We start from the raw sequence: 223,047 nt of genomic DNA on the forward strand, positions 1-223,047 counted from the left end.
GGGCCTTCGCGGCGGCCTCCAGCAACGCCGGCCAGTCGGCGACGGTGGCCCCGCCCCGGGACAGCCCGGTGTCGATCTTCAGGTGCAGCCGGGCCGGGCGGTCCGCCCGCCGGCTTGCCTCGATCATCTCGTCGAGCTGGCTCAGGCTGGCGCAGCCCAGGTCGACCCCGACGGTGATCCCGTCGTGCAGCGGCAGGCCCGGATCGAGCAGCCAGGCCAGCACCGGCGCGGTGATCCCCTCCTGACGCAGCCGGAGCGCCTCGTCCAGGGTGCAGACGCCGAGCTGGTCCGCCCCGGCGTCGAGCGCCGCGCGGGCCGCCGGCGCCATGCCGTGCCCGTACCCGTCGGCCTTGACCACCGCCATCAGCTCGGCGCTGGTGCCGGCTTTGAGCCGGGCCACGTTCTCCCGGATCGCGTCGAGATCGACGCGCACCTCCGACTGCCACATGCCCCCAGCCTACTTCCGCCGGTGATCATCGTGGTCGGGAGCCGCGCGGCCAGCGCCGCCGCCCGGCCAGCGCCGGCACCCGGATCAGGCCAGGCGGGCGAGGACCGGGCGCAGCGCGGCGGCCACGTCGGGCGCGGTCACCGGGCCGCCGCGGGCCGCCTCCCGGCCGGCCAGCCCGTGCAGGTACGCCGCGGCGGCGGCCGCCCGTTCGGGGGCCAGACCGGCCGCGAGCAGCGAGCCGAGCAACCCGGCCAGCACGTCGCCGGTGCCGCCGGTGGCAAGCGCCGGGGTGCCGGTCGGGTTCACGTACGCCCGGCCGTCGGGCGTGCCGACGATCGTCCGGTCCCCCTTGAGCAGCACCACCGCGTTCATCCAGGCGGCCAGCCGCAGCGCCGCGGCGACCCGGTCCGCTCCGGGCATCTCGCCACAGAGCCGGGCGTACTCCCGGTCGTGCGGGGTCACCACGATCGGGGCGTCCCGCCCGCGCAGCCGATCGGCCAGCTTGCCGTCGACCAGCAGCGTCAGCGCGTCGGCGTCCAGCACCACCGGCACCGACGTGGCCAGCACCGCGCGCAACTCGGCGGCGGACGCGTCACCGGTGCCGAGCCCGGAGCCGCAGACCCAGGCCTGCACCCGGCCGGCGTCGGCGACCCGGTCGGTGGCGATCACGGACGGGTGCTGGTGCACCACCTCGGCCCGGGCGCCGCCGGCGTAGCGGACCAGGCCGGCGGGACCGGCCAGCGCGCCGCCGACCGAGAGCACCGCCGCACCCGGATAGGTGGCGGAACCGGTCGCCACCCCGACCACCCCGCGGGAGTACTTCTCCGACGCGGCACCCAGCGCCGGCCACCAGGCGGCCACGTCGGACCACTCGGTCACCCCCAGCGCCGGGGACCCGCGCAGCCACGGGGTGAGCCCGATGTCGACCAGGTCGACCTGCCCGGCCAGCGCGGCGGCCGGGCCGACCACCAGAGCCGGCTTGAGCGCGCCGAACGCCACCGTCACGTCGGCGTGGACCGCGCGCGGCCGGCCGGCGTCGGTAAGCGGGACGTGGCCGGTGTCGACCGCGACGCCGCTCGGCACGTCCACCGCGACCACGGTGGCCCGCGTGCCGTCCCGACCCCGGTGCTCGATCAGGCTCGCGGCGAGCTGGTCGGCGGTCTCCCGCAGCCCACCGGCGCCACCGATGCCCACGATGCCGTCGAGCACCAGGTCGACCCCGGCGGGTGGCCGGTCGACCACCTGCCCACCGGCGGCACGCAGCGCGGCCAGGCCGTCGCCATGGGCGCGCTCCGGGGTGAGCAGCAGGGCGGCGACCGCCGCGCCCCGGCGGGCCAGGCGCGCCCCCGCGAAGAGCGCGTCGCCGCCGTTGTCACCGGAACCGACGAGCAGCAGCACCCGGGCGCCGTAGACGCCGCCCCGGTCGGCCAGCAGCAGCGCGCAACGGCGGGCCAGCCCGGCCGCCGCCCGCTGCATCAGCGCGCCGGACGGAAGGGTCGCCATCAGCCCCGCCTCCGCCGCGCGAACATCCGCGACCCGCCACACCGGTCTCATGCCGTCCCGCCCCGTTCGTTCCCGTCGGCTGCGATCACGGCCTCACCCTACCGGCGGCGCGCGGGCCGGACGGGGCGCCGGGACAGCCCTGTGGACAACCGGGGACGTTGTCCACAGGGCCGACGCGGACGGCTCCCACCGGCCTAACGTCCCCGCTGTCCGGGCCCGGCCGATGGGCTCGGCGGGGGTGGGAGGTCGTCGTGGTCGAGGAGCCGTTCAGCGTCGATCCGGAGCTGCTGCGCGCGGTGGCCCGGGAGCTGACCGACGACGCGCACCGGCTGGCGTACGGGCCGGGCGGGGTGCCGGGGCCGGTGCCGCCGCCACCGGACGGCTGGCGGGCCGACGCGGCGCTCGACGAGCTGGACGCCGCGCTGCGCCGCTGGTCCGGCGCGCTCGCGGCCCGGGTGGCCACCACCGCCGAGGCGCTGCGCGGCGGCGCGGACGGCTACGAGGCGGTGGACGACCGGGCCGCCCGCCGCCTCACCCGGAGCGCGGCCGGCCTCCCCGTCCGCCCGGTTCCGGCCGGCGCCGCTCCGGACGGCGCCCGGTGACCGGCGGCGAGACGCGTCGCCGCCTACGCCCGGCGGGCGCCATCCGGGGCCCGGGACCGGCGGGCGCCGCCCGGGGCCCGCGCCCGGCCGGCACCCGTCCGCACCCGGCGGGAGCCACCCACGCCCGAGGAACTCCCGCACCTCGGCGGGCAGCCACCGCACGAGATCGCCGGTCCGACCCGGGTCCGGTCGGCTACGCGCAGCTCTGGCGCGCCGAGCCGGGCGCCTGGCTCGCCACCGGGGCGGCCTGGCGAGGGCTCGCCGGGCCGGTGCGGCACCGGGCCGCCGGGCTGGCCGCCCGAGCCGACACGCTCCGGCCCGGCTGGTCCGGCGCGGCCTCGACGGCCGCGCAACGGCGTCTCGGTGAGCTGCGCACCTCGTTGACCGAGGTGCTGCCCGCGCTGGTCGAGGTCGACCAGACACTCGCCGAGTTCGCCAGCCGGGTGGGCGCGGCGAAGGCCCGCCTCGACGCCGAGGTGGTCCGCGCCGAGAGCGGCGGCCTGCGGGTGGACCGCTCCGGCACGGTCCGGCCGGATCCCGCCCGGCCCGTCACCCGGACCGGCCCCGCCGTGGTGCGGGCGCAGGCCGGAATCCGGGACGCGCTCGCGCTGGCCGGCGCGGCGGACCGGGAGGCGGCCGACCGGCTGGCGGAGGTCGCCACCGCGGCGGTGACCGGCTGGGTCAGCGTGCCGCCCGCCTGGCGACCGGGGCCCGGCGCCGGTCCGGCCGAGGTGAGCCGCTGGTGGGCCGGCCTGAGCCCGGCCGAGCGGCGGTGGCTGGTCGGGCACGAGCCGGGCCGGGTCGGCCACCTCGACGGCGTGCCGGTGACCGCCCGCGACCAGGCCAACCGGCTGCTGCTGGCCGACCGGCGGGAGGAGTTGCTCGCGCGCCGCCTCGCGCTGCGGCGACCGCTGCCGGCCGGCCCGGCGGAGGTGGCCCGGCGGGCCCGGCTGGCCGGGGTCGAGGCGGCGCTGCGCGGCCTGGACGGGCTGGCCGAGCGGCTGGCCACGTCGGGGGCGCCGCGGGCGTACCTGCTGGGGCTCGACCCCGCCGGGGACGGTCGGGCGGTGGTGGCGCTCGGCAACCCGGACCGGGCCGGCGCGGTGCTGACGTACGTCCCCGGGATGACCGCCGACCTCGCGGACGCCCCGGCCGAGTTGGGCCGGGCCGCCCGGGTGCTCGAGAGGTGCGCGGCGATCGGGCCGGGCGAGGAGGCCGCGGCGGTCCTCTGGCTGGACTACGACGCGCCGGACTTCCTCCCCGAGGCGTCCGGCACCCGGCCGGCGGAGGCCGCCGGCCCGGCGCTGCACCGGTTCCAGGAAGGGCTGCGGGCCACCCACGACGGGCCGCCGGCCCGGCAGACCGTGCTCGGGCACAGCTACGGCTCGCTTGTCGTCGGCACCGCCGCCCGCGACCACGGGCTGGGCGCCGACGCGCTGGTCTTCGTCGGCTCACCCGGCGTCGGCGTCGACCACGCGGCCGAGCTGCGGATGCCGGCCGGCCAGGTCTGGGCGTCGACCGCGCCCGACGACGTGATCCGGCTGGCCCACCCGCCGGACGAGCTGGCCCGTCGCGCCGTGCTGGCCGGTACGCCGCTCGGCCCGGTGCTGGCCGCACACGACCGGCACCGCGAGCGGCTCTGGTTCGGCGCCGATCCGAGCGCGCCGGGCTTCGGCGGCCGGCGCTTCCCAAGCGGGCGGCACGGCCACACCGGCTACTGGGACGCCGACAATCCGGCCCTGGACGGGATGGCCCGGATCGTGCTGGGCCAATGAGCGGACGCCGTGGCGCGGGCGGGCCGGTCGGAACGGCCAACGGCAGGCGGCGGGCGGCAGGCGACGGGTGCGGGTTCGGGGCGGGAAGACGCCACGGCCCCTCCGGTGTGGGGCGGAGGGGCCGTGGCGGAGGCGGGTCGGCTACTCGACCGTGACCGACTTGGCCAGGTTCCGCGGCTGGTCGACGTCGTGCCCGCGGGCGGCGGCGATCTCCGCGGCGAGCACCTGGAGCGGCACGGTGGTCACCAGCGGCGCCAGCAGCGTCGGCGTACGCGGCACGTAGATCAGGTGGTCGGCGTAGCGGACCACCGCCTGGTCGCCCTCCTCCGCGATCACGATGGTGCGGGCGCCCCGGGCGCGCACCTCCTGGATGTTGGAGACGACCTTGTCGTGCAGCATGCCCCGGCCGACCGGCGACGGCACGATGCAGATCACCGGAGTGCCCTTGTCGATCAGCGCGATCGGGCCGTGCTTCAGCTCACCGGCGGCGAAGCCCTCGGCGTGCATGTACGCCAGCTCCTTGAGCTTCAGCGCGCCCTCCAGCGCCACCGGGTAACCCACGTGCCGGCCGATGAACAGCACGGTCGGCTCGGACTTCAACTCACGGGCCAGCTCGCGCACCGGCTCGATCCGGTCGAGCAGCTCACGCAGCTTGCCCGGCATCTCCTGGAGCTGGGCCACCACCGCGCCCACCTCGTCGGCGAACTTGATGCCCCGCACCTGCGCCAGGTGCAGGCCGATCAGGTAGCAGGCCACGACCTGGGTGAGGAACGCCTTCGTGGAGGCGACCGCGATCTCCGGGCCGCCGTGGGTGTAGAGCACCGCGTCCGACTCGCGCGGGATGGTCGAGCCGTTGGTGTTGCAGACGGCCAGCACCCGGGCCTTCTGCTCCTTGGCGTGACGCAGCGCCATCAGCGTGTCCATGGTCTCGCCGGACTGCGAGATCACCACGATCAGCGTGGACCGGTCCAGCACCGGGTCGCGGTACCGGAACTCACTGGCCAGCTCGACCTCGCAGGGGATCCGGGTCCAGTGCTCGATGGCGTACTTGGCGACCAGACCGGCGTGGTACGCGGTGCCGCAGGCGACGATGAAGATCTTGTCGACGTCGCGCAGGTCCTGCTCGCTGAGGCGGACCTCGTCGAGGGCGATCTCGCCGCTCTCGGTGAGCCGGCCGAGCAGCGTGTCGGCGATGGCCTGCGGCTGCTCCTCGATCTCCTTGAGCATGAACCAGTCGTAGCCACCCTTCTCGGCGGCCGACGAGTCCCAGTCGATGTGGAAGTCCTTGCCGGCCGCGGGCTGGCCGGCGAAGTCGGTGATCTCGATGCTCTCCGGCGTGATCAGGACGATCTGGTCCTGGCCCAGCTCGACCGCGTCCCGGGTGTGCTCGATGAACGCGGCCACGTCGCTGGCCAGGTAGTTCTCGCCGTCGCCGCGACCCACCACCAGGGGCGAGTTACGCCGGGCGCCGACCACCGCGCCGGGGATGGCGGCATCCACGGCGAGCAGCGTGAACGCGCCCTCGAGGCGCTCGCAGACCACCCGCATGGCGGCGGCGAGCAACTGCGGGGTGTCGGTCTCACCGGCCGCGCGCAGGTCGGCCAACGCGCGGGCGATCAGGTGCGCCGCGCACTCGGTGTCGGTGTCGCTGGCAAACTCGACGCCCTCGTCCTCCAGCTCGGTGCGCAGCTTCGCGAAGTTCTCGATGATGCCGTTGTGGATCACCGCGACCCGCCCGTCCGGGGAGACGTGCGGGTGCGCGTTGCGGTCGGTCGGCCCGCCGTGCGTGGCCCACCGGGTGTGGCCGATGCCGGTGGTGCCGTCGCCGATGCCGATCGGGCTGGCGGCGCAGTCCTCGGGGTTGTCGGCGGCCCGCTCGGAGAGCACCTTCTCCAGGTTGGCCAGCTTGCCGGCCTTCTTCTCGGTCAGCAGCTCGTCGTCGCAGACCACCGCGACGCCGGCCGAGTCGTAGCCGCGGTATTCCAGCCGCCGCAGTCCGTCGAGCACGATGCCGAGCGCCGGGCGCGCACCGGCGTAACCCACGATTCCACACATGGTCCGCAGCCTAGCCGAGTTTCGCTCATCGCGCGTGCGCGGAAGGCGGCTCAACGATCACTGAGCTTGAGCGAACCGGTCAGCGGAGGCCGCCAACCGGACAAACCGCCACGGTACGTGAGTGATCCACTCCCCGACGTACCACGATCTCGGGTGCCGGCCGGGGCGGGCCGCGTGGATGGCCGCCGCGCCCTACATTGAGGGGCCCGGGCGGCAGCCCCGGTCCACCCTCCGCGGTCGTCCGCGCCGTACCCCTGTGAGCTGAGCCGATGTCCGAGACGACCCCCAGTCCCGAGCCGACCCCCGCTCCGGTCGACCCGACCGCGACGCCGGGTGCCGCAGAGCCCGCCTCCTGGACGCCACCGGACGCGCTCGCCGCGCCGCAGCCCTGGGCCCCGCTCTCGCCGTGGTCGCCGCCGGCGTGGGACCCGAACCCGTGGGCACCGCCCGCCTCCGCCGCGCCGCCCCACCCCGGCAGCGGGCACGGCTCACCGCCCGACGGCCCGGCCGCCGCACCACCGGGCGGTCCGCACCACCCGGGCGACCCGAACGGTCCACACCATCCACACCACCCGGGTGAGCCGGGGGCGCCGGACCAGCCGTCGACCGCGTACCCGCCGGGGCCCTACCCACCGGCCGCCTACCCGCCCGGGTCGTACCCGGCGGCGGGCTACCCGCCGGCCGCGTACCCGCCCGGGCCCTACCCGCCGCCGTACGCGTACCCCGGTGGGGCGCCGCGCCGGTCGAACGCGGGCTGGGCGATCGGGCTGGTGATCACCCTGGTCGTCGCGCTGGTGCTGGCCGTCTGCGGCTGCGTCGGCCTGGGCGTGCTCGGCGGTCTCACCGACGGGAGGAGCAACGCCGGCGAGCCCTACGAGCGGCCGTTCATCGACGGGCCGGGCGAGCCCGACGGGTTCACCGACGAACCGACCCCGACGCCGGCCGTCCCGGTCACCACGCCCTCCGGCGGGCCCGGCCGGTTCACCGTCGTCTACGAGGTGACCGGGGCCGACCAGGTGTACGTGCAGTTCTACGACGCGGACGCCAACTTCCTCCAGCTCGACGACGTGGACGCGCCCTGGCGGCTGCGGTTCACCGCGAACGACCGCGAGCGGGTGCAGGTGATCGCGACCCCGGCCGAGTCCGGCGAGGTGAGCTGCCGGATCAGCATCAACGGCAAGGTCGTCTCGCGGAACTCGGGAGAATACGGCGCGACCTGCTTCGGGTGGTGAGGGTCCGGCGGCGGGCCGTAGGCTGGCCGCCGTGACGACGACCGATCCGCTGGTGGCCCGGATGCGGCCGTTCGGCACCACCATCTTCGCCGAGATGTCCGCGCTGGCCGTGCGCACCGGCGCGGTCAACCTGGGGCAGGGCTTCCCCGACACGGACGGCCCGCCGGAGATGCTCGCCGCCGCCGCGGAGGCGCTGCGCACCGGCCACAACCAGTATCCGCCGGGGCCGGGGATCCCCGCGTTGCGCGCGGCCGTCGCGGCGCACCAACGCCGGTTCTGGAACCTGGAGTACGACCCGGACGGCGAGGTCGTGGTGGCGGCCGGCGCGACCGAGGCGGTCGCGGCGAGCATCCTCGCGCTCTGCGAGGCCGGTGACGAGGTGGTCTGCTTCGAGCCGTACTACGACTCGTACGCCGCCTCGATCGCGCTGGCCGGGGCGGTCCGCCGCCCGGTGACGCTGCGACCCGGCGCCGACGGCCGGTACGCCTTCGACCCGGCCGAGCTGCGTGCCGCGTTCGGGCCGCGGACCCGGTTGGTGCTGCTGAACTCGCCGCACAACCCGACCGGGAAGGTCTTCACCGCCGACGAGCTGGCCCTGGTCGCCGAGCTGTGCCGGGAGCACGGCACGTACGCGGTCACCGACGAGGTCTACGAGCATCTCGTCTTCACCGACGCCGCCGCGGCGCACCTGCCGCTGGCCACGCTGCCCGGCATGCGGGAGCGGACGCTGCGGGTCTCCTCGGCCGGCAAGACGTTCTCCTGCACCGGCTGGAAGGTGGGCTGGGTGAGCGGCCCGGCGTCACTGGTCGCCGCCGTGCTGCGGGTGAAGCAGTTCCTCACGTTCGTCAACGCCGGCCCGTTGCAGCCGGCCGTGGCGGTGGCGCTCGGCCTGCCGGACGCGTACTTCACCGGCTTCCGGGACGACCTGCAACGCCGCCGGGACCAACTGGTCGCCGGGCTGGCCGACGCCGGGTTCGGCGTGCTCGCGCCGGAGGGGACGTACTTCGTCACCGCCGACGTCACTCCGCTCGGCGGCCGGGACGGGGTGGAGTTCTGCCGGGCCCTGCCGGAGCGGTGCGGCGTGGTGGCGGTGCCGACGCAGGTGTTCTACGACGACACGGCGGCCGGTCGCCGGCTGGTCCGGTTCGCGTTCTGCAAGCGGCCGGAGGTGCTGGCCGAGGCGGTGACCCGACTGCGTCGGCTCCGGGAGCACTGATGGGCGACGGGTACGCCGAGCGGCTGCGCCGGCTCGCGGCCCAGCGCGGCTGCGGCACGATGCTCTCCGGCGTACGCCCGGAGTCGGTGCGGGAGCAGGTGGCCGCGCTCGCCGCGACGGCCGGTGACGACCTGCCCGACGTCTACGGCGAGGGCGGCCCGGTCGCGGAGCTGGAGCAGCGGGTCGCGGAGCTGCTCGGCGTGGCGGCGGTGGCGTTCTTCCCCACCGGCACGATGGCCCAGCAGGTGGCCATGCGCCACGGCGCGGAGCTGACCGGCCGGGCCGCTGTCGGCCTGCACCCGCTCAGCCATCCGCTGCTGCACGAGCGCGACGCGTACGCGCTGCTCGCCGGCGTGCGGGCGGTGCACACCACGGCCGCGCCGCGCAACCCGACGGCCGAGGAGGTGGCGGCGCTCGACGAGCCGATCGGCACGCTCTTCCTGGAGTTGCCGCTGCGCGACGCCGGGTTCGTGCTGCCCACCTGGGACGAGCTGGTCGCGGTCGTGGCGGCGGCCCGGGCGCGGGGCGCGCGGGTGCACGTCGACGGCGCCCGGATCTGGGAGTCGACGGTCCACCTGGGCCACTCGGCGGCCGAGATCGCGGCGCTCGCCGACAGCACGTACGTCTCGTTCTACAAGTCCCTCGGCGGTCACTCCGGCGCGGCGCTGGCCGGTGACGCGGAGCTGGTCGGGTACGCGCGCGCCTGGCGGCACCGGTACGGCGGCACGCTGTTCCAGCAGTGGCCGGCGGCGCTCGCCGCGCTCATCGGCCTCCAGCGGGAGCTGCCCCGGCTGGGCGGGTACGTGCGGCACGCGACGGTGGTGGCGGAGGCGCTGGCCGCCCTGCCGGGCGCCCGGGTGCATCCGGCGCCGCCGCACACCCACCAGTTCCGGTTCTGGCTGCCGTATCCGGCGGCGGCACTGGACGCGGCCAACCTGGCGCTGGCCGAGCAGGAGCGGGCGTGGTTCGTCGGTGGCTGGCGGGACAGTGCGGTGCCCGGGATGGCGCTGGCCGAGGTGACGATCGCCGGGCCGGCGCTGGAGCTGGACGCCGACGGCGTACGCGAGCTGGCCGCCCGTTTCCTGCGCCGCCTGCCCACCTGCTGACCCCGCCGCCCCCGGCCCGGAGCTAGCCGGCCGCCCGCGCCGGGCCGGCGCCCTCGCCGGACGGGCCGGACCAGGCGGCCGGGGGCGCGGCGGCGAGGCCGGTGAGCGTGGCGCCGCCGTCGGCGAGCAGCGCCGCCTCGGCGTCGTCGACGAAGGCCAGGTCCGCCTCGACGTGCCGGCCGGCGGCCGAGAGCAGCAGCCGGACCACCGGGTCGTCGGCCTGCCGGCGTAACCCGTCGAGGTTGCGCAGCTCCCGCATGAGGTGGCCGCGCTGGTTGGCCAGCACGGTCCGGACGGTGTCGGCCCGGCCGGACCGGGCGGCGGCGGTCACCTTGAGGAAGAAGTCGTCCCGGAAGCCGCCGCTGCGCGGGCTGGGGGCGGTCAGCCAGCGGTCGAGCTCGGCGCGGCCGTCGGCGGTGATCTCGTAGACCACCCGGTCGGGCTTGACCGGTTGGGGCTGCCGCTCGGCCACCACCAGGCCGTCGCGGGAGAGCCGGTCGAGGATCTGGTAGAGGTGCCCGATGTTGAGCGGGCCCCACTGCGGCCCGACCGCCGCCTCGAACGCGCTCTTCAGTTCGTAGCCGTAGCTGGGGCCGCGGGCGAGCAGGGCCAGGACCGCGTGCTGGATCGCCACCGTCTTCTCCGATCCGGTTCCGGGCGGGTGCCCCGGGCGGGGCCTTGCATTGTCACAATGTATCGCGCAGAGTGTGCTCAGCACACGGGGAGGCGCGATGGTCGGGTTCATCTGGGGTCAACTGCGCGGTCGGGCCGGCCGCTCGGTGGCGCTGCTGGTCGGCGTGCTGGTGGCCACCACCGGGTTCGTGGTGCTGACCGGCGCCACCACCACCTCCCGGCTGGCCGTGACCGGCACCGTGGAGCGCGACACCCGGGCCGCCTACGACATCCTGGTCCGTCCGCAGGGGACGCGCACGCCGTTGGAGGCGGAGCGCGGCCTGGTCCGGCCCAACTATCTCTCCGGCAGCTACGGCGGCATCACCCCCGCGCAGTACGACCGGGTCCGGGCCGTCGAGGGGGTGGACGTCGCCGCCCCGATCGCCATGCTCGGCTACTCCACCACGTCGATCGAGATGCCGCTCGACGTCACCGCGGCCGTCGACCCCGCGCTGGACCGGCAGCTCATCCGCATCGACCGCGAGTTCCTCGCCGAGCGCGGCCTGAGCCGCGCGCCGGCCCAGCCCACCTACGTGTACGTCACCACGCATCCGCTGCGCTACCCGGTCATCGGCGACGAGTACTACCCGGACGCGGTGCGCTACACCGACGGGCGGACGTACGACACCAACGACTGCGGGCTGCTGCCCCGGGAGGTGCTGCCGGGTGGGCGTACCGCGCCCCTCTGCGACCTGCGCGTCGAGCAGTCGAACGGGCTGCGGGACGTCAGCGAACGGCAACTGTGGAAGGTGGAGACGTTCCGGATGCTGCCCGGTGGGCGCTTCGAGCGGCCGGCGACCGAGGGCGTCACCAACCTCGACGCTCCCGCCGTTCCGGTTCCCCGCGTGACCGTGACGGTGCGCCTGACCGTGCCGTTCCTGCTCGCCGCCGTCGACCCCGACGCCGAGCAGAAACTGGTCGGCCTCGACGACGCGGTGGTCACCGGCCGGCCGCTCACCGCCACCGACACCACGGTGGTGACCCGCGGGCGCGGCCTGTCCAGCCGGACGCTGCCGGTGCTCGCCACCAGCCGCCCGTTCCTCGACGGCGCGATCCGGGCCAGCTACACCCGCGTGCCGCTGGACCGCACCATCGCCGGCGTGCCGCCCCGGGAGCTGGCCGAACGGCTGCGCGGCGTACCGGCCACCCCGGCCGGCGGCACGCAACGGGACGCGCTGAGCGCCTACCGGGCCCAACTCGCCGCCGGGCTCGGTCCGCGTACCTGCTGCCACGGCCAGTTGCAGGTCGTCGTGCAGCCGGGGCAGGCCGGCTACGACCGGCTGCCCGACGGCGCGCTGCGGGTCCGCCCGGCGCCCGCCGACCCGGCCGTGTACGGCGACTCGCAGGATCTGGTCACGCTGCCCCGACCGTGGCTCAGCGAGGACACCGGCTACCGGCCGCTGACCCAGCTCCGGTTGGGTCGTGGCGACCGGGACGCCCGGCAGTGGCAGGCCGTGGGGCTCTTCGACCCGGAGAGACTGACCGGCTTCAGCGACCTGGGCAGGGTGCCGCTGGAGACGTACGAGCCGCCGCGCGCCGACGGGGCCGACGACCGCAGCCGCGCGGCGTTGGGCGGGCAGCCCCTGGAGCCGAGCGGCAACCCGGCCGGCTACCTGTCCGCGCCGCCGCTGCTGCTCACCAGCCTGTCCAGCGTGCCCGGGCTGCTCTCGGCCGGCAGCAGCCCGCAGCGCACCGCGCCGATCAGCGCAATCCGGGTCCGGGTGGCCTACGTGGACGGTTGGAGCGAGCGGTCCGCCGAGCGGGTCCGGCTGATAGCCGAGAAGATCGCCACCACCACCGGCCTCGACGTGGACATCACGCTCGGCTCCTCCCCCGCCCCGCAGACCGTCGAACTGCCGGCCGGCGCGTTCGGCCGCCCCGACCTGCGGCTGACCGAGAACTGGTCGGCCCTCGGCGTCGCCTCGGTCATCACCCGCGCGGTCGACCGCAAGAGCGCCCTGCTGTTCGCGCTGGTGCTGGTGGTCTGCGCGCTCTTCCTCGGCAACGCGGTCACCGCCGCCGTCCGGGACCGCCGGTCCGAGCTGGCGGTCCTGGCCTGCCTCGGCTGGCCGGCGCGTCGCATCGGCGCGCTCGTGCTCGGCGAGGTCGCCGCGCTCGGCCTGGTCGCCGGGCTGCTCGCGGTCGGCCTGGCCGTCCCGCTCGGCCACGCCCTCGACATCGACGTCGACTGGCGGCGGGCGCTGCTCGCCGTACCGGTGGCCCTGCTGCTGGCGCTGGTCGCGGGCCTGGCACCCGCGCTGCGGGCCGCGCGCGCCCACCCGGCCGCCGCGCTGCGCCCACCGGTGGCCGGCACGTTCCGGGCCCGCCGGTCCCGCACCGTCGCCGGGATGGCACTGGTCAACCTGGCCCGCGTCCCCGGGCGCACGCTGCTCGGCGCCGCCGCGCTCGCCATCGGCGTGGCCGCGCTCACAGTGGTGGGCGCCGTCGGCTACGCGTTCCGCGGCGCGGTCGTCGGCAGCCTGCTCGGCGACACCGTGTCGTTGAGCGTGCGCGGCGCGGACACCCTCGCCGCGGTGGCCACCGTGCTGCTCGGCGCCGCCGCCGTCGCCGACGTGCTCTACCTGGACGTCCGGGACCGGGCCACCGAGTTGGCCACGCTGCGGGCCACCGGCTGGACCGACGGCGCGCTGGCCCGTCTGATCGGCTACCAGGCGCTGTTCCTCGGTGGGCTGGGCGCGACCGCCGGCGCCGGGCTCGGCCTGGCTGGCGCGGCCTGGTTGGTCGGTGACGTGCCGGCCGCCCTGGTGACCGTCGCGGCCCTGGTCGCCCTGGCCGGGGTGCTGCTCACCTGTCTCGCGGCGCTCGTCCCGGCCGGACTGCTGCGCCGCCTGCCCACCGCGCGACTACTGGCCGAGGAGTGACAATGGAACCGAGCACCGGAAGCACCGTGCGGGCGGAGGGGCTGGTCCGCGCGTTCGGCGCCGGCACCGAGCGACTCACCGCCGTCGACGACGTCTCCCTGGAGATCGCGGGCGGTTCGGTGGTGGCGCTGACCGGGCCGAGCGGCTCCGGCAAGTCCACCCTGCTGCACCTGATCGGCGCCATCGAGCGGGCCGACCGGGGCCGGCTGACGGTGGACGACGTCGAGGTCACCGCGCTGCGCCGGGCCGCGCTGGCCCGCTACCGGCAGCGGGTCGGCTTCGTCTTCCAGCGCTACCACCTGCTGCCGGCGCTGACCGTGCTGGACAACGTGATCGCCCCGGTGCTGCCGCTGCGGGCCGGTCGCGCCGACCACCCGGGCCGGGCCCGGGAGCTGCTGGCGGCCGTCGGGCTGGCCGGTCGGGAGCGGGCGCTGCCGGCCCAGCTCTCCGGCGGTCAGCAGCAGCGGGTCGCCATCGCCCGGGCGCTGATGGGCCGGCCCCGGCTGCTGCTGGCCGACGAGCCCACCGGCAACCTGGACTCCACCACCGGCGCGCAGATCCTCGACCTGCTGCTCGGCCTGCGGGAACAGCACACCATGACGATCCTGCTGGCCACGCACGAGCGGGCCGTCGCCGCCCGGTGCGACCGGTTGATCCGGCTCGGCGACGGCCGGATCGTCGAGGACGTCGACCTCACCGACGGCGAGGACCCGGCCGACACGTTCGACCGGGCCACCCGGCTGCGGCTCTGACCGGCCGCCGGCCCGTCACGCGACCCGGGCTGCGGCGCCGACCCCGCGGTACCCGGGCCGGCCCGGTCAGGCGACTACGCGGCCGGCCCGGTCAGGCGACCGGGCTGGCGGTGCGGACGTGCTCGGCGATGCGCTCGGCGACCGCGCGCGCGGTGTCCTCGGTGGCCGCCTCGACCATCACCCGCACCAGCGGCTCGGTGCCGGACGGGCGCAGCAGCACCCGGCCGGTCTCGCCCAGCTCGGCCTCGGCCCGTTCGACCTCGGCGCGGACGGCCGGCGCGGCGGCACCCACGGTCCGGTCGCCCACCGGCACGTTGATCAGCACCTGGGGCAGCTTGGTGACCACGGCGGCCAGCTCGGCCAGGGAGGTGCCGGTGGCCGCCATCCGGGCCATCAGGTGCAGGCCGGTGAGCACGCCGTCGCCGGTGGTGGCGAACGCGGGCAGCACGATGTGGCCGCTCTGCTCACCGCCCAGCGCCAGACCGGAGGCGCGCAGCTCCTCCAGCACGTACCGGTCACCGACCTTGGTCTCGACCAGCCGGATGCCGTGCGCGGACATGGCCAGCCGCAGGCCGAGGTTGCTCATCACGGTGGCGACCAGGGTGTCCTGGGTCAGCTCGCCGGCGTCCCGCATGGCCAGCGCGAGGATCGCCATCACCTGGTCGCCGTCGACCTCCGCGCCGTCGGCGCTGACCGCGACACAGCGGTCGGCGTCGCCGTCGTGGGCGAGGCCGAGGTGCGCGCCGTGCTCGACCACTGCGGCGCGCACCGCATCGAGGTGGTTGGAGCCGCACCCGTCGTTGATGTTGAGGCCGTCCGGCTCGGCGTGGATGGCGATGACCTCGGCGCCGGCCTCCTGGTAGGCCACCGGGGCCACCTCGGCCGCCGCGCCGTTGGCGCAGTCCACCACGACCTTGATCCCGTCGAGCCGGTGCGGCACGGTGCCGACCAGGTGCTGGACGTAGTGGTCGGCCCCGTCGAGCAGGTCGTTCACCCGGCCGACCCCGGCGCCGACCGGCCGGTCCCAGGCGGTGGTGGCGTTCGCCTCGACGGCCGCCTCGATCCGCATCTCGATCTCGTCGGGCAGCTTGTGCCCGCCGGCGGCGAAGAGTTTGATGCCGTTGTCCGGCATCGGGTTGTGCGAGGCGGAGAGCATCACGCCCAGGTCGGCCTTGATCTCGGCGGTGAGGAACGCCACCGCCGGGGTGGGCAGCACACCCACCCGCACCACGTTGGCGCCGGCGCTGGTCAGGCCGGCGACCACCGCCGCCTCCAGCATCTCGCCGCTGGCCCGGGTGTCCCGGCCCACCACCGCGAGCGGCGGATGACTCCGGTCGGTCTCGGCCAGTGTGTGGGCCGCGGCCACCGCGACCGCCAGCGCCAACTCCGGGGTGAGATCCGCGTTCGCCCGCCCGCGTACGCCGTCCGTGCCGAACAACCGGCCCATACCCGCCAACCTCCGTGGAACTGCCGTTGAGGAGAGAAACACGGAACGGCCGGGCCGCCCCCGCAGAAGGGAGGCGGACCCGGCCGTCCGTCAGAAGTACAAGACGCTGGTGGTGATCAGCGCTTCGAGTACTGGGGAGCCTTACGGGCCTTCTTGAGGCCGTACTTCTTGCTCTCCTTGACCCGGGCGTCACGAGTCAGGAAGCCGGCCTTCTTCAGGGCCGGACGGTCATCGGGCTCGTTGACGATCAGCGCCCGGGCGATGGCGAGCCGCAGCGCGCCGGCCTGGCCGGTGGTGCCGCCGCCCCGCAGGTTGGCGATCACGTCGAACATCTCGGGCTTCTCGGCGGTGACCAGCGGGTCCTTGATGAGCTGCTGGTGCACCTTGCTCGGGAAGTAGGCCTCGAGGTCGCGGCCGTTGCAGGTGATCTTGCCGCTGCCCGGAATGATCCGGACCCGGACGATGGCTTCCTTGCGACGGCCCACGGTCTGGATCGGGCGGTCACCGCGGGGCGCGCGCGCGACGGGCGCCGGCGCCTCGGTGGCCTCGGGGGCGACCTCGGTCTCGGTGATGTCGGTCATGCTGCTTCCTTCGCCCGCGCTCACTGCGCGATCTGCTTGATCTCGAACGGCGCCGGCTGCTGCGCGCCGTGCGGGTGCTCGGCACCGGCGTAGACCTTCAGCTTCTTGAGAATCTGACGGCCCAGCTTGTTGTGCGGGAGCATGCCCTTCACGGCCAGCTCGATGGCCCGCTCGGGCCGCTTGGTGAGCAGCTCGTCGTAGCCGACCCGCTTCAGACCACCCGGGTAACCGGAGTGGCGGTAAGCGACCTTGGTCTGGCGCTTGTTGCCGGTCAGCGCGACCTTGCCCGCGTTCACGATGACGACGAAGTCGCCCGTGTCGACGTGCGGCGCGAAAGTCGGCTTGTGCTTGCCACGCAGCAGCGTGGCGGCGTGGGTCGCCAGGCGGCCCAGCACGACATCAGAGGCGTCGATGACGTGCCACTGACGCTCGATCTCACCCGGCTTCGGGCTGTACGTACGCACAGGTCTACCTTGTCTCGTCGTCGGTCTGGGGTCGCGCGCCGAGGTAACCGGGGCTTCCCAGTCGAACCAGCGCGCACGAACGACCAAGCGTACCTGATGCGGCACGCCTAAGAATGTCGTACAACAGCAGGCAACGATACCCGGCTGCCCGGTGGCAGGTCAAAACGGGGTCGCCCCGCCCTCGGCCTGCGCCTGCGCGTGGCGCCTGTCACACGCCGGCCAGCGTACCCGGCCCCGGTCGCAGGTACACCGCCCAGGTCACCAGGAAGCACAACGCGTACCAGCCGACGAACGCCAGGTAGGCGGCGTCGGCGGTGCCGGAGGTCAGGAACGACTGCCGGAACGCCACGTTCACCAGCACCCCGCCGGACGCGCCCACCGCGCCGGCGATGCCGATCAGCGCGCCGGCCAGACGCCGCGCCCGCCGCTGCGCCGCCTCCCGGTCCCCGGTCAGCTCGGCCTCGGTGACGGCCCGGGCCCGGAAGATCGCCGGGATCATCTTGTACGTCGAGCCGTTGCCGATGCCGGAGAACACGAACAGCGCCAGGAAGCCGGCCAGGTAGAGCGGGAAGGACCGGTCCCGGGCGGCGTACAGCACCAGCCCGGCGCCGCCGGCCATCGCGACGAAGTTCCAGAACGTGACGCGCGCCCCACCGAGCCGGTCGGCGAGCTGGCCGCCGAGCGGCCGGACCAGCGAGCCGACCAGCGGCCCGAGGAAGGTCAGCCAGGCGGCGTCGACCGGGGTCGGGAACCGGTCGGCGAACTGGAGCTGAAGCACCTGGCCGAAGGCGAAGCCGAAGCCGATGAACGAGCCGAACGTGCCGACGTAGAGCAGCGACATCACCCAGGTGTGCGGGTCGCGGGCCGCCGCGCGCAGCGCGCCCGGCTCGTTGCGCGCCCCCGGGACGTTGTCCAACCACCGCGCCGCGGCCAGCGCGGCGAGCACGATCAGCGGCAGGTAGACGGCCGGCACGAGCCAGGGGTACGCGGCCCCCGCAGTGGCCAGCACCGCCAGCCCGACGAGCTGCACCGCCGGTACGCCGAGGTTGCCGCCGCCGGCGTTGAGCCCGAGCGCCCGCCCCTTGAGCCGGTCCGGGAAGAACAGGTTGATGTTCGCCATCGAGGAGGCGAAGTTGCCGCCGCCCACGCCGGACAGGCAGGCCAGCACCATCAGCGTGGCGTACGACACGCCGGGCCGGATCAGCACCGCCATCGGCACCGCCGGCACCAGCAGCAGCAACACGCTGACGATGGTCCAGTTCCGGCCGCCGAACCGGGCCACCGCCAGCGTGTACGGCAGCCGCAGCACCGCGCCCAACGCGGCCGGCACGGCGGTGAGCAGGAACTTCCCGGCCGGGTCGATGCCGTAGCCGGGGCCGAGGAAGAGCACGGTCACCGACCAGAGGCTCCACACCGAGAAGCCGACGTGCTCGGCGAAGATCGACACCCACAGGTTGCGTCGGGCTGTCCGGGCGCCGCCCGCGGCCCAGAACGCCGGATCCTCCGGACGCCAGTCGGTGATCGGTCCCGGGCGGCCGGTGGCGGCCGGCGCCGGGGGCGCGGTCGGGGTCGGGGCTGAAGCGAGCGTGCTCACGGCGACTCCTCCTCGTCGGTGACGAGGAGGACGCTAGGGACGGGCGGTTTCCCCGGGGTGCCCTGCGCGCGTCGGGCCGGAAACGGAGACCGCACGTCCGCCGGACCACGGCGGTGAGATCGTCACAGCTCCTGGAGGATCCGCAGCGCCCGGCCGACCCGCTGCATGGTCTCGGCGTCCGCCACGTCCACGCACTCGGTGAACCACTTCTTCATCGGCGCGGAGAGCCGGTCGGGCATCACCACGAAGCCGCCCGTGCGCACCGCGAGCGGCGAGTCGCGCAGCAGCGACTCCTCGACCACCTCGGCGACGATCACGATCGGCACGTCGGTGGCGTTGTAGACGTCGGAGCTGATGACCAGGCCGTACCGTTCCCGGGCGCCGGAGATGCGCCAGACCTCGCCCCTACGCAGCACGCGGACGCCCGCCGCCGAACAGGGCGTCGTCGACCATCGCGGCCTCCTGGGCGTCGGCCAGGGCGGCGGACTCCAGGTCCAGGCCGGCCCGGGTGACCGCGGCGGCGTGCGCGGTGAAGACCTCGCGCAGCGCCTTCTCCCGGGCGGCCCGGTCCATCCAGGCGGAGAGGGAGAGCCCTTCCCGCTTGGCGAACCGGCGCGCCTCCTCGATGGTCTCGTCGGAGAACGACAGTGTCACCTTGGCGGTCATGCCAGGCAGCCTACCCACCGGTATGACCGCCAGTCATCCCCACTCGCGCGGACCGGGGAACCGGACACCGGGGTCACCGCGGGCGGTGGCCGCCGAAGACCGCGAAGCGCCACTCCTTGAAGAAGCAGTCCACGTCCGCCAGGCCGGCCTCGCCGAGCCAGCGACACTGGTCGGCCACGGTGGCCGGCCGGTCGTAGCGCATCCGTTCCCGGGAGGCGGCGATCTCGTCGGCGCCGGAGCCCAACTCGGTGATCCGCGCCGTCCACACCTCGTCGTAGCGCCGGTCCAGCGCCGGGGTGGGGCCGGCCACCTGCTCCGCGTTGACGAACACGCCGCCGGGCGCGAGCGCGTCCGCCGCCCGGCGGTAGAGCGCCCGCTTGCCGTCGTCGTCGAGGTGGTGGATGGCCAGCGCGGAGACCACCGCGTCGTAGCGGCCGGCGGGCAGCGGGTCGGCCAGGTCGGCGTGGACCGTGCGGTGCGGCACCCCGCGGGCGGTCAGGTGGCCGGTGGCGACCGCGAGCATGGCGGGCGCGCCGTCGACAAGCGTCAGCCGGACGCCGGGGACCGCCGCGGACAGCAGCAGGGAGAGCAGGCCGGTGCCCGCGCCGAGATCCAGCACCTCGGGGGTACGCCCGGCGGCCAGCGCGGCCCGCAGCGGCGGCGCGGCCACCTCGATCGCGGTGCCGTAGAACGCGTCGAAGCAGGGCACCAGCCGGCGTCGGGCCTCGTCGTAGCGGCCGGCCACGGCGTCGAAAGCCTCCGTCACACGCACATCTGCCTCCCATTTAGTGGGATATTTTTCTCACATTCTAGACCAGTCGATCCGTTCCGTCAGCCCCGTGCGGTGTGAGGCGCTCTTGACAGGACCGAAACAGAAGGGACCCGGGCCGGAAACTGCCCGGCGGCACGCTTTTCCGACATGACAGACGGTGCACGCGTGGCGACGCGATCGGGGGTGCTCCCCCGGGAGGCGGCCACGCACTGCCCGTACTGCGCGTTGCAGTGCGGCATGGTGCTGCGCGGTGCCGGCGACGGCGTCGAGGTCGGCGCCCGGGACTTCCCCACCAACCGGGGCGGGCTGTGCCAGAAGGGCTGGACCGCCGCCGAACTGCTCGACCACCCGGAGCGGCTCACCACGCCGCTGCTGCGCGACCGGCCCGGCGGCGAGCTGCGCCCGGCGGGCTGGGACGAGGCGCTCGACCGGGTCGCCGCCGGCCTGCACGCGGTCCGCGACCGGTACGGCCCGGACGCGGTCGCGGTCTTCGGCGGCGGCGGGCTGACCAACGAGAAGGCGTACGCGCTGGGCCGGTTCGCCCGGGTGACGCTGCGCACCCGGCACATCGACTACAACGGACGCTGGTGCATGTCGTCGGCCGCCGCGGCCGGCAACCGCGCCTTCGGCGTCGACCGGGGCCTGCCGTTCCCGCTCGCCGACCTGGCCCGGGCGGACACGCTGCTGCTCGTCGGCGCGAACCCGGCCGAGACCATGCCGCCGCTGATGCGGCACGTCGCCGACCAGCGGGCGCGCGGCGGCCGGCTGATCGTGATCGACCCCCGGGCCACCGCCACCGCCCGCCAGGCCGACCTGCACCTGCAACCGCTGCCCGGCACCGACCTGGCGGTGGCCAACGCGCTGCTGCACATCGCGCTCACCGAGGGCCTCGTCGACCGGGCGTACGTCGCGGCGCGTACCACCGGGTTCGACGAGGTCCGACGCACCGTCGCCGGCTGCTGGCCGGCGGAGGTGGAGCGCCTCTCCGGCGTGCCGGTGGCCGACCTGGAGGCCGCCGCCCGCGCGCTGGCCGGCGCGGACCGCGCGATCATCCTCACCGCCCGGGGGGCCGAGCAGCACGCCAAGGGCGTCGACACGGTCACCGCCTTCATCAACCTGGCGCTCGCGCTCGGCCTGCCCGGCCGACCCGGCTCCGGCTACGGCTGCCTGACCGGGCAGGGCAACGGGCAGGGCGGACGCGAGCACGGGCAGAAGGCCGACCAGCTCCCCGGCTACCGGCGGATCGACGACCCGGCGGCCCGGGAGCACGTGGCCGGCGTGTGGGGCGTCGACCCGGCGACGCTGCCCGGCCCCGGGGTGCCCGCCTACCAACTGCTCGACTCGCTCGGCACCCCGTCCGGGCCGAGGGCGCTGCTGGTGTTCGGCTCCAACCCGGTCGTCTCCGCGCCCCGCGCGGCCCGGATCGAGTCCCGGCTGCGCGACCTCGACCTGCTCGTGGTCGCCGACCTGCTCCGCTCGGAGACGGCCGAGCTGGCCGATGTCGTGCTGCCGGTGACCCAGTGGGCCGAGGAGGACGGCACGATGACCAACCTGGAGGGACGGGTGCTGCGCCGGCGCGCGTTCCGCCCGCCACCCGCCGGCGTCCGCACCGACCTGGAGATCCTCGCCGCGCTGGCCGCCCGCCTGACCGACGGCGCACCGCTGCCGACCGACCCGCGGACGGTGTTCGAGGAGCTGCGCCGCGCCTCGGCCGGCGGCCCGGCCGACTACGCCGGGATCACCTGGGACCGGATCGACGCCGACGAGGGCGTGTTCTGGCCCTGCCCGGACGTGGACGGACCGGACCGGCCCCGCCTCTTCGCCGACCGGTTCCCCACCCCGGACGGCCGGGCCCGGTTCCACCCGGTGACCCACCGCCCGGCCGCCGAGCCGGTCTGCGCCGAATATCCGCTGCACTTCACCACCGGCCGGGTGCTGGCGCAGTACCAGTCCGGCACGCAGACCCGACGGGTCGCCGCGCTGCGCCGGGCCGCGCCGGGCGGCTTCGTCGAGCTGCACCCCGACCTGGCCGCCCGACTCGGCGTGACCGACGGGACGCCGGTGCGGGTGGTCTCCCGCCGGGGCGAGCTGCGCGCGCCGGCCCGGCTCAGCCCGGCGATCCGGCCGGACACCGTCTTCGCCCCGTTCCACTGGCCCGGCGCGGCCCGCGCCAACTCGGTCACCAACGACGCGCTCGACCCGGTCTCCGGGATGCCCGAGTTCAAGATCTGCGCGGTCCGGGTGGAGCGGGCATGACCGGGCGCATCGTCGTGGTCGGGTACGGCATGGCCGGGGCCCGGCTCGCCGCCGAGCTGCACGCGCGGGGCGGGGACCGCCGGATCACCGTGCTCGGGGCGGAGCCGCACCGGGCGTACAACCGGATCATGCTCTCCACACTGCTCACCGGGAAGATCGGCGAGCCGGACGTGGAGCTGGTCGAGGCGCTCGGTCCGCGGGTGGACGTACGGACCGGCTCGCCGGTCTCCGCCGTCGACCGGACGGCCCGCGAGGTCCGCACCGCCGACGGCGGCCGGTACGGCTACGACCATCTGGTGCTGGCCACCGGCAGCCGGGCCGTGGTGCCACCGCTGCCCGGGCTCGACCCGTTGCCCGGCCGGGTGGTCCCGTTCCGCACGCTCGCCGACTGCCGACGGATCCTCGCCGTCGCCCGGGACGCGCGTCGCGCCCTGGTGCTCGGCGGCGGGCTGCTCGGGCTGGAGGCGGCCCGGGGCCTCGCCGCCCGGGGCCTCGACGTGACGGTGGTCCACCCGCACGGGCACCTGATGGAACGGCAGCTCGACCCGGTCGCCGGGGCGGTCCTCGCGGGCACCCTGACCGGGCTCGGCGTCCGGGCCCGGCTCGGCGTGCCGGCGACCCGGGTGACCGCCGACGCCGACGGCGTCCGGCTCCACCTGGCCGACGGGGAGCCGCTCGCGGCCGACCTGCTGGTGCTCTGCTGCGGCGTACGCCCGGACACCGCGCTGGCCCGGGCGGCCGGGCTCGCCGTCGACCGGGGCGTGGTGGTGGACGACCGGATGCGGACCAGCGACCCGCGCATCTCGGCGGTGGGCGACTGCGCCCAGCACGACGGGACGCTGACCGGGCTGGTGGCGCCCGCCTGGACGCAGGCGCGGGTGGTGGCCGACGTGCTGACCGGGGACGACGAGGCGGCCCGCTACCGGCCCCGACCGACGGTGACCCGGCTGAAGGCGGCCGGGATCGACCTGGCCGCGATGGGCGACCTGGCCGGGACCGGCGACCCGGACGGGACCGGCCCGGTCGAGGAGCTGACGTTCGCCGACCCGGCCCGCGGCACGTACGCCCGGTTGCGGATCCGCGACGAGCGGCTGACCGGCGCGATCCTGCTCGGCGACAACCCGGCGGTCGGCACCGTGGTGCAGCTCTTCGACCGGGGCGCACCGGTGCCGGCGGACCGGCGCGCGCTGCTGCTCGGCCGCGCGGTCGGCGCACCGGCCGAGCCGGCCGCGTCCCCGGCGCTGATGCCGGACGCGGCCGTCGTGTGCCGGTGCAACGACGTGACCAGGGGCGCGCTGGTGGCGGGCTGGCGGGCCGGCGCCCGGAGCGTCGCGGCGCTGTCCGCGGCGACCAGGGCCGCCACCGGTTGTGGCGGCTGCCGGGACGCGGTGACCGGCATCGCCGCCTGGCTCGCCGAGGCGGACCCGCCGACAACCGACGAGGTACGCGAGACGGATGCGGATCGGGAGGCGGTGCAGGTGTCATGAGCGAGCGAAGCGAGCGGATCAGCAGGCTGGTGGTGGTCGGCAACGGGATGGTCGGGCAGCGCTTCGTGGAGGCGCTGCGGGCCCGCGACCGGGACGGGCGGTGGCGGATCACCGTGTTGGCCGAGGAGCGGCGCCCGGCGTACGACCGGGTGCGGCTCTCGGCGGTCTTCGACGGCGTCGACGCGGACGAGTTGAGCCTGCACACCCCCGACGACGGCGTGGAGCTGCGGCTGGGCGAGCCGGCCACCGGCGTGGACCGGGCGCGACGGGTGGTGACCACGGCGACCGGAGAGCACCCGTACGACGCGTTGGTGCTGGCCACCGGCTCGTACGCGTTCGTCCCGCCGGTCGACGGCACCGACCTGCCGGGCGTCTTCGTCTACCGGACACTCGACGACCTGGCCGCGATCCGGGCACACGCCGGGGGCCGGCGGACCGGCGCGGTGATCGGCGGCGGCCTGCTCGGCCTGGAGGCGGCCAACGCGCTGCGCCTGCTGGGGCTCGCCACCAGCGTGGTCGAGTTCGCGCCCCGGCTGATGCCGGTGCAGGTGGACGACGCCGGCGGGGCGATGCTGCGGCGCTACGTGGAGGAGCTGGACGTCACCCCGTACCTCGGGGTGGCCACCACGGCGCTGCGCCCCGGCCCGGACGGCACGGTGGCCGCGCTGGACCTCGCGGACGGCCGCACGGTCGACGCGGAGCTGGTGGTGGTCGCGGCCGGGATCCGGCCCCGGGACGAGCTGGCCCGCGCCGCCGGGCTGCCGCTGGGCCCGCGCGGCGGGGTGCTTGTGGACGCGGCGTGCCGGACCGCCGACGAGCGGATCTGGGCGGTCGGCGAGTGCGCGGCGGTGGAGGGCGTCTGCCACGGTCTGGTCGCGCCCGGGTACGCGACCGCCGAGGTGGTCGCCGACCGGCTGCTCGGTGGCGCGGCCACGTTCCCCGGGGCGGACACCGCGACCAAGCTGAAGCTGCTCGGCGTGGACGTGGCCTCGTTCGGCGACGCGCACGGCGTCACCGCCGGCTGCCTCGACGTGACGTACACCGACCCGGCCACCCGCTCGTACGCGAAGCTGGTCCTCTCCGACGACGCGCGGACGCTGCTCGGCGGCGTGCTGGTCGGCGACGCGAGCGCCTACCCGACGTTGCGGGCGAGCGTCGGCGGCCCGCTGCCCGGTCCCCCGCTGGCGCTGCTGGCCCCGGCCGGCGGCCCGGGGGCCGGGGCCGGCGCGCTGCCCGCCGCCGCGCAGGTCTGCTCCTGCAACGCGGTGACCCGGGCCGACCTGGACGCGGCGATCGCCGGCGGGGCGACCGACGTGCCGGCGCTGAAGGCGTGCACCCGGGCCGGCACGAGCTGCGGCTCCTGCGTGCCGATGCTGAAGCAGTTGCTGGACGCCGCCGGGGTGCGGCAGTCCACCGCGCTCTGCGAGCACTTCGACCTGAGCCGACAGGAGCTGTTCGACCTGGTCCGGGTGCGGGGCATCGGCACGTTCTCCCGGTTGGTCGCCGAGCACGGGCGCGGACGCGGCTGCGACATCTGCAAGCCGGTGGTGGCCTCGATCCTCGCCTCGCTGGGCACCGGGCACGTGCTCGACGGCGAGGCGGCGTCCCTCCAGGACACCAACGACCACTTCCTGGCCAACCTGCAACGCGACGGCAGCTACTCGGTGGTGCCCCGGATCCCCGGCGGGGAGATCACCCCGGAGAAGCTGATCGCGATCGGCGAGGTGGCGCGGGACTTCCACCTCTACACCAAGATCACCGGCGGGCAGCGGATCGACCTGTTCGGCGCGCGGGTCGACCAGCTCCCGCAGATCTGGCGTCGGCTGGTCGACGCCGGCTTCGAGTCCGGGCACGCGTACGGCAAGGCGCTGCGCACGGTGAAGTCCTGCGTCGGGGACACCTGGTGCCGGTACGGCGTGCAGGACTCGGTCGGGCTGGCCATCGCGTTGGAGCTGCGCTACCGGGGCCTGCGCGCGCCGCACAAGCTGAAGTCGGCGGTCTCCGGCTGCGCCCGGGAGTGCGCCGAGGCGCGCGGCAAGGACTTCGGCGTCATCGCCACCGAGACCGGGTGGAACCTGTACGTCGGCGGCAACGGCGGCTTCCGGCCCCGGCACGCCGACCTGTTCGCCACCGACCTGAGCACCGAGGAGCTGGTCACACTCATCGACCGGTTCCTCATGTACTACGTGCGCACCGCGGATCGCCTGCAGCGGACGGCCGCCTGGATCGAGGCCATGGACGGCGGCCTCGACCACCTCCGGTCGGTGCTGGTGGACGACGCGCTGGGGCTCTGCGCCGACCTCGACGCGGCGATGGCCCGGCACGTCGACGGGTACTCCGACGAGTGGCGGGACGTGCTGGAGGACCCGGAACGGCTGCGCCGCTTCACCTCGTTCGTCAACGCGCCGGACGTGCCGGACCCGTCCATCACCTTCGCGGTGGAGCGGGGGCAGCCGGTGCCGGCGCGCGGTGCGCCACCGGGCGGGGAGGGCCGGCGGCAGCCCGTCGTGCTGGGCCTGCCGGAGGTACGCCGATGAGCCCGACCGTGACGCTGGGCTGGACGCCGGTCTGCCCGCTGGACCGGCTCGACCTCGACCGGGGCGTGGCGGCGCTCGTGGACGGCGTGCAGGTCGCGCTCTTCCGCACCGTCGGCGGGCTGTTCGCGGTGGACAACCTGGACCCGGTCGGCGGCGCGTACGTGATGTCGCGGGGCCTGGTGGGCAGCCGGGGCGGGGTGCCGACGCTCGCCTCCCCCCTGCACAAGCAGGTGTACGACCTCACCACCGGGCACTGCCTGGACCTGCCCGGGGTGACGCTGCGGCGGCACCCGGTGCGCTGCCGGGACGGCCTGGTCGAGGTGCGGCTGCGGCAGGAGGAGTGAATGCGGGACGAACTGGCGGGCTTCACCATCGGGGTCACCGCGGACCGGCGGCGCGACGAGCTGGCCGCGTTGTTCCAGCGGCGTGGCGCCCGGGTGGTGCTCGCCCCGGCGCTGCGGATCGTGCCGCTTGCCGACGACACCGACCTGCGCGAGGCGACCCGGGCCTGCCTGGCACACCCGCCGGACGTGCTGATGGCCAACACCGGCATCGGGATGCGGGGCTGGCTGGAGGCGGCCGAGGGCTGGGGGCTGGCCGAGCCGCTGCGGGACACGCTCACCCGGGCGTACGTGGTGTCCCGCGGGCCGAAGGCGACCGGGGCGATCCGCGCGGCCGGGCTGCGTGAGCACTGGTCGCCCGCCTCGGAGTCCTGCGACGAGGTGGTCGAGCACCTGGTCCGGCGCGGCGTGGCCGGCCAGGTGGTGGCGCTGCAACTGCACGGCGACCGGCAGCCGGAGTGCACCGAGGCGCTGGTCGCGGCCGGGGCCACGGTGATCGAGGTGCCGGTCTACCGGTGGGCGCCACCGGCCGACCCGGCGCCGCTGCACCGGCTCATCGACCTGGTCGCCGGCCGGCTGGTCGACGCCGTCACGTTCACCTCCGCCCCGGCGGCCGAGGCGCTGCTGCGGGCCGCCGGGGACCGGACCGAGACGGTGCTGGCGGCGTTGCGCGGCGACGTGCTGGCCGGGTGCGTGGGCACGGTCACCGCCGAACCGCTGGTGCGGCGCGGGGTGCCGGTCAGCGCGCCGAGCCGGGCCCGGCTCGGCGCGCTGGTCCGGACCATCGTCGAGGAGTTGCCCCGCCGCACGGTCTCGGTGAAGGCGGCGGGGCACGTGCTCACGTTGCGCGGTCACGCCGCGGTGGTGGACGGGGAGCTGCGCCAGTTGGCGCCGGCCCCGATGGCCGTGCTGCGGGCGCTGGCCGCGTCGCCCGGGAAGGTGCTCTCCCGCACCGCGCTGCTGCGCACGCTGCCCCGGGGCGCTGACGAACACGCCGTCGAGATGGCGGTGGCCCGGCTGCGGGTGGGGCTGCGGGCGCCCCGGGTGGTGCAGACCGTCGTGAAGCGCGGCTACCGCCTCCGGGTGGACTGAGCCGGCTCAGCTCCGGCGGGCGTCGCGTGCCCCGCCCGCGCCGCCGACCTCCAGGTCGACCAGGGCGAGCAGGAACGCCGAGGCGTGCCCGGCCTCGTCGTGGGCGATCTCGGCGAACAGGTCGGCCGCCTCGTCCTCGCCGACCGAGGCCGCCTGCCGGGAGAAGGACGGGTACATGGTGGTCGCCTCGTAGAGCTCGCCGTCGATCGCCGTGCGGAGGTTCACCGCGTCGCCGTGGACCAGGCCGGCGAGCGTGGCCGCCTCGCTGAAGTGCTCGCCGAGTTCCTGACCGGCGGTGTTCTCCCAGAGCTGGGCCAGGCGAAGCCGACCGCCGTCGCGGGCGTGCCGGGCGTAGAGCGTGTACTTCGCGTACGCGAACGCCTCGCCGCGCGTCGTCGCCTCCAGGTTGTCCTGCGTCGCGCCGGAGCAGACCGGCTCACCGGCGGTGATCGGCACCGGCGGGACCGGCTCGCCGGTGGGGACCCCCACCCCGGAGCCCGGGTGCGTGGTCGCGTACTGGGCCAGCCGGAACCGGGCGGCGTGCCGCGCCTCGTCGGCCGCCAACTCCTGGAACAACCGCGCGGCCTGCGGGCAGCGGTCCCGGCGGGCCTGCCGGGCGTAGCCCGGGTAGACCACGGTGGCCTCGTGCCACTCGCCGGCGATCGAGTCGCGCAGGTTCGCCTCGTCGGAGCCGACGAAGTCGATCAGCGCCGCTTCCTCCGTGAAGTGCTCGTTCAGCTCGGTGGCGGCGGTGGCCGTGAACAGCTTGGCGATGCCGTCGTGGTCGTTGCGTGCCGCCTCCGCCCCGTACGCCAGGTAACTGGCGTGGGCGAACGCCTCGCCCCGCATGGCCCGCAGCGTGTTGGCCCGGGTCGTGTCGTCCGTCACCGCCGCCTGGGCGGGCGCCCCCACCAGGCCGACGCCGAGCACGACGCCGGCGGCCAGCGCCGTGACGCCTCTGACTGTGCGCATCGAATCCCCTCTCCTCCGAACCCGCCGTGAAAACTTCTTCACACAGCGTGACGATGCTCGGGGGGATCCTAAGTTTTCCCAGTTCAGCGGCGAAGTACCCGAAGTGCGACGCGCCGGGTCAGCCCACCGAGGCCGGATAGCCGTGCTCGGCCTGGAGCCGGAGCATGGCGTGCTCGACCACTGTCACCAGCACCTGCTTGACCGAGTCCCGGTGCCGCGCGTCGCACATCACCAGTGGGACGTCCGGCGAGATGGCGAGCGCCTCCCGGACCTCCTCCAGTTCGTAGTGCGGCGCGTCGTCGAACCGGTTCAGCGCCACCACGTACGGCAGCTTGCGGTTCTCGAAGTAGTCCAGCGGCGCGAACGCGTCGGTGATCCGGCGCGTGTCCACCAGCACCGCCGCGCCCACCGCGCCCCGGATGATCTCGTCCCACATGAACCAGAAGCGGGTCTGACCCGGCGTCCCGAACAGATAGAGGATCAGGTCCTCGGCCATGGTGATGCGGCCGAAGTCCATGGCGACCGTGGTGGTCTCCTTGCCCGGCACCTTCGACGAGTCGTCGATGCCCACGCCGGCCGCTGTCATCAACGCCTCGGTGGTCAGCGGCTGGATCTCGGAGATCGCCCCGACCAGGGTGGTCTTACCCACCCCGAAGCCACCCGCGATCACGATCTTCGCGGAGATGATCTCCCGGCCGCGGCTCGCCCCGTCGGGGTCATAGTTCGCGAAGTCCACTTAGCACCCTTCCAAGCAGGTTCATCCGCGCCGCGAAGCCCGTCGCGGGAGCGGCACTGTGTAGCGTCAGCAGGCCCTCGGCCACCATGTCGGCGACCAGCACCCGGGTGACGCCCAGCGGCATCCGGGTGTAAGCGGCGATTTCCGCCAGCGACTGTGCCCGGCCTTCACAGACCGAGGAGATGCGGTATTTGTCGTGCCCGGCGAACCGCGCCTCGGCGGACTGGGTGGCCGTGCTCGACAGGACCGCCTCGAGCGCGATGTTCTGCAACGGCTCGGTGCGGCCGCGGGTGACCGCGTACGGTCGCACCAACGCGCCACGCGGATCACGTCGCGGTTCCATCTCGCGATCACCTCCCCTCGTACGGAGCCGGACCGGCTCCGGATCACCAGGTCAACAGAGCGTCAGGAACGGACGGCGTCCCGCGGCAGCGGCACCAGCGCCTGACCGACCCGCTCCACCAGCAACGCCATCTCGTAGCCGACCTGCCCGACGTCACAGCTACGGGCCGCGAGCACGGCCATCGACGAGCCGTCGCTGATGGACATCAGGAAGAGATAGCCACTGTCCATCTCGATCACGGTCTGCAACACGCCGCCGGCGCTGAACATCCGCGCCGCGCCCTCGGTGAGGCTGACCACGCCGGAGGTGATCGCGGCGAGCTGGTCGGCCCGGTCCTGGGGCAGATCCCGGGAGGAGGCGAGGAGCAACCCGTCCGCGGACACCGCCACCACGTGCGCGATACCCGCCACACTGTCGGCGAAGTTGGTGAGCAACCAACCCATGTCCTGCATGGCCGCCGGCCTGTTCATCGGTTCGTCTCCTTGGTCGAGGTGCTGTTCAGATCGGTGCCGGCCGTGCGGCCCCGCTGGACGCCACGGTGGTAGGCGGAGAGCAGACCCCGTACCTCGTCCGGCGTGCGTCGGCTGCGGTCCCGGCCGCTCTTCGGTTCGATCCCGCCCGGCACGAGCTGCGCCTGCGGCACCCGCTTGGGCAGGCCGGACCGGGTCGTGCCGCCGGTCGTGGGCTCCGCGGCCTGGCTGGCCCGGGACCAACCGTCGTCGGCCGCCGTCCGCCACGCCTCCGGGTCGATCGGCGGAGCCGGCGCGGGCTCCGGCGCGGGCGCGGGCGGCACCGCCGCGGCGGGCGGTGTGGACGGGGCGGGCGGTGTGGACGGGGCCGCCGGCGGGCTGTACGCGGGCGGTGTGCTCAGCCCCGAAGCCTGGGCCCCCGGGGTTCGGGTGGGCAGCGGCGGCCGGGCCGACGCGGCGGGCTGCGCCGGGGCGGCCTGCGCCGGGGCGGCCTGCGCCGCGGCGGGTGGCGGCTCGTCGAACCGGGGGCGGGTGAAGATGGTGGTCTCGTCCTCTCCGTGCGAGCGGAACCAGACCGCCTCCATCTCCCGGAATATCGGCGCCTCGGCCGGCCGGTCCGGTCGGGCCACCACCGGCGCGGCCGGGGTGGCCTCCACCGGCGGCGCGGCGGCGAACGCCTGGAAGGCCGACGGCGCGGGGTTGGTCGTCGTCGCCGTCTCACCGTTCGGCGTCCGCTTGGGCAGCGGTTCGAGAGCCGGGTACGCGACCGTCGGGCCTCCCGCCGACCAGCCCGTCTCCGGGGCCGGCGCGGCGGCGACCGGGGCGGCGGCGGGCACCGGAGGCAGCGTGCCGGGCAGGCCGCCGAACTGCACGGCCGGCGCGGTGTCCCGCGCGTCGGCGGGCGCCTGCCACCGCGCGGGTGGCGGGGTGACCGTGCTGCGCCACTGGTCGGCCAGGGTGGCGGTGCCGCCCCGACCGGCACCGGCCAGCGCGTCGGCGGCACCGACCTGGCTGAGCGGCGACTGCTCGACGGCGAGCGGCTGGCGCGGCCGGGTCAGCGGGGCCTGGCCCCGGTTGGCCGGCAGCACCACCGTCGAGTTCGGCAGCGTGACCTGGGCGACCGTGCCACCCTCGACGTTGCGGCGCAGCTCGACCCGGATCCCGTGGCGGGAGGCGAGCCGGCTGACCACGGCCAGACCCATCAGCCGGAACGCGGCCACGTCGACGGTCGGCGGCGCGGCCAACCGCCGGTTGAGCGAGTCGAGCTGGTCGTCGGTGAGGCCGAGGCCCCGGTCCTCCACCTGGATCAGCACGTAGTCACGGATCCGCCGGCCGTCGGCCACCACCACGGTGTTCGGCGGCGAGAACCGGGTGGCGTTGTCGAGCAGCTCCGCGACCAGACGGACCACGTCGTTGACGGCTTGCGCGGCCACCGAGATGTCGATGTCCACGGTGCCGAACTCGATCCGGTTGTAGAGCTCCACCTCGGACTGGGCGGCGCGCAGCACGTCGACCAGGAGCGCGTCGTCGCGGCGCGGCACGGCCGAGTCGGCGCCGGCCAGGACCAGCAGGTTCTCGTCGTTGCGGCGCATCCGGGTGGCCAGGTGGTCCAGCTCGAAGAGCTGGGCGAGCCGCTTCGGGTCCTCCTCGCCGCGCTCGATCGCGTCCAGCTCGCCGATCATCCGGTCGACCAGGCTCTGCGAGCGGCGGGCCAGGTTGAGGAACATCGCCGAGACACTGGTCCGCAGCGCGGCCTGCTCGGCCGCCACCCGGACCGCCTCCCGGTGGACCACGTTGAAGGCCACCGCCACCTGGCCGACCTCGTCGCGGTTGGTCAGCTTGATCGGGTCCCGCACCTGCTGGACGATCTCGTCCACGCCACCGTCACCGATGGCGTTGACGTTCTGGAGCCGGCTCACCGCGTCCGGCAGGTCGTGGTTGGCCACGGAGAGCGCGCCCTCACGGAGCCGACGCAGCGAGTCGTTGAGCGAGCGGGCGAGCACCACGGCGAGCGTCACGGCGACGGCCAGCGTCAGCAGCACGAGCAGGCTCTCCACGAACGCCTGCCGGATCACGTCGGTGCGGACCGCGTCGGCGTCGGCGAGCAGCTCGTCGAGGAGCTGGATCTCCGCCCACCGCATCAGGTCGTCGACCGCGCCGATGGCGGCGGACGCCTCGTCGCGGGTGACCAGCGCGGGCTTGCCGATGGACCGGGACAGGTCGGCCGCGACCCGGTCGGCGAGCTGGACGGCGTCACCGGAGACGGTGCGGTCCACCAGGCCCCGCTGCTCCGGAGCGGCGGCCCGGGAGAACGAGAGCAGGGCCTCCTGCTGGCCGGTCAGCGTGGCCACGAACGAGGAGAACTGCTCCTCGTCGATCCGGTTGCCGACCGCGAGCGCGGTGAACACGACCGCCTGTTCCTCCGCCACCTCGGCCTTGGCGTGGGCGAACGCGGCCACCGCGCGGCGGGCGTCGGCGAGGCTCTCCGCGCCGGGCTGCTGGGCCAGCGTGTCGCCGTACGCGACGAGGTCGTCGAGGACGATGCCGTAGCGCAGGCTCGCCTCGGCCACCGGCATCTGGAGGCGGTCGAGCACCTCCTGGCGGGTGCCGTTCAGCGTCTCCAGGTGGTCGTCGATCACCTTCAGCCGGTCCCGGACCGCGGCCGGCACGTCGCCGAGCGTGCCGCGCTCCTCCCGGTAGGCCGCGATGCGCTCGTCGGTGCGACGGACCCGCAGGTTGTAGTCGTCCGGCTTCTGGTTCGTGTCGGCCAGGAAGGCGGCTGCCGCCATCCGTTCCTTGTGCAGGTCCTGGGTGAGCGCCGAGACGTCGACCGAGACCGCGGTCAGCGCCCGGACCTGGTCCGCCTCGTACGCGCCCTGGCCCACCGAAATAAGTCGGATAGTTGCCAGTGCGATGACAGCCGCCACCGGAACGACCAGGATGAGGGCGAGCTTGGAGCGGATCCGCGCGTCACGCAGCCGAGGTAGACGCCGCCGCCGATTCCGCTGTTCGGCGCTGGGGCTCCCGGGCAGGGTCGTAGGTCCGGTGCTCACGACATCGCCTCCGTCGTTTCTTCCACGCGTGACCCGCTGACCCGTGCCTGGTGCAGCGGCCAGCGCCACGCGCGGCACGGCCGAGATTTCATCAGACGAGATCCTTTTTGGGAAGCCGCGGTGAGGTAGGAAACGGTCGGTGTGGACTCAACCCGTGATCCGGTCACCTAATACCTTCTTTTCTCCAACCCCCTGAACAGGGGATGTCACTCCAGAGTGGCCAAGCGCATCTGAGCAGTAATTGTCAGTTAACGTTTCGTTTCCCCAGCATGTGGGATGACCGTCCCGAAACGGCATCCGGCATCCCCGCTTGACCACAGGGCCCGGCATTGGCAAGGTTTTGCAAGCTTCGCGCACACCGTACGGCACCCCAATCCCGTTCCTCCACTGAGGACGGACAAGCGGCGGTGATCGGGCGACGGCCCGCGCCGCACCCTGGAGGACTGAGTTGAGCCCCATCCGCTCCGCGAGCATCACGGTGCTCGCATCGGCCGTGCTGGCCACCACGCTCACCGGCTGCGGGATCGGCGGGGAACCGCAGGACACCAGCCCCATCGTGATCGCCGCCGACCTCGAACTCTCCGGCGCTTCCGCGCCGATCGGCAAGGTGTACCAGCGGGCGCTGGAACTGAAGGTGGACCAGATGAACGCCTCCGGCGTGCTGGGCGGCCGGAAGATCGAACTGAGGGTCAAGGACAACCGCTCGGACGCGGCCGAATCCTTGCGCAACATCAATGATTTCAGCGGCGACGCACAGGTGAGCGCCGTCATCATGGGCGGCTGCAACGAATGCGCCGTCGGCGCGGCGCGCACGATCAGCGACAAGCGCATTCCGACCATCGCGCTCGCTTCCGCCGGCGCGGTCACGGACCCGGTCGACCAGCGCCGGTACGTCTTCAAGCTGGCCCCGAACGCGGTGGACAGCGCGGCGGCCCTCACCACCGAGCTGACCCGGCGCAACATCCGGAAGGTGGCGGTGCTGCACAGCGCCGACGGGTACGGCCAGGAAGGCGTCGCCGCGCTGCGCCGCGAGTTCGGCAAGACGTCGGTGAAGCTGGTCGCCGCCGAGGCGGTGCGGACCACCGACACCGACGTGAGCGCGCAGATCGACGACCTGGTCGACAAGAAGCCGCAGGCCCTGATCCTCTGGACGCCCCCGGAGCAGGCGACGCTGGCCGCCACCACCGCCCGGCAGCGCAACTACCGCGGGTCGCTCTTCTTCGACGCCTCGGCCGCCGGCGAGCTGTTCCTCGGCCCGTCGGCCCGCTCCACCGAGCTGGCCACGCTGATCTTCACCCAGACGATGGTGATCGACGACGTCATCGCCACCACCCCGGCCAAGGCCGCCCGACGGCAGTGGTTCCAGGACTACACCGCCCGGTTCGGCGGCTACAACGGCTTCTCCTCGTTCGCCGCCGACGCGGTCCAGCTCATCGCGGACGCCGAGCAGCGGGCCGGCGGCGAGCGGGGGAAGGTGGACCGGGACGCGCTGCGCGACGTGCTGGAGACCTCGCAGCTCGACGGCCTGTCCGGCCCGATCCGGATGACGCCGGACAATCACTCCGGGTTGATGCCGCAGGCGCTGACGACGCTGGTGGCGCGTGGGGGTCGGTGGCGGCTCGCCGGCTAGGGGTCACCGTGGGGTGTGGCCCCACCGCAACCGGCTCCGGGCGGTCAGGCTTGATCCCTGCGCCGGTTGCGGTGGGGCCACACCTGTCGTGGTCGGGCGCCGACCTTGGGTGAGGTCGATCTGTCGGAGTCCTCGGTCGACGTCGGGTTCTCGGTCGACGGTCAGCGGGCGGAGGTGGTGGCGCGCACCCACGGGAGGGCGAACCGCTCGATCGCGCTCAGGGCCGCGTAGAGCACGATGCTCATCAGCGCCACCAGCATGATGGCCGCCCACGCGGTCGCCGTGTCGCCCACGCCGTTGTACTGGAGGATCTGGTAGCCGAGGCCGGGACGGTCCGAGTAGAACTCCCCGATCACGGCACCGATCGCGGCCAGCGGCATGGCCACCTTGAGGCCGACGAAGATCTGCGGCAGTGCGGCCGGCAGGCGCACCTTGCGGAACGACTGCCACCAGGAGGCGTTCAGCGACCGGCCCAGCTCCGCCAGGTCGGCCGGGGTGGTGGTCAACCCGGTGGCGGTGGAGAGCACGATCGGGAAGAAGCAGAGCAGGAACACCATGGTCAGGATGGGTTTCTGACCGAAGCCCACGGCCACCACGAGCAGCGGGCCGAAAGCGATCTTCGGGACCGCGTTCACCGCCACCAGCAGCGGCGCGAACATCCGCTCCACCCGGCGGGACGCGGCCAGGGCCATCCCGATCAGCACGCCGACGACCGACGAGAGCAGGAAACCCGAGAGCGTCATCCAGGTGGTGATCCCCAGGGCGGGCAGCAGCACATCGGTGGTGGCGGCGAGCGAACGGGCCACCGCCTGCGGCGGCGGCAGCGCGACCGGGTGCACCAGGTGCAGCACGGACGTGACCAGCCACCAAGCGGCCACCGCGATGACCAGCCCGAGCACCGGCAGGCCGACCGCCGCCGGGGGTACGCCCCGACCGCGCCGGGCGCGCGCCGGCTCCACCGGCGCTCCCGGCCGGGCCTCGGTCAACTGCGTCAACGTGTCCTCCTTGTCCGGCCGGTCGGCACGACCGGCGCGCGAAGGGGGTGCGCCCACCGGATGTCCCGGCGGGCGCACCCCCGTTGGTCCGAGCGACAGGTCAGGCCTTCGGCGCGAGGTCGAAGTTGATGATCTGGTCGGGGGTGAGGTTCTGCTTCAGCGCGCCCGCGCCCTGGAGCAGCGCGATGCTCTTGGCCACCCGGCCACTGTCCAGCGTGCCGATCGCGGTGCCGGAGTTGCTCGACCGGACGTACGCGGCCATCAGCCGAAGCTCGGCGGCGGACGCGGCCGGGACGGCGGCCGGCACGTTCTTCTTCAGGATCTCGCCCGCCTCGTCCGGGTGCTCCAACGCGTACTCCAGGCCCTTGAGCAGCGCGGCGGTGAACTTCTTCACCATCTCCGGCTTCTCCTTGGCGATCTTCGAGGAGGTGATCAGCGCGTTGCCGTAGAGGTCCTGCATCACGTTGCTGTACGGCAGCACGACCGGCTTCTTCTTGGTCACCACCTCGACGGTGGGCTGGCCGACGACGAACTGGCCGATGCCGTCCACCGAGCCGGAGCCGAGCATGCCGATCAGGCCCTGCGCCTCACCGTTGACCCAGGTCACCTTGCTGTTGTCGATGCCGGCCAGCCGCGCGTACGTGGGGAAGAGGTTGCGCACGACGGAGGTCGGGGTGTCGGCGAGCTTCTTGCCCTCCAGGTCCTTCGGCGTGGCGATGTTCTTGCCCTCGACCGTGACGATGGCGGCCATGGTGCGCTGCTGGATCGCGGCCACCGCCACGAAGTCCTTCGCCTGGCCGTTGCCGAGCTGGAGGATGCCACCGGTCAGGTCGATCGGGCCGAAGTCGGCCTGACCGCCGGTGATGGTCTGGATGACCGAGCCGGTGCCCTGGCCCGGCTTGATGTCGACGTCGAAGCCGGCCTCCTTGAAGAAGCCCTTGTCCTTCGCCACCCAGGCGTAGGAGTCACGGCCGAAGTTGCCGAACGAGGTGAGGTAGGTCACCTTCTCCAGCGTCCCGCCGGTACCGCCGCTGCTCTCGGACTTGTCCGAGTCGCTGCTGCAGCCGCCGACGAGGGCGAGGGCGGTCGCCAGCGCCGCCGCGGCGACTGTGCGGGTCAACCTTCTCATCAGTGCACCATGTCCTTTCCGACCTGGGCATCTTCGCCGGTCGGGTCGTGGGTCCGACGGGGTCGGCAGGGGGGATGGGCCGACTGGACCGTCGCGAGGGGACTCTTCGCGCGCAACAGAGTACGAGAAGCCAGATGACGCGCAGCAACCGTCCGGGTTGCGGAACGGAAACGAACGTGCATAACGGGGGTGAGTTGACGTCCACCCCGGACCGAACGACCGGACGAGCCCCGCTACGCTAGCCCGATTCGCATTCGGACGACGTGGGAAGGGAGCCGGCGGATGATCCGACTGTCCGGGGTGTCCCGCACCTTCGACGGCCGCTCAGGGCGGGTGGAGGCGTTGCGCGGCATCGACCTCGACGTCGCCGAGGGTGAGTTCGTCGCCGTCCTCGGCCGGTCCGGCTGCGGAAAGTCCACTCTGCTGCGGATGATCGCCGGCCTGCTGCCGGCCACCGCCGGGGAGATCACCGTCGCCGGCACGCCGATCACGAAGCCGCGCCAGGACGTCGCCATGCTGTTCCAACGGCCGGCGCTGCTGCCGTGGCGCACGGTGCTCGACAACGTGCTGCTGCCGGTGGAGATCTTCGGCTGGAGCCGGGCGAAGCACCGCGACCGGGCCCGGGCGCTGCTGGAGATGGCCGGGCTGGGCGGCTTCGAGAAGCGCCTCCCGCACGAGCTGTCCGGCGGCATGCAGCAGCGGGTCTCACTCTGCCGGTCGCTGATCGGCTCACCCCGCGTGATGCTGATGGACGAGCCGTTCTCCGCGCTCGACGCGCTCACCCGGGAGGAACTCTCCGGCGAGCTGCAACGGGTCCACATGGACACGAGAGCGACGATCGTCTTCGTCACCCACTCGATCGACGAGGCGGTGCTGCTGGCCGACCGCGTGGTCGTGCTCAGCCCGCGTCCCGGCCGGATCCGCGAGGTGGTCGAGGTGGCCGTGCCCCGGCCCCGCACCCTGGGCCGGCACGCGCACCTGGCCGACGTCGCCCGGATCAGCGCCGAGCTGCACGAGCTGCTGATGGAACGGGACACACCCGGCGTACCCGCGCCGGCCGGTCCGGTGGGACCGCCGGCCACGCCGGTCGAGACGCCGCCGCGGGCCGCGGCGGCGGGAGGACGGTGAGCATGCGGGTCACGGTCTTCACCGAGCCCCACCGCGGCGCGGACTACGACGACCAGCTCCGGTTCGCCCGGCTGGTCGAGGAGACCGGCTTCGAGGGCTTCTTCCGGGCCGACCACTACCGGTCGATGGGGGACGAGCCGGCGCTGCCCGGCCCCACCGACGCCTGGCTGACGCTCGCCGCGCTGGCCCGGGAGACGTCCCGGATCCGGCTCGGCACGCTCGTCACCTCCGCCACCTTCCGGCTCCCCGGGCCGCTGGCCGTGATGGTCGCCCAGGTCGACCGGATGAGCGGCGGCCGGGTCGAGCTGGGCATCGGCGCCGGCTGGTACGAGCGCGAACACACCGCGTACGGCATCCCGTTCCCGCCGGTCAACGAGCGGTTCGATCGGCTGGCCGAGCAGTTGGAGATCGTCACCGGCCTGTGGCGCACCCCGTCCGACGAGACGTACAGCTTCACCGGCGAGCACTACCGGCTGGTCGACGCGCCCGCGCTGCCCAAGCCGGTGCAGCAGCCCGGTCCGCCGGTGATCGTCGGCGGCAAGGGCCCCAAGCGCACCCCCGAGCTGGCCGCCCGGTACGCCGACGAGTTCAACATGCCGTTCAAGAGCGTCGCCGAGACGGCCGCCGCCTACGAGCGGGTCCGGGAGGCGTGCGACCGCACCGGGCGCGACGCGTCCGGGCGTGCGCCGCTGACGCTCTCCGCCGGGATCGTGGTGGCGATCGGGCGCACCGACGCCGAGGCGCAGCGCCGGGCCGCGCCACTGCACGTCGCCAGCGCGCTCCCGCCGGAGGACCCGGTGGTCGGCTCCCCCGCCCAGCTCGTCGACCGGCTCGGCGAGTTCGCCGCGGTCGGGACCACCCGGGTGCACCTGCGGCTGATCGACTTCGACGACCTCGACCACGTGGAGCTGATCGCCGCCGAGGTGCTCCCCCAACTGGACGGAGCCCGATGACCCACGCGCACGCCGACCTCGAACTCGGCCCGGTAGGCCAGGAGATCGTCTACGAGAACGACCGGGTCCGGGTCTGGCACATCCGGCTGGAGCCGGGCGAGCGCCAGCCGCTGCACCGCCACGACCACCCGTACCTGGTGGTGGCGATCGAGGGTGCGAAGAACGTGGTGCAGACGATCGACGGCACCACGATCGACGCCGACGAGCCCACCGGCGGGGTGGTCTACCGCGACCCCGGGGCGGTGCACATGCTGACCAACGTCGGCGACACCACCTACCTCGCCCGGCTGGTCGAGCTGAAGTAGCCACGCCGGCGGCGGTTCGCCGCGCCGCGCGGTGGCAAGGTGGCGAACCACCCCACCGGGCCGTAACGTGCCCGACATGGCCTTTCGGACGTGGGGCAGGCTGCTGCTCACAGCGCTCGGGGTGAGTGTGCTGGCCGCTGCCGGCCAGCTCGGCGTCGCGTACGGCTTCGGCGTCGTCCGCCTCGACGGCGCGTTCGTCGACGTCTCGGTCAACCGCTGGCCCGCCCAGCTCGTCTGGGTCGCCTGGTTCGCCGCCGTCGCGACCGTCGCCGGGGCCGTCGTCACCGAGCGCCTCGCCCGCCGCGACGACCTCCCCGGTGGCACCACCGAGCTGCTCTCGATCGCCGGCGTCAGCGCGCTCGGCGCGATCGTGGTCGCCCCGCTCTGCATGCAACCGGCCCGCGCCGCCGAGCTGGGCGGCTCCGTCGACCCGGTCTGGGCGGCCGGCATCTGCGCCGTCCTGGGTGCGGTGGTGGGCGCCGGCGCGGCGATCGCCGTGCTGCTCAAGCCGCCGTTCGGCTGGGGCGTCGCGATCACCACCGGAATCGTCTGGCTGCTGGCGCTGCTCTCCGTCGCACCCACGATCGTCGCCAACCGGCCGCTGGCCACCGTACGCCTCGGGGTGCTCGAACCGTCCTGGCTGGGCGCCCCGGCGGCGCAACGCCTGGCCATGCTGCTGCTGCCCACGCTGGCCCTGCTCGCGGGCGGCGCGATCGGTGTGCTGGCCCGCCGGGCCGGGCATCCGCCACTGGTGGGCGGCGCGGCCGGCGCGGCCGGGCCGGTGCTGGTGGCGTTCGCCTACCTGACCGCCGGTCCCGGCACGGCGGCCGACCGCTACCAGCTCGCGCCCTACTACGGCGCGCTGATCGCGGTCGCGGCCGGGGCGCTCGGCGCGACCGCCACCTCGGTGCTGCCCCGGCCGGGCAACTCCGACGCCGTCGACCCGACCGACATCCTCGCGCCGCTGCCGGCCAGCGCGCCCGTTCCGACGACGCCGGCCGGCACCGCGCCGGTGCCGGCCACGACCGGCGCGCCGGCTCCCGCGCACTGGGACTGGCCGGAGGCCGGCGGGTCCGTCACGCCGCCGCCGTCGGCGCCCCGACACGCCGGTCCGGCGTCGTCCGTCGACGACGAGCGACCGGCCCGGTCGGTCACGCCGGCCGGTGGCCGGCACGACGAGGATCCGGCCCGCACGTCCCCGATGCCCGGCCTGCTGCCACCGGGCCGGCGCACCTCGGCCATCGACGTCCTCGCCGCCGGCCGCCCCGAGCCGCAGCCGTCGACCGGGCCGCTCCCGGCCGGCTCCGACACCTCCGGAACAGGGACCGCCGGAACGGGCACCACCGGAACAGGCACCACCGGACCGGGCACCAGCGAGTCGGACACCGATGGGGCCGGGGCCGACGAGTCAGGGACCGACGGGCGGGGGGCCGACGAGCCGGGGACCGACGGGCGGAGGGCCATGCGGCCGGTTTCCGCACCGGAGGCGACCGGCACCGGTCCGACGTCCGTCGCGGTCACGCCGACGACCACCGCCCCGGCGCGGACGAGGGCCACGATCCCGACCACGGGGGCGCCCACCGGCTCGACGAAGCAGAAGGCCGACGGCACCGCGGAGCAGACGTCCGACACCGCGGCGGAGCAGAGGTCCGACGGCACCGCGACGCGGAAGTCCGACAGCACGGCGGAGCAGACGGCGGACGTCACGGCGGGACGGGCGGAGGCCGCGCCACGCGCCACCCGGGCACGCCGGAGCCGCGCCGCCACCCGGCCCACACCGCTCGCGGACGATGCGACAGGCGACCCGGCCGAAGCCCCCCGGACCGGGCGCTCGGGCCGCACCCGACCGACGCGTCCCACCGGTGAGGACACCGGCCCGTCCGCAGCCGCGCCACCCGCAGCCACGCCGTCCCCGGCCACGCCGGTCACGGCGGCCGGTGCCACCGACGCCGCCGACGTGGCCGGCCCTGGCCGGGCCGCCGACGCGGTGAGAGCCACCCGACCGGCCGGGGCTGCCGATGCGATCGGAGCCGCCGACAGAGTCGGAGCCGTCGACGCGGTCACCACGGCGACGGGCCCGGTCCCGGACGGCACCGACGCGGGTGGCACCGACATGCCGGGCGGAACGCGAACCGGGGAGCCGACGGCCCCGCCGCAGCCGGCCCGGCGGCCACGCAGCTTCTTCTTCGACCCCGAGCCGGCCGAGCAACCCGCGCCCGCGTCCCCCCGGCCACGGTTCCCGATCTTCGAGGACGCCACCGAACGAGCGGGAGACGTGCGCCCGGCCTGGCCGATCACCCCGCCGGCCGGCCGGCCGGCCCGTCCGCCCGCCGCCACCACGCCGCCGGCCACCGGCCGGGACGGCGACGGCGCGACCGACCGGGCCGAACCGGCGCCCCGTCTCCGCCATCAGGGCCTGCCCGAGCCGGGTCGGAGCACCGGGTGGGACGCGCTCGCCACCAACGCCCGCCCGGCCGGCCGGACCGCTGCGGAGGAGGCCGTGCCGGCGCGGGCCGACGGCGCGAGGACCGTCACGACCGTGCCGGAGCAGGCCATCGGCTCGGGTTCCGGCTCGGGCTCGGGCTCGGGAGCCGGAGCCGGGAACGACGACCGGGAGGCGTCCCGGGGACGGCACGCCGGGGCGGACGACGCCGAGGCGGCCGGCGGGAAGTCGAAGACCCGGCGCGGACTGTTCCGGCGTAACCGGGACAAGGGCGGCCCGGAGCCGGCCGACGAGACCGCCGAGCCGGGCACCACGACCGACGACGAGTACGTCGACTGGGTCGCCGGACTCGCCTCGGACGACAACGCCGACGACGCCCGCTCCCTGCGGACCGGCCGGCACCACCGCGACTGAGCCGACCCGGGGGCCGGGCCGGACCGCGCCCGGCCCCCGGTCACGCTCAGGCCAGCGGCAGGTATACCTGCGAGCCGGCGGCGACGAACTCCTCGGACTTGCCGCGCATGCCCCGCGCCGCGTAGTCCTTCAGCTCCTGGGTGATCTTCATGGAGCAGAACTTCGGTCCGCACATCGAGCAGAAGTGCGCGGTCTTGGCCGGCTCGGCCGGCAGCGTCGCGTCGTGGTACGCCCGGGCCGTCTCCGGATCGAGCGCCAGGTTGAACTGGTCCTCCCAGCGGAACTCGAACCGCGCCTTCGAGAGCGCGTCGTCCCACGCCTGCGCACCGGCGTGCCCCTTGGCCAGGTCGGCCGCGTGCGCCGCGATCTTGTACGCGATCACGCCGGCCTTCACGTCGTCCCGGTCCGGCAGCCCGAGGTGCTCCTTCGGCGTCACGTAGCAGAGCATCGCGGTGCCGAACATGCCGATCATGGCGGCGCCGATCGCGGACGTGATGTGGTCGTACGCGGGCGCGATGTCGGTGGTCAGCGGGCCCAGCGTGTAGAACGGCGCCTCGTGGCACCATTCCTGCTGGAGGTCCACATTCTCCTTGATCTTGTGCATGGGCACGTGCCCCGGGCCCTCGATCATCACCTGGACGTCGTGCTCCCAGGCCACCGTGGTCAGTTCGCCGAGCGTACGCAGCTCGGCGAACTGCGCCTCGTCGTTGGCGTCCGCGATGGACCCGGGACGCAGCCCGTCACCGAGCGAGAACGTCACGTCGTACTTCGCCAGCAGCGCGCACAGCTCCGGGAAGTTCGTGTAGAGGAAGTTCTCCTCGTGGTGCGCCAGGCACCAGGCCGCCATGATCGAACCGCCCCGGGAGACGATGCCGGTGACCCGGTCCACGGCCAGCGGCACGTACGGCAGCAGCACGCCGGCGTGCACGGTCATGTAGTCGACGCCCTGCTCCGCCTGCTCGATCACGTTCTCCCGGAACACCTCCCAGCTCAGCTTCACCGGGTCCCCGCCGACCTTCTCCAACGCCTGGTAGATCGGCACGGTGCCGATCGGCACCGGCGCGTTACGCACGATCGCCTCGCGGGTCTGGTGGATCCGCCTGCCGGTGGAGAGGTCCATCACGGTGTCCGCGCCCCACCGGGTCGCCCAGGTGAGCTTCTCCACCTCCTCGGCCACCGACGAGGTGACCGCCGAGGTGCCGATGTTGGCGTTCACCTTCACCAGGAACGCCTTACCGATGATCGCCGGCTCGCACTCCGGGTGGTTGACGTTGAGCGGCAGCACGGCCCGGCCGGCGGCGATCTCGTCCCGGACGAACTCCGGCGTGACGCCCTCCCGGATCGCCACGAACTCCATCTCCGGCGTGACGGTCCCGGCCCGGGCGTACGCGAGCTGGGTCGGCCGCGTTCCCGCCAGCGGGCTGCCGGCGCCCCGCACCGGCGCGACGTCGCCCCGCTCGGCGATCCACGGCCCGCGCAGCGCGGGCAGCCCCACCTCCGGGTCCGATCCCGGGCCCGAGGTGTCGTAGAGCCGCACCGGCGGGTTGTCCCCGGTCAGCGTCACCTCCGCGAACGGCACCCGGATGTCCGGCCGCGACCCTTCCACGTACACCTTGCGACGTGCCTGCATGACAGCCTCCCTGTCGCTCAAGCGGACCAGCCGAAGTGGTCCAGCGGGCCGCGTCCCGCGCCCAGCTCCCAACCCCGCGCGCCGGTCAGCGCGCGGGTCACGTACTCCTTGGCGGCGGCCACCGCGACCGGCGCCGCGTCGCCGGCCGCCAGTCGGACCGCGACGGCGGCGGCGAACGAACAGCCGGTGCCGTGGTTGTGCCGGGTGTCCACCCGGGGCGCGCGCAGCAGCCGCGTGGTGCCGCCGCCGGCCAGCACGTCCACCGACTCGCCCGCCGCGTCGACGTCGCCGCCGGTCACCACCACGAACGTCGGCCCCCGCGCGGCCAGCGCCTCGGCCGCGGCGACCATCTCCTCGACCGTGCCGACCGGGCGTCCGGTGAGGGCCGCGGCCTCCGCGCAGTTCGGCGTCGCCACCTCGGCGTACGGCAGCAGCCGCTCGACCGCCTCCGTCACGCCGAGCCGGTGCCCGCTGGTGGCGACCAGCACCGGGTCGACGACGAGGCGGGGCAGTCGCCCGTCCCGGGCCGCCCCGGCCACCGCCTCGGCGACCGCCGGCGTGCCGAGCATGCCGGTCTTCACGGCCCGGACGTCGAAGTCGCCGAGCACGCTGTCGAGCTGGTCGCGGACGGTCTGCGGGGGCAACGGCAGGACGGCGTCCACGCCGCGCGTGTTCTGCGCGGTGACGGCCGTGAGCACGCTCGTCCCGTACGCGCCGAGCGCGGCGAACGTCTTCAGGTCCGCCTGGATGCCGGCGCCGCCGCCGGAGTCGGAGCCGGCGATGGTGAGTAGTACCTGCGGCGTCACTGCGTTCCTTCTCTGGTTGCGGTGGGGGCTGCGGCCGACCGTGCCCACTCCGGGCGGTCAGGCTTGATCCCTGCGTGGTCACGGTCGGCCGCAGCCCTCTCGTGGGGATCTCCGCCGTCGGGTGGGGGGTGCGCGACAACCGGGGTGAACGCCTCCTGGAAGGCGCTGCCCAGCGCGGTGGCGGTTTCGGCGGGATCGGAGGCGCGCATGATCGCGCCGAGCGCGGCGACGCCGATGGCACCCGCGTCAACACAGGCCGTGACCTGGGCCGGGGTCTCGATGCCGCCGAGCGCGAGCACCGGCACCGGGCTGACCGCGACCAGCGCGCGCAGCCCTTCCGGGCCCAGCGGTGGGCCGTAGCCGGGTTTGGTGCGGGTGGGGAGGACCGGGGACAGCGTCGCGTAGTCCTCGGTGGTCAGTCGCGTCAGTTCGGCGGCGTCGTGGCAGGAGCGACCGACCAGCCCGAGGCGCGGCGGCGGGTACGGGCCGGCGGCCGGCAGGTGCACGGCGTCGCCGTCGAGCGGGTCCGGTCCGGCCACGATCAGCGTGCCGCCGACGTCGGCCAGGACCGCGCGCAGCTCGACGGCGAGCGCCAGGCGCTCGGCGCGCGGCAGGTCCTTCTCCCGCAGCACCACCCACCGCACTCCCCCGTCGACGGCTGCCGCCACCACCTCGACGAGCGGCGCCCGCGCGACCCGCCGATCGGTCAGCAGCACCACTCCGGCCGGGCAGTCGCGGATGCTGGTACGCGTCCGCCCGCCGGGAACGGTGGCGACGCGGGTGCCGGTCACAGGTCGGGCCGGCCGTCGTCGGGGGTGGACGGGAGCGCGTGGGAGCGGCGGGGGATGCGGCCGGCGCCGTACGCGAGGCGCCCGGCCTCGACCGCGTGGCGCATGGCGGTGGCCATGGCCACCGGGTCGGCGGCGCGGGTGACGGCGCTGGCCAGCAGCACCCCGTCGCAACCCAGCTCCATGGCGAGCGCGGCGTCGGAGGCGGTGCCGATACCGGCGTCGAGGATCACCGGCACGTCGACGGCCTGCCGGATCAGCCGGATGTGGTGCGGGTTGCCGATGCCCAGACCGGAGCCGATCGGCGACCCGGCCGGCATCACCGCGGCGCAGCCGACGTCGGCCAGCCGCCGGGCCAGCACCGGATCGTCCGACGTGTACGGCAGCACGGTGAACCCGTCGGCGACCAGCTCCTCGGCGGCGCGCAGCAGCTCCACCCCGTCGGGCAGGAGCGTGCGCTCGTCGCCGATCACCTCCAGTTTCACCCAGTCGGTGTCGAACGCCTCCCGGGCCAGGTGCGCCGTCTTCACCGCCTCCACCGCGGTCCGGCAGCCGGCCGTGTTCGGCAGCAGCCGTACCCCGCACCGCTCCAGCAGGTCGAGCAGCCCGCCCGCGCCACCCGGCGTGGTGTCGACCCGGCGCAGCGCCAGCGTCACCACCTCCGTGCCGGACGCCCGGACCGCCGCCTCCAGCACGTCCAGGCTGGCCACGCCGCCGGTGCCGAGCACCAGCCGGGAGCCGAGCGGCACGCCGCCGATCTCCAGGGACATCCCGGTCACCCGCCCTGCGCGGCGCTGAGCACCTCGACGCGGTCGCCGTCGCGCAGCACGCTCGCCGGCCAACCACCGCGCGGCACCACCTCGCCGTTGACCGCGACCGCGAGGCCGCGCTGCTGACCGGTGACCGCGCGGACCACCTCGGCGAGCGTGACGCCGTCGGGCAGCGTCCGCCCGGTGCCGTTGACGATCAGTTCCACAGGCGCTCCTTCGAAAACCGTGCCGGGCTGAAGGGGGCGAGCGCCGGATCCGGCTCGCCGTTGACGATCAGTTCGGTGACCAGGTCGGCGGTGACCGGGGTGAGCACGATGCCGTGCCGGTGGTGCCCGGTGGCGGCGAGCACGCCGGGTCGGCCGGGCAGCACCCCGATCACCGGCGCGTTGTCCGGCGTGCCCGGGCGCAGCCCGGCGGCGGCCTCCACCAGCGCGTACTCGGTCAGCTCGGGGACCAGCTCGGCGGCGGCGTGGAGCAGCCGAAGCACACCGCCGGCGGTCACCTCGACGTCCGCGCGTTCCTCCACGGTGGCACCGACCACCACCTCGCCGTCGGCCCGGGGCACCAGGTAGACCGGCTCGCCGTCGGCGTACCCCCGGATCACGTGCCGGAAGCCCGGCGGACCGCCGGCGGGCGCGCGGAGCCGCAGCACCTGGCCCTTCACCGGCCGGACCGGCAGCCCGGTCAGCGCCGCCGCGCCGCAGCCGGCCGCGACCACGGTGACCCGCGCGTCCACCTCGGACAGCGTGCCGACCCGCGCCGGCCGGAACGTCACGCCGGCCCGCTCCGCCGCGACCCGCAGCGCGGCGACCAGGCGACGCGGGTCGACCTGGTGGTCGCCGGGCGCGACCGCGCCGCCGCGCACCCGGGTGGCCAGCGCCGGCTCGCGGTCGCGCAGCGCCGACGGGCGCAGCGGCGTGATCGGCAACCCCAAACCCTGCTGGTACGACCACAGCCGCCCCGCCTCGGCCAGGTCGTCGGCGGTGAGCCCGACCACCAGCGTGCCCTCGGTGCGGTGGCCCAGGTCGACGCCGCTCGCCTCGGCCAGCTCGGCGGCGAACGCCGGCCACCGGGCCGCGGACTCGACAAGCAGCCCGGTCAGCTCCCGCTCGCCGAAGTACGCCTCGGCGACCGGGGCGAGCATGCCGGCGGCCACCCGCGACGCGCCCGACCCGGGCCGGTCGTCGTACACGCTCACCCGCAGCCCGCGCTGCGCGCACCGCCACGCGATCGCCAGCCCCACCGGCCCCGCCCCCACCACCCCCACCTCGGAAAGGACGGGCCCCCTGTTAACGCATTCGGTAGAGGAGGGGCCCCCGCTTAACACGTCAGCGCACCGAGCAGCTCGGCGGTGGCGTGCGCGGGGTCGGCCGCCTCGGACAGCGCGCCGACCACCGCCACCCCGTACGCCCCGGCCGCCCGCAACGCCGGCACCGCCGCGGCGGTCACCCCGCCGATGGCGATCACCGGCACGGTCACCGCCGCGGAGACCGCGCGTACCCCGTCCGGGCCGATCGGCGCGGGCAGCCCCGGCTTGGTGGTGGTGGCGTGGCAGGGGCCCACACCCAGGTAGCTCGCTCCGGCGGCGACCGCGGCCCGGGCGGCGCCCGGCTCCCGGGCGGTCGCGCCGAGCACCGCGTCGACGCCGAGCACCCGGCGGGCGGCGGCCACCGGCAGGTCGTCCGCCCCGACGTGGCCACCGGCCGCGCCCACCGCGAGCGCCACGTGCAACCGGTCGTTGACCAGGCAACACGTGCCGTACGGCCGGCACGCCTCGACCACCCGGCGGGCCAGCTCGTACGCCTCCCGGTCGGTGGCGTCGTCCGTCACGCGGACCTGTACGACGAGTTCGGCGCGGCCCACCGGCAGCGCGGCACGCAGCACGCCGAGCGGATTCCGCCCCGGTCGGGTGTCGGTGATGAGATGCAGTCGTCCCAGGGACGGCACGGCAACGCTCCTCCCTGCGCCGGCATTACCCGGATCAGGTTCAACGGTCGGGGGCTGTCAGCCCCCCTCTCAGCCCGGTCCACACCGGGCTCCCGTGGGTCACTTGCGGCTACCGTACGACGCCTCCCCGCCGTACGGAAGACCGGGTGAGTTTTTTCCCAGGACCGCGCCACCCGACGGACCGGGACGGCGGGTGACCGTCGAGTGACGACACGCTGCCAGGATGTCGACCCACGCCCGCGTCCCGCGTTGCCTGGCGGTCCTGCCGTTCCGGGGTAGTCGAGCCGTCAACGAAGGGCTGCGCACCCGGCCGATGCTGCGCGGGCCGACGTGGAGACAGCCATGACGTTCCCCTCACCGAGTGCCCACCCAACGGGTGGGCGGGACGTCAGAGGAGGGCGTCGAGGGCGTCCAGGTCCTCGTCGGTGGGCTGCCAGGTGCCCGCGTCGGCGTTGGCGCGTACCTGGTCCGGAGTGGTCGCGCCGGCGATCACCGAGGTCACCGCCGGCCGGGCGGCCAGCCCGCCGATGGCCACCTGGAGCATGCTGATCCCACGCTCGGCGGCGTACGCCTCGATGGCCTCGATGGTGTCCCAGCGCGCCGCCGCCAGCCGCTCGGCGTACCGGCCGCCGCCGGCCAGCCGGCTGCCCGTCGGGGGCGCCTCGCCCCGCTTGTACTTGCCGGTGAGCAGCCCGTTGGCGAGCGGGAAGAACGGCAGCATGCCGAGGCCGAACCGCTCGCAGGCCGGGATCACCTCGTCCTCCACCCCCCGCTCCAGCAGCGAGTAGTGGTTCTGCGCGGAGATGAACCGGGTACGCCCCGCCGACGACGCGGTCCAGTCGGCGTCGGCGATCTGCCAGCCGGCGAAGTTGGAGTTGCCGAGGTAACGCACCTTGCCGGCGGTCACCAGGTCGTCCAGCGCGGCGAGCGTCTCGTCGATCGGCGTGCCCGGGTCGGGCTCGTGCATCTGGTAGAGGTCGATGTGGTCGGTGCCGAGCCGGCGCAGCGACGCCTCGACCGCGCGGGCGATGTAGCGACGGGCGCCCCGGGCACCGTGGTCCGGCCCGTTCGCGCCGTGCATGTCCATGCCGAACTTGGTGGCGACCACCACGTCGTCGCGGCGCCCCTTGAGCGCCTGACCGAGCAGTTCCTCGGAGCCGCCCTGCGGTTCGCCGTAGATGTCGGCGGTGTCGAAGAAGGTGATCCCGGCGTCGAGCGCGGCGTCGACCACCGCCCGGGTGCCGTCGCTGTCGAGTTTGCGGCCGAAGTTGTTGCAGCCGATGCCGACCACGGACACCACGAGTCCGGAGTCGCCCAGCCGACGGTAGGTCATCTCACTCACGAGTCCCACCCTATGCCCGCCGCCGCCCGAGCACGGGACGAGCCCGACCGGCTGCCACCGGGCCGGGCCCGCCGGCCCGGGCGTCTCAGCCCAGCGCGTCGGCGACGAGCGCCCGGGCGGCACCGACCGTCGCCGCCAGCTCGACCGGGGTACGCCCCAGCGCGCCGAGCAGCGCCTGCGCCCGGGCGGTGAGGTCCGGTGGCGTGCCCGGCAGCCGCCCGGCCGAGGCGAGCATGCCCTTCTCGTTGACCAGCCATCGCCCGGCCCGGCCGTGCAGCGCCTGCGCGAGCACGCCGACCACCCGGAACAGGCACCCCGCCACGTACCCGGCGTCGCCGCCGGCCGCGCCCTTGGCCGCGCCGTCGAGCAGCAGGCCGGTCTCCCAGCCGCCGGCCACGAGTGCCGCGCCGAGCGCGGGCGGGTAGTGGACGGTCTCGGCCCGCAGCGCGGTCAGCTCGCCGGTCGGGTCGCCCAGCACCCGGCCGAGCGCGACCTCCCCGGCGTACGCGGGCGAGTAGAACCCGAGCGGGTGCCCGGCCTGCACCTCGACCGTGTAGCGGCCGGCACGGCAGTCCGCCCAGACCCGGTGCACCCGGTCCAGGTCCCGGTAGATCCAGTCCACCGCCACCCCGCCGACGCGCAGCCAGCCGCCGCCGTCGACCCAGGGGCCCCAGCCGCCGGGTGCGGTGAGGTCCACCGGGCTGTCGGCGACCGAGTCGGCGACCGCGCGCAGCCCGGCCACGTCCGGCGTACCCCGGTAGTAGAGGCCGACGTCCCAGTCGGAGTCGGGCCGGTGTTCGCCGCGGGCCCGGCTGCCGCCGAGCGCCACCGCGACCACGCCGTCGACCGCGCAGAGCCGGTCGACCAGCTCCTGGTCGATCATCCGACGTCCCAGACCGGCTCCGGCGTCTCCACCACGTCCCCGTCGCCGCGGAACAGCACGAACCGGTCGAAGGTCCGGGTGAACCACCTGTCGTGCGTCACCGCGACCACCGTGCCGTCGAACGCGGTCAGCCCAGCCTCCAGCGCCTCGGCGGAGGCCAGGTCGAGGTTGTCGGTCGGCTCGTCGAGCAGCAGCAGCGTGGCCCCGGACAGCTCCAGCAGCAGCACCAGGAAGCGGGCCTGCTGGCCGCCGGAGAGCGTGCCGAAGCGCTGGTCGCCCTGGCCCGCCAGCTCGTAGCGGGACAGCGCCGCCATGGCCGCGTGCCGGTCCATGCCGGCCCGGTGCTCGTCGCCGCGCCACAGCACCTCGACAAGCGTCTTCGCCATCAGCTCCGGGCGGTCGTGGGTCTGTGAGAAGTGCCCCGGCCGGACCCGGGCGCCGAGCCGCACCACACCGCCGTGCGCGACCGGCGCGAGCGCGGCAGCGCCGTCGACAGGCGTGTTGCCCGGCTCGGGGTCGGTGCCGCCGCGCGCCAGCAGACGCAGGAAGTGCGACTTGCCGGTCCCGTTCGCGCCGAGCACCGCGACCCGGTCGCCGTACCAGAGTTCCAGGTCGAACGGGTAGGTCAGGCCGTCCAACTCAAGCTGCTCGGCGATCACCGCGCGCTTGCCGGTCCGCCCGCCGGTCAGCCGCATCCGGATGTCCTGGTCCTTCGGGGGTACGGGCGGCGGCCCGGCCTCCTCGAACTTGCGCAGCCGGGTCTGCGCGGCCTGGTAGCGGGAGGCCAGCCCGTCGTTGTACGCGGCCTTCTGCTTGTACATCAGCATCAGTTCGCGCAGCTTCTGGTGTTCCTCGTCCCAGCGCCGGCGCAGCTCGTCGAGGCGGGCGTGCCGGGCCACCCGCGCGTCGTGCCAGCTCGCGAAGCCGCCCGGGTGCACCCAGGCGCTGCCGCCCTCCACGGCGACCACCCGGTCGGCGGTCTGTGCCAGCAGCTCCCGGTCGTGCGAGACGTAGAGCACCGACTTGGCGGACTCCCGCAGCCGCGCCTCCAGCCACCGCTTGCCTGGTACGTCGAGGAAGTTGTCCGGCTCGTCGAGCAGCAGCACCTCGTCCGGGCCGCGCAGCAGCAGCTCCAGCGCGAAGCGTTTCTGCTGGCCACCGGAGAGCGTCCGGACCGGTCGGTCCCGGGCGGCGTCCCACGGCAGGTCCAGCACGATGGTGGTGACGGTGTCGAAGAGCACCTCGGCGTCGTACCCGCCGGCTTCGCCCCAGGCGGCCAGCGCGTCGGCGTACGCGAGCTGGGCCTTGCCGGCGGCGGAGCTGAACTTGCCCCGGACCTCGGCCGTCCGCATGGCCGCCTCGGTCTCGACCAGCCGGTGCCCGGCGTCGCGCAGCGCCGGCGGCGCGAGTGACAGGGCCAGGTCGGCGAGCGTCGACTCGTCACCGATCATGCCGACGAACTGCCGCATCACGCCCAACCCGCCGGCGCGGGCGATCGCGCCGGTGGGCACCGGCAGGTCACCGGCGACCATCCGGAGCAACGTCGTCTTGCCGGCGCCGTTGGGGCCGACGAGCGCCACCTTGGCGCCCTCGCCGACCCGGAACGACACGTCGCGGAACAGCTCCCGCCCGTCCGGGAGGATGTGCCCGACCCCTGCCACGTCCACGTATCCCACGCGGGCATCCTGCCCGAGCCGGCGGCCCGGCCGACACCGGATTACCGGGTGACGCGGAGCACCCGGTAGCCCTTCTGGCTGGCGTGCCGCTGCACCTGCCACCCCTGCTCGACAAGCCAGCGGTGCAGCGAGTCGCCGCCGAGGTGCCGGGCGACGACCAGCCAGGCCACGCCGTCCGGGGTGAGCCGGGGCAGCCAGCGCAGCAGCAGGTCGTGCAGTTCGGCCTTGCCGACGTGGATCGGCGGGTTCGACCAGATCTGCGCGAACGTGACGTCCGGCGGCAGGTCGTCCGGGGCGACGGCGTGGACCCGGTCGGCCGCGTCGACGCGGGCGGCGTTGGCGGTGGTGAGCGCGCGGGCCCGTTCGTTGACGTCCACCGCCCAGACCGTGGCGGCCGGCGCGAGCGTGGCCAGGACGCAGGTGATCGGGCCGAATCCGCAGCCGATGTCGAGCAGCGGGCCGGCGGCGTCGGCGGCCGGCAGGTCGGCCTTGCGCAGCAGCACGGCGGTGCCAGGATCGAGCCGGTCGGCGGAGAAGACCCCGCCGGCCGAGGTGAGCGTGTAGTCGCGCCCGGCGACGGAGAACTCGACCTCGCGCGGGCGGGCCGGGGTCGTGGGCTCAGCGGTGAAGTAGTGGTCGCCGGTCACGCGGGCATTCTCGCACCGGCGGGTGGCGGGCCGGTCGACGGTACGGCGGGCAGGGGGCGACGCCACCCTGTCGGAATTTCCCGATATTCCCCCTGAAAGGGATAATCGGCCCTACTCTATCCCACATGGTGTACCGGTACGAGTCCGATGAGGACGCCTTCCTCGAATATCCGGAGCCCGGGCCGGCCCCGGTCGGGCCCGTGGTCGCGACGCCGCCACCGGCGGGCCCGTCGCCGTCCCGCTTCCCCACGCCGTCGCTGCCACCGGCCCGGGCCACCCGCCCGACCCTCGATGACGCCCGGGCGCCCGCCCCCGCGCCACCCGCGCCGGTGCCCACACCGCCCCGGGAGCCCACGCCGGTGCCCCAGCCCGCACCACCGGTGCCGCAGCCGGTGCCCGCCGCGACCGCAGGCCCGACCGTGCCGGTCCCGGTCAGCCCGACGTTCCGCACCACGAGCCTGCCCGACCAGTCACGGAACCGGCGGGCCGGCCGCCACGGCGGTGGCCGGTTCTGGCAGGCGCTGGTCGGCGGCGCCGCCGTGCTGCTCCTGCTCTCCCTCACCGGCCTGGCCGTCGCGGCGCTGCTCGACGAGCGGGCCGACACGCCGCCGACGAGCGAGCAGACCCCACCTCCGGCGGCGACCGAGTCGAGCGCGCCCGGCCGGTCCGACCTGGACTCGCGGGACACCGACCAGGCGGCGCTCACCGCCAAGGAACTGTTCCCGGGCAAGCAACTCGTGGTCACCGACGGCAAGCCGGCGTACCGGGTGCTCAAGACGCAGGCCAGCACCGACTGCGCGGTCTCGGCCACCGGCGAGATCGCCGACCTGCTGGTCCGGCTCGGGTGCAACCAGGTCGTCCGGGGCACGCTCCGCTCCCCCGACGGCGACCACCTGCTCACCGCCGGGCTGTTCAACCTGACCGACCTGGCCAGCGCCCAGCGGGTACGGGACCGGATCCGGCCGTTGCTGGACGACCGCCAGGGACGGTTCCGGGGCCTGCCGGCGGGTGAGGGCACCGAGGCGGTGGAGAAGGCCGCCGCCCGGGTCGGCTGGCAGGTACGCGGCCACTATCTCGCCTTCTGCCTGGTCACCCGCGCGGACGGGGAACGGATCCCGACCGACGACGCGGTCGCCCGCGAGATCATGTTCGACCTGATCGAGCTGCACCTGAACCGGAACGTGCTGGACCACCGGGCCGCGGGCGGCACGGCCGGCCAGCCCACCGACGGTCCGACCGAGGACAGCGCCGGCCAGCGCGGCACCGGCGACTGAAGCGGCGCTCCCCCGGCCCGCCATCCATCTCCGGTGGCGGCCGGTCGGCGTATCCGGGCCGCTTGGCCGCGCCCGCGTCGTCCTCCGCCCGGCTCAGCCCTCGGCGACCGGGACCCGCAACCGGCGGGTGAGGCCGGCGCGGCGGGCGTACTCCGCCGGGTCGGCCGGGTAGCCGACCTCGACCAGCGCGAGGCCGTGCGCGGGCGCCACGGTGACCTCGCTGGACCGTTCCCGGCGGGTCAGCAGCCCGGCCGGCCACTCGACCGGCCGCCGGCCGTCACCGGCGACCAGCATGGCGCCGACCAGACTGCGCACCATGTTCTGGCAGAACGCGTCGGCCTGCACGGTGGCGACCAGGATCCCGTCCGGGTCGCGCCGCCAGTCCAGCCGGGTCACCTCGCGCAGCGTGGTGGCGTTCTCCTTCCGCCGGCAGTACGCGGCGAAGTCGTGCTCGCCCACCAGACCGGCCGCGGCCTCGTTCAACGCGGCCAGGTCCAGCGGCTTCGACCAGGCCAGCGTGTCCCGCCGGCGCAGCGGCTCGGCGCCCCACGGCGCGTCTGTGACCCGGTACTCGTAGCGCCGGAAGGTGGCCGAGAACCGGGCGTCGAAGTCGGCCGGCACCTCGGTCATCGCGCGTACCCGGGCGTCCGGCGGGAGCAGCCGGGCCAGCCGGCGCAGCAGCCGCCCCTCGTGCGCCCGCCACACCTCGGTCGGCAGGTCCAGGTGGCAGACCTGCCCGGTGGCGTGCACCCCGGCGTCGGTCCGCCCGGCCACGGTGAGCCCGGTGACCGTGCCGGCGCCGAGCACCAGGTCCAGCGTCGCCATGAGCACGCCGGCCACCGTGCGCCGGGTGGGCTGCGGGGCCCATCCGGAGAAGTCGGTGCCGTCGTACGAGACGTCCAGCCGCAGCCGGGTCCGCTCGTCCACCTCGTACCTCCCGTTGACGGCGACGGGCCCGGCACCCCCGTGGGGATGCCGGGCCCGGTCGAGCCTGAACTCAGGCCTTGTCGTTCTCGGTGGCCTCGTCGCTGTCCTCGCGGGCGGCGGCGGTGTCACCGGAGGCGGAGACCGGAGCCTCGGCGTCCTGGTCGCCGGTGCTGGCCTTGGGGGCCTCCTCGGCCGGGGCCAGGGCCTCGACCTTGTCCTGCTGGGCGGCCTTGCGGGCGGCGGTCTTCTTGTTCGCCTTCGGCTCGGCGACCTGAAGCTCCTCGACCAGCTCGATGATCGCCATCGGAGCGGCGTCACCCTTGCGCGGACCGGTCTTCACGATCCGGGTGTAGCCACCGTTGCGGTTGGCGTACCGGGGCGCGATCTGGTCGAACAGGGAGTAGACCACGTCCTTGTCCTTGACGACGCCCGCCACCCGCCGACGCGAGGCGAGGTCGCCGCGCTTGGCCTTGGTGATGAGCTGCTCGGCCAACGGGCGGAGCCGCCGGGCCTTCGTCTCGGTGGTCTGGATCTTGCCGTGCTGGAACAGCGCGGTGGCCAGGTTGGCCAGCATCAGCCGCTCGTGCGCGGGGCTGCCGCCGAGGCGGGGGCCCTTGGTGGGCGTGGGCATGCTTGGTGCTCCTCAGGTGTGGCGGCAGCGCGGACTAGAGCTGCTCGGTCTCGCGGTAGTCGTCGGTGTCGTAGTCGGCCTCGCCGAAGGCGTCCACGACGTGCGCCGGGTCGAAGTTCGGAGCCGAGTCCTTCAGCCCCAGGCCCATCCCGGCGAGCTTCATCTTGACCTCGTCGATCGACTTCTGACCGAAGTTACGGATGTCGAGAAGGTCGGCCTCGGTACGCCCGATCAGCTCACCAACGGAGTTGATGCCCTCGCGCTTGAGGCAGTTGTAGGAACGGACGGTGAGGTCCAGCTCCTCGATCGGCAGAGCCAGGTCCGCCGCCAGCTGGGCGTCCTGCGGGGACGGCCCGATGTCGATGCCCTCGGCGGTCTCGTCCAGCTCGCGGGCGAGCCCGAACAGCTCCACCAGCGTCGAGCCGGCCGAGGCCAGCGCGGTACGCGGGCCCATCGACGGCTTGGTCTCGACGTCGATGATCAGCCGGTCGAAGTCGGTCCGCTGCTCGACCCGGGTCGCCTCGACGCGGTACGTCACCTTCAGCACCGGCGAGTAGATCGAGTCGACCGGGATCCGGCCGATCTCGGCGCCCGCCTGCTTGTTCTGCGCGGCGGTGACGTAGCCCCGGCCCCGCTCGACGGTCAGCTCCATGTCGAGCCGGCCCTTGCCGTTGAGGGTGGCGAGCTTCAGGTCCGGGTTGTGCACGGAGACACCGGCCGGGGGCTGGATGTCACCGGCGGTCACGTCGCCCGGGCCCTGCTTGCGCAGGTACATGCTGACCGGCTCGTCGTGCTCGGAGCTGACGCACAGCTCCTTGATGTTCATGACGAGCTCGACCACGTCCTCCTTGACACCGGGGATGGTGGTGAACTCGTGCAGGACACCGTCGATCTTGATCGAGGTGACCGCCGCGCCCGGGATGGACGACAGCAGCGTACGCCGGAGCGAGTTGCCGAGCGTGTAGCCGAAACCGGGCTCCAGCGGCTCGATGGTGAACTTGGACCGGGTCTCGTTGATCGACTCTTCGGAGAGAGACGGTCGCTGGCTGATGAGCATCTTTTCTCTTCTCTTCCGGGGCGCCCGCTATTTGACGCCCACGACACAACTGTTCCGGTGGCCCGCCCCGCAGGACGGGCCACCGCAACGAGCCCTTACTTGGAGTAGAGCTCGACGATCAGCTGCTCCTGGACCTGGGTGTCGATCACCTGACGGGCCGGGAGCGAGTGCACGAGGACCTTCATCTGGCTGGGGATGGCCTCGAGCCACGCCGGAACGGTCTTGGAGCCGGCCTCGGCCTGCGCGACGATGAACGGGGTGAGCTCCTTGCTCTTGCCCCGGACCTCGATGATGTCGTGCTCCTTGACGCGGAACGACGGGATGTCGACCTTCTTGCCGTTCACCGTGAAGTGACCGTGCTTGACCAGCTGACGGGCCATGTCCCGGGACTTGGCGTAGCCGGCCCGGTAGACCACGTTGTCCAGCCGCGACTCGAGGATCTGGAGCAGAACCTCACCGGTCTTGGCCTTCTTGCCCACGGCCTCTTCGTAGTAGCCGCGGAACTGCTTCTCCAGCACGCCGTAGACACGACGGGCCTTCTGCTTCTCACGGAGCTGGAGCAGGTACTCCGTCTCCTTCGTGCGGCCGCGGCCGTGCTGCCCGGGCGGGAACGGCCGGGACTCGAACGGGCACTTCGGACCATCGCACTTGCTGCCCTTGAGGAACAGCTTCATCTTCTCCCGCCGGCAACGGCGGCAGTCAGCACCGGTGTAACGAGCCATCTCTCTCTAACCTCTCAGACCCGGCGACGCTTCGGCGGACGGCACCCGTTGTGCGGCTGCGGCGTGACGTCGGAAATCTGCCCGACCTCGAGACCGGCGGCCTGCAGCGAACGGATGGCGGTCTCCCGGCCGGAGCCGGGGCCCTTGACGAACACGTCGACCTTGCGCATGCCGTGCTCCATGGCCCGACGCGCGGCGGCCTCGGCGGCCAGCTGCGCGGCGAACGGGGTCGACTTGCGGGAGCCCTTGAAGCCCACCTGGCCGGAGGAGGCCCAGGAGATGACCGCACCGGTCGGGTCCGTGATGGACACGATGGTGTTGTTGAAGGTGCTCTTGATGTGCGCCTGCCCGTGGGCGACGTTCTTGCGTTCCTTGCGCCGGACCTTCTTGACGGCGGCTCCGGCACGAGCCTTCGGTGGCATAAGTCTGTGCGCTCCTAGTTACTTCTTGCCGGGCTTCTTCTTGCCGGCCACGGTCCGCTTCGGGCCCTTCCGGGTCCGCGCGTTGGTCTTGGTGCGCTGACCACGCACGGGCAGACCGCGGCGGTGCCGGATGCCGGCGTAGCAGCCGATCTCGACCTTGCGGCGGATGTCAGCGGCGACCTCGCGGCGCAGGTCGCCTTCAACCTTGTAGTTGCCCTCGATGTGGTTCCGGAGCTCGACGAGCTCCTCGTCCGTGAGGTCCCGAACGCGCTTGTCCGGCGAGATGCCGGTCGCGGCGAGCGTCTCCAGGGCGCGGGTACGGCCGACCCCGAAGATGTAGGTGAGCGCGATCTCCATCCGCTTCTCGCGGGGGAGATCCACGCCGACTAGACGTGCCATGTGCGGGCGTACTCCTCATGATTTGTGGCGGAGGTGTGGACCCGTCCCATCCCGCTGCCCGAGCGGGCCCCGGCCTCCGACCGGGGGTCAACCACGAGGGGTACGCGCGAGGCGCACCGTCCGCGGCTGGGACGAGCTGGTGATGTGTGGGGCGTCAGCCCTGGCGCTGCTTGTGACGCGGGTCGCTGCAGATGACCATGACCCGGCCGTGCCGACGGATCACCCGGCACTTGTTGCAGATCCTCTTGACGCTCGGCTTGACCTTCACGGTTGCCTTACTTCCCATCTGGCCCGGAGCGCGACGGATCGCGACCCGGACGTCGAAGACGGACACGGGGACGTCCCGGCCGTCGTCAGGCTTACTTGTAGCGGTAGACGATGCGCCCGCGGGTCAGGTCGTACGGCGACAGTTCGACGACGACCCGGTCCTCCGGCAGGATGCGGATGTAGTGCTGCCGCATCTTGCCGCTGATGTGAGCCAGCACCTTGTGGCCGTTCGCGAGCTCCACCCGGAACATGGCGTTCGGCAGGGGCTCGATGACCCGACCCTCGATCTCGATGGCTCCGTCTTTTTTCGGCATGTACTCCGCTGTCCTGACGTCGGTTGCTCCGGACGGCCCACAACGTCTTACACGGGTGAACTGACCAAGATCAGTGAACCCGCGCCAGCCGCGGCTCCGACTCCCACCGAAGCGCAGGGTGGGCATGGCGGAGTGGACGCTGTGCGCCGATCTGAAAGTGTACGCCCGCCCGCGCGCCGTCGCCAAACCGGCCGGCCGGCAGATCCCTCGAACGGCGGATTTCCGGCCCGGTTGTGACCAGCGGCACAGCTACCTGCGGCGGTCGCGCCGCTTCCGGCCGTGATCCGCGCCGATCAGCCCGACCGACTGCATCAGCACCAGGCCGCCCCACGGCCCCAGCACCCAGAGCGGCCAGACGCCTGCGGCATGCCCGGACGCCACGGCGCCGATCAGCCAGATCGGCACCAGGATCGCGGCCACCCGAAGCCAGGGCAGCCAGAGCCCGAGCAGCCGGGACCGGGTCTCCGGCACCTCGGGGCCACCGGCCACCGGGGCGGCCGGGTCGAACGCCGGGACCGGCGAGGGTGCGGGCGGCGGCGGGGTCGGCGCCAGCGCGGACCGCTCGGCGGGCGCCGGGCCGGGCAGGTCGGCCACCACCTCGTCCAGCTCGCCGTAGGTCCGGGCGCCGTACGCGCGGGCCAGCCGCTCGTCGTACTCGTGCAGGCCGAGCCGCCCCTCCTCCAGCGCCACCCGGAGCCGCTCCGCGACGGCCTCCCGGTCGCGGTCGGCCGCCCGCATCTCCCGCCGCCCCTCCATGTCGGCAAGGATGCCACCCGACCGCCACCCCACTCAGCCCCGAGCCCTGTTTCTCGGAAAGAGTTGCCATCCGGGCCCGAATACCCCCTCTTTCCGTGAAACAGGGGGACTGGAGAGGGGGCGGGTGGGTCAGCGGGCGGGCGAGTTCGCGGGCTGGCGGGAGGTCACCAGGTCGCCGAGGCGGGCCCGGCCGCCATCCTCGGCGGTGAGCACCCACACCCCGTCCGCCAACAGCGCCATCGAGTGCTCCACGTGCACCGCCATCGAGCGGTCCCGCGTCACCACCGTCCAGCCGTCGGCCAACTCGACGGTACGCGGGGAGCCCGCCGTGATCATCGGCTCGATGGCGAGCGCCAGACCGGGCACCAGCCGCGGGCCCTTGCCGGGGCGACCGTGGTTGAGCACGTGCGGGTCCTGGTGCATCTCCGTGCCGATGCCGTGGCCGCCGTAGCCGTCGACGATGCCGTACCGGCCGCCCTTGCGGACCGCGGTCTCCACCGCGTGCGAGATGTCGGTCAGCCGGCCCCTGCCGGAGGCCGCGCCCCGGGCCGCGGCGGCGATCCCGGCCCACATGGCGTCCTCGGCCACCTCCGCCATCCGTAGCAGCGCCGGGTCGACCTCCCCCACCGCCACCGTGATCGCCGCGTCGCCGTGCCAGCCGTCGAGCACCGCCCCGCAGTCGATCGAGATCAGGTCGCCCTCGCGCAGCACCTGCTCGGGCGACGGGATGGCGTGCACCACCTGCTCGTTGACCGAGGAACAGATCGAGGCCGGGAAGCCGTGGTAGCCCTTGAACGACGGGACCGCGCCGGCCTCCCGGATGGTCGCCTCGGCGATCGCGTCGAGGTCGGCGGTCGACACACCGGGCGCGACCGCCTCCCGCATCCGGGCCAGGGCGCGGGCGACCACCAGACCGGCGGCCCGCATCAGCTCGATCTGCTCGGGGGTCTTCAGCTGGATGTCCAGCTGGGGACGGCGCATGACGGCGTTCACCTTTCGTTACACGGAACAGCGGGGCACGTCGCGCGTACCCCGCTGTTCACAGTCTATCCGCCGGGCGGCGGTGGGAGGTCAGCCGCCGTACGACCGCAGGGCGTCGATGGCGCGGACCGTGACGTCCTCCACCGGCCCGGTCGCGTCGATGCCCACCAGCTTGCCCTGGGCGCCGTAGTAGTCGACAAGCGGCGCGGTCTTCTCGGAGTATTCCCGCAGCCGCGCGGCGATCGTCTCCGGCTTGTCGTCGTCGCGCTGGAACAGCTCCGCGCCGCACCTGTCGCAGATGCCGTCCCGGGTGGTCGCGTCGAACTCGACGTGCCAGATCTTGCCGCAGCCACGGCAGGTGCGCCGGCCGGAGAGCCGCCGGATCACCTCGTCGTCGTCGACCACCAGCTCCAGCACCAGGTCCAGCATGGAGCCCAGGTCGGCGAGGAGCTTGTCCAGCTCGGCCGCCTGCGGCGTGGTGCGCGGGAAGCCGTCGAGCAGGAAGCCCTCGCCGGCGTCCGGCTCGGCGAGCCGGTCCCGGACCATGTTGATGGTGACGTCGTCCGGGACCAGCTTGCCGGCGTCCATGTACCGCTTCGCCTCGACGCCCAGCGGAGTGCCCTGGGTGACGTTGGCCCGGAAGATGTCACCGGTCGAGATCTTCGGCACCGAGAGGTGCGCGGCGATGAACTCCGCCTGTGTGCCCTTGCCCGCGCCCGGCGGGCCAACCAGAACGAGTCGCATCTACCGCAGGAACCCTTCGTAGTTCCGCTGCATGAGTTGGCTCTCGATCTGCTTCACGGTCTCCAGACCGACGCCGACCATGATGAGCACAGCGGTGCCGCCGAACGGGAAGTTCTGGAACTGCTGGTTGTCCAGCCAGATGAAGAAGAAGTTCGGCAGGATCGCGATGATGCCGAGGTAGAGCGCGCCCGGCAGGGTGATCCGGCTGAGGATGAAGTCGAGGTACTCGGCGGTCGGCTTGCCGGGGCGGATGCCCGGCACGAAGCCGCCGTACTTCTTCATGTTGTCCGCGACCTCGGTCGGGTTGAACGTGATCGACACGTAGAAGTACGTGAAGAAGATGATCAGCAGGAAGTAGATCGCGATGTGCTCCGGCGCGCTCGCCTTCACGATGTGGTTCTGGATCCAGGCCTGGACCTTGCCCGGGTCGTTCTGGTCGAAGAACTGGAGCGCGAGCGTCGGCAGGTAGAGCAGCGACGAGGCGAAGATGACCGGGATGACGCCGGCCTGGTTCACCTTGAGCGGGATGTACGTGGAGGTGCCGCCGTACATCCGCCGGCCGATCATGCGCTTCGCGTACTGCACCGGGATCCGGCGCTGCGCCTGCTCGATGAACGTGACCGCGGTGATGACCAGCAGCACCAGGGCGATGACGAGGAGGAACATCCCCCAGCCCTTGGTGGTCTTGATCTTCCAGCCCTCGCTGGGGAGCCGGGCCGCGATCGAGGTGAAGATCAGCACCGACATGCCGTTGCCGACGCCCCGGTCGGTGATCAGCTCGCCGAGCCACATCACCACGCCGGTGCCGGCGGTCATCGTCATCACCAGGACGGTGAGCGTCAGCCAGTCCGGGATGCCGGTGCCCTTGGGCACGATCGGGAACTGGTCGCACTGGTTGTTGAACAGCTGCCCGGAGCGGGCCAGCGCCACGAACGCGGAGGACTGGAGGATGCCCAGCCCCAGCGTCAGGTAGCGGGTGTACTGGGTGATCTTCGCCTGGCCGGCCTGGCCCTCCTTGCGGAGCTGCTCCAGGCGCGGGATCACCACCGTCAGCAGCTGCAGGATGATCGACGCGGTGATGTAGGGCATGATGCCCAGCGCGAAGACCGAGAGCTGGAGCAGCGCGCCGCCGGAGAACAGATCCAGCAGGTTGAGCACGCCGGTGCTCCCCTGGATGGTGTCGAGGCACTTCTGCACGTTGCCGTACGAGACGCCCGGGCTGGGCAGCGTGGCGCCCAGCCGGTAGACCGCGATGATGCCTACTGTGAACAGCAGCTTCTTGCGCAGGTCAGGCGTACGGAACGCACTGAGAAAGGCGGACAGCAACTTCTTCCTCCTGCGCGACGCGGGCCGCCGGTGACGATCCCTGGCGGGGCGGGGTGGGTGCCGGGCGGAGTGCCCGGTATCCATGGCTGGCAACGGACTCTAACAGTCCGATCCCGGTCCGGGCAGATGTGCCCGGCTACATAAACCGAATCCGATGTTACCCGGCGCACACGCGACCGGTAGACCATGACGCCCGCCCAGTCGCGAACAACTGAGCGGGCGCCACGAAAATGCCCTTAGAGCTCGGTGACCGAGCCGCCGGCCGCGGTGATCTTCTCCTTGGCCGACGCGCTGAACGCGTGCGCCGACACCTGGAGGGACACACCGCCGAGGTCGCCGGTGCCGAGCACCTTGACCGGGTGGCCCTTACGGACCGCGCCGGTCTCGACCAGCTCAACCGGGCCGACCTGGCCGCCGTTCGGGAAGAGCTCCGCCAGCCGGTCCAGGTTGACCACCTGGAACACGACCTTGAACTTGTTCTTGAAGCCCTTCATCTTCGGCAGGCGCATGTGGATGGGCATCTGCCCACCCTCGAACGCCGGCGAGATGTTCTTCCGGGCCTTCGAACCCTTGGTACCGCGTCCAGCGGTCTTGCCCTTCGAACCCTCACCGCGACCCACCCGGGTCTTGTCGGTCTTGGCTCCCGGGGCGGGACGCAGGTGGTGCACCTTGATCGTCATTACTCGACCTCCTCGACCTTCACGAGGTGGTTGACCGTGAAGATCATGCCGCGGATCTCCGGCCGGTCCTCCTTGACCACCACGTCGTTGATCCGCTTGAGCCCGAGCGAACGCAGCGAGTCACGCTGGTTCTGCTTGCGCCCGATCCCGGACCGGACCTGGGTGACCTTCAGACGTGCCATCAGGACGCCACCCCCGCACGCGACGCCAGCATGGCGGCCGGCGCGACGTCCTCCACCGGGAGGCCACGACGCGCCGCGACCTGCTCGGGGGACTCAAGCCCCTTCAGGGCCGCCACGGTGGCGTGCACGATGTTGATCGGGTTGGACGAGCCGAGGCTCTTGGAGAGCACGTCGTGGATGCCCGCGCACTCCAGCACGGCACGCACCGGACCACCGGCGATGACACCCGTACCGGCGGAGGCCGGCTTGAGCAGCACCACACCGGCGGCGTCCTCGCCCGTGATCGGGTGCGGGATCGACTGGCCGATCCGCGGCACCTTGAAGAAGTGCTTCTTGGCCTCCTCGACGCCCTTGGCGATCGCCGCGGGCACCTCCTTGGCCTTTCCGTAGCCCACGCCGACGGTGCCGTCGCCGTCGCCCACGATCACCAGGGCGGTGAAGCTGAAGCGACGACCACCCTTCACGACCTTGGCGACGCGGTTGATCGCGACGACCCGCTCGAGGTGCGGGGTCTTCTCGACGGGCGCGTTTCCGCGGCCGCCCTCACGGCGGTTGTCGCGGCGACCACCCTCGTTGCCACCGGACCCGCCGCCACGGCGCTGTTGACCTGGCATCAGCAGCCTTCCTTCTCTCTCGTGACGGGGTTTCTAGAACTCGAGCCCGGCTTCGCGGGCGGCCTTGGCAAGCGCGGCGACCCGCCCCGCGTACCGGTTGCCACCGCGGTCGAAGACGACCTTCGAGACGCCGGCGGCCTTGGCCCGCTCGGCGAGCAGCTCGCCGACCTTGCCGGCCAGGGCGCTCTTGTCGCCCTCGGCGCCGCGCAGCGAGGCGTCCATGGTCGACGCCGACGCCAGGGTGTGACCCTTGGCGTCGTCGACGACCTGGGCGACCATGTGCCGCAGGGAACGGGTGACGACGAGGCGAGGACGCTCGGCGGTGCCGCTGACGTTCTTGCGGACCCGGAAGTGCCGACGCGCACGCCCGACGGCGCGCTTGGCGGCAACGCCGCGGCGGCGCTTGAGCAGCGTGGCGCTCACTTCTTACCTGCCTTTCCAGCCTTACGGCGGATGACCTCGCCCTGGTACTTCACACCCTTGCCCTTGTAGGGCTCCGGCGGGCGGATCTTCCGGATGTTGGCGGCGACCTCGCCGACCTGCTGCTTGTCGATGCCGGCCACGTGGAACAGCGTCGGCCGCTCGACCGTGAAGGTGATGCCGTCCGGCGCCGGCACGACGACCGGGTGCGAGAACCCGAGCGCGAACTCCAGGTCCTTGCCCTTGGCGGTCACCCGGTAACCGGTGCCGGCGATCTCCAGGCTCTTGCGGTAGCCCTCGGTCACCCCGACGATCATGTTGGCCACCAGCGTACGGCTCAGGCCGTGCAGCTCCTTGGCCTTGCGCTCGTCGTTGGGCCGGTTGACGTGCAGCTCGCCGCTCTCGTCCCGCTCCGCCGTGATCGGCTCGGCCAGCACGTGGCTCAGCTCGCCCTTGGGGCCCTTGACCTTGACGGTCTGGCCGTCGATCGTGATGTCGACGCCGGATGGCACCGGGATCGACTTACGTCCAATACGCGACATTTCTACCTGTCTCCCGTTACCAGACGAAGGCGAGGACTTCCCCGCCAACGCTCCGCTTGCGGGCCTGCCGGTCGGTGAGCAGCCCCTGGGACGTCGAAATGATCGCCACACCAAGCCCGCCGAGCACCCGCGGGAGCCCCTCCGACTTGGCGTACACCCGGAGACCGGGCTTGGACACGCGCTTGATGCCGGCCAGGCTCCGCTCGCGGTTCTGGCCGTACTTCAGCTCGACGACCAGTCGCTTGCCGACGGCACCCTCCTCGGGGTCCTCGACCGACCAGGTGGCGATGTAACCCTCGGCCTTGAGGACCTCGGCGATGTTCGCCTTGATCTTCGAGTAGGGCATCGTCACCTGGTCGTGGTACGCCTGGTTGGCGTTACGCAGACGCGTGAGCATGTCTGCGATCGGGTCGGTCATCGTCATGAAAACTCGTCAACCTTTCTCGCCGGGGTTCCCCGGGCCGGGCCCGGGGCCTACGGCGAAGAGACAGTTCAGCTGACGCGCCGGAGCGCGCCGGGCTATTACCAGGAAGCCTTGGACACGCCGGGCAGCTCACCGCGGTGGGCCATCTCCCGGATGCACACCCGGCAGAGACCGAACTTGCGGTAGACCGCCTTCGGACGCCCGCACCGCTGGCAGCGGGTGTACGCGCGAACCGAGAACTTCGGCTTCGCGGCCGCCTTGAGGATCAGCGCCTTCTTGGCCATCTCAGTTCTCCTTGAACGGGAAGCCCAGGAGCTTGAGCAGCGCCCGGCCCTCGTCGTCGGTCGTGGCGGTCGTGACCACCGTGATGTCCATGCCCCGCTGGCGATCGATCTTGTCCTGGTCGATCTCGTGGAACACCGACTGCTCGGTCAGACCGAACGTGTAGTTGCCGTGCCCGTCGAGCTTGCGCCCGTCCAGACCGCGGAAGTCACGGATACGCGGCAGCGCGATGGAGAGCAGCCGGTCCAGGAACTCCCACATCCGGTCGCCCCGGAGGGTGACCTTCGCGCCGATCGGCATGCCCTCGCGGAGCTTGAACTGCGCGATGGACTTGGTGGCCCGCCGGACCAGCGGCTTCTGGCCGGTGATGGTGGCCAGGTCGCGGACGGCGCCGTCGATCAGCTTGGCGTCGCGAGCAGCCTCGCCGACACCCATGTTGACGACGATCTTGACCATCCGCGGCACCTGCATCGGGTTGCCGTAGCTGTACTGCTTCTGCAGCTCCGCCACGATCTCGTTGCGGTACCGCTCCTTGAGGCGCGGCTGGGTCTTGGTTTCGGTAGCCGTGGTCATCACAGGTCCTTACCGGTGCTACGCGCGATGCGGACCTTCTGGCCGTTGTCGTCGATCCGGTAGCCGACGCGGGTCGGCTTGCCGTCGGAGTCCACGACCATCACGTTCGAGACGTGGATCGGGGCTTCCTGGGTGACGATGCCGCCGGTCTTGGCGCCACGCTGGGTGGTGCTGATGCGAGTGTGCTTCTTGACCCGGTTCACGCCCTCGACCAGGACCTTGTCCTGCCGCGGGTAGGCCGCGATGACCTTGCCCTTGGCACCCTTGTCCTTGCCGGCGATGACGACGACCGTGTCGCCCTTCTTGACCTTCACGGTCACAACACCTCCGGCGCGAGAGAGATGATCTTCATGAACCGCTTGTCCCGCAGCTCACGACCCACCGGGCCGAAGATACGGGTACCGCGCGGGTCCCCACCGTCCTTGATGATGACGGCGGCGTTCTCGTCGAAGCGGATGTACGACCCGTCCGGCCGCCGCCTCTCCTTGGCGGTCCGAACGACGACGGCCTTGACGACGTCGCCCTTCTTCACACCGGCACCGGGGATCGCGTCCTTGACCGTGGCCACGATGACGTCGCCGATGCTCGCGTAGCGCCGACCGGAGCCACCGAGAACCCGGATGCACAGGATCTCCCGGGCACCCGTGTTGTCGGCGACGCGCAGTCGCGACTCCTGCTGAATCACGTCTATCTCCTATGTCTGCCGGTTCTCCGGCCGCCGGGGGCGGCCGGAGCCTGGCGGAACCTGCGCCCGACCGATCCCGGCCGAGCTCGAGCCTTCGCTACTTGGCCTTCTCGAGGATCTCCACGAGCCGCCACCGCTTGGTGGCGGAGAGCGGCCGGGTCTCCATGATCAGGACCCGGTCGCCGATACCGGCCGAGTTCTGCTCGTCGTGCACCTTCAGCTTGCGGGTACGGCGCATGATCTTGCCGTACAGCGCGTGCTTGACCCGGTCCTCGACCTCGACCACGACGGTCTTGTCCATCTTGTCGCTGACCACGAGGCCCTCGCGCACCTTACGGCGGGACCGCGCGGCGGCGGTGGTAGTGGTGTTCTCACTCATGATGCAGTCACCTCAGTCGGCGCGGCCGAGAGACCCAGCTCACGCTCACGCATGATCGTGTAGATCCGGGCGATCTCCCGACGGATGACCTGCAGCCGCCGGTTGTTGTCGAGCTGCCCGGTCGCGCCCTGCACGCGGAGGTTGAACAGCTCCGCCTTAGCCTCGCGCAGCTTCGTGACCAGCTCCTCGTCGGAGAGCTCACGCAGCTCGGAGGGCTTGACGCCGGCTGCCATCAGGATTCACCCACTTCGCGCGTAACAATGCGGCACTTCATCGGGAGCTTGTGGATCGCGCGACGCATCGCCTCTCGCGCGATCTGCTCGTTGGGGAAGGACATCTCGAAGAGAACCCGCCCCGGCTTGACGTTGGCGACCCACCACTCGGGAGAACCCTTACCGGAACCCATCCGGGTCTCGGCCGGCTTCTTGGTGAGGGCCTGGTCCGGGAAGATCGTGATCCAGACCTTGCCGCCACGCTTGATGTGGCGGGTCATCGCGATACGTGCCGACTCGATCTGACGGTTGGTCACGTACGCCGGCTCGAGAGCCTGGATCCCGAACTCGCCGAACACCACCCGGTTACCACCCTTGGACGCGCCACTGCGGTCCGGGTGGTGCGGCTTGCGGAAGCCCTTCGGGGGCTTGCGCGGCATCAGCATCTGTCAGCCCTCCTGCTGCTGTTCTGCCGGCTGGTTCGGAGCCGAGGCGGCGGCGGCGACAGCGCTGCTGTCGACCGGCTCGCCGGCCGGCGTCTCCGCCTGCTGCGCGATGGTGGTCGCGGCAGCGCGCCCGGCCTCGGTACCGCCGGCGGTCGTACCCGACGAGCCCGACCGGCCACGACGCGGCCGGTCCGGCCGGTCGCCACGGTCACGGCGCGGGCCGCGCGACGGGGCGGCCTCGGCCGGGGCCTCGCGGCCCGGCACGGCGTCGCCCTTGTAGATCCAGACCTTCACGCCGATCCGGCCGAAGGTGGTACGGGCCTCGAAGAAGCCGTACTCGATGTTGGCCCGCAGCGTGTGCAGCGGAACACGACCCTCGCGGTAGAACTCGGTCCGGCTCATCTCGGCGCCGCCGAGACGGCCCGAGACCTGGACCCGGATGCCCTTGCAGGCCGGGTTCTTCATCGCGGACTGCATCGCCTTGCGCATGGCCCGACGGAAGCTGACCCGGCTGGACAGCTGCTCGGCGACGCCCTGGGCGACCAGTTGCGCGTCCGACTCGGGGTTCTTCACCTCGATGATGTTCAGCTGGACCTGCTTGCCGGTGAGCTTCTCCAGCTCGCCGCGGATCCGGTCGGCCTCCGCACCCTTACGGCCGATGACGATGCCCGGCCGGGCGGTGTGGATGTCCACGCGGACCCGGTCGCGGGTGCGCTCGATGTCGACCTTGGAGATGCCGGCACGCTCGAGGCCCTTGGACATCATCCGGCGGATCTTGACATCCTCGCCGATGTAGTCCTTGTAGAGCTTGTCCGCGAACCAGCGGGACTTCCAGTCGGTCGAGATGCCGAGCCGGAACCCAGTGGGGTGAACCTTCTGACCCATTACTCGGCACCCTCCGTCGTGCTCTGCGCCTGCGCCGGCTCGGCCTGCTTGGCCGGAGCGGCCTTCTTCGCCGACTTCTTCGGCGCGGCCGGCGCCACGGCCTCGACCGCCACCGTGATGTGGCACGTCCGCTTGCGGATCCGGTACGCCCGGCCCTGCGCCCGCGGCCGGAACCGCTTCATCGTCGGGCCCTCGTCGACGAACGCCTCGCTGACGAGCAGCGCGTCGGGGTCCAGCCGCTCGTTGTTCTCCGCGTTGGCGATCGCGCTCGCGAGCACCTTGTACACCTGCTCGCTCGCAGCCTGCGGCGCGAACTGCAGCACCGTGAGCGCCTCCTTCGCGGGCAGGCCGCGGACGAGGTTGACCACCCGGCGCGCCTTCATCGGCGAGATGCGCACGTGCCGCGCAACCGCCCGCGCGCCCGGAAGCACCGGAGCGTCGCCCTTTCCTGGCATCGCTGTAACCCCTTGTTCCTCTATCCGTATGCCCGCGGCGTCAGCGCCGGCGGCTCTTCCGGTCGTCCTTCTCGTGACCCTTGAACGTGCGGGTCAGCGCGAACTCGCCGAGCTTGTGCCCGACCATGGCCTCGGTCACGAAGACCGGGACGTGCTTGCGTCCGTCGTGCACGGCGATCGTGTGTCCCAGCATCTCCGGGATGATCGTCGAGCGCCGCGACCAGGTCTTGATCACGTTCTTCGAGCCCTTGTCGTTCTGCGTCTCCACCTTCTTGAGCAGGTGGTCGTCGACGAACGGGCCCTTCTTCAGGCTGCGAGGCATGTCTTATCTCCCTCAGCCGCGCTTACGCGTGGCGTAGCGGCGGCGGACGATCAGCCGGTCGCTCGGCTGGCCCTTACGACGGGTGCGGCCCTCGGGCTTACCCTGCGGGTTGACCGGGTGGCGACCACCGGAGGTCTTACCCTCACCACCACCGTGCGGGTGGTCGACCGGGTTCATGGCGACACCACGGACGGTCGGGCGCTTGCCCTTCCACCGCATCCGGCCGGCCTTGCCCCAGTTGATGTTCGACTGGTCGGCGTTGCCGATCTCGCCAATGCTGGCGCGGCAGCGCACGTCGACCCGCCGGATCTCACCGGACGGCATACGCAGGGTCGCGTACGCGCCCTCGCGGCCGAGCAGCTGGATGCCGACGCCGGCCGAGCGGGCCAGCTTGGCGCCGCCGCCCGGACGCAGCTCCACGTTGTGGATGGTGGTACCGACCGGGATGTTGCGCAGCGGCAGGTTGTTGCCCGGCTTGATGTCGGCGCCCGGGCCGGACTCGACGCGGTCGCCCTGCTTCAGGTCCTTCGGCGCGAGGATGTAGCGCTTCTCGCCGTCGGCGTAGTGCAGCAGCGCGATGCGCGCGGTGCGGTTCGGGTCGTACTCGATGTGGGCGACCTTCGCCGGCACGCCGTCCTTGTCGACCCGCTTGAAGTCGATCAGACGGTACTGGCGCTTGTGGCCGCCACCGTGGTGCCGCGTGGTGATCCGGCCGTGGGCGTTACGCCCGCCCTTCTTCGGCAGCGGAGCCAGCAGCGACTTCTCCGGCGTGGACCGGGTGATCTCGGCGAAGTCGGCGACGCTGGAGCCTCGCCGGCCCGGCGTCGTCGGCTTGTACTTACGGATAGCCATTGTCTACACCCCTCAGCTGACCGGGCCGCCGAAGGCCTCGATACGGTCACCGTCAGCCAGCTTCACGATCGCCCGCTTGGTGTCCTTGCGCTTGCCGAAACCGGTCTTGGTCCGCTTGCGCTTGCCCTGGCGGTTGAGCGTGTTGACCGTCAGGACGCGGACGTTGAAGATCTGCTGGATAGCGATCTTGATCTCGGTCTTGTTCGCGTCCGGGTGCACCAGGAAGGTGTACCAGTTCCGGTTCAGCTCGCTGTAGCTCTTCTCCGAGACGACCGGCGCGACGATGACGTCACGCGGATCGGCGATCGTGCTCACTTGCCATCCTCCTCGGTGGTCTCGGCGGGCACGCCCAGGAACTCGTCCAGGGCCTCCTTGGTGAAGACCACGTCGTCGGCCACCAGCACGTCGTACGTGTTGAGCTGGCCGGCCTCGATCAGGTGCACCCGGCTGTCCCGCGTGTTGCGCAGGTTCCGCAGCGACACCCAGTTCAGCTCGTCGGTGCTGCTCAGCACGACCAGGACCCGGCGGGCGGCGGTCAGCTTGGTCAGCGTGGCCAGGGCCGCCTTGGTCGACGGCTTCTCGCCCGAGACGAACGCCTCGACGACGTGCACCTGGCCGGCGCGGGCCCGGTCGGAGAGGGCACCACGCAGGGCGGCGGCCTTCATCTTCTTCGGGGTGCGCTGGCTGTAGTCGCGCGGCGTCGGGCCGTGGACCACGCCACCGCCGGCGAACTGCGGCGCGCGGGTCGAACCCTGACGGGCCCGGCCGGTGCCCTTCTGCTTGTAAGGCTTCCGGCCACCGCCGGAGACCTCACCGCGGGTCTTGGTCTTGTGCGTGCCCTGTCGGGCCGCGGCGAGCTGAGCCACCACGACCTGGTGCATCAGCGCGACGTTCGCCTGGACGTCGAAGATGTCGGCCGGCAGCTCGACGGAGCCGCTCTTGCCGCCTTCGACGTTGAGGACGTCAACGGTGGTCACTTGGCCACACCGCCCTTCTTCACCTTCGCCTTGGCCGCGGTGCGGACCAGGACGAGCGCGCCCTTCGGGCCCGGGATGGCGCCACGGACGAGCAGGAGGTTGTTCTCGGTGTCGACCGCCTGGACGGTCAGGTTCTGGACGGTGTAGCGCACGCCACCCATCCGGCCCGCCATCCGGGTGCCCTTGAAGACGCGACCCGGGGTGGCGCAGGCGCCGATCGAGCCGGGCGAGCGGTGCTTGCGCTCGACACCGTGGCTGGCGCGCAGACCGTGGAAGCCGTGCCGCTTCATCGGGCCGGCGTAGCCCTTGCCCTTGGTCTTGCCGGTCACGTCGATCACGGCGCCGACCGGGAACGCGTCGACCGTGACCTCCTGGCCCGGCGCGTAGTCCGCGGCGTCGGCGGTGCGCAGCTCGACGATGTGCCGACGCGGCGCGACGTCCGCCTTGGCGTAGTGCCCGGCGACCGGCTTCTTGACCTTGCGCGGGTCGATGGCCCCGTAGGCGAGCTGAACGGCGGCGTAGCCGTCCTTGTCGGCGCTACGAACCTGGCTCACGACGCACGGGCCGGCCTCGACCACGGTCACGGGGACGACCTTGTTGTTGTCCCAGACCTGGGTCATGCCGAGCTTGGCGCCCAGGATCCCCTTGACTTGCCTGTCCATTTGATCGATCCCTACAGCTTGATCTCGATGTCGACGCCAGCCGGCAGGTCGAGGCGCATGAGCGAGTCGACCGTCTTCGGGGTCGGGTCGATGATGTCGATCAGACGCTTGTGCGTGCGCATCTCGAAGTGCTCGCGCGAGTCCTTGTACTTGTGCGGCGAGCGGATGACGCAGAAACGGTTGATCTCCGTGGGCAGCGGCACCGGGCCAGCGACCTGCGCCCCGGTACGCGTCACCGTCTCGACGATCTTCCGAGCCGAGGAGTCGACGACCTCGTGGTCATAGGCCTTGAGCCGGATGCGGATCTTCTGTCCCGCCATGGTGGCTTCTGTTCCTTCTCTCGATGCCGCTGTGTCGCGGGCACCTGTACCGGCTGGTACAGGCCCACTTCCGCCGACCCCCGCGGTCGGGCGTGTCGCGCCCGTGGACCAGGCTCCGCCCCGAGGCTCCGGAGCGATTCTCTGACCGCGCGGTGGGTCATGGCGCCGATCGCGGTGACCGCGACCTAGACGCCGCGCGAGGGTGGTTGACCGCCGATGGCGATCAACCACCCCACGCGAAACGATCTGTCTCCCGGAGGTCCAGCCTCAACCGGACGCAGGTGACCGACCGTCGTTACGCAACCTGACTAGTATGCCGCACGACCGGCGACGACGCTAATCGGGGTTACCCAGCTCACTTGACGATCTTGGTGACGCGACCCGCGCCGACCGTACGACCACCCTCGCGGATCGCGAACTTCAGGTTGTCCTCCATGGCGATGGGCTGGATCAGCTTCACCGACATGGTGGTGTTGTCGCCCGGCATGACCATCTCGGTGCCCTCGGGCAGCGTGACGACGCCGGTGACGTCCGTGGTCCGGAAGTAGAACTGCGGGCGGTAGTTCTGGAAGAACGGGGTGTGGCGGCCACCCTCCTCCTTGGAGAGGATGTAGACCGTCGCCTCGAACTCCGTGTGCGGGGTGTTGCTGCCCGGCTTGATGACGACCATGCCGCGCTCGACGTCCTCGCGCTTGGTGCCACGCAGCAGCAGGCCGACGTTCTCGCCTGCGCGGGCGTCGTCCAGGGTCTTCCGGAACATCTCGATCGCGGTGACCTTGGTCTTGAAGCCCTTCTCGCGGATGCCGACAACCTCGACGTCCTCGTTCGGGAGCAGCACGCCACGCTCGACACGACCGGTGACGACGGTGCCACGACCGGTGATCGTGAACACGTCCTCGACGGGCATGAGGAACGGCTTCTCGGTCTCGCGCTCCGGCTGCGGGATCGCGGTGTCGACCGCGCTCATCAGCTCGAGCAGCTTCTCGGTCCAGACCGGGTCGCCCTCGAGCGCCTTCAGCGCGGAGACCTGGACGACCGGCAGGTCGTCACCCGGGTACTCCTGCGCCGACAGCAGCTCGCGGACCTCGAGCTCGACGAGCTCCAGGAGCTCCTCGTCGTCGACCATGTCGCTCTTGTTGAGCGCCACGACGATGTACGGCACACCGACCTGACGGGCCAGCAGCACGTGCTCGCGGGTCTGCGGCATCGGGCCGTCGGTCGCCGCCACCACCAGGATCGCGCCGTCCATCTGCGCGGCACCGGTGATCATGTTCTTGATGTAGTCGGCGTGACCGGGGCAGTCGACGTGCGCGTAGTGACGCGCCTCGGTCTGGTACTCGACGTGTGCGATCGAGATCGTGATGCCGCGGGCCTTCTCCTCCGGCGCCTTGTCGATCTCGTCGAACGGCGTGTACGGGTTCAGGTCCGGGTACTGGTCGTGCAGGACCTTCGTGATGGCCGCCGTCAGCGTCGTCTTACCGTGGTCGATGTGACCAATGGTGCCGATGTTGACGTGCGGCTTAGTCCGCTCGAACTTCGCCTTCGCCACTGGTGTCCTCCTGGTGGACTTTCTTGGTTCGTTCGCCCCGGTGCGCCGGTCGGCGCGTAGGACTCTGTCGACAGCCTTTCCGGCCTGACGGCCGGATAGCCTTTGTGGGTTCTGCGGCGATGAAGCCTACAGGCCCGGATTCACACAACCCGACCGAGGTGGCCGCGGGTGGGAGAACCCTCCCGCGACCAACCCCGGATCACCGGGTCAGCTCGGGGTGAGCGTCACTCACCCGTCGCCTTGGCGATGATCTCCTTCGCCACGCTCTGCGGCACTTCGGCGTAGGAGTCGAACTGCATGCTGTAGCTAGCCCGGCCCTGGGTCTTCGACCGCAGGTCGCCGACGTAGCCGAACATCTCCGACAGCGGCACCAGTGCCCGGACGACGCGAGCGCCGCTGCGCTCCTCCATCGCCTGGATGATGCCCCGCCGGGAGTTGAGGTCGCCGATGACGTCACCCATGTTCTCCTCCGGAGTGGTGACTTCAACGGCCATCATCGGCTCGAGCAGTGCGGGGTCGGCCTTGCGGGCCGCCTCCTTCATCACCATCGAACCGGCGATCTTGAACGCCATCTCGGACGAGTCGACCTCGTGGTACTGGCCGTCCAGCAGCGTCAGCTTGACACCCACCAGCGGGAACCCGGCGAGAATGCCGTACTGCATGGCGTCCTGGGCGCCGGCGTCCACCGACGGGATGAACTCCCGGGGGATGCGGCCACCGGTGACGCCGTTCGCGAACTCGTAGGTCGGCGAGTCGCTGCCCATGGGCAGCGGCTCGACGCTCACGATCACGCGGGCGTACTGGCCGGAGCCACCGGTCTGCTTCTTGTGGGTGTACTCGACCTTGTCCACCTTGCGGCGGATGGTCTCGCGGTACGCCACCTGCGGCTTGCCGATGTTGGCCTCGACGTTGAACTCGCGGCGCATCCGGTCGACCAGGATGTCCAGGTGCAGCTCGCCCATGCCGGAGATGACCGTCTGACCGGTCTGGTCGTCCAGCTTGACGCGGAAGGTCGGGTCCTCCTCGGCCAGCCGCTGGATGGCGGTGCTGAGCTTCTCCTGGTCGGCCTTGGTCTTCGGCTCGATGGCCACCTCGATGACCGGCTCCGGGAAGGTCATCGACTCCAGGATGACCGGGTTGGCCGAGTCGCACAGGGTGTCACCGGTGGTGGTCTGCTTCAGACCCTGCACCGCGATGATGTCGCCGGCCTGGGCCGAGCCACGCTCTTCCCGCTTGTTGGCGTGCATCTGGTAGATCTTGCCGATGCGCTCCTTGCGGTCCTTCGTGGAGTTGACCACCTGGGTGCCGGTCTCGATCACGCCCGAGTAGACCCGGACGTAGGTGAGCTTGCCGAGGTGCTTGTCGGTCTGGATCTTGAACGCCAGACCGGAGAACGGCTCCGACTTCGACGGCTTGCGCAGCATCGGCGTCTCGCCGTCGGTGGCCGTACCCTCGATCGCAGGAACGTCCAGCGGCGACGGCAGGAAGTCGATGACGGCGTCGAGCATGGGCTGCACGCCCTTGTTCTTGAACGCCGAGCCGCAGAGCACGGGGTTGGCCTTGCCGGCGATGGTGGCCCGGCGGATGGCGGCCTTGGCCTCCTCGGCCGAGATCTCCTCGCCCTCCAGGTACTTCTCCATCACCGAGTCGTCGACGTCGGCGAGGGTCTCCATCAGCTTCTCGCGCCACTCGGCCGCGGAGTCGGCCAGCTCGGCCGGGATCTCCTCGATCGCGTAGTCCTCACCCTTCTGGGTCTCCCCGCGCCAGGTGAGGGCGCGCATGCCGATCAGGTCGACGACGCCGATGTGGTCGCCCTCGAGGCCGATCGGGATCTGGAGCACCAGCGGGGTGGCGTTGAGCCGGTCGATCATCATCTGCACGCAGCGGAAGAAGTCGGCACCGGTCCGGTCGAGCTTGTTGACGAAGCACATGCGGGGGACGTTGTACTTGTCCGCCTGCCGCCAGACGTTCTCCGTCTGCGGCTCCACACCGGCCACGCCGTCGTACACCGCGACCGCACCGTCCAGAACCCGCAGCGACCGCTCCACCTCGACCGTGAAGTCGACGTGGCCGGGCGTGTCGATGATCTGGATCGTGTGGCCCTTCCACTCGCACTTCGTGGCGGCGGAAGTGATGGTGATACCGCGCTCCTGCTCCTGCTCCATCCAGTCCATGACGGCGGCGCCCTCGTGGACCTCACCGATCTTGTACGTGATGCCGGTGTAGAACAGGATTCGCTCGGTGGTAGTGGTCTTACCGGCATCGATGTGCGCCATGATGCCGATGTTGCGTACGTTGGCGAGCGCGTCTGCGGCGGCCACTTCAATCCCTACTTATCGTCGTCTCGACACAACTGGTGGTTGGTTCCGGCGCCCGTCCGGGCGCCGGAACCACAGGTGTTACCAGCGGTAGTGCGCGAAGGCCTTGTTGGACTCGGCCATCTTGTGCGTGTCCTCACGCCGCTTGACGGCGGCACCGAGGCCGTTGCTCGCGTCGAGCAGCTCGTTCATCAGCCGCTCGATCATGGTCTTCTCACGCCGGGCCCGGGAGTAGGTCACCAGCCAGCGCAGACCGAGCGTGGTCGCGCGGGCCGGCCGGACCTCGACCGGAACCTGGTAGGTGGCGCCACCGACACGGCGGCTGCGCACCTCGAGGGTCGGCTTCACGTTGTCCATCGCCCGCTTGAGCGTGACGACGGGGTCGGTGCCGGACTTCTCGCGGCAGCCCTCCAGGGCGGCGTACACGATGCGCTCGGCGAGCTGACGCTTGCCACGCAGCAGGATCTTGTTCACCAGCTGGGTGACCAGCGGCGAGTTGTACACCGGGTCAGCGACCAGCGGATTCCGCGGAGCGGGTCCCTTACGCGGCATGTCAGCTCTTCTCCTTCTTCGCGCCGTAACGGCTACGAGCCTGCTTGCGGTTGCGGACACCCTGGGTGTCCAGCGAGCCGCGCACGATCTTGTACCGCACGCCGGGGAGGTCCTTCACACGGCCGCCACGCACGAGCACGATCGAGTGCTCCTGCAGGTTGTGGCCGACGCCCGGGATGTAGGCGGTCACCTCGATCTGGCTGCTGAGCTTGACACGAGCGACCTTGCGCAGCGCCGAGTTCGGCTTCTTCGGGGTGGTGGTGTACACGCGGGTGCACACACCGCGCCGCTGGGGAGACCCCTTGAGCGCAGGGGTCTTGGTCTTGGTCGTCTTGGCCTGTCGGCCCTTTCGGACCAGCTGCTGAATGGTGGGCACCGGGTTTCTCCGCTCCCTTCGGCCGCTGCGAGGCGACCGCGCCGTCTGCTCTAGCCGGCCTGATGGACGGCTCTCCTACATTCCAGCCGGGGTCACCTGAGGCGGCCCCAGCACCCGCGGTCGGGCGTGTCGCCCGAGTCACGGTCCCGGTGCCGGCCGCTGACGCGTCGTACCGGAATTTGGTCTTTGGTGGTGCGACCACACGATCACCGACTGAGCGGCTCCAGCGCACGCACGCATTGCCCGGGCGAGCCCGGGCGCAAGGGGAAAGAGTACCTACCACAGCCGCGCCGGTCAAAACGGATCGACTCGGGAGGACTGCATCGCAGCCCCGAACGGTCGGTTCCGGATCACCGGTGCGCCCCCGACAGGCACCTACGACCACAAGTGTACCGGCTCGTCCGCCGCACGGCCCGGCAGCCCCGGCACCGGATGAGCGCCGAAGACCCGGACATACATTCCTCAACCGGTCAGCGACGCGCGGGCGGTCACGTGATCTGCACCACCAGGGCGATCCCGAGCCCGACCACGCTCAGCAGGAGCCCCACCGCGCCGCAGCTCAGCCCCGCCACGGCCAGGCCACCACCGGTGAACCGGACCGCCGGCGGCGGCGCCGGTCGCCGGATCTGCCGGCGGGCGAGCAGCCAGGCCACGATCGCCCCGACCCCGGCCAGCGCGCCGAGCACCGTGAACGCGCCGGCCGCCCACGCGCCGCCGTAGTCCGGCCCGGCGATGCCGAAGCAGAGAACCAGTAGCGACACCAGGATCGAGGCGACCCCGGTGATCAGCGAGCCGATCGCCAGCCCGGAGGTGACCGGCGGCACGTCCAGGTGCACCACCCCGAACGGGGTGCCCGGCACCGCGTCGACCCGCTTCGGCGGCCGGGGCGCCTCGCGCGGGGGCGGCGGAAGCCCCGGACCCCAGCCGCCGCCGGGCGCGCTCCCCGGCGGCCCCCACCCGCCGCCGGTCCCGGGCCCGCTTGCCGGGTACGCCCCGAGCGTCGGCCCCGGCCCGCCGTGTCCCGGCTGCCCCGGGTGGTACGCCGCCTCCCCGTAGCCGGATTGCCCGGGGTGGTAAGCCTGCGCGCCAGAGCCGGGCTGGCCGGGATGCGACGTCGGGGCACCGTAGCCGAGCTCTCCCGGGTGGAATGCCGGCTGTCCCGGGTGGTGCGCCGGGGCCGGTCCGGCCGGCGGGTAAGGCCCGGCCGGCGGCCACGGACCCGGCGGTGCCGAAGCCTGCTCGACGGCGGAACCAGGTGGGGCCGGCTCGGACGACCGCACCGGACCGGCGTCGGAACCCGGCCGCTCCCCCGGCGGCGCCCACGGGCTGGCCGGTGACGCGGCCGGGTGATCCGGGATCGGGTCGCCTCCCGGCGCGGCGGGTTCCGTCACGGGGTCCTCCTGGTTGCCTGGCCCACCCGCCACCCGGCGGACACCGGCCAGGCTACCGCCGCGCGTCACGGCCGGGAGGACGGGCGCGGGACCGCTCCCCCACCCGGTCAGTCGAAGTTCGGGTCGTAGTCGTGCCCGAAACCGGCGTCGGCGTGCCGGACCACGCCGATCACCACCGCCGCCACCACCGCGACGGCGGTCAGCACCAGGCCGATCCGGGCCAGCCGCTCGCCCCGACGCAACCAGTCGGCGCCGGTCAGGTAACCCCCCGAGGCGTACGCCTCCCGGCGGGCCTGCCGGGCCAGGGTCAGCGCGAGCGTGGCCGGCACCACTCCGCCGACGAAGAGGCCGGTCAGCGCGCCGATCAGGCCGAGGGCGAAGACCGCGCGGGCCTTGGTCGAGCGGACCGGCTCAGGATCGTGCGGATGGCGATGCGCCTGCGGCACGGCGGGCACCTGCCCGGGCACGGTCGTCATGTCCCCCATTCTGCCCCGATCCGACCGGCGGTTCGGCGACGCGGCCGGCCCGGAGCAGGAGCAGCGCCGCGACCACCACCACGACAGCCTCGCTGAGCAGCACCGCCCGGTAGTCGACCACGCCGATCAGGTACGCACCGAGCGCGATCGACGCGGTCTGCGGGACGGTCGTGGTCACCTCGAAACCGGCGTACACCCGGCCCTGCAAGTGGTCGGGCGCGGTGCGCTGGAGCAGCGTCAGCAGGGCGATCACCATGACGGTCAGGCCGGCCCCCGCGCAGGCCCGGCCGACGAGCACCACGGGCAACGCCGACACGGCGGCGAGCGCGGCGCCGGCGGCCCAGGCGAGGAATGCGGCTGCGGCGGCGCGTACCTCACCCATCCGGCGCACCGCCGCCACGGCGCCCAGCCCGCCGAGGACCGCACCCGCCCCCTGGGCGGCCTGGAGCACCCCGAGGAACTCCGGCGCGCGGTGCAGACCACGGTCCACCACGGCATAGCCGGTGGACTCGGCGAAGCCGAGGACCAGGGCGAGAACCGACGTAGCGAGCACCACCCGGCGCAGGAGCGGGTGACCACCGAGGTGCCGGAAGCCGGCGCCGACCTCCCGGGACCAGTGCCGGAGCACGCCTCCCGAGCGCGCCGGGGATTTCGGGACCGGGTCGGGTGCCCGTAGGGCGAGCAGCAGCGCGGCCGCACCGACGAAGGTGAGCATGTCGAGGGCGGCCACGGCCGCGCCGCCGAGCAACGCGTACAGCCCGGCGCCGGCGAGTGGCGCGAGCAGCCGCAGGCTCTCCCGTACCGTGCGCAGCATCGCGTTCGCGCTGGCCAGCAGGTCTCCGGGAAGCAGCGTGACGAGCATGGCGGACTGGGCCGGTTCGATCACCAGGTGCAAGCACCCGTACAGGAGCATCACGGCGTAGATCAGCGGCACGTCGGTGACGTCCCGGACGAGCAGCAGAGGCAGCAGGATCACCACGCCGGCCAGGTTCGCCGCCACCAGCAGCCGGCGGCGCGGCAGTCGGTCGGCGAGCATCCCGGCCAACGGCGCCAGCAGCGCCGGGATCGTGAAGAAGAGGAAGGTGAGGCCGGCCGCGCCGTCGCTGCCCGTCAACTCCTTGACCCAGATGCCGCAGGCCAACCACATCGCGCTGTCACCGACCAGGGACAACGTCTGGCCAACCAGGAAGCGCCGGGCGTGTGGCTCAGCCAGCAGGCGTCGGGCGGACATCCGACTCCTCCGGGCTCTGTACGGGATAGCCGAAGAGGAGCAGCTCGACCGGGAGGCAGCCGGACGGCCGGGCAGCCGGGTCATCGCGCCGGGCACCGGTTCGCGCCCGGACGCCGTCGATCAGCGCCCGGAACCCGGCGGCGAGTTCGGCGAGTTCGGCCGGGGTGAGGTGGAAGAGGTACTGGCTTCCGAACGCCGCCCTGTACCACTCGCCGGGATAGGTGGGCGCGTCGTCGACGAATCGGCGCAACCGCTGCGTGTAGCGGTCGAGCAGGACCCGGTCCAGCGTCTGCGACGCGCGGGTCCACTCCGCGTCACCCGGGCGGGCCGGCGCCGCCCAGCCCCGGCGGGTCACCCGCCACGGGCGGGAACGGCCCCGACCGCCGCCGGCCTCCTCCACGAACCCGTACCGGGCCAGTTGCCGGAGGTGGAACGAGCAGGTCGTGGGGGTCTCCCCGATCAGCTCGCCGGCCTGGGTGGCGGTCAGCGGGCCGTCGCCGAGCGCCTCCAGCAGGGCCAGCCGCACGGGGTGGCTCAGTGCGCGCAGCTCGCGGGCGTCGGTGAGGGTGCGGGGTTCGTCGATCTCCATACTGTCGAGAGTAATCTCTCGAAAGACTTCCCTCGATAGCTTTCTCTTCAGATGACGCACCAGAGACACGACGAGGCCCCCGGCGGGTGCCGGGGGCCTCGTCGTCCGTGCGGGTTAGCGGTACGACCCGAAGTCGAAGTCGTCCAGCGGCACCGCCTGGCCGCTGGCCGGCCCGAAGCCGTAGTCGGTCTCCGGGTAGCCGGTCATCGAGTAGACCTTGGCCTTCGCCTCCTCGGTCGGCTCGACCCGGACGTTGCGGTACTTGCTGATGCCGGTACCGGCCGGGATGAGCTTACCGATGATCACGTTCTCCTTGAGGCCGATCAGCGAGTCGCTGCGGGCGTGGATCGCCGCGTCCGTCAGCACCCGGGTGGTCTCCTGGAAGGAGGCCGCCGACAGCCAGGAATCCGTGGCCAGCGAGGCCTTGGTGATACCCATCAGCACCGGTCGACCGGCGGCGGGCTCGCCACCCTCGCCGACGAGCCGGCGGTTCTCCGACTCGAACAGCGCCCGGTCGACAAGCACGCCCGGCAGGAACTCGGTCGAGCCGGAGTCGATGACCGTCACCCGCTTGAGCATCTGGCGGATGATGATCTCGATGTGCTTGTCGTGGATGAGCACACCCTGCGAGCGGTAGACCTCCTGCACCTCCTGGGTCAAGTGGACCTGGACCGCGCGCGGGCCGAGGATGCGCAGCAGCTCGTGCGGGTCGATGGTGCCCTCGGTGAGCTTCTCGCCGACCTCGACGTGGTCGCCGTCGTGCGCCCGGAGCCGGACCCGCTTCGAGATCTTGTCGTAGACGATCTCGTCGCTGCCGTCGTCCGGGATGACCACGATCTTGCGGGACCGCTCGCCGTCCTCGATCCGGATGCGGCCGGGGGTGTCGGCGATGGGCGCCTTACCCTTCGGCACCCGGGCCTCGAAGATCTCCTGGACACGGGGCAGACCCTGGGTGATGTCCTCACCCGCGACACCACCGGTGTGGAAGGTACGCATCGTCAGCTGCGTACCCGGCTCACCGATCGACTGGGCGGCGATGATGCCGACCGCCTCGCCGACGTCCACGGTCTTGCCGGTCGGCAGCGAGCGGCCGTAGCACGCACCGCAGACGCCCAGCTTCGACTCGCAGGTGAGCACGCTGCGCACCCGCACCGTCTCCGTCCCGGCGGCGACGATCGCGTCGACGCCGATGGAGTTGATGTCCTGGCCGCGGTGGGCCACCACGGTGCCGTCCGGCCCCTTGATGTCGTCGGCCAGCGTCCGGGCGTGCACGCTGGTCTCGGCGTGCTCGTGCACGACCAGCTTGCCGTCGACCCGCTCGCCGATCTGCATCGGGATGGCCCGGTCGGTGCCGCAGTCCTCCTCGCGGATGATGACGTCCTGCGAGACGTCCACCAGACGCCGGGTCAGGTAACCCGAGTCGGCGGTACGCAGGGCGGTGTCCGCGAGGCCCTTACGGGCACCGTGCGTGGAGATGAAGTACTCCAGCACGGACAGACCCTCCCGGTACGAGGCCTTGATCGGCCGCGGGATGATCTCACCCTTCGGGTTGGCCACCAGACCACGGATCGCCGCGATCTGCCGGAGCTGGAGCAGGTTACCGCGGGCACCCGAGTTGATCATCTTCCACAGCGGGTTCTCCTGCGGCAGCGCGGTGTCCATCTCCTTGGCGACCTCGTTGGTCGCCTTGGTCCAGATCTCGATCAGCTCGCCGCGGCGCTCCTCGGCGGTCATCAGACCACGCTGGTACTGCTTGTCGATCCGGTCGGCTTCCTTCTCGTACCGCTCCAGGATCTCCCGCTTGCGCGGCGGAGCGATGACGTCCTCCATGCCGATGGTGACGCCGGACCAGGTGGCCCAGTGGAAACCGGCCTCCTTGAGCCCGTCCAGGGTGGCCGCCAGGGCCACCTTCGGGAAGCGCTCGGCGAGGTCGTTGACGATCGCGGAGAGCTGGCCCTTGCGGATCTCGTAGTTCACGAAGCGGTAGCCCGGGGGCAGCGTCTCGTTGAACAGGACCCGGCCCAGCGTGGTCTCCACCGTCACCGGCTCGCCCTCGACCCAGCCCTCGGGCGCGGTCCACGGCTCGGCGCCGGCGCCGTTGTCGACGCCGACCACGTCGTGCAGTCGGATCTTGACCGGGGTCTGCAGGTGCAGCTCGCCGTTGTCGTACGCCATCCGCGCCTCGGCGTCCGAGCTGAACGCCCGGCCCTCGCCCGTGCCACCCGGGGTGAGGTGGGTGAGGTGGTAGAGGCCGATCACCATGTCCTGGGTGGGCATGGTGACGGGCTTGCCGTCGGCCGGCTTGAGGATGTTGTTCGACGACAGCATCAGGATCCGCGCCTCGGCCTGGGCCTCGGCGGACAGCGGCACGTGGACCGCCATCTGGTCACCGTCGAAGTCGGCGTTGAACGCGGTGCAGACCAGCGGGTGGATCTGGATGGCCTTGCCCTCGACCAGCTGCGGCTCGAAGGCCTGGATACCCAGGCGGTGCAGGGTCGGCGCGCGGTTCAGCAGCACCGGGTGCTCGCCGATGACCTCTTCCAGCACGTCCCACACGACCGGCCGCTGCCGCTCGACCATCCGCTTGGCGGACTTGATGTTCTGCGCGTGGTTGAGGTCGACCAGCCGCTTCATCACGAACGGCTTGAACAGCTCCAGCGCCATCTGCTTGGGCAGGCCGCACTGGTGCAGCTTCAGCTTCGGGCCGACCACGATGACCGAACGGCCGGAGTAGTCGACGCGCTTGCCCAGCAGGTTCTGGCGGAACCGGCCCTGCTTGCCCTTGAGCATGTCGGAGAGCGACTTCAGCGGCCGGTTACCCGGGCCGGTCACCGGACGACCACGACGGCCGTTGTCGAACAGCGCGTCGACGGCCTCCTGGAGCATCCGCTTCTCGTTGTTGACGATGATCTCGGGCGCGCCGAGGTCGATCAGTCGCTTGAGGCGGTTGTTCCGGTTGATCACCCGGCGGTAGAGGTCGTTCAGGTCGGAGGTCGCGAAGCGGCCACCGTCGAGCTGCACCATCGGGCGCAGGTCCGGCGGGATGACCGGGACGCAGTCCAGCACCATGCCGAGCGGGGAGTTCCGGGTGTTCTGGAACGCCGCGACGACCTTCAGCCGCTTGAGCGCCCGGATCTTCCGCTGGCCCTTGCCGGAGCGGATGGTCTCGCGCAGGTTCTCCGCCTCGGCGGTGAGGTCCATGTTCTGGACCAGCGCCTTGATGGCCTCGGCGCCCATGCTGCCGGTGAAGTACTCACCGAAGCGGTCGCGCAGCTCGCGGTAGAGCAGCTCGTCGGTGACGAGCTGCTTCGGCTCCAGCTTGCGGAAGGTGTCGAGGACCTCGTCGAGGCGGTCGATCTCGCGCTGGGCCCGGTCGCGGATCTGGCGCATCTCGCGCTCTCCGCCCTCCTTGACCTTGCGCCGGACGTCCGCCTTCGCGCCCTCGGCCTCCAGCTCGGCCAGGTCGGCCTCCAGCTTGGCGGCCCGCTTCTCGATCTCCGAGTCGCGGCTGTTCTCCGACTGCCGCTTCTCGGCCAGGATCTCGTTCTCGATGGTCGAGAGGTCACGGTGACGCGACTCGGCGTCCACGCTCGTCACGACGTACGAGGCGAAGTAGATGATCTTTTCGAGGTCCTTCGGGGCGAGGTCCAGCAGGTAGCCCAGCCGGCTCGGCACGCCCTTGAAGTACCAGATGTGGGTCACCGGAGCGGCCAGCTCGATGTGACCCATCCGCTCCCGGCGAACCTTGGAGCGGGTCACCTCGACGCCGCAGCGCTCGCAGATGATGCCCTTGAAGCGGACCCGCTTGTACTTACCGCAGTAGCACTCCCAGTCCCGCTGCGGGCCGAAGATCTTCTCGCAGAAGAGCCCGTCCTTCTCCGGCTTGAGGGTGCGGTAGTTGATGGTCTCGGGCTTCTTGACCTCGCCGTGGGACCACTGACGGATGTCGTCGGCGGTGGCGAGACCGATGCGCAGCTCGTCGAAGAAGTTGACGTCGAGCACTGTGTCCCCTATGTCGTCGTCTGTACTGCTAGCTAACGGGCGGGATCGGGGGCCGGCGAGCCGGCCCCCGAATCACCGCCTCAGACCTCTTCGACCGAGCTCGGCTCGCGCCGGGACAGGTCGATGCCCAGCTCCTCCGCGGCCCGGAACACCTCGTCGTCGGTCTCGCGCATCTCCAGGGCCACGCCGTCGCTGGAGAGCACCTCGACGTTGAGGCACAGCGACTGCAGCTCCTTGAGCAGCACCTTGAACGACTCCGGGATGCCCGGCTCGGGAATGTTCTCGCCCTTGACGATCGCCTCGTAGACCTTGACCCGGCCGAGGACGTCGTCGGACTTGATGGTCAGCAGCTCCTGCAGGGCGTAGGCGGCGCCGTACGCCTGCATGGCCCAGCACTCCATCTCACCGAAGCGCTGGCCACCGAACTGCGCCTTACCACCCAGCGGCTGCTGCGTGATCATCGAGTACGGGCCGGTCGACCGGGCGTGGATCTTGTCGTCGACCAGGTGGTTGAGCTTCAGGATGTAGACGTAACCGACCGCGATCGGGTCGGGCAGCGGCTCGCCGGAACGACCGTCGAACAGCTGCGCCTTGCCGGTGCGCCCGATGAGCTGCTTGCCGTCCCGGTTGGGCAGGGTCGACGACAGCAGGCCGGAGATCTCCTCCTCGCGGGCACCGTCGAAGACCGGGGTGGCCACGTTGGTGTCCGGCTCGGACTCGTGCGCGTTGATCGACTTGAGCTGGCGCTTCCACTCCGCGTCGTCGCCGTCCACGCTCCAGCCGGTCTTGGCCACCCACCCGAGGTGGGTCTCCAGGACCTGGCCGATGTTCATCCGGGACGGCACACCGAGCGGGTTCAGCACGATGTCGACCGGGGTGCCGTCCTCCAGGAACGGCATGTCCTCGACCGGCAGGATCTTGGAGATGACGCCCTTGTTGCCGTGGCGGCCCGCGAGCTTGTCACCGTCCTGGATCTTGCGCTTCTGGGCCACGTAGACCCGCACCAGCTCGTTCACGCCCGGGGGCAGCTCGTCGCCGTCCTCGCGGGAGAAGGTACGCACACCGATGACCGTGCCGGTCTCGCCGTGCGGCACCTTCAGCGAGGTGTCCCGGACCTCGCGCGCCTTCTCACCGAAGATCGCGCGGAGCAGCCGCTCCTCCGGGGTCAGCTCGGTCTCGCCCTTCGGCGTGACCTTGCCGACCAGGATGTCGCCGGGGACGACCTCGGCGCCGATCCGGATGATGCCGCGCTCGTCGAGGTCGGCGAGCATCTCCTCGCTGACATTCGGGATGTCGCGGGTGATCTCCTCCGGGCCGAGCTTGGTGTCCCGGGCGTCGACCTCGTGCTCCTCGATGTGGATCGAGGTGAGCACGTCCTGCTGCACGAGGCGCTGCGACAGGATGATCGCGTCCTCGTAGTTGTGGCCCTCCCAGCACATGAACGCCACGAGCAGGTTGCGCCCGAGCGCCATCTCGCCCTCGTCGGTGCACGGACCGTCGGCGACGACCTGACCGGCCTCGACGCGGTCGCCCTCGAAGACGACCGGCTTCTGGTTGACGCAGGAGCCGGCGTTGGAGCGGCGGAACTTGTGCAGCAGGTACGTCCGGCGGTGGCCGTCGTCCTGGTGCACGGTGATGTAGTCCGCGCACAGGTCCTCGACCACACCGCCGACCTCGGCGACGACCACGTCGCCGGCGTCCACGGCCGCGCGGTACTCCATGCCGGTGCCGACCAGCGGGGCCTCGGCCTTGACCAGCGGCACCGCCTGACGCTGCATGTTCGCGCCCATGAGCGCGCGGTTGGCGTCGTCGTGCTCCAGGAACGGGATCATCGCGGTGGCGACCGAGGTCATCTGCCGCGGCGAGACGTCCATGTAGTCGACGGCGCTGGGGACCACGTCCTCGGTCTCGCCGCCCTTACGGCGGCACAGCACCCGGTCCTCGGCGAACGTGCCGTCCGACTTCAGCGGGGCGTTGGCCTGCGCCTTGACGAACCGGTCCTCCTCGTCCGCGGTCAGGTAGTCGATCTGGTCGGTGACCCGACCGTCGATGACCTTCCGGTACGGCGTCTCGATGAAGCCGAACGGGTTGACCCGGGCGAACGTGGAGAGCGCGCCGATCAGGCCGATGTTCGGGCCTTCCGGCGTCTCGATCGGGCACATCCGGCCGTAGTGGGACGGGTGCACGTCCCGGACCTCGAAGCCGGCCCGCTCCCGGGACAGACCACCCGGGCCGAGCGCGCTCAGCCGGCGCCGGTGGGTCAGACCCGCCAGCGGGTTGGTCTGGTCCATGAACTGGGACAGCTGCGACGTGCCGAAGAACTCCTTGATCGCCGCCACCACCGGGCGGATGTTGATCAGGGTCTGCGGCGTGATCGCCTCGACGTCCTGGGTGGTCATCCGCTCGCGGACGACCCGCTCCATCCGGGAGAGACCCACCCGGACCTGGTTCTGGATCAGCTCGCCCACGGTACGCAGGCGACGGTTGCCGAAGTGGTCGATGTCGTCGGCCTCGTAGCCGTCCTCACCGGCGTGCAGCCGGCAGAGGTACTCCACGGTGGCGACGATGTCGTCCTCGGTCAGCGTGCCGGTGTTCATCGGCACGTCGACTTCGAGCTTCTTGTTGAACTTGTAGCGCCCGACCTTGGCGACGTCGTACCGCTTCGGGTTGAAGAAGAGGTTGTCGAGCAGGGTCTGGGCGTTCTCACGGGTCGGCGGCTCGCCAGGGCGGAGCTTCCGGTAGATGTCGAGCAGCGCCTCGTCCTGGCCGGCGATGTGGTCCTTCTCGAGCGTGGTCATCATCAGCTCGGACCAGCCGAACTTCTCGCGGATGCGCTCCGCGGACCACCCGATGGCCTTGAGCAGGACGGTGACGGCCTGCCGACGCTTGCGGTCGATGCGGACGCCGACCGTGTCGCGCTTGTCGATGTCGAACTCCAGCCAGGCACCCCGGCTCGGGATGACCTTGACGCTGGAGAGGTCGCGGTCGGAGGTCTTGTCCGGCTGCTTGTCGAAGTAGACGCCCGGCGAGCGGACGAGCTGGCTGACCACGACGCGCTCGGTGCCGTTGATGATGAAGGTGCCCTTCGGCGTCATCATCGGGAAGTCACCCATGAACACCGTCTGGCTCTTGATCTCGCCGGTGGTGTTGTTGGTGAACTCCGCGGTCACGAACAGTGGCGCGCAGTAGGTCAGATCCTTCTCCTTGCACTCCTCGATCGAGGCCTTGACCTCGTCGAAGCGCGGAGCGGAGAAGGAGAGCGACATGGTGCCGGAGAAGTCCTCAATGGGACTGATCTCGTCGAGGATCTCCGCGAGACCCGAGCGTGCGTGCGGGTCGTCCGCCGACCGGCCCTGCCAAGCCTCGTTGCCGACGAGCCAGTCGAAGGACTCGTTCTGAATGGCAAGGAGGTTGGGGACCTCGAGGTGTTCGGTGATCCGGCCGAATGAAACTCGGCGGGGTGCGAAAGCGCTCGACGTACGACTGGTCTTCGCAGGGCGGGAAGCTGCCAAGATGCGTCCTTCCGAGGACCGGTGCTGCAGAACGGCTGGTACGCGTGCACTCCAATGACCCCACCAGAAATATCCACAATCGGACATTTCCGAGCAGGGGTCAAGTCGGAAGGCAGCGCAAACTAGCAGTGTAGCCGAGAGGCTAACCGCTGTCCAGCCCACCCCGCAGGTCGTCGCGGAACAAGCCCTGGGACCTCGAAGAATCGGGTCCACCGGGCCGCTCGGAACGCGACGCTCCTGCCGGTCCGCTCGGGAGCCGCGGCGTTGGTGCTGCCGTTGCCCTTACCCGAGTGGCGGCCGTTGCAAGCGCGGAAGGTCTTGCTGATGCCAGCGTGCCTGCCGGCCGGTGCCGCGTCAAGGGCCGGTTACCGCTCAGAGTGTCTTTCCCACCGACGGGCTACCGGCTCCACATCGCTGAGAGGCCGGTACGAGGAACCTGTACGCCCTGCTCACGGCGCTTCCAGCGGGTGACATCACGACAGCGGGCGGTGACCCGGTCTCCCGGATCACCGCCCGCTGCGACACGGTGTGCCCCGGCTCACGTGAGCCGGACGCGCGTCAGGTCAGAACAAGGTCACTTGAGGGTGACCTTGGCGCCCTCGCCCTCGAGCTTGGCCTTGGCCTTCTCGGCGGTCTCCTTGTTGGCCTTCTCCAGGACGGCCTTCGGAGCGGCCTCGACCAGGTCCTTGGCCTCCTTGAGGCCCAGGCCGGTCAGCTCACGCACGACCTTGATGACCTGGATCTTCTTGCCACCGTCGGCGTCGAGGATGACGTCGAACTCGTCCTTCTCCTCCTCGGCCGGGGCGGCGGCAGCGCCACCGGCACCGCCGGCAGCGGCAACCGCGACCGGAGCGGCGGCGGTGACCTCGAAGGTCTCCTCGAACTGCTTCACGAACTCGGAGAGCTCGATCAGCGTCATCTCCTTGAACGCGTCGAGCAGCTCGTCGGTGCTGAGCTTCGCCATATCTGGCGTCCTTTCTGAAAGTGGAAACTAAGAATGTGGTGCGCCGTGCGGCCTCAGGCCGCCTCGGCGCCCTCCTGCTCGCGCTTCTTGTCCGCCAGGGCGGCCGCCGCGCGGGCGGCCTTGGAGAGCGGCGCCTGGAACAGGGCCGCGGCCTTGCTCAGGTTGCCCTTCATGGCACCGGCCAGCTTGGCCAGCAGCACCTCGCGGGACTCCAGGTCGGCGAGCTTCGTGACCTCGGCCGCGGAAATGGCCCTGCCCTCGAAGACACCGCCCTTGATGACGAGCTTCGGGTTGGCCTTCGCGAAGTCGCGAAGCCCCTTCGCCGCCTCGACGACGTCGCCCGAAACGAAAGTCAGCGCGGTAGGACCGGTGAACAGCTCGTCGAGGCCGGAGATGCCCGCATCGGTCGCGGCACGCTTGGCCAGCGTGTTCTTCGCGACCGTGTAGCTGGTCTCCTTGCCGAGCGCGCGCCGCAGCTGGGTGAGCTGCGAGACCGTGAGCCCGCGGTACTCGGTGAGCACGGTGGCTCCCGAGGTGCGGAAGTTCTCGGTCAGCTCGGCGACGGCCGTGGCCTTGTCGGCCCGGATCGGCTTGTCCGCCATGTCCCTCCTCTCTCGTTACTCGGAGCTGGCACGCCGGCGACGGGACGTCGCGACGGCGGCGGAGGCACCACGACAACGAAAAAGCCCCGGCGCGGGGCGCACGGGGCGAGGGCCGGGATCATGGAACACAGTCGGCGGACCGTGCCTGACACCGAGTTTCGCTTGCCGCCCTGCGCGGGTCGCCCGTCGTCGCGGGACCTTCGACCGTGCCGGGGCACGGTGACCAGCGGTCTTTGGGTGGAACTACCGGTTCAGGTTACGCGACGTGCGGCAGAGCGCCAAATCGCCCCGGAGTGCTCCGGGTCACCCGGCGGTCAGGCCCGGGTGCGCCGCCCCCAGGCGTAGCCGGCCAGCGTCAGCGCCACCCACAGCGCCGCCCAGCCGGTGAGCAGCAGCCCCGCGCCGGGCGTCACCGGCGCGGCGACCGCCCGCGCGGTCGCCATCACCGGCGGGACCAGCCACGGCACCACCGAGTCGGACAACCCGCACACCACCACCCCGACCACGCCGACCGCCAGCACCGCCGCACCGTAGCCGGCGGTGCGGGTGATCGGCCGGCTGGCCAGCGCGCCGAGCGCCACCGCCGCCGGCAGCGCGAGCAGGTGCGCCCAGACGCCGAGTGCCACCCCGACGAGCGCCGGCCGGCCCGCCGGCCCGCCGGCCAGCGACACCGCGCCGAGCGGCCACGGCATCGCCAGCGCGACAAGCACCACGGCGAGCCCGGCCACGAGCGCCGCGAGCAGCCCGGCCGCCCGTTCCCGGGCCGGCCCGACCACGACCCGGGCCAACCGGCGCTGCACGTCGGGTTCGACGTCCAGCAGGATCTTGGTCTGCCAGGCCAGCACCGGGAAGATCACCACCGCGGAGACGCCGTAGACCTCCGCCGGTCGGCCCGCGCCACCGCCGCCGTAGAGGATGCCCAGGGCGAGCAGGCCGGCCAGCACCGGCGCGAGCGCCCGTCCGGTACGCACGAAGCCGGCCAGCCGCAGCCGGACCAGCGCGATCACCGGCCCACCTCCGACGCCACGCCGGCGCGGCCGGCACCGGCCTCCGGCGTCCCGGACCTGGCCCCGGGCTCGACGCCCGGCGGGCCGGGGACCTCTGGCGACCCGCCATCCACCTCGGCCACCGACGCGCCGGGAAGGGCCGGTGACCCGCCATCGATCTCGGCCACCGACGCGTCGGACCGGCCCGGTGCCGGCGACTCGCCGGGAGCCTCGACGCCCGGCGCGCCGGCGGGAGCCGGTGCCGGTGACCCGGCGGCGGGCGGGACGGCGGGTTCGCGTACCCGAAGGATCTGGTGGCCGTCGGCGCGCAGGCGGGCGACGGCGGCGGCGAGCCCCGCGGCCGGCACCGCCAGCTCGACCACCGCGACGGCCGAGCCCTCGGACGACGCCTCCTCGGCCAGCGTGCCGTCGGTGACCGACCAGCGGCGGGAGCCGGGCAGCCGGACCGTCTCGCCCCGGTGGTCGCTGACCAGGACCGCACCGCCGCCGGCCAGCACCTCGCCGATCATCTCGGGGACCAGCTCGCGGGCGGCGGCGTCGAGCCCCTCCCACGGTTCGTCGAGCACCAGCAGGCCGGGCGGGCGCAGCAGCGCCTGGGCCAGGCCGACCTTCTGCGCGGTGCCCTTGGAGAGCTGCGGCAGGCGCACGTCGGAGAAGCGGGTCAGACCCAGCCGCTCCACCCAGTGGCGCACCGCCCGGTCGGCGGCGGGACCGGGCAGGCCGGCGACGCGGCCCATGGCGGCCAGGTAGTCCCCGACGGTGAACGGCTGGTCGGCGGGGAAGCGCTCCGGCACCCAGCCGACGGTCGCCGGCCGGTCGACGACCCGACCCCGGCTCGGTCGCAGCACCCCGGCGGCGAGCTGGAGCAGCGTGGACTTGCCCGCGCCGTTGCGGCCGAGCACGACCGCGACCTCGCCCGGACCGATCGTCGCGTCGACCTGTCGCAGCACCCAGGGGCCGTGCCGGTGGTACCGGAGCCAGACGCCGTCGAGCCGCATGCGCCGAGCCTGCCACAACGGACAGACGGACGGGGCCCCGCCACGTGGTGGTGGCGGGGCCCCGTCCGGGAGCTGCGTGCTCAGGCCTCGGCCGAGCCCTCCTGAAGGTTCTTGATCAGCTTCGGGTCGACCGGGACGCCCGGGCCCATGGTGGTGGTCAGCGTGACCTTCTTGAGGTACGTGCCCTTGGCCGCGGACGGCTTGGCCCGGAGAACCTCGTCCAGCACCGCGGCGTAGTTGTCGATCAGCTGGTTCTCCGAGAAGGAGGCCTTGCCGATGATCAGGTGCAGGTTCGAGTGCTTGTCCACCCGGAAGGTGATCTTGCCGCCCTTGATGTCCGCGACCGCCTTGGTGACGTCCATGGTCACGGTGCCGGTCTTCGGGTTCGGCATGAGACCGCGCGGGCCCAGGATCCGCGCGATCCGGCCGATCTTGGCCATCTGGTCCGGCGTGGCGATCGCCGCGTCGAAGTCCAGCCAACCGCCCTGGATGCGGGCGACCAGCTCGTCGGTGCCCACCTCGTCAGCACCCGCGGCGGCGGCCTCCTCGGCCTTCGCGCCGGCGGCGAAGACGATCACGCGGGCGGTCTTACCGGTGCCGTGCGGCAGGTTGACCGTGCCGCGGACCATCTGGTCCGCCTTGCGGGGGTCGACGCCGAGGCGCATCGCGACCTCGACCGTGGCGTCGAACTTGACGTTGGTGTTCTCCTTGGCCAGCTTCACGGCCTCGGCGGGGGCGTACAGCTTCGACCGGTCGATGACCTCGGCGGCCTTGCGGTAGCTCTTGCTGCGCTGCATTTCTGGTGACTCCTGTGGTCTCTGGCGGGCGCGCGGGACTCGCGGCCCTCCCACGAACGGATCGGGTGGAGCGGGTACGACGAGGTCAGTCGCCGACGGTCAGGCCCATCGACCGGGCGGTGCCGGCGATGATCTTCTCGGCCTGCTCGATGTCGTTGGCGTTGAGGTCCGCCATCTTCTTCTCGGCGATCTCGCGCAGCTGGGCGCGGGTGACCGAGCCGACCTTCTCCTTGTGCGGGACGCCCGAGCCCTTCTGCACGCCGGCAGCCTTGATCAGCAGCCGGGCGGCGGGCGGGGTCTTCAGCACGAAGGTGAAGGTGCGGTCCTCGTAGACGCTGATCTCGGCGGGGACGACGTCGCCACGCTGGGACTCGGTCTGCGCGTTGTAGGACTTGCAGAACTCCATGATGTTCACGCCGTGCTGGCCGAGCGCGGGGCCGACCGGCGGCGCCGGGGTGGCCTGGCCCGCCGGCAGCTGAAGCGTGAACGTCTTGACGAGCTTCTTCTTCGGAGGCATGTCTCTTCCTGGGGCTTGAAACTGGGATTCTCCACCGCCCGCGGGCGCGCACGGTCAGCGCGGTGCGGACGGCCGACGTTCAAGGGTAGCGCAACCCGCTACCGGCTTTGCCGCCGAGGTCGGCGACCGGTGGAACGGCACACCGGCGGCCGGCCCGGGAAGGCCGACCGCCGGTGCGGACATCCGTCAGATCTTGGCGACCTGGTTGAAGTTCAGCTCGACCGGCGTCTCCCGGCCGAAGATCGACACCAGCACCTTGAGCTTCTGCTGGTCGGCGTTGATCTCGCTGATCGTCGCCGGCAGCGACGCGAACGCGCCGTCGGTGACGGTGACCGAGTCGCCGACCTCGAAGTCGAGGACCTTGATCTCGGGCTTGGCCTTCTTCTGCTCGGTCTCGACCGCCGGGGCGAGCCACTTGAGCACCTCGTCGAGGCTCAGCGGCGCCGGCCGGTCGGCCCGGTCGGTGGCGCCGACGAAGCCGGTGACCCCCGGGGTGTTCCGGACGCAGGAGTAGGACTCCGCGGTCAGCTCCATCCGGACCAGGATGTAGCCCGGGAAGACCTTCGCTTGGACCTGAGACCGCTTGCCGTTCTTGACCTCGACCTCTTCCCGGGTCGGCACCTCGACCTGGTAGATGTAGTCCTCCATGTCGAGGGACGTGATCCGGGTCTCGAGGTTGGTCTTGACCTTGTTCTCGTAGCCGGCGTACGAGTGCACCACGTACCAGTCACCGGGCGCGTAGCGCAGCTTCTGGCGCAGCTCGGCGACCGGGTCGAAGTCCTCGTCCGGGGCCGGCTCGGTGGTCGGGAACTCCGGCTCGCTGGCGGCCTCGACCGACTCGTTGTTGGCCGCCGTCGCCACCGCGGACTGCTCGTCCGGGGTCTCGGCGGTCTCGTCGTACTCAGGCACGCTCGCTCACTTCCGTCAGTATTACTGTGCGCAGGTCAGCTGGGGTTGCCGAAGACCCACAGCACCGCCTTGGCGAAGCCGTAGTCCAGACCGGCCACGATCGCCAGCATCACCGCCACGAAGGTGACCACCACGGCCGTGTAGGTCAGCAGCTCCTTGCGGGTCGGCCAGATGACCTTACGCAGCTCGGCCACGACCTCGCGGAAGAACCGCGCGATGCGGGCGAACAGCCCGATCCGCTCGGTGTCCTTGCGGGTCTTCCGGCCCTCGGCCGGCTCGGCCTGGGCGCGTTTGCGGGTGGCAGTGCCGCCCCGGGAGACCGGCTCGTCCGCGTCGGCGGCGTCGTCGGCCACGTCGTCGTCGGCCACGCCGTCGACAGTCGCGTCGTCGTTCAGACGCTCGTCGCCGTCGTCCTCGCCGCGCCGCTTCTTCTCGGCCACTTCGCCCTCCGTGCGGGTATGGGGTCGCACGCCGGGCGGCGTGCGCGGCGTGTTGGTCACGCCGGCCGGACCAACCGTCCCGCGACGGGCCGCGGCCGGCGGACCGGACGGGAGGGCCCCGAACGCCTCGGGACCACCCCACCGGTGCCACCACCACGGGCCGGACGCCGCCGCGAACGGCGGCACGACCCACGGGAACGGTCAGGCCTGAGGCGCAGGGGTGACAGGACTTGAACCTGCAGCCTGCGGTTTTGGAGACCGCTGCTCTGCCAATTGAGCTACACCCCTGTGCGGCAACTCACCTCCACCCGGACATGTTGTGCCGAGCGGGGGTCACTTGCCCCACGGCGGACCAGTGTACGGGTAGTCGTGCGACTTTCCCAACCGGTCCGCCCCTCGCGCGTCGGGTGGCCCCTCAGCGAGGAGTACGGATCAGTGCCCGGGCCTGCGACAGCACCTTCTCGCCCCGGCAGGTGGCGGTGACGTCGAGCCTGGTCAGGCCCGCCTCGGTGACTTCCTTGACCACGGCGGCGACCTCGATCTCGGTGCCCTCGTCGGTGTCCGGCACGACCACCGGCCGGGTGAAGCGGACGCCGAAATCGACCACCGCGTCCGGCGCGCCGGCCCAGCGGGCGACCGCGCGACCGACCAGGGCCATGGTGAACATGCCGTGGGCGATGACCCCGGGCAGGCCCACCCCGGTGGCGGTCCGGTCGCTCCAGTGGATCGGGTTGAAGTCCCCCGAGGCGCCGGCGTAGCGGACCAGGTCCGCCCGGGTCACCCGGAACGTCTGGACGGGCAGTTCCATGCTCACGCCTCCTCCCGACGTACGACGATCTTGGACCAGACCGCGACCACCGACTCACCGGCCACGGTGCCCACGTCGGTGCGGGTGGTCAGGAAACCGTGCCCGCCCCGGCTGCTGACGTCCTCGATGACGCTGACGCACACCAGCTCGTCACCGGCCACCACCGGCCGGGTGTACGCGAAGCGCTGGTCGCCGTGGACCACCCGGCTGTAGTCGACGCCCAGCGCCGGGTCATCGACGATCTGCTGGTTGGCCGCCATGGTGATGATCACCGGGAAGGTCGGCGGCGCGACCACGTCGGGGTGGCCGAGCGTCCGGGCCGCCTCCGGGTCGTGGTGCGCCGGGTCGGTCGCGCCGATGGCGGTGGCGAACTCGCGGATCTTTTCTCGGCCCACCAGGTAGGGGGCGGTCGGCGGATAGGTCCGGCCGACGAAGGACGGGTCCAGGGACATGCCGCGAACCTACACGGAACACACGAACGCCGATCCGCGCGGTCGAGCGACCTTCTCAGGCCGTCGACCGGTGCGAATCGGCGTACGGGATGCTGCTGCGGGCCGGCGGTGCCGGCCGGGCGTCAGCGGGTCTCGCGGTGGACGGTGTGCTTGCCGTCCCGGGGGCAGAACTTCTTCAGCTCGATGCGGTCCGGGTCGTTACGGCGGTTCTTGCGCGTGATGTAGTTGCGCTCCTTGCACTCCACACACGCCAAAGTGATCTTCGGCCGGACATCGGTCGCCTTCGCCACGGCGGAGTGCCTTCCTCGCTCAGGACATCAACTACGGCGTGTCAGCCTACGCGCTGACCACGCGGACATGCAAAGTGGGCGCCCTGTGGCGCCCATCCCACCGACCACCGGGCGGACCCGGGGGACGAGAGTAGCGGTGGCCGGACTTGAACCGGCGACACAGCGATTATGAGCCGCTTGCTCTACCATCTGAGCTACACCGCCGTGGCGGGTCCAGCCGGACCCTTTGAGCCCCCTTACGGAATCGAACCGTAGACCTTCTCCTTACCATGGAGACGCTCTGCCGACTGAGCTAAGGGGGCCTGCTCGATCACCCTTCGGGTGTCGCGCAGAGGAAACAGTACACGACCGCGTCGCGGAGGTGAAATCGGATCCCCCCGACAGGTGCCACCCCTGCTCAGGGCACCACACGCAGCCGCGGCAGCTCCCCCGCGACGACCGTCTCGGGGTCGACCTGGGCGCCGAACCACGCCTCCAGTCGCTCGTACGGCAGCGGCCGGCTGAACAGGAAGCCCTGGCCGATCTCGCAGCCGATGTCCTGGAGCAGTTCCAGGGTCAGCTCGCTCTCCACCCCCTCGGCCACCACCGTCAGGCCGAACTGCTGGGAGAGCGTCACCACCGCGTTGACGATGGCCAGATCACCTGGATCGGTCGCCATGCCCTGCACGAACGACCGGTCCACCTTCACCTCGTGCACCGGCAGCCGGCGTAGTTGGGCCAGCGACGAGTTGCCGGTGCCGAAGTCGTCCACCGAGAGCCGGACCCCGATGTCGCGCAGACAGCGCAGGATCGGCACCGGCCGTTCGGTGCCGTCCAGCACGCCCGCCTCGGTGATCTCCAGCGTGAGCCGCTGCGGCGGCACGCCGTACTCCGTCAGCAGTTCCCGCACCAGCCCCGGGAAGCGCGGGTCGTTCACCGTCCGGGCGGCCAGGTTGACCGAGACGCAGAGCGGCTGCTCGCCGTGGCTCCAGTCGCGGCTGCGCCGCAGGCTCTCCCGCAGCACGAACTCGGTGAGCCGGCCGAGCTGGCCGGTGTGCTCGGCCACCGCCACGAAGTCGTCCGGCGAGACCGTGCCGTGCGCCGGGTGCTCCCAACGCGCCAGGCACTCCACGCCTACCAGGCGGCGGTCCCGCAGCGTGACCTTGGGCTGGAAGTAGACCTCCAGGGCGCCGTCCTCCAGCGCCCGCTTCAGGTCGCCGGCGAGACCGAGCCGGCGCAGCGACCGCGACTCCAGCGCCGGGCTGTAGAGCTGCACGCTGCCCGGCACCGACTTCGCCGCGTTGGCCGCCAGGTCGACGCGCTGGAGCAACGCCACCGCGTCCCCACCGTGGTCGGGGTGGACGGCCACGCCGACGGCGGTGTCCACGTCCAGGGTGAGCGCGTCGAAGACCATCTCGTCCCGGATCTGCTCCCGGAGCTGGGCCGCCAGGTCCAGCGCGGCCTCGACCCCCTCCAGCCGGAGCGTCACCAGGAACTCGTCCCCGCCGGCGCGACCCACCAGCGCCGAGGAGGGCGCGCAGGCCCGCAGCCGCTCGGCCACCTCGACCAGCACCTTGTCGCCGGCCGCGTGGCCCAACGACTCGTTGACCTGGCGCAGCCGGTCCACGTCGAAGAGCAGCAGCGCCACCACCTCGCCGGGGGCGCGGATCTTGACCGCCTCCCCCACCGCCGCGATGAGTCGCCGTCGGTTCGGCAGCTTGGTCAACGTGTCGTGCTCGGCGTCGTGCCGCAGCCGGTCGACCAGGCGGGAGTTCTCCAACGCGACCGCGGCGTGCGCGGCGACGGTCTCCAGCAGCGGCACGTCGGTGCGGCTGAACGAGTTGCTGGCGCCCAGCCGGTTGGCCACCTCAAGGGTGCCGACGACCGCCTGCCCGGAGCGCAGCGGCACCACGATGACGTCCTTGACCCGCTGCTCGGTGAGCGCGGTCCGCAGTTTCCCGTCGGCGCCCGCGCCGCGGGTGAGCACCAGCGTCTGCCCGTCCCGGCGGACCTGCTCGCGCAGGGCGGCGGGCGTGGGCGCCACGTCCAGCAGCCCCGGGTCGGCGATCCGGGAGGTCAGCAGCACCTCCGGGTGGCGGCGCTGCGCGGGCAGCCAGAGCGTCGCGTACTCCGCCTGGAGCATCGCCCGGACGCGACCCAGCAGGGCGTCGGCGAGCGTGCCGTCCTGCCCGCTGCCGCTGACCGCGCGGCTCAGCTCGTACATGTCGGAGAGCGTCCGGTGCTGCCGGAAGAACTGCGCGTACGCGCGGTAGACGAGCGCCAGCGCGGAGATCAGCGCGGACAGCAGGATCAACGACCACCAGTTGGAGGTGATCAGGATCAGGACGATCAGACCGGCGACGATGTTGATGCCGGCGGAGAACAGCGCGGAGGGCGACTTGCGGAACGCGTCGCGGCCGGTCTGCCAGCCCTGGACCAACGTGTAGACGCCGGCCACCGACGTGATGCTGACCAGGTTGACCATGATGGCGGCGGTGAACAGCGTCAGCCAGGTGCGCGGGCCCACGCCCTCGACCGGGGGCAGCGCCTGCAACACCAGCACGGCGAGCGAGGAGCCGGCCGCCGCACGGGCGACGTTGAACCAGAGCTTCGTCGCGCCCATCCGGTGCCAGAGATGGGTGAGGATCGCGGCCCCGGTGCAGATCGCGACCACCGTCAGCGGACGGGTCAGATAGAACGCGAGCACCAACGGGATCTCGGTGATCGTCACACCGAGCGACTGGCGTCGTACGGTGAAGTTGAGCACCGGAAGCCCGGCGGCGACCATCGCCACCAGCAGCACCACCGCCAGCGGCCAGCCGCCGAACGGATGGTCGCTGATCAGACCGGTCACCGTCGCACAGACGACAGCGAAAAGGACGAGCGGCCCGGTGATCAGCCAAGCGTGATCATTGGACCGCGAGCCCTTGACGGGCTGTGCGGACATGCCGCCCCTTCCGTCGATCGACGTTCGCCTGGCTCGGAGGGGACGGTGAACGTCAGCGAGTCGCAGGCATGTTCCAGATGACGTCCGCGGTCTGCATGTCGCCGAGCTCCGGCCCTGCGCCGACCAGGACGCCGCTCATGACAGCGGCAAAAACCAGCATTGAGCCAAGCAGCCGGCCCAGTCTTCGACCAGACATGTTCGCTCTCCTGTCGGGGATGGGACACCGGGGATGGTGGAGGTTCCACGATCGTGCCACAGGGCCCGCACGCAGGAAAGCGGTGGGAACAGGCCCGATCCGACCGTCGAAAAGGTTTCGCCGATCGGCCCGGTGCCAGAGGGACGCGAAGCCAGATCAGCGGGCTCAGGGGCCCCGCGGCCGTCCGTCCATTGCGTATTCCGACCTTCAGCGCGAACTGATCTAGGCGACCTCGAAGCGATCGGGTCGCTGCGCCCGGCCGCACTCCCCATCCCCGTGGCTCGGACGACCCTGGGCATAGACCACCATACCTATAACTCGCCTCAGCACCAGAGGGCGATACGGGTCAATCAATGGCGAATCACCGACACATCCCCTCACCTGCCGGTTCCGCCCTCAGTCGTCCACCGGCATCGGCCACACGTCCCGGGCGTCGTTGAACGCGGGCCCCGGCGGCGGCTCGACCGTGAGCGCCCGGAGCCGGCCGGGCAGCGCCCGCAGCCGGCCCGGCAGCGCCGCCACTCCGCGTCGCGTCGACCGCCACAACCACCGCGCGAGGCAGCCGACGGCGACGACCGCGGCGAGGGCCAGCACGTGGATCAGCACCCAGCCGAGCAGGCCGACATAGAGCATGACCGCACGGTACGACCTTTTTCTTGTACGCGGCGCGGCGGCGCTCAGACCAGGCGTTGGATGCGGAGCCTCGCTCCTGCCGTCCCCGCGCACCCCCGCAGAGGGATATTCGAGAGACAGGAGGGATTTACAGGCGGATCGTGTAGCAGTGCTCGACCAAACTGCCCTCACCCGGCTCCAGGCCGCTGCCATCTTCTGGAGCGTCGGCTCGGGTGCCCCGATGCAGGTGATCGATGCCGCTTGCGACTGCCTCGCCACAGGGGTGGACAGCCCGCACCTCCGGATCCTCGCCGGCGCCTCGTGCAAGAAGGGGAGCGAGAGCGACGAACTACGGCGCTGGCTCGAAGACGCCCTGACAGAGCTTTCCCTCACCTACTACCGAGAGGGATGCAGCGAAGGCCAGGAAGCGGCCCTCCGGATCATGGCCCGAAGGGTGCTCGCACACGACATCACGCCCCGGGATCTGACCATCTGGGCGTACCGCCACATCGGCTGGGACGGCACTCCCATGGCCACCGAGCTGATCGGCCTGGAGAACGCCTACGAGGCGGTGTACCCGGCCACCAGCGCCATGACCGCCGACATCGACGCGGATGTGATGCGCGAGGCTCGACGCTTGGCGGACGACCTGACGGATCGCCGCTGACACAAACGCGCCCGCACGAACACGCCCATCGGCCGCGCCTGGGGTCAGCCCAGAGCGAACCGGTCGCCGTCGAAGTCGGCCACGATCTCCAGCCGACCGCCGAGCGCGGAGACGTACCGCTCGATGGTGCCGACCTCGGTCGCCGGCACCTCACCCTTCTCGATGGCGGCCACCCTCGGCTGCGAGACATGCATGAGGTCGGCGACCTCCTGCTGGGTCAGGCCACGCCGTTCACGCATCTCACGCAGGCGGGTCGCCCGGACCTCGGCGAGCATCCGCTCCTTGTGCTCGGCGACCTTGGCCTCGTCGAGGTTCATTCGAGAGCGGGTGTCCTGCCAACTACGCACCATCAGCGTTGTCCCTTCAACGTCCGCAGGTGTTCGGCGAAGAGCCGGTCAGCCTCGAGGATGCTGGTCTCATACCAGCCCTTCCAGTTGCCGGCCTTGTTCCCGGCCACCAGCAGGATGGCCGCACGGGTCGGGTCGAAAGCGAAGAGGATGCGGACCTCGGTGTCACCCGAGGAACCTGGCCTCAGCTCCTTCATGTTCTTGTAGTCCGAACCCTTGACCCGGTCGACCAGCGGGCGGCCCAACGTGGGGGCCCTCCCTGGCCAGGATGTCGATGGCGGCGGCGATCTGGTCGGCAGAGTCCGGATCTTCTTTGGCGAGGCGGATGAGCCAGTCGTCGATCTCATCGGTTGAGTCGATTCGCCACTCACCTGCACCTCTACCGTAGCCCACGTACAACTCCTGCGTTATAGATCCGATGAGTTCTCGCCGCTGCTACAACGACCAGCCGAGCCACACGTCACGCTCAGACTGCACCGCCAACGTGACCTTCACCGTCCCTCCCCGCAGCCGACGACGGTGGCGGCCGGCTGGAACCCGCCGCGCGTCCTCCTCCGGCACCCACCGTCCGGAGCTGGCCCCTCCGCGCACTCCGGCTGACTTGAGGAGACGGAGTGAAACCCGGTCTCAACCCAAGCCGCTTGACGAAGATCGACCGCCGCGCCACGGCGTCGCCCTGCTCGTCGAGCTGGTAGCCGTCCAGCCACGTCCAGCCGTCGTAGGTGCTCCAGTCGAGGACGCGGATCAGCCGGAAGTGGAACGGCCTCACGAACTGCACGCCGGCCGCCCTGCCCACGAGGAGCAGCACGCCGGGCTTCAGCTCCGTCACTGCCCACAAACCTTGCGCCAAGCGCGGATGCGGGCGCGGGCGACGACCACCCGGGGACACCATCCGTACGGCCGGCAACGCGGGCAGGTGTACGCCACGTGGTAGTCGATGACGGCCCAGGACACCGCCACGATGAGGGGCGTGTCCGGTCTCCGCTCCGGCCTCACGGCTCGCCACCGTGACGACGCTTCCCGCCATCTTCTGTTCGCGCCTGAGCGGCCCGGGTCGCTGGAGAGCGGACCAACGGCAGGACGTTGGCGCCGTCGTTCCGCTTCCCGGTTTCGCCAGGGCGCTCGCTGCTGGTCGGCCACTGCACCAGATCGACCGGCTCGTTGCTGCGGTGGAACCACCTCCAGCGGGGCATCGCGCACCTCCGGCGAATCGTCAACCGACCCCTTCGGCTGCCAACGTGGCGCAGCGGCACGGTCACTGCAACATCTCATCGCGGGTTTCAGACATCGAGATTGACGTCGTGCCATCCGGGCGGGCAGGGTGGCTGAAGTGAGACACACAGGCGGTTGAGGTGAGATTGGGGATCAGATGGCCGAGACGGGATCTTCCGTCCCGCGTCGGCAACTCGGCCGGCTGCTGCGGCAGGCGCGCGAGGAAGCCGGCATCAACCTGGAAGCCGCCGCGAAGACGCTGGAGTGGTCACGGGCCAAGATGTACCGGCTGGAAGCCGGCCACACCTCACTGCGCACCCACGACGTGAACCTCATGTGCCAGCTCTACGGCACCTCGACGGACCTGACCGAAGTCCTCGTCTCGCTCGCCCGGGAGAGCAAGAGCCGGGGCTGGTGGCACTCCTACGGCGACGTCATCCCGGCGTGGTTCGAGTTGTACGTGGGTCTGGAAGCGGCGGCCCGCCACATCCGGCACTACGAGCCGAATCTGGTACCAGGGCTGCTCCAGACACCCGACTACATGTCTGCGGTCTTCAAGACGAAACCCGGTCGAACGCCGCAGGAGGTGGCACAGAAGGTTGCCTTCCGGATGGAGCGACAGAAGCTGCTCGTGCGAAGGAGCCCGGCAGCGCCGCTCTTCGAAGCCCTCATTGACGAGGCAGTCCTTCATCGCCCCATCAGCGATGTGGACGCGTGGCGGGCTCAGTTAGCCCATCTGGTCAACGGGGCCCAGGGAAGGAACATCAAGGTCCGAGTGCTGCCGGCGAACGTTGGCCCACACCGGGCGTCCGTCGCCGGAGCATTCATGATCCTTGACTTTCCGGCGAAGGGCACTCGTCCCGCCGAGCCCAGCACCGTCTACGGCGAGTCGATGACCGGCAGCATCTATCTCGATCGGCCGAGCGAGGTAGAGACTTACTCTTCGGCTTGGGAGACTCTGTGGGACCTTGCCCTGGACGAACGCGCCTCCGAGGATCTGGTGGGCGCCCTGATCAAGGAGACTTATGATGACTGAGATGGCCACGGCCCGCTGGCGCAAGAGCAGCTACAGCGCGAACGAGGGCGCATGCGTCGAGGTCGCCGACAACCTTCCGGGCGTCGTGGGCATTCGGGACAGCAAGGATACCGCTGGCCCCTCACTGACGTTCAGCGCAACCCACTGGGGCTCCTTTGTCGCGTCCGTGAAGGATCCCAGCCGAAGCTGAATCCGACATTCGGGAGAGGCTTGCCACCCCCTCTTTCGGCTCTCATTTCATCTTCAGCGGGACGCCATCGCGGGGCAAGTTGGATGACGCCATTACTATGTGGCGTGCCGGCCCTGCCCGAGCCAGCCGGACTCCGCCCACCGTGCCAGGGGATCTGAGCGGCGATCGACTGGCCGCCAGGGAGGAAGCCAGCGGCGGTCAGTTGGCGGCGGGTGGCGTAGCCGGGCGGGGCACCCTGCCACCAGTAGGTGGGGATGCCGTGCGACGTGCCGCCCGGGTCGAAGTAGGCAGCGCAGATGCGGGACATCAGGCCGCGCGGTGCGGGATCGGATGGCCATCAGCTCGGCGGCGGCGCGGGGCACGCGGGCCTCGGCCCGCCGCAGCCGCCGCCAGTCCAGAGTGGTCAGGCTGCCGTGGTCGTCGGCGTCGAGCAGGGTGATTTCGGCGTCGAGCACGTCGGCTGAGCCACCCAGCATTCGTAGTGCACGCCCTCATGCGGATCTACGCAAAATGCGTCTATGACCAAGCGGAGGCCGCCCAACGACACGTAGAAGCTGCGCTAGGCGGATCTTCCGACCGACCTTCAAACGAGTACGTCCCCCGCGATAGGCGGGGGACGTACCTACAAAGACAAAATCAGTCGCCTGGGGGAAGAACGGCCCGAGCTTTCTCGCATCATCTCCCCCATCGTCGTTTCCATAGTAAAACCAAGATCTGCCAGGCTAAGGGCGTTATCGGCTGCATCAGCCGGAGGACCAGCCACGAAGTGAGTAGCCCAAATCATCCCCTCAGCAACGTTCATAGCTACTGCGACTGAGTCCCCGGAGGGCCCAAACTGGTCGGTAAGCCAGCGAACGGTATCGGATGGGACTACGCAGACGTAAAGGACCTCACCAGACAGAGTCCGCGGTACAGACAGAAGCCCTGGCCGCTGATCCTGCACAGCAAGGGCAGCAACAATTCGATGGGCAGTTGCTTCCCGCTCTTGCCGGTGCTCGTCACCGGCGATCCGCACTACAAGATCACCTTCTGGGGTAGAGACGACCTTCTCGATGTGAGCCCGTTTTTCCACGGCAGAGAGGTCGACACCGGCGAACTCCAGCAAACCAGGAAGGTCAGCGGAAAGCTCCTTAAGGGTGTCGCGACCACCGATCAGCCCGGGTACCTGCGGACTGCGGACCGTCCACCCGAACTCACCTTCGTCGCTGAAGATCAGATCAATCGGCGCTCGGTCAGGCACGCCTAATCACCTCCTCCGCTTCAGCCAAGCTAAGTCCAGCTTGCTTCACCAGTATGTCTCGGACTGTACGGGGGGCGACAGTAGCTCGGTCGTGGAAGGCGAAGATCAAGTCAGGCCTGCCCGGGGCGCTCAGCTTCCGGTGAGAGCCCACCTGGTGTACCACCTCGTACCCCAACTCCCTCTCAAGGAAGCGGAGCATCTTCTTGGCACCGAGGGAAGGCCACAGGCTACTCAAGGCAACAGCCCTCTCGTCATATCCGACGTCATCGCTTGCCACGCCGACACGCATCCGACACGACCGCCAAGCCGTAGTGGTCCCGAGTGAGAGTGAGTGGGACCAATGAGAACGGCTCCCGACCTGCATTTCTGCTGGTCAAGAGCCGTTCTTGCACCTGGTGGCGGGTAGAGGATTCGAACCTCTGAAGCTTTCGCGACGGATTTACAGTCCGCTCCCATTGGCCGCTCGGGCAACCCGCCAGGGCACCCACCGCGTCGTGACGCGGCAGCGGAAGCAAGGATAGCGGTTGTCCCCGCCCCCTGCGCAACGGGGTACCGTCAGGGGGTCCCACGCTGGTCAGTGCGGGACGGATCAGGACACACCGCCGGACAGCAGGAGCATGATCATGGCAGCGAGCCCGTCGTTCGACATCGTGAGCAAGGTTGACCGCCAGGAGGTCGACAACGCCCTCCGCCAGGCGGAGAAGGAGCTCGCGACGCGGTTCGACTTCCGCGGGACCGGGGCCGAGATCTCCTGGTCGGGCGAGGAGGCGATCAGCCTCCAGGCGGAGACCGAGGAGCGGGTGCGCGCCGCGCTTGACGTCTTCAAGGAGAAGCTGATCAAGCGGAACATCTCCATGAAGTCGCTGGACGCGGGCGACCCCCGGTCGTCCGGCAAGATCTTCAAGATCGACGCCAAGGTGATCCAGGGCATCGACACGGAGAAGGCCAAGGCGATCAGCAAGAAGATCCGCGACGAGGGCCCGAAGGGCGTGCAGGCGCAGATCCAGGGCGACCAGCTCCGCGTCACCGGCAAGAAGAAGGACGACCTTCAGGCCGTCATCTCGCTGCTCAAGGGCGAGGACTTCGGGGTCGCGCTCCAGTTCACCAACTACCGCTAGGAGCGCCGGCGTCAGTCGTCGCCGACGTGCTCGGCCAGGATCGCCAGGAGGCGGTTCAGCTCCCGGTGGTCCCGTTCGCCGAGCCGCCGCCGGGTGGAGTCGTCGAGCGCGTCGACCAACCGGGCCGCCTCGCGCAGCAGCGCCGCTCCGGTGTCGGTCACCCGGATCGGCGCGGCTCGGCCCCGACCACGGCCGGCGGTCCGCTCGACCAACCCTCGGGCCTCCATCTGGTCCAGCAGTGGGCCCATGCTCTGCGGTGTGGTCAGCACGGCCCGCGCGAGGTCGGCGGAGGTCACGCCGGGCGATTCGGTGAGGACCGCCAGCACGCTGAACTGGCGGGGTGAGAGCCCGGTCGGGGCGAGCGCCGAGGCGAAGCGGCGTTCCAGCCGGCCGGCCAACCGGACCAGGCGGTACTCCAGGAACTCGTCGGGCGGTCGCCCGGGCGTACGGCTCGTCACGGCTCCACCGTACCGAGCGCGGCTGACGTGGCAGCGAGAATCAGTTGCCTGATACTCTGAGTATCAGGCAACTGATTCTTGGGAGGTTCCATGTCCACGACCACCTCGGGCGCGACCGGAGTCGCGCTGCTCCGGTCCACCCGGACGCTCACCCTGGCGGCGGCGCTCTGCCTCGCCGTGCAGCTCTTCGGCAATCTCTACGAGGAACTGGTCAGCAACGTCGCCGTCCTCGCCCGGCCGCAGCCCGGCGAGGCGGTGGGCGCCCTCGACGCCGGCAGCCCGATGTACTACTACCTGCCCTGGGCGCCACTCGGGGTGGTCCTCGTCGCGGTGCTCGCGCACCGGCTCGCCACCCGTGGCGCACCGGGCTGGGTGGTCCGTCGGCTGCGGCTCGCCCTGGCCGCGCTGGCCGTCGCGGTGGCGGCTAAGGCGGTGCTGATCTCCTCGGTGAACCCGCGCTTCCGCGACCCGGCCGAGGACGCCGCGACGCTGCGGGAACTGGCGACACTCTGGGCCGGGATCAACGGGCTGGCGATCGTCGCGGTGGCCGTCGCGTTGACGCTGCTGCTGTCCTGGCGCGCACGGGTCGCCGACCACGGCCCGGTCGCCGCGACCGGCTCGGTCCCCCGCGTCGCGGTCGTCGCAGGAAAGGGCTGAGGCGAGACAGCGACATACTGCCGCGACCTTCGTCCGCCGCGCCGCTACGCTGCCGGCATGTGCCGGTACGCCATGACCTTCTACCGGGTCCACTACGTGTGCGTGCCGTGCCGTCGCAGCCACAAGTACGCCTGGGACGACGCCACCCACCGCTGCGCGTCGTGCCGGCGGCCGATGGTGTTGGCCGGGCACGACTTCGCGGCGCCCCGCCGCCGGAACGACTCCGGCTGGGCGGCGGTCGCGGCGGTGCTCGGGGCGGGCCTGCGGTACGAGGGGTTCGAGGTGTGCGGCTGCGGGCGGGAGCCGAAGTTCCGGCCCCGCACGAGTGCCCAGGTACGGGCGCGGCGGCGGGTCGGCCACCGGCTCGGGGTGTCGGAGGCCGTCGCGCTGGCCGCCCGTGACCCGTACGACGCCAGTTCTTCTGCCCTGAGGCAACTTCGTTGAGGTGAGGGTCCACCGTGCGGTCGGGTGGGAGCCATGCCGCTCCTCCCCTACCGCCCGGTCCTCGCCCAACCCGTGCTGCGCCGGCTGCTCCCCGGGCTCGCGGTCTCCGCGCTCGGCGACGGGCTGGCCCTGGTCGCGGTGACGTGGCTGGCGCTGGAACTCGCGCCGGTCGGGCAGCGCGGCACCTGGACGGCGTTCGCGGTGGCCGCGTACACGTTGCCGGGCGCGGCCGGCGCGGTGCTGTTGGGGCGCGTGCTGGGCGGGCGCAGCGGGGCGCAGCTCGCCGGCTGGGACGCGACGCTGCGGGCACTGGCGTTGGGGGCGATCCCGGTCGCGCACCTCGCCGGGGTGCTGGACGTCGGGCTGTACGTGGCGCTGCTCGCCGCCTCCTCGCTGCTGCACCCGTGGGGGTCGGCCGGCCGGTTCACGCTGGTGGCCGAGCTGCTGCCGGAACGGGATCACCTGGCCGGCAACGCGCTGCTCGGGCTGTTCGGGCAGGCGGCCACCGTGGTCGGGCCACCGTTGGCCGGGCTGCTCATCGCCGGGACGGGCGCGGTGTCGGTGATCGCGATCGACGCGGCCAGTTTCGCGGTGCTGGCGGTCAGCTACCGGCTCGTGGTCCCGGCCGTACGCCGTCGCGCGGGTCGGGCGGCGGGCGTCGGCCCGTCGCGTACCTCCGGTTTCCGGGTCATCGGCCGGGACCGGTCGCTGCTCGGCCTGCTGGCGTTGAGCTGCGGGTTCTTCTTCCTGTTCGGGCCGTTCTACGTGGCCATGCCGGTGCACGTGACCGAGGACCTGCACGCGTCCGCCGCGACGCTGGGCGGCTACTACACCGCGTTCGGCGTCGGGTCGCTGGCCGGTGGGCTGCTCACCGGCCAGCTGCGGGACCGGCCGCTGCGACCCACGCTGCTCGGCATCGTGGTGGCGTTCGGGGCGGCGCTGCTGCCACTGGGTCTGGGCGCGCCGGTCGTGGTGTCGTTGCCGGCGTTCGCGGTGGCCGGTCTGGTCTGGGCGCCCTACCTGCCGACCGCGACCGCGTTGTTCCAGCGGCGGGCCGGCGCGGCGGAGCTGCCCCGGGTGCTGGCCGCCAACGGCGCGGTGGCGGTGCTGGCGGTGCCGCTGGGCACGATGCTGGGCGGCCCGGCGACCGCCGCGCTGGGCGCGCGGCCCACGCTGCTGGTGTGCGCGGTCGGGACCGTCGCGCTGGGTCTGCTCGCGGCCGGGGTGGGCGCGCTGCGCCGGCCCGGTGCCGGTCCGCCGGCCGGGCCGGAGCCGCCGTCGGGGCCGGACCGGTCCGGCCCGGGGACGACCCACCCGGATCGGGTACGCGCCGGAGCGCCCTGATCCCGGTGCAACCGCCGGAGCCGCCACGGGGTGTCGAGGGGTGGACAGCGGACAGCGGGAGGTGGGCATGGACGGCCCCGAGGATTTCGACGCCTTCTACACGGCGACGGCCCGGCGCACGGTGCACCACGTGTACGCGCTCTGCGGCGACCTGGCCGAGGCGCAGGACGTGACGCAGGAGGCGTACGCGCGGGCCTGGCAGCGGTGGTCGACCGTCGGGGCGTACGAGGATCCGGAGGGCTGGGTGCGGATGGTGGCCTGGCGGCTGACCGCGAACCGGTGGCGCGGCCTGCGGCGCTGGTTCGCGGCGCGGGCACGGCTGGGCCGGGAGTCGCCGGTGTCCGGGCCGAACCCGGACCGGGTGGCGGTGCTGGCGGCGTTGCGCCGGCTGCCGGACGCGCAGCGGCTGGTGGTCGTCCTGCACCACCTGCACGACCTGCCGGTGGCGGAGATCGCCCGGAGCACCGGGATGCCGGTCGGGACGGTCAAGTCGTACCTGTCCCGGGCGCGCGCGGCGCTCGCTGTCCTGCTCGACGACCAGAGTGACGAGAAGAAGGAGGAAGCCGATGTCGGCACGCGTTCGTGAGGCGCTGCGGGAGTTGGAGCAGGACGTGGCCGGGCTGCGGTTGAGCCCGTCGACCGAGGTACGCGCGCGGGGCCGGGCCCGGGGCCGGCGACGGACGGTGGCGCTGGCGGGCGTGGCCGCGGTGGCGGTCACCGGCGGGCTGGCGGCGCTGCCGGCGCTGAACGGAGCGCCGGCGCCGGTGGCCGGCGCGGCGGGTACGCCGTCCGCGACGGTGGCCGTCGAGTGCGCGCGGGACGCGCCGCTGCGGCTGGACGTCGTCCTGCGCCCCGGGGCCACCGCGCCGCAGATGGCGGAGGTGAACTACCGGATCGCGCAGGCGCGCGGCGAGACGGGGCTGCGCTGCGGCGGCCAGACGGTGGCGTCGCGGCCGGACCGGGAGGGGCGGTCCGTCCTGTCGGTGGTGCTCGCGACCGGAGAGGACGCCGCGCCGATCCGGGCCGTCGTGGACGGGCTGCCCGGCGTCGAGCGGGTGGTGGTGACCGGCGACCGCTGACCGGGCTCAGGCGGCGAGCGACTGCTCGGCGCGGACCGCGGACGCCTCGGCGCGGGCGATCGGGCCGGTGGGCAGTGCGGCGACCACCGCCCCGACGGCGACGGCCGCGCCGGCGAAGAGGAACGCCCACGGCACGCCGCGGGCGTGGTCGACGATCAGTCCGGCGACCGCGCCGCCGGCCGCGCTCGCCGCGACCGACATGGTCACCACCCAGGTGTACGCCTCGTTGAGCATGCCGGCCGGGGCGATCCGCCCGACGAGCGTGTTCTCCAGCGTGAGTGCGGGCGCGATGGCGGCGCCGCCGAGCACCAGCGCGACGCCGAGCGCGGCCGGGCCGGGCATCACCGCGAAGACGACGAAGCTGGCCGCCACCGCGCCGAGCAGCCAGGCGAACTGGCGGGTCATGTTGGCGGCCGGCTTGCGTACCCCGAAGGTGAAACCACCGGCGGCGCTGCCGATGCCCCAGACGGCGAGCAGCACGCCGGCCAGGCTCTCCGGGTCGGCGGCACCGCTGTTGCCGGCGAAGGCCGGAACGATCACGCCGGACGCGCCGAACGCGACGCCGAGGCTGGCCACGCAGAGCAGCAGCGCGGGGAAGCCACCGACCCGCAGCGGGCCGAGCCCCCGGGCGTGGTGTTCGCGCGGGTGCGGGCGCCAGGCGCGCATCACCCGGCCGAGCGCGACCGATCCGGTGCCGACCAGGGTGACCACGGCGGCGCCGAGCAGCGCCGTGGACGCGTCGGCGAACAGCACGAAGCCGGCCACCAGCAGCGGGCCGAGCACGAAGACGACCTCGAACAGGGAGGTCTCGGCCGCGAGCGCGGTGTTGCGCAGGTGCACGCGCCCGCTGGCCGGCGTGGTCAGATCGTTCCAGGCGCCCCGGATGGCGGCGGTCAGCGGCGGGTACGTGCCACCGGCGACGCCCGCCGCGAGGTAGATCAGGGCGAGGTTGCCGGCGTCGGAGCGGCTGGCGCCGAGCAGCCCGAGCAGCGCCAGCGGGTGGGCCAGCGCGGTGGCCAGCAACACCGGGGTGGGGCCGACCCGGTCGGCGATCCGGCCGGCGATCGGGCTGAGCGCGGCGCCGGAGAGCGCGTAGATGCCGCCGGCGACGGCGGCGAGCGAGTAGCGGCCGGTGACCTGCTCGACCACCAGCAGCAGCGCCAGCGGGGTCATGCCGATCCCGAGCCGCCCGATGATGCCGAGGATCAACAGCATCGGCGCGCCGGGGATCCGCCAGACACCCAGGTACTGGCGCAGCGCGGCCACTGTCGACCTCCAGGGATGTAACGAGTCAGAAGCCTTTCGACCCTAACGCCGACCGGGGGCGATGGGAACGTCCGGCTGCCTCACAGTGGCCCGGCCCACCCGGATCGCGCCAGCGATTTCCGGCATTCCGTCCCGCCGCGGTCATCCGGCGTCGGAGAGTCGGGAGGGAGACCGGGGTCGAGGAGGAGCGGTGAGCCACCCGAGGGGCAGGTTGCTCGGGCTCGTCGCGCTCGCCGCGGCCGTCCCGGTGCTCCAGAACGTGCTGTTCCTGGCGCTGGACTTCCGCAGCGCGGAGGGCCTCTCCCCGCAGGGCTCGGCGGTCTGGCCGTACGACTCGTACAACGACATGCGGTGGCTGCTGGTCTACCACGACTCCTGGCAGGAGTACGCGCTCGGGCTGGTGGTCGCCGTCGGGCTGCGCGGGCTGCTCTGCGCCGGCCTGGTGAGCCTCGCCTGGCCGGCCGAGGCGCCCCGGCCGGACCGGCGGCGGATCCTGCGGCGCAACCTGGGGATCGCGGCGTTGACCGCGGTGATCGTCACCCCGTTCGCCGCGCTCGCCGTCGCCGCCGGCGTGGTGTCGCTCTCCTGGTTCGTGTTCGCCGCGGTGGGGCCGATGCTGCTGCTCGCGCCGTTCCTGCAACGGGCGGCGGTCAACGCCCACGGGTGGCGCGGGCTGCCGTCGGCGGCGCTGGTCGGCTGGTCGCTGGCCGACTTCGTGCTGATCACCGTGGCCGGGGCGGTCGTCTGGCGGGTGCCCGGCTGGTGGACGCTGCTGGTGGCGGCGCTCGCCGGGGCCGCCAACGGGCTGCTGTGGAACCGGTCGGTCCGCGCGGCGTTGCTGCCGTCCCGGGTCCACTGGCCCCGGGTCCCGGTGACCCCGATCGTGGTCGTGCTCGCGCTGGCCATCCCGCTGGCGGCCCAGGTGGTGACGTCGCGTCCGGCCTACCAGGTGAGGACGTTCCGGCCGCCGCTGCTCGACCGGCCGCTGCCCGCCTCGGTCCGGTACGCGGTGATCGTGATCGGCACGCACGACTCGCGGTACGACGGGCGGCCCGCCGTCGACCCGGCGGCGGAGACGTTCTCCTACGCCGGCCCGGACGCCGCCGGTCGGCCGCTGCCGTACACGCCGCAGGACACGCATCGCTCACTGGATTCGAGCGCGGCCCTGCTCGCCCGGCAGGTGGACGCGTTGCACGCCCGGACCGGCCGCCCGGTGGCGCTGCTCGGCGAGAGCGAGGGCGCGATGGTGGGGCGGACCTACCTGCGCGACCGCCCGGACTCGCCGGTCAAGGCACTGCTGATGTTCAGCCCGCTGGTCCGCGCCGCCCGCGTCTACTATCCGCCGGAGGACGCGGCGACGGGCTGGGGGATCGCTCCCGGCTGGCAGTTGCGCGGGATCTTCGCGCTGGTGGCCCGCGTCAGCGGGGGCGGGGACAGCCCTGACGAGCCGTTCATCCACTCGCTGCTGGCGAACGCCCCGTTCTACCGGTTCCAGACCATGTGCCCGGTCCCCGGCGTACGGATGGTCGCCTTCCTGCCGACGGTCAGCGCGACGGAACTCCCGCCCGGCCCGTTCACCCAGATCCCGGTCTACGAGGTGCCCGCCCTGCACGGCGGGCTGCTGGGCCAGCCGGACGTCACCGACCGGGCGATCGACTTCCTGGAGGGCCGGGACGTCCAGCAGCGGCGGTCCGAGTACCCCACGCTGCAACTGCTCGGCGCGGCCTGGCAGGTCCCGGCGCTGGCGGCCACCATCAACCCTATCTGGCGGGGTCAGGTGACGCCGGGCCCGCCGTTCTCCACCGCGCGGCTCTGCGGGCAGTAGCGCTGACGCCCGGACCGGGGCCCGCCGCCGCACATTCCGCCGGAGACAGGGGCTGCCGTACCGATCGGTACGGGGTAGGTTCCTCATCGAATTGAGTCCATGCCAACGGCGGCAGGGTCGCCGCCGGCGTCTACGGAGGTCGGATGAGCGGCACGGCGGGTGCGCCGTCGCGGGTCGAGACAGCGGACCCGTCAGCCCGATGACCGACCCCGCGACGCCCGGCTACCGGGCGCTCTTCCGGCATCCGGTGGCGTCCCGGCTGCTGATCGCCCGGGGCATCTCCGAACTGGGTGACTTCGTCGGGCTCGCCGCGCTGCTGCTGCTCGCCTACGACCAGACCGACTCGGTGCTCGGGCCGGCCGCCGTCTACGCCGCCCGGACGCTGCCCGCGCTGCTGGTCGCGACCGTGTTCAGTGGCTGGCTGGACGTGCCGGCCCGACGCACCATGCTGGTCGGGCTGTCGCTGGCCGGCGCGGCGCTCATCGCCGTACCGGTGGTGGTGCCCGAGCCGCTGCCGGCGATCGTGGCCGCCGGGCTGCTCGGCGCGGTCCGGGCCGGGTATTCGAGCGTGCACGTGGCGGTCACCGCCGAGGCGGTGGCGGCGCCGCTGCGGTTGCCGCTGTTCGGGCTCTCCGCGTTCGCGAACCAGAGCGGCCAGGTGGTCGGCCTGGTCGCCGGCGCGAGCATGACGGTGGCGCTCGGCCCCCGGACGGCCCTGGTGATCGACCTGGTGTCGTTCCTGCTCGCGGCCGTGGTGCTCGCCGGCCTGCCGGTCGGCCGGCAGGAGAGCCGGGGTCCCCGACCGCCCGCCACCGCCGGCCTGCGGATCATCGCCGGTCATCCGGTCCTGCGCGGGGTGGCCCTGCTGACGGTGACCACCGCGCTGTCCGGGGCGCTGCCGGAGACGCTCGCCCCGGACCTGACCGGCGGGGCCTGGCGACCGGTGCTGCTGGCCGCCTCGTCGTTCGGTGGGGCCGTGTTCGTGCTGGTGGTCGGGCGTCGGAGATGGCTCGCCCGGATCGCCGGTCAGGTCCTCGCCACCCGCGCGCTCGGCACCGCGTTCCTGCTGGCCGCCCTGCTGGTGGTGACCGGCGCCCCGCTCTGGGCGCTGGCCGTGGCGAACGCGCTGGTCGGCGCCGGTGGCGGCTGGCTGATCGGCGCGCAGGCGACGTTCGCGCGGTTGGCGCCCCGGGAGCGGATGGGGCAGGTGGAGGCGACCATGGTGGCCGGCAACATCATGCTCTCCGGCGTCGGGATCTTCCTGCTCGGCGGCACCGCCGCGTTGTTCGGTCCGGCCGCGGCCTACCTGGCGGCGGGGCTGCTGCTGCTCGTCGTGGGGCTGTTCACCCGGCTGGACCGGATTCCCGAACCGGCCTGAGACCGGCCCCGTCGGGAGGCGGCCCGAACGCGACTCCGCCCGCGTCCGGGGCCGGACGCGGGCGGAGGTGACGGACGGACGGGTCAGCGCTGGAACTGCACCGGCCCGGAGTTGCGGGCCATCTGCTCCAGCCGGGCCACCCGCTGCTCCATCGGCGGGTGGGTGGCGAACATCGCGGCGATGCCGCCGCCCCGCTTGAACGGGTTGTCGATCATCAGGTGCGCGGTGCTGGCGAGCTGACCCTGCGGCGCGAGCGGGCGGGCCTGCGTACCCATGTGGATCTTCTTCAGCGCGCTGGCCAGGGCCAGCGGGTCGCGGCTCAGCTCCGCGCCGGACTGGTCGGCCTGGTACTCCCGGCTGCGGCTGATCGCCAACTGGATCACGGTAGCCGCGATCGGGCCGAGAATCAGGGTGAGCAGCAGCACCGCCGGGTTCGGGCCGTCCTCGTCGTCCGAGGAGCCCAACGGGATGAACCAGGCGATGTTCGCCAGCATGGTGATGATGCCGGCCAGACCGGCCGCCACGCTGGAGATCAGGATGTCCCGGTTGTAGACGTGGGACAGCTCGTGCCCGATCACGCCGCGCAGCTCCCGGTAGTCCAGGATCTCCACGATGCCCTGCGTGACGCAGACCGCCGCGTGCTCCGGGTTACGCCCGGTGGCGAACGCGTTCGGCTGCGACGTCGGGCTCACGTAGAGCCGGGGCATCGGCTTGCCTGCCTGCGTGGACAGCTCCCGCACCATGCGGTACAGCTCGGGGAACTGGGCCTCGCTGACCGGCTGCGCCTTCATCGAACGCAGCGCCAGCTTGTCGGAGTAGAAGTAGGTCACGCCGTTCATCACCAACGAGACGAGCACGGCGATGACGAGACCGCCGCTACCGCCGAACCAGTAGCCGACCGCGAGGATCAGCGAGGTCAACAGGCCGAGCAGCGCTGCGGTCTTGAGACGGTTGTGATGCACGATCGCTCCTTCGGTGCCGCGGGACCACACGGGAACCCGCTGACCGGTCCAACACACCGGTACCCGTCAACCATCCGGCTCATGGCTGAAAGTTGACTGGGGATTCCTGTGCGCCCGCTGAACCGACCGCCCACCCGGGCAGGAACCGGTCAGCGGGCCGCCACGTCCAGCACGAGCTGCGGCGCGACCCCGATCACCACGGCCGCCACGGTGGCCACCCCGAGCGCGACCGCCACCGCGCGGGCCGGTCGGGCCGCGGCGACGCCGCTCGGCACCCCGTAGAGCGACGCCGTCACCCGCAGGTAGTACGCCAGGCCCAGCACCGCGTTCAACGCCACCACCAGGGCCAGCCAGCCGGCGTGCCCGGCCAGCAGCGACCGCACCACCGTCACCTTGGCGAACAGCCCGGCCAGCCCCGGCGGCAGCCCGGCCAGCCCGATCAGCGCCAACGCGAACGCGCCACCCACCCACGGGTGCCGCCGCGCCGCGCCGCGCAGGTCGGCGAGCGTGCCGCCGTCACCGTCCGCCGGCCGCAACGCCACCACCGCGGCGAACGCGGCCAGCTCCAGCAGCACGAAGAACACGGCGTACGCGACCGCTGCCGCGTACGCCGTGGCGCGGGCGTCCGGGGTGCGCCCGGCGGCCAACGCCAACGCGCCCAGCGGGGCCAGAATGTAGCCCGCCTGGGCCACCGACGACCAGGCCAACAACCGCACGGTACGCCGCTGGCGCAGCGCCACCAGGTTGCCCACGGTCATCGTCAGCACCGCCAGCAACGCCAGCACCGGACCCGTCACCCCACCCGGCAGCGCCCGCTGCACCACCGCCAGCAACGCCACCACGCCGCCCAGCTTCGACGCGGTCGACAGGTACGCGGCCACCGGCAGCGGCGCGCCGTCGTAGGTGGCCGGCGCCCAGGCGTGGAACGGCACCGCGGCGACCTTGAACGCCAGCCCGGCCACCACCAGCGCCACCGCGACAGTGGTCAGCGGCAGGTCGGTCAGGTCGTCCCGCGCCGCCAGGGTGGCGCCGAGCCGGTCCAGGTGCAGGCTGCCGGTGACCGCGTAGAGCAACGCCGCGCCGAGCAGCGTCACCGTGGTGGCGACCACGCTTACCACGAAGAACGTCACCGCCGCCTCGGCCCCGGCCAGGCTCGCCCGGCGCAGCCCGACCAGCACGTACAACGGCAGCGTCAACGTCTCCAACGCCACGATCAGCGTGATCAGGTCACCGGCCGCGCCGAGCACCACGCCGCCGGTCATCGCGCAGGCGAGCAGGAAGCAGTACTCGCCGGCCGGCGTGCGCCCGGCGCGCAGCAGCGGACCGGAGATCGCCAGCACGCCGAGCGTGAGCAGTGCGATCACCACCGCCGCCAATGCCGCCCGACCGTTCCACACCCAGGAGCAGTCCGCGTCGACGCAGAACGTGCGCCGGGTGCCGGCCGCGCTCACCAGCGCCGCACCGGCCGCGGTGCCGGCCGCGCCGAGCGCCGCCACCGCCACCGTCACCGCCCGACGGGCCACCAGCAGGTCCACCAGGAGCACCAGGATCGCGGTGCCGGCGGCCAGGTAGCCCGGCAGCAACGCCACGTTGTCGACGCTCTGCACCAGACTCATGGCACGACCCCCAGCAGCGCCTCCACCGGGCCGGAAGCGTAGGACAGGACCAACGCCGGGGCCAGGCCGACCGCCAGCGCCAGCAGCACCAGCGGCGCCCAGGCGGTCAGCTCCGCGCCGGCCAACCCCGGCCCGAGCGGGGCCACCGCCGGGGAGGGCCGGCCGTGGGTGACCCGGCGCAACAACCGCAACAGGTACGCGGCGGCCAGCGCGCCGCCCAGCGCGGCCAGCACCGCCAGCGTCAGCCACAGCGGGCCGCCCCGCCGCACGGCCGCCACCACCGCGAACGCCTCACCCCAGAAGCCGGCCAGACCGGGCAGCCCCAGCGAGGCGACCGCCGCGAAGCCCAGCAGCCCGGCCAACCGGGGCGCGGTCTCCCGCAACCCGGACAGCTCGGCCAACGAACCGGTGTGCGTCCGGTCCTTGACGGCCCCGGCCAGGAAGAACAGCAGCCCGGTGAGCACCCCGTGGGCGATGTTGCCGATCAGCGCCGCCTGGAGGCCGGTGGCGGTGAGCGTGGCCACCCCCAGCAGCACGAAGCCCATGTGCCCCACGCTCGAATACGCGATCAGCCGCTTCAGCTCGTCCTGCGCCAGGCAGACCAGGCCACCGATCAGAATGGCCGCGACGGCGAGCGCGCCGAGCACCGGCGACGCCCAGCGGGCCCCCTCCGGGGCCACCCCCACCGCCACCCGGATCAGCCCGTAGGTGCCCATCTTGAGCAGCACCCCGGCCAGGATCACGCTGCCCACGGTCGGTGCCTGGGTGTGCGCGTCGGGCAGCCACGAGTGCAGCGGCCAGAGCGGGCTCTTCACCGCGAACGCCAACGCCAACAGCGTGAACGCGGCGAGCTGGGTGCTCCGCGACAGGCCGGCGCCGCCGGTCAACGTGACCAGGTCGGCGGTGCCCGCGGCGGCCACCACGACGTAGACGCCGACCAGCAGCAACACCGAACCGAACAGCGTGTAGAGCGCGAACTTGCGGGCCGCCCGCCGCCGGTCGTCGCCGCCCCAGCCGGCGATGATCGCGTACATCGGCAGCAGGACGACCTCGAAGAAGAGGAAGAACAGCACCAGGTCCAGCGCCAGGAACGTGCCGAGGATGCCCACCTCGACCACCAGCAGCAACGCCACCAGCGCCCGCCCGCTGCCGCCGCCGGCCGGCACCCGCCACCACGTGTAGCCGCAGCAGAGCAACGTGAGCAGCGCGGTCAGCACCACCAGCGGCCAGGAGATACCGTCCACGCCCAGGTGGAAGCGCAGGTCGAGGCCCGGCACCCAGGGCACGTCGAGCCGGTGCCACGGCTGCACCGCCGGGCGCGGACCGTACCCGAACCAGCCGTGCTCGCCGCCGACCAGCGGCAACGTCGCCAGCAGCGTCAAGGCGGCGGCGACGGTGCCGACCAGCCGGCCGGCCCGGTCACCCGGCACGGCGGCGGTCGCCACCGCGCCCAGCGCCGGGACCGCGAGCACGGCCACCAGCAGAACCTGCCCGAACGTCATGAGGTGACTCCGATCAGGGCGACCGCCAGGCCGATCAGCAACGCACCGGCCAGCACGCCGGCCGCCGCGCGGGGCAGCGCCGCCCGGTGCAGCGCGGCCAGCCCGCCGCCCGCCTCCACCGCCGCCCGGCCGGCGCCCTCGACCAGGCCGTCCACGCCCAACTCGTCGCCGGCCCGCACGGCCCGCGCCAACGCGCCGGTCGGGCGTACGACCAGGGCGTGCTGGACGTCGTCGAGCCGGAACGCCCGGGCGAACACCGGACGCAGCGGACCCAGGAAGCGGGCCGGGTCGGCGGCCGGGTCCCGACGCCAGCCGGCCCAGGCCCCGCCCGCGCCGGCCACCAGCAGCAGGAACGGCAGGATCAGGTTCGGCGCCAGGTGCACCAGCTCGACCGCCTCGCCGGAGGCGTCACCCGGCACCCGCAGGCGGTCGGCGAACCAGGGCGCGAACGCGGCCAGCCCCAGCAGCGCCGCCGGGACCGCCAACAGCAGCACCGGCAGACGCAGCGATGCCGACGGATCGTGCGGCCGGAGCAGCGGCGTACGGGTCACGCCGAAGAACACGCGCAGCAGCAGGCGGGTCGCGTACCAGGCGGTGACCGCCACCCCCAGCAGCCCGGCCAGCCAGACCAGCCAGCCCACCCACGGCGCGGTCGGGCCGGCGTCGTCGAGCGCGGCGGCCTCGGCGGCGGCCAGCACGCCGTCCTTGCTCCAGAAACCGGACAGCGGCGGCACCCCGGCCAGCGCGCCGAGCCCCACCAGCATGCACCAGAACGTGACCGGCATGGCGGCGCGCAGGCCACCCATCCGGGACATCAGCGTGGTGCCCACCGCGTGGATCACCGCACCGGCGGCGAGGAACAGCAGCGCCTTGAACGCGGCATGGGTGAGCAGGTGGAACAGCGCGGCGGCCGGCGCGCCGACCGCCAGCGCGCCGGTCATGTACCCGATCTGGGAGACCGTCGACCAGGCCAGCACCCGCTTGAGGTCGTCCTGGGCGGTGGCCGCGAACGCGCCCAGCAGCATCGTGACCGCCGCCATCACGCCCAGCACGGCGAGCGCGGCCGGGGCCCGTTCGAACAGCGGGAACAGCCGGGCCACCGCGTAGACCCCGGCGGCCACCATGGTCGCGGCGTGGATCAGCGCGGAGACCGGCGTCGGGCCGGCCATCGCGTCCGGCAGCCAGGTGTGCAGCGGGAACTGGGCGCTCTTGCCGGCCACGCCGGCCAGCAGCAGCAGACAGGCCGCGGTCAGCGTGCCGGTGCCGTAGTCGTGCGCCAGCACGTCGGCGATCCGGAAACTGCCCGCGCCCACGCCGAGCAGCGCGATGCCGAGCAGGAAGCCCACATCACCCACGCGGGTGACCAGGAACGCCTTCACCGCCGCGCCGGGCGCCTCCGGCAGCCGCCGGTCGTGGGCGATGAGCAGGTACGAGCAGATGCCCATCACCTCCCAACCGACCAGCAGCATGATCAGGTCACCGGAGACCACCACGGTCAGCATGGCGGCGGTGAAGAGGCTGAGCTGCGCCGCGTACGGCGGGTAGCGGTGGTCCACGTCCACGTCGTCGTGCGGCCCGCGACGCAGGTAACCGGTCGAGTAGACCTGCACGGCCAGCGCCACCATGGTGACCGCGGTGGCGACCAGCACGGCCACGCCGTCCAGCCGCAGGCCCAGCGTGACCCGCAGCCCGCCCACCTCGACCCAGGTGGTCGCCGCCTCCACCGGCCCGTCCACACGGACCAGCAACGCCAGCGCGGCCAGCGACGCCACCGCCGCGCCGGTCACCCCCAGCCCGACCGCCAGCTTCCGGGCCGGCGCCCGGTCCCCGTGCGACGCGGGCGGCAACAGCAGCCCGAGCAGGCCGGCGACCAGCGGCGCGGCCGGCAGCACCGCCGCCAGCCAGACCGTCGACGCGCTCATCGGGCCGCGCCTTCCGAGGACCGCTCGGCCAGCGGGACGTCGTCGACCGTGACGCTGGCCCGCAGCCGGTAGAGCTGGAGCACGATGGCCAGCCCGACGCCGATCTCGGCGGCGGCCAGCACGATCACGAACAGCGCGAACACCTGCCCGGAGTGCGGCAACGCGGCCCGGACCGTGGTGTCCGCGGTGACCAGCACCAGGTTGACCGCGTTCAGCATCAACTCCACCGCCATCAGCACCAGCACCGCGTTGCGGCGTCGCAGCACGCCGTACACGCCGAGGCCGAACAGCAGCGCGGCGGTGACGTACGGGATGACCGGCCTCACCGGCGCCCGCCCTCGTCGGCGGCTGCGGCGGCCGGTTCCAGACCGGCTCCCGGATCGGACTCGCCGGCCGGCCCGGATTCGTCGGCCGGCCCGGTGCCCGCGGCCGGACCGGTGGTGTCGGCCGGCCCGGTGCCCGCAGCCGGACCGGTGGTGTCGACGGGCCCGGTCGGGCGGCCGATGTCCGGGCGGGAGAGCACGATCGCGCCGACCAGCGCGGCCAGCAGCAGCACCGAGAGCACCTCGAACGGCAGCACCCAGGAGCGGAACACCTGCTCGCCGAGGCGCTCGGCGGTCCCCGCCGCCGGCAGCTCCACCCGCGACCACCGGAACGCGTCGACAAGCAGCACGGCCAGGCCGAGGCCGCTGCCGGCGCCGACCAGCGCGGCCGGCCAGCCGGGCCGGTCCAGGTCGTCCGAGGGGCCGATCGGGGCCCGGGTCAGCATCACCGCGAACAACAGCAGCACCACCACCGCGCCCACGTAGATCAGCACCTGCACCCAGGCCACCAGCTCGGCGGTGAGCACCAGGTAGTTGCCGGCCAGCGCGCCCAGGCACACCACCAGCCACAGCCCGGCCCGGACCAGGTGGCGGGTGCCCACCACCAGCGCACCCGCGCCCACCGCCACCGCGCCGAGCGCGAGCAGCAGCACGTCCGCACCGGTCATGAGGCTGCGCCTCCGCCCGGGGAGTCGGCGTCGTCGGAGCGTACCCGGGTCGGGGCCGGCCGGGCGGCGGGCGCGGCGGCCTTGCGGGCGGCGGTGGTCTCCTCCTTCGAGGGGTCGCCGAGCGGGTCGTGGGCCGGCGGCGGCGGTACGGTGCCCATCCACTCGCCCAGGTGGTCCTTGTCGTGCAGCAGGTCCTTGATGTCGTACTCGGCGTACTCGAACTCGGGCGACCAGTAGAGCGCGTCGAACGGGCAGACCTCGATGCAGATGCCGCAGTACATGCAGAGCGAGAAGTCGATGTCGAACTTGTCGAGCACGTTGCGCTGCCGGGGGCGGGCGGCGCCGGGCACCGCCACCTCCTCCTTGTGCGAGTCGATGTAGATGCACCAGTCCGGACACTCGCGGGCGCACAGCATGCAGACCGTGCAGTTCTCCTCCAGCAGCGCGATCACGCCACGGGAGCGGGGCGGCAGCTCGGGCGCCACGTCCGGGTACTGCTGGGTGGTCGACCGGCGGGTCATCGTCTTCAACGTGACCGCCAGGCCCTTCACCAGCCCGCCGCCGGGCACTCCACCGTGCTCGCTCATGCCGCCCATCCTGCCCTGTGCCCCCGGCGCGCGCGACCACCACCCGACTCTTGGCGGCGCTATCGTGAGCGCGGGGAGAACGACACACCGGGAAGGGCCTACCGATGACCGCCGCGCTGGAGAGCGACCACCCGCCGGAGCGCGAGTGGACGACCGACGATCTGGACGCGCTGCCGGATGACGGTCGCCGCCGTGAACTGCTCGATGGAGTGCTGCTCATGTCCCCCTCCCCCACCCGGATGCACCAGAGCATCGCGATGTTGCTCGGCGTCGCGCTCGACGAGGATTGCCCCGACGGGTACGACGTGACCCAGGCGGTCGGCGTGCGGATCAACCGCACCCGCTCCTTCATCCCGGACGTGCTGGTCACCACCGCGGCAGCCGCCGCCCGCGAGCCGTCCCGGTACGAGCCGCACGAGGTGGTGCTCGCCGTGGAGATCGTCTCGCCCAGCACCCGGACCATCGACCGGGTGCTCAAGCCGGCGCTCTACGCGCAGGCCGGCATCCCGTTCTACTGGCGGATCGAGATCGAGGACGACAGCCTCGTGGTCTACACCTACAAGATCGATCCGGTGCACGAGGTCTACACGGAGACCGGTCGGTGGACCAAGTTCGTCGACACCGGCGAGCCGTTCCCGGTGAACCTGCCGATCAGCCGGATCACGCCCCGCCGGGTGTGAGCGGCGGCAACATCTCCACACCGAGCTGCTGGAGCACCTGGAACAGCTCGTTGACGCTCCACATGTCCACGATCCGCCCGGCGTCGTCGAAGCGCAGGAACGACGCGCCGGAGTAGCTGGCCACCCGCCCGGTCGGCGGCACCGGACCGAACTGCCCGGCCTGGGTGCCGGCCGCCCGCCAGTGCACCGCGACCCGTCCGTCGCCGGCCACCAGCTCGACGATCTTGTAGCGCAGGTCCGGGAAGGACGCCCGCCGGTCCCGGTGCCCGGCCAGCACCGCCGCCGGCCCGGCGCCGCCCAGCCCGGGGCACTCCGGGGCCACCAGCTCGTACGCGCTCTCCTCTCGGCCGGCGTTCCACACGTCGGCGATGAAACGTCGGGCCGCCGCCTCCAGATCGGTCACGGCTGGCAGCCTATGCCGGCCCGACGGCACCCGGCCCGCCGGGACGGACCGGCGCGACGGTCTCCGCCGCTCCAACGGTCGTGGCGGCCATCTCCGCCGCCCCAACGGTCGTGGCGGCCATCTCCGCCGCTCGAACTGCCGGGGCCGGTCCGAGCGACCATGATGGGAGGCGACGACAACCTGGGAGGTGGGCGTGGGCGGCAGCGACGACGAGATCCTCGACCGGACCGGCGGCAAGTACGTGGAACCGGGCGGCGAGTTCACCCGCGACCAGCGATACATCGCGACCCGGATCACCGCCGACGGACGGGACGGCTGGCCGGCGGAACCGGGCCGCTACCGGCTGGCGGTCAGCCGGGCCTGCCCGTGGGCGAACCGGCTGATCATCGTGCGCCGGCTGCTCGGGCTGGAGGACGCCATCTCGCAGGCCGTGGCCGGCCCCACGCACGACAAGCGGAGCTGGACGTTCGACCTCGACCCCGGCGGCAAGGACCCGGTGCTCGGCATCGAGCGGCTCGCCGACGCCTACTTCGCCCGCTTCCCCGGCTACGAGCGGGGCATCACCGTGCCGGCGCTGGTCGACGTGCCCACCGGCCAGGTGGTGACCAACGACTACGCGCAGATGAGCCTGGACCTGTCCACCGAGTGGACCGCGTACCACCGGCCGGGCGCGCCGGAGCTGTACCCGGAGCCGCTGCGCGCCGAGATCGACGAGGTCAACAAGGTCGTCTTCGCCGACGTCAACAACGGCGTCTACCGGTGCGGCTTCGCCGGCAGCCAGGAGGCGTACGACAAGGCGTACCAGCGGCTTTTCGGCCGGCTGGACTGGCTGAGCGAGCGGCTGACCGGCCAGCGTTACCTGGTCGGCGACACGATCACCGAGGCGGACGTGCGGCTGTTCACCACGCTGGCCCGCTTCGACCCGGTCTACCACGGGCACTTCAAGTGCAACCGGCAGAAGCTGAGCGAGATGCCGGTGCTCTGGGCGTACGCCCGGGACCTGTTCCAGACGCCGGGCTTCGGCGACACGATCGACTTCGACCACATCAAGCGGCACTACTACGAGGTCCACCGGGACATCAACCCGACCGGCATCGTGCCGCTCGGCCCGGACCTGTCGAACTGGCTGACCCCGCACGGCCGCGAGGACCTGGGCGGTCGCCCCTTCGGCGACGGCACCCCACCCCCGCCTCCGCCCCCCGCCGAGCGCGTGGACCCCGCCCACACTCCCCTCCACTGACCCACCTCACCCGCCTCGCCTCGCGATCTTGCACTTTCACGGAAAGAGTGGCTATTCCAGCCTCATTAGCCACGCTTTCCGTGAAAGTGTGCGCGGGGCCCGCACGGGGCGCGGGGCGCGGTGGGCGCGAGGCGCGGCCCGCACGGGGCGCGGCCCACACGGCGCGCGCATGGGCGCGGTCCGAATGGGCGCTGGCGCGGGGCTACAGCGCCAGGCGGACGGCGACGGTGAGGACGAGCTGGGCCAGCGCGAGGGGGACCAGGACCAGCCAGCAGAGGCGTTGGAGCTGGTCCTCGCGGAGCCGGGGGTAGCTCACCCGCAGCCAGATGATCACGAACGCCACGGCGAACACCTTGAGCAGCGTCCACAGCCAGCCGAGCTGCGCGTCGGCGAACGGGCCCTGCCAGCCGCCGAGGAACAGCACCGTGGTCAGCGCCGCGATCACCACGATGCCGACGTACTCGGCGAGCAGGAAGAACGCGAAGCGCAGGCCGGTGTACTCGGTCATGTAGCCGAAGACCAACTCGGAGTCGGCCACCGGCATGTCGAACGGTGGGCGACGGATCTCGGCCAGCCCGGCCACGAAGAAGATCACCATGGCCGGCGCCTGCCAGAGCAGCCACCACGGCCGCCACGCCTCGACGATGCCGCTCAGGCTCAGCGTGCCGGCTGCCATCGCCACCGAGGCGGCGGCCAACACCAGCGGCAGCTCGTAGCCGAGCAACTGGGCCGCGCCGCGCAGCCCGCCGAGGAGGCTGTACTTGTTGGCCGACGCCCACGCCGACATGAGCACCGCCAGCACTCCGATGCCCACCACGGCGAGCACGAAGAACAGGCCGATGTCCAGCGGCTGGGCGACCAGGCCCGCGGGGCCGAGCGGAATGACCAGCAGCACCAGCAGGTACGGCACCAGCGCCACCGCCGGCGCCAGCCGGAACACCGGCCGGTCCGCCTCGCGCGGGGTGACGTCCTCCTTCTGCACGAACTTGATGCCGTCCGCGACGAGCTGCGCCCAGCCGTGGAAGCCGCCCGCGTACATCGGGCCGAGCCGGCCCTGCATGTGCGCCATGACCTTGTGTTCGGCCTGGCCGACGATCAGCGGCAGGGTGAGGAACGCGACCAGCACGCCGGCCACCCGCAGGACCAGCTCCAACCAGTCCGGCATCAGTCCTCCCCCGCCTCGACGCCGGAGCCCGCGTCTGGCCGGGCCGGGCCGGCGGACCGGTCGTCCGCCGGTTCCTGCCGCGGCGGACCGGTCGGTCGCTCCCCCGGCAGCGGGCGCCCGAGCGGGCCGGGTTCCGCCGGCGGCGGGGCGGGTTCCCGCCGGGCCGGGCCGGTCGGCCGGGACGCGCCCGGGACCGGACGAGCCTCGGGGCCCGGCCGCGTCCCACGCCCAGCAGAGGCCGGAGGCGCGGGGCGCTCGCCGGAGGCCGGAGGTACAGGGCTCTCGCCGGAGGCCGGAGGTACAGGACGCTCACCGGAGGCCGGAGGCGCGGGGCGCTCGCCCGGCGTCGGGCGTCCGCCCGCCTCCGGACGCGACGGACGCTCACCGGAGGTCGGAGGCGCGGGGCGTTCGCCGGACGCGGGGCGCGCCGGACGCTCACCCAGGGCCGGGCGAGGTGGGCGCTCGCGGGCCGGGCGGGCCGGCGTACCGCCGCGTGGGCCCTCGCCGACGCCGGCCGCGCCGGCCGGCGTGGGCGTCGTGCCCCACTCCCCCGGCGCGGGCACGCCCGGCGGCCGGATCGGCCGGCGACCGCCGCCCGCCTCCGACTCGCCCGGCTCCTTCGCGCCCGGCCACGGCTTCGCCACGCGGGAGGCCAGCACGAACTCCTTGCGCAGCGGGTGCCCCTCGAACTCCGGCGGGAGCAGCAGTGGCCGCAGCTCGCCGTGCCCGGCGAAGTCGATGCCGAACATCTCGTGGGTCTCCCGCTCGTGCCAAGCCGCGCCGGGGAAGACGTCGACCACCGAGGCCACGACCGGCGTGTCCCGGGGGACCCGGGTGCGCAGCAGCAGCCCGTGCCGGTGCCGCACCGACCAGAGGTGCACCACCACGTCGAAGCCGTCGGCCAGCTCGTCCACCGCCGACAGCCAGTCGAGGAAGTCGCAGCCCAGCTCGGCGTCGTCGCGCGCCGCGCGCACCGCGTCCGCCCAGCTCGCCGGCGGTACGTCGACGGTGGCGCGGGCGTACCCCTGACCGCCGGAGACCGACGCGGCGGCCTCGACGGGCGCGAGCAGCGCGACCACGCGGCGGCCGACCTCTTCCGGAGTCATGCGCTGATCCTATGGCCGGCAGCTCCCGGCCGGGTCGGGCCGTCCGGGCCCGGTTCGCCGCTTTGCCGAGCGGGCGGCCGGCCGGCCGGGAAAGATGAGGGCCGTGCGCGCTGTGACTGTGAACCCCGGTGTCCCGGACTCGCTGCGGCTCACCGAGGACTGGCCCGAGCCGGCGCCCGAGGAGGGCGCGATCCTGGTCGAGGCGCTGGCGGTCGGCGTCTGCGGGACCGACCAGGAGATCATCGCCGGGGAGTACGGCGAGGCGCCGCCGGGTCAGGAGCGCCTGGTGCTCGGGCACGAGTCGCTGGGCCGGGTGCTGGAGGACCCGACCGGCACGCTGCGCCCCGGTGACCTGGTGGCCGGCGTGGTCCGCCGCCCCGACCCGGTGCCCTGCGCGAACTGCGCGGTGGACGAGTGGGACATGTGCCGCAACGGGCGGTACACCGAGCACGGCATCAAGGGGTTGCCCGGCTTCGCCCGGGACCGCTGGCGGCTGCCGCCCAAGTTCGCCGTCGGGCTGGACCCGGCGCTGGAGTCGGTGGGCATGCTGCTGGAGCCGACGAGCGTGGTGGCGAAGGCGTGGGACCACATCGAGCGGATCGGCCGCCGGGCCGAGTGGAAGCCGAAGACCGCGCTGATCACCGGTGCCGGGCCGATCGGCCTGCTGGCCGCGCTGCTGGCCAGCCAGCGTGAGCTGTCCGTGCACGTGCTGGACCGCAACACCACCGGCCCGAAGCCGGACCTGGTCCGCGCGCTCGGCGCGACGTACCACACGTCGACGGTGGCCGAGCTGGACCTCGCACCGGACGTGGTGGTCGAGTGCACCGGCGCGCCGCCGGTGGTGCTGGAGGCGATGTGCAAGGCCGCGCCGAACGGCATCGTCTGCCTGACCGGGGTGTCCAGCGGCGGCCGGACCATCGACTTCGACGCCGGCGCGCTCAACCGGGAGCTGGTGCTGGAGAACAACGTGGTGTTCGGGTCGGTCAACGCGGGCCGCCGGCACTGGGAGCTGGCCGCCGAGGCGCTCGCCCGTGCCGACCGGTCCTGGCTGACCTCGCTGGTCACCCGCCGGGTGCCGGTCTCCGCGTACCGGGAGGCGTACGCGTCGACCGGCGACGACATCAAGGTGGTGCTGGACTTCGCGCAGTGAGCCGGGTGCCGGCTCAGATCCCGGGCAGCCGGCCGTTGCGGAACAGGTCCACGAAGAGCTGGTGGTCCTCGCGGGCCCGGATGCCGTACCGGTGGGCGAAGTCGACCAGGTAGTCGACGAAGCCGTCGGCGTCGGCGTCCACGGCCGCGACGATCGACTCCTCGGTGGAGTAGTCGACCAGGTCGTGGCTGGACTCGTCGTCGGCCACCGAGTGCATCCGGGCCACCGCCCGGCCCAGGTCGGTGAGCACCCCGGCCAGGTCCTCGGGCTCGTTCACGTCGGCCCAGTCGAGGTCCGCCGCGTACGGGGAGACCTCGGCGACGAGCTGGCCGACGCCGTCCAGCTCGGTGAAGCCCAGCCACGGGTCGGCGTGCGCCTGCAACGCCCGCTGCGACTCGGCGGTGCGGTGCCCCTGGTGCCGGAAGTACGACCGGACCCGCTCGTCGTCGATGTGCCGCGCCACGGCCGGCACCTGGGCCTGCTTCATGTAGATGACGACGTCGTTCTCCAGCGCCTCGGTGTGCCCCTCCAGCAACAGGTTGTACGACGGCAGCCCGGCCGAGCCGATGCCGACGCCCTTGCGCAGCACCACGTCCTTGATGGTGGTCGCCACCGGGCGCAGCCGGGCGCTCGACTCCGGCAGGGTGTGCAGGTAGTCGCCGAACGCGGCGCAGACCCGCTCCCGGGTGGCGGCGTCGATCTCGTGCACGCCGTCGCCGAGCGAGAACCGCCGCTCGTAGTTGTCGACGGTGGTCTGCGCGGCGAGCAGGTCCACCCGGGTGCTGAGTCGGGCCTGCTGGAGCACCCGACGCAGCACGCCGTCGGCGTTCTCCAGCGTGATCGAGCCGATCGCGTCGTCCCCGCCGGTGGCGATCGCCCGCAGCTCGGTCAGGTACGACCGGGCGAAGCCGGTCACCAGCTCGCCGATCACCCGGTCGGAGAGCGCCTTGGCGTAGCCGAGCAGGGCCACGCTGGCGGCCAGCCGCTTCAGGTCCCAGGTGAACGGCCCGACGTACGCCTCGTCGAAGTCGTTGACGTTGAACACGAGCCGGCCGGAGGCGTTCATGTACGTGCCGAAGTTCTCGGCGTGCAGGTCGCCGTGGATCCACACCCGGCTGGTCCGGTCGTCGAGGAACCGGTCGCTGACGAAGTCGCCGCGCTGGTCGGCGTAGAACAGCGCGGCGCTGCCGCGGTAGAACGCGAACGGCGAGGCGGCCATCTTGCGGAACTTCCGGCGGAATGCCGCCGGGTCGATCGCCATGGACGCGCCGAACTCCTCGGTCAGCACGTCGACGATGTAGGCGGAACGCTTCTCCGCAGAGTCGGTCATGGTCCGCAGGCTAGCCCCGCCGCGCCACCGGAGCGGGTCAGCCGATCGGGGGACGCACCGGGGGCGCGGTCAGCGCCTCGACCGGGCGGGGGACCACGTCCGCCGGGGAGGCGAGCGGGTCCGGGCGGGGCACGCCGCCGAGGCCGGACTGCTCGGCGGCGATCTTCTCCTGGAGGCGGAGGATCCCGTGCAGCAGCGCCTCCGGGCGGGGCGGGCAGCCGGGCACGTAGACGTCGACCGGGATGAGCTGGTCGACGCCCTTGGTCACCGAGTAGGAGTCCCAGTACGGGCCGCCGCAGTTGGAGCAGGCGCCGAACGAGATCACGTACTTCGGCTCGGGCATCTGGTCGTAGAGCCGCTTGACCGCCGGGGCCATCTTGTCGGTGACCGTGCCGCTGACCACCATGAGGTCGGCCTGCCGGGGGCCGTGGGCGAACGGGATCACGCCGAGCCGCATGAAGTCGTGGCGGCCCATGCTGGTCGCGATGAACTCGATGGCGCAGCAGGCCAGGCCGAAGTTGAACACCCAGAGCGAGTAGCGACGGCCCCAGTTCAGCACGAACCGGATCGGCTCACCGAGCACGGCCGGCAACTGCACCTGACTCTCCCTCCACGGTCCCCGAACCGACAGTCAACCACAGCGTCCGGGGCCCGGACCGGCCGCCGGCCACCGCCGCTGTCCCCGACCGGACAGTCGGCACCCGCCGGTACGGCAACGGCCGCAACCCGTACCGGCGTCCGGACGTGTGACCGGTGTGACCGCGCCGGCGGCATGCTCACGGGGAGGACCGGATGACAGTGACGAGGGAGCCGCGGCTCGACGAGCCGCCGCCCGAGGAGACCACGAGGCGCCCGGCCGGAGCGGGGCCGGTCGACTTCGACGGTCTCTACCATGCGCACTTCCGGTCGCTGACCGTTCAGCTCACCGCCTACTGCGGTGACCTGGCCCAAGCGCAGGACATGGTGCAGGAGGCGTTCTGCCGGGCGTTCGCGCGCTGGTCCCGGGTGTCCCGCTACGACGATCCTCACTCCGACCCGGGACGTCGCGATGATCGCGACGGGAGGCCGGATCTCGGTGAACGTCGGCGACGGCCGGGATGAGCTCGCCGATCGGGTCGGCTTCGCCGCCCGTTTCCGTTCCGCCTCGGGCTCGCTGCGCAACCCGGTGCCCTACGTCCAAGACGACCAGGCCCGGGCCGCCATCACCGCGGCGGCATCGGTGACACTGTCCCGCCAGGACGACGGCTCGTACCTGGGCCGGCTGCCGGTCACGGTGCGGTGGGCCGGTGACGCCGGGCACGACTACCTGCTGGCCCGGTCCGTCGGGCTCCCGGCCGGGGTGCTGGTCTGGGCACCGATCCGCAGGACGCGCCGAGCGACCTCACCAGCTTCATCGTGCCGGGCGGGCGTCTCATGGCCGGTGAGCAGCGGAGCTTCGACGTGCTGCTCTACGCGGAGCCGGGCACGGCAGCCCGGCTCCCTCGGCACCGTCACGTTCCAGCTCAACACCCAGTGGGACGCCCTCACGGTGCCCGACGCCGCCCCGGCGGACAACGCCGCCTCGTTCACCGTGACGGTGGCCGACCCGGCCTGACCCCGGAGCAGGCGCGCGCTGCGGCGACGCGGGTGGCCCGGCCGGCGTGGTGCCGGCCGGGCCACGGGTCCCTGCTATCCGGTGCGTACGTGATCAGGAGGCGCGGGTGAAGGTGCTGTTGACCCCGCCGGTCAGGGTGAACTGGTTCTGCTGGGCGTTGACGGTGATCAGCACATTGGTGAACGTGTAGCTGACGCACATCACCTGACCGTTGAGGACCCCTTCGGAGGCCGCGGTCCGGTACTGGCCGGTCATCACCAGGCCGGCGCCGTCGACCACGTTGATGTCCTTGATGGTCAGGTCACCGCAGGTGCCGACCGGTGCGCCGTGCGCGCCGTCCTCCCGGATGCTCAGCACGTTGCCGTAGTTGTTGTACCAGGTCCCCAGGAGGGCGGGTCCCACGGCCGCGCTGGCCGGCGACGGCACGGCCAGCACCCCGGCGGAGGCGGCCAGGCCGATGGCGGCCAGGGTGGACCCGGATCCGATCGTTCGCTTCAACCGCATGTGGCATTTCCCTTCGACGTTCCGGATGCGGAGTTCCCCGCGACATCGAGTCTGCCGGCGGGTTTCCAACGTTGGAAGGATGAAAATCCTCTTAATCCACTCGCTTTTTCTCTTTACTGCTATCAATGCCCTCCGACCTGGGGTCCGACGGGCTCCGGTAACCGTCGAGCCGGCGGTTGACCCGCTCCCAGCCGTCGATCGTGCGTACCGCCCAGCGGAGCACCTCGCGACCGGCGGCGGTGATCGTCACCTGGCGCGTCGTCCGCTGGACCAGCTTGGCGCCCACCTGCCGTTCCAGTTGGCGGACCCGGCGCGATACCTCGGGCTGGCTGACGCCCAGTCGCCGCGCCGCACCGGTGAAGCTCTCCTCCTCGGCGACCGCCACGAAGGAGTGCAACTGCGGCCACTTCACCGGGCGACCCGCCGGCTGTCGACGGACTCCCGCAGGGCGCGCCGCAGACCCGGGTGCCGCTCCGAACGGCGGACCAGCCAGCGCCAGTAGTCCGGGTTGGCCTGGCGGTAGCCGTCGACGTACCAGTGGCCGATCCGGTGGTGGACGGCGCGGAAGGTCTGCGCGGGCACCGGGCCGAAGCGCCATCTGCTCAACTGGATCCGGGTCCGCGGCGCTCTACGCAGCGGCCGGGCCACCACCTGCGGCGGCAGCGGCGCGCACGGCGGTGGCCCGACGTCCACGGCGAGCCCCTCGGTCAGCAGGCTCATCGCCATCCTCGGATCGTCGGTGACGTGCCGGATCCGCGGCTCGAACCGCCCGTAGCGACGGGCCGTGTGCCGCACCATCCGCATCGGCACCTCCTGCGGTGAGGCGATCCAGTCGTCCTCCGCGAGCTGGCCGACGTCCACGGTGTCCTGACCGGCCGCCGCGTGGCTGGCCGGCAGGTACACCCAAAGGGGTTCGTTGACGACCAGGGCCGACTCGACCTGTTCGAGCACCCGGCCGGGTGCCTGGTGAAGCCCCCAGGACAGCCAGTCCGCCCAGAGCAGCAGGTCGAGTGACCCCTCGACCAGGGCGACGAGGCCCGCCGTCCCGGTCGGCATGCCCCGCGTGTGCCAGACGACGCCCGGGACCGCGCGCCGCAACTCCCCGAACAGGTCGGTCGTGTCCATCCTCGCGTGCCCGAACCGCAGGACGCCGCGCAGCGCGGGCGCCCGTGCCGGCTCAGCCGGGCCCGCCTCACGCTGGAGGGACGCGCGCAGGTCCCGCCACGAATCGCCGGCCTCGACCGCCCAGTCGAGCAGGACCGCCCCCGGCTCGGTGAGTCGTACCGAACGGGTGGTGCGGACCAACAGCACCAGCCCGAGGGCGGCCTCCAGCCGGGCGACCCGGTGCGACAGGGTCGGGCCGGACACGTGCATCTGGCGGGCGGCGGCGGTGAAGTTGAGCTGTTCCGCGACCGCCCGGAACGCCATCACGTCGTCCCAGACGACCTCGTCACCCGGCATCGTGCCGAGCCGCCGGGCAGCGCCGGCCCTCGGGGTGGACCCGGCGCGGTCGGATCCCGTCATCGGCGGTACGACCCGGCATGACGCATCGAATATTCGGCCAAGCCAGTCACGAGCAACAGAATAGGGCGGCCCCACATCTGTCGCAGGTATCGAGACTTTCCTGTTCCGCATTGACTGCCCGTGATATAAGCGATCCGGCTCTTTTCACCACACTCCCCGGCCGCGGATCCGGCCGGTTCGAGAGGCAGCTCGGGAATCGCGTCAGACCGTGTTCAGCCGCCCGGGGTGCGCCCCCAGGCGGGGCGTTGCAACAGGCCGACGAACTCGGCGAGCAGCCGCTCCCGTACCGCCGCCGGGGCGGCGTCGAGCAGTGTGTTGACCACCGCCATCCGGTCCGGGACCCCGCCGGCCAGGCCGAGCCCCTCGGCCAGCCCGGCCACCAGCTCCGGGGTGAGCGCCTCCGGGGCGAGACCGGCGGCCAGCGCCCGCAACTCCGGCGGCAGCACGACCGGGCCGGCGGCCCGTGCCGCGGCGACCGCGTCGGCCAGTGCCGGTGCGAACTCGGCCACCCGGGACGCCACCGCGGCGGTCACCGTGAGGTGCACACTGGCCGGCAGGTCGGCGTACCGGAGCTGGGGCTGGGTGTGCCAGCCACGCGCGGTCAGCTCGTCTACCAGCACGAACAGGTCCAGCTTCGGGTCGTCGGCGGTGAAGCACACCACGGTGGACTCCGGCTCCGCCATCAGCCGCAGCCCGTCCGACGCCCGCACCGCGTCGGCCAGCCCGGCGACCGCGTCCCGGGTGGCCACGGCCAGCCGCAGGTAGCCGTCCTCGCCGAGGTGCCGCAACGTGGCGTACGCGGCGGCGATCGGCCCGCCGGACCGGGTGGAGGCGATCACCGGGTTGACCATCGTGTAGCCGGGCCAGTCCGCGTACGCGAAGAACTGCGGGGCGCGCAACGCCGGATCGCGGTGCAGCAGCACCGACACGCCCTTCGGCGCGTACGCGTACTTGTGCAGGTCGACCGAGACCGAGGTGACGCCGGGCACGGCGAAGTCGAACGGCGGCACCGGCGCGCCGAGCCGACGCAGCCAGGGCAGGGCCCAGCCGCCGAAGCAGGCGTCCACGTGGCAGCGCACCCCGACCCCGGCCGCCACCTCGGCGATCCCGGCCACCGGGTCGACCACGCCGTGCGCGTACGACGGGGCGGACGCGACCACCAGCACGGTCTCCGGCCGGATCGCGGCGGCCACGTCGGCCACCGCCGGACGCAACGTCACCGGGTCGACCGGCACCGTGTCCAGCTCGACCCGCAGGTAGTGGGCGGCCTTGGCGAACGCGGCGTGCGCGCTGGCCGGCACCACGAGCCGCGGTGCGGTCAGCTCGGGGCGGGCGTCCCGGGCGGCCTTGACGGCGAGCAGGAGCGACTCGGTGCCGCCGCCGGTGACGCTGCCCACCACGTCCGGCGCGGCGGTGCCGGGGCCGCCGCCGAGCAGCCGGGCGGCGGCGGCGACAAGCGCGTTCTCCATCGCCAGCAGCGACGGGAAGGCGGTCGGGTCGAGGCCGTTGACGTGCGCGCTCTCGGCGTACGCGGCCTGGGCCAGCTCGTCCAGGCCGGCCACGCCCGGGTCGTAGACGTAGGCGAACAGCCGGCCGCCGTGCGTCGGGCGGTCGGCCGACCGCAGCGCCCGGATCTCGTCGAGCACCCGCGCCGCCGGCACCCCCTGCGTGGGCAGCGCGCCCGTCCCCGCCGTGTCGCTCATCAGGTGTTCCTCTCGTGACGGTCCGCGTCGACCGGCGGACGGGTGCGGCGCCTCACGCCCGAGCCACCGGCGCGGGCAGCGGTGTCGCCCGACCCGGACGCGCTGCCGCCGGACGCGGCGGCGCCGGACGCGGCGGTCAGGTCGGCCGGGGTGAGCGTGTAGCCGCGCAGCAGCGCCACCGGGGCGGCCACCAGCAGGGCGGGCAGCACGGTGAACCCGAGCAGCACTCCGAGCCGGGCGGAGTCCGGCTGGACGGCGGCCGCGCCGGTCGACGAGGAGACGTAACCGGAGAGCTGGAGCACCAGGCCGTAGATGCCGGGCCCGAGCGCCAGGCCGAACGTCTCGCCGGCGGTCCACAGCCCGGTGAACACTCCGGCCTGCCGACGGCCGGTGCGCGCGGTGTCGTACGCGATGCAGTCCGGCAGCATGGCCAGCGCGAACACCTGCTGGCCGGCGTAGCCGACGCCGATCAGCGCGACCACCGCGTACACCCCGGCGGCCGGCAGCGCGGGCGCGGTGACCAGGGCCAGCGCGCCGGCCGCGAAGAGCAGCGACGCGGTGACCAGCGAGGTGCGCTTGCCGAGCCGGTCGCCGGCCCGGCGCCAGAGCGGCATGACCAGCAGCGCGGGCGCGACGAAGCAGGCGAAGAGCAGGGTGGGCCCGCTGTCCGGCGCGCGCAGCACCTGGTCGGCGAAGTACTTCACGCCGGCCAGCACGGTGGCCACCCCGGCGGACTGGAGCACGAAACAGACCAGCAGCACCCGGAACGGCCGGTTGCGGCCGGCGACCGCGAGCTGGGCGCGCAGGCTCGGCTCGCTCTCCCCGACCGTCCCGGCCGGCGCGGACCGGGTGCCGAGGAACGCGCCGACCGTGCCGACCACGATCAGCGCGGCGACGAACAGACCCATCCAGCGGTGGCCGGGCACACCGTCGCCGCCGGCGGCCACCACCGCCGGGGCCACCGCGCCGGAGACCAGGATGGCCAGCGCCAGCACCGCGATCCGCCAGGTCATCAGCCGGGTACGCTCCGCCGGGTCGGCGGTCAGTTCGGCCGGCATGGCCACGTACGGCACCTGGAAGAACGCGAACGCGGTCGCGGTGGCCAGGAACGCCAGCGCCACGTATCCGGCGGCGGCCGGACCGCGCCCGAACGGGGCGGCGAAGATCGCGGCGAACAGCACGGCCAGCGCCAGCCCGCCGCCGAGCAGGTAGGGCCGGCGGGCGCCCCAGCGCGAGCGGGTCCGGTCCGAGACGCGGCCGGCGACCGGGTTGACCAGCACGTCCCATGCCTTCGGCAGGAGCACCAGCAGCGCGGCGAGCCCGGCCGCGACGCCCAGCGTGTCGGTCAGGTACGGCAGCAGGAGCAGCCCGGGCACGGTTCCGAACGCGCCGGTGACGAGCGAGCCCGACGCGTACCCGAGGTGCACCCGGCGGGGCAGGCCCGAAGCTGTCATGGAGCCGAATGTTACTCACGTTATGGTCGCGGTCACATCCCCTCCTCCGGCGACCAGGCGGCCACCGCCAGGTCGACCCGATCCCCGCGCAACGGGCAGCCCTCGGCGCGCAGCCGGGCCCGCGCCTGAAGCTCGTGCCCCGGCGGCAGCCGGCCGGCCGCGTTCACCACCCGGTGCCACGGCACCCCGCCCCCGTGCCGCGCCATGATCGAGCCGACCAGCCGCGCCGACGCCCGCCCCGACCGCTCGGCCAGCGCGTCGGCCACCGCCCCGTACGACATCGCCCGCCCGGGCGGGATGCGCTCGACCAGCGTCAGCACCGCCTCGACGTACTCGTCAGGTGTCACGAGCTGCCACGATATGGGAACGCGCCACGATCGCGCGGACCGCGACCCGCAGAATGGTCGGGTGCGTGAAGCAGTCGCCTCGGCCCGCCGGATCGTGGTCAAGATCGGATCGTCCTCGTTGACCACCGCGACGGGCGGCCTCGACGACGGCCGGGTCGACGCGCTCGTCGACACGCTCGCCGCCCTGATCGGCGCGGGACGCGAGGTGGTGCTGGTCTCCTCCGGTGCGATCGCCGCCGGCCTCGCCCCGCTCCGGCTGCCCCGACGCCCGCGCGGCCTGGCCACCCAGCAGGCCGCCGCCAGCGTCGGCCAGGGCCTGCTCATCGGCCGGTACGCCACCGCGTTCGCCCGGCACGGTCACCCCGTCGGGCAGGTGCTGCTCACGGTCGACGACGTGACCCGGCGGGCGCACTACCGCAACGCGTACCGCACGCTGCGCAAGCTGCTCGACCTGCGGGCCGTGCCGATCGTCAACGAGAACGACACGGTGGCCACCGACGAGATCCGGTTCGGCGACAACGACCGGCTCGCCGCGCTCGTCGCCGCGCTCGTCGACGCCGACCTGCTGGTGCTGCTCTCCGACGTGGACGCGCTCTGGACCGGTGACCCGACCCGTCCGGGCAGCACCCGGGTCACCGAGGTGCACGGCGAGGGCGACCTGGCCGGCATCGACGTCGGCGGGGCCGGCCAGGCCGGGGTGGGCACCGGCGGCATGGTCACCAAGGTGGAGGCGGCGCGCATCGCCACCGGCTTCGGCATTCCGGTGGTGCTCACCGCCGCGCCGCTGGCCGGCCCGGCGCTGGCCGGCGAGCCGGTCGGCACGTTCTTCCACGCCAGCAGCCGACGCCCGGCCGCCCGGCTGTTCTGGCTGGCGCACGCCACCGCGCCGCGCGGCCGGCTGCACCTCGACCCGGGCGCGGTGCAGGCCGTGGTGGGTCGGCGCAAGTCGCTGCTGCCGGCCGGCATCACCGCGGTGGACGGCGCGTTCACCGCCGGGGACCCGGTGGACCTGGTCGACACCGCCGGCGCGCCGGTGGCCCGTGGCCTGGTCAACTACGACGCGGTGGAGCTGCCCGGCCTGCTCGGCCGCTCCACCTCGGAACTCGCCGCGGCGCTCGGCCCGGCCTACGAACGCGAGGTCGTCCACCGAGACGACCTCGTCTTGTTGTAAGCAGGGGCCCCCTGTTAACGCATTCTGCATAACAGGGGGCCCCTCCTAACGCCACTGCGAAGGAGAGCGCACCATGAGCGTCGTCGAGCAGGCCCGCCGGGCCCGGGACGCGGCGGAGGCCCTGGCGGCGGCCACCCGTACCGCCAAGGACGCCGCGCTGCACGCGATGGCCGACGCGCTGGTGGCGCGTACCCCGGAGATCCTGACCGCGAACGCGACGGACCTGGCGGCCGGGCGCGACGCCGGACTGAGCGCGGCCGTGCTGGACCGGCTCGCGCTCGACGAGGGCCGGGTCGCCGCCATCGCGGACGCGCTGCGCGAGATGGCCGCGCTGCCCGACCCGGTCGGCGAGGTGGTCCGCGGGTCCACGCTGCCGAACGGGCTGGAGCTGCGCCAGGTACGGGTGCCGTTCGGGGTCGTCGGCATCGTCTACGAGGGCCGGCCCAACGTGACGGTCGACGCGGCCGGCATCTGCCTGAAGTCGGGCAACGCGGCGCTGCTGCGCGGCTCCTCGTCGGCGGCACACTCCAACGCCGCCCTGGTCACGGTGCTGCGCGACGCGGTCGCCGGCGCCGGCCTGCCGGCGGACGCGGTGCAACTGCTCGATGCCAGCACGCGCGACTCGGTCAAGGAGCTGATGCGCGCCCGGGGTCTGGTCGACGTGCTGATCCCGCGCGGCGGCGCGTCGCTGATCCGCGCCGTGGTCGAGGAGTCGACCGTGCCGGTGATCGAGACCGGGGTGGGCAACTGCCACGTGTACGTGGACGCCGCCGCCGACCTCGACAAGGCGGTGGCGATCACGCTGAACGCCAAGACGCAGCGGCTGTCCACCTGCAACACCGCCGAGTCGCTGCTGGTCCACCGGGCCGTCGCGGACGCGTTCCTGCCGGCCGTGCTGGCCGCGTTCGCCGAGGCCGGGGTGACCGCGCACGGCAGCCCGGAGGTGGCCGCCCACTCCGACGCGGTGGTCGCGGCGACCGAGGAGGACTTCGCCACCGAATATCTGTCCGCGGACATCTCGGTCGCCGTGGTCGACTCGCTCGACGCGGCGGTCGCGCACATCCGGCGCTACGGCACCGGCCACACCGAGGCGATCGTCACCGACTCGCAGCGGGCGGCGCGGGAGTTCGTGGCCCGGGTGGACGCCGCCGCAGTGATGGTGAACGCGTCCACCCGGTTCACCGACGGCGGCGAGTTCGGGTTCGGCGCCGAGATCGGCATCTCCACCCAGAAGCTGCACGCCCGCGGCCCGATGGGCCTGCCGGAGCTGACCAGCACGAAGTACGTGGTCACCGGCGACGGCCACCTGCGCTGAGCCGGACCCGGCCCCGGCTCGCGCCCGTGGCGGCGGGCTACGCCACCCGAAGCGGATGCGGGCGGCGGGCTACGCCACCCGAAGCGGATGCGGGCGGCGGGCTACGCCACCCGAAGCGGATGCGGGCGGCGGGCTACGCCACCCGAAGCGGATTCGGGGCCGGAGCCGGACCCGGCGTCCCGACCGGGGCCCCAATCGGAGCCGGAACCACGACCGGAGCCGGAACCACGACCGGAGCCGGAGCCGGAGCCGGAAGCAGGGTCGGAGTCGGGCAGGCGGCCGAAAGCCGGGTCGGGGGTGCGGCCGGGGCCGGGAGCAGGGCTGGGGGCGCGGCCGGGTCGGGAACCGCCGGAGCGGGCGGCGCGGCCGGAGCGGGCGGTGGCCCGGGCGCGCGGCGGCGGGACGGCGGCTCGGGCAGCGCGGCGGCGCGCGGCGCCACGAACGGGGCCCCGGACGCCGCGACCTCGGGCTCGGTCGGCCGGCAGGCCCGGATCGCGCGCAGCGTGGTGTGCACGTCGAACTGGTGACCGTCGTCGCTGTCCCAGCCGCCGTCGCTGCGTTGCGTCCCGGCCAGCCGACGCCGCGCCGAGACCAGCAGCCACTGCTCCTCGCCCACCTCCACCCGGCGCAGCGTGGCGGCGAGCCACGCCACGTCGGCCGGGGACATCTCCGGGATCCGGTCGGCGAGCACCGCCTGGATCCGGGCCGACTCGTGGTACATCCGCTGGCGGTGCAGCACCGCCGCGGCGAGCCAGCCGGCGGGCAGGAACGACGGCCAGCTCCCGTCCGGGGCGAGCTGCGCGGCGAGCGTGTGGGCCGCCGCCTGCACCACCCCGGCGTACGCCCCGCCGACGCGGTGGTCGAGCGGGCCGGCGGCACGGGCGTCCAGCCCGGCCACGGTGAGCCAGAACCCGGCGCCGGCGGTCAGGTAGAAGCGCGCCTCCGGGTCGCCGGGGGTGGCCCACTCCGGCGCGAACCCGGCCAGCGACAGGTGCTCGTCCCAGCCACCGTCGGCGAGCTGGCCGGCGGCCAGCCAGTCCAGCGCGTGCCGGGCGGCGGGGCGGCTCAGCGCGCCGAGGTCGTCCAGCTCGGCGAGGCGGAAGCAGGTCGCGTCGACGGAGGCGACGTCGCCGCCGAGCACGGCGGGCCAGCCACCGCCGGGAGCCTGACCGGACTCCGCCGCGTCGAGCACCGCCGGCGGCACCGGCGTGCCGGAACGCAGTCGGGACAGGCGGGCTCGGTCCACCACGTCCCCGTGTGCCACGACGAACCCGATCGCCGCTTCCAGATCGACCACGGTCGTGACGCTACCTGCGCGGACGCGGTCCCGCCTCGGTAGCTCGGCCAGAAAGCGGCAGACGCCGAGGGCCCTCCCGGCGCACCGGAAGGGCCCTCACCACATCGACGTCAGTACGCGGGCAGCGACGGGTCGACCTGCTTGACCCAGGAGAGCACGCCACCCTGCACGTGGACGGAGTCCTTGAACCCGGCCGCCTTGAGCGCGGCCAGCGCCTCGGCGGACCGGACGCCGGACTTGCAGTGCAGCACGATCTGCCGGTCCTGCGGGAACTTCGCCAGCGCCTCGCCGGAGAGGATCTCCCCCTTCGGGATCAGCGTGGAGCCGGGGATGCGGACGATCTCGTACTCGGCGGGCTCGCGCACGTCGACCAGGAAGATGTCCTTGCCGGCGTCCTGCCACTCCTTCAGCTCCCGCGCGGTGATGGTGGAGTCGACCACCGCCTCCTGCGCCTCCTCGGAGACCGCGCCGCAGAAGTCCTCGTAGTCCTCCAGCAGGTCGGTGACCGTGGGGTTCTCGCCGCAGAGCGCGCAGTTCGGGTCCTTGCGCACCTTGATCTTGCGGTAGCTCATCTCCAGGGCGTCGTAGACCATCAGCCGGCCGACAAGCGGCTCGCCGATGCCGGCGAGCAGCTTGATCGCCTCGTTGACCTGGATCGACCCGATGGAGGCGCAGAGCACGCCGAGCACGCCGCCCTCGGCGCAGGAGGGGACCATGCCGGGCGGCGGGGGCTCCGGGTAGAGGCAGCGGTAGCACGGGCCGTGCTCGGCCCAGAACACCGACGCCTGGCCGTCGAAGCGGTAGATCGAACCCCAGACGTACGGCTTGCCGAGCAGCACGGCCGCGTCGTTGACCATGTAGCGGGTGGCGAAGTTGTCGGTGCCGTCGACGATCAGGTCGTACCGGGAGAAGATGTCCCGGACGTTCTCCCGGTCCAGCGCGGTGTCGTGGATCTCCACGGTGACCAGCGGGTTGATCTCGCGGATCGAGGCGGCGGCGGACTCGGCCTTGGACCGGCCGACGTCGGAGACGCCGTGGATGATCTGCCGCTGGAGGTTCGACTCGTCGACGGTGTCGAAGTCGATGATGCCGAGCGTGCCGACGCCGGCGGCGGCGAGGTACAGCAGGGCCGGCGAGCCGAGACCGCCGGCGCCCACGCAGAGCACCCGGGCGTTCTTCAGCCGCTTCTGCCCCTCGACCCCGACGTCCGGGATGATCAGGTGGCGCGAGTAGCGGCGGATCTCGTCAACGGTCAGCTCGGCGGCGGGCTCGACGAGCGGGGGCAACGACACGGTGGACTCCCCGGAATCGGCGGTGGGAAAGCGCCATTGTCGCTCGCCGGAGTGCGGATCGGCCATGACGAGGGACACCCGGCCCGAACTGCGGGACCGGGAATATCTCAGACGCCGTCGGTGGGCTCGCCGGAGTACCGCGCCCCGTCGACGTACGGCCACGCGTTCGGCAGGCAGCCGTCCAGCCCGTACGTCTGCTGCTGCATCACCGGGGCCGGGGCGCCGGGGCGCGGGCACGCCTGGTGCAGCTCGCCGAACTCGTGCCCGACCTCGTGGTTGATGACGTACGTCCGGTAGACGTCGAGCGGGGCGCCGTAGTCGGGCACGGCGGTCATCCAGCGCGCCAGGTTGAGCACCACGCGACCGGGCAGCCGGCAGGACGTGTAGCGCTCGGTGTGCAGGCCGCCCTCGGCGCACATCCGCTCGGAGGTGACCGGCGTGGCCAGGTAGACGGTGAAGTCGGCGGCGGCGGCCTCGGGCACCCGCTGCACCCGCAGCTCCCCGGAGGCGATCCAGCTACGCGGGTCGCCGAGCACCGCGTCCACGGTCGCGGCGAACGCGTCGGCGTCCTGCCCCGTACCGTGCTCGACCTCGATCCGGTAGCGACGCAGCGGGCCGGCGTGGCCGCGTACCGGTGAACGCCCGTCGGCCACCGCGAACGTGCCGGGGCCGGCGGTGGGGTAGCCGGTCGGCGACGCCGACGCGGCGGTGTCGGTGTCGGCGTCCGGCATCAGCGTCGGCTCGGCGGCGAGCGGGACCCGCACGGGACGCGGCGGCTCGCTCAGCCGGGTGATGCCCGCCGCGCCGCCGACGGCCGCGAGCAGCATCGCCAGCAGCAGCACCGCGCGTCGGCGTCGGCGGCGCATCCGGCGCAGCCCGGGGCGTTCGGGCGGGTACGACGTCATGCGGACAGCGTGACACGCAATTCGGGCATTTAGCTGCTTTTGCGGCGCAAGTCCTGAGAATTGCTCACAAATCCGTCACAATGCCGACCCGGTGTACCGCTTCCCGCCCAGGTACGGCCACGGGTTCGGCCGGCAACCGTCGAGGAAGAGCGTCTGCTGCTGCATCACCGGCGCGGCCCGCCCGGCGCCCGGACACCCCTCATGATGGTGCCCGAGCTGGTGCCCCACCTCGTGGTTGACCACGTAGAGCCGGTACGTCCCCAGCGGCATCCCGGCGGCCACCAGGTGCGGCGCGGACGTCCGCCACCGGTCCAGGTTGAGCACCACCCGGCCCGGGACCCGGCAGGACGTGTACGGCACCCCGCCCTTGCGGATGTCGATCCCGCCCGCGCCGCACAGCCGGCCGGCGGTGTCCCGGCTCGCCAGATAGATCGTGAAGTCGTACCGGCTGCCCGGCGTGACCCGCTGCAACCGCAGCCGGCCGCTGTCCACCCAGCTCCCCGGCCCGGCCAGGGCCCGCTGCACCGCGTCCCCGAACGCCCGGACGTCCTCACCGACGCCCCGCTCCACCGCCACCCGGAAGCGGCGCAGCTCACCGCCCCGGCCCAGCACGCCGCCGGCCCGGTCGTCGTACCCGAAACCACCCGTGCCCCGCGCGGGCACCGGACCGGGCAGACTCAGCACGGGCGCCGGCGAGCGGGGCGGCGCGGCCAGCACTGGCGACGACGAGACGCTCGGTGCCACCGGCGCCGGCGGCTGGGCCGCGAACCCGTCGGCGACCACCTCCCGCGCGCCGGCCGGCGGCAGTCGCAGCGCCACGCCCACGCCGGCCCCGGCGGTGGCCAGGAACGCGCAGACCACCACGGCGGAGCGCCACCGACGGGCAGCGGACAGGGACCGCGGCAAACGCGGACGGCGGGAGCTGGGCATCCCGCTCAGCCTGCCATGTCGTGGACGCCGCCGCTCTCCCCCATTCCGGTCACCAGCGCCGTGACCTGCGCTTTCCGGCCGTCCGACCCCGGCGTGGCGGTCTCCGGCGACCCGGCCGACGCCGCCTCGTCGAGCAGTGCCAGCACCGCCCGGGCCACCGTCCGGGGCACCTCCAACTGGGCCACGTGCCCGACGCCGTCCAGCATCAGCAGCCGGCTGTCCGGAATCAGCCGGGCGGCCTGCGGGGCGACCCGCACGTCGACCAGCCGGTCCTGCCGTCCGCCCACCACCAGCGTCGGCACCCGCACCGCCGCGGCCTGCCGCCAGAGCGCGCCCTCCCCCGGCAGGTACGACCGCAGGAAACTGCCGACCAGGCCCCGGAACGTCCGGACGTACGCGGCGGCGTAGTGCGCCGCCTCGTACCGGATCCGGATCTCCTCGATCGCCTCCTGCCGGCGCTGCTCGCTGATCCGGGTCAGGTCCGCCACGCACGACTCCATCACCTGCTGCGCCATCGCCTCCGGAGCGAGCTGGGCCAGCCGCCAGGCGGCCAACCGCTCGCCCCGGGGGATCACCAGCACCGGCAGCATCCGCCCCTGCAACGAGCGCCGGAAGTCCAGGAACGGCAGGGCCGGCGAGATCAGCGTGAGCGTGCGGACCAGGTCCGGGCGCAGCACCGCCACCCGGACCGCGACCGCCCCGCCCAGCGAGTTGCCGAACAGGTGCACCGGGCCCCGGTCGCTGTGCTCGATCCAGCGGACCACCCGGTCCGCGAACGCCGGGATCGTGTACCGCCGGCCGGGCTCGCTGCGCCCGAAGCCGGGCAGGTCGATCGCCTGGCCGTCGAGCCGGGGCGCCAGCAGGCCGGCCAGGTCGGTCCAGTTCTGCGCGGAGCCGCCGAGCCCGTGCACGTACAGCGCCGGCTCGGCGTCGGGCCCGGTGGCCGGCGTGTCCCGGACGTGCACGAGCGCGCCGTCCAGCCGCACGTGCCGGCCCGGCCAGGGCGGCGGGAGATGATGCGCGGGAAGGAGATGCTCGGGCCCGAGCGCGGCACGCTTCATGCGTTCAGTCTTCCCCGCGCCGGCTCCGTCCGCACAGTCCCCTAGGCGAGCAGCGCCTCCAGACGCCGGTTCACCGCAGCCAGCGTGGCCCGCACCACAGCCTGCCGCGGATCGCCCGCGACCAGGGCGGAACCGGCCAACTGCTCCACCCACCCGTCGCAGACCAGCAGCACCACCACGGTCGCCACCTCGCAGTTGCCGAACGGCACCACGGCGGCGTGCTCGACGAAGCACCGGCCCCGCTCGCCCGCCGGCAGGGCCGGGCCGAGCAGCTCGTCCACCGCGGCGGCCGCGGCCACCGCGCAGAGCCGCAGCACGTACCCGTCGACGGCCGGCCCGGTCGCGTGCCCCTCGGCCGTCCGGTCCCCGGCGAGCAGGCGGACCTCGGTGGTGGCGTCCAGCCCCAACGTGCTCACCAGAACGTGGTCGATCACCACCCGGGGCCCGGGCACGCCGCCCGGATCCAGCGGTCGCGACGGCGCGGTCTCCGTCGTGGTCACCTGCCCACCGGAGTACGAGGTGCCGAGTGTGACCGGACTTCCGGTGGACATGCCGGTGGGCGCGGCGGCCAGCGACGTCTCGTCGACGGTGGCCCGGCCCCGGTGGGTGGCCTGCCGGCGGCGGCGCGGCGGCTCGTCGGCGTCCTCCCCCGGCGCGTCGACCAGCCGGCCGGCGCGCGACTCCACGCCGCCGAACCGGCCCTCGCCGGAGCGGTTCTCGGCCGGCCGGTTCGACGCCGGCCGCACCACGCCGGCCCGCGCCGGCACGTCCGCCTCGGCCGGACCGGACGAGGCCCCGCCCCGCGCCGGAGCGCCCGGCTCGTCGTCGGCGCCGGATCGGGGCTCGGCCGACGCGGCCTCGGCACGGCGGTCGGCAGCACGGCCCGGCGGGGCCTCCGCGACCGGCGGGGCCTCGGCGAGGCGGTCGGCGAGGCCCGGTGGCACCTCCACCGGACGGTCGCGGACGGCCGCGGCCTCGGCCAGGCGGTCCGTGCGCGCGGTGGCGGACCGCCGGCGGACCGGCGGCGGCGGTACGGCCGGCGCGCCGGGCAGGTTCTGCGGGGCGGCGGCCAGACCCATCCGATCCTGGAGCAGCCGGGCCACCAGCCGGCTCACCTCGGCCGGGTCCGCGCCGTCGGCCAGGTCCAGCCGGAGGCTGTGCGCACCGGCCGGGGTGCGGCGGAGCGCGGCGTCCCGGACGCCGGCCACCTCGCGCACGGCGTCCAGGATCGCGTTGACGTCGAAGCCCTCCGGCCGCTCGCGCAGCGGCGCCGGTTCGTCGTCCCGACGCAGGTGGGTGGCGATGCGGGCCAACTCCGGGGTCTCGGCGGACGGTTCCACGGCCGGCGGCTCCGGCACCACCGGCACATCCGGTTCGGCGGGGACGCGCTGCGGCAGCACCGCCGGGGCCGACTCGGTCGACTCCGGCCCGGCAGCCGCCTCGGCGGTCGGCGTCGGCTCCGGGGCGGACCGGCGGGCCGCGTAGGGCGGGGCGCTCGTCGGGCGGGGCGCGGGCGGCGGGTCGAACCGCGCCGTCCCGCCCGGCGCGGGGAGGCCGGCCGGCTCGCCGTGCGACGGGTCCGGTGCGGGGTACCCGGCGGCCGGCTCACCGACGGCCCGGGAGGCCGGCCCCGCCGCGTACGCCGACGGCGGTGGACCGGCCGGCGCCTCGCGCTCACGGGCCACCGGCGGCGCGCCGACCGGCTCGGGACGCGCGCCGAACGGGGTCACCGGCACCGGCGGACCCGCCCAGGAGGGTCGCTCGGCGGGCGGCTCGTGGCCCGAGCGGGGCTCGGCGTCCTCGCGGGGCAGCCGGAACGGCCGGGTCGCCTCGGGGCGCGGCGGCTCGGGCGCTGCCGTCGACTCGGCCCGCACCGCCTCGTACGGTCGGACCGGCTCGGGCCGCGGCTCGTAACCGCCGGCCGGGTCGACGCGGGTGGGCTGGTAGCCGGTGGGCGGATCGACGCGGGTCGGCTCGTACGGTCGCATCGGTTCGGGCGCCCACTCGGACGCGCGGTCCTCGCGGGCGGCGCGGCGGCCGGTCGGCTCGTCGTCCCCGGTCCGTCGCTCGGCCGGCGCGTCGTCGCGGGCCGAGCGGCGCCCGACCGGCTCGTCGGCGCGGGCCCACGGCGGGGCCCAGCCGTCGCCCCAACTCGGGCGGTTCCAGGACGGCCCGGGCCACTCCGGCTCACCCGCCGGCCCCGTGCCCGGGTCGTTCGGCGCGGCGGCGTGCGGATCGGCGGCGGTCCGCGGCCCCTCTCCGGGGTGGGCGTCGCCCGGGTGGTGCTCCGCCGCCGGCGGCTCGCCCCGGCCGGGAACCGTCACCGGCGGCTCGGTCGGGCCCCGGTGGGGCCAGCCCTGGTGCAGCGCCGGGGCCTGGTCGACGGTCGGGGCGTGGAAGCCCGGCGGCACCTCGAAGCCGGAGGCGGCGGCGCCGACCGGCGGCACCTGGAGCGCCGGGGGCGCGGAGGCCGGACCACTCTCGGCCCAGCGGGGCGACCGCCCGGCGGACGTGTCGTCCGAGGCGTGCCGGGAGCCGGTGGGGTCGGCCGGGCCGGGACGCTGCTCGACGGCGGGCGCGGGGCGCGGGGCGGGCACGGCCAACCGGTCGCCGTCGGTCTCCCGCGGCGGCTCGCCCACGGGCGGTGCACTCACCGGCGCCTGGCGGGTCACGGCTGACTCCTCCCCGGCGTGGTGCACGCCGTTGACGTGGCGGCCGTTGACGCGCGCCGGCAGCTCCTCGGCCGGGTGGCCGGGCAGCGGGGCCGGCAGGTCGCCGTGCCGGGGCGAGGACGCCGCCCACCCGCCACCGAGGTCGCCGTAGGGCCAGCCACCAGGCGCCGGGGCGCCGCGGGACCAGCCGTCCGCCGGGGGCGCCCATCCGCCGCCGGTGCGGGCCGGGTCGTCGTGCTGGCCCGTCCCGTCGCCGTGCTCTCCCGGGGTGGCGGCTCCGGGTTGCCCTGTTTCACTCACCGCGCGCTCCTTGGTCGCCCCCGCTGAGGCTACCGTGTGGTGACAGTGGCGATAAGTTACAGCGGCGGGCCAATTCCGCGACGGGTTCACGAACCCGGACCGGTTCGGGCGATACGTGCCGGCTCGACGCAGATACTCGGAGGTTCCCATGACGGCAGTGGGGAACGGTGCACACACGGCCGGCCGGCCCACCCGCCTGCCCCGCTCGGCGCGCCGCAAGCAGCTACTCGCCGCGGCCCAGGAGGTGTTCGTCGCACACGGCTACCACGCCGCCGCGATGGACGACATCGCCGAGCGGGCCGGCGTCTCTAAGCCCGTTCTCTACCAGCACTTCCCCGGGAAGATGGAGCTCTACCTGGCGCTGCTGGACACCCACTGCGACGCCATCGTGGCGAAGGTGCACGACGCCATGCGCGGCACCAACGACAACAAGGAGCGGGTCGGTGCCGCCGTGCGGGCCTACTTCGACTTCGTCGACCACGAGAGCGAGGCGTTCCGCCTGGTCTTCGAGTCCGACCTGCGCAACGACCCGGCCGTACGGCAGCGGGTGGAGCGGGTCGAGCAGGGTTGCATCGCGGCGATCACCGACACCATCATCTCGGACACCGGGGTGAGCCGGGCGCACGCCGAGCTGCTCGCGTCCGGCCTGGTCGGCGCCGCGGAGACCGCCGCGCAGTTCTGGCTGGCGGGCGGTCGGCAGGTGGCCAAGCCGGAGGCGGAAGCGCTGGTCGCGGCGCTGTCCTGGCGTGGCATCGCCAGCTTCCCGCTGCAAGGTGAGTCAGCCTGACCATCGCGCCGCCCGATCGGATAGCCTTCCCACGGTGGCTTTTTCGCCCCAGTTGAGGAGGCACAGTGGAGGTCAAGATCGGCGTGCAGTACGCGCCGCGGGAGCTGGTCCTGGAGAGCGCGCAGTCGCCGGCCGAGATCGAGCAGATCGTGACCGACGCCTTCGCCGGGAGCGAGGGCACGCTCTCCCTGACCGATGAGAAGGGCCGGCGGGTCATCGTGCCGGTCGGCAAGGTCGCCTACGTCGAGATCGCGGAGGCCTCGCCCCGCGCGGTCGGGTTCACCGTCCGCTGATCCGCGTCGCACCGGTCGCCGTGGCGGGGAGACCCGCCGCGGCGGCTCAGTTGGTCAGCCCGACCGATCAGTTGGTCAGCCCGACGGTCAGTCGTACGGCCTGACGGCTCAGTTGTTCAGCCCGACCGCCGACATCCGCGTAGCGTGCGCCTCGGTCAGCCGGCGCAGCACCGCGGGCACGTCGTCGCCGGCCCTGCCGAGCAACGCGGCGAGCGCGCCCCGGTCGGCGGCGGCCACGCGTCCGGCCTGCGAGAGCGCCTCGCCGAGCAGCCGACGAGCCCACATCGAGAGCCGTCCGGCCGCCCTCGGGTCCGCCGCGATGGCGGCCCGGATCTCGGTGGCGGCGAACTCGGCGTACCGGGAGTCGTGCAGGACGTCGAGCAGCAGCACACGGTCCGGCCCGGCCAGGCCGTCGGCGATCCCGCGCAGGAAGTCGTCGGTGATCGCGTCGCCCACGTACGCCTTGGTCACCGCCTCCGCCCAGTCCCGCGGCTCGGTCGAGTCGTGGTACGCCCGTAACGCCTCGACGTAGGGGGCCATCGCCTCCTCGGGGGTCACGCCCAGCGCGATGAGGCGGTCGGTGAGCCACCGGTAGTGCGCCATCTCGCCCGCGGCCAGCTCGCTGAGCGCGGCGCGGCGGCGCAGGTCGGGGGCGAGCCGGGCGTCGGCGGCCAGCCGGTCGAAGGCGAGCAGTTCGCCGTACGCGACGAGGCCGAACAGGCCGACAGCGGCGGAATCGGGGGCGGACACGAGCGCAGGTTACCGTTCCCTTGCTGTGATGCGGGTCACAGGAAGTGCCCCCGGCTGCCCGGCCGACATCTGGAATCGGGACGGCTCGCAGGCCGTTCAGGTAGGATGAAGCAGTTGCCGTGGGCACCGACCTGGCCAGCATCGCTGATCAGCACCGGTCCCCGGCGCGCGTGCGGCCCGGTCCGGCTCGGCGAAACCACCCCCGACCGCGTGGCCCGCGCCAAACCGTCCGCGCCCTGAGGACATGAGGGGCGCACCACGAGAGGGCACCCCCACATCCACATGAGTGAGCAGAGCACAGGCCAGCCACTGGCCCCCACCGCTCCGGTCCCCCCGGAGGCACCCACATTCGCCGCGCTCGGCGCCCGCCAGGAGACCGTCGAGGCGCTCGCCGCCGCGGGCATCACCCGCGCCTTCGCCATCCAGGAGTACGCGCTGCCGATCGGGCTGCGCGGCGTCGACCTGATCGGGCAGGCCCCGACCGGCACCGGCAAGACGCTCGGCTTCGGCATCCCACTGCTGGAGCGGGTCTTCGCCCCGTCCGAGGGCAGCGACGGCGTGCCCCAGGCACTCGTCGTCGTCCCCACCCGCGAGCTGGGCATCCAGGTCGCCAAGGACCTCGACGCCGCCGGTCGCACCCGGGGCGTCCGGGTGCTGCCGATCTACGGCGGCGTGGCGTACGAGCCGCAGATCGAGGCGCTGCGCAAGGGCGTCGAGATCCTGGTCGGCACGCCCGGCCGCCTGCTCGACCTGCAGAAGCAGAAGCACCTGCGGCTCGACCGGGTCCGCGCGCTCGTCCTCGACGAGGCCGACCGGATGCTCGACCTGGGCTTCCTGGACGACGTCGAGAAGATCCTGGCGATGCTGCCGGAGGACCGGCAGACCATGTTGTTCTCGGCCACCATGCCGGACCCGATCGTGGCGCTGTCCCGGCGGTTCCTCCGCCGGCCGGTCACCATCCACGCCGGGCACACCGCCGAGACCGGCCCGTCGCCGCAGACCCAGCAGCTCGCCTACCGCACCCACTCGATGAACAAGGTCGAGATCGTGGCGCGGATCCTCCAGGCCGAGGGGCGCGGGCTCACCATGATCTTCTGCCGCACCAAGCGGGCCGCCGACCGGGTCGCCGAGGATCTCGACTTCCGCGGCTTCGCCGTGGCGGCCGTGCACGGTGACCTGGGCCAGGGTGCCCGGGAGCGGGCGCTGCGGGCGTTCCGCACCGGCAAGATCGACACGCTCGTCGCCACCGACGTGGCGGCCCGGGGCATCGACGTCACCGGCGTCACCCACGTGATCAACTACGACTGCCCCGAGGACCAGGACACCTACACCCACCGGATCGGCCGCACCGGCCGGGCCGGGGCGACAGGTGTCGCGGTGACGTTCGTCGACTGGGACGACATGCCCCGCTGGCGCATCATCGACAAGACGCTCGGGCTGGACATGCCCGAGCCCCCGGAGACCTACCACACCTCCAAGCACCTCTACACCGACCTGGACATCTCCCCGGACGTCAGCGACACCCTGCCGACCGCCGCGCGTACCCGCGCCGGCCTGTCGGCCGAGGTCGAGGAGGACCTGGGTGGCGGCCGGTCCCGGCGGGACGGCCGGCGCGGTGACAGCCGCGGTGACAGCCGCGGTCGCGGCGGGGACCGCCGACGTGGGCGTGGTGGCGAGACCGGCGGCGCACCCGCCGAAGGCGGAGCGACAGCGGTCGCGACGGACGAGGGCACCCGTACCCCGCGCCGGCGGCGTCGCCGCCGGGCCGGCGAGACGGTGGCCGGCGAGCAGCCGACCGCGGTGGTCGCCACCGAGGGCGCGACGGAGGAGCCCACCACCGTCGCCGCCGCTGACGGCGGCGACGAGGCCGCGACCAAGCCGCGCCGCCGCAGGCGTCGCCGCAGCGGTGCCGGCGTAGGCACCGCCGAGTCCCCCACCACGGACTGAGCAGAGTCCCACACACGACGGCCCTCGGACCCGCTCCGGGGGCCGCTCCCTGTCCCCACCCCGGCACTCTTCGCCCGTGTCGATCATGAGGTTGGCGCCCGCCGGCGTGTCGCGCCGCCAACCTCATGATCGACCGGGCGCGAGCGGGGGACGGCGGGCGGGGAGGCTTGCAGGACGGGAGTAGCAGGGATGCCGGAAGCGTTGGACGCGGCGCTACGGGAGGTACGGGCACTGCTGCTCGACCCCGGTCTGACCCGGGCGGTCGCCGCCGGCCGGCAACGAGGACAGCGGCCCTCGGTGGTCCGCGCGGAACTGCGCCCGGTCACGCTGAAGGCCGGCGCGCGGTTGCAGATCGCCACCTCCGACGGCGCCCGACCGCACACCCGCAACGTCACCCCCGGTACGGAGGAGGCCGACACGGCCGTCGACGCGTTGCTCGCCGAGCCGTTCGGTAACTGGCACGTGGAGACCACCGGCACCACGCTCCAACTCCGGGTGACCAAGTCCGGCGAGGCGCAGGTGCACCGCGCCAAGGCCAGCCGGACGGTCGCCGAGCCGGACGGACACGACCGGGCCAAGGACTGGCTGCTCGATCCGGGTGATCCGCTGTTCGCCGCGATCGGCGGCTCGGCGGCCAAGCGCCGCCAGGTCGACGCGTTCCTCCGCGCGCTGGCCGCGACGCTGCCGGACGACCTCACCGGCCCGCTACGCGTGGTGGACCTGGGCTGCGGAAACGCGTACCTGACCTTCGCCGCCCACCGCTACCTGACCCGGCGCGGCCTGGACGTGACGTTGATCGGCGTCGACGTCCGGGAGGACCAGCGCCGCCGCAACACGGAACTGGCCGAACGGCTGGGCTGGGCCGACCGGGTCAGCTTCGTCGCCGGCACCATCGCGCAGGCCCCTGTCGAACCGGCCCCCGACCTGGTGCTGGCGCTGCACGCCTGCGACACGGCGACCGACGAGGCGTTGGCCCGGGCGGTGCACTGGGGCGCCCGCTGGGTGCTCGCCGCCCCGTGCTGCCACCACGACCTGGCCGCCCAGCTCCGGGCCCGACCCGCGCCCGGGCCGGACGGACTGCTCACCCGCCAGGGCATCCTGCGCGAGCGGTTCGCCGACGTGCTCACCGACGCGCTGCGGGCCGGGCTGCTCCGGCTGCACGGCTACCGCGCCGAGGTGGTGGAGTTCGTCGACTCACAGCACACCCCACGCAACCTGCTCATCCGGGCACGACGCACGGCCGGCTCGCCGACCGACGGCCAGCGGGCCGAATACCGCGAGCTGGTGGACCGGTGGGGCGTCACGCCCCGGCTGGAGACACTGCTCGCCGCGCCGGGCCCGGACCCGGACCCGGTCTAGCGGCGCCGCTCGCCGCGGTTGCGGTCGCCGCGGTCCAGCGCCGACACCCGCTCGCCGGGGCCGCGGTTGGTGGCCCGATCGCTGTCCGGCGGCGTGGTCGGGAACGGGACCACCTTCGCCTGCTGCTGGTCGGAGTTGCCGACGGCGGCGAACGCGTTCCAGGAGATGTCGACAAGCAACCGCTTCAGCTCGGCGTGCCGGGCCGCCGCGTTGCGCTGGAGCGCCATCCGCGCGCCCAGCACCACACCGACCAGGGTGGTGCAGACCGCGCCGGTCGCGGCGATCAGGTGCACGCCCTCCGCCGGGTCGCCCCGCACCGCCAGCACCAGCAGCCAGATCCAGAAACCCAGCGCGAACACGCCGGCCTTCGCCACGAAGAAGAGGCTCACCGCGCCAGGACGGTGCGGAACGGGACGGTCTGGTTCGGCCATGCTGCTCCTCTGAAGTCGCTGCCGGGGAGGATTCGTTCAGCTTAGTTGACAGTCCGCAACTGTTCACGCTGCGTCGGTCCCGCCCACGAGACCTTCCGACCGATCAGTCAGTTACTTCTTCCCCCGGGCGTACTAGGCTCGGGACGCAGAGCCGGGCGCACCGGCGGAAGGGGACAGCCGAGGAGGGATGGGCTCCGCAGAGGTTTCGCCGCAGATGGCCTTCGCACGGTTCGTGCGAAGGGCCATCGACGACGCGCGTGAGGAGCGCGGCTGGACGGTGACCGACCTCGCCACCCACACCGGTGTCGGCCGTTCCACGGTGTTCCGCTGGCTGGCCGGCGACTGGCAGGACTATCCCGAGCTCGCCAAGGTGCGCGGCTTCTGCGCCGCCCTCGATCTGCCGGTGGCCGCCGCGTTCCGGGCCCTGGGCCTGCCCGACGCCGGGGCGGTGCCCCGACGACGCGCCGCCGAGGACGGTCCGGTCGAGGCAGACGTACGGGTCATCCTGGACCGGCTGGCCGACCCGAACGTCCCCGCCGAGGAGAAGCACCACATCCGCGACCTGCTGCGCTACCTGGCCCGCCGACCGGTCCGCCGCGCCGGCTGACCGTACGGGCCGGCGGGTCGGGCGTGCCGCCGGTGCCGGCTGAGGCACGGGCCGGCCGGTCAGGCGACGGTCAGCGTGAACTCGGCGGTCCGCACCACGCCGCCGACCTGGAAGTCCAGGAACATCCGGTAGCGGCCCGGCCCGGGGGCGGTCAACCAGAACGTCACCGCGTCGCCGTCCCGCACCGGCTCCGGGTGCACGTGCAGGTAGCCGAGATCGCCTTCACGCAGCGCGACCAGGTGACCGAACGCGCCCAGGTAGGGCTCCAGGGCAGCGGCCACGCCACCGGCGTCGGTGACCCGGAACCGCAACGGCACCGACCGTCCCACGTCGGGCGTGCCGGTGAACCCGACGGTGAACCCGTCGACCGTGGCCGACGTCTCCGGGGCCGGCAGCGGCCGGGGCAGGTAGTCGCCCGGCACGGCCAGGTCGGCACCGAGCACGGCGGCGACCTGCCGGCCGTCGTCGGCTACCGCGGTGAAGTCGGCGTACATCCGCCAGGCCCCCGGCGCGGTGGGCGTCAACGGCACCGACCAGGTGCCGTCGGCGGCCATCGTCGGGTGCAGGTGCCGATAGCCGGTGAGGTCGCGACGGACCACGATCACGTGCATCGGCTTGTCGTGCACGACCGCGAAGCGGGTCACCGCCCGACGATTGTCGTCGCGGACCTGGAACCGCAGCTCACCGACGCGGCCGGCGGTCAGGCCCCCGGTCGACGGGGCGAGCGTGTAGCCGGCCGAGCTGATCGACAGCCCGGTCGCGCCGTCGCCACCGCCCTGGGTGACCGTGGCTCCGTCGTGCGAGTGCGCGCCGGTGCCGGGCGCGTGGGAGTGGGCGCCACCGGCCGGGGCGTCGCCCGCCGGGACCGTGCCGGCCGGAGCCGCGCCGCCGCCCGGGTTCGCCGGCGGGTTCAACCTGCCGAGCCCGAAACCGAGCAGCACGGCCAGCACCAGGCCGCCCACCACCAGGGCGAGCCGTACCGTGTCCCGGTCCACCACCGCCGGACCCGTCGCCGCGCCCGCGCCGCCGGAACCCGACACGGCACCGCCGGAACCCGACGCCGGGCCGCCGACGTCGGACACGGCACCGCCGGAACCCGACGCCGGGCCGCCGATGTCGGACGCGGGACCGTCGGAGCCCGACACGGCACCGCCCGAGCCAGACCCCGGGCCGTCGATGTCGGGTGCGGGCTCGGCGAGGGACGGCGACTCAGGCAACGCCGCCGGCCAACTCGTAACCCGCCTCGTCGACGGCGGCACGGACGGACTCCACCGGCAGCGGAGCCGCGCTGGTGACTGTGGCCGTGCCCCCGACCAGGTCGATCCGGACCTCCTCGACGCCCGGCAGCGCGGACAGCTCCCCGGTCACCGCCCGGACGCAGTGTTCGCAGGTCATCCCGGTCACGGTGTACGTCTGGACGACGGGTCGCTGCTCGGTCATGGCCCCACGGTACCGCCGGTCGGGTCGCCCGCGGACGACGCCCGCGCGAACGGTGGCGTCGCTCGCACCCGCCCCAAGGCCGGGCCCCTTCTTAACGCATTTGGTAGAGGCGGGGGACCCGCTTGACGCCTACGCCGCAGCGCGCGGAGCGCGGTGTCAAGCGGGGACCGTTCCTATGCAGAAGGCGTTAACAGGGGGCCCGGCCTTGCACGTCAGGCGGCGAGGGCGAGGGCGAGCGGCAGCACGTCCGGCGCACCGGCGCGCCGCAGCAGGCGCGCCACCATGGCCATCGTCCAGCCGGAGTCGACCAGGTCGTCGACGAGCAGCACCGGCCCGTCCAGCGCGGGCAGCGCGCCGGCCAACTCGTCCGGCAGGTGGAACGCGTCGTGCAGCGCGCGTACCCGCTGGGCGCTGTTGCCGCGCGGCCCGCCGGCGCCGGCCGGACCGGTCGGCACGACCACGCCGAGCAACGGCAGCCGGCCGACCGCGGCGATCCGCTCGGCCAGCGAGCCGACCAGCGTCGGCCGGTTCCGGGAGCCGACCGCGACCACGCCGGCCGGGCGGCGCGGCCACGGGTCGTCGCCGTGCGCCCACGCCTTCAGCACCTCGACCACGGCCGCCGCCACGTCGTCGGGCACCGGGCCGTCCGGCGCGTCCGGGCCGACCAGCCCCCGCAACCGCCCGCCCCACCCCAGGTCGGACAGGCGTCCCACGGCCCGCCCGGGCAGGGCCTGCTCCGCCGGGGGGAGGCGACCCTTCAGGGGTACGCCGACCGCGTCCAACCCGGTCGGCCAGAGCTTCTTCGGCGCGATCTGGACGCCGGGGCGGCCGAGGAACGTCTGCGCGGCGGTGAGCGCCTCCGGTGAGACGTCCGCGTCGAACAGCGGGCCGGCGCAGTTGTCGCACCGGCCGCAGTCCTCCGCCCCGGTGTCGTCGAGTCCTTCCCGCAGGTAGCGCATCCGGCAGCGGGACGTGTCCGCGTACTCCCGCATGGCCCGCTGCTCGGCGGTGCGCGCGTCGGCGACGCGCCGCAGCCGGGCCTCGTCGTAGGTCCACGGCTCGCCGGTGGCGAGCCAGCCGCCGCGCACCCGGCGGACCGCGCCGTCCACGTCGAGCACCTTGAGCATCAGCTCCAGCCGGGCCCGGCGCAGGTCGACGACCGGTTCGAGGGCCTGGGTGGAGATCGGCCGGTCGGTGTCGAGCGCGGCGAGCACGGCGCGCACCTGCTCCTCGGGCGGGAACGCGAGCGAGGCGAAGTACCGCCAGATGGCCGCGTCCTCGACGCCGGGCAGGAGCAGCACCTCGGCCTGCTCGACGGCGCGGCCGGCGCGGCCGACCTGTTGGTAGTAGGCGATCGGCGACGGCGGTGCGCCGAGGTGCACCACGAAGCCCAGGTCGGGCTTGTCGAAGCCCATGCCGAGCGCGCTGGTGGCGACCAATGCCTTGATCTTGTTGTCGAGCAGGTCCTGCTCGGCGGCGCGGCGGTCGGCGTCCTCGGCCTGACCGGTGTAGGACGCCACCGCCCAGCCCCGGCCGCGGAGGAACTCGGCCGTCTCGGTGGCCGCGGCCACGGTGAGCGTGTAGACGATCCCCGAGCCGGGCAGCCGGTCCAGGTGGTCGGCCAGCCAGGCCAGGCGGTGGGCCGGGCTCGGCAGGTCGAGTACGCCGAGGCGCAGCGACTCCCGGTCCAGCGTGCCGCGCAGCACCAGCGCGTCGCCGAGCTGCTCGGCCACGTCGCGGGTGACCCGGGCGTTGGCGGTGGCCGTGGTGGCGAGCACCGGCGTGCGCTCGGGCAGGTTCGCCAGGAACGTGCGCAGCCGGCGGTAGTCGGGGCGGAAGTCGTGCCCCCAGTCGGAGACGCAGTGCGCCTCGTCCACCACCAGCAGCCCGGTGGTGGCGGCCAGCTTCGGCAGCACGCCGTCCCGGAAGTCCGGGTTGTTGAGGCGTTCCGGGCTGATCAGCAACACGTCGACCGCCCCGGCGTGGATCTCGGCGGTGATCTCGTCCCACTCGTCCAGGTTGGCGGAGTTGATGGTGCGGGCCCGGATGCCGGCGCGGGCGGCGGCGTCGACCTGGTTACGCATCAGCGCCAGCAGCGGCGACACGATCACCGTCGGCCCGTGCCCGCCGCCGGACCGCAGCAGCGCGGTGGCCACGAAGTAGACGGCCGACTTGCCCCAGCCGGTGCGCTGCACGCAGAGCACCCGCCGCCGGTCGACGACCAGCGCCTCGATGGCGCGCCACTGGTCCTCGCGCAGCCGGGCGTGGTCACCCGCCAGCCGCCGCAGGACTTCCTCGGCGCGTTCCCGGACGGCGTTCCGATCCTGACTCATCCGGCATTTCTACCAGGAGCGGCCGACCACACCGGCGGGGCGGGCGACGGCTCGGGCGGCAGGAAGAGCAGCAGCTCGCGTAGCGGTTCGGTGGTCGACGACGGCAGGTGGCAGCGCCCGGCCAGCTCCTCCAGCGAGCCGTACGGGCCGCGCAGCCAGCGGTCCACCGCGAGCTGGCGGCACTGCTCGGCGGTCAGCCCGGGGAGCGTCGCGAGCACCGGCTCGGGTACGGCGTTCACGTCGACCAGACCGCCGTCGTCGTAGCCGCGGAGCAGGTCCGGGCGGCCGATGCGCAGTTCCGTCCGGGCGGCCGGATAGTGGTGCAGGAGGTGGCGCGCCTGCTCCCGACGCAGCCGGCGCTGCTCGTCGCTGCGTTGTCGGCCGGTCCAGAACAGCGCGCCGAGGGCCGCCCAGAGCGCCGGGTTGAGCAGCACCACGTGGCCCGCGCCGACCAACCAGCAGACGCCCATCGCCCCGATCAGATACAACGCCTCGGCGTCCGTCACCTCCTCGTTCTCCGGCATGTTGAGCGCGACGACGACCAGGATGAAGATGAGCAGGAAGTAGCTGACGCCGGCCAGGGCCAGCCGCCAGCTCCGCCGCCACAGCGCGTACCCGAGGACCACCGCCCAGGTGAGCGACCCGAACGAGAGCAGCACGGTGGCCGTACCGAAGACGGTCGCGGTGACCTGGACCCACCTCGGCGAGCGGCGCGGAGTGGCCTCCGGCGGCGGGTTGAGGGCGAGCAGCAGCGCGTGCGGGAGTGGGGCCGGGCCGACCCAGCCGGCCGGGGCCGGCGTCGGAGCGGCCGGGGACGACGTCGGAGCGGCCAGGGGCGGCCCGGGCACAGGCGCAGCCGGCACCGGCGGCAGGGGTGCGGGCGGCGGCGGCACGGCGGGCCGCGCCGTCGTGGATGGCGCGTCCGCGACGGGCGACACCGGGGACGGCAGGTCCGCGACGGGCGGCAGCAGTGCCGGATCCGAGCGGAGGATCCGCCGGTGCAGGTTCTGGAGCGACCCGCCGGGCTCGATGCCGTAGTCCTCGCGGAGCAGGTCGGCGAAGTCCCGGTAGGCGGCGAGCGCCTCGGCCTGCCGGCCACTCCGGTAGAGCGCCAGCATGAGCTGGAGCCGCAGCCGCTCCCGGACCGGGAACTCGGCGACCAGCTCGACCAGCCGGCCCACCGCCTCGCCGTGCCGGCCGGCGGCCAACTCCAGCTCGGTACGCGTCTCCAGCGCGACGGCCCGCAACTCCACCAGCCGGTGCCGGGCGGCGTCGAACCAGGGGCCGGCGAACCCGGTGAACGGCTCGCCCTGCCAAAGCTCCAGCGCGGCATGCACCTCGGCCAGCGCCTCCGCCGTACGCCCGGCCGCCTGCGCCTCTCGGGCGCGCTGGACGCCCCGCTCGAAGCGCGTCACGTCGACCGCCTCCGGCGCGACCCGCAGCAGGTATCCGGCGTCGGTCAGGGTGAGCACCTGGGCCGGCGTACGCGGTGACCGGTCGGGCTCCAGCATCCGGCGCAGACCGGCCACGTGCTTCTGCACCACGTTGGGGCCGTTCACCGGCGCTTCCTCGGGCCACACCGCCTCGACGATCTGCCCGGTGGGGACCGGGCGGCCGGCGGCGAGCAGCAGCACCGCCAGCACGGCCCGCTGTTTGGCCGGGCCCAGATCGAGCGGACGGTCGGCGTACCAGGCCCGCTGTGGACCGAGGAGCTCGAAACGCAGCGCCTCTGACATGCGAGTTTTCCGCCCCCGTACCCCCGGCCGTCGCCCGCCGCGGCCGGCGGCAGTCGGACGGCAGCATATCGGCAGTGGAACGGCGATGGCGGCCTGCGAAGCTTCCCCGGCAACAGCCACCTGGGAAAGTGAGTCGAACGAAGATGACGCAGCGAAACGGCACCGCCGCGACCGTCCGGCGGATCGGGCTCCGCGCGGCCGCCGTGCTGGCCACCACCGCACTGGCCGCCGGGTGCGGCGCCGGGGACGCCTCCGAGGGCGCCGGCCCCGCGCCGGCCCCGTCGGCGGACCCGAAGGCCACCCTGCTGGCCGCCGTGCCGACCGAGCAGGACCCGGCCTTCCGGTTCCTGCTCCAGGACAGCACCGACAAGTTCACCGGCGTGCTGGACCCGGCCACCGAGGCCATGGACCTCGCCGTCAGACAGCGGAACGACGACCCGGAGTTCACCATGGACATGACGTTCCGGTGGATCGACGAGGCGCTGTGGATGCGGGTCAAGTTGACCGGCCTCACCGACGTACCCGACTCGCTCAGGCTGCCCAAGCGCTGGATGGCGATGGACCGCGACAAGCTGAAGGACGAGTCCAGCATCCCCGCCTACCAGGGCGCCGACCCGGGCAACACCGCCGCCGTCATCCGCACCGCGGACACCGTCGAGGCCGAGGGCGACGGTACGTACACCGGGCTCGCCGACCTGACCGACAACGCCGACGTGCAGAGCACGTTCGACAACGTGGACCTGGCGGCGCTGGGTGAGGCGGGGAAGAGGGTGCCGTTCACCGCCGTCGTCGGGGCGGACGGCAACCTGGCCTCGCTGACCCTGAACGTGCCGGCGGCCGGCAAGCAGAAGGCGATGAAGCTGATCACCAGGTACTACGACTACGGCAAGGCGCCGAAGATCGCCGAGCCCACCGGGGACCAGGTGCAGAAGGCGCCGGCCCTGGTGTACGAGATGCTCAACGGCTGACCCGCGACCAGCGCGACGGGCGGCGGCCACGCGGGGGGCCGCCGCCCGTCGCGGCGGTCAGCGGCGCGGGCGTAGCGCGGTCCCGAGGGGGGCCAGTCGGGCGCGCAGGCTGGCCAGGCCGCCGGGGAAGAAGTACACCGCCAGTATGAAGACGGTGCCCAGGACGAACAGCGGCTGGCTCAGCGGGTGACTGAGGAACGCGGGCAGGCTGTTCACCGCGTCGCTGCTGCCGAACGCGGTGAGCCGGTGGTCCAGGTACATGTAGAGGACGCCGCCCAGCACCGGCCCCCACCGGGTGCCCGGGCCGCCGAGCACCACCATCACCAGCAGCGACAGCGTCAGCTCGGACGACGTGATGTGCGGGCTGGCGCCGCCCACGATCAGCACGTAGACCACCCCGCCCGCGCTGGCCAGGCCGCCGGCCAGGGTGAACGCGACGAGCTTGAACCGGTACGGGTCGAGCCCGAGCACCCCGATCCGCCGCTCGTCGTCGCGCAGCCCGGCCAGCACCCGCCCGGTCGGTGAGCCGCTGACCCGGTGCACCACCAGCACCACCAGCGCCAGGTACGCCAGCGCCAGCCAGTAGAGGTTGACCGTGTTGGTGACGCCGACGAGCGCCGACGGCAGCCCGGACACGTCCAGCGGCAGCCCCTCCTCGCCGCCGGTCAGCCCGCCGAAGTCGCGGGCCACCAGGATCGCCCCGACCTGCGCGAACGCCAGCGTCACCATGGCGAACGCGATGCCCACGGTGCGCAGCGCCACCGCGCCGAGCAGCGCGGCCAGCGTGGTGCCGCCGGCCACGGTGAGCACGGCGGCCTGCCACAGCGGCAGCCCGGCCTTGGTGACCAGGATGTCGGTGCCGTAGACGCCGGCGGCGAAGTAGAGCGCGTGCCCGAAGGAGAGCATGCCGGTGCGCCCGAACAGCAGGTCGTAGCCGGCCGCGAGCCCGCCGAAGACCAGGCAGATGGCGAGCAGTTGCAGCGTGCCCGGCGAGTTCAGCGGCCCCTCGAAGATGCCGGGCAGGTTCACCGTCGAGTACGGCAGGACCGCGGCCACCACCAGCGCGACAAGCGGCAGGTACGGACGCAGCCCGGGCCAGCGGGAGCGCCCGGGGGTCAACTCGTCGGGCACCGTGGCCGGCGGCGCGGGCACCTCGGCACTCTTGACCTCGGTCATGCGTGAGCCACCTTTCCGGCCAGGCCCTGCGGACGCAGCAGCAGCACCACGGCGAGCAGGCCGACGACGCACAGGTCGCCCAGCCCGGACGTGCCGTAGTAGTTGACGAACTGTTGCAGCAGCCCCACCGCGACCGCCGCGTACGCGGACCCGACGACCGAGCCCATGCCGCCGATCACCACCACGATGAACGCGAAGATCAGCAGCGAGCCCCCCTGGCCGGGTGAGACGGTGCCGAAGTAGACGCCGCCGAGCGCGCCGGCCAGCGCGGCGGCGGCCCCGCCGATCGCGAAGACCAGCGTGAACGCCTTGCGCACGTCGATGCCGAGCGCGGTCACCATCTCCCGGTTCTCCACGCCGGCCCGGATGATCAGGCCGTACCGGGTCCAGCGCAGGAACGCCAGCAGCGCGCCGAGCACCAGCACCGCGGCGACGATCAGCAGCAGCCCGGCGTTCGGCACCTGCGCGCCGAGCACCGCTGTCACCTGACGGCTCCAGTCGGGGCGCGGGAACGTGCGCGGGTCCGCGCCCCAGGCGGCCTGGAGCAGCGCCACGCCGGCCAGCGACAGGCCGACGGTGACCAGCACCTGTTCGATGGTGCGGGAGTAGAGCGGCCGGATCAGCACCAGCTCGACAAGCACCGCGACCAGTGAGCCGGCCAGCACGCCGAACAGCACCGCGAGCACGAACCCGAGGCCGTCCGGCCCGGCGCCGGGCAGGTTGCCGGCCGCCCACCAGGTCGCGTACGCGCCGACGCCGAGGAACAGGCCGTGCGCGAAGTTGAGCACGTCGGCGAGGCCGAAGACCAGGGACAGGCCGGACGCGACGAGGAAGTAGAGCGCCGCCAGGCCGAGCCCGGTCAGCGTCAGCAGGACCACGGTGTTCACGAGTGCACCTCCGCCGAACCCACGCCGAGCAGCGACTTGGTCAACGCGGTCTCCAGCAGCAGCTCGTGGGCGTCGCCGGTCCAGGCGACCCGGCCGGCGGAGAGCACCACCGCGTCGGACGCCAGCCGTCGCACCACCGCCAGGTTCTGCTCGACCAGCAGCACCGGCACGGATTCCGCGACCCGTTCCAGCACCTCGGCCACCTCGGTCACCACCTTCGGCGCCAACCCCTTGGTCGGCTCGTCGACCAGCAGCAGCCGGTTGTCGTTGAGCAGCACCCGGCCGATGGCGAGCATCTGCTGCTGCCCGCCGGAGAGCGAACCGGCCCGTTGCCGTCCGCGCCGGTCCAGCTCCGGAAAGAGCGCGAAGACCTTGTCGTACGCCGGGGTGGTGCCCCGCCGCTCGGCCAGCCGCAGGTTCTCCGCGACGGTGAGCCCGGCGAAGACGCACCGGTCCTCCGGCACGTAGCCGAGCCCGTCGCGGACCAGCCGGTGGGTGGGGCGGGCGAGCAGGCTCCGCGCGCCCATCCGCACCGTGCCGCGCACCTCGCCGCCCCGGGGGGTGAGCCCGACGATCGCGCGCAGCGTGGTGGTCTTGCCGACGCCGTTGCGCCCGAGCAGCACGGTGACGCCGGTCGGCGCCACCTCGAACGACACGCCCTGGAGGATGTGCAGTCCGGCGATCCGCACCGACAGGTCCTCGACGCTCAGGACAGGTTCGACCATCAGAGCGCCTCCCCCAGGTACGCCTCCTGCACGGTGGCGTTCGCCATCACCGTGTCCGGGGTGTCACAGGCCAGCAGCGCGCCGTGGTGCATCACGGCGATCCGGTCGGCCAGTTCCAGGATCACGTCCATGTGGTGCTCCACCATGAGCACCGCCCGGCCGCTGTCCCCGGTCAGCGACTTGATCACGCGGACCAGCTCCGGCACGTCCTCGGCGCTCACCCCGGCCATCGGCTCGTCCAGCAGCATCACCCGGGGCTCCCCGGCGAGCAGCAGCGCGATCTCCAGCTTGCGTTTCTCGCCGTGGGCGAGCGTGCCGGCCAGCGCCGTACCCCGGTGGTGCAGGCCGACCCGGTCGAGCGCCGCGTCGGCGGCGGCGGCCACCTCCTGGTCGGCCGCCGCCCGCCGCCACAGCTTCATCGAGCCACCCCGGTGCGCCTGTACGGCGAGCCGGACGTTCTCCCGGACCGTCAGCGAACCGAAGACCGAGGACGCCTGGAAGGTGCGCCCCAGACCGAGCCGGGCCCGCCGGTGCGGCGGGAGCGTGGTGACGTCCGCGCCGTCCAGCAGGATCTTTCCCTCGGTGGGCCGGCGCAGGCCGGTGATCAGGTTGAACAGCGAGGTCTTGCCGGCGCCGTTGGGCCCGATCACGCCGAGGAACTCCCCCGGCGCCAGATCGAGGTAGACGGAGTCGACGATGGCGACCTCACCGATCCGCCAGGTCAGACCGCGGGTGGCGAGCATCGGTCAGCCCTTCATCTGCGCGACCGGCGGCGCGCTCTCGTCACCGGTGAGCGTCTTCTGCGCGGTGGCCGTGAACGCGGTGCCGCTGCCGGTGAGCTTGGCCTGGTACATCGGCTGGAGCAGCGCGTGGTCCTCGGCGCGGATCTTCATGGTGCCCTTGACGCCCTCGAACTCCCAGCCCTCAAGCGCGGTGACCATCTTGTCCACGTCGTCGCCGCCCTCCTGCACCGCGCGCACGACCATCTGCGCGGCGGCGAACCCGTCCGGGTGGAACAGGTCGAGCGTGCCGCCGGAGATCTTCGCCTTGGCGGCCTTGGCGGCCTCGGTGTCGCTGGCCCCGTCGAAGTAGTGCGACAGGAACGAGATCTTGCTGCCGGCCGCGCCGAACGTCGGCCAGGAGGCGCGGATGTCCAGCCCGGTGACGACCGTGGTGGCGGCGAGCACGCCCTGCTGGTCGAGCGTCTGCCACATGGCGCCGGCGGTGGTGCCGGCCCAGGCGACGAAGAGCAGGTCCGGCTTGGCGGCCTTGATCTGGCTGGCGAACGGCGTGAACTCGGTGGCGCTGGCCGGGGCGCGGACGCTGCTCACGGTCGCGCCGGCGCCGCCGATCACGGCCTTCACGGCGGCCTCGTTGGCGTCGCCGAACGCGCCGTCCTGCGCGAACACCACGACCTTCTTGCCGGCCGCGTCGCCGATGAACGACTTGGCGGTCACCACGTCCTGCCAGGACTGCCGGCCGGAGCGGAACGTGTACTTGTTCGCGCCGGTGACCGCGTCGGTGGCGGCCGGGCCGGAGATGAACAGCACCTTGTTCTGCGCCGCGATCGGGGCCACCTGGAGCGCCACCCCGGAGGAGGTGGACCCGGCGATGATCTTCGTGCCCTTGCCGATCAGGTCCTTGGCGGCGGAGACGGCCTTGGCCGGGTCGCCCGCGTCGTCGGCCTCGCTCAGCTCGATCTTCCGGTCGCCGACCTTGCCGGTGCCCTTGGTGGCGAAGTCGAGGCCGGCCTTGAACCCCTCGATGTACTGCTTGCCGTAACTGGCCAGCGGCCCGGACTGGGAGTAGACCAGGCCGACCTTGACCGGCGCGGCGTCGCCGCCGCCGGAGGCGGTGTCCTGCGGGCTGCCACACGCCGTGGCGGCCAGCGCGGCCGCCATCATCGTGGCGGCGGAAAGGAACACCCGTCGCGTGTGCCGGATCGTCATTGCGACTCCAGGTGAGGACAGGAGGATTGTCAGTTGTCGGCTCACGCTAGAAGTGACGTCACCCACGAGCTATGTGGTCGACGCACACAAGTGCCCGGGACGGGATGGCCGCACGTTACAACCCCGGACACCAGCACGTAACCCGGCCGACCCGGGATGGCCCGCCCCACCACGCGGAACGCGGCCACGGTGTCGCCCCCGCCCATCGCGCCCCGCGTACGCGCGGCGGCCCGGTCACCGGCCGACGCCAGCCCAGGACGGAGGTGACCTCGGGGCTGCCGGACGGGCCGCTGATCGGGGTCAGGTGTGCCCCGTTCGGGTCGAGCTGGCCGTTGCGTCAGGTGCACCACGTGGGCCACTTTCCCTCGCCGCCTTTGGAGCTGATAGCAGCAACGACTCACCCGCCGATCCTCGTGGCCCGACGCCGCACGCTGGCTCATAACAGAACCACCGCCGAGGATCCTTGGGAAGCCGCATCCGCGGCAGCGAAGAGGTCACGACCGCACGGCGGCGCAGCCTGAGTCGTTTCTGCTCTCAGCTCCAAAGGCACCAGAGCGAAGGGCTTCCCGGCGGGGACAGGCGGCACTTTACCCAAGGCCAATCGCCAGCGCTGCCACCTTCCGACGATGCGCGAACGATGCCCTACCGCCAGCCGAACGCGCGCCGAACGCGCGCCGAACGCGCGCCGGGGCGCCCGCGTGACGCGGGCGCCCCGAACGAGCCGACGAGCCAACGAACCGACTGGGCGTCAGCGGCCGGCGCGGGCGGCCACCGCCGTGTCCGGCTGGTCGGCGAACGCACCGTCCAGGCCCAGGTCGAAGAAGAGTTCGTACTCGGACGTGATGTCACCGCGCGCGTTCGGGTCGGCGCCGAGCCGGAAGTCGGCCGGCAGGAACTGGTTCTCGGCGCGGAACGTCCAGGCGTGCACCACCAGGTGCAGCCGGTGCGCGTCCCGGATCACCGAGGTCGGCGCCAACAGCCGGCCGGCGGCGTCGCGGGGCACGATCAGGTTCTTGTTCAGGCCGACGCCGTCGGCGTACCGGGACACCCAGGCCAGGCCCGCCGGGGTGGCCAGATCGGCGTAGGTCCGGCGGTCCCCGGCCGCGGTGAAGTCGTAGGGTGCGCCGGTCGCGTCCATGAGCTGCACCAGCCGCACGTCGGTCATCGTGTCGAGCTTGCGCAGGTTGGCGGTCTCGAAGCTCTGCACGAAGACCGGGTCGTCGCGGTGGGTCAGCTTGTTCTTCCGCAGCGTCGCGACCAGCGGCTCCTCCAGCGCCCGCCCGATCGACGCGAAGTAGGTCGGGTGCTTCGTCTCCGGGTAGATGCCGATGGTCCGGCCGCGCGCCTTCGACTCGGCCCGCGCCAGGTCGATGACCTCCTGGAACGTCGGGATCTCGAACTGGCCGTCGAACGCGGTGTTGGTCACCCGCTCCTGGGGCAGCCGCTCCTTGGCGCGCAGCGTCTTCAGCTCGGCGAGCGTGAAGTCCTCGGTGAACCAACCGGTCACCGCCACCCCGTCGATGGTCTTCGTGGCCCGGCGGGCCGCGAACTCGGGGTGGGCCGCCACGTCCGTCGTACCGGAGATCTCGTTCTCGTGCCGGGCGACCAGGACGCCGTCCTTCGTCGACACCAGGTCGGGCTCGATGAAGTCGGCGCCCTGCCGGATCGCGAGCCGGTAGGACTCCAGGGTGTGCTCCGGGCGGTAGCCGCTCGCGCCGCGATGACCGATCACGATCGGCCGTTGGGTCGCGCGGGGACGTTCGGCGCGCGGGTCCGGGCCGGCCTGGGCGGCCACGGCCGGCACCACCACGGCCGCGGCCGCGAGCAGCGCGCCGGCCACGCCGAGGGCAGAAAGGGTACGTCGCAACGCCGTCTCCTGTCGTCGATGGGTACGCACAGCAGACCCGGCGTGGTTGACGTCCAGTTGGTCGGTTCCTGACCTGCGGGTGAATCTCCGGACGGAAGATGACCTGGTGCGCCGCCTGCTCCGGAAGCCGGTCCGGCTGGTGCCGCTCGGATTCCTGGCGGTGATCCTGGTCGGCACCGGGCTGCTCATGCTGCCCTGGGCCACCCGTACGCAGCACTGGACGCCGTTCGAGACCGCGCTGTTCACGTCCACCTCGGCGGTCTCGGTGACCGGCCTGGCGGTGACCGACACCCCGAACTACTGGACCGACTTCGGGCTCGTGATGATCACCGTGCTCACGCAGCTCGGCGGCCTCGGCATCCTGACCGGCGCGTCCCTGCTGATCCTGGCCGTCTCCCGTCAGCTCGGACTGCGCAACCGGCTGCTGGTGCAGGCCGAGACCGCCGAGTTCGGCCTCGGCGACGTACGCCGGCTGCTGCTCCGCATCGCGGCCACCGTCTTCGTCACCGAGACGCTGATGACCGCCGTGGTCGGCGGGCGCTTCTGGCTGGCCTACGACTACCCGCCGGGGCGGGCGCTCTGGTACGCGGTGTTCCACTCGGTTCAGGCGTTCAACAACGGCGGCTTCGCGCTCTACTCCGACGGGCTGGTCGCCTTCGCCCGGGACCCGTGGGTGGCGTTGCCGCTCAGCGCCGGCGCGATCATCGGCGGGCTCGGCTTCCCGGCGCTGTTCGAGGCGTTCCGGGAATGGCGTCGGCCGGGCGGCTGGGCGGTCGCCACCAAGCTCACCGTCTGGGGCAGCCTGGTGCTCACCGTCGGAGGCTTCGGCTACCTGCTGCTGGCGGAGTGGACCAACCCGGACACGATCGGCCGGTTCGACGTGCCGGGCAAGGTGCTGGCGGCGTTCGCCCAGATCGCGCTGAGCCGCACCGGCGGCTTCGACGTGATCCACGTCGGGCACCTCACCGAGGAGAGCTACCCGATGCTCATCGCCCTGATGTTCATCGGTGGCGGCAGCGCCAGCACCGCCGGCGGCATCAAGGTCTCCACGTTCTTCCTGCTCGGCTTCGCCATCTGGGCGGAGCTGCGCGGCGAGCCGGACACCACGGTCGGGAACCGCCGGGTGTCCCCGGCCAGCCAGCGACAGGCGTTGACGGTCGCGCTGCTCAGCGTCGCGCTGGTGGCCGTCGGCACGGTCGGCCTGATCGCGATGGTCACGCACGTACGCCTCTACGCCGCGCTCTTCGAGGTCACCTCCGCGTTCAGCACCACCGGTCTGACCGTCGGCCTCGCCCAGCGGCTGTCGGCGCCCGGCCAGTACGTGCTGACCGCGCTCATGTACATCGGTCGGATCGGCCCGCTCACGCTCGGCTCGGCGATCGCGTTGAACACCCGACGACGTTTGTACCGCTACCCGGAGGAGCAACCCATTGTCGGCTAGACACGCGGACGACACCGGTGTCGTCGTGATCGGCCTGGGCCGGTTCGGCCACCACCTCGCCAGCTCGCTGACACGCCTCGACCACGAGGTGCTCGCCATCGACCGGGACCCGGCCCGGGTCCAGCGGTGGTCGGCGGAGCTGGACCGGGTGGTGCAGGCGGACGCCACCGAGGAGATGGCGTTGCGGCAGCTCGGCGTGGCGGACTTCGGCCGGGTGGTGGTGGCCATCGGCGCGTCGGTCGAGGCGAGCGTGCTCACCGTGCTGGCCCTGGCCGAGCTGGGCGTCCCGCAGATCTGGGCGCGGGCCACGTCGGACAAGCACGCCAAGATCCTGCACTCGGTCGGCGCGCACCACGTGGTGTTCCCGGAGGCGGAGACCGGTGAGCGGGTCGCCCACCTGATCGTCAGCCGGATGCTCGACTTCATCGAGTTCGGCGACGACTTCGCCATCGCCAAGGTACGGGTGCCCGCGCCGCTTGTCGGACGTGCGCTGCGCGAACTGTCCCCGCACCACCGGTACGGGGTGATGGTGGTCGGCGCCAAGCTGCCCGGCCAGCCGTTCCGTTACGCCGGGCCGGAGACGGTGCTGGCGCCGGAGAGCGTGCTCATCGTGGAGGGCAGCATCACCCAGGTGCAGCGCTTCGCGGCGCTGACCTGACCGGCGCGGACCCCCGACCCGACCGTCAGCCCTTCGGTCCCTTGCCGTGCCCACCCCCCTTCGGCTGCTTCACTTCCCTTTTCCCCCCGGCCCCTCCTTGCCCTTGGGCTTGGGCTTGGGCTTCGGCTCGGCCTTGGGCTTCGGCGCCGGCTTCGCCCTGGTCGGCCCGCTCTTCGCGGCCGGCTTGGCGGCCGGCTTGACCGGTGCCTTCGTCTTCGCCGGCGCGGTGGTGATCGGCACCGAGCCGGCGATGCCCGACACCTGCACGCCGCACGTGCTGTTGTCGAGCTTGAACTCCACCGGCAGCGTGTTGCTCCCGGTGTAGCGCCCGCTCAACGTGAGCTTCGTCGACGCGCCCGGCGCCAGCGTCGCGTCCGGTTTCGGGGCCGCCACCGACACGGTGCGCCCCACCTGCCGGACCGGCGGCTGCGCCGCGGTGACCGCCTGCTTGCCAGGGAAGCTGAAGCTCATCGTCCAGCCGCGCAGCTCCCGAGGGCCGGTGTTGGTCAGCGTCAGCTCGGCGGAGAAGTCCTTGCCGGTGTCGCGGCGCAGCGAGTAGTCGACAGCGCAGGGCACCGGCTCGGGCAGGCCCATCGACGCCTCGGTCGGCTCCACCCCGCCGCTGGCCGGGCTCCGCGACGTCAGCCCCCACATCGTCGCGGTCACCGCGAGCAGGCCGGCGGCGGCCACCCCGGCCTCCACCTTGCGCCGCCGGGCCGCCGCCCCCCGGGTCCGGGTGCGGATCGCCGAGTACGGCACCGCGTCGGTCGCCGCCGACCAGGGCAGGATGGTGGTGCCGGCGTTCGCCATCAGCGCCGGGTCGATGCCGCCGAATGCCGGTGACACCGGCACGATCGACGCGATCCCCACCGCCTCGGCGAGCGTACGGGCCACCTCGGCGGTCGGTGGGCGGTCCTCGGGACGCTTGGCCAGGCACCGCTGGACCAGCTCGGCGACCTGGCCGGGAAGGCCGGGCACCGGCGGCATCGGGTCCGGGTCGTGGTACATGTGCGCGCGCAGCATCTCGGTGGTGGTGCTGGCCTGCCACGGCAGCCGGCCGGTGAGCATCCGGTAGAGCAGCAGGCCGACCGCGTAGATGTCGGTGGCGGGCGAGACGTGGCCGTTGTCCAGCCGTTCCGGGGCCAGGTAGGCGGGCGTGCCGAGCAGCGCGCCGTCCGGCCCCTTGTCGCTCTCCCCCACCAGCGCCGAGATCCCGAAGTCGACGACCTTCACGCCGGTCGCGGTGAGCATCACGTTGCCGGGTGTGACGTCCCGGTGCACCACGCCCCGGGCGTGCGCGGTGGCCAGCGCGGAGGCGACCTCCGCGCCGATGGTCAGCGCCTCCCGCCAGGGCAGTTGCCCGTCCCGGCCGAGCCGGCTGCTGAGCGGGCCGCCGTCGACCAGCTCCATGACCACGTACGGCACGGTCAGCCCGACCTGGACGGACTCGCCGTAGTCGTACACGTTGGTGATGTTGGGGTGGCAGAGCCGCGCGGCGGCCTGCGCCTCGACGCGGATCCGGTGCCGGAACGCCTTGTCGCTGGCGAGCCGGGAGGCGAGCACCTTCACCGCCACCTGCCGGCCGAGCACCTCGTCGTAGCCGCGCCAGACCACCGACATGCCGCCGGCACCCAACTGCTCGACCAGGCGGTACCGCTCACCGAGCAGTTGCACGCCGTTCCTGACCGGTCCACCCATGGTCGGTGCAGTTGCCCGAAGTGGCCCCCGCTACACCTGAGCTGTCGGAATCGGTCAGAAACATCACCCGATCAGGCGGTCGCGAGGAGTTGGTCCACCGGGGCGTAGTCGTCCGTGAGCACCCGCGCGTCCCCGATCCACTCGGCGGTAGCCGCCTCGTCGAGCAACTCGGCCGGCTCTGGGAGCGGCTTCAGGCCGGGCGGGATCGCGGCCAGCGGCAGCGGCGCGTCCGAGGCGACGATCACGAAGTTCGCGCCCTGGCGGCCGTCGACAGCGCCCGGCGGGGCGATCAGCGCGACGTGGTCGAACACCGCGGAGACGGTGGCCAGCTCGGCCCGGATGAACCGGCCCGGCGGGTAGTCGATGACGTTCTGCACGTAGATCCCGTCCGGGCGGAGCACCCGGCGGATGTCGGCGGCCATCTCCCGGGTGGCCAGGTGCCACGGCACCACCAGGTGGCCGAACGCGTCGCCGACGATGAAGTCCCGGCTGTCGGTCGGCTCGGCGCGCAGCAGCACCCGGGCGTCACCCACCCGGGCGGTCAACTCCGGGCCGGTCCGCAGGCCCAGCTCCCGCCGGTCCAGCTCGACCAGACCACCGTCGACCTCGAAGACCAGGTTGTCGGTGCCCGGCCGGGTGGCGGCCAGGTAACGCGGCACGGTGAAGCCGCCGCCGCCCAGGTGCAGCGCGTCCATCCGCTGCTCCGCCGGCCGCGCCACGTCCGCGACCAGGCCGATCCACTGGGTGTACGCGTACTCCAGGTGTCTCGGGTCGGTCAGGTCGACGTAGGAGTGCTGGGCCGAGTTGAGGTAGAGCGTGCGCCCGTCCGTCCGGTCCGGGGCCGCCTCGACCCGGGCGCAGTGGTAGGCGGTCTCCACGTCGCACGGGTTGGGCGCCGCCGCGCTGAGCCCGGCGGCGGCGAGCCCGATCAGCGCCAGCGCCGCCTTGGCCCGGCCCGGCGTGGACAACGCCGCGCCGGAGCGTCGCCGCAGCCAGAACCCGAGCACCAGCCCGGTCACGCCGAGCACCGCGGCCAACGCCAGCACGATCACCGAACTGGGCAGCGCCGCCACCAGGATGAAGCCGGTGCCCAGCGTGGCGGTGATGCCGCCGAGCGTGCCGATGCTGGACAGCTTGCCGACCACCTGACCGGTACGGCGCAGGTCGGCGAGCTGGAGCTTCACCACCAGCGGGGTGATCCCGGCCAGCAGCGCGGCCGGCAGCAGCACGGTCAGCGCGGTCAGCAGCAGCACCGCGCTCGCCGCGCCGCCGCGCAGCGCCTCACCGGCGTACCTGACGATGGGCAGGGTGACCGCGGTGGCGATGCCGGCCAGCACCAGCGCCGGGGCGAGCAGGGCGCGTGGGTCCCGCCGGTCGGCGAGCCACCCGCCCATCCACGCCCCGTACGCGATGGCGGCCAGCGCCATGCCGATGACCGAGCTGGTCACCTGGAGCGTCACCCCGACGTACGGGCCGACCAGGCGTAGCGCGACGGTCTCCAGCACCAGCACCGCCCCGCTGGAGAGGAAGACCAGGAAGGCGGCCAACCCGTTCGGCAGGGCCCGGGGCAGGGCCGGCGTCTCGGTCGCCGGCGCGGTGACGGTGTCGGACGATGTGCTGCTCACCGTGGCGAGGTTACGCGGCGTTCCTGGCCGCCCGGGTCAGTACATCGAGATGTGAACATGGTTTGTGTGGTCGGCGGCCGGACTGCCGCCCCCGCTGTACGCCCGCCAACCGGTGTTCGGCATCCAGATCTGCCGGTACCAGATGACGTACATGATGCCGAGCCGGCCCGCGTTGTTCTTCGCCCAGTTGGCGAGGCTGTCGCCGTACGACTTGTCGCCGCCGGTCGCGGTCTTGTCCTCGAAGCCGCCGCTGGCGGCGGAGAAGTCACAGGCCCGTCCCTTGGGGTGTTCGCCGCCGCCGCCGCTGCGGTGGCAGGACGCGTACCGCTTGTAGCCGGCGGCCTGGGCCTGCTGGAGCATGTGCAGCGTGCGCGGCGTGATGCAGCCGTCGGCCGGCGTGGGGTCGCTGACCGAGCAGGACTCCGACGGCCACGACCCGTCCGAGTTGCGCGGCGCCGGCTTGGCCGACGAGGAACTGCCGCTGAACCCGGAGCCGGTGCCGGAGCTGACCTTGGCGAGCGCGACCTCGGCGTCCTTCTTCTTCCTGGCCAGCACGGCGAGCTGCTTCTGCTGCTCGCGCACCTCGGCGTCGAGGGCCAGTTTCGACTCGGTCGCCTCGGCCTTCGCGTCGGCCAGGTCACCGAGCCGCTTGCTGTCCCGGTGGGCCATCATGTCCAGCTCGGCGGCCCGGTGCAGGAAGTCGTCCGGCCCGGAGGCGGCCAGCAGCATCGACGCCGGGGTCAGCCGGCCCTGCCGGTAGGACTGCACGGCCACCTCACCGGCCTGGGCGGTCAGCCCGACCAGGCGTGCCTCGATGTCCTTGAGCTGGGCGGCCAGCGCGGTCTGCCGACGCTTGGAGTTGTCCAGCCGGTTCTTGGCCTCGATGTGGCCCTTCGCCGCGGCCTCCAGCGCGTCCCGGAGCTTCTTGCTGCCGCCCTCGTCGGGGGCGTTCGGGCTGGGCGCGGCGGCGGCCGGGCCGGCGGTGGCGAGGCCGGCGCCGAGCAGCACGGCCGTCGCGGCGAGCAGCGCGAGCAGCGACCGGCGGACGCGCCGGCCGGTGAGCCTGGTCCTGGGCACGTGAGGGTCCTTCCGTCGACCGCCGGCCCCCGATTCGACCGTGCGCGGCGGCGGCTCCACCGGCGCCGGGCGGCGGCCTGCTGGCGGAGACCGCCGGTCACGATACCGGACCGGACGCGCCGCGCCAGGCCGGTGACCACTCGGGACACGCGACGTCGACGCAGCGTGCCGCCGTCGACGCTCAGCGTGCCAGCAGCGCCGCGTACACCTCGTCCCAGATCTCCCCGCTGGCCGCGACCAGCAGGCCCCGGCCCTCGTCGGCCGGGTGGTAGTCGGTGCCGTCGAAGCGGCGGGCCACCCCGCCGGCCTCCCGCACCAGCAGCGTGCCGGGGGTGTGGTCCCACGGCAGCGTGCGCCAGAACAGCACGAACTGCTGCGCGCCGGTGAGCACGTCCAGGTATTCCCGGCCGGCGCAGTGCTGGCCGGGCAGCAGCTCGCCGATCCGGCGGCCCCCGGCCTCGACGTCGCGGCGGAAGTCGGCGGGCAGGAACTTCGTCATCGCGGTGCCGCGCAACGCGCCCACCTCGGGCACCGGCCGGTCGGGCCGGACGGGCGTGCCGTCCAGCCGGGTGCCCGCGCCGAGCCGGCCGGCCGCCATCGTGTCGTCGAGCGGGTCGTAGACCCAGGAGGCCGCCGGCACGCCGTCGGTGAGCAGCGCCACCATCAGCGCGAACGGCCGCTTCCCGGCGGCGAAGTTGGCGGTGCCGTCGACCGGGTCGACCAGCCAGACGTCACCACCGCCGCGCAGGTGCCGGAGCAGGCCCGGATCCTCGGCGACGCCCTCCTCGCCGACCACCACCGAGCCGGGACGCAGCCGCCGCAGCCCGTCGGAGATGAGCTTCTCGGCCTCGCGGTCGGCGACGGTGACCACCTCGCCGGGCGCCTTCTCGGAGATGTCGGACGGGTCGAGCCGACGGAACATCGGCACCACGACCTCGGCCGCGGCCTCCCGCAGCAGCCCGGCGACGTCGTCCAGCAGGGGGTCAGCCACGCGGCGGCAGCTTGACCACGCTGACGAAGAACTCGTCGATCTGGCGGACCACCGAGATGAAGCGCTCGAAGTCCACCGGCTTGGTCACGTAGGCGTTGGCGTGCAGCTGGTAGCTGCGCAGGATGTCCTCGTCGGCCTGCGACGTGGTGAGCACCACGACCGGGATCCGGCGGAGGTGCTCGTCCTTCTTGATCTCCTCCAGCACCTCCCGGCCGTCCCGGCGGGGCAGGTTCAGGTCGAGCAGGATCAGGTCGGGCGCCACCGCGTCGGTGTACTGGCCCTCACGGCGCAGGTACGCCAGCGCCTCGGCGCCGTCGGAGACGACCGTCAGGCGGTTGCGGAGCTTGTGCTCCTCGAACGCCTCCTGGGTCATCAGCACGTCGCCCGGATCGTCCTCGACGAGCAGGACCTCGATCGGGCTCTTGCCGTCCGCGGGCGCCGTCATCCGACCGTCTCCTTCATGCCACCGTTGGTTTCGTGCCGCTCCGCCGCCACGGCCGGCTCCTCGCTTGCCGCGCCGTCCGGCTGCCGGGCGACGTCCACCGGGGCGTCCTCGGCAGACCCGGCGGCCCCGGTCTCCTCCGCCGCCGCGTTCTCGGCCGCCTGCGCGGCCTCGACGTCGGCCTCCAGCGCGGGCAGCGTGAACCGGATGGTGGTGCCCTCCTCGGCGTCGGTGTCCACCCAGACCCGGCCGCCGTGGTATTCCACGATCTTCTTGACGATCGCCAGCCCGATGCCGGTGCCCGGGTACGCGTCCTTCGAGTGCAGCCGCTGGAAGATCACGAAGATCTTGTCGGCGAACTCCGGCTCGATGCCGATGCCGTTGTCCCGGCAGCTGATCTCCCACTCGCCGTCGACCAGCCGGGCCGACACGTACACCTTCGGCGGCACGTCCGGACGGCGGAACTTCACCGAGTTGCTCACCAGGTTGACCAGCAGGTTGGTCAACAACGGCTCCTCGCCGCGGATGGTCGGCATCTCGTCCCAGGTCAGCTCCGCGTCGGCGTACTGCCGGGCCGCCTCGGTCTGCCCGGCGACGTCACCCATCACCCGGTTCAGGTCGACCTCGGTGAAGCCGGTGGTGAGCCGGCCGATCCGGGAGAACGCGAGCAGGTCGTTGATGAGCCGCTGCATCCGCTGTGCGCCGTCCACCGCGAACGCGATGTACTGGTCCGCCCGCTCGTCGAGCTGCCCGGCGTAGCGCCGCTGGAGGAGCTGGCAGAAGCTGGCCACCTTGCGCAGCGGCTCCTGGAGGTCGTGCGAGGCCACGTACGCGAACTGCTCCAGGTCACGGTTGGAGCGGGTCAACTCCTCGGCCTGCTTCTGGAGCTGGTCGTTCACCCACTCGATCCGCTCCCGGGCCTGGCGCACCTCGTCCAGATCCTGGGCGATCTTCTGGCGCATCTGGTCGATGTCGTCGGCGAGCCGGCGGAACTCCGGCGGGCCGGAGCCGGAGATCCGGTGCTGGTAGTCACCCTCGGCCACCTCGCGCACCTGACCGACCAGCGCGGCCAGCGGACGGATCAGGATCCGGTCGAGCGAGACCAGCATGACCGCGCCGGCCACCGCCACCACCAGCGCCGCGACGATCAGCAACACGACCAGTACGTTGCTTGTCGAGTTGACCCGATCGGCAGCCTGCTTCCGAACGGTGAGGATCTCGTCCTGGAGCATGTTCACCGACGCCCGGATACCGTCGAACTGTTGCCGGGTCCGATCGGTGATCAGCGCCCGGCCGGCCGACGGGCCACTGCGTTCGGTGGTCGCTATCACCGGCTCGGCGACCTGGGCCCGCCACTGCGTCGCCTGCTGCTCGATCACGTCCAGCTCCCGGCGTACGGCCGGGTAGTCGGCGGCGAGCCCGCGGATCGACGCGACCAGGCTCTGCTCACGCTTCAGACCGTCCTGGTAGGGCGCCAGGTCCTTGCGGTCGCCGTTCACCGCGTACCCGCGTACCGAGGTCTCCTGGTCCAGCAGCGCGCTCATCAGCTCCTGCGCCTGGACCCGCAGCGGGCCGGTCCGGAGCAGCACCGCGTCGATGTTCTGCCGGTTCTTCGCGGCGACCGCCGCCTCCGCGGCGGCCAGCCCGAGCAGCAGCGCGAGGACCACGCCGAGCAGCGCGGCCACCCGCCGCCGCAGCGTCCACCCCTGCCGGTATCCCTGCATCAGCGGCCACCGCCCCGGGTGACCAGCAGCATCGCCACGTCGTCGGCGAGCGGTCCGCCGTTGATCTGCTCGGCGCGGCCGACCAGCCACGCGGGCAGCTCGGAGAGCGGCACCGCCCGGTTCGCCGGGTCGGCGAGCAGGCCGGTCAGCCCGGGCACGTCGAGCCGTTCGTCGCCGCCGTCGACCCGACCCTCAATGAGGCCGTCGGTATACATCAGCAGGGACCAGTCATCGGTGTCGAACTCCAGGTCGAAGGCAACGGGACGGCGGGGCCGGACGCCGAGCAGCAGCCCGCCCTTGGCCGGCACCGGGGCGACCTTACCGCCGCTGAGCAGCAGCGGCGGCGGATGACCGGCGAGTCGCACGGTGGCCCGCGCGGACGCCAGGTCGAGTCGGGCGGTGGCCACCGTCGCGAAGATCTCCTGGAGTCGGCGCTCGCTCATCAGCACCTGCTCCAGCGCGGGCAGCACCTCGTCGTCCGGCACGCCGGCCAGCACCAGCGCCCGCCAGGCGACGCGCAGCTCGACGCCGAGCGCGGCCTCGTCCACGCCGTGGCCGCAGACGTCGCCGACGATCAGGTCGATCCGGTCCGGTCGGGTCTGCACCACGTCGTAGAAGTCGCCGCCGATCAGCGCCGCGTGCCGGCCGGGCCGGTAGAACGTGTGCACCGACACCTCGTCGGTGGTCATCAACGGCTGCGGCAGCAGACCGCGCTCCAGGCGGGCGGACTCGGCCTGGCGCAGCTCCACCTCGCGCAGCCGGCGGGCGTTCACGTCGGCGCGCTTGCGTTCCACCGCGTACCGCAGCGCCCGGGTCAGCAGGACGCCGTCGACCTGGCCCTTGACCAGGTAGTCCTGCGCGCCTTCGGCGACCGCCACGATGCCCAGGTGCTCGTCGGAGCGGCCGGTCAGCACGCAGACCGCGGCGCCGCTGGCCATCTCCAGCACCCGGCGCAGCCCGTCCAGGCCCTGCGCGTCGGGCAGACCCAGGTCGAGCAGGACGCAGTCGACGCCCATCACCCGCTGGCGGGCCTCGCTGAGGCTGGTCGCGACCAGCAGGTCGATCATCGAGTTGGTCTCGGCGAGCAGCTCGCCGACCAGGAAGGCGTCGCCCTCGTCGTCCTCGACCAGCAGCACCCGCAGCCGCTCACCGGGCGGCAGGCCGCCGGGCAGCCCCGCGCCGGCCCGGGGCACGACGGCGGCACCCGGAACGCCGGTCCCCCGGTGCGGCCGGGCCACCGCCGCGAGTCGCGGGAGGTCGCTGGTGATGACGTACTCCTTCCGAGCGCCGTGGGCGATCCAGGCTAAGACAACCGGCCACACCCCACCCGACCGCCGTCGGCACAGGCGGTCGGGTGAGCCCGTCCACCCGGACAGCGACGCGGCCGACCCCCGATGTTACGCGGGAGCGAGACCAGTCCGGCAGCGCACCGACCGGGGAGTGCCGCCACGGCGGGCGGGGGTGCAGGATGATCCCCACCCCCGTAGATCCACCCCCCGAGGAGTCCCCGTGGGCGCACCCCCCACCCGCCCCGCCGACCGGGCGTTCGCCAAGCCCCGCCGCCGGCTGCCCGCCGCCGTCGCCGCGCTGGCCGCGCTGCTCGCCGTCGGGGCGGGCGTCCTGGTCACCCTGTCCACCCCGGCGCCGCGCCCGGCCGACGCGCCGGCCGGCGAGTTCAGCGCCGCGCGGGCGTACCGGAACGTCGAGGTGATCGCCGCCCGGCCGCACGTGGCCGGCAGCGCGGCCAACGACCGGGTCCGCGAGCACCTGGTCGGCACGCTGCGCGGGCTGGGTCTGGAGACCGAGGTGCAGGACGCGGTGGCGCCCGAGGCGGGGCAACTGTCCGGCGCGGCCGGCGGCGCGACGCTGGCCCGGGTCCGCAACGTGGTGGCCCGCCTCCCCGGCACCGACCCGACCGGCAAGGTCTTCCTGGTCTCGCACTACGACTCGGTGCAGACCGGGCCGGGCGGCAACGACGACGCGGCCGGCACCGCCACCATCCTGGAGGTGGCCCGCGCGCTGACCACCGGTCCGCGCCCCCGCAACGACGTGGTCTTCGTGCTCACCGACGCGGAGGAGGCGTGCCTCTGCGGCGCGGCCGGCTTCGCCGCCGACCATCCGCTCGCCGCCGACGGCGGGGTGGTGCTCAACCTGGAGGCACGCGGCTCCACCGGCCCGGTGATCATGTTCGAGACGTCCCGGAACAACGCGAAGCTGGTGGACGTGTTCGGCCGGGCCGCGCCGCACCCGGTGGGCACGTCGTTCGCGGTGGAGATCTACCGGGCGCTGCCCAACGACACCGACTTCACCGCCTTCTCCGACCGTCGCTTCGTGGGCCTGAACTCCGCCTACATCGACGGCGGCGCGATCTACCACACCCCGCTGGACGTGCCCGCCCGGATGGACCGGGGCAGCCTCCAGATGCACGGCGACAACGCGCTCGGCCTGGCCCGCGAGTTCGGCCGCACCGACCTCGGCGACCTGCGCGCCGGCCACGACGACACCTACTTTCCCGTGCCGGGCGGGCTGGTCCGCTACCCCGGCGGGCTGACCCTGCCGCTGGCGGTGGCCGCGCTGCTCGCGGTCGGCGCGCTCGGCTGGCTGCTGCGCCGCCGGGGCCGGGCCACCGTCGGCACGCTCGCCGCCGGGGCCGGGCTGGCCCTGGTGCCGGTCGTCGTGGCCCCGCTGGGCGCCTGGCTGCTCTGGGCCGCGATCACCACGATCCGACCGGGGTACGCCGAGCTGCTCGACCCGTACCGCCCGGTCTGGTACCGCCTCGCGGTGGTGGCGCTCGCCGCCACCGTGCTCCTCTGCTGGTACGCGTTGCTGCGCCGCCGCGTCGGCCCGGCCGCGCTGGCGTTCGGCGGGCTGCTCTGGCTGGCCCTGTTCGGCGTGCTGCTCGCCGTGCTCGTGCCCGGTGGGGCGTACCTGACGACCCTGCCGGCGCTGGCCGGCGCGGTCGCCGGCCTCGTCGCGCTGGCCACCCGCCTGGACGGCCCGTGGCCGGTGGTCGCGGTGACGCTGGCCGGCGCGGTCGCCGTCGTCATCCTGCTGCCCCCGGTGGTGCTGCTGTTCCCGGCGCTCGGCATGGGCATGGGCGCGGTGGCCGCGCTGGTCGCGGTGCTGCTCGGCCTGGCCCTGCTGCCGGTGGTGGACCTGCTGCACCCGCGCGCCGGCGGCCAGCGCGGCCTGCTGGCGTTGCGGGCCCGCCGCCTCGGCGCGCTGCCGGCCGGCGCGGCGTTCGTGGTGGCGGTGGCGCTCGCCGGGGTCGGCCTGGCCGTCGACCGCTTCGACGCCGCGCACCCGGTGCCCACCCACCTGATGTACGCGCTGGACGCCGGCTCGAAGAAGGCGGCCTGGCTCAGTCACGAGGACATTCCGCAGCCCTGGACCGACCGCTACGTCGACCGGACCATCTCGGTGGCCGACGACTTCCCCGGCCTGGGCGACGGCGAGCTGCGGGCCGGCCCGGCGCCGGCGGCGTCGCTGCCCGCGCCGAAGCTGGAGACGCTCGCCGACACCCGCGACGGTGACCAGCGCGTGCTGCGGGTGCGGGTCACGCCGCAGCGGACGGTACGGCTGCTCACGCTGCACGTGGACACGCGCACCGCCACGGTCCGGTCCGCCTCGGTGGCCGGGCGGGACGTGCCGGTGAAGGCGCGCGAGGGCCGGTGGGGCTTCGGGATCGTGTTCCACGCCCCGCCGCCGGAGGGCGTCGAGGTGACGCTGACGCTGACAACCTCGGCGGACACGGTCGACCTGCGCGCCATGGACGCCAGCGACGGGCTGTCCGCGCTGCCCGGCTTCCGGCAGCGGCCGGGGACCGTGGGCGTGGTCGGCTCGCACACCTCGGAGATGCTGGCGGTGGCCCAGACGTACGCGCTCTAGCGGGCCGTTCCGGGGGCGGGCACCGCGTGCTCGGCGGCGCGGCTGACCCGCTCCCAGCTCGCCCAGGTGTCCATCCGCCGGCGGGCGATGTCGAACGCCAGGTCGTACACCATGCTGCCGAGCAGCAGCAGCCGCAGCGGCGGGTCGTCGCTGTCGACCAGTCGCAGCAGAGCCTCGGCAGCCAGCCGGGGCTCGCTGTCGACCGAGCCGGCCGCCCACTGTCGGGCCAACTCGGCGCGGAGCGGCGCGTACGCCTCGATCGGGGGTGGTGGTCTTCATGCTGTCGTACAGGTCGGTCCAGTAGCCGCCCGGCTGCACGATGCTGAGTGTGACGTCGAAGGCCGCCGCCTCCATCGCCAGGGCCTCGCTCATGCCTTCCAGGGCGAACTTGCTCGCGCTGTACATGCCGGTGCTCGGGAAGCCACCGAGCGCGGCGATGCTGGAGACCTGCACGATGTGGCCGGACCGTTGGGCGCGCAGGTGCGGCAGCGCCGCCTGGCTGACCCAGAGCGCGCCGAAGAGGTTCACCTCGAACTGGGCGCGCGCCTCCGCCTCGGTGAACTCCTCGATCATGCCCATGGACAGGGTGCCGGCGTTGTTGACGACGATGTCGAGCCGCCCGAAACGCTCGACCGCGGTGGCCACGGCGGCGAAGACGGCCGCCCGGTCGGTCACGTCGAGCGTCAGGGCCAGCAGCCGGTCGCCGTGTCGCGCGTCGAAGTCGTCCGGGGTGACGGTCCGGGCGGCGGCCACCACGCGGTCACCCCGGTCGAGCGCGGCCTCGGCGAACGCGCGGCCCAGGCCGCGGCTGGCGCCGGTGATGAACCAGGTCCGCATGTCGGTGTTTCCCTTCGACGCATGAGACGAGACGGTCCGTCTCGCTGGTACGGTACCTCACATGACGCCGCCGAACACGGCCCGCCGGAGCGAGACCTCCCGCCGAGCCATCCTCACCGCGGCCTTCGACCTGTTGCGGGAGGTCGAGTACGCGAAGGTCACCATCGAACGCATCGCCGCCCGCGCCGGCGTCGGCAAACAGACCATCTACCGCTGGTGGCCATCCAAGGGTGCCGTCGTCTTCGACGCGTTCCTCATGCTCAGCGAAGGCGCCGAGGGTGAGCCGGTGCGGCTCCCGGACACCGGCGACCTGGCGGCCGACCTGACCGAGATCCTTCGCGCCACGGTCGCGGAACTGACCGACAGTCGGTACGAGCCACCGATGCGCGCGCTGGCCACCGAGATCGCGCACGACCCCGAGCTGGCCGCCACCTACGCCGAACGGCTGGACGGACCACTGCGGGAGGCCAAACGGCAGCGCCTGCGCAGCGCCCAACAGGCCGGACAACTCGCCGAGGACGTCGACCTCGACGTCGCGGTGGACCTGATCTGGGGCCCGCTGTTCCAGCGCTGGCTGCACCGCAGCGGACCGCTCACGACCGCGTACACCGATCGCCTCGTCGCCACCGCGCTCGACGGGCTGCGACCCCGCTGAACTCTTTCGGCCGGGATGTCGAGGACGGCCCGGCCGGCTTCTACCCCCGGGTGAAAGCTGGTTCAGGCAACCCGAGGAGCACAACCATGAGCAAGGTGACCACCGGCGCGACCATGTCCCTGGACGGCTACGTGGCCGACTCGTCGCACGGCGGCTTCGACCACCTCTTCCGGTGGTACGGCAACGGTGACGTGGCAGTGCCGACCGCCAACCCCGACATGACGTTCCGGACGTCGGCGGCCAGCGCCGCACACATCCGGGCGCTGACCGAGCGCACCGGCGCGCTGGTCGTCGGCCGCACGCTGTTCGACATCACCAACGGCTGGGGCGGCCGGCACCCGCTGGACATGCCGGTGGTCGTGGTGACCCACCGGGTGCCGGCGGACTGGGCGCCCGAAGGTGAGTCGTTCGTGTTCGTCACCGACGGCATCGAGCGGGCGGTCGAGCGGGCCCGCGCCCTGGCGGGCGGCAAGGAGGTCGGCGTGAACGCCGGGACGATCGCGCGGCAGGTGCTGGAGGCGGGGCTGCTCGACGAGGTGCACGTCGACCTGGTACCGGTGCTGCTCGGCGACGGGATTCCGTTCTTCTCCGGGCTGGGCATCGCGCCGGTGGAGTTCGACGGGCCGTTCCGGGTGGTGGAGGGCGTCGGCGTCACCCACCTGGCCTACCGGGTACGGCGACCGACCTGATCCGCTCTCGCCGAGGCTTCCCGATCACCACGAGGGCCGGAGCAGTCCGGAGGCCCGCCCGTTTGACGAAAATCGAGCGTCGGGCCACGGCGTCACCGCGCTCGTCGAGCTGATAGCCGTCGAGCCAGACCCACCCGTCGTAGGTGGTCCAGTCGAGCTGGCGGATGAGCCGGAACCGGATCGGGGCCATGAACTGCACGCTGGCCGCACGTCCGATGAACAGCATGTCACCAGCCTTCACCTCGCCCATGGTGCTCATTCCGTCTCCCCCGGCCAGTGAGCTCGACTGATCGGGACGCGGTGGCGGGCTCGGCACGGCAGGTCCGCTCCACATCGACAGACATAGCGCCATCTGGGCCAAGACCATACCGGCCGATGTCGGCGAGCAAGCGTGAGCGCAACGGCTGCCAGATACTCCCCGTATGAGACGGATTGCGCCATGGGTCCACGATCCCGCCCACCCGATGGTCTAGTCAAGTAGCTATATCCAAAAGGATAGGTCCGATCTACCTACGTTCGGAAGCGTGGACCGTGGGCCAGGCCGTCTGATGGGGCCGTACGAGATCGCGCAGCGCCTCGGCGTCTCGCGACAGCGGTTCCAGCAGCTCGCCCGGTACCCCACCTTCCCGAAGCCGTACCAGGAGCTTCGTGGGATGAAGGTGTGGCTGGCCGAGGAAGTCGAGGCGTGGATCAAGGAACACCGCCAGCCCCGGCCCACCGACGAGGACACCCCGGCTTAGCCCGCCACCGTCGACACCCCCCAACTCCCCGTCCCCGCCTTCCAGCCACAGGCAGACTGGGCGCTCCTCCCGCCCTTCGCTTAGCGCAATGCGCAACCGTCGGGAGCGCTGGCCTGTAGCGACTTTGAAGCCGTCAAGCAACGCTTAGGCGCCAGCAGATCCGCCAAGATCGACGAACGCACAAGTCGAGATAGCCTAGTCAAATATTTGACAGCACTTGAGATCGGCAATCAAATCCACGAAGCTCAGAGGATGCACGCGCACCGCCGAGGTGTACTCTCTCCTGCCGCAGCAGGTTTCACACTCGGGGCCCTCGGTCTATTCCTCGCCCTCCTGCTAGGCCCAGTCGCTGAATGGTCCACATCAGATGACAAAGAGCGCGCTTCTGCAGTCAATAGTACTCGTCAAACCTTTTTGGCCGCCACAGCCGGAACAGCGGCCGCTATTGGTTTAGCCTTCACGGGTGGAACCTACTACTTGAGTAGGCGAGGTCAGCAAGCCGACCGTTATATTAAAGCAATTCCTCACCTCGCCTCGGAGCGGCTTACCGAACGCTTAGGGGCGATCCACGCCCTCGAACATCTTATGCGAGAATCGCCAGTAGACCACTTGACAATCATCGAAGTGCTCACAACCTTCGTCAGGGAGGCTACTCGGATAACAACGGGGAGCATATGCAATGGAAAGCCAGTATCCGCAGACGTCCAAGCTGCCCTAACGGTTCTAGGAAGAAGGAACCTTGGGCCAAGGCCGGAAAGGCTTGACTTTTCGCTCACGTGCCTCCGAAAAGCAGACTTGAAAGGTTTAAGTTTCCAGGGTTCAGATTTCACAGGCGCCTGCCTGGAGGAGGCCGACCTCTTTAGCGCCTCATTCCAGAGCGCTACTTTGACTGGCGCCTGCATGCAACGAGCCGACCTCTCAAATATCGATCTTAAGTGGGCCCACATGGCGGGTATCAACCTGCAACAAGCGAACCTCTTCGCTGCAGATCTGGTGGGCAGCATCCTTACTCGCGCAAGAATGCAGGAAGCGTCACTCCTCGGAGCAGACATGAGACGAGTCAACCTGCTTCAAGCCCGACTTCACGGATCCAATTTGAACAGCGCCGACCTCTCTGAGGCGGGTCTTGTAAGCGCACAACTTCAAGCAAGCCGACTGGTGGGAGCCAAGCTGCGTCATGCGAGCCTCCGGACTGCACGGCTCGACCGGGCCGATCTAACAGGTGCTGACTTTACCGGCGCAGAGATGACTGACTGCAAGATGCTTGATGCAGTAATCGACGGAACAATTTTCGCGGATGCGAATTTAGCCTATGCGCAGCTGAACCAGGTCAACCCTCAAGTCTGGCCGATCTTCCAAACGGCTAATGCATCTAGCAGTGATCAAGCGGACCGGGTCCGACGGTGGAAGCAGCTCAGCAATGAAGAGCGATCACGAAACATCCGCTTCGCAGCACAGTGCAGGCAACGAATACGAAATCTTGTTTTCAAGCTAGAGGATTTGGACGACGCCGGCATATGGCCACGCGAGCACGACGGCCGCTCTTTGCAGAACTTGGTCTTCGAGGTTGCCGCATGGGCGGACAGCCTCCCAGATGTCGGGTTTGCTGAGGAGTGGATATCAAACCTCCAGCGCATTACTGATCAATGGTGGCCGAGTTACCCCTACTCCGTCGGTGATCTGTACCGACAGGTCCGCAGTATTAGTCGAATTGTAAATAATTACCTTTCAGATGACGTGATGGCCGATGACCCCACCTCCACTGGCTATCAGGCGCACACTTCCGCTGAAGATTTCGGGGCCACCTCCCGCGAACGACGAAGGACGTCACTCTTTTTTGAATAGGCGTTGGTTTCGGCAGGTCGGAGGGGTGACACGCAGCGCATAGGGCCACGAGCTTAAGGTACCGCCGTCGCGACTCCCTCTGGCTCGCGCAATCCCGATCTGATGCGGCGGCGCTGCCTGGCGGTGGACCGCGTCTCTGAACACGGCGAAGTGGACGAATATGAGTCGCCGGCTCTAGCTTCGCTCGTTACGCTCCGCCGCATGCGGCTGGCGAAGATCACCCCCGACAACTACGAGGCGGCTCTCGCGCTGTCGGTACGCCCCGACCAGGAGGATCTGGTGGCGCCGGTGGTCAAGTCGCTGGCCGAGGCGTACGTCTTCCCCGAGCACGCCTGGCCGAGGCTGGTCTACGACGGTGATCGGCTGGTCGGTTTCCTGATGGCGTTCTTCGACATCCCGTGGGGCGACAACCCGGACGACCTGCGGGCCGGGCTCTGGCGGCTCAACATCGCGGCCGACGCGCAGGGCCACGGCTACGGCCGGTTCGCGGTGGACGCGGTGTGCGAGGAGATCCGGGCCCGGGGCGGCAACCGGGCGTACGTCACCTGGGAGCCCCGCCCCGGCGGGCCGGAACCGTTCTACCTGAAGCTGGGCTTCCGCCCGACGGGTGAGCAGAGCGGCGGTCAGACCGTCGCCGTCCGGGACCTGTAGGCGCCTCCTTGATGTCGGCCCTCGCTGACATGATCGCGGGCGTGGGCATTCTCTGTGACTATTTCTCCGCTCCCACCGATGAGGCAGCCGCCGCGGTCGCCGACGTCCTGGGCGGCCCGCGCGCCGCATCCGATCCCGGGTTCGAGGTCGTCGAACTGAAAGGGATCGAACCGACCGTGCAGCTCGGCACGCTGGAGTCGCTCCTGACCGGCGTCGACTACGACGTGGTGACGCGGAACCCGAGGTGGGGAAAGGCCGCCGCGGTCCGCGATGACGGTGAACTGCTCGTCATCTCGCTGACCGACGAGTTGCACGTCGCGCTGGCCGCTGCCTCGGAGAGCCGGCTCCGTGAGGTGGCCGCGCCATGGTCGGAGACCGAGGAGTTCTGGGGGCAGGCCGAGCCGTCGATCCTGGCCGAGGCCCTGATCGAGTTTGCGGGCCTGGCTCGGCGCGCCACGGCCCGCGACGAGCGGCTCTACTGCTGGGTCTGTGTCTAGCCGGATGAGCGGGCGCTACTTCCAGCGGTATTGATCTCGCTTCTGGACGTAGTCCATCAGAGCGGGCGACTGCGCCTCGGACCTGTGTTCACACCTAGCATGGATGGTCAGCGATGGTCACGGCTTGTCCTCGTTTGACGGCCCGGAGACGGCATGATCTTGGTCTTGATGAGCCCTCATGTGGTGCCGTCGGTTGCAGTACATCGCTGCCGCACTGCCGAGAAAGCAAGGCTTGCATAGGGGTTGGATGATGCAACCATGTCAGCTTTTTGGTCTGGGGTCCTCAGCGCTCTTCTTGGCGGCTTAGTTGGCGGGATCTTCACTGCTCTCGCCGCTAAGGCCCAAGTTGCGGCTGTTGAGCGAACAGCCAAACTACAGGTGGCCGCAAGCCAAGAGGTGGCAGAGCGGCAGGTACGCTCAGCGTTCGAAACTGCCTCTTACCAGATGCGGCAGGCCCACGAGCAGCAGCTCGCACTTCTGCAGGAAGAGCTTAAACAGCGAACGGTCTTGGAGGTGGCCGAGACCGTGGAGGCCCTGCACACAGAAGCAATCGACCTAACTAAGGACGGGCCCGGCGTAAAACACACCTGTCACCTTGAGGACGTATACCCGTTCTACAGGTCCACAGCACGGAAGCTCTATCGCTTCCATTGGCTATACGACCCGATTCTTCCGGAGACCGTCAAATCAGCTCTTGACCCGCTAACGGATGAAGTATTTTCTTTTACAAAGGATGGCCTAGAGGCAGCCGCGAGGGAAATGGCCGCAGCAAGTAAAGGCAGAGACACGTGCGGCTATTGTGCGCTCGCAACCAATTGGTCCGATGCGTTGTGGGAGACAACCACCGAGATTTCGCAGACGCTGGCACACAAAAAGCCATAATTGGTAGCCACCACCGGGAGTGACCGGAGCCGGCAGGCGGGGCACCAGGCCACCGCTCTGCCAAAGTCGCACCCACCTCACCTACTTCATTGGTGCAAGCCATGCGAGTAGACATGACCACCACCGGACTGAGTTCGGGCCGACCACCGTGATGCTGGCACGGGCTCGCGCGGCTCTCGATCTCGGTGACAGTCGTAACGCGGTCGAATGGCACGAGGAGGCAATGCTCCGTGACGGCTGGCGATGGTTGGCCGCCGAGCATCGCGCCGGCCATCTCGTGCACGTCGCGCGTGCGTACCTTCGGGTCGACCGACCAGCTCAGGGGGCCCGCGCCCTGGCCGACGCGTTCCGGATCGCGCCCGAGGAGTTACGTCACCGTCCAGCCGCCCGCGCGACGCTCGCCCAGGTTGTCCGGGATTCCTGTGCCCCCGCCACAATCATCCAGCTCGCCGCGACGCTCGGGGTGGCTTGATCGACACCAGCTCGGGGAAGTGGCTGGGTCCGGGTGACCGGGATACCGCCACCTCGGCGAAGCGGAGTTGATCAAGCGCGAGTGGATCAAGCGCGGGCTACTTCCAGCGGAAGTGGACGAACAGGCGGCCGAAGTTCTTCGAGTCCTTCTCGACGCGGTGGTAGAGCTGCTTCACGTCCTTCTGGTCGAGGAAGCGCAGCACCTTCTTCTTCAGCGCGCCGGAGCCCTTACCCGGGATGATCTCCACGAGCGTGGCCTTCTTCGCCACCGCCTCGTCCATGATCCCGCGCAGCGCGCGGTCGATGTCGTGGCCTTTGTTGTAGATGTCGTGGAGATCGAGCTTCAGCTTCACGAGTCCATCCTAGGTACGCCGAAGGGCAGCCCACCCGGGCTGCCCTTCGGGAGAACTAACGACCGACCCGGCTCTCCACCCGCTTGAGGGCGGTGGTGTAGTCGGCGTTCGTCGAGTACATCGCCGCCGCGATGCGCAGGTGCCGCAGCGCGTCGGCCGGCCGGTTCATCCGCTCCAGCGTCCGGCCCAGCACGTGGTGCGCGTAGTGGTCGCTCGGGTCCCGGTCGACCAGCTCACGCAGGTGCTCCTCGGCGCGGTTGAGCTGCGCCGACTGGAAGTACGCCCGGGCCAGCAACTGCCGTACCGAGGAGTTGTCGGGCTCCGCCTCGATGATCGGCTCCAGCAGCCGGGCCGCTCCGGTCGGGTCCCCCGAGTCGAAGAACATGGTCGCCCGCCGGTACTCCGCCAGAAGGTCCACTCGACCCACCTCCTCGTGTCGCGTCAGCCCTTTGTCCGACGCTGGCACAACACCGGCGGAAGCGCGAGTGTTCCACGGGGTAAGGATCAGGGCGTGGGGTCGTACCTGTCGCCCACCAGGTCCCAGGCGCGGACACCACCCACGATTCCGGCCGTGTTCGGGACGACCACGACATCGTCCCCCATTCGCGCCACCTGCTCCGGCCGGATCAGCCGCGAGTTGCCGCCGCCCAGGTAGAGCCGGTCCCAGTGGAACACCGGCCGCAGGCCGTCCACCACCTGCCGGATCCGCCGGGACCAGAACGCGTCACCGAGGCGCCGCCGTTCCGGCTCCCCGACGTACGTGTCGTAGGTGGTGTTCCACCGCACCGGCGCGTGCGACAGCTCCAGGTGCGGCGCGATCGTCCCGCCGTCGAAGAGCGCGCTGCCCAGCCCGGTGCCGAGCGTCAGCACCAGCTCGCAGCCGGTCCCGGCGACCACGCCGGCGCCGTGCACCTCGGCGTCGTTGAGGACCAGCGCGGGCATCCCGAACGCCTCGGCCAGCGCGCCGCGCGCGTCGTACCCGGACCATTCCGCGACCAGGTCCGGGTCGACGCGGCTGCGCGGCCCGGCGCGGGTCACGTAGTGCGGGGTGGCCACCACGACGCCGTGCCGGATCATGCCGGGCATGCCGACGGTGAGCCGGTCCGCCGCGGGCAGCCGGGCGCCGAGATCGAGCAGCGTCCGCACGAACAGGGTCGGGGGCAGCGGGTACGGCGTGGGCACGCGCAGTGGACGGGCCCGCATGGTGCCGGCGGCGTCCAGCACGGAGGCCTTGATCCCGCCGCCCCCGCAGTCGATCGCCAGTGTGGTCGCCACGGCTGTGAGTCTCCCTCAGCGGTGTACCTGCCCGAGCGCGGGTCACGGTAATCCGGATGCGCCCGCCGGTAGGCTCGGTGACCTGATGAGCGCCACGTTGATCGCCAAGAATCTCACCGCCGGCCACGGTGACCGTCTCCTCTTCGAAGACCTGAGCCTGGTCGTCGCGCCCGGCGACGTGATCGGCCTGGTCGGGGTGAACGGCGCCGGCAAGTCCACGCTGCTGCGCACGCTCGCCGGGCTCCAGCCCCGCGAGCAGGGTTCGGTGGCGTTGAGCCCGCCCGGCGCCACGGTCGGCTACCTGCCGCAGGAGCCGGAACGTCGGCCGGGTGAGACGGTCCGGGACTTCCTGGCCCGGCGTACCGGCGTGACCGCCGCGCAGGCCGCGCTGGACGCCGCCACCGAGGCGCTGACCGCCGGCGCGGCCGGCGCCGACGACGCGTACGCGAATGCCCTGGAACGCTGGCTCGACCTCGGCGGCGCGGATCTGGACGAACGGGCCGAGCAGGTCGCGGCCGAGCTGGGCCTGGACGTCGGCCTGGACCATCCGACGACCGGGCTCTCCGGCGGGCAGGCGGCCCGCGCCGGGCTGGCGTCGCTGCTGCTCAGCCGCTACGACATCTTCCTGCTCGACGAGCCCACCAACGACCTCGACCTGGCCGGGCTGGACCGGCTGGAACGCTTCGTCACCGGGCTGCGCGCCGGCACGGTGCTGGTCAGCCACGACCGCGAGTTCCTCACCCGCACGGTCAACCGGATCGTCGAGCTGGACCTGCACCAGCGGCAGGTCAACCACTACGGCGGCGGCTACGCGGCCTTCCTGGAGGAGCGCGCGGTGGCGCGCCGGCACGCCCGCGAGGAGTTCGAGGAGTACGCCGACACGAAGGCCGACCTGGAGGCGCGCGCCCGGACCCAGCGCGCCTGGATGGAGAAGGGCGTGAAGAACGCCCGGCGCAAGGCCACCGACAACGACAAGATCGGCCGCAAGTTCCGGACCGAGTCGACCGAGAAGCAGGCCGCGAAGGCGAAGCAGACCGCCCGCCTGATCGAGCGGCTGGAGGTGGTCGAGGAGCCGCGCAAGGAGTGGGAGCTGCGGATGGAGATCGCCGCCGCGCCCCGCGCCGGCGCCGTCGTGGCCTCGCTCCGAGGAGCCGTGGTACGCCGGGGCGGCTTCACGCTCGGCCCGGTGGAACTCCAGATCGACTGGGCGGACCGGGTGGCGATCACCGGGGCGAACGGCTCCGGCAAGAGCACGCTGCTGGCCGCGCTGCTGGGGCGGCTGCCGCTGGACGAGGGGCATGCCGCGTTGGGGCCGGGCGTGGTGGTGGGCGAGGTGGACCAGGCGCGAGGGCTGTTCCTCGGCGACCAGCCGCTGCTCGACGCGTTCGCCGCCGCCGTGCCCGAGCTCAACCCGGCGGACGTCCGCACGCTGCTGGCCAAGTTCGGCCTGCGCGCCGACCACGTGCTGCGCCCGGCGGCGACGCTGTCCCCCGGCGAGCGGACCCGGGCCGCGCTGGCGCTGCTCCAGGGGCGCGGCGTCAACCTGCTGGTGCTCGACGAGCCGACCAACCACCTCGATCTGGCCGCGATCGAGCAACTGGAGTCGGCGCTCGCCACCTATCCCGGCACGCTGCTGCTGGTGACCCACGACCGGCGGATGCTGGACGCGGTGAGCGTGAACCGGCGGCTGCGGGTGAACGAGGGACGGATCGCCGAGGACTGATCCGTGCCGACCGGCCGGCCCGGGGCCACAATGACCTCATGCTCAAGTGGGAGTACGCGCTGCTGGTCCGCCGCCGCCAGGCGGCCGCCACCGACGCCGGGTGGGAGATCGTCTTCATCTGGTACGGCCCGGACGGTTCCATGATCGACGTCACGCCGTACGGCGACACCGCGCTGGCGCACCTGAACCGGGCCGGTGACCAGGGCTGGGAGCTGGTCTCGATGAGCGAGGACCCGTCCCTGCCCGGCAACGCCGAGCTGCACCGCTACCACCTCAAACGCCCGAAGCCGGCCTCCCCCCAGCCCCGCCAACGCATGCGCCCGACCCGCCGCACCCTCGCCACCTGACCCTCGCACTCCTTCCCTGGGTTTGATCATGAAGTTGACGGCAGCGTGTGCCCGTTCTGTCGCCGCCAACTCCATGGTCAACAAACCCGCTCCGGCGACTTCCACCGGCCGACGGCCCGTGCCGAACCCGCGGGTGACAGCCGGCTGCTCTGGGTGCGCTTGTTGTCGCCCGGGGCAACAACAAGCGCACCCACGTCGACCGTCACGCGCGTCGACACCGCCCGATGCAGGGCACAGCCTGCCCTGCCGTGCCTGCCTGCCTGCCTGCCCGAGTCGACCAAGGGCTTCGCGTCACGCACCGGCGCGTCCACCACCCGGCCGGACCGGGGAGGCAACGGGTAGCCGGTGTTGACCAAGGAGTTTGCGTCCAGAAGGAGCCCTCACGGGGACACAAACTCCTTGATCACTCCGACCCACCCGGGCTGGGCCCGGGTGGGTCCCGGGCCGAGGCGGGAGGGGACGGGTCTGTTGACCAAGGAGATTGCGTCTGGAGGGACGGCGCGGGAGACGCAAAGTCCTTGATCACGGGAGCGGGGGGTGATGGGGGGAGGGCGGGACGGGGTGGGGGTGGGGGGCGCGGGTGGGCGTATATCTGGGTGGAATGGGGGTAAGGCGCCGCCGGAGGTGGCGCATGGTGGCGATGGGGCAGGCCGCGCTCTCGGGTGAGCGGCTCCGGCAGGCCGACGGCTTCCTCGCCGAGGCGTGGGCCGAGCTGGCCGAGCACGACGAGCGGTTGCGCGGGACGACGGTCGAGGTGCGGTTCGACCGGGGCGTGGCGCATCTGACCGGCGAGGTCGACGATCCGGCGCAGCTACGGCTGGTGCGCGAACTGATCGGCCGGCTGTCCGGGGTGCTCGGGGTGTGGTGCCGGGTCGCTGTCGCCGGCCGTCCGCCGGTGGTCGTCGACCTGGGCTGCGGGGCGACCAAGCAGTGGCCGGGCAACCTGGGGCTGGACATCTATCCGGCGCCGGGGGTGGACGCGGTCGCCAACCTCTCCGGCTCGCTGCCGCTACGCGACGACTCGGTGGACGTGTTCTTCGCGGTGCACATCGTCGAGCACCTGATCGACTTCCTGCCACTGTTCGACGAGTGCCACCGGGTGCTCCGGCCCGGCGGCGTGCTGCACGTGATGAGCCCCTGGTGGCGGCACGTCAACGCGGTGGCCGACCCGACGCACGTCCGCCTGCTCGACGTGCAGACGTTCAAGGGCATCTGCGGTCAGCGCCCGCCCGGCGCCCCGCGCTGGTATCCGCTGCACGTCGGCTGCGACGGTGCCTCCGTCTTCGCCGACCTCACCCCGCTCCCCCCGAACGCCCCCGCCCCACCCCCCTCCCACCTGGCCCGCTTCTTCGACTGACCCAACCCCACCCACCCACCCACCCACCCACCCACCTGCCCCACCCACCCGCCCCACGATCTTGCGCTTCGGGCCCTTGAAGTGGGGCAGATGTCCCGAATGTCGGGGCACGAACTGCAAGATCGCCGGGGAGAGAAGGGGGAGGGAGGGAGGGAGGCGGGTCAGGGGGCGGATTCGCGGAGGGCCAGGCGGTGCGGGGCGACCAGTTCGCGGGGCGGGGCGTCGCGGTCGGTGGTGAGACGGCCGGCGAGCAGTTCGACCGCCAGGCGGGCGATGCGCTCCTTGTCGGGGGCGACCGTGCTCAGCGTGGGGATCGAGAACCGGCCGTCCTCGATGTCGTCGAAGCCGGCGACCGCGACGTCCTCCGGCACGCGCAGGCCCGCCTCGTGCAACGCGCGCAGCGCACCGAGCGCGAGCGTGTCGTTGAAGCAGAAGACGGCGTCGGGGCGTACCTCGGCGGTGAGCAGGTGACGCATGGCGGCGGCGCCGTCCGCGCGGTGCCAGGCCGGCGCGGGCGCCACCAGGCTGTCGTCGTACTCGATGCCGGCCTCGGCCAGCGCGGTGGCGTAGCCGGCCAGGCGCAGCCGGGCGCTGGCGCCCTCGGGGGTGCGCTGGGAGCCGATGGCGGCGATCCGGCGGCGGCCGAGCCCGACCAGGTGCGCGGTGATCTCCTGGGCGGCGGCCACGTTGTCGATCATGACGTGGTCGGCGGGGCCGTGGTCGACACGCTCGCCGAGCAGCACCATAGGGAGGCCGTCGAGGCTGGCGAGGTCGTCGGCGGTGAGCGCGAGCGGGCTGAGGATCAGCCCGTCGATCATGTGGTCGCCGATCCCGCTGGCGGCCTTGCGCTCCTGCTCCGGGCCACCGCCGGTCTGGTCGATCAGCACCGTCCAGCCGTGCTCGGCGGCGGCGACGACCACGTGCCGGGCCAGTTCGGCGAAGTACGGGATGTCGAGCTCCGGGACGGCCAGCGCGATCACGCCGGTGCGCCCCTTGCGCAGGTTGCGGGCCGACAGGTTGGGCCGGTAGTGCAGCTCGGCGATGGCCTCCTCGACCCGGGCCCGGGTGTCGGCGCGCACGTGCTGGTAGCCGTTGACGACGTTCGAGACGGTCTTCACCGACACGCCGGCCCGCTCCGCCACGTCCTTGAGCCTGTGCCGCACTGACATTCCTCCCCGCTGAGCGCTCCGGCCGCACTCTACCGCGTCACGACGACGTAACGACCTCTTTACATTGCGGGTTACAACGTTGTAGAAACCAGGGGCACGGTGACCACGGTCACCGGGGAACAGCTCCGACGGAAAGGTGGCATCCGTGCCGAACGCGCAGCTCACTGTCGACCCGGCGTTCCGGGTCGGTCCGGCCGACCGCCGGATCTTCGGCTCCTTCGTCGAGCACATGGGGCGGTGCGTCTACGGCGGGGTCTACGAACCGGGCCACCCCGACGCCGACCCGCGCGGCTTCCGTCGCGACGTGCTCGACCTGACCCGGGAGATGGGCGTCTCGGTGGTCCGCTACCCGGGCGGCAACTTCGTCTCCAGCTACCGCTGGGAGGACGGCGTCGGCCCGGCCGGTGACCGGCCGCGCCGGCTCGACCTGGCCTGGAAGACGATCGAGACCAATGCGTTCGGGCTGAACGAGTTCATGACCTGGGCCGCCGAGGCCGACGTCGAGCCGATGATGGCGGTCAACCTCGGCACGCGCGGCGTCGCCGAGGCCTGCGACCTGCTGGAGTACGCCAACCACCCCGGCGGCACCCAGCTCTCCGACCTGCGCCGTGAGCACGGCGCCGAGCAGCCGTACGGGGTGCGGCTGTGGTGCCTCGGCAACGAGATGGACGGCCCGTGGCAGGTCGGCCACAAGACCGCCGACGAGTACGGCCGGCTGGCCGCCGAGACCGCCCGCGCGATGAAGATGATCGACCCCTCGATCAGCCTGGTCGCCTGCGGCAGCTCCAACCGGAGCATGCCCACGTTCGCCGGGTGGGAGGCGACCGTGCTGGAGCACACCTACGAGCACGTCGACTACATCTCCGCCCACACCTACTACGACCCCTCGGACGGGGACCGGGCCAGCATCCTCGCCTCCGCCGTCGACATGGACGCGTTCATCACCGAGGTGACCGCCACCGCCGACCACGTCGGCGCCAAGCTGCGGCAGAAGCGCAAGCTCAAGATCTCCTTCGACGAGTGGAACGTCTGGTACCAGTCGCGCCTCCAGGCCGACCTGGACCGGCGCGGCTGGGTGGAGGCACCCGCGCTGATCGAGGACGACTACACCGCGGACGACGCGGTGGTGGTCGGCGACCTGCTGATCACGCTGCTCCGGCACGCCGACCGGGTCGGGGTGGCCTGCCAGGCCCAGCTCGCCAACGTGATCGCCCCGATCCGCACCCGGACCGGCGGCCCGGCCTGGCGGCAGAGCATCTTCCACCCGTTCGCGCTGACCGCCCGGTACGCGCGCGGCACCGTGCTGCGCACCGAGCCGGTCGGCCCGACGTACGAGACCAAGCGGTACGGCGACGTGCCGGTGCTGGACACCGTCGCCGTGCACGACGAGGAGACCGGCGAGCTGGCCGTCTTCGCGGTCAACCGGGGTCCGCACGACCTCCCGCTCGACCTGGACCTGCGCGGCCTGCCGGGGCTGCGCGGGGAGGCGCACACCACGCTCGCGGCCGGGGGCGACCCGGCCGCCACGAACACCGAGGCGGATCCCGAGCGGGTCACGCCCCGGGAGCTCACCACCCCCACCCTCGACGGCGGCCGCTGCACCGTGGCGCTCCCCGCCACCTCCTGGAACCTGCTGCGCTTCACACCTCAGCAGTGACCGGCCCATACTCCACATCCGTCCCCCAAGGAGTTCCCATGATCCAGAACGAGTTGAGCCGGCGGCGCCTGCTCGGCCTCGGCGTCGGCCTCGGCGCGGCGGCCTCGCTGACCCTGGCCGGATGCGGTGGCGGCAGCAGCAGTCCCGACCGCGCCGGCTCGGCCGGCAACGGCGGCAAGGACTACACCGGCCCCAAGGTCGACCTGAAACTGTGGAACGGCTTCACCGGTGGCGACGGCGAGATCTTCAAGACGCTGGTCCAGCAGTTCAACAGCGAGCACCAGAACATCGCGGTCAGCGTGGTCACCTACGAGTGGGCGGACTACTACAGCAAGCTGCCCGGCGCGGTCTCCAGCGGCAGCGGGCCGGACATCGCGGTCATGCACATGGACCAGCTCGCCACGTTCGCCGCCCGCGGCACGATCAGCGAGCTGGACGACGTGGCCAAGACGCTGGAACTCAGCGAGGGTGACTTCGCCCCCACGGTGTGGAAGGGCGGGCTCTACAACGAGAAGCGGTACGGCATCCCGCTGGACATGCACCCGCTCGGCTTCTACTACAACAAGGCGGTCATGCAGAAGGCCGGCCTGGACCCGGAGAAGCCGCCGGCCACCCGGGACGAGTACACCGCCGCGCTGACCGAGCTGAAGAAGTCGGGCGTGCAGGGCTTCTGGGTCAGCCCGTTCCAGTTCACCGGCGGCATGACGTTCTACAGCCTGCTGCACCAGTGGGGCGGGAAGCTCTTCGACGACGAGGTGGCCAAGGCGACGTTCAACTCCGACCCGGCGGTCGAGGCGTGCACCTGGCTGGTCGACCTGATCAAGCAGGGCCACTCGCCGGCCAACGTCGGCCAGGACGCCGACTACCTGGCGTTCAAGAGCGGCAAGAACGCGTTCAACTGGAACGGCATCTGGCAGATCAACGACCTGAAGAAGAGCCCGAACGTGCAGTGGGGCGTGGCACCGCTGCCCCAGATCGGCAGCCAGCAGGCCGCCTGGGCGAACTCGCACAACTTCACCATCGTCAAGCAGCGCTCGGCCAACGAGAACAAGGTCTCCGCCGCCAAGGTCTTCATCAACTGGCTCAGCCAGCACTCGCTGGACTGGGCCAAGGGCGGCCAGGTGCCGGCCCGTAAGGCGGTCCGGGAGAGCGCCGAGTTCAAGGCGCTCACCGAGGTCAACGCGCTCGCCCCGGAGCTGGAGTACGCGGCGTTCCCGCCGGCCGCCCCGGGCCTCGGCGAGGTCATCCTGACGTTCTACAACTCCTTCAACGAGGCCGCGCTGAACAAGAAGTCGCCGAAGCAGGCGCTGGACGACGGCGTGGCCAAGGCCAACAAGCAGCTCGAGGACAACCGCAAGAAGTACGGGAACTGATCCGTCGTGGCGGACGTGATCGAGGTCGGGGCGGCGCGGAACGGCGCGCCGCCCCCGGCGGGGCGTACCCGGCGCCGGCGCGCGACGGAGCGCGGCAACCGGTCGACGCCGTACCTCTTCCTCGCGCCGTACCTGGTCCTGTTCGGTGTCTTCGGACTGGCGCCGATCCTGTTCGGCGTCTGGATCAGTCTGCACCAGTGGGACCTCCAGTTGCCCAACCGGCCGTTCATCGGGCTCGACAACTACCAGGACCTGTTCTCCAGTGACTCGGCCATCTACGGGGACTGGTGGTCCAGCGTCCGGGCGACCGGCATCTTCACGCTGTTCTCGGTGCCGCTGCTGGTGGTGATCCCGCTGGGGCTGGCGCTGCTGCTCAACCGCTCGTTCCCCGGCCGCACGTTCTTCCGGGCCGCGTTCTTCGCCCCGTACGTGCTGGGCGTGGCAGTGATCGGCCTGCTCTGGCGCTTCCTGCTGGACGCCAACCTGGGCCTGGTCAACCGGGTGCTCGGCGCGGTCGGGCTTCCCTCGGACACGCCGTGGGTCACCGACGTGCCGTGGGCCTGGATTTCCCTGGTCGGCGTGACGGTGTGGTGGACCTGCGGGTTCAACGCGGTGATCTACCTGGCCGGCCTCCAGGACATCGCGCCGGAGCTGTACGAGGCGGCGAAGGTCGACGGCGCCGGCGGGTGGGACCGGTTCCGCCACGTGACGATCCCCGGCCTGCGCCCGGTCATGCTCTTCGTCTTCACCACCACGATCCTCGCCTCGGCGAACGTCTTCGGGCAGGCGCTCCTGATCACCCAGGGCGCGCCGGGCGAGCAGACCCGGACCGTGGTCTGGCGGATCGTGGACGAGGGCCTACGTGACTACGACGCCGGTCGGGCCGCCGCGATGAGCGTGTTCTTCGCGCTGATGCTGGCGGTGGTGAGCGTCGTCAACTTCCGGCTGTTCCGCTACCGGGAAGACTGAGGGGTCGACCATGTCGAAACTGCGCCCGGTGCTGCGCTACGCCGTACTGCTCCTGATCACCGCGATCTTCGTGACCCCCGTGGTGTGGATGCTGCTGACGTCGGTGAAGACGTACGACGCCGCCCAGCAGGTCCCGCCGAGCTGGCTGCCGAACCCGTTCTCCACCTACGGCTACGACCGGATCCTGAACGACACCGCCAACCCGGTGCTGCGCTGGTTCCTCAACAGCATGCTGGCGGCCACCCTGCACACGCTGCTGGTGCTGGTCACCGCGTCGATGGCCGCGTACGCGCTGGCCCGGATGCGGTTCCGCGGTCGCGGCCTGCTGTTCGCGCTGATCGTGGGCACGCTCTTCCTGCCGCCCACCTCGCTGATCATCCCGAACTTCATCATCGCCGAGAAGCTGAGCTGGATCGACACGCTGACCGTGGTGGTCGTGCCCGGCGCGGCGAGCGCGTTCGGGGTGTTCTTCCTGCGCCAGTTCTTCCTCTCCATCCCGGCCGAGCTGGAGGAGGCGGCGGTGCTGGACGGGGCGAACCAGTGGCAGGTCTTCCGGCAGGTACTCCTGCCGCTGTCGAAACCGGCGCTGGCCACGCTGGCGGTGTTGTCGTTCCTGACCAACTGGAACGACTTCCTCTGGCCGGTGTACGTGTTGTTCAGCCCCGAGCGGCTGACCCTGCCGGCGGGCCTGGGCCTGCTCCAGGGCGCGTACGTGACCGACTATCCGGTGATCATGGCGGGTGCGATGCTGGCGAGCGTACCGGTGCTGATCCTGTTCGTGTTCGCCCAGCGTCACGTCATCCAGGGCGTCTCCCGCAGCGGCCTGAAGGGATGACCGGCCGACTCACCAGGCGGCGCGGCGCGGTGGCCCTGGCCACCGCGCCGCTGCTCGTCGCGCTGCTCGTCGCCGGTTGTGACGGCGGATCCACCCCATCGAGTACGCCGGAGGGCGCACGAGTGTTCACCAACCCGGTCGTCCGGACCGACGCTCCCGACCCGCAGGCGATCAAGGTCGGCGACACCTGGTACCTGTTCCACACCAACGCCGGTGGGCAGAACGTCCCGGTGCTCACCTCGCCCGACCTGGTCGAGTGGACCGCGGCCGGTGACGCGCTGCCGGAGCTGCCGGACTGGGCGGACGCCGGCAAGACGTGGGCGCCGGAGGCGATCCAGCTCGCCCCGGACCGGTTCGTCCTCTACTACACCGTCGCCGACCGCGCCTCCGGCCGGCAGTGCCTGGGTCGGGCGGTGGCCGGTACGCCGCTCGGGCCGTACCTGGACGACTCCGACAAGCCGCTGGTCTGCCAGCCGGAGTTGGGCGGCTCGATCGACGCCAGCCCGTTCCGGGACACCGACGGCAGTCTCTGGCTGTTGTGGAAGAACGACGGCAACGCGATCGGGGTGGACACCTGGCTCTGGTCGCAGCGCCTGACGCCGGACGGGCTGCGGCTGACCGGCCCGGCCACGAAGCTGCTGAAGCAGACCGAGCCGTGGGAGGGCACCCTGATCGAGGGGCCGTTCTTCCACCGGCACGACGGGAAGCTGTTCCTGTTCTTCGCCGCGAACGCCTACGACAGGGACGTCTACGCCGAGGGGTACGCGGTCTGCGAGGGCCCGACCGGCCCGTGCGTCAAGGCGCCGGAGAACCCGATCCTGAAGAGCAACGACGTGGCCACCGGGCCGGGGCACGCCTCGATCGTCGAGCAGGACGGCCGCACCTGGCTGCTCTACCACGCGTGGCCGCCGGGCCAGGAGGGCACCACCGACCCGGGCCGCCAGATCTGGCTGAACGAACTGCTCTGGACCAACGGAAAACCGTCCGTCCACGGCCCCCTCCGCGAGGTGACCCGGTAAGGAGGGGCCCCCTCTTAACGCCTCCGGTATAGGAGGGGCCCCCTCTTAACACCGAGTGTTAAGAGGGGGCCCCTCCTTCAACTGCGGACTCAGGGGGTGGGGGCGGGCTCGGGGGTGTCCCCCGCGTGCTCGCGGCGGGCCAGCCGATTCTTGCGGTGCCCGTAGCCGAAGTAGATGATCGCGCCGAGCGCCATCCAGATCAGGAACCGCACCCAGGTCTCCACCGACAGGTTGAGGCTGAGGTAGAGGCAGGCCACCGCCGTGACGATCGGCAGCACCGGCGAGAACGGCACCTTGAACGGCCGCTCCAGGTCGGGGCGCCGCTTGCGCAGGATCGGCACCGCCAGCGCGACCAGCATGAACGCGCAGAGCGCGCCGATGCTGACCAGGTCGGCCAGCGCGGAGAGCGGCAGGAAGCCGGCGAGCAGCGCCACCACCACCGTCATGATCGCGGCGATCCGGTACGGGGTGCCCCAGCGCGGGTGCACCTTGGCGATCGACGGCGGGATGAGCCCGTCGCGGGCGATGGCGAAGCCGATCCGGCCCATGGCCACCAGGTCGACCAGGATGACGCTGGTCAGGCCGGCGACGGCGGCGATGGAGACGAGCACCGCGGCCCAGCCGGCGCCGACCGCCCGGAACGCGGACGCGATCGGCGCGCCCTCGTCGATCTCGGTGTACTTCACCATGCCGACCACGACCAGCGAGACGCCGATGTACAGCGCGGTGGAGATGACAAGCGTGCCGAGCAGACCGAGCGGCAGGTCGCGCTTGGGCTTGCGGGTCTCCTCACCCAGGTTCGCCACGGCCTCGAAGCCGGTGTACGCGAAGAACACCACCGCGGCGGCGGTGAGCACCCCGACGAAGCCGAACACGGACGGCTCCAGCCCGAACAGGAGCTGGGTCACCGGCTGCTTGATGCCGTCGTCACCGGCGCCGGCCGGCTCGGCGGACGGGATGAACGGGGTGAGGTTGGCCGCCTTCACGAAGAACAGGCCGGCGATGATGACGAAGGCACAGATCGCCACCTTCACCAGCACCAGCACGTTGGTGACCCGGGCGGACTCGCGGATGCCGACGATGGCCACCACGCCGAGCACCAGCACGATGCCGATCGCGCCGAGGTTGACGATGCTGCCCTCCTCGGCGAACCAGGCGCTGGGCAGGCCGAACAGGTCGGTGAGGTAGCCGGACCAGCCCCGGGCCACCACCGCCGCGCCGAGTGAGAACTCCAGCAGCAGGTCCCAGCCGATGATCCAGGCGACGATCTCGCCCATGGTCGCGTACGCGTAGGTGTAGGCGCTGCCGGCGGTCGGCACGCTGGAGGCCAGCTCGGCGTAGCAGAGCGCGGCGAGCAGCGCGACCAGGCCGGCGATGCCGAAGGAGATCACCACGCCCGGGCCCGCGCTGTTCTTCGCCTCCACGCCGGTCAGCGTGAAGATCCCGGTGCCGATCACGATCCCGATGCCGAAGCCCATCAGGTCGACGGGCCCGAGCCGGCGGCGCAGCCCCGGCTTGCCGTCTTCGCCGTCGGCGTCGCCCTGGGCGATGACGTCCTGGATCGGCTTGGTCCGCAGGACTGACATGGATCACCTCCCCCAACGGTGCGACCACCGTGGTCGGCGGTCCGTGACCGGCCAAGCTACCCAGCGGTTCCGGTCCCCAATCCCGTACGTGAGGTGTCGGAATGGTCACGATGCGGCAGCGTGGGCCGGCGCGTCCGGGGCGCGTTCCGGCACGGCCGGCATCGATCCGGTCCAGGGTCTTGCGCCGGATCGGGATTGATGAAAGTTTCCTACTCGTGACGCACGTCGCACGGCGAATCTTGCCGACCGCGGCGGCGCCGCCCGTCCCCCGGGACCCGACGAAGGGACCGCACCGCATGAAGGCAACTCCGCTCAGAGCCGCCGCGCTGTCCGTGGCGCTGCTCGGCGCGCTGGTCGCCGGCACCCCGGCGCAGGCCGCGCCGGCCGAGACGACCACTGACTCCACCACCGACTGCGTCACGAACCCGGCCACCCCCAAGCGGCAGTTCCGGGCCATGTGGATCGCCTCCGTGACGAACATCGACTGGCCCAGCAAGGACTCCTGGACCGCACCGGACCAGGTCGCCAAGCAGAAGGCCGAATACCTGGGCTGGCTCGACCTGGCCCAGAAGCTCAACCACAACGCCGTCGTGGTCCAGGTCCGTCCGACCGCCGACGCGTTCTGGCCGTCGCCGTACGAGCCGTGGTCGGAATACCTGACCGGGGTACGCGGCAAGAACCCGGGTTGGGACCCGCTGGCCTTCCTGGTCGCCGAGTCGCACAAGCGGAACCTGGAGTTCCACGCCTGGTTCAACCCGTACCGCGTCTCCATGCCGGCCCCCGGTGGCGCCGGCGCCGACCTGTCGCAGCTCGCCCCGGACAGCCCGGCCCGGGCGCACCCGGACTGGGTGTTCGCCTACCCGCCGGCCGGCGTCGCCGGCAGCCGGCTCTACTACAACCCCGGCATCCCGGCGGTCCGCGAGTTCGTCCAGACCGCGATGATGGACGCGGTCAACCGGTACGACGTCGACGGCGTGCACTTCGACGACTACTTCTACCCCTACCCGAGCGGCACCTACCAGGTGCCCGACGACGCCACGTTCGCGCAGTACAACCGAGGCTTCACGGACAAGGCCGACTGGCGGCGGGACAACATCAACCTGCTGATGCAGGAGATGAACACCAAGATCAAGGCGGCCAAGCCGTGGGTGAAGTTCGGGGCCAGCCCGTTCGGGATCTGGCGCAACGCCTCGGCCGACCCGAACGGCTCGGACACCACCGGCTCGCAGTCGTACGACATCATCTCCGCCGACACCCGTAAGTGGATCAAGGAGGAGTGGATCGACTACGTCGTGCCGCAGCTCTACTGGTACATCGGCCAGTACCCGGCCGCCGACTACGCCCGGCTGGTGCCGTGGTGGGCCGAGCAGGTGCGCGGCACCAAGGTCCAGCTCTACATCGGCCAGGCCGACTACAAGAGCGGCGAGCCGGCGTACGGGTCGTTCTGGATGAACCCGCGCGAACTGTCCGACCACCTCACGCTCAACCGGTCGTACCCGGAGGTGCTCGGCAACGTGCACTTCTCCGCGGTGCAGGTCCGGGCCAACCGGCTCGGCGCCACCGACATCTACGCGGCCGAGCACTACTCGCGCCCCGCGCTGGTGCCCACCATGACGCACCTGCCGCACAAGCCGCTGCTGTTCCCGGTGGTCACCCGGGCCCAGCGGGAGGCGGACGGGGTACGACTGAGCTGGCGGCAGCCCGCCGACGGCAAGGGCCCGCTCGGCACCGCCACCTCGTACGCGATCTACCGGTTCGACGGCCTCGGCCTGGCCGGGCGCTGCGACTTCGCCGACGCGTCCCACCTGGTCGGCACCGTCCGGGCCACCGACGGTGACGTCCAGTCCTGGGTGGACACCACGGCGGTCGCCGGCAAGCGCTACACCTACCACGTGACCGCGCTGGACCGCCTGGCGAACGAGAGCCCGGCCAGCCCGCCGCGCTTCGTCCGCTGACCCGCCGCGAATGCCCCCGGACCGCCACCGCGACCCGGGGGCATTCGTCTGTTCGGGCGGATGTCAGCGAGCCGTTCCCCCGGCCATCGCCACAGGTCATCCCACTGATCGACACTCTTCCACATCCGGAGAACCCGGCCCCACCGTCCCGACGGAGGTACCCATGTCCCGTCGCCTCGCCACCACACTCGCCACCGCCCTGATCACGCTGCTCGCCACGCTCGGCCTGGCCGCGCCGGCCACCGCCGCGGTGAGCACCGAGCAGAAGCTCGCGGTGCTGTCCACCTGGACCCAGACCAGCGCCACCAGCTACAACGCCTGGAACAGCGCCCGCCTCGACCGGGCCCCCTGGACCGGGTACGGCTTCGACTGGTCCACCGACTACTGCTCGTCCAGCCCGGACAACCCGCTCGGCTTCCGCTTCAACCTCTCCTGCTACCGGCACGACTTCGGCTACCGCAACCACAAGGCCATGGGCATCTTCCCGGCCAACAAGTCCCGCCTGGACAGCGCGTTCTACGCGGACCTGAAGCGGGTCTGCGCCACCTACAACTCGGTGGTCCGGCCGGCCTGCTACAGCCTCGCCTGGACCTACTACCAGGCGGTCAGCGTGTTCGGCTCGCTCGCCGCCGTGCAGCAGGCCGACCTCGACCGCGCCGCGAAGATGAAGGCCGACGCGGAACGCCACCCCGCCTCCCGCACCTGACCCACCCACCCACCCACCCCACGCCCACCCACCCCGGGCGCCCCACCCCACCCCGCCCCGGGCGCGCACGCTTTCACGGAAAGAGTGGCTATCCGGGCCGCAATAGCCACTCTTTCCGTGAATCTGCGGACAGGGGGGCGGGTGTGGGGGCGGGGTGGGAGTGGGGTCAGCCTGTGGTGCTGCGGGGTTCGGCCGCCGGGCGGGGGGTGGGCGGGCCGAACCAGAGCGAGTCGGCCGACAGGTCCGGATGCTCGATGTGCAGCGCCAGCGCTGCCGCCTCGTCCAACCGCAGGCCCGCCCCCGCGCCGTACGCCGCGTCGAACGCCTCGTCGCCCAGAGTCCGGCGCAGCTCCGCCTGCCGGGCCAACCAGTACGGCTCGTAGATGCCCGGGGTGGCGCGCAGGCTCGCCCGGGTGGCCTGGGCCGCGCCGAAGAGCCGGGCCGCGGCCACCGCGTCCCCGGCCAGCGCGCAGCGCACCGCGATCGCGTTCACCGTGTCGCAGGCCCGACCCAGGTACCCGTGACTCATCCGGGACCGCAACGCCACCAGCAGGTGCTCGTGCGCCGCGACCAGATCCCCCCGGGCCAGCGCCACCATGCCGAGCAGCATGTCCACCGAGCGGCGGCCCCGCTCCACCGGGCGGGTCGCCTCCACCGGGCGCGCCGCGCCGAGCACCTCGGCCGCCTCGTCCCACGCGCCCCGGCGCCACAACAGCTCGGCGAGGTTGTAGACGGCGAGCAGCGCGTCACCGACCACGTCCTGCGCGTACGCCCAGTCGATCACCTCGCGGCAGATCCGCTCCGCCTCGGCGAACTGGCCCATGTCCACGAGCGGCGCGGCGCGGCCGGCCAGCACCCGCGCCAGCAGGCCCAGGTCACCGGCCTGCCGGGCGGCCGCCTCGGCCCGCTGCGAGTAGCGCAGCTCCTCGGCGAACTCCCCGTCCGCGCCGGCGTGCAGCGAGTGCATGTGGTACGCGGCGGCCAGCTCGGCCTCCGGGATGTCCTCGCCCGTCTCGGCGATCCGGCCGTAGAGCCGGAACAGCCAGAGTCGCCCCTCCCGGGCCAGCCCACGCTCCCGCCACCACTGGTCCAGCCCGCCGGCCAGGTGCAGGCCCGACCGGGCGCTGCCACCGGTGGCGCACCAGCGCAACGCGGCCCGCAGCTCCCCGGCCAGCGGGTCCAGCGCGTACAGGGAGAGCGTCACCGGCCGGCCGTCCGGACCCAGGTGCGCCCGGTCCAGCGCGTGCCGGCACCAGGCGACGTGCCGGTCCCGGGCGCTCTGCTCCTCACCGGTCTCGATCAGCCGGCGGGCCGCGTACGCCCGGATCGGGTCCAGCATCCGGTAGGTGCTGCCCGAGGCGTGCGGCTCGGCCAGCACCATCGACTTGTCGACCAGCACCGACAGCGGGTCCAGCGGATCCTCGTCCAGCAGCCACTGCACGGTCGGCAGGTCCACCGGGCCGGCGAAGACCGCCATCCAGCGCAGCAGCCGGGACGAGCGCGCGCCCAGCGTCCGGTACGACCAGGTCACCGTGGCCTGGATGGTCAGGTGCCGCTCGCTCGCCGACCGCTGCACCGCCCGGGTCGCCGGCGTCGGCGGGGCCGCCCCGGTCGCGGCGGCCACCAGATCCACGGTGTCCTGCTGGTTGCCGCTCCAACCGGCCTCGACCGGGGGCGGCTCCGCCGACTCGCGGCCGGCGTCCAGCGTGCCCAGCATGTCGTCGAGCCGCTCGGCCAACTGCCCGGCCGAGAGCACCCGCAGCCGCGCCGCGGCCAGCTCGATGGCGAGCGGCAACCCGTCCAGCCGGCGTACCACCCGGCGCAGGTCGGCCTGCTCGGTCGCTGCCGGCGGCCGGCCGCCCCGGGCCGCCGCGGTCCGGTCCAGCAGCAGGGCCACCGCGTCGCTCGCGCCGCCGTCGGGCACCTCGTCGACCGACAGCGGCGGGATCCGCCACACCACCTCACCGGGTACGCCGAACGACTCCCGGCTGGTCGCCAGCACCCGCACCCCCCGGCCGCCGGCCAGCAGCCGGGAGATCACCTCGGCCGACGCGGCCGGCTGGGCGTCGCAGGTGTCCAGCACCACCAGCATCCGGCGGGGGGCGGCGTACTCGACCAGGGTGTCGACCATCGGCCGGCCCGGCTCCGGGCGGAGGCCGAGCACGGCGGCGATCTCGAACGCGACCAGCCCCGGGTCGGTCACCGCGGCGATGTCGACGAACCAGACGCCGTCCGGGTAGTCCTCGACGATCCCGGAGGCCAGCTCCACGGCCAGCCGGGTCTTGCCCGCGCCGCCCGCGCCGAGCACGGTCACCAGCCGGTACGCCTCGACCAGCCGCCCCAGCTCGGCCCGCTCGAAGTGCCGGCCGACGAACGAGGTGACCTGGGTGGGCAGGTTGTGCGCCGCCGCGTCGGCGGTACGCGGACGCGGGAACCGCCGCTCCAGACCGGGCGCGACGAGCTGGAACAGCCGTTCCCGGTCGTCGAACCCGCGCAGCCGGTGCAGGCCGAGGTCCAGCAGCGACGCGCCGTCCGGCAGCGGATCCGCGTGCCGGGCGGTGGCCGCCGAGCAGAGCACCTGACCGCCGTGCGCGGCGGCGGCCACCCGGGCCGCCCGGTGCACCTCCGGACTGGCGTACTCACCGTCGCGGGGTTCGGCGTAGCCGGTGTGCAGGCCCATCCGGACCCGGGGGACGGCGTCGGCGTTGGGCCAGTCGTGGCTGGCGAGGGCGCGTTGCGCGGTCAGGCAGGCGCGCACGGCGGCGGCCGCGTCCGGGAAGGCGAGGAAGAACGAGTCGCCCTCGGTCAGCAGCTCCGACCCGTCCGTGCCGGCGAGCGTGTCGCGCAGCAGCCGGCGGTGCTCCCGCAGCACCGGACGGTAGACCGGGCCGAGCATCCGGGCCATCCGGGTCGAGCCCTCGATGTCGGTGAACACGAAGGTCACCCACCCGCTGGGGAGGTGGATCGGTGGCGACATGCGTCGAACCTCCCCCCGCTGACGTCGGGTTCATGCTGCCCTATGACCGCGTCGTCACGCATCGTGAGAACGGGTAGGCGGATTCCGACCAAAAGTTCCCACCGGCGAAGAACGCCCGACGGGGATCAGCAGCCGCAGGCGCCGCCGCAGCAGCCTCCGCCGGCCGGCGCGGGTGCCCCGCCGGCCGGGCCGGAGCCACCCCGGCCGGTGAACGCCACGGTGGAGAGCAGCTTCACCGTGTCGGCGTGGCCCTGCGGGCAGGTGGCGGGCCGGCCGGCCTCGGCCATCGGGCGGTTGACCTCGAAGGTGTCGCCGCAGGCGCGGCAACGGAATTCGTACCGGGGCATGCGTACAGCGTACGGCCGGGCCTGACGTCGTCGCACGGATGGGTGATACTCAACGGGTGGTGGACGGCGAACGGCGAGCGACGGTCCGGCCCCTGCGACCCGCCGCGCCGCCCGACGGCGGCGCCGGGCCGGTTCCCGGCCCACGGCGCGGCGAGCCCGCCCCACCTGCGAAGCCAGCTCCGCCCGCGGATTCCACCGGGAAGCCCGCCGGGGCGGCGGAGGCGGCGCCCGCGCCCGACGCGACGCCCGCCCCCAACGCCACGCCCGCCCCCGACTCGGCGCCCGCCCCCGAGGTGACGCCCTCGTCCGGGGCGAACTCCACGACCGGGGCGACGTCCGTGTCGGGGGCGCACTCCACATCCGGGGCGACGTCCACGACCGGGGCGCACTCCACATCCGGGGCGACGTCCGATCCGGTTGCCACGCCGGCAACCGGGGCCGCGTCCACAGCGGAGCCCGGCGTGCCGGCGGCCGGCGGCCGGCGGCGGCGGATGCCGTTCGCGCACGCCGGCCCGGTCCGGCCGGGGCAGCTCGCCGCGGGCGCGGTCCGCGCCACCCGGGACTGGTCACGCCGGCCCAGCGGGCGCACCGCGTTGCCCGCGCTGTTCCTGCTCGCCCTGGTCGGGGCCGCCGTCGCGGCCGGCGCGGTGCTCGTGCCGGCGGCCGTCCGCAAGCCGGAGCCGGTGGCGGTCGAGGCCACCGGCGCTCCCCCGGTCTACGGCGTGCCGCAGACCGGGGGAGCGCCGGGGCTGACCGGGGCGCCGCCGCCCACCGGCCCGACCGGCCTGCCCGGCACCGTCGGGCCGACCGGCACGCCGCTGCCGGGCGGGCCGACCGCCAACCCGGTCCTGCCGGGCGGTCGCCCGGCCGACGCGCTGGCCGGTTGGGCGCAGCGGGTCGGCCGCGCCACCGACATCCCGACCGTGGCGCTCCAGGCGTACGGCTACGCCGAGCTGGTGCTGGCGCAGACCCACCGCAGCTGCCAACTGAGCTGGACCACGCTCGCCGCGATCGGCTTCGTGGAGTCCGGGCACGGCTCGGCCAACCAGGCCAAGCTGGGCGCGAACGGGGTGGCCGTGCCGGAGATCCTCGGCGCGCGGCTCGACGGGCAGGGCGGCCGTTCCCGGATCCTCGACACCGACCAGGGTCTGCTCGACGGCGACAAGGAGTTCGACCGGGCGCTCGGCCCGATGCAGTTCATTCCCAGCACCTGGCAGGAGATCGGCGCGGACGCCGACAACGACGGGGTGAAGAACCCGCACGACATCGACGACGCGGCGCTCGCCGCCGGCGAATACCTGTGCAAGGGCGGCCGGAACATGACAATTCCCGGTGACTGGTGGGGCGCCATCCTTTCCTACAACGACGTTCGCCGGTACGCGCAGGACGTCTTCACCAAAGCCGACGAGTACGGGCGACGCAGCGGCACGTGACGTGACGGCGCGCGTACATTCGCGGACTCAACCCTTCCGTCTAGCTGCGGTTGACGGCAAGCTGTACGGGTGATGGTGCGCGAGTGGGACCCTCGGACCGCGTCGTCCGCCGAGATCGCGTCGCTGCTGGACACGCTGAACGCGGTCCTGGTGGCGGATCTGCCCCAGGATCCGCCCTGGCAGGCGAACTCCCTGCGGGAGTACCTCTCCGAGGTGATGCCCGGCGAGCGGCGGATCTCCTGGGTCGCCCAGGACGACCCGGCGCCGGACGGCACGCCCGGTGCGATCGTCGGGCACGTGCACGTGCTGCTGCTCGGCGGCATCGGCGTGCTGGAGGTGCTGGTGCATCCGACGCTGCGCCGCACCGGGATCGGCCGTGAGCTGGTGCGGGTGGCCGCCCGCCGGGTCTGGGACGAGGGCTTCCAGTCGATCGGCGTGGAGGTGGTCGGCGGCACCCCGGCCGTCGCGTTCTACGAGGCGCTCGGTTTCACCCGGGAGTACGTCGAGACCCGCAGCGTGCTCGACCTGGCCGCGGTGGACTGGCCGGCGCTGACCGAGATGGCCGCCGAGGTGGGCGCGGGCTACCACGTCGAGTTCTGCCCCGGCGGGCCGCCGGACGAGCTGATCGAGCCGTACGCGCGGGCCAAGGCCGAGGTGCGCGACGCCGACGACGGCGAGCTGCGCCCCAGCTCCTACGATCCGGAGCGGCTCCGCGACAGCCTCGCCACGCTGCACCGACGGGGCATGAAGCCGTACATCGTGCTGGCGCTGCACGAGCAGACCGGAGAGGTGGCCGGGCTGACCGAGGTGGTGGTGCCGGCGCAGCACCCGACCCGGGCCGACCAGTACGACACCATCGTGGTCCGGGACCACCGCGGCTACGGCATCGACCGGGCCATCAAGGCGCGGATGCTGCTGGAGCTGCGTTCGGCCGAGCCCGAGCTGACCGAGGTGCAGACCTGGAACGCGCAGGCCAACGAGTCGATGCTGAAGGTCAACGCGGAGCTGGGCTATCAACCCGACCGCGACTGGTGCGAGTACGGCGTGGACGTCGCCGAGCTGGTGCACCGGCTGGACCCCCACCGCTGACGCCTGTTCACCAAACGGCTGCCCGGGGGATGGACGCCGGCCCGCCAGGACCCTTAACGTGCGTTAGTTCCCGCCCACCCATCGTGGAGGCTCCATGCGCCCGCGCCGCACCTTAGCCGCGCTCGCGACCACCGCGGCCGTGTCCGTCACGGCCATCGGGATCGCACCCCCCGCGGCCAGCGCCGCGCCCACCGACCTGTTCATCTCCGAATACGTCGAGGGGTCGTCCAACAACAAGGCCGTCGAGCTGTTCAACGGCACCGGCGCGCCTGTCGACCTGGCCGCCGGCGGCTACCAGCTCCAGCTCTTCTTCAACGGCGCCAGCACCTCGACCAACGTGGCGCTGACCGGCACCGTCGCCGCCGGGGACGTGTTCGTCTTCGCCGCCGCGTCGGCCGCGCCGACGATCCTCGCCCAGGCCGACCAGACGTACGGCGGCGCGCTGTTCAACGGCGACGACGCGATCGTGCTGCGCAAGGGCGAGACGGTGGTCGACTCCATCGGCCAGGTGGGCGTGGACCCGGGCACCGAGTGGGGCAGTGGGCTCACCAGCACCGCCGACAACACGCTGCGCCGACTGCCCTCGGTGAGCGCCGGCGACACCGACCCGGCCGACCCGTTCGACCCGGCCGCCCAGTGGGCCGGCTACGCCACCGACACGTTCGACGGACTGGGCAGCCACACCGTCGACGGCGGCGGCCCGGTCGACCGGCCGGCGACGCTGACCTGCGGCGGCGCGCTGACCCTGGAGGCGGGTGCCACCGCCACCCGCGAGGTGACCGCGACCGACGTCGACGACACGATCACCGATCTGGCGGTCACCTCGGTCGTGCCGTCGCCGGCGAGCGGCTCGATCAGCCGTACCGCGTTCACGCCGGCGACCGCGACCGGCGGCACCGCCAGCGCCACGCTGACCGCGACCGGCCTGCCGGCCGGCGCCTACACGGTCACCGTGACCTCGACGGACGCCGAGGGCGGCACCGCCACCTGCACGCTCACCGTGCAGGCGACAAGCGTGCTGTCGGTGGGCGAGGTGCAGGGCCGCACCGCCGACGACGAGAGCGGTCGCACCGACCGGTCGCCGTTCGCGCCGGCCACCGGCAACGGCACCAGCACGACGCTGTACGACGTGCGCGGCGTGATCACCGGCAAGTCGCTGACCCGCACCTCGGCCGGGGCCGACCAGTGGGGCTTCTACCTCCAGAGCCGGCTCGGCAGCGAGGACGGCGACCCGCTCACCTCGGACGGCATCTTCGTCTTCATGGGCTCGTTCACCACGCTGATCGGCGGCTACGCCCCGACGGTCGGTGACGAGGTGGTGCTGCGCGGCCGGGTCTCCGAATACTTCAACCAGACCCAGCTCTCCGGTGCCTCGCTGGTCCGCAAGCTCGACTCCGGGCTCGACGTGGACACCGCGGTCCGGGTGGTCGACGCGGTCCCGCCGGCCGAGGCGGACGCCGCCGACCTGTTCTGGGAGCGGCACGAGGGCGAGCGGGTGCGGGTCCGCGCCGGCAGCGGCGTCTCCGCGCCCCGGCACATCTACTCCTCCACCGCGGACTCCGAGATCTACGTGCTGGACCGCGAGGATCCAATCATGAAGCGGTCCGACCCGTACGCCCGCCGGGTGTTCCGGGACGCGCACCCGCTTGACGACATCCCGGGCACGCTCTTCGACAACGGCAACAACCAGCGCATCCTGCTGGGCGCCGGCGGCGTGAAGGCGACCGCCGGTGACTCCGGCGCGCTGCTGCCCGAGGCGCGCACGTTCGACACGCTGACCGAGGACGCCTTCGGCTCCGTCTCGTACGCGTTCAGCAAGTACAGCGTGCAGCCCGAGCAGCTCACGCTGACCGGTGGCGCGGACCCGGCGGAGAACAACCCGCCGCGGCCGGCGGACCGCAACGGCGAGGTCGCGGTCGCCACCTACAACGTGGAGAACCTGTACGACTACCGGGACGACCCGTTCGACGGCTGCGACTTCGCCGGCAACAGCGGATGCCCCGGGGTCAGCCCGCCGTTCGACTACGTGCCGGCCAGCCCCGAGGCGTACGCCGCCAAGCTGGCCACGCAGGCCCGGCAGATCGTCGACTCGCTGCACAGCCCGGACCTGATCCTGGTGCAGGAGGCCGAGGACCAGGACATCTGTTCGGTGGTCGACGGCAGCCTGGCCTGCGGTGACACCAACAACGCCGACGGCGCGCCGGACACGGTGCAGGAGTTGGCGCTGGCCGTGGCGGCAGCGGGCGGCCCGGCCTACGCCGCCGCGTACGACCGGACCGGTGCGGACGCCCGGGGCATCGCCTCGGCGTTCCTCTACCGCACGGACCGGCTGACGCTGGCCCAGGCGACCGCCACCGACCCGCTGCTGGGTTCCGCGCCGACCGTGCAGTACCGCTCGGCGGCGCTGCCGTCCAACGCGGACGTGCAGAACCCGAAGGCGTTCAACGCGGTGCTGCCGGACGACGTGGACCGGTCGACCGGGGTGGACGGCAGCAATGTCTACACTCGCGCGGCGCAGCTCGCCCGGTTCACCGTGCGGGCCGCGCCCGGCTCGGGCGAGCGCTTCACGCTCTGGGCGGTCGCCAACCACTTCTCCTCCGGGCCGGACAGCCGGGTCGGGCAGCGCCGCGAGCAGGCCGCGTACGGGGCCGCGCTGGTGCGGGCCGTCGAGGCGACCGACCCGGACGCCCGGGTGGTCTACGGCGGTGACCTGAACGTCTTCCCGCGCCCGGACGACCCGATCGCGACCGGGCAGAACCCGACCCCGTCGGACCAGCTCGCCCCGCTCTACCAGGCCGGCCTGCACAACCTCTGGGACGACCTGGTCGCGGACGCCCCGGCGGCGGCGTACTCGTACACGTTCAGCGGGCAGGCGCAGACGCTCGACAACATGTTCGTCAACGACCCGATGCACGACGACCTGGTGCAGGTGCGGACGGCGCACATCAACGCCGACTACCCCACCGAGGCCGCGGACCTGGGCGACCGGGGCGCCAGCGACCACGACCCGACGGTGGCCCGGTTCCGCTCCCGCGCCGCGCTGCGGGTGGCCGACACGTCGGTGACCGAGGGCGACAAGGGCACCACGACGATGACGTTCACCGTCACCGTGTCCCGTCCGCTCTCCGAGCCGGCGCTGCTCTGCGCGGCCACCTACGGCAGCACGGCCCAGGCGGGCACGGACTACGACCCGTACGTCGGATGCCGGGTGCTGGCCGCCGGCCGCACCTCGCTCGCCTTCCCGGTCACCGTGCGCGGCGACCGCAAGCGCGAGGCGAATGAGCAGCTCACGCTGTACGTGGCCGGCGTGCCGGGGCTCCGGCTCACCGACCCGTCCGGCGTCGGGACGATCCTGAACGACGACTGAGCGGTGTTCCGCGCGGCGGCCCGTCATCCGGCTCTCCAGCCGGGCGGCGGGCCGCTGCGGTGTCCGCGTCGCTGCGGGTCGGGTGGGGGCGGCACGTTCCGGTACTTGGCCACCCGCACCTCCCACTGGCTGCGCCGCCGCAGCGCGTCCCGGACGGCGCGGTCCCGGTAGAACGTCTCCGGCGGCCGGGCCAGCCCGTAGATGTCGGCCCACCACTCCCCCGGCTCCGGGTCGGTGACCACGTCGAGGTGGGACGGGTATCGGCGCTCGGCACCGTCGCGCAGGTCGGCCCGGTCCCGCATCGGCTTGAGCACCGTGCCGGCCTCGTCGACGACGACCAGCCGGAAGCCGGCGACGCCGAGGAGGCGCGACAACATGGCGACGCTGGGCACGAGCGTGCCGGCCTCGATCCGCCCGACGGTGGTCGGGTGCACCCGGGCGTACCGGGCCAGCTCACGTTGGCTGGCGTCGGCGCGACGGCGGACCGCGCGAACGATTCCCGCCGCCGGGAACGGGACGTCGAACGGCTCGGTGAGTAGCGCCGGCGGGCCTTCCTCCGGCGCGTGGCCTTCGGCGGGCACCGTGGCTGCTTCCTCCGCGCCGGGCGTGGTGGCCATCTCGGGTGGGCCGTCGCCGGTTTCGGTCACCCCGCCACGGTCGCGCCTCCTCGGGATCCCGGCAACCCCCGCCCTCCCCGCTGTGGAAAACCCGCCAGCCGGCGTTGACAGCCGCTTCGCAGCCTTGGTGAGTTGCGCACTCAACAAACACGGAGAGTAAAAATAACGGTGAGTTACGGCAAAATGCTTGAGCCACCGAGCCCTCGGAGCCGTTAAGCACCCAAAGCGGACGAAAGCCCGCCACTGCCGCCGGCCGAAGATAGGGCTGCCATCGCCTTTGCTCTGCAACCGTGGAGGCAGCAGTAACAGAAAGTGTCCGATGCCTCCATGGCTGCAGAGCAAAGGCGACGTGACGGAAGGACATACGACGGCGGGAAATCTACGCTGCGTAATCGGGGAGTTCTCGAACATCCCTGAGCACAGCGAGCGGAGCGGACACCGCATCCGGCATGGGCCAGCACGCGGGCGGCCCGGCACCCAAGCCGGAGCGGGCGCGAGGCGCGGGACGGGGGCCCGGGAGGCGGGGAGGAATGCAGCAGCTCACAGGTCGCAGAGCCGGCGGCCGGAGCGGATGTCGTCGAGCGCGGCGTGCAGCTCGGCGATGCGCCGCTCAGCCTCGGCGGTGAGCCCGTCGTGCAGCCGCTGCCAGTCGGCGAGGTCCGGCTCGGGCGGCAGCGCCGCGAGCAGGTCCCGGATCTCACCGACGCTGAGGCCGATCCGCTGCGCCACCCGGGCCACCCGTACCCGGCACGCCGCATCGGGACCGAACCGGCGCTGGTTGCCGCTGGTCCGGCTGGCCGCGATCAGGCCCTGCCGCTCGTAGAAACGGATCGCGGAGCCACTGGCCCCGGCCTCCCGCGCCACCTCGCCCACCGTCAGCATGCCCACGACACTCCCCCGGAACGGCTTGACTTCAATATTTGTTCAAGTCTTAGCGTCCCTCGCATGACGACGCAAGAACCGCCGCTCACCCTTGCCGTGCTCGTCGCCAGCGTCCGCCGGCCCCGGATGGGTCGGTTGATCGCCGACTGGTTCGTCGACCACGCCGACCGTCGCGGCGGCTTCCGGACCGACCTGATCGATCTCGCCGAGGTGCCGCTCCCGCTGGCTGACACGCCGCCCGGCGGCAACCCGGCCAGCCCGATCGCCGGTCGCCTCGACGCCGCCGACGCCTTCGTCGTGGTCACGCCGGAGTACAACCACAGTTTCCCGGCGGCCCTGAAGAACGCCATTGACTGGCATCACCGGGAGTGGGTGGCCAAGCCGGTCGGGTTCGTCTCGTACGGCGCCGGCTCGGGCGGGATCCGCGCGGTCGAGCAGCTCCGGCTGGTCTTCGCCGAACTGCACGCCACCACCACCCGCACCGGCGTGGTGCTCACCGCACCGTGGGACCGCCTCGACCAGCAGGGCCGGCTGGTCGACGACGGTCCGCTGGGGCGGGCCGCCGACGGGACGCTCGACGAGGTGGGTTGGTGGGGCGAGGCGCTGCGCGCCGCCCGCAAGCGCCGGCCGTACGGTCAGTAGCGCTCGCGGAGGAGCTGGGCCGCCTCGACCGCCCAGTAGGTGAGGATGATCTGCGCGCCGGCCCGGCGGATCGAGGTGAGCGTCTCCAGCATCGTCCGCTCCCGGTCGATCCAGCCGTTGGCGGCGGCGGCCTCGACAGTCGCGTACTCCCCGGAGACCTGGTAGGCGGCGACCGGGACGTCCACCACGGCGCGGACCGCCGACACCACGTCGAGGTAGGGCAACGCCGGCTTGACCATCACCATGTCGGCGCCCTCGGCGACGTCCAGCTCGACCTCGCGCAGCGACTCCCGCAGGTTCGCCGGGTCCTGCTGGTAGGTGCACCGGTCGCCGTCCAGCGCCGACTCCACCGCGTCCCGGAACGGGCCGAAGAAGGCGGAGGCGTACTTGGCGGCGTACGCGAGCACCGAGACGTCCTGGTGCCCGGCGGCGTCCAGGGCCCGGCGGACCGCGCCGACCTGCCCGTCCATCATCCCGGACGGCCCGACCACGTGGACCCCGGCGTTGGCCTGGGCGACCGCCATCTCGGCGTACGCGGCAAGCGTGGCGTCGTTGTCCACGCCGCCGTCCGGAGTGAGCAGGCCGCAGTGCCCGTGCGAGGTGAACTCGTCCAGGCAGAGGTCGCCCATCACCACCGTCGAGTCACCGACCTCGGCGATCACGTCCCGGATGGCCACGTTGAGGATGCCGCCCGGGTCGAGGCCGCCGGAGCCGGTCTCGTCCCGCGTCGCCGGCACCCCGAACAGCATGATCCCGCCGACCCCGGCCTGGACCGCCTCGACCGCCGCCTTGCGCAGCGAGTCCCGGGAGTGCTGGAGCACCCCCGGCAGCGACGCGACGGCCCGTGGCTCGGTCAGCCCCTCCTTGACGAACATCGGCACGACCAGCTCGGCCGGGGCGACGCGGGTCTCGGCGACCAGCCGCCGCACGGCCGCGTTGCGGCGCAGCCGGCGGGGCCGGATCTCGGGGTACGGCATGGGGGTGCCTCCTGTCAGCGGAACCTCAGGGCGGTCGGGCCCTGCACCTTCGAGCCGCGGCGCTGCTTCGCCGGCATGGCGGCGAGCTTCTCGCGCAGCTCGACGGCGTAGGCGGCGAGCGCCTCCACCAGGTCGGGCACCGAGGCGTGCGGCGGCTGCACGTCGACCCGCAGGCCGAACTCCGTCGCGGTCTCCGCCGTCTTGGGCCCGATGACAGCAACAACGGTACGGGCGTGCGGCTTCCCGGCGATGCCGACCAGGTTCCGGACGGTGGAGGACGAGGTGAAGAGCACCGCGTCGAACCCGCCCGACTTGATCGCGTCGCGGATCTCGGCCGGCGGCGGCGCGGCGCGCACGGTGCGGTACGCGGTCACGTCGTCGACCTCCCAGCCGCGCTCGGTGAGCCCGGCCGCGAGCGTCTCGGTGGCGATGTCGGCGCGCGGCAGCAGCACCCGGCCGACCGGGTCGAGGATCTCGTCGTGCGGCGAGAACTCGGCCAGCAGGCCCTCGGAGGACTGCTCGCCGGCGGGGACCAGCTCCGGCTGGATGCCGAACGCGCGGACCGCGTCGGCGGTCGCCTCGCCGATGCAGGCGATCTTGACGCCGCCGAAGTGCCGGGCGTCCAGGCCGTGCTCGCCGAACTTCTCCCAGACCGCCCGGACCGCGTTCACCGAGGTGAAGATCACCCAGGCGTACCGGCCGTCGACCAGGCCCTTGACTGCCCGCTCCATCTGGGCCGGGGTACGCGGCGGCTCGACCGCGATGGTCGGCACCTCGCACGGGATCGCCCCGTACGCGCGCAGCCGCGCGCTCATCGCGCCGGCCTGCTCCTTGGTGCGGGGCACCAGCACCTTCCAGCCGTACAGCGGGCGGTTCTCCCACCAGCTCAGCTTGTCGCGGTCGGCGACGCCCGCGCCGACGGTGAGCACGACACGGCCGGTGAAGCCGAGCGCCGCCGCGACGAAGGAGTCCACGGTCGACGTGGTGGTGTACTGCGTCTCGCCGGTGCCGTCGCCGGTCACCCCGACCCCGGTGGCGCCGTCGACGCCGGCGGCCAGCAGCCCGTCCCGGACGGCGGCCAGGTCACCGGCGTCCACGGCCAGCGCCAGCGAACCCCGGCCCACCGCCGTGGCGAGCGCGTCGAAGTCCAGCGTGTTGACGTCCTCGACGTCGGCGGCGGTGCGCACGCCCGGCAACGGGACGCCCGCGTAGGTGGCGACGCCCTCGGCCTGGCCGACGCCCGGCACCACCTCGAAGTGCGCGGCGGTACGCGCCACCGCCTGCACCTCCTTGACCACCGAGTCGTGGCCGAACGGGTCACCGGCCACCAGGTGCACGGCGTTCTGCCCGGAGCGGGCCGCGGAGATCAGCACCTTCGCCACGTCGCCGGGCACACCCTCGGCGGGGCTGAACTCGGCGTCGGGCCGGGCCTGGGCGCGGACGTGGGTCAGCAGCGACTCGGGGACTCCCCGGTCGTACACCACGTGGTCGGCCTCGACCAGGGCGTCGAGCGCCCGGCGGGTCAGCAGGCCCGGGTCGCCGGGGCCGGCCCCGACGAAAGCGATCCGGCCTACGGGCTTACGGGTGCGGGTCATTCTGTGCTCCCAAGTTGCTGGGTCCCCGGGCCGGCGTGTCCTTCTTGGCCGAGGATCGAGTCGGCGCCGAGTTCGAGGAGTTCGGCGGCGAGTGCCTTGCCGATCTCCGCCGCGTCGGCGGGCGTTCCGGTGCGGGACAGTCGGAGGTCACGGGAACCGTCCGGGCTGATCACCGCACCGCGCAGGTAGATCTCCTCACCGGTCTCACCCTCGGCGAGTTCGCCGTAGGCGGCCACCGGTGCGCTGCACCCGGCCTCCAGGGTGGCCAGCAGCGCCCGTTCCGCGGTGACCGCGGCGCGGGACGGTGCGTGGTCGAGCCGCGCGAGCAGCTCGACCAGGTCGTGGTCGTCGGCCCGGCACTCGACGGCCAGCGCGCCCTGGGCGGGCGCGGGCAACATGAGCATCGGGTCGAGCGTCTCGGTGATGACGTCGGCGCGGCCGATCCGGGTGAGCCCGGCCCGGGCCAGCACGACGGCGTCGAGGTCGGCGTCCGGGCCGAGCACCCGGCCGAGCCGGGTGTCGATGTTGCCCCGGATCGGGGTGACCTCGAACTGCATGCCCAGCGCGTGCAACTGGGCGATCCGGCGCAGCGCGCCGGTGCCGATCAGCGCGCCGGGCGGCAGCTCGGCGAGCGTCCGGCCGCCGGTGGCGACCAACGCGTCGCGCGGGTCCTCCCGGGGCGGCACGGCCGCGATGTGCAGGCCGGGCGCCGCCGCGGTGGGCAGGTCCTTGTACGAGTGGACGGCGAAGTCGATCTCGCCGGCGGTCAGCGCGTCCCGCAGCGCGGAGACGAAGACGCCGACGCCGAGCCGCTGTACCGGGGCGGTGGAGCGGTCCCCGGCGGTCACCACCTCGACCAGCTCGACCGGGCGGCCGGTGGCCGCGGTGAGGGCCTCGGCGACGTGGCCGGACTGGGCCAGCGCCAGGACGCTGCCCCGGGTGCCGAGGCGCAGGGGGGCGGTCATCGCGCACCTCCGGTGGGCGGGACGTCGGCCGCGTCGAAGGACGGCCGGCCGTCGGTGTCGGTGGCGACCACGTCGGGGACGGTGTCGACCGGGGACGTCTGTGGCACCTCCAGGTCGAACAGCTCGCGCAGCAGGGCCGCGTACTGGTCGCCGCCGGGCTCGGCGGCGAGCTGGCGGACCCGTACGGTCGGCTGGTGCAGCAGTCGCTGCACGACCCGGTGCACGGTGCGGGCCACCTCGGCACGCTGGTCGTCGCTGAGGTCGGGACGGCGCTGGCCGAGCCGGCGCAGCTCGGCGCTGACCACGTCGTCGGCGCGCCCGCGCAGCGCGGCCACGGTGGGCGCCACGTCGGCGCCGCGCAGCCAGGTCAGGAACGCCTCGACCTCACCGGCGACGATGCGGGCCACCTCGGCGGCGTCGGCGGCGGCCGGCCCGTCGGCCAGGACGGCGGCCATCCGGTCGATGTCGATCACCTCGACGCCGGGCAGCTCGGCGACGCCGGCCTCGACGTCGCGCGGGACGGCCAGGTCGAGCAGGACCAGCGGGCCCCGGTCGGCGTCGCGGCGGGCCAGCGCCCGGGTCACCACGTCGCGGGTGAGCACCGGCTCGGCGGCGGCGGTGGCGGCGACCACGATGTCCACCGTGGAGAGCGCGTCGACCAGTTCGGCCATCGGCACGGCGGTGGCGCCGTACGACTCGGCGAGCCGGACCGCGCGGGCGGCCCCCCGGTTGGTGACGGTGAGCGGGCCGGCGCCCAGCCGGGACAGCGTGGCCACGCTCAGCGAACCCATCGCCCCGGCGCCGACCACCATGGCGGGTCGGCCGGTCAGGTCGCTGTCGAGCAGGCCGGCGGCGAGGTCGAGCGCGGCGGTGACCACGCTCTGCCCGGCCCGGTCGATGTTGGTCTCGGCGTGGGCCCGCTTGCCGACCCGCAGCGCCTGCTGCATCAGCTCGTGCAGCAGCCGGCCGGCGGAGTCGGCGCCGCCGGCGAAGTGGTAGGCGTCGCGGAGCTGACCGAGGATCTGCGCCTCGCCGACCACCATGGAGTCCAGCCCGGCGGCGACCCGGAAGACGTGGTCCACGGCGGCGGCGTCGTAGTGCACGTACAGGTGCGGGGCGAGCGCCGCCGGCGGGCAGCCGGCCTGCTCGGCCAGGACCGCGCAGATGTCGCCGAGCCCACCGTGGAAGCCGGCGACGGCGGCGTAGACCTCCACCCGGTTGCAGGTGGAGACCAGCACGGCCTCGGCGACGTACGGCTGGGCGACCAGCCGGTCCAGCGTGCGGGTGAGATCCGCGGGTGGGACGGCCAGTTGCTCCAGGACGGCGACCGGGGCGGTGCGGTAGGACGCGCCGACGACGAGCAGTTTCACGTGCCGATCGCCTCCTGGGTGTCGGTGGTCGCGAGCCCGCCGGGCAGGGCGGTGAGCGCGGACCCGCCGGTGGCGGGCAGCGCGGTCAGCGACGCCTTGCGGTGCTCGTGGAAGGACAGGATCTGCAGCTCGATCGCGAGGTCGACCTTGCGCACGTCGACCCCTTCCGGGACCGAGAGTACGCACGGCGCGAAGTTGAGGATGCTCGTCACGCCGACGGCGACCAGCTCGTCGGCGACCGCCTGGGCGGCCGGCGCCGGGGTGGCGATCACGCCGATCGAGATGGTCTCCTCGGCGACCACCCGGGACAACTCGTCCACGTGCCGGACGACCAGCCCGTTTATCCGCTCGCCGACGCGGGACGGGTCGGCGTCGAGCAGCGCGGCGATCCGGAAGCCGCGGCTGGCGAAGCCGTCGTAGCCGGCCAGGGCGTGACCGAGATTACCCACGCCGACCAGCGCGACGGCCCGGCACTGGGTGAGGCCGAGCACCGACTCGATCTGGTCGATCAGCAGCGCGACGTCGTAGCCGACGCCGCGGGTGCCGTACGAGCCGAGGTGGGACAGGTCCTTGCGGAGCTTGGCGGAGTTGACGCCGACGGCGCTGGCCAGGCCCTCGCTGGACACGGTCTCGTGACCGGATTCGGCGAGCGCGTGCAGCGCACGCAGGTATTCCGGGAGCCGGGACACGGTCGCCTCGGGCAGGTCCGGAAGCGCCGGTACGGCACCGGTGCGGCCGGGCGCGCCAGGGGGACGGTGCTGACTCATGAGACTCCGTGCGGTGCGATCCTCGACCGGCGACGGGGGCCGGCCGTTTCGGGACTCCCGCTGGCGACCGATGTTGCCGGCTGTGCTAGCAGGGCGCGTCGGAACTACAGAGTAGGCGCTTGTGAAGAGGTGCACAAATCGCGATCTTGATGACTCGCGATGCGGCTCCACCTGCCCCTCCATTCCTACAAGATCGATCAACCGCGCTCCTCGGTGGCGCGAGGCGATTATTGCTCAATCCCGACTTCTCTGACCAATCGCGTGCGTGCGGTAACGCTCCGCAGCCAACGCGGCGAGGCGCTTCTCACGTGCCGGGTGGGGAGAACCCCACCCCCGACCGGCCGGCGTACGGGATGGGCCGGCCGGGACCGCGCCCATAGCCTCGAACCATGACCGCCGCGCCGTTGGCCACCGCACCCGTTCCCTCCTCGCCCGTCCGGAGCCTGTTCCGGCGACTCGCCCACGACACCGGCTACGTGCTCTTCAGCCTGCCGCTGGCGATCGTCGGGTTCGTGCTCGCCGTGGCGGGGATCTCACTCGGCGTCGGGCTGCTGGTCACCACGCTCGGCCTGCCGGTCCTGGCCGGCGTGCTCTACGCGGCGCGCGGGCTGGCCGACCTGGAACGGCTCCGGCTCCCCGGCGTGCTCGGCCGGCCCCGGGTCCGCCCCGTCTACCTGACCCCCGGGCGCGGCGCCCGGTTCTGGCGGCGGGTGTTCACCCCGATCCGCGACCCGCAGTCCTGGCTCGACCTGCTGCACGCGTTCCTGCGGCTGCTGGTGACCCTGCCCACGTTCGTGCTGATGGTGGTCTGGTGGGCGCTGGCGCTGACCGGCACGCTCTACGGCGGGTACGACTGGGCCATCCCGCGCGGGCCGGACGACCAGGACCTCAGCCAGCTCCTCGGCATGGGCGACGGCACGGGCGCGCGGATCGCGCTGAACACCGCCATCGGCCTGTTCGCGCTCCTCACCCTCCCGCTGGTTGCCCGTGCCCTGGCCCGGATCCAGGGCGGCCTGGCGTACTCGCTGCTCACCGGCGTGGCCGAGATGCGGCAGCGGATCGTCACGCTGGAGGAGCAGAAGCGGGCCGCCGCCTCGGCCGAGGCGTCCGCGTTGCGCCGGTTGGAGCGGGACATCCACGACGGGCCGCAGCAACGCCTGGTCCGGCTCGCCATGGACCTGGGCCGGGCCCGCCACCAGCTCGCCGCCGACCCGGAGGCGGCCCGGCGCACGCTGGACGAGGCGGTCGCCCAGACCCGGGAGACGCTCGACGAGCTGCGCGCGCTCTCCCGGGGCATCGCGCCGCCGATCCTGGTCGACCGAGGGCTGCCCAGCGCGCTCGCCGCGCTCGCCGCCCGGGCGCTGGCGCCGACCGAGCTGCTCGTCGACGACGACCTGGGCACCACCGGCGGCCGGCTCGACCCGGGCCTGGAGAGCACCGCCTACTTCGTGGTGGCCGAGGCGCTGACCAACGTCGCGAAGCACAGCCGGGCCGACGCCTGCCGGGTGGAGGTGACCCGGAAGGTGGGCCGACTGGAGATCACCGTCGCCGACGACGGGGTCGGCGGCGCGCACCTGGCCAAGGGACACGGGCTCAGCGGCATCGCCGACCGGGTCCGGGCGGCCGGCGGCACGCTGGAGGTGGACAGCCCGGCCGGCGGGCCGACCCGGATCCACGCCGAGCTGCCCCGGTGACCGCCCGCCGCCCGGCCCGGCGACCCGCCGAACCGCCCCGGTGACGGCCGCCGACGACGCGCCGCGCCGCGTCGAGGCCGCGCGGTGGGACCCGGACGTGGTAGACACCGGACCCATGCGGGTGGTGATCGCGGACGACGCCGTGCTGCTCCGGGAGGGGCTGATCCGGCTGCTGACCGAGTTCGGGCACCAGGTGGTGGCCGCCGTCGGCGACGGGGACGCGCTTGTCGACGCCGTGGTGGCGCACCGGCCGGACATCTCGGTGGTGGACGTGCGGATGCCGCCGTCGCACACCGACGAGGGGCTGCGCGCCGCGGTGGAGGCCCGTCGCCGGGTGCCGGGCACGCCGATCCTGGTGCTGTCCCAGTACGTCGAGGTGTCGTACGCCGACGACCTGCTGGACACCGCGGGCGGCGCCGGCGGCGGCATCGGCTACCTGCTCAAGGACCGGGTGGCCGCGATCGACGAGTTCCTGGACGGGCTGGCCCGGGTGGCCGCCGGCGGCACCGTGCTGGACCCGGAGGTGATCAGCCAACTGCTGGTGCGGCGGCGACGCGACGACCCGTTGGCCGCGCTGACCCCGCGCGAGCGCGAGGTGCTGGCGCTGATGGCCGAGGGCCGCTCCAACACCGCCATCGCCCGCGCCCTGGTGGTGAGCGACGGCGCGGTGGAGAAGCACGTCCGCAACATCTTCACCAAGCTCGACCTGCCGCCGGACGCCACCACCCACCACCGCCGCGTGCTGGCCGTCCTGGCCCACCTCCGCGCCTGACGCGCCGGCTCAGCGCAGCGCGCGGGCCAGCGTGACCGCCTCGGTGAGGGTGTCGGCGGTCGGGTGACCGCTGGCGCGCAGCCGGGCCGGGTCGGAGAGGCCGCCGGTGTAGAGGACGGCCGCGCCGCCGACCGAGGTGGCCGCGTCGGCGTCGTCGAGCGAGTCACCGATCAGCACCACGTCGGCGCCGGCCAGCCCCAGTTCGGCCAGGTGCTTCTCCAGCCACTCGGCCTTGGGCCCGCCGCCGACCGCGGCGCGCAGCCCGTCCACCCGGCTGAAGTGCGGGGTCAGCCCGTACGTGTGCACGGTGGGCACCAGCTCGTCGTGGAACCACATGGACAGCAGCGACTGGCTGCCCGGCCAGGCGGCGATCGCGGCGGTGGCGTCGGCGGC

General features: G+C 72.7%; 220 protein-coding genes, 4 tRNA genes, 3 pseudogenes and 1 riboswitch (2 of these 228 running past the window's edge). Of the genes and pseudogenes, 71 read left to right on the plus strand and 156 right to left on the minus strand.

Annotated elements, in window-relative coordinates; genetic code table 11:
• On the minus strand, positions 1 to 448 hold the start of the coding sequence (alr, locus tag ACZ6O5_RS04190; protein ID WP_465974401.1) for an alanine racemase. It extends 671 nt beyond the left edge of the window; the window shows 448 of its 1,119 coding nt (coding positions 1-448); the start codon lies at positions 446 to 448; its stop codon lies off the left edge, out of view.
• A gap of 84 nt (positions 449 to 532) precedes the next feature.
• Complete coding sequence (locus tag ACZ6O5_RS04195) at positions 533 to 2,002, minus strand: NAD(P)H-hydrate dehydratase (RefSeq protein WP_465974402.1); 1,470 nt, start codon at positions 2,000 to 2,002, stop codon at positions 533 to 535.
• Between the two features lie 200 nt (positions 2,003 to 2,202).
• Here ACZ6O5_RS04195 and ACZ6O5_RS04200 point away from each other — a divergent pair, with 200 nt between their 5' ends.
• Both ACZ6O5_RS04200 and ACZ6O5_RS04205 read left to right on the plus strand, forming a co-directional pair.
• On the plus strand, positions 2,203 to 2,553 hold the full coding sequence (locus ACZ6O5_RS04200; RefSeq protein WP_465974403.1) for a hypothetical protein: 351 nt from the start codon (positions 2,203 to 2,205) through the stop codon (positions 2,551 to 2,553).
• Positions 2,550 to 4,328 (plus strand): alpha/beta hydrolase, encoded by a 1,779-nt coding sequence (locus ACZ6O5_RS04205; RefSeq protein WP_465974404.1) that lies wholly within the window; start codon positions 2,550 to 2,552, stop codon positions 4,326 to 4,328. The genes ACZ6O5_RS04200 and ACZ6O5_RS04205 overlap by 4 nt, the downstream gene beginning before the upstream one ends.
• Positions 4,329 to 4,469: 141 nt before the next feature.
• Here ACZ6O5_RS04205 and glmS read toward each other — a convergent pair whose 3' ends face one another.
• The gene (gene glmS, locus ACZ6O5_RS04210) at positions 4,470 to 6,383 is read right to left on the minus strand and encodes a glutamine--fructose-6-phosphate transaminase (isomerizing) (protein ID WP_281938037.1); all 1,914 of its coding nucleotides are present in this window, start codon (positions 6,381 to 6,383) and stop codon (positions 4,470 to 4,472) included.
• A 269-nt stretch (positions 6,384 to 6,652) separates the two neighbouring features.
• Between glmS and ACZ6O5_RS04215 the strand changes: the two genes are divergently transcribed.
• Genes ACZ6O5_RS04215 through ACZ6O5_RS04225 form a run of 3 tightly spaced genes read left to right on the plus strand, consistent with a single transcriptional unit; the run spans position 6,653 to position 9,937 of the window.
• Positions 6,653 to 7,615 (plus strand): MmpS family transport accessory protein, encoded by a 963-nt coding sequence (locus tag ACZ6O5_RS04215; RefSeq protein ID WP_465974405.1) that lies wholly within the window; start codon positions 6,653 to 6,655, stop codon positions 7,613 to 7,615.
• A gap of 31 nt (positions 7,616 to 7,646) precedes the next feature.
• Positions 7,647 to 8,831: a pyridoxal phosphate-dependent aminotransferase gene (locus ACZ6O5_RS04220; RefSeq protein ID WP_465974406.1), complete on the plus strand. Its 1,185-nt coding sequence runs from the start codon at positions 7,647 to 7,649 to the stop codon at positions 8,829 to 8,831.
• Complete coding sequence (locus tag ACZ6O5_RS04225) at positions 8,831 to 9,937, plus strand: threonine aldolase family protein (protein WP_465974407.1); 1,107 nt, start codon at positions 8,831 to 8,833, stop codon at positions 9,935 to 9,937. The genes ACZ6O5_RS04220 and ACZ6O5_RS04225 overlap by 1 nt, the downstream gene beginning before the upstream one ends.
• 22 nt (positions 9,938 to 9,959) lie before the next feature.
• Here ACZ6O5_RS04225 and ACZ6O5_RS04230 read toward each other — a convergent pair whose 3' ends face one another.
• The gene (locus tag ACZ6O5_RS04230) at positions 9,960 to 10,571 is read right to left on the minus strand and encodes a helix-turn-helix transcriptional regulator (RefSeq protein ID WP_465974408.1); all 612 of its coding nucleotides are present in this window, start codon (positions 10,569 to 10,571) and stop codon (positions 9,960 to 9,962) included.
• A gap of 97 nt (positions 10,572 to 10,668) precedes the next feature.
• On the opposite strand from ACZ6O5_RS04230, the gene ACZ6O5_RS04235 reads away from it, so the two are divergent.
• Together ACZ6O5_RS04235 and ACZ6O5_RS04240 are read left to right on the plus strand one after the other, a co-directional pair.
• Positions 10,669 to 13,491, plus strand: a complete 2,823-nt coding sequence (locus ACZ6O5_RS04235; RefSeq protein ID WP_465974409.1) for an FtsX-like permease family protein — start codon at positions 10,669 to 10,671, stop codon at positions 13,489 to 13,491.
• A gap of 2 nt (positions 13,492 to 13,493) precedes the next feature.
• Positions 13,494 to 14,243 (plus strand): ABC transporter ATP-binding protein, encoded by a 750-nt coding sequence (locus ACZ6O5_RS04240; protein ID WP_465974410.1) that lies wholly within the window; start codon positions 13,494 to 13,496, stop codon positions 14,241 to 14,243.
• Positions 14,244 to 14,334: 91 nt separating this feature from the next.
• On the opposite strand, the gene glmM is transcribed toward ACZ6O5_RS04240, so the two are convergent.
• From glmM to ACZ6O5_RS04275, 7 genes are all read right to left on the minus strand, one after another.
• Positions 14,335 to 15,690, minus strand: a complete 1,356-nt coding sequence (glmM, locus tag ACZ6O5_RS04245; RefSeq protein WP_465974411.1) for a phosphoglucosamine mutase — start codon at positions 15,688 to 15,690, stop codon at positions 14,335 to 14,337.
• A gap of 116 nt (positions 15,691 to 15,806) precedes the next feature.
• Positions 15,807 to 16,271, minus strand: coding sequence for a 30S ribosomal protein S9 (gene rpsI / locus ACZ6O5_RS04250; RefSeq protein WP_465974412.1), 465 nt, complete (start codon positions 16,269 to 16,271; stop codon positions 15,807 to 15,809).
• 20 nt (positions 16,272 to 16,291) lie between these two features.
• Positions 16,292 to 16,735, minus strand: a complete 444-nt coding sequence (gene rplM, locus ACZ6O5_RS04255) for a 50S ribosomal protein L13 (RefSeq protein ID WP_174528511.1) — start codon at positions 16,733 to 16,735, stop codon at positions 16,292 to 16,294.
• 208 nt (positions 16,736 to 16,943) lie between these two features.
• A complete protein-coding gene (locus ACZ6O5_RS04260; RefSeq protein WP_465974413.1) occupies positions 16,944 to 18,329 on the minus strand; it encodes an MFS transporter in 1,386 nt (461 codons plus the stop codon).
• A gap of 122 nt (positions 18,330 to 18,451) precedes the next feature.
• Entirely contained in the window at positions 18,452 to 18,745 is a 294-nt protein-coding gene (locus ACZ6O5_RS04265; RefSeq protein ID WP_107157479.1) for a hypothetical protein, read from the minus strand.
• On the minus strand, positions 18,735 to 18,995 hold the full coding sequence (locus ACZ6O5_RS04270) for a DUF6364 family protein (protein ID WP_107157478.1): 261 nt from the start codon (positions 18,993 to 18,995) through the stop codon (positions 18,735 to 18,737). The genes ACZ6O5_RS04265 and ACZ6O5_RS04270 overlap by 11 nt, the downstream gene beginning before the upstream one ends.
• Positions 18,996 to 19,068: 73 nt before the next feature.
• Positions 19,069 to 19,761, minus strand: coding sequence for a class I SAM-dependent methyltransferase (locus ACZ6O5_RS04275; RefSeq protein ID WP_465974414.1), 693 nt, complete (start codon positions 19,759 to 19,761; stop codon positions 19,069 to 19,071).
• 153 nt (positions 19,762 to 19,914) lie between these two features.
• Between ACZ6O5_RS04275 and ACZ6O5_RS04280 the strand changes: the two genes are divergently transcribed.
• Genes ACZ6O5_RS04280 through ACZ6O5_RS04300 form a run of 5 tightly spaced genes read left to right on the plus strand, consistent with a single transcriptional unit; the run spans position 19,915 to position 27,480 of the window.
• Positions 19,915 to 22,023 carry a molybdopterin oxidoreductase family protein gene (locus ACZ6O5_RS04280; protein WP_465974415.1) on the plus strand — a complete coding sequence of 703 codons (2,109 nt, stop codon included), beginning with the start codon at positions 19,915 to 19,917 and terminating at the stop codon, positions 22,021 to 22,023.
• The gene (locus tag ACZ6O5_RS04285; RefSeq protein WP_465974416.1) at positions 22,020 to 23,510 is read left to right on the plus strand and encodes an FAD-dependent oxidoreductase; all 1,491 of its coding nucleotides are present in this window, start codon (positions 22,020 to 22,022) and stop codon (positions 23,508 to 23,510) included. Before ACZ6O5_RS04280 ends, ACZ6O5_RS04285 begins: the two co-directional genes overlap by 4 nt.
• Positions 23,507 to 26,047, plus strand: coding sequence for a nitrite reductase large subunit NirB (gene nirB / locus ACZ6O5_RS04290; protein WP_465974417.1), 2,541 nt, complete (start codon positions 23,507 to 23,509; stop codon positions 26,045 to 26,047). The genes ACZ6O5_RS04285 and nirB overlap by 4 nt, the downstream gene beginning before the upstream one ends.
• Positions 26,044 to 26,391: a nitrite reductase small subunit NirD gene (gene nirD / locus ACZ6O5_RS04295; RefSeq protein WP_465974418.1), complete on the plus strand. Its 348-nt coding sequence runs from the start codon at positions 26,044 to 26,046 to the stop codon at positions 26,389 to 26,391. Before nirB ends, nirD begins: the two co-directional genes overlap by 4 nt.
• Entirely contained in the window at positions 26,392 to 27,480 is a 1,089-nt protein-coding gene (locus ACZ6O5_RS04300) for a uroporphyrinogen-III synthase (protein WP_107157472.1), read from the plus strand. It begins immediately after the preceding gene.
• Between the two features lie 6 nt (positions 27,481 to 27,486).
• Here the strand turns inward: ACZ6O5_RS04300 and ACZ6O5_RS04305 are convergent, their stop codons facing one another.
• The 5 genes from ACZ6O5_RS04305 to ACZ6O5_RS04325 all read right to left on the minus strand — a co-directional run bounded on the left by ACZ6O5_RS04305 (position 27,487) and on the right by ACZ6O5_RS04325 (position 33,054).
• Complete coding sequence (locus ACZ6O5_RS04305) at positions 27,487 to 28,452, minus strand: ferritin family protein (RefSeq protein ID WP_465974419.1); 966 nt, start codon at positions 28,450 to 28,452, stop codon at positions 27,487 to 27,489.
• A 118-nt stretch (positions 28,453 to 28,570) separates the two neighbouring features.
• Positions 28,571 to 29,188: a GTP-binding protein gene (locus ACZ6O5_RS04310; protein ID WP_465974420.1), complete on the minus strand. Its 618-nt coding sequence runs from the start codon at positions 29,186 to 29,188 to the stop codon at positions 28,571 to 28,573.
• Positions 29,169 to 29,531, minus strand: a complete 363-nt coding sequence (locus tag ACZ6O5_RS04315; protein WP_091065900.1) for a DUF742 domain-containing protein — start codon at positions 29,529 to 29,531, stop codon at positions 29,169 to 29,171. Before ACZ6O5_RS04315 ends, ACZ6O5_RS04310 begins: the two co-directional genes overlap by 20 nt.
• Positions 29,532 to 29,593: 62 nt before the next feature.
• Positions 29,594 to 30,001 (minus strand): roadblock/LC7 domain-containing protein, encoded by a 408-nt coding sequence (locus ACZ6O5_RS04320; protein WP_089155226.1) that lies wholly within the window; start codon positions 29,999 to 30,001, stop codon positions 29,594 to 29,596.
• The gene (locus ACZ6O5_RS04325; protein ID WP_465974421.1) at positions 29,998 to 33,054 is read right to left on the minus strand and encodes a sensor histidine kinase; all 3,057 of its coding nucleotides are present in this window, start codon (positions 33,052 to 33,054) and stop codon (positions 29,998 to 30,000) included. The genes ACZ6O5_RS04320 and ACZ6O5_RS04325 overlap by 4 nt, the downstream gene beginning before the upstream one ends.
• 448 nt (positions 33,055 to 33,502) lie before the next feature.
• Here ACZ6O5_RS04325 and ACZ6O5_RS04330 point away from each other — a divergent pair, with 448 nt between their 5' ends.
• On the plus strand, positions 33,503 to 34,684 hold the full coding sequence (locus ACZ6O5_RS04330; protein WP_465974422.1) for an ABC transporter substrate-binding protein: 1,182 nt from the start codon (positions 33,503 to 33,505) through the stop codon (positions 34,682 to 34,684).
• Between the two features lie 161 nt (positions 34,685 to 34,845).
• Here the strand turns inward: ACZ6O5_RS04330 and ACZ6O5_RS04335 are convergent, their stop codons facing one another.
• Positions 34,846 to 35,679 (minus strand): ABC transporter permease, encoded by an 834-nt coding sequence (locus tag ACZ6O5_RS04335; protein WP_465974423.1) that lies wholly within the window; start codon positions 35,677 to 35,679, stop codon positions 34,846 to 34,848.
• Between the two features lie 100 nt (positions 35,680 to 35,779).
• A complete protein-coding gene (locus ACZ6O5_RS04340; RefSeq protein WP_465974424.1) occupies positions 35,780 to 36,808 on the minus strand; it encodes an ABC transporter substrate-binding protein in 1,029 nt (342 codons plus the stop codon).
• Positions 36,809 to 37,090: 282 nt separating this feature from the next.
• On the opposite strand from ACZ6O5_RS04340, the gene ACZ6O5_RS04345 reads away from it, so the two are divergent.
• From ACZ6O5_RS04345 to ACZ6O5_RS04360, 4 genes are all read left to right on the plus strand, one after another.
• Positions 37,091 to 37,936 (plus strand): ABC transporter ATP-binding protein, encoded by an 846-nt coding sequence (locus ACZ6O5_RS04345; RefSeq protein ID WP_465974425.1) that lies wholly within the window; start codon positions 37,091 to 37,093, stop codon positions 37,934 to 37,936.
• A gap of 2 nt (positions 37,937 to 37,938) precedes the next feature.
• Positions 37,939 to 38,889, plus strand: coding sequence for an LLM class F420-dependent oxidoreductase (locus ACZ6O5_RS04350; RefSeq protein ID WP_465974426.1), 951 nt, complete (start codon positions 37,939 to 37,941; stop codon positions 38,887 to 38,889).
• Complete coding sequence (locus ACZ6O5_RS04355; protein WP_281938063.1) at positions 38,886 to 39,194, plus strand: cupin domain-containing protein; 309 nt, start codon at positions 38,886 to 38,888, stop codon at positions 39,192 to 39,194. The genes ACZ6O5_RS04350 and ACZ6O5_RS04355 overlap by 4 nt, the downstream gene beginning before the upstream one ends.
• 76 nt (positions 39,195 to 39,270) lie before the next feature.
• Positions 39,271 to 42,051 carry a hypothetical protein gene (locus tag ACZ6O5_RS04360; RefSeq protein WP_465974427.1) on the plus strand — a complete coding sequence of 927 codons (2,781 nt, stop codon included), beginning with the start codon at positions 39,271 to 39,273 and terminating at the stop codon, positions 42,049 to 42,051.
• A gap of 46 nt (positions 42,052 to 42,097) precedes the next feature.
• On the opposite strand, the gene thiC is transcribed toward ACZ6O5_RS04360, so the two are convergent.
• The 11 genes from thiC to ACZ6O5_RS04415 form a co-directional block, all read right to left on the minus strand.
• Complete coding sequence (thiC, locus tag ACZ6O5_RS04365) at positions 42,098 to 43,681, minus strand: phosphomethylpyrimidine synthase ThiC (RefSeq protein ID WP_465974428.1); 1,584 nt, start codon at positions 43,679 to 43,681, stop codon at positions 42,098 to 42,100.
• A 17-nt stretch (positions 43,682 to 43,698) separates the two neighbouring features.
• Complete coding sequence (gene thiD, locus ACZ6O5_RS04370; RefSeq protein ID WP_465974429.1) at positions 43,699 to 44,487, minus strand: bifunctional hydroxymethylpyrimidine kinase/phosphomethylpyrimidine kinase; 789 nt, start codon at positions 44,485 to 44,487, stop codon at positions 43,699 to 43,701.
• Positions 44,484 to 45,227: a thiamine phosphate synthase gene (locus tag ACZ6O5_RS04375; protein ID WP_465975024.1), complete on the minus strand. Its 744-nt coding sequence runs from the start codon at positions 45,225 to 45,227 to the stop codon at positions 44,484 to 44,486. The genes thiD and ACZ6O5_RS04375 overlap by 4 nt, the downstream gene beginning before the upstream one ends.
• Positions 45,228 to 45,274: 47 nt before the next feature.
• Positions 45,275 to 46,045 carry a thiazole synthase gene (locus tag ACZ6O5_RS04380; protein WP_465974430.1) on the minus strand — a complete coding sequence of 257 codons (771 nt, stop codon included), beginning with the start codon at positions 46,043 to 46,045 and terminating at the stop codon, positions 45,275 to 45,277.
• A gap of 5 nt (positions 46,046 to 46,050) precedes the next feature.
• The gene (gene thiS / locus ACZ6O5_RS04385; RefSeq protein ID WP_357297993.1) at positions 46,051 to 46,251 is read right to left on the minus strand and encodes a sulfur carrier protein ThiS; all 201 of its coding nucleotides are present in this window, start codon (positions 46,249 to 46,251) and stop codon (positions 46,051 to 46,053) included.
• Entirely contained in the window at positions 46,242 to 47,372 is a 1,131-nt protein-coding gene (gene thiO, locus ACZ6O5_RS04390) for a glycine oxidase ThiO (RefSeq protein ID WP_465974431.1), read from the minus strand. The genes thiS and thiO overlap by 10 nt, the downstream gene beginning before the upstream one ends.
• Positions 47,366 to 47,992 (minus strand): thiamine phosphate synthase, encoded by a 627-nt coding sequence (thiE, locus tag ACZ6O5_RS04395; protein ID WP_465974432.1) that lies wholly within the window; start codon positions 47,990 to 47,992, stop codon positions 47,366 to 47,368. The genes thiO and thiE overlap by 7 nt, the downstream gene beginning before the upstream one ends.
• Positions 47,987 to 48,098, minus strand: a riboswitch (TPP riboswitch). It overlaps the preceding gene by 6 nt.
• Before the next feature lie 282 nt (positions 48,099 to 48,380).
• Positions 48,381 to 49,343, minus strand: coding sequence for an aldo/keto reductase (locus tag ACZ6O5_RS04400; protein ID WP_281938076.1), 963 nt, complete (start codon positions 49,341 to 49,343; stop codon positions 48,381 to 48,383).
• 76 nt (positions 49,344 to 49,419) lie between these two features.
• Positions 49,420 to 50,217, minus strand: coding sequence for a nucleotidyltransferase family protein (locus ACZ6O5_RS04405; RefSeq protein ID WP_465974433.1), 798 nt, complete (start codon positions 50,215 to 50,217; stop codon positions 49,420 to 49,422).
• Complete coding sequence (locus ACZ6O5_RS04410) at positions 50,214 to 51,893, minus strand: ABC-F family ATP-binding cassette domain-containing protein (protein ID WP_465974434.1); 1,680 nt, start codon at positions 51,891 to 51,893, stop codon at positions 50,214 to 50,216. The genes ACZ6O5_RS04405 and ACZ6O5_RS04410 overlap by 4 nt, the downstream gene beginning before the upstream one ends.
• Positions 51,894 to 51,934: 41 nt before the next feature.
• Complete coding sequence (locus ACZ6O5_RS04415) at positions 51,935 to 52,540, minus strand: class I SAM-dependent methyltransferase (protein ID WP_465974435.1); 606 nt, start codon at positions 52,538 to 52,540, stop codon at positions 51,935 to 51,937.
• A 125-nt stretch (positions 52,541 to 52,665) separates the two neighbouring features.
• Here ACZ6O5_RS04415 and ACZ6O5_RS04420 point away from each other — a divergent pair, with 125 nt between their 5' ends.
• Entirely contained in the window at positions 52,666 to 53,814 is a 1,149-nt protein-coding gene (locus tag ACZ6O5_RS04420) for a hypothetical protein (protein WP_465974436.1), read from the plus strand.
• Positions 53,815 to 53,907: 93 nt separating this feature from the next.
• Here the strand turns inward: ACZ6O5_RS04420 and truA are convergent, their stop codons facing one another.
• From truA to ACZ6O5_RS04715, 59 genes are all read right to left on the minus strand, one after another.
• Positions 53,908 to 54,741, minus strand: coding sequence for a tRNA pseudouridine(38-40) synthase TruA (gene truA, locus ACZ6O5_RS04425; protein WP_465974437.1), 834 nt, complete (start codon positions 54,739 to 54,741; stop codon positions 53,908 to 53,910).
• Positions 54,742 to 54,811: 70 nt separating this feature from the next.
• The gene (gene rplQ / locus ACZ6O5_RS04430) at positions 54,812 to 55,372 is read right to left on the minus strand and encodes a 50S ribosomal protein L17 (protein WP_107157451.1); all 561 of its coding nucleotides are present in this window, start codon (positions 55,370 to 55,372) and stop codon (positions 54,812 to 54,814) included.
• Between the two features lie 34 nt (positions 55,373 to 55,406).
• Positions 55,407 to 56,429 (minus strand): DNA-directed RNA polymerase subunit alpha, encoded by a 1,023-nt coding sequence (locus ACZ6O5_RS04435; RefSeq protein ID WP_107157450.1) that lies wholly within the window; start codon positions 56,427 to 56,429, stop codon positions 55,407 to 55,409.
• A 95-nt stretch (positions 56,430 to 56,524) separates the two neighbouring features.
• Positions 56,525 to 57,151, minus strand: a complete 627-nt coding sequence (gene rpsD, locus ACZ6O5_RS04440) for a 30S ribosomal protein S4 (protein ID WP_089155247.1) — start codon at positions 57,149 to 57,151, stop codon at positions 56,525 to 56,527.
• A gap of 14 nt (positions 57,152 to 57,165) precedes the next feature.
• A complete protein-coding gene (rpsK, locus tag ACZ6O5_RS04445) occupies positions 57,166 to 57,573 on the minus strand; it encodes a 30S ribosomal protein S11 (protein WP_014440747.1) in 408 nt (135 codons plus the stop codon).
• Positions 57,574 to 57,591: 18 nt separating this feature from the next.
• Positions 57,592 to 57,972, minus strand: coding sequence for a 30S ribosomal protein S13 (gene rpsM / locus ACZ6O5_RS04450; protein WP_013288614.1), 381 nt, complete (start codon positions 57,970 to 57,972; stop codon positions 57,592 to 57,594).
• Between the two features lie 154 nt (positions 57,973 to 58,126).
• Positions 58,127 to 58,240, minus strand: coding sequence for a 50S ribosomal protein L36 (rpmJ, locus tag ACZ6O5_RS04455; RefSeq protein WP_043965539.1), 114 nt, complete (start codon positions 58,238 to 58,240; stop codon positions 58,127 to 58,129).
• Positions 58,241 to 58,331: 91 nt separating this feature from the next.
• Positions 58,332 to 58,553, minus strand: coding sequence for a translation initiation factor IF-1 (gene infA / locus ACZ6O5_RS04460; RefSeq protein ID WP_007073013.1), 222 nt, complete (start codon positions 58,551 to 58,553; stop codon positions 58,332 to 58,334).
• A 249-nt stretch (positions 58,554 to 58,802) separates the two neighbouring features.
• Positions 58,803 to 59,309 (minus strand): DUF1707 SHOCT-like domain-containing protein, encoded by a 507-nt coding sequence (locus ACZ6O5_RS04465; protein ID WP_465974438.1) that lies wholly within the window; start codon positions 59,307 to 59,309, stop codon positions 58,803 to 58,805.
• Positions 59,310 to 59,438: 129 nt separating this feature from the next.
• Positions 59,439 to 60,290 (minus strand): type I methionyl aminopeptidase, encoded by an 852-nt coding sequence (gene map, locus ACZ6O5_RS04470; RefSeq protein ID WP_465974439.1) that lies wholly within the window; start codon positions 60,288 to 60,290, stop codon positions 59,439 to 59,441.
• Positions 60,291 to 60,380: 90 nt separating this feature from the next.
• Positions 60,381 to 61,034: an adenylate kinase gene (locus ACZ6O5_RS04475; RefSeq protein WP_405091237.1), complete on the minus strand. Its 654-nt coding sequence runs from the start codon at positions 61,032 to 61,034 to the stop codon at positions 60,381 to 60,383.
• Complete coding sequence (secY, locus tag ACZ6O5_RS04480) at positions 61,035 to 62,360, minus strand: preprotein translocase subunit SecY (protein WP_281938099.1); 1,326 nt, start codon at positions 62,358 to 62,360, stop codon at positions 61,035 to 61,037.
• 236 nt (positions 62,361 to 62,596) lie between these two features.
• The gene (gene rplO / locus ACZ6O5_RS04485; RefSeq protein ID WP_357298029.1) at positions 62,597 to 63,040 is read right to left on the minus strand and encodes a 50S ribosomal protein L15; all 444 of its coding nucleotides are present in this window, start codon (positions 63,038 to 63,040) and stop codon (positions 62,597 to 62,599) included.
• Positions 63,040 to 63,222 (minus strand): 50S ribosomal protein L30, encoded by a 183-nt coding sequence (gene rpmD, locus ACZ6O5_RS04490; RefSeq protein ID WP_091065818.1) that lies wholly within the window; start codon positions 63,220 to 63,222, stop codon positions 63,040 to 63,042. The genes rplO and rpmD overlap by 1 nt, the downstream gene beginning before the upstream one ends.
• Positions 63,222 to 63,836, minus strand: coding sequence for a 30S ribosomal protein S5 (gene rpsE, locus ACZ6O5_RS04495; protein WP_091608844.1), 615 nt, complete (start codon positions 63,834 to 63,836; stop codon positions 63,222 to 63,224). The genes rpmD and rpsE overlap by 1 nt, the downstream gene beginning before the upstream one ends.
• Before the next feature lie 33 nt (positions 63,837 to 63,869).
• Positions 63,870 to 64,259, minus strand: a complete 390-nt coding sequence (rplR, locus tag ACZ6O5_RS04500; RefSeq protein ID WP_425786379.1) for a 50S ribosomal protein L18 — start codon at positions 64,257 to 64,259, stop codon at positions 63,870 to 63,872.
• Positions 64,256 to 64,798: a 50S ribosomal protein L6 gene (gene rplF / locus ACZ6O5_RS04505; protein WP_425786380.1), complete on the minus strand. Its 543-nt coding sequence runs from the start codon at positions 64,796 to 64,798 to the stop codon at positions 64,256 to 64,258. Before rplF ends, rplR begins: the two co-directional genes overlap by 4 nt.
• Before the next feature lie 16 nt (positions 64,799 to 64,814).
• Positions 64,815 to 65,222, minus strand: coding sequence for a 30S ribosomal protein S8 (rpsH, locus tag ACZ6O5_RS04510; protein WP_425786381.1), 408 nt, complete (start codon positions 65,220 to 65,222; stop codon positions 64,815 to 64,817).
• Positions 65,223 to 65,320: 98 nt separating this feature from the next.
• Positions 65,321 to 65,506, minus strand: coding sequence for a type Z 30S ribosomal protein S14 (locus tag ACZ6O5_RS04515; protein ID WP_007073023.1), 186 nt, complete (start codon positions 65,504 to 65,506; stop codon positions 65,321 to 65,323).
• A gap of 1 nt (position 65,507) precedes the next feature.
• Positions 65,508 to 66,077 (minus strand): 50S ribosomal protein L5, encoded by a 570-nt coding sequence (gene rplE, locus ACZ6O5_RS04520; protein ID WP_107157443.1) that lies wholly within the window; start codon positions 66,075 to 66,077, stop codon positions 65,508 to 65,510.
• A complete protein-coding gene (rplX, locus tag ACZ6O5_RS04525; protein ID WP_018217055.1) occupies positions 66,077 to 66,397 on the minus strand; it encodes a 50S ribosomal protein L24 in 321 nt (106 codons plus the stop codon). The genes rplE and rplX overlap by 1 nt, the downstream gene beginning before the upstream one ends.
• The gene (gene rplN, locus ACZ6O5_RS04530) at positions 66,394 to 66,762 is read right to left on the minus strand and encodes a 50S ribosomal protein L14 (RefSeq protein ID WP_007465279.1); all 369 of its coding nucleotides are present in this window, start codon (positions 66,760 to 66,762) and stop codon (positions 66,394 to 66,396) included. The genes rplX and rplN overlap by 4 nt, the downstream gene beginning before the upstream one ends.
• A gap of 97 nt (positions 66,763 to 66,859) precedes the next feature.
• Positions 66,860 to 67,141 (minus strand): 30S ribosomal protein S17, encoded by a 282-nt coding sequence (rpsQ, locus tag ACZ6O5_RS04535; protein ID WP_405091239.1) that lies wholly within the window; start codon positions 67,139 to 67,141, stop codon positions 66,860 to 66,862.
• Positions 67,138 to 67,374, minus strand: coding sequence for a 50S ribosomal protein L29 (gene rpmC / locus ACZ6O5_RS04540; protein ID WP_107157442.1), 237 nt, complete (start codon positions 67,372 to 67,374; stop codon positions 67,138 to 67,140). Before rpmC ends, rpsQ begins: the two co-directional genes overlap by 4 nt.
• The gene (gene rplP, locus ACZ6O5_RS04545) at positions 67,374 to 67,799 is read right to left on the minus strand and encodes a 50S ribosomal protein L16 (protein WP_007465292.1); all 426 of its coding nucleotides are present in this window, start codon (positions 67,797 to 67,799) and stop codon (positions 67,374 to 67,376) included. Before rplP ends, rpmC begins: the two co-directional genes overlap by 1 nt.
• Positions 67,800 to 67,802: 3 nt before the next feature.
• Positions 67,803 to 68,684: a 30S ribosomal protein S3 gene (rpsC, locus tag ACZ6O5_RS04550; protein WP_107157441.1), complete on the minus strand. Its 882-nt coding sequence runs from the start codon at positions 68,682 to 68,684 to the stop codon at positions 67,803 to 67,805.
• Positions 68,684 to 69,139, minus strand: a complete 456-nt coding sequence (gene rplV / locus ACZ6O5_RS04555) for a 50S ribosomal protein L22 (RefSeq protein WP_107157440.1) — start codon at positions 69,137 to 69,139, stop codon at positions 68,684 to 68,686. Before rplV ends, rpsC begins: the two co-directional genes overlap by 1 nt.
• Positions 69,140 to 69,179: 40 nt before the next feature.
• Positions 69,180 to 69,461, minus strand: a complete 282-nt coding sequence (gene rpsS / locus ACZ6O5_RS04560) for a 30S ribosomal protein S19 (protein ID WP_007073032.1) — start codon at positions 69,459 to 69,461, stop codon at positions 69,180 to 69,182.
• Positions 69,462 to 69,473: 12 nt separating this feature from the next.
• On the minus strand, positions 69,474 to 70,313 hold the full coding sequence (rplB, locus tag ACZ6O5_RS04565) for a 50S ribosomal protein L2 (RefSeq protein ID WP_091426400.1): 840 nt from the start codon (positions 70,311 to 70,313) through the stop codon (positions 69,474 to 69,476).
• Positions 70,314 to 70,325: 12 nt separating this feature from the next.
• Positions 70,326 to 70,628 (minus strand): 50S ribosomal protein L23, encoded by a 303-nt coding sequence (gene rplW / locus ACZ6O5_RS04570; RefSeq protein ID WP_107157439.1) that lies wholly within the window; start codon positions 70,626 to 70,628, stop codon positions 70,326 to 70,328.
• Positions 70,625 to 71,290 (minus strand): 50S ribosomal protein L4, encoded by a 666-nt coding sequence (gene rplD / locus ACZ6O5_RS04575; RefSeq protein WP_107157438.1) that lies wholly within the window; start codon positions 71,288 to 71,290, stop codon positions 70,625 to 70,627. Before rplD ends, rplW begins: the two co-directional genes overlap by 4 nt.
• Entirely contained in the window at positions 71,287 to 71,952 is a 666-nt protein-coding gene (gene rplC, locus ACZ6O5_RS04580) for a 50S ribosomal protein L3 (protein WP_281938111.1), read from the minus strand. The genes rplD and rplC overlap by 4 nt, the downstream gene beginning before the upstream one ends.
• A gap of 11 nt (positions 71,953 to 71,963) precedes the next feature.
• Positions 71,964 to 72,272 (minus strand): 30S ribosomal protein S10, encoded by a 309-nt coding sequence (gene rpsJ, locus ACZ6O5_RS04585; protein ID WP_007073037.1) that lies wholly within the window; start codon positions 72,270 to 72,272, stop codon positions 71,964 to 71,966.
• Positions 72,273 to 72,627: 355 nt separating this feature from the next.
• Positions 72,628 to 73,821 carry an elongation factor Tu gene (gene tuf, locus ACZ6O5_RS04590; protein ID WP_089155259.1) on the minus strand — a complete coding sequence of 398 codons (1,194 nt, stop codon included), beginning with the start codon at positions 73,819 to 73,821 and terminating at the stop codon, positions 72,628 to 72,630.
• 224 nt (positions 73,822 to 74,045) lie between these two features.
• Complete coding sequence (fusA, locus tag ACZ6O5_RS04595; RefSeq protein WP_465974440.1) at positions 74,046 to 76,142, minus strand: elongation factor G; 2,097 nt, start codon at positions 76,140 to 76,142, stop codon at positions 74,046 to 74,048.
• 78 nt (positions 76,143 to 76,220) lie between these two features.
• Entirely contained in the window at positions 76,221 to 76,691 is a 471-nt protein-coding gene (rpsG, locus tag ACZ6O5_RS04600) for a 30S ribosomal protein S7 (RefSeq protein WP_091065767.1), read from the minus strand.
• 1 nt (position 76,692) lies between these two features.
• On the minus strand, positions 76,693 to 77,067 hold the full coding sequence (rpsL, locus tag ACZ6O5_RS04605; protein ID WP_007465318.1) for a 30S ribosomal protein S12: 375 nt from the start codon (positions 77,065 to 77,067) through the stop codon (positions 76,693 to 76,695).
• 488 nt (positions 77,068 to 77,555) lie between these two features.
• A complete protein-coding gene (locus tag ACZ6O5_RS04610) occupies positions 77,556 to 77,927 on the minus strand; it encodes a hypothetical protein (protein WP_107157495.1) in 372 nt (123 codons plus the stop codon).
• Positions 77,928 to 78,565: 638 nt separating this feature from the next.
• Positions 78,566 to 78,934, minus strand: coding sequence for a hypothetical protein (locus ACZ6O5_RS04615; RefSeq protein WP_465974441.1), 369 nt, complete (start codon positions 78,932 to 78,934; stop codon positions 78,566 to 78,568).
• The gene (locus ACZ6O5_RS04620; RefSeq protein ID WP_465974442.1) at positions 78,870 to 80,165 is read right to left on the minus strand and encodes an MFS transporter; all 1,296 of its coding nucleotides are present in this window, start codon (positions 80,163 to 80,165) and stop codon (positions 78,870 to 78,872) included. The genes ACZ6O5_RS04615 and ACZ6O5_RS04620 overlap by 65 nt, the downstream gene beginning before the upstream one ends.
• On the minus strand, positions 80,140 to 80,754 hold the full coding sequence (locus ACZ6O5_RS04625) for an ArsR/SmtB family transcription factor (protein WP_465974443.1): 615 nt from the start codon (positions 80,752 to 80,754) through the stop codon (positions 80,140 to 80,142). The genes ACZ6O5_RS04620 and ACZ6O5_RS04625 overlap by 26 nt, the downstream gene beginning before the upstream one ends.
• 114 nt (positions 80,755 to 80,868) lie before the next feature.
• Positions 80,869 to 84,756 carry a DNA-directed RNA polymerase subunit beta' gene (locus ACZ6O5_RS04630; protein ID WP_465974444.1) on the minus strand — a complete coding sequence of 1,296 codons (3,888 nt, stop codon included), beginning with the start codon at positions 84,754 to 84,756 and terminating at the stop codon, positions 80,869 to 80,871.
• Between the two features lie 80 nt (positions 84,757 to 84,836).
• Positions 84,837 to 88,268 (minus strand): DNA-directed RNA polymerase subunit beta, encoded by a 3,432-nt coding sequence (gene rpoB / locus ACZ6O5_RS04635; protein WP_465974445.1) that lies wholly within the window; start codon positions 88,266 to 88,268, stop codon positions 84,837 to 84,839.
• Between the two features lie 574 nt (positions 88,269 to 88,842).
• Positions 88,843 to 89,232: a 50S ribosomal protein L7/L12 gene (gene rplL, locus ACZ6O5_RS04640; RefSeq protein WP_089155263.1), complete on the minus strand. Its 390-nt coding sequence runs from the start codon at positions 89,230 to 89,232 to the stop codon at positions 88,843 to 88,845.
• A 53-nt stretch (positions 89,233 to 89,285) separates the two neighbouring features.
• Positions 89,286 to 89,834, minus strand: coding sequence for a 50S ribosomal protein L10 (gene rplJ / locus ACZ6O5_RS04645; protein ID WP_281938123.1), 549 nt, complete (start codon positions 89,832 to 89,834; stop codon positions 89,286 to 89,288).
• Positions 89,835 to 90,148: 314 nt separating this feature from the next.
• Positions 90,149 to 90,841, minus strand: coding sequence for a hypothetical protein (locus tag ACZ6O5_RS04650; protein WP_465974446.1), 693 nt, complete (start codon positions 90,839 to 90,841; stop codon positions 90,149 to 90,151).
• Complete coding sequence (locus ACZ6O5_RS04655) at positions 90,838 to 91,839, minus strand: ABC transporter ATP-binding protein (RefSeq protein ID WP_465974447.1); 1,002 nt, start codon at positions 91,837 to 91,839, stop codon at positions 90,838 to 90,840. The genes ACZ6O5_RS04650 and ACZ6O5_RS04655 overlap by 4 nt, the downstream gene beginning before the upstream one ends.
• Positions 91,840 to 91,919: 80 nt before the next feature.
• On the minus strand, positions 91,920 to 92,636 hold the full coding sequence (gene rplA / locus ACZ6O5_RS04660; RefSeq protein ID WP_107157430.1) for a 50S ribosomal protein L1: 717 nt from the start codon (positions 92,634 to 92,636) through the stop codon (positions 91,920 to 91,922).
• Between the two features lie 85 nt (positions 92,637 to 92,721).
• Positions 92,722 to 93,153 carry a 50S ribosomal protein L11 gene (gene rplK / locus ACZ6O5_RS04665; protein ID WP_465974448.1) on the minus strand — a complete coding sequence of 144 codons (432 nt, stop codon included), beginning with the start codon at positions 93,151 to 93,153 and terminating at the stop codon, positions 92,722 to 92,724.
• A 186-nt stretch (positions 93,154 to 93,339) separates the two neighbouring features.
• A complete protein-coding gene (gene nusG, locus ACZ6O5_RS04670; RefSeq protein WP_281938128.1) occupies positions 93,340 to 94,062 on the minus strand; it encodes a transcription termination/antitermination protein NusG in 723 nt (240 codons plus the stop codon).
• 35 nt (positions 94,063 to 94,097) lie between these two features.
• Positions 94,098 to 94,502 (minus strand): preprotein translocase subunit SecE, encoded by a 405-nt coding sequence (gene secE / locus ACZ6O5_RS04675; protein WP_107157494.1) that lies wholly within the window; start codon positions 94,500 to 94,502, stop codon positions 94,098 to 94,100.
• 215 nt (positions 94,503 to 94,717) lie between these two features.
• Positions 94,718 to 94,790: transfer RNA gene (locus ACZ6O5_RS04680), tRNA-Trp, on the minus strand.
• 127 nt (positions 94,791 to 94,917) lie between these two features.
• Entirely contained in the window at positions 94,918 to 95,310 is a 393-nt protein-coding gene (locus ACZ6O5_RS04685) for a MaoC/PaaZ C-terminal domain-containing protein (RefSeq protein WP_465974449.1), read from the minus strand.
• Between the two features lie 2 nt (positions 95,311 to 95,312).
• Entirely contained in the window at positions 95,313 to 95,762 is a 450-nt protein-coding gene (locus tag ACZ6O5_RS04690) for an FAS1-like dehydratase domain-containing protein (RefSeq protein ID WP_465974450.1), read from the minus strand.
• A gap of 122 nt (positions 95,763 to 95,884) precedes the next feature.
• Positions 95,885 to 96,052 carry a 50S ribosomal protein L33 gene (rpmG, locus tag ACZ6O5_RS04695; RefSeq protein WP_013288652.1) on the minus strand — a complete coding sequence of 56 codons (168 nt, stop codon included), beginning with the start codon at positions 96,050 to 96,052 and terminating at the stop codon, positions 95,885 to 95,887.
• A 131-nt stretch (positions 96,053 to 96,183) separates the two neighbouring features.
• Positions 96,184 to 96,256: transfer RNA gene (locus ACZ6O5_RS04700), tRNA-Met, on the minus strand.
• 25 nt (positions 96,257 to 96,281) lie between these two features.
• Positions 96,282 to 96,354 (minus strand) — tRNA-Thr (locus tag ACZ6O5_RS04705).
• A 95-nt stretch (positions 96,355 to 96,449) separates the two neighbouring features.
• On the minus strand, positions 96,450 to 98,978 hold the full coding sequence (locus ACZ6O5_RS04710; protein WP_465974451.1) for a putative bifunctional diguanylate cyclase/phosphodiesterase: 2,529 nt from the start codon (positions 98,976 to 98,978) through the stop codon (positions 96,450 to 96,452).
• Between the two features lie 592 nt (positions 98,979 to 99,570).
• Positions 99,571 to 99,807 carry a hypothetical protein gene (locus ACZ6O5_RS04715; RefSeq protein ID WP_465974452.1) on the minus strand — a complete coding sequence of 79 codons (237 nt, stop codon included), beginning with the start codon at positions 99,805 to 99,807 and terminating at the stop codon, positions 99,571 to 99,573.
• Between the two features lie 148 nt (positions 99,808 to 99,955).
• On the opposite strand from ACZ6O5_RS04715, the gene ACZ6O5_RS04720 reads away from it, so the two are divergent.
• The gene (locus ACZ6O5_RS04720; protein ID WP_465974453.1) at positions 99,956 to 100,453 is read left to right on the plus strand and encodes a hypothetical protein; all 498 of its coding nucleotides are present in this window, start codon (positions 99,956 to 99,958) and stop codon (positions 100,451 to 100,453) included.
• Positions 100,454 to 100,497: 44 nt separating this feature from the next.
• On the opposite strand, the gene ACZ6O5_RS04725 is transcribed toward ACZ6O5_RS04720, so the two are convergent.
• From ACZ6O5_RS04725 to ACZ6O5_RS04735, 3 genes are all read right to left on the minus strand, one after another.
• Complete coding sequence (locus ACZ6O5_RS04725; RefSeq protein WP_465974454.1) at positions 100,498 to 100,770, minus strand: helix-turn-helix domain-containing protein; 273 nt, start codon at positions 100,768 to 100,770, stop codon at positions 100,498 to 100,500.
• Between the two features lie 32 nt (positions 100,771 to 100,802).
• Entirely contained in the window at positions 100,803 to 101,045 is a 243-nt protein-coding gene (locus tag ACZ6O5_RS04730; RefSeq protein WP_465974455.1) for a type II toxin-antitoxin system RelE/ParE family toxin, read from the minus strand.
• Between the two features lie 221 nt (positions 101,046 to 101,266).
• Positions 101,267 to 101,629, minus strand: coding sequence for a hypothetical protein (locus ACZ6O5_RS04735; RefSeq protein WP_465974456.1), 363 nt, complete (start codon positions 101,627 to 101,629; stop codon positions 101,267 to 101,269).
• Between the two features lie 540 nt (positions 101,630 to 102,169).
• Between ACZ6O5_RS04735 and ACZ6O5_RS04740 the strand changes: the two genes are divergently transcribed.
• Entirely contained in the window at positions 102,170 to 103,048 is an 879-nt protein-coding gene (locus ACZ6O5_RS04740; RefSeq protein WP_465974457.1) for a helix-turn-helix domain-containing protein, read from the plus strand.
• Positions 103,041 to 103,238 carry a DUF397 domain-containing protein gene (locus tag ACZ6O5_RS04745; protein WP_465974458.1) on the plus strand — a complete coding sequence of 66 codons (198 nt, stop codon included), beginning with the start codon at positions 103,041 to 103,043 and terminating at the stop codon, positions 103,236 to 103,238. Before ACZ6O5_RS04740 ends, ACZ6O5_RS04745 begins: the two co-directional genes overlap by 8 nt.
• Positions 103,239 to 103,377: 139 nt before the next feature.
• On the opposite strand, the pseudogene ACZ6O5_RS04750 reads toward ACZ6O5_RS04745, so the two are convergent.
• A pseudogene (locus ACZ6O5_RS04750) lies at positions 103,378 to 103,545 on the minus strand (RRQRL motif-containing zinc-binding protein); the annotation flags it as partial.
• Between ACZ6O5_RS04750 and ACZ6O5_RS04755 the strand changes: the two are divergent.
• Positions 103,535 to 103,702, plus strand: a complete 168-nt coding sequence (locus ACZ6O5_RS04755) for a hypothetical protein (RefSeq protein WP_465974459.1) — start codon at positions 103,535 to 103,537, stop codon at positions 103,700 to 103,702. The pseudogene ACZ6O5_RS04750 and the gene ACZ6O5_RS04755 overlap by 11 nt on opposite strands.
• Before the next feature lie 500 nt (positions 103,703 to 104,202).
• Positions 104,203 to 104,484, plus strand: a complete 282-nt coding sequence (locus ACZ6O5_RS04760) for a hypothetical protein (RefSeq protein WP_465974460.1) — start codon at positions 104,203 to 104,205, stop codon at positions 104,482 to 104,484.
• Here ACZ6O5_RS04760 and ACZ6O5_RS04765 read toward each other — a convergent pair.
• Both ACZ6O5_RS04765 and ACZ6O5_RS04770 read right to left on the minus strand, forming a co-directional pair.
• Entirely contained in the window at positions 104,471 to 104,842 is a 372-nt protein-coding gene (locus ACZ6O5_RS04765; RefSeq protein WP_465974461.1) for a type II toxin-antitoxin system HicA family toxin, read from the minus strand. The two genes, ACZ6O5_RS04760 and ACZ6O5_RS04765, sit on opposite strands and share 14 nt — an antisense overlap.
• A gap of 29 nt (positions 104,843 to 104,871) precedes the next feature.
• Positions 104,872 to 104,955: transfer RNA gene (locus ACZ6O5_RS04770), tRNA-Tyr, on the minus strand.
• A gap of 146 nt (positions 104,956 to 105,101) precedes the next feature.
• On the opposite strand from ACZ6O5_RS04770, the gene ACZ6O5_RS04775 reads away from it, so the two are divergent.
• Entirely contained in the window at positions 105,102 to 105,596 is a 495-nt protein-coding gene (locus ACZ6O5_RS04775; protein ID WP_281938146.1) for a YajQ family cyclic di-GMP-binding protein, read from the plus strand.
• An 11-nt stretch (positions 105,597 to 105,607) separates the two neighbouring features.
• Here ACZ6O5_RS04775 and ACZ6O5_RS04780 read toward each other — a convergent pair whose 3' ends face one another.
• The gene (locus tag ACZ6O5_RS04780) at positions 105,608 to 106,054 is read right to left on the minus strand and encodes a MarR family winged helix-turn-helix transcriptional regulator (protein WP_465974462.1); all 447 of its coding nucleotides are present in this window, start codon (positions 106,052 to 106,054) and stop codon (positions 105,608 to 105,610) included.
• A gap of 90 nt (positions 106,055 to 106,144) precedes the next feature.
• Between ACZ6O5_RS04780 and ACZ6O5_RS04785 the strand changes: the two genes are divergently transcribed.
• The 5 genes from ACZ6O5_RS04785 (at position 106,145) to ACZ6O5_RS04805 (ending at position 109,578) form a co-directional block, all read left to right on the plus strand.
• On the plus strand, positions 106,145 to 106,711 hold the full coding sequence (locus ACZ6O5_RS04785) for a hypothetical protein (RefSeq protein WP_465974463.1): 567 nt from the start codon (positions 106,145 to 106,147) through the stop codon (positions 106,709 to 106,711).
• 57 nt (positions 106,712 to 106,768) lie between these two features.
• Positions 106,769 to 107,155: a hypothetical protein gene (locus tag ACZ6O5_RS04790; protein ID WP_465974464.1), complete on the plus strand. Its 387-nt coding sequence runs from the start codon at positions 106,769 to 106,771 to the stop codon at positions 107,153 to 107,155.
• Positions 107,156 to 107,188: 33 nt separating this feature from the next.
• A complete protein-coding gene (locus ACZ6O5_RS04795) occupies positions 107,189 to 108,499 on the plus strand; it encodes an MFS transporter (RefSeq protein ID WP_465974465.1) in 1,311 nt (436 codons plus the stop codon).
• Positions 108,500 to 108,566: 67 nt separating this feature from the next.
• Complete coding sequence (locus ACZ6O5_RS04800; protein ID WP_465975026.1) at positions 108,567 to 109,085, plus strand: SigE family RNA polymerase sigma factor; 519 nt, start codon at positions 108,567 to 108,569, stop codon at positions 109,083 to 109,085.
• The gene (locus ACZ6O5_RS04805) at positions 109,066 to 109,578 is read left to right on the plus strand and encodes a hypothetical protein (RefSeq protein ID WP_465974466.1); all 513 of its coding nucleotides are present in this window, start codon (positions 109,066 to 109,068) and stop codon (positions 109,576 to 109,578) included. Before ACZ6O5_RS04800 ends, ACZ6O5_RS04805 begins: the two co-directional genes overlap by 20 nt.
• A gap of 6 nt (positions 109,579 to 109,584) precedes the next feature.
• Here ACZ6O5_RS04805 and ACZ6O5_RS04810 read toward each other — a convergent pair whose 3' ends face one another.
• Positions 109,585 to 110,844 (minus strand): MFS transporter, encoded by a 1,260-nt coding sequence (locus ACZ6O5_RS04810; protein ID WP_465974467.1) that lies wholly within the window; start codon positions 110,842 to 110,844, stop codon positions 109,585 to 109,587.
• Between the two features lie 190 nt (positions 110,845 to 111,034).
• Between ACZ6O5_RS04810 and ACZ6O5_RS04815 the strand changes: the two genes are divergently transcribed.
• Together ACZ6O5_RS04815 and ACZ6O5_RS04820 are read left to right on the plus strand one after the other, a co-directional pair.
• On the plus strand, positions 111,035 to 112,669 hold the full coding sequence (locus ACZ6O5_RS04815; protein WP_465974468.1) for a hypothetical protein: 1,635 nt from the start codon (positions 111,035 to 111,037) through the stop codon (positions 112,667 to 112,669).
• Between the two features lie 199 nt (positions 112,670 to 112,868).
• Complete coding sequence (locus tag ACZ6O5_RS04820) at positions 112,869 to 114,047, plus strand: MFS transporter (protein ID WP_465974469.1); 1,179 nt, start codon at positions 112,869 to 112,871, stop codon at positions 114,045 to 114,047.
• 83 nt (positions 114,048 to 114,130) lie between these two features.
• Here ACZ6O5_RS04820 and htpX read toward each other — a convergent pair whose 3' ends face one another.
• The 7 genes from htpX to ACZ6O5_RS04855 all read right to left on the minus strand — a co-directional run bounded on the left by htpX (position 114,131) and on the right by ACZ6O5_RS04855 (position 121,627).
• Positions 114,131 to 115,009, minus strand: a complete 879-nt coding sequence (gene htpX, locus ACZ6O5_RS04825) for a zinc metalloprotease HtpX (protein WP_281938157.1) — start codon at positions 115,007 to 115,009, stop codon at positions 114,131 to 114,133.
• 149 nt (positions 115,010 to 115,158) lie between these two features.
• Positions 115,159 to 116,625: an NADH-quinone oxidoreductase subunit N gene (locus ACZ6O5_RS04830; protein WP_465974470.1), complete on the minus strand. Its 1,467-nt coding sequence runs from the start codon at positions 116,623 to 116,625 to the stop codon at positions 115,159 to 115,161.
• A complete protein-coding gene (locus tag ACZ6O5_RS04835) occupies positions 116,622 to 118,127 on the minus strand; it encodes a complex I subunit 4 family protein (RefSeq protein WP_281938161.1) in 1,506 nt (501 codons plus the stop codon). Before ACZ6O5_RS04835 ends, ACZ6O5_RS04830 begins: the two co-directional genes overlap by 4 nt.
• Positions 118,124 to 120,049: an NADH-quinone oxidoreductase subunit 5 family protein gene (locus ACZ6O5_RS04840; RefSeq protein ID WP_465974471.1), complete on the minus strand. Its 1,926-nt coding sequence runs from the start codon at positions 120,047 to 120,049 to the stop codon at positions 118,124 to 118,126. Before ACZ6O5_RS04840 ends, ACZ6O5_RS04835 begins: the two co-directional genes overlap by 4 nt.
• Entirely contained in the window at positions 120,046 to 120,375 is a 330-nt protein-coding gene (gene nuoK / locus ACZ6O5_RS04845) for an NADH-quinone oxidoreductase subunit NuoK (protein ID WP_357298130.1), read from the minus strand. Before nuoK ends, ACZ6O5_RS04840 begins: the two co-directional genes overlap by 4 nt.
• Positions 120,372 to 121,040 carry an NADH-quinone oxidoreductase subunit J family protein gene (locus ACZ6O5_RS04850; RefSeq protein ID WP_465974472.1) on the minus strand — a complete coding sequence of 223 codons (669 nt, stop codon included), beginning with the start codon at positions 121,038 to 121,040 and terminating at the stop codon, positions 120,372 to 120,374. The genes nuoK and ACZ6O5_RS04850 overlap by 4 nt, the downstream gene beginning before the upstream one ends.
• The gene (locus tag ACZ6O5_RS04855) at positions 121,037 to 121,627 is read right to left on the minus strand and encodes a NuoI/complex I 23 kDa subunit family protein (protein WP_107157406.1); all 591 of its coding nucleotides are present in this window, start codon (positions 121,625 to 121,627) and stop codon (positions 121,037 to 121,039) included. Before ACZ6O5_RS04855 ends, ACZ6O5_RS04850 begins: the two co-directional genes overlap by 4 nt.
• A gap of 104 nt (positions 121,628 to 121,731) precedes the next feature.
• Here ACZ6O5_RS04855 and ACZ6O5_RS04860 point away from each other — a divergent pair, with 104 nt between their 5' ends.
• A complete protein-coding gene (locus ACZ6O5_RS04860) occupies positions 121,732 to 122,307 on the plus strand; it encodes a Uma2 family endonuclease (RefSeq protein ID WP_465974473.1) in 576 nt (191 codons plus the stop codon).
• Here the strand turns inward: ACZ6O5_RS04860 and ACZ6O5_RS04865 are convergent.
• Positions 122,288 to 122,710, minus strand: coding sequence for an ester cyclase (locus tag ACZ6O5_RS04865; RefSeq protein ID WP_465974474.1), 423 nt, complete (start codon positions 122,708 to 122,710; stop codon positions 122,288 to 122,290). The two genes, ACZ6O5_RS04860 and ACZ6O5_RS04865, sit on opposite strands and share 20 nt — an antisense overlap.
• A gap of 193 nt (positions 122,711 to 122,903) precedes the next feature.
• Here ACZ6O5_RS04865 and ACZ6O5_RS04870 point away from each other — a divergent pair, with 193 nt between their 5' ends.
• Complete coding sequence (locus ACZ6O5_RS04870; protein WP_465974475.1) at positions 122,904 to 123,950, plus strand: glutathione S-transferase family protein; 1,047 nt, start codon at positions 122,904 to 122,906, stop codon at positions 123,948 to 123,950.
• Positions 123,951 to 124,152: 202 nt separating this feature from the next.
• On the opposite strand, the gene nuoH is transcribed toward ACZ6O5_RS04870, so the two are convergent.
• Together nuoH and ACZ6O5_RS04880 are read right to left on the minus strand one after the other, a co-directional pair.
• Complete coding sequence (gene nuoH / locus ACZ6O5_RS04875) at positions 124,153 to 125,115, minus strand: NADH-quinone oxidoreductase subunit NuoH (protein WP_343445002.1); 963 nt, start codon at positions 125,113 to 125,115, stop codon at positions 124,153 to 124,155.
• A gap of 509 nt (positions 125,116 to 125,624) precedes the next feature.
• A pseudogene (locus ACZ6O5_RS04880) lies at positions 125,625 to 126,221 on the minus strand (NADH-quinone oxidoreductase subunit C); the annotation flags it as partial.
• Between the two features lie 103 nt (positions 126,222 to 126,324).
• Here ACZ6O5_RS04880 and ACZ6O5_RS04885 point away from each other — a divergent pair.
• A complete protein-coding gene (locus tag ACZ6O5_RS04885) occupies positions 126,325 to 127,371 on the plus strand; it encodes a glucose 1-dehydrogenase (protein ID WP_465974476.1) in 1,047 nt (348 codons plus the stop codon).
• A gap of 13 nt (positions 127,372 to 127,384) precedes the next feature.
• Here the strand turns inward: ACZ6O5_RS04885 and ACZ6O5_RS04890 are convergent, their stop codons facing one another.
• Together ACZ6O5_RS04890 and ACZ6O5_RS04895 are read right to left on the minus strand one after the other, a co-directional pair.
• Positions 127,385 to 128,701, minus strand: a complete 1,317-nt coding sequence (locus tag ACZ6O5_RS04890) for a DUF2252 domain-containing protein (RefSeq protein ID WP_465974477.1) — start codon at positions 128,699 to 128,701, stop codon at positions 127,385 to 127,387.
• Between the two features lie 37 nt (positions 128,702 to 128,738).
• The gene (locus ACZ6O5_RS04895) at positions 128,739 to 129,299 is read right to left on the minus strand and encodes an NADH-quinone oxidoreductase subunit B (RefSeq protein WP_465974478.1); all 561 of its coding nucleotides are present in this window, start codon (positions 129,297 to 129,299) and stop codon (positions 128,739 to 128,741) included.
• 194 nt (positions 129,300 to 129,493) lie between these two features.
• Here ACZ6O5_RS04895 and ACZ6O5_RS04900 point away from each other — a divergent pair, with 194 nt between their 5' ends.
• Positions 129,494 to 129,802 carry a SigE family RNA polymerase sigma factor gene (locus ACZ6O5_RS04900; protein ID WP_465974479.1) on the plus strand — a complete coding sequence of 103 codons (309 nt, stop codon included), beginning with the start codon at positions 129,494 to 129,496 and terminating at the stop codon, positions 129,800 to 129,802.
• Positions 129,750 to 130,295, plus strand: a complete 546-nt coding sequence (locus ACZ6O5_RS04905; RefSeq protein WP_465974480.1) for a hypothetical protein — start codon at positions 129,750 to 129,752, stop codon at positions 130,293 to 130,295. The genes ACZ6O5_RS04900 and ACZ6O5_RS04905 overlap by 53 nt, the downstream gene beginning before the upstream one ends.
• Positions 130,296 to 130,388: 93 nt before the next feature.
• Here the strand turns inward: ACZ6O5_RS04905 and ACZ6O5_RS04910 are convergent, their stop codons facing one another.
• The 6 genes from ACZ6O5_RS04910 to ACZ6O5_RS04935 all read right to left on the minus strand — a co-directional run bounded on the left by ACZ6O5_RS04910 (position 130,389) and on the right by ACZ6O5_RS04935 (position 135,827).
• Positions 130,389 to 130,799: a hypothetical protein gene (locus tag ACZ6O5_RS04910; RefSeq protein WP_465974481.1), complete on the minus strand. Its 411-nt coding sequence runs from the start codon at positions 130,797 to 130,799 to the stop codon at positions 130,389 to 130,391.
• Between the two features lie 91 nt (positions 130,800 to 130,890).
• Complete coding sequence (locus tag ACZ6O5_RS04915; RefSeq protein ID WP_425786414.1) at positions 130,891 to 131,211, minus strand: LysR family transcriptional regulator; 321 nt, start codon at positions 131,209 to 131,211, stop codon at positions 130,891 to 130,893.
• On the minus strand, positions 131,208 to 132,323 hold the full coding sequence (locus ACZ6O5_RS04920) for a LysR family transcriptional regulator (protein ID WP_465974482.1): 1,116 nt from the start codon (positions 132,321 to 132,323) through the stop codon (positions 131,208 to 131,210). The genes ACZ6O5_RS04915 and ACZ6O5_RS04920 overlap by 4 nt, the downstream gene beginning before the upstream one ends.
• A 212-nt stretch (positions 132,324 to 132,535) precedes the next feature.
• Positions 132,536 to 134,026, minus strand: coding sequence for a pyridoxal phosphate-dependent decarboxylase family protein (locus ACZ6O5_RS04925; RefSeq protein WP_465974483.1), 1,491 nt, complete (start codon positions 134,024 to 134,026; stop codon positions 132,536 to 132,538).
• Positions 134,026 to 135,480: an MFS transporter gene (locus tag ACZ6O5_RS04930; RefSeq protein ID WP_465974484.1), complete on the minus strand. Its 1,455-nt coding sequence runs from the start codon at positions 135,478 to 135,480 to the stop codon at positions 134,026 to 134,028. Before ACZ6O5_RS04930 ends, ACZ6O5_RS04925 begins: the two co-directional genes overlap by 1 nt.
• 32 nt (positions 135,481 to 135,512) lie before the next feature.
• A complete protein-coding gene (locus tag ACZ6O5_RS04935; RefSeq protein WP_107157392.1) occupies positions 135,513 to 135,827 on the minus strand; it encodes an MGMT family protein in 315 nt (104 codons plus the stop codon).
• Positions 135,828 to 135,840: 13 nt separating this feature from the next.
• Here ACZ6O5_RS04935 and proB point away from each other — a divergent pair, with 13 nt between their 5' ends.
• Together proB and ACZ6O5_RS04945 are read left to right on the plus strand one after the other, a co-directional pair.
• Entirely contained in the window at positions 135,841 to 136,998 is a 1,158-nt protein-coding gene (gene proB / locus ACZ6O5_RS04940) for a glutamate 5-kinase (protein ID WP_465974485.1), read from the plus strand.
• Between the two features lie 73 nt (positions 136,999 to 137,071).
• A complete protein-coding gene (locus ACZ6O5_RS04945) occupies positions 137,072 to 138,313 on the plus strand; it encodes a glutamate-5-semialdehyde dehydrogenase (RefSeq protein ID WP_465974486.1) in 1,242 nt (413 codons plus the stop codon).
• A 133-nt stretch (positions 138,314 to 138,446) separates the two neighbouring features.
• Here ACZ6O5_RS04945 and ACZ6O5_RS04950 read toward each other — a convergent pair whose 3' ends face one another.
• From ACZ6O5_RS04950 to ACZ6O5_RS04975, 6 genes are all read right to left on the minus strand, one after another.
• Positions 138,447 to 139,610 carry a prenyltransferase/squalene oxidase repeat-containing protein gene (locus tag ACZ6O5_RS04950; protein WP_465974487.1) on the minus strand — a complete coding sequence of 388 codons (1,164 nt, stop codon included), beginning with the start codon at positions 139,608 to 139,610 and terminating at the stop codon, positions 138,447 to 138,449.
• A gap of 110 nt (positions 139,611 to 139,720) precedes the next feature.
• Positions 139,721 to 140,968 carry an adenylyltransferase/sulfurtransferase MoeZ gene (moeZ, locus tag ACZ6O5_RS04955; RefSeq protein ID WP_465974488.1) on the minus strand — a complete coding sequence of 416 codons (1,248 nt, stop codon included), beginning with the start codon at positions 140,966 to 140,968 and terminating at the stop codon, positions 139,721 to 139,723.
• Between the two features lie 41 nt (positions 140,969 to 141,009).
• Positions 141,010 to 141,807 (minus strand): DUF3152 domain-containing protein, encoded by a 798-nt coding sequence (locus ACZ6O5_RS04960; protein ID WP_465974489.1) that lies wholly within the window; start codon positions 141,805 to 141,807, stop codon positions 141,010 to 141,012.
• 75 nt (positions 141,808 to 141,882) lie between these two features.
• Positions 141,883 to 142,737, minus strand: a complete 855-nt coding sequence (locus tag ACZ6O5_RS04965; RefSeq protein WP_465974490.1) for a DUF3152 domain-containing protein — start codon at positions 142,735 to 142,737, stop codon at positions 141,883 to 141,885.
• A gap of 5 nt (positions 142,738 to 142,742) precedes the next feature.
• A complete protein-coding gene (locus ACZ6O5_RS04970; RefSeq protein WP_465974491.1) occupies positions 142,743 to 143,798 on the minus strand; it encodes an alpha/beta fold hydrolase in 1,056 nt (351 codons plus the stop codon).
• Positions 143,799 to 143,839: 41 nt separating this feature from the next.
• Complete coding sequence (locus tag ACZ6O5_RS04975; RefSeq protein WP_465974492.1) at positions 143,840 to 146,770, minus strand: hypothetical protein; 2,931 nt, start codon at positions 146,768 to 146,770, stop codon at positions 143,840 to 143,842.
• Positions 146,771 to 146,918: 148 nt separating this feature from the next.
• Here ACZ6O5_RS04975 and ACZ6O5_RS04980 point away from each other — a divergent pair, with 148 nt between their 5' ends.
• On the plus strand, positions 146,919 to 147,557 hold the full coding sequence (locus tag ACZ6O5_RS04980; protein WP_107161786.1) for a TetR/AcrR family transcriptional regulator: 639 nt from the start codon (positions 146,919 to 146,921) through the stop codon (positions 147,555 to 147,557).
• Positions 147,558 to 147,622: 65 nt separating this feature from the next.
• The gene (locus tag ACZ6O5_RS04985; protein WP_107161788.1) at positions 147,623 to 147,850 is read left to right on the plus strand and encodes a DUF3107 domain-containing protein; all 228 of its coding nucleotides are present in this window, start codon (positions 147,623 to 147,625) and stop codon (positions 147,848 to 147,850) included.
• A 108-nt stretch (positions 147,851 to 147,958) separates the two neighbouring features.
• Here the strand turns inward: ACZ6O5_RS04985 and ACZ6O5_RS04990 are convergent, their stop codons facing one another.
• Positions 147,959 to 148,600: a ferritin-like fold-containing protein gene (locus ACZ6O5_RS04990; RefSeq protein WP_465974493.1), complete on the minus strand. Its 642-nt coding sequence runs from the start codon at positions 148,598 to 148,600 to the stop codon at positions 147,959 to 147,961.
• 282 nt (positions 148,601 to 148,882) lie between these two features.
• Here ACZ6O5_RS04990 and ACZ6O5_RS04995 point away from each other — a divergent pair, with 282 nt between their 5' ends.
• Positions 148,883 to 150,547, plus strand: a complete 1,665-nt coding sequence (locus ACZ6O5_RS04995) for a DEAD/DEAH box helicase (protein WP_465974494.1) — start codon at positions 148,883 to 148,885, stop codon at positions 150,545 to 150,547.
• A 189-nt stretch (positions 150,548 to 150,736) separates the two neighbouring features.
• Positions 150,737 to 151,906 (plus strand): class I SAM-dependent methyltransferase, encoded by a 1,170-nt coding sequence (locus ACZ6O5_RS05000; RefSeq protein ID WP_465974495.1) that lies wholly within the window; start codon positions 150,737 to 150,739, stop codon positions 151,904 to 151,906.
• Here ACZ6O5_RS05000 and ACZ6O5_RS05005 read toward each other — a convergent pair.
• Complete coding sequence (locus ACZ6O5_RS05005; protein ID WP_465974496.1) at positions 151,903 to 152,337, minus strand: hypothetical protein; 435 nt, start codon at positions 152,335 to 152,337, stop codon at positions 151,903 to 151,905. The genes ACZ6O5_RS05000 and ACZ6O5_RS05005 overlap by 4 nt on opposite strands.
• A 187-nt stretch (positions 152,338 to 152,524) precedes the next feature.
• Here ACZ6O5_RS05005 and ACZ6O5_RS05010 point away from each other — a divergent pair, with 187 nt between their 5' ends.
• A complete protein-coding gene (locus tag ACZ6O5_RS05010) occupies positions 152,525 to 152,944 on the plus strand; it encodes a helix-turn-helix domain-containing protein (RefSeq protein WP_465974497.1) in 420 nt (139 codons plus the stop codon).
• Between the two features lie 59 nt (positions 152,945 to 153,003).
• Here the strand turns inward: ACZ6O5_RS05010 and ACZ6O5_RS05015 are convergent, their stop codons facing one another.
• The 4 genes from ACZ6O5_RS05015 to ACZ6O5_RS05030 all read right to left on the minus strand — a co-directional run bounded on the left by ACZ6O5_RS05015 (position 153,004) and on the right by ACZ6O5_RS05030 (position 158,453).
• Entirely contained in the window at positions 153,004 to 154,026 is a 1,023-nt protein-coding gene (locus ACZ6O5_RS05015) for a hypothetical protein (protein ID WP_465974498.1), read from the minus strand.
• 127 nt (positions 154,027 to 154,153) lie between these two features.
• Positions 154,154 to 154,384, minus strand: a complete 231-nt coding sequence (locus ACZ6O5_RS05020; protein WP_107161800.1) for a heavy-metal-associated domain-containing protein — start codon at positions 154,382 to 154,384, stop codon at positions 154,154 to 154,156.
• A gap of 212 nt (positions 154,385 to 154,596) precedes the next feature.
• Positions 154,597 to 156,717 (minus strand): RecQ family ATP-dependent DNA helicase, encoded by a 2,121-nt coding sequence (locus tag ACZ6O5_RS05025; protein WP_465974499.1) that lies wholly within the window; start codon positions 156,715 to 156,717, stop codon positions 154,597 to 154,599.
• A complete protein-coding gene (locus tag ACZ6O5_RS05030) occupies positions 156,714 to 158,453 on the minus strand; it encodes a BTAD domain-containing putative transcriptional regulator (RefSeq protein ID WP_465974500.1) in 1,740 nt (579 codons plus the stop codon). The genes ACZ6O5_RS05025 and ACZ6O5_RS05030 overlap by 4 nt, the downstream gene beginning before the upstream one ends.
• A 143-nt stretch (positions 158,454 to 158,596) precedes the next feature.
• Between ACZ6O5_RS05030 and ACZ6O5_RS05035 the strand changes: the two genes are divergently transcribed.
• Complete coding sequence (locus tag ACZ6O5_RS05035; protein WP_465974501.1) at positions 158,597 to 159,421, plus strand: hypothetical protein; 825 nt, start codon at positions 158,597 to 158,599, stop codon at positions 159,419 to 159,421.
• Positions 159,422 to 159,478: 57 nt separating this feature from the next.
• Here the strand turns inward: ACZ6O5_RS05035 and ACZ6O5_RS05040 are convergent, their stop codons facing one another.
• The 6 genes from ACZ6O5_RS05040 to ACZ6O5_RS05065 form a co-directional block, all read right to left on the minus strand.
• Complete coding sequence (locus ACZ6O5_RS05040; protein ID WP_465974502.1) at positions 159,479 to 160,597, minus strand: branched-chain amino acid ABC transporter permease; 1,119 nt, start codon at positions 160,595 to 160,597, stop codon at positions 159,479 to 159,481.
• Positions 160,594 to 161,484, minus strand: a complete 891-nt coding sequence (locus ACZ6O5_RS05045; protein WP_465974503.1) for a branched-chain amino acid ABC transporter permease — start codon at positions 161,482 to 161,484, stop codon at positions 160,594 to 160,596. The genes ACZ6O5_RS05040 and ACZ6O5_RS05045 overlap by 4 nt, the downstream gene beginning before the upstream one ends.
• Complete coding sequence (locus ACZ6O5_RS05050; protein WP_465974504.1) at positions 161,481 to 162,209, minus strand: ABC transporter ATP-binding protein; 729 nt, start codon at positions 162,207 to 162,209, stop codon at positions 161,481 to 161,483. Before ACZ6O5_RS05050 ends, ACZ6O5_RS05045 begins: the two co-directional genes overlap by 4 nt.
• Positions 162,209 to 162,952, minus strand: coding sequence for an ABC transporter ATP-binding protein (locus ACZ6O5_RS05055; RefSeq protein ID WP_465974505.1), 744 nt, complete (start codon positions 162,950 to 162,952; stop codon positions 162,209 to 162,211). The genes ACZ6O5_RS05050 and ACZ6O5_RS05055 overlap by 1 nt, the downstream gene beginning before the upstream one ends.
• Positions 162,953 to 162,955: 3 nt before the next feature.
• Positions 162,956 to 164,158, minus strand: a complete 1,203-nt coding sequence (locus ACZ6O5_RS05060; protein ID WP_465974506.1) for a substrate-binding domain-containing protein — start codon at positions 164,156 to 164,158, stop codon at positions 162,956 to 162,958.
• Positions 164,159 to 164,906: 748 nt separating this feature from the next.
• Entirely contained in the window at positions 164,907 to 166,025 is a 1,119-nt protein-coding gene (locus tag ACZ6O5_RS05065; RefSeq protein ID WP_465974507.1) for a glycerophosphodiester phosphodiesterase, read from the minus strand.
• Between the two features lie 106 nt (positions 166,026 to 166,131).
• Between ACZ6O5_RS05065 and ACZ6O5_RS05070 the strand changes: the two genes are divergently transcribed.
• A complete protein-coding gene (locus tag ACZ6O5_RS05070; protein WP_465974508.1) occupies positions 166,132 to 167,466 on the plus strand; it encodes a TrkH family potassium uptake protein in 1,335 nt (444 codons plus the stop codon).
• Positions 167,456 to 168,124, plus strand: a complete 669-nt coding sequence (locus ACZ6O5_RS05075) for a potassium channel family protein (RefSeq protein WP_465974509.1) — start codon at positions 167,456 to 167,458, stop codon at positions 168,122 to 168,124. The genes ACZ6O5_RS05070 and ACZ6O5_RS05075 overlap by 11 nt, the downstream gene beginning before the upstream one ends.
• A 69-nt stretch (positions 168,125 to 168,193) precedes the next feature.
• Here the strand turns inward: ACZ6O5_RS05075 and ACZ6O5_RS05080 are convergent, their stop codons facing one another.
• The 7 genes from ACZ6O5_RS05080 to ACZ6O5_RS05110 all read right to left on the minus strand — a co-directional run bounded on the left by ACZ6O5_RS05080 (position 168,194) and on the right by ACZ6O5_RS05110 (position 176,874).
• Positions 168,194 to 169,822, minus strand: coding sequence for a serine/threonine-protein kinase (locus ACZ6O5_RS05080; protein WP_465974510.1), 1,629 nt, complete (start codon positions 169,820 to 169,822; stop codon positions 168,194 to 168,196).
• A gap of 71 nt (positions 169,823 to 169,893) precedes the next feature.
• A complete protein-coding gene (locus ACZ6O5_RS05085) occupies positions 169,894 to 171,447 on the minus strand; it encodes a fused MFS/spermidine synthase (protein WP_465974511.1) in 1,554 nt (517 codons plus the stop codon).
• Positions 171,448 to 171,483: 36 nt separating this feature from the next.
• Positions 171,484 to 172,524: a coiled-coil domain-containing protein gene (locus tag ACZ6O5_RS05090; RefSeq protein WP_465974512.1), complete on the minus strand. Its 1,041-nt coding sequence runs from the start codon at positions 172,522 to 172,524 to the stop codon at positions 171,484 to 171,486.
• 181 nt (positions 172,525 to 172,705) lie between these two features.
• Positions 172,706 to 173,515, minus strand: a complete 810-nt coding sequence (locus ACZ6O5_RS05095) for an inositol monophosphatase family protein (protein WP_465974513.1) — start codon at positions 173,513 to 173,515, stop codon at positions 172,706 to 172,708.
• A complete protein-coding gene (locus ACZ6O5_RS05100) occupies positions 173,508 to 173,960 on the minus strand; it encodes a response regulator (protein WP_343444947.1) in 453 nt (150 codons plus the stop codon). The genes ACZ6O5_RS05095 and ACZ6O5_RS05100 overlap by 8 nt, the downstream gene beginning before the upstream one ends.
• Entirely contained in the window at positions 173,957 to 175,681 is a 1,725-nt protein-coding gene (locus ACZ6O5_RS05105; protein ID WP_465974514.1) for a sensor histidine kinase, read from the minus strand. The genes ACZ6O5_RS05100 and ACZ6O5_RS05105 overlap by 4 nt, the downstream gene beginning before the upstream one ends.
• Positions 175,681 to 176,874, minus strand: coding sequence for a PP2C family protein-serine/threonine phosphatase (locus ACZ6O5_RS05110; RefSeq protein ID WP_465974515.1), 1,194 nt, complete (start codon positions 176,872 to 176,874; stop codon positions 175,681 to 175,683). The genes ACZ6O5_RS05105 and ACZ6O5_RS05110 overlap by 1 nt, the downstream gene beginning before the upstream one ends.
• A 316-nt stretch (positions 176,875 to 177,190) precedes the next feature.
• Here ACZ6O5_RS05110 and ACZ6O5_RS05115 point away from each other — a divergent pair, with 316 nt between their 5' ends.
• Positions 177,191 to 179,569: a M28 family peptidase gene (locus tag ACZ6O5_RS05115; RefSeq protein WP_465974516.1), complete on the plus strand. Its 2,379-nt coding sequence runs from the start codon at positions 177,191 to 177,193 to the stop codon at positions 179,567 to 179,569.
• Here the strand turns inward: ACZ6O5_RS05115 and ACZ6O5_RS05120 are convergent.
• A pseudogene (locus tag ACZ6O5_RS05120) lies at positions 179,566 to 180,406 on the minus strand (SDR family NAD(P)-dependent oxidoreductase). The gene ACZ6O5_RS05115 and the pseudogene ACZ6O5_RS05120 overlap by 4 nt on opposite strands.
• 61 nt (positions 180,407 to 180,467) lie before the next feature.
• Here ACZ6O5_RS05120 and ACZ6O5_RS05125 point away from each other — a divergent pair.
• Entirely contained in the window at positions 180,468 to 181,061 is a 594-nt protein-coding gene (locus ACZ6O5_RS05125) for a TetR/AcrR family transcriptional regulator (protein WP_465974517.1), read from the plus strand.
• Positions 181,062 to 181,147: 86 nt separating this feature from the next.
• Positions 181,148 to 181,750, plus strand: a complete 603-nt coding sequence (locus ACZ6O5_RS05130) for a dihydrofolate reductase family protein (RefSeq protein ID WP_465974518.1) — start codon at positions 181,148 to 181,150, stop codon at positions 181,748 to 181,750.
• Here ACZ6O5_RS05130 and ACZ6O5_RS05135 read toward each other — a convergent pair.
• The gene (locus ACZ6O5_RS05135; protein WP_465974519.1) at positions 181,713 to 182,000 is read right to left on the minus strand and encodes a hypothetical protein; all 288 of its coding nucleotides are present in this window, start codon (positions 181,998 to 182,000) and stop codon (positions 181,713 to 181,715) included. The two genes, ACZ6O5_RS05130 and ACZ6O5_RS05135, sit on opposite strands and share 38 nt — an antisense overlap.
• A 274-nt stretch (positions 182,001 to 182,274) precedes the next feature.
• Between ACZ6O5_RS05135 and ACZ6O5_RS05140 the strand changes: the two genes are divergently transcribed.
• The 6 genes from ACZ6O5_RS05140 (at position 182,275) to ACZ6O5_RS05165 (ending at position 186,837) form a co-directional block, all read left to right on the plus strand.
• Complete coding sequence (locus ACZ6O5_RS05140) at positions 182,275 to 182,490, plus strand: helix-turn-helix transcriptional regulator (RefSeq protein WP_465974520.1); 216 nt, start codon at positions 182,275 to 182,277, stop codon at positions 182,488 to 182,490.
• A 585-nt stretch (positions 182,491 to 183,075) separates the two neighbouring features.
• Complete coding sequence (locus tag ACZ6O5_RS05145) at positions 183,076 to 184,335, plus strand: pentapeptide repeat-containing protein (RefSeq protein ID WP_465975028.1); 1,260 nt, start codon at positions 183,076 to 183,078, stop codon at positions 184,333 to 184,335.
• A gap of 201 nt (positions 184,336 to 184,536) precedes the next feature.
• Positions 184,537 to 184,986 carry a GNAT family N-acetyltransferase gene (locus ACZ6O5_RS05150; RefSeq protein ID WP_465974521.1) on the plus strand — a complete coding sequence of 150 codons (450 nt, stop codon included), beginning with the start codon at positions 184,537 to 184,539 and terminating at the stop codon, positions 184,984 to 184,986.
• A gap of 29 nt (positions 184,987 to 185,015) precedes the next feature.
• On the plus strand, positions 185,016 to 185,483 hold the full coding sequence (locus ACZ6O5_RS05155) for a hypothetical protein (protein ID WP_465974522.1): 468 nt from the start codon (positions 185,016 to 185,018) through the stop codon (positions 185,481 to 185,483).
• Positions 185,484 to 185,741: 258 nt separating this feature from the next.
• Positions 185,742 to 186,365, plus strand: coding sequence for a hypothetical protein (locus ACZ6O5_RS05160; RefSeq protein ID WP_465974523.1), 624 nt, complete (start codon positions 185,742 to 185,744; stop codon positions 186,363 to 186,365).
• A gap of 148 nt (positions 186,366 to 186,513) precedes the next feature.
• A complete protein-coding gene (locus ACZ6O5_RS05165) occupies positions 186,514 to 186,837 on the plus strand; it encodes a hypothetical protein (protein ID WP_465974524.1) in 324 nt (107 codons plus the stop codon).
• Between the two features lie 97 nt (positions 186,838 to 186,934).
• On the opposite strand, the gene ACZ6O5_RS05170 is transcribed toward ACZ6O5_RS05165, so the two are convergent.
• The 3 genes from ACZ6O5_RS05170 to ACZ6O5_RS05180 all read right to left on the minus strand — a co-directional run bounded on the left by ACZ6O5_RS05170 (position 186,935) and on the right by ACZ6O5_RS05180 (position 188,464).
• Positions 186,935 to 187,189 (minus strand): Smr/MutS family protein, encoded by a 255-nt coding sequence (locus ACZ6O5_RS05170; protein WP_013288724.1) that lies wholly within the window; start codon positions 187,187 to 187,189, stop codon positions 186,935 to 186,937.
• Between the two features lie 55 nt (positions 187,190 to 187,244).
• On the minus strand, positions 187,245 to 187,607 hold the full coding sequence (locus ACZ6O5_RS05175) for a tetratricopeptide repeat protein (RefSeq protein WP_396769716.1): 363 nt from the start codon (positions 187,605 to 187,607) through the stop codon (positions 187,245 to 187,247).
• 86 nt (positions 187,608 to 187,693) lie between these two features.
• Positions 187,694 to 188,464, minus strand: a complete 771-nt coding sequence (locus tag ACZ6O5_RS05180; protein WP_107161877.1) for an ROK family protein — start codon at positions 188,462 to 188,464, stop codon at positions 187,694 to 187,696.
• 85 nt (positions 188,465 to 188,549) lie between these two features.
• Here ACZ6O5_RS05180 and ACZ6O5_RS05185 point away from each other — a divergent pair, with 85 nt between their 5' ends.
• The 3 genes from ACZ6O5_RS05185 to ACZ6O5_RS05195 all read left to right on the plus strand — a co-directional run bounded on the left by ACZ6O5_RS05185 (position 188,550) and on the right by ACZ6O5_RS05195 (position 191,891).
• On the plus strand, positions 188,550 to 190,187 hold the full coding sequence (locus ACZ6O5_RS05185) for an ABC-F family ATP-binding cassette domain-containing protein (RefSeq protein ID WP_465974525.1): 1,638 nt from the start codon (positions 188,550 to 188,552) through the stop codon (positions 190,185 to 190,187).
• A 38-nt stretch (positions 190,188 to 190,225) separates the two neighbouring features.
• Positions 190,226 to 190,534, plus strand: a complete 309-nt coding sequence (locus ACZ6O5_RS05190; protein WP_465974526.1) for a hypothetical protein — start codon at positions 190,226 to 190,228, stop codon at positions 190,532 to 190,534.
• 631 nt (positions 190,535 to 191,165) lie between these two features.
• Positions 191,166 to 191,891, plus strand: a complete 726-nt coding sequence (locus ACZ6O5_RS05195; RefSeq protein WP_465974527.1) for a methyltransferase domain-containing protein — start codon at positions 191,166 to 191,168, stop codon at positions 191,889 to 191,891.
• Positions 191,892 to 192,052: 161 nt separating this feature from the next.
• Here the strand turns inward: ACZ6O5_RS05195 and ACZ6O5_RS05200 are convergent, their stop codons facing one another.
• Positions 192,053 to 193,054: a LacI family DNA-binding transcriptional regulator gene (locus ACZ6O5_RS05200; protein WP_465974528.1), complete on the minus strand. Its 1,002-nt coding sequence runs from the start codon at positions 193,052 to 193,054 to the stop codon at positions 192,053 to 192,055.
• A gap of 151 nt (positions 193,055 to 193,205) precedes the next feature.
• Here ACZ6O5_RS05200 and arfA point away from each other — a divergent pair, with 151 nt between their 5' ends.
• Genes arfA through ACZ6O5_RS05225 form a run of 5 tightly spaced genes read left to right on the plus strand, consistent with a single transcriptional unit; the run spans position 193,206 to position 198,913 of the window.
• The gene (gene arfA, locus ACZ6O5_RS05205; protein ID WP_465974529.1) at positions 193,206 to 194,717 is read left to right on the plus strand and encodes an arabinosylfuranosidase ArfA; all 1,512 of its coding nucleotides are present in this window, start codon (positions 193,206 to 193,208) and stop codon (positions 194,715 to 194,717) included.
• Positions 194,718 to 194,755: 38 nt separating this feature from the next.
• Positions 194,756 to 196,090 (plus strand): ABC transporter substrate-binding protein, encoded by a 1,335-nt coding sequence (locus ACZ6O5_RS05210; RefSeq protein WP_465974530.1) that lies wholly within the window; start codon positions 194,756 to 194,758, stop codon positions 196,088 to 196,090.
• Positions 196,091 to 196,096: 6 nt separating this feature from the next.
• On the plus strand, positions 196,097 to 197,059 hold the full coding sequence (locus ACZ6O5_RS05215; RefSeq protein WP_465974531.1) for a carbohydrate ABC transporter permease: 963 nt from the start codon (positions 196,097 to 196,099) through the stop codon (positions 197,057 to 197,059).
• Positions 197,060 to 197,069: 10 nt separating this feature from the next.
• On the plus strand, positions 197,070 to 197,894 hold the full coding sequence (locus ACZ6O5_RS05220) for a carbohydrate ABC transporter permease (protein WP_465974532.1): 825 nt from the start codon (positions 197,070 to 197,072) through the stop codon (positions 197,892 to 197,894).
• Positions 197,891 to 198,913: a glycoside hydrolase family 43 protein gene (locus ACZ6O5_RS05225; RefSeq protein WP_465974533.1), complete on the plus strand. Its 1,023-nt coding sequence runs from the start codon at positions 197,891 to 197,893 to the stop codon at positions 198,911 to 198,913. The genes ACZ6O5_RS05220 and ACZ6O5_RS05225 overlap by 4 nt, the downstream gene beginning before the upstream one ends.
• Positions 198,914 to 199,002: 89 nt before the next feature.
• Here the strand turns inward: ACZ6O5_RS05225 and ACZ6O5_RS05230 are convergent, their stop codons facing one another.
• Positions 199,003 to 200,499, minus strand: a complete 1,497-nt coding sequence (locus ACZ6O5_RS05230; RefSeq protein ID WP_425791622.1) for an APC family permease — start codon at positions 200,497 to 200,499, stop codon at positions 199,003 to 199,005.
• Positions 200,500 to 200,795: 296 nt separating this feature from the next.
• On the opposite strand from ACZ6O5_RS05230, the gene ACZ6O5_RS05235 reads away from it, so the two are divergent.
• Positions 200,796 to 202,454, plus strand: a complete 1,659-nt coding sequence (locus ACZ6O5_RS05235; RefSeq protein WP_465974534.1) for a glycoside hydrolase family 10-like protein — start codon at positions 200,796 to 200,798, stop codon at positions 202,452 to 202,454.
• A gap of 163 nt (positions 202,455 to 202,617) precedes the next feature.
• Positions 202,618 to 203,160, plus strand: a complete 543-nt coding sequence (locus ACZ6O5_RS05240) for a phospholipase (RefSeq protein WP_465974535.1) — start codon at positions 202,618 to 202,620, stop codon at positions 203,158 to 203,160.
• A gap of 166 nt (positions 203,161 to 203,326) precedes the next feature.
• On the opposite strand, the gene ACZ6O5_RS05245 is transcribed toward ACZ6O5_RS05240, so the two are convergent.
• Both ACZ6O5_RS05245 and ACZ6O5_RS05250 read right to left on the minus strand, forming a co-directional pair.
• A complete protein-coding gene (locus ACZ6O5_RS05245; protein WP_465974536.1) occupies positions 203,327 to 206,137 on the minus strand; it encodes an ATP-binding protein in 2,811 nt (936 codons plus the stop codon).
• Positions 206,138 to 206,262: 125 nt separating this feature from the next.
• Positions 206,263 to 206,484: an FmdB family zinc ribbon protein gene (locus tag ACZ6O5_RS05250; protein WP_465974537.1), complete on the minus strand. Its 222-nt coding sequence runs from the start codon at positions 206,482 to 206,484 to the stop codon at positions 206,263 to 206,265.
• A 38-nt stretch (positions 206,485 to 206,522) separates the two neighbouring features.
• On the opposite strand from ACZ6O5_RS05250, the gene ACZ6O5_RS05255 reads away from it, so the two are divergent.
• The 3 genes from ACZ6O5_RS05255 to ACZ6O5_RS05265 all read left to right on the plus strand — a co-directional run bounded on the left by ACZ6O5_RS05255 (position 206,523) and on the right by ACZ6O5_RS05265 (position 212,373).
• Positions 206,523 to 207,917: a lysozyme family protein gene (locus ACZ6O5_RS05255; protein WP_465974538.1), complete on the plus strand. Its 1,395-nt coding sequence runs from the start codon at positions 206,523 to 206,525 to the stop codon at positions 207,915 to 207,917.
• Positions 207,918 to 207,989: 72 nt separating this feature from the next.
• Positions 207,990 to 209,006 (plus strand): GNAT family N-acetyltransferase, encoded by a 1,017-nt coding sequence (locus tag ACZ6O5_RS05260; protein ID WP_465975030.1) that lies wholly within the window; start codon positions 207,990 to 207,992, stop codon positions 209,004 to 209,006.
• Positions 209,007 to 209,100: 94 nt separating this feature from the next.
• A complete protein-coding gene (locus tag ACZ6O5_RS05265) occupies positions 209,101 to 212,373 on the plus strand; it encodes a lamin tail domain-containing protein (protein WP_465974539.1) in 3,273 nt (1,090 codons plus the stop codon).
• Between the two features lie 23 nt (positions 212,374 to 212,396).
• Here the strand turns inward: ACZ6O5_RS05265 and ACZ6O5_RS05270 are convergent, their stop codons facing one another.
• Positions 212,397 to 213,020 carry a helix-turn-helix domain-containing protein gene (locus ACZ6O5_RS05270; protein ID WP_465974540.1) on the minus strand — a complete coding sequence of 208 codons (624 nt, stop codon included), beginning with the start codon at positions 213,018 to 213,020 and terminating at the stop codon, positions 212,397 to 212,399.
• Between the two features lie 510 nt (positions 213,021 to 213,530).
• A complete protein-coding gene (locus tag ACZ6O5_RS05275) occupies positions 213,531 to 213,872 on the minus strand; it encodes a MerR family transcriptional regulator (RefSeq protein WP_405094341.1) in 342 nt (113 codons plus the stop codon).
• Positions 213,873 to 213,935: 63 nt separating this feature from the next.
• On the opposite strand from ACZ6O5_RS05275, the gene ACZ6O5_RS05280 reads away from it, so the two are divergent.
• On the plus strand, positions 213,936 to 214,514 hold the full coding sequence (locus tag ACZ6O5_RS05280) for an NADPH-dependent FMN reductase (protein WP_465974541.1): 579 nt from the start codon (positions 213,936 to 213,938) through the stop codon (positions 214,512 to 214,514).
• Here the strand turns inward: ACZ6O5_RS05280 and hemB are convergent.
• From hemB to ACZ6O5_RS05305, 5 genes are read right to left on the minus strand one after another with little or no spacing between them, the layout of a single operon-like run.
• The gene (gene hemB / locus ACZ6O5_RS05285; protein WP_465974542.1) at positions 214,508 to 215,491 is read right to left on the minus strand and encodes a porphobilinogen synthase; all 984 of its coding nucleotides are present in this window, start codon (positions 215,489 to 215,491) and stop codon (positions 214,508 to 214,510) included. The genes ACZ6O5_RS05280 and hemB overlap by 7 nt on opposite strands.
• 14 nt (positions 215,492 to 215,505) lie before the next feature.
• Positions 215,506 to 217,086 (minus strand): bifunctional uroporphyrinogen-III C-methyltransferase/uroporphyrinogen-III synthase, encoded by a 1,581-nt coding sequence (locus ACZ6O5_RS05290; protein WP_107162547.1) that lies wholly within the window; start codon positions 217,084 to 217,086, stop codon positions 215,506 to 215,508.
• On the minus strand, positions 217,083 to 218,051 hold the full coding sequence (gene hemC / locus ACZ6O5_RS05295; protein WP_357298294.1) for a hydroxymethylbilane synthase: 969 nt from the start codon (positions 218,049 to 218,051) through the stop codon (positions 217,083 to 217,085). The genes ACZ6O5_RS05290 and hemC overlap by 4 nt, the downstream gene beginning before the upstream one ends.
• Positions 218,048 to 219,421: a glutamyl-tRNA reductase gene (locus ACZ6O5_RS05300; protein WP_465974543.1), complete on the minus strand. Its 1,374-nt coding sequence runs from the start codon at positions 219,419 to 219,421 to the stop codon at positions 218,048 to 218,050. Before ACZ6O5_RS05300 ends, hemC begins: the two co-directional genes overlap by 4 nt.
• Positions 219,418 to 220,188 carry a redox-sensing transcriptional repressor Rex gene (locus tag ACZ6O5_RS05305; RefSeq protein ID WP_281938293.1) on the minus strand — a complete coding sequence of 257 codons (771 nt, stop codon included), beginning with the start codon at positions 220,186 to 220,188 and terminating at the stop codon, positions 219,418 to 219,420. The genes ACZ6O5_RS05300 and ACZ6O5_RS05305 overlap by 4 nt, the downstream gene beginning before the upstream one ends.
• 389 nt (positions 220,189 to 220,577) lie before the next feature.
• Between ACZ6O5_RS05305 and ACZ6O5_RS05310 the strand changes: the two genes are divergently transcribed.
• On the plus strand, positions 220,578 to 221,882 hold the full coding sequence (locus ACZ6O5_RS05310) for a sensor histidine kinase (protein ID WP_465974544.1): 1,305 nt from the start codon (positions 220,578 to 220,580) through the stop codon (positions 221,880 to 221,882).
• 115 nt (positions 221,883 to 221,997) lie between these two features.
• Positions 221,998 to 222,654: a LuxR C-terminal-related transcriptional regulator gene (locus ACZ6O5_RS05315; RefSeq protein ID WP_465975032.1), complete on the plus strand. Its 657-nt coding sequence runs from the start codon at positions 221,998 to 222,000 to the stop codon at positions 222,652 to 222,654.
• Between the two features lie 9 nt (positions 222,655 to 222,663).
• On the opposite strand, the gene ACZ6O5_RS05320 is transcribed toward ACZ6O5_RS05315, so the two are convergent.
• Positions 222,664 to 223,047 carry the 3' portion of an HAD family hydrolase gene (locus ACZ6O5_RS05320; RefSeq protein ID WP_405091342.1) on the minus strand. Its footprint extends 267 nt past the window's final position, so the window shows 384 of its 651 coding nt (coding positions 268-651); the start codon falls outside the window, past its right edge — the gene reads right to left on this strand; its stop codon occupies positions 222,664 to 222,666.

The organism is Micromonospora sp. NPDC049201 (assembly GCF_055586805.1).

Excerpts from the sequence above, each read along its gene's own strand:
- ACZ6O5_RS04195 (WP_465974402.1), bottom strand. The coding sequence starts at position 2,002 with ATGAGACCGGTGTGGCGGGTCGCGGATGTTCGCGCGGCGGAGGCGGGG.
- glmS (WP_281938037.1), bottom strand. The coding sequence starts at position 6,383 with ATGTGTGGAATCGTGGGTTACGCCGGTGCGCGCCCGGCGCTCGGCATC.
- ACZ6O5_RS04215 (WP_465974405.1), top strand. The coding sequence starts at position 6,653 with ATGTCCGAGACGACCCCCAGTCCCGAGCCGACCCCCGCTCCGGTCGAC.
- ACZ6O5_RS04225 (WP_465974407.1), top strand. The coding sequence starts at position 8,831 with ATGGGCGACGGGTACGCCGAGCGGCTGCGCCGGCTCGCGGCCCAGCGC.
- ACZ6O5_RS04235 (WP_465974409.1), top strand. The coding sequence starts at position 10,669 with ATGGTCGGGTTCATCTGGGGTCAACTGCGCGGTCGGGCCGGCCGCTCG.
- ACZ6O5_RS04240 (WP_465974410.1), top strand. The coding sequence starts at position 13,494 with ATGGAACCGAGCACCGGAAGCACCGTGCGGGCGGAGGGGCTGGTCCGC.
- glmM (WP_465974411.1), bottom strand. The coding sequence starts at position 15,690 with ATGGGCCGGTTGTTCGGCACGGACGGCGTACGCGGGCGGGCGAACGCG.
- rpsI (WP_465974412.1), bottom strand. The coding sequence starts at position 16,271 with ATGACCGACATCACCGAGACCGAGGTCGCCCCCGAGGCCACCGAGGCG.
- ACZ6O5_RS04270 (WP_107157478.1), bottom strand. The coding sequence starts at position 18,995 with ATGACCGCCAAGGTGACACTGTCGTTCTCCGACGAGACCATCGAGGAG.
- ACZ6O5_RS04280 (WP_465974415.1), top strand. The coding sequence starts at position 19,915 with ATGACAGACGGTGCACGCGTGGCGACGCGATCGGGGGTGCTCCCCCGG.
- ACZ6O5_RS04285 (WP_465974416.1), top strand. The coding sequence starts at position 22,020 with ATGACCGGGCGCATCGTCGTGGTCGGGTACGGCATGGCCGGGGCCCGG.
- nirB (WP_465974417.1), top strand. The coding sequence starts at position 23,507 with ATGAGCGAGCGAAGCGAGCGGATCAGCAGGCTGGTGGTGGTCGGCAAC.
- nirD (WP_465974418.1), top strand. The coding sequence starts at position 26,044 with ATGAGCCCGACCGTGACGCTGGGCTGGACGCCGGTCTGCCCGCTGGAC.
- ACZ6O5_RS04300 (WP_107157472.1), top strand. The coding sequence starts at position 26,392 with ATGCGGGACGAACTGGCGGGCTTCACCATCGGGGTCACCGCGGACCGG.
- ACZ6O5_RS04305 (WP_465974419.1), bottom strand. The coding sequence starts at position 28,452 with ATGCGCACAGTCAGAGGCGTCACGGCGCTGGCCGCCGGCGTCGTGCTC.
- ACZ6O5_RS04315 (WP_091065900.1), bottom strand. The coding sequence starts at position 29,531 with ATGGAACCGCGACGTGATCCGCGTGGCGCGTTGGTGCGACCGTACGCG.
- ACZ6O5_RS04320 (WP_089155226.1), bottom strand. The coding sequence starts at position 30,001 with ATGAACAGGCCGGCGGCCATGCAGGACATGGGTTGGTTGCTCACCAAC.
- ACZ6O5_RS04340 (WP_465974424.1), bottom strand. The coding sequence starts at position 36,808 with ATGAGAAGGTTGACCCGCACAGTCGCCGCGGCGGCGCTGGCGACCGCC.
- ACZ6O5_RS04345 (WP_465974425.1), top strand. The coding sequence starts at position 37,091 with ATGATCCGACTGTCCGGGGTGTCCCGCACCTTCGACGGCCGCTCAGGG.
- ACZ6O5_RS04350 (WP_465974426.1), top strand. The coding sequence starts at position 37,939 with ATGCGGGTCACGGTCTTCACCGAGCCCCACCGCGGCGCGGACTACGAC.
- ACZ6O5_RS04355 (WP_281938063.1), top strand. The coding sequence starts at position 38,886 with ATGACCCACGCGCACGCCGACCTCGAACTCGGCCCGGTAGGCCAGGAG.
- ACZ6O5_RS04360 (WP_465974427.1), top strand. The coding sequence starts at position 39,271 with ATGGCCTTTCGGACGTGGGGCAGGCTGCTGCTCACAGCGCTCGGGGTG.
- thiC (WP_465974428.1), bottom strand. The coding sequence starts at position 43,681 with ATGCAGGCACGTCGCAAGGTGTACGTGGAAGGGTCGCGGCCGGACATC.
- ACZ6O5_RS04380 (WP_465974430.1), bottom strand. The coding sequence starts at position 46,045 with ATGTCCCTGGAGATCGGCGGCGTGCCGCTCGGCTCCCGGCTGGTGCTC.
- ACZ6O5_RS04405 (WP_465974433.1), bottom strand. The coding sequence starts at position 50,217 with ATGATCGACCAGGAGCTGGTCGACCGGCTCTGCGCGGTCGACGGCGTG.
- ACZ6O5_RS04420 (WP_465974436.1), top strand. The coding sequence starts at position 52,666 with ATGGTGTACCGGTACGAGTCCGATGAGGACGCCTTCCTCGAATATCCG.
- rplQ (WP_107157451.1), bottom strand. The coding sequence starts at position 55,372 with ATGCCCACGCCCACCAAGGGCCCCCGCCTCGGCGGCAGCCCCGCGCAC.
- ACZ6O5_RS04435 (WP_107157450.1), bottom strand. The coding sequence starts at position 56,429 with ATGCTCATCAGCCAGCGACCGTCTCTCTCCGAAGAGTCGATCAACGAG.
- rpsD (WP_089155247.1), bottom strand. The coding sequence starts at position 57,151 with ATGGCTCGTTACACCGGTGCTGACTGCCGCCGTTGCCGGCGGGAGAAG.
- rpsK (WP_014440747.1), bottom strand. The coding sequence starts at position 57,573 with ATGCCACCGAAGGCTCGTGCCGGAGCCGCCGTCAAGAAGGTCCGGCGC.
- rpsM (WP_013288614.1), bottom strand. The coding sequence starts at position 57,972 with ATGGCACGTCTAGTCGGCGTGGATCTCCCCCGCGAGAAGCGGATGGAG.
- infA (WP_007073013.1), bottom strand. The coding sequence starts at position 58,553 with ATGCCGAAAAAAGACGGAGCCATCGAGATCGAGGGTCGGGTCATCGAG.
- ACZ6O5_RS04465 (WP_465974438.1), bottom strand. The coding sequence starts at position 59,309 with ATGGAGGGGCGGCGGGAGATGCGGGCGGCCGACCGCGACCGGGAGGCC.
- map (WP_465974439.1), bottom strand. The coding sequence starts at position 60,290 with ATGCGCCGTCCCCAGCTGGACATCCAGCTGAAGACCCCCGAGCAGATC.
- ACZ6O5_RS04475 (WP_405091237.1), bottom strand. The coding sequence starts at position 61,034 with ATGCGACTCGTTCTGGTTGGCCCGCCGGGCGCGGGCAAGGGCACACAG.
- rplO (WP_357298029.1), bottom strand. The coding sequence starts at position 63,040 with ATGACGATCAAGGTGCACCACCTGCGTCCCGCCCCGGGAGCCAAGACC.
- rpmD (WP_091065818.1), bottom strand. The coding sequence starts at position 63,222 with ATGGCACGTCTGAAGGTCACCCAGGTCCGGTCCGGGATCGGGCGCAAG.
- rpsE (WP_091608844.1), bottom strand. The coding sequence starts at position 63,836 with ATGCCAGGTCAACAGCGCCGTGGCGGCGGGTCCGGTGGCAACGAGGGT.
- rplF (WP_425786380.1), bottom strand. The coding sequence starts at position 64,798 with ATGTCGCGTATTGGACGTAAGTCGATCCCGGTGCCATCCGGCGTCGAC.
- rpsH (WP_425786381.1), bottom strand. The coding sequence starts at position 65,222 with ATGACGATGACCGACCCGATCGCAGACATGCTCACGCGTCTGCGTAAC.
- ACZ6O5_RS04515 (WP_007073023.1), bottom strand. The coding sequence starts at position 65,506 with ATGGCCAAGAAGGCGCTGATCCTCAAGGCGGCCGCGAAGCCGAAGTTC.
- rplE (WP_107157443.1), bottom strand. The coding sequence starts at position 66,077 with ATGACCACGGCTACCGAAACCAAGACCCAGCCGCGCCTCAAGGAGCGG.
- rpsQ (WP_405091239.1), bottom strand. The coding sequence starts at position 67,141 with ATGAGTGAGAACACCACTACCACCGCCGCCGCGCGGTCCCGCCGTAAG.
- rpmC (WP_107157442.1), bottom strand. The coding sequence starts at position 67,374 with ATGGCAGCCGGCGTCAAGCCCTCCGAGCTGCGTGAGCTCTCCGACGAG.
- rplP (WP_007465292.1), bottom strand. The coding sequence starts at position 67,799 with ATGCTGATGCCGCGCAAGCCCCCGAAGGGCTTCCGCAAGCCGCACCAC.
- rpsC (WP_107157441.1), bottom strand. The coding sequence starts at position 68,684 with ATGGGTCAGAAGGTTCACCCCACTGGGTTCCGGCTCGGCATCTCGACC.
- rplV (WP_107157440.1), bottom strand. The coding sequence starts at position 69,139 with ATGCCAGGAAAGGGCGACGCTCCGGTGCTTCCGGGCGCGCGGGCGGTT.
- rpsS (WP_007073032.1), bottom strand. The coding sequence starts at position 69,461 with ATGCCTCGCAGCCTGAAGAAGGGCCCGTTCGTCGACGACCACCTGCTC.
- rplB (WP_091426400.1), bottom strand. The coding sequence starts at position 70,313 with ATGGCTATCCGTAAGTACAAGCCGACGACGCCGGGCCGGCGAGGCTCC.
- rplC (WP_281938111.1), bottom strand. The coding sequence starts at position 71,952 with ATGGACAGGCAAGTCAAGGGGATCCTGGGCGCCAAGCTCGGCATGACC.
- rpsJ (WP_007073037.1), bottom strand. The coding sequence starts at position 72,272 with ATGGCGGGACAGAAGATCCGCATCCGGCTCAAGGCCTATGACCACGAG.
- rpsG (WP_091065767.1), bottom strand. The coding sequence starts at position 76,691 with ATGCCGCGTAAGGGACCCGCTCCGCGGAATCCGCTGGTCGCTGACCCG.
- ACZ6O5_RS04615 (WP_465974441.1), bottom strand. The coding sequence starts at position 78,934 with ATGACGACCGTGCCCGGGCAGGTGCCCGCCGTGCCGCAGGCGCATCGC.
- ACZ6O5_RS04620 (WP_465974442.1), bottom strand. The coding sequence starts at position 80,165 with ATGTCCGCCCGACGCCTGCTGGCTGAGCCACACGCCCGGCGCTTCCTG.
- ACZ6O5_RS04625 (WP_465974443.1), bottom strand. The coding sequence starts at position 80,754 with ATGGAGATCGACGAACCCCGCACCCTCACCGACGCCCGCGAGCTGCGC.
- rplL (WP_089155263.1), bottom strand. The coding sequence starts at position 89,232 with ATGGCGAAGCTCAGCACCGACGAGCTGCTCGACGCGTTCAAGGAGATG.
- rplJ (WP_281938123.1), bottom strand. The coding sequence starts at position 89,834 with ATGGCGGACAAGCCGATCCGGGCCGACAAGGCCACGGCCGTCGCCGAG.
- ACZ6O5_RS04655 (WP_465974447.1), bottom strand. The coding sequence starts at position 91,839 with ATGCGGCTCGACGGCGTCTGGCTCCGGTACCACCGGCACGGCCCCTGG.
- rplA (WP_107157430.1), bottom strand. The coding sequence starts at position 92,636 with ATGCAGCGCAGCAAGAGCTACCGCAAGGCCGCCGAGGTCATCGACCGG.
- rplK (WP_465974448.1), bottom strand. The coding sequence starts at position 93,153 with ATGCCTCCGAAGAAGAAGCTCGTCAAGACGTTCACGCTTCAGCTGCCG.
- ACZ6O5_RS04685 (WP_465974449.1), bottom strand. The coding sequence starts at position 95,310 with ATGGAACTGCCCGTCCAGACGTTCCGGGTGACCCGGGCGGACCTGGTC.
- ACZ6O5_RS04690 (WP_465974450.1), bottom strand. The coding sequence starts at position 95,762 with ATGTCCCTGGACCCGTCCTTCGTCGGCCGGACCTATCCGCCGACCGCC.
- ACZ6O5_RS04710 (WP_465974451.1), bottom strand. The coding sequence starts at position 98,978 with ATGTCCGCACAGCCCGTCAAGGGCTCGCGGTCCAATGATCACGCTTGG.
- ACZ6O5_RS04715 (WP_465974452.1), bottom strand. The coding sequence starts at position 99,807 with ATGCTCTATGTCGGCCTGCTCGGCTGGGTGCTGATCCACGTGCTGGCC.
- ACZ6O5_RS04725 (WP_465974454.1), bottom strand. The coding sequence starts at position 100,770 with ATGAACCTCGACGAGGCCAAGGTCGCCGAGCACAAGGAGCGGATGCTC.
- ACZ6O5_RS04740 (WP_465974457.1), top strand. The coding sequence starts at position 102,170 with ATGGCCGAGACGGGATCTTCCGTCCCGCGTCGGCAACTCGGCCGGCTG.
- ACZ6O5_RS04745 (WP_465974458.1), top strand. The coding sequence starts at position 103,041 with ATGACTGAGATGGCCACGGCCCGCTGGCGCAAGAGCAGCTACAGCGCG.
- ACZ6O5_RS04755 (WP_465974459.1), top strand. The coding sequence starts at position 103,535 with ATGCGGGACATCAGGCCGCGCGGTGCGGGATCGGATGGCCATCAGCTC.
- ACZ6O5_RS04760 (WP_465974460.1), top strand. The coding sequence starts at position 104,203 with ATGGGCAGTTGCTTCCCGCTCTTGCCGGTGCTCGTCACCGGCGATCCG.
- ACZ6O5_RS04765 (WP_465974461.1), bottom strand. The coding sequence starts at position 104,842 with ATGCAGGTCGGGAGCCGTTCTCATTGGTCCCACTCACTCTCACTCGGG.
- ACZ6O5_RS04775 (WP_281938146.1), top strand. The coding sequence starts at position 105,102 with ATGGCAGCGAGCCCGTCGTTCGACATCGTGAGCAAGGTTGACCGCCAG.
- ACZ6O5_RS04785 (WP_465974463.1), top strand. The coding sequence starts at position 106,145 with ATGTCCACGACCACCTCGGGCGCGACCGGAGTCGCGCTGCTCCGGTCC.
- ACZ6O5_RS04790 (WP_465974464.1), top strand. The coding sequence starts at position 106,769 with ATGTGCCGGTACGCCATGACCTTCTACCGGGTCCACTACGTGTGCGTG.
- ACZ6O5_RS04795 (WP_465974465.1), top strand. The coding sequence starts at position 107,189 with ATGCCGCTCCTCCCCTACCGCCCGGTCCTCGCCCAACCCGTGCTGCGC.
- ACZ6O5_RS04800 (WP_465975026.1), top strand. The coding sequence starts at position 108,567 with ATGGACGGCCCCGAGGATTTCGACGCCTTCTACACGGCGACGGCCCGG.
- ACZ6O5_RS04805 (WP_465974466.1), top strand. The coding sequence starts at position 109,066 with ATGTCGGCACGCGTTCGTGAGGCGCTGCGGGAGTTGGAGCAGGACGTG.
- ACZ6O5_RS04820 (WP_465974469.1), top strand. The coding sequence starts at position 112,869 with ATGACCGACCCCGCGACGCCCGGCTACCGGGCGCTCTTCCGGCATCCG.
- ACZ6O5_RS04830 (WP_465974470.1), bottom strand. The coding sequence starts at position 116,625 with ATGAGTCTGGTGCAGAGCGTCGACAACGTGGCGTTGCTGCCGGGCTAC.
- ACZ6O5_RS04835 (WP_281938161.1), bottom strand. The coding sequence starts at position 118,127 with ATGACGTTCGGGCAGGTTCTGCTGGTGGCCGTGCTCGCGGTCCCGGCG.
- ACZ6O5_RS04840 (WP_465974471.1), bottom strand. The coding sequence starts at position 120,049 with ATGAGCGCGTCGACGGTCTGGCTGGCGGCGGTGCTGCCGGCCGCGCCG.
- ACZ6O5_RS04850 (WP_465974472.1), bottom strand. The coding sequence starts at position 121,040 with ATGACCGGTGCGGACGTGCTGCTGCTCGCGCTCGGCGCGGTGGCGGTG.
- ACZ6O5_RS04855 (WP_107157406.1), bottom strand. The coding sequence starts at position 121,627 with ATGAGCGAGCACGGTGGAGTGCCCGGCGGCGGGCTGGTGAAGGGCCTG.
- ACZ6O5_RS04860 (WP_465974473.1), top strand. The coding sequence starts at position 121,732 with ATGACCGCCGCGCTGGAGAGCGACCACCCGCCGGAGCGCGAGTGGACG.
- nuoH (WP_343445002.1), bottom strand. The coding sequence starts at position 125,115 with ATGCCGGACTGGTTGGAGCTGGTCCTGCGGGTGGCCGGCGTGCTGGTC.
- ACZ6O5_RS04890 (WP_465974477.1), bottom strand. The coding sequence starts at position 128,701 with ATGACCGACTCTGCGGAGAAGCGTTCCGCCTACATCGTCGACGTGCTG.
- ACZ6O5_RS04900 (WP_465974479.1), top strand. The coding sequence starts at position 129,494 with ATGACAGTGACGAGGGAGCCGCGGCTCGACGAGCCGCCGCCCGAGGAG.
- ACZ6O5_RS04905 (WP_465974480.1), top strand. The coding sequence starts at position 129,750 with ATGATCGCGACGGGAGGCCGGATCTCGGTGAACGTCGGCGACGGCCGG.
- ACZ6O5_RS04910 (WP_465974481.1), bottom strand. The coding sequence starts at position 130,799 with ATGCGGTTGAAGCGAACGATCGGATCCGGGTCCACCCTGGCCGCCATC.
- ACZ6O5_RS04920 (WP_465974482.1), bottom strand. The coding sequence starts at position 132,323 with ATGACGGGATCCGACCGCGCCGGGTCCACCCCGAGGGCCGGCGCTGCC.
- ACZ6O5_RS04925 (WP_465974483.1), bottom strand. The coding sequence starts at position 134,026 with ATGAGCGACACGGCGGGGACGGGCGCGCTGCCCACGCAGGGGGTGCCG.
- ACZ6O5_RS04930 (WP_465974484.1), bottom strand. The coding sequence starts at position 135,480 with ATGACAGCTTCGGGCCTGCCCCGCCGGGTGCACCTCGGGTACGCGTCG.
- proB (WP_465974485.1), top strand. The coding sequence starts at position 135,841 with ATGGGAACGCGCCACGATCGCGCGGACCGCGACCCGCAGAATGGTCGG.
- ACZ6O5_RS04945 (WP_465974486.1), top strand. The coding sequence starts at position 137,072 with ATGAGCGTCGTCGAGCAGGCCCGCCGGGCCCGGGACGCGGCGGAGGCC.
- moeZ (WP_465974488.1), bottom strand. The coding sequence starts at position 140,968 with ATGGCCGATCCGCACTCCGGCGAGCGACAATGGCGCTTTCCCACCGCC.
- ACZ6O5_RS04960 (WP_465974489.1), bottom strand. The coding sequence starts at position 141,807 with ATGACGTCGTACCCGCCCGAACGCCCCGGGCTGCGCCGGATGCGCCGC.
- ACZ6O5_RS04965 (WP_465974490.1), bottom strand. The coding sequence starts at position 142,737 with ATGCCCAGCTCCCGCCGTCCGCGTTTGCCGCGGTCCCTGTCCGCTGCC.
- ACZ6O5_RS04970 (WP_465974491.1), bottom strand. The coding sequence starts at position 143,798 with ATGAAGCGTGCCGCGCTCGGGCCCGAGCATCTCCTTCCCGCGCATCAT.
- ACZ6O5_RS04980 (WP_107161786.1), top strand. The coding sequence starts at position 146,919 with ATGACGGCAGTGGGGAACGGTGCACACACGGCCGGCCGGCCCACCCGC.
- ACZ6O5_RS04995 (WP_465974494.1), top strand. The coding sequence starts at position 148,883 with ATGAGTGAGCAGAGCACAGGCCAGCCACTGGCCCCCACCGCTCCGGTC.
- ACZ6O5_RS05000 (WP_465974495.1), top strand. The coding sequence starts at position 150,737 with ATGCCGGAAGCGTTGGACGCGGCGCTACGGGAGGTACGGGCACTGCTG.
- ACZ6O5_RS05005 (WP_465974496.1), bottom strand. The coding sequence starts at position 152,337 with ATGGCCGAACCAGACCGTCCCGTTCCGCACCGTCCTGGCGCGGTGAGC.
- ACZ6O5_RS05010 (WP_465974497.1), top strand. The coding sequence starts at position 152,525 with ATGGGCTCCGCAGAGGTTTCGCCGCAGATGGCCTTCGCACGGTTCGTG.
- ACZ6O5_RS05020 (WP_107161800.1), bottom strand. The coding sequence starts at position 154,384 with ATGACCGAGCAGCGACCCGTCGTCCAGACGTACACCGTGACCGGGATG.
- ACZ6O5_RS05025 (WP_465974499.1), bottom strand. The coding sequence starts at position 156,717 with ATGAGTCAGGATCGGAACGCCGTCCGGGAACGCGCCGAGGAAGTCCTG.
- ACZ6O5_RS05030 (WP_465974500.1), bottom strand. The coding sequence starts at position 158,453 with ATGTCAGAGGCGCTGCGTTTCGAGCTCCTCGGTCCACAGCGGGCCTGG.
- ACZ6O5_RS05035 (WP_465974501.1), top strand. The coding sequence starts at position 158,597 with ATGACGCAGCGAAACGGCACCGCCGCGACCGTCCGGCGGATCGGGCTC.
- ACZ6O5_RS05040 (WP_465974502.1), bottom strand. The coding sequence starts at position 160,597 with ATGACCGAGGTCAAGAGTGCCGAGGTGCCCGCGCCGCCGGCCACGGTG.
- ACZ6O5_RS05050 (WP_465974504.1), bottom strand. The coding sequence starts at position 162,209 with ATGGTCGAACCTGTCCTGAGCGTCGAGGACCTGTCGGTGCGGATCGCC.
- ACZ6O5_RS05055 (WP_465974505.1), bottom strand. The coding sequence starts at position 162,952 with ATGCTCGCCACCCGCGGTCTGACCTGGCGGATCGGTGAGGTCGCCATC.
- ACZ6O5_RS05060 (WP_465974506.1), bottom strand. The coding sequence starts at position 164,158 with ATGACGATCCGGCACACGCGACGGGTGTTCCTTTCCGCCGCCACGATG.
- ACZ6O5_RS05080 (WP_465974510.1), bottom strand. The coding sequence starts at position 169,822 with ATGGGTGGACCGGTCAGGAACGGCGTGCAACTGCTCGGTGAGCGGTAC.
- ACZ6O5_RS05100 (WP_343444947.1), bottom strand. The coding sequence starts at position 173,960 with ATGACGGCGCCCGCGGACGGCAAGAGCCCGATCGAGGTCCTGCTCGTC.
- ACZ6O5_RS05105 (WP_465974514.1), bottom strand. The coding sequence starts at position 175,681 with ATGCAGGGATACCGGCAGGGGTGGACGCTGCGGCGGCGGGTGGCCGCG.
- ACZ6O5_RS05125 (WP_465974517.1), top strand. The coding sequence starts at position 180,468 with ATGACGCCGCCGAACACGGCCCGCCGGAGCGAGACCTCCCGCCGAGCC.
- ACZ6O5_RS05130 (WP_465974518.1), top strand. The coding sequence starts at position 181,148 with ATGAGCAAGGTGACCACCGGCGCGACCATGTCCCTGGACGGCTACGTG.
- ACZ6O5_RS05135 (WP_465974519.1), bottom strand. The coding sequence starts at position 182,000 with ATGGGCGAGGTGAAGGCTGGTGACATGCTGTTCATCGGACGTGCGGCC.
- ACZ6O5_RS05145 (WP_465975028.1), top strand. The coding sequence starts at position 183,076 with ATGCGAGAATCGCCAGTAGACCACTTGACAATCATCGAAGTGCTCACA.
- ACZ6O5_RS05150 (WP_465974521.1), top strand. The coding sequence starts at position 184,537 with ATGCGGCTGGCGAAGATCACCCCCGACAACTACGAGGCGGCTCTCGCG.
- ACZ6O5_RS05155 (WP_465974522.1), top strand. The coding sequence starts at position 185,016 with ATGATCGCGGGCGTGGGCATTCTCTGTGACTATTTCTCCGCTCCCACC.
- ACZ6O5_RS05160 (WP_465974523.1), top strand. The coding sequence starts at position 185,742 with ATGTCAGCTTTTTGGTCTGGGGTCCTCAGCGCTCTTCTTGGCGGCTTA.
- ACZ6O5_RS05185 (WP_465974525.1), top strand. The coding sequence starts at position 188,550 with ATGAGCGCCACGTTGATCGCCAAGAATCTCACCGCCGGCCACGGTGAC.
- ACZ6O5_RS05190 (WP_465974526.1), top strand. The coding sequence starts at position 190,226 with ATGCTCAAGTGGGAGTACGCGCTGCTGGTCCGCCGCCGCCAGGCGGCC.
- ACZ6O5_RS05195 (WP_465974527.1), top strand. The coding sequence starts at position 191,166 with ATGGTGGCGATGGGGCAGGCCGCGCTCTCGGGTGAGCGGCTCCGGCAG.
- ACZ6O5_RS05210 (WP_465974530.1), top strand. The coding sequence starts at position 194,756 with ATGATCCAGAACGAGTTGAGCCGGCGGCGCCTGCTCGGCCTCGGCGTC.
- ACZ6O5_RS05220 (WP_465974532.1), top strand. The coding sequence starts at position 197,070 with ATGTCGAAACTGCGCCCGGTGCTGCGCTACGCCGTACTGCTCCTGATC.
- ACZ6O5_RS05225 (WP_465974533.1), top strand. The coding sequence starts at position 197,891 with ATGACCGGCCGACTCACCAGGCGGCGCGGCGCGGTGGCCCTGGCCACC.
- ACZ6O5_RS05230 (WP_425791622.1), bottom strand. The coding sequence starts at position 200,499 with ATGTCAGTCCTGCGGACCAAGCCGATCCAGGACGTCATCGCCCAGGGC.
- ACZ6O5_RS05235 (WP_465974534.1), top strand. The coding sequence starts at position 200,796 with ATGAAGGCAACTCCGCTCAGAGCCGCCGCGCTGTCCGTGGCGCTGCTC.
- ACZ6O5_RS05240 (WP_465974535.1), top strand. The coding sequence starts at position 202,618 with ATGTCCCGTCGCCTCGCCACCACACTCGCCACCGCCCTGATCACGCTG.
- ACZ6O5_RS05245 (WP_465974536.1), bottom strand. The coding sequence starts at position 206,137 with ATGTCGCCACCGATCCACCTCCCCAGCGGGTGGGTGACCTTCGTGTTC.
- ACZ6O5_RS05250 (WP_465974537.1), bottom strand. The coding sequence starts at position 206,484 with ATGCCCCGGTACGAATTCCGTTGCCGCGCCTGCGGCGACACCTTCGAG.
- ACZ6O5_RS05255 (WP_465974538.1), top strand. The coding sequence starts at position 206,523 with ATGGGTGATACTCAACGGGTGGTGGACGGCGAACGGCGAGCGACGGTC.
- ACZ6O5_RS05260 (WP_465975030.1), top strand. The coding sequence starts at position 207,990 with ATGGTGCGCGAGTGGGACCCTCGGACCGCGTCGTCCGCCGAGATCGCG.
- ACZ6O5_RS05265 (WP_465974539.1), top strand. The coding sequence starts at position 209,101 with ATGCGCCCGCGCCGCACCTTAGCCGCGCTCGCGACCACCGCGGCCGTG.
- ACZ6O5_RS05275 (WP_405094341.1), bottom strand. The coding sequence starts at position 213,872 with ATGCTGACGGTGGGCGAGGTGGCGCGGGAGGCCGGGGCCAGTGGCTCC.
- ACZ6O5_RS05280 (WP_465974541.1), top strand. The coding sequence starts at position 213,936 with ATGACGACGCAAGAACCGCCGCTCACCCTTGCCGTGCTCGTCGCCAGC.
- hemB (WP_465974542.1), bottom strand. The coding sequence starts at position 215,491 with ATGCCGTACCCCGAGATCCGGCCCCGCCGGCTGCGCCGCAACGCGGCC.
- ACZ6O5_RS05290 (WP_107162547.1), bottom strand. The coding sequence starts at position 217,086 with ATGACCCGCACCCGTAAGCCCGTAGGCCGGATCGCTTTCGTCGGGGCC.
- hemC (WP_357298294.1), bottom strand. The coding sequence starts at position 218,051 with ATGACCGCCCCCCTGCGCCTCGGCACCCGGGGCAGCGTCCTGGCGCTG.
- ACZ6O5_RS05305 (WP_281938293.1), bottom strand. The coding sequence starts at position 220,188 with ATGAGTCAGCACCGTCCCCCTGGCGCGCCCGGCCGCACCGGTGCCGTA.
- ACZ6O5_RS05310 (WP_465974544.1), top strand. The coding sequence starts at position 220,578 with ATGACCGCCGCGCCGTTGGCCACCGCACCCGTTCCCTCCTCGCCCGTC.
- ACZ6O5_RS05315 (WP_465975032.1), top strand. The coding sequence starts at position 221,998 with ATGCGGGTGGTGATCGCGGACGACGCCGTGCTGCTCCGGGAGGGGCTG.